The following is a 230,686-nucleotide window of genomic DNA, read 5'->3' as shown; positions in this document are numbered from 1 at the left end:
AACGCGCCTACGAGGTTAGCTGACGGATTCGGACTGAGAGCACCCTACCGCGGGGCCCTTCGATCCTAGGCGCAGCGGATTCACCCCATTCACCAATCGAAGACTGGTGACTTTGGTTCCCCCGTCTCCCGGTCTGTCGGGAGCTCGGCGTATCACGTGTTTCGGATAGATGGATGAATCATACGCCGGAGGAAACGAAAAGTAAATGACCGTATGGGACGAATAGATTCCGAAATGTGATGAAAACGGTAAAAGAAAACGCGTACAATCGGCCGTGTCATCTATTATCGTGGCAAAATCTCGGTATCTCGTTGGATTGCGATAAATAAGAGAAAACAAGAGAAATACATAGTATAGAGCAGTATTCGGAAGATAAAGACGAAATACTGCTTGGTTCCTGTTCGACATAACGCTAGATGTGTTTTTGCTCACATTTACATCCTGCAGGGCCGGACGTATGATACGAACTATGAATTGACGGTCATCAACGACCAAGGCATACGGGCAGCCGTTTCATGAAGGTCTAAAGGCAGTGTGAGAGTTGCCCCTAAGCCTTTATGGATCGATGGCGAAGGCACCATGGGCCTTGCTGAGATTTGAAGGTAGAGGCGACTCTCACCGCGTGGACCTCCTGTTGCTGTGCTGTTATGCCCAGTCTGGATGACAAGTCAATGGCTAATAGAATAACATGCTACTCGTTTTTAATTTTCGCTGAGTCCTTGAATGGAAAAGGAACGGGGGAACCAGTCGGGAGATGAACCTGATCTCTCTGGGGTGAATCCTGTAGACAAGATAACGGTCTATGGGTAGGGCGACTCTCACGCCCGAATCCGTCAGCTAACCTCGTAAGCGTATCGAGAGAGGCAACGATTGTCGTGGACTTGGGCCACGGTGTATTTCACCGTGTCCTGTAAGAAGCCTGCGGGAAGAGTTCTTCTCTTTCCGCAGGCTTCTTTGTTGTTGCCTTCTCTTTCTGACCTTAGGAGGAGAAACGAAGATGGAGAAACCACAGGAATTCATCCTGGTATCCGCGCCGAACAAGGCAGGGGAGGAATTCGTCCGCCAGCTGATTCACAAACGTGTTCCGTTTGCGGCCATAGCCAACAACCGGGCTGAGCAGCAGAGGCTGCGAGAACTGGGCTGCAAACCCATCATTTTGATTGATACAAGAGACGAGCAGACCTGGATCATTCCCGAGTTTCCCGTCAGCAAGGTGTTTCTGTTCGAAAGCAGCTTGAATCTGTGCTGCCGCTACTTGCGGATCTGCCGGACATGGACCTCGGAGTCGATTTACGTGATCACCCATTCCGGCAATCCGCGCTTGATATACAAAGGGCTGGGTGCCGATGTGGTGCTTCATACGAATCATCATCAGGTGTCCTTTCTGATGGCATCCGTTATGAGCTAAGCGTTTGGACTGACGCCACAAGAGTTAGGGGAGGTTACATTCATGCAGGATTTAGTTATGGTGCTCATTTTGGGAGGAACCTACGGACTGCTCATGCTGTTTATGTCCTGGTGCGGGCGCGTGGTTTCGGAACCGGAGGCTGATCAGCCGTGATGATCATGTTGATATTCACGATTTTTATTTTTCTCTATTTGATTTATGCGCTGATTCACCCTGAAAAATTCTAGGGAAACGGCTGAAGGAGGAAGGCATCGTCATGGGCATTTTACAAATTGCCATCGTTATACTCGTTCTAGTGCTGCTGGTCAAGCCGCTGGGAACTTATCTATATCAGGTGTTTCGTTATGAAAGCAATGGAACGGACAGATGGTTCTCCTGGGCGGAGAAACCGATCTTTGCTCTGATCGGCTTGAAAGAACGCAAGGGGATGACATGGAAAGGATATGCCGTCAGCTTTGTGTTAACGAATATCGTGCTGGTTGCGGCGGGCTACTTGATTCTGCGGCTGCAGAAGGTGCTGCCGCTGAACCCGAACGGCATCGGCCATATGGAACCGACCTTGTCGTTCAATACGATGATCAGCTTCATGACCAATACGAATCTTCAGCATTACAGCGGGGAGTCGGGATTGTCTTATCTGGCCCAGATGGCCGTCATTACGATGATGATGTTTACGTCCGCGGCGACCGGGCTGTGCGTGGCGATTGCTTTTATCCGGGCGGTGACCAGCAAGGGCACGACCGTCGGCAACTTTTTTGAGGACTTCGTTAAGGCGCATACCCGGGTATTCATTCCGGCTGCTTTCATCATTGCGATGGTGCTGGTGGCGCTGCAGGTGCCGCAGACCCTGAAGCCTACGCTCAGCGTCACGACGCTGGAAGGAAGCGAGCAGCAAATAGCGGTGGGTCCGGTGGCTGCGCTCGAATCGATCAAGCATCTGGGCACCAATGGGGGCGGTTTTATGGGGGCCAACTCGGCGCATCCGTTCGAGAACCCGTCCCCGCTGACCAATGTGATCGAGATTCTGTCCATGTGGAGTCTCGGGGCGGCGCTTCCTTACACATTTGGTTTGTTCGCGAAGAGCCGTAAGCAGGGCTGGATCATATTCTCGGTAATGATGACCTTGTTTATCGGCTTCCTGTCCTTGAACTATGCCGCGGAAACCAACGGCAACCCGGCATTAAACCAGCTGGGCATCGACGCCTCGCAAGGCAGCATGGAGGGCAAGGAGGTCCGGTTCGGGATCGCCCAATCCTCCCTGTTTACGACGGTGACAACCGCGGCCACGACCGGGTCGGTCAACAACATGCATGATACGCTCACGCCGCTCGGCGGGATTTCGCCGTTGTCCCTGATGATGCTGAATTCCGTTTTTGGCGGAAAAGGCGTCGGGCTGATGAACATGCTCATGTACGCGATCCTGGCGGTGTTCCTGGCCGGTCTTATGGTTGGCCGTACCCCCGAATTTCTCGGCAGAAAAATCGAGGCCCGGGAGATGAAGCTGATCGCGATTGTCATTCTGGTACACCCATTGATCATCCTTGCTCCGACGGCGCTCGCGCTCATGACGGATGCGGGACAGGCGGGCATTGCCCATTCGGGCTTTCACGGCATCTCGCAGGTGCTTTACGAATACACGTCATCCGCTGCCAATAACGGCTCCGGGTTTGAGGGCCTTGCGGATAACACGCCGTTCTGGAACATCAGCACCGGACTGGTCATGCTGATCGGGCGCTATATTTCGATGATTGCCCTGCTGGCGGTGGGCGGCTCTCTGATGCGGAAGCAGTGGGTTCCCGAGACGCTCGGAACGTTCCGGACAGATAATAAGCTTTTTGCCGGCATTCTCATCGCGGTGGTCCTGATCATCGGTGCCTTGACCTTCCTGCCTGTGCTGGTGCTGGGACCGATTGCCGAGCATCTGACGATTCGTTAAATAGAAAAGGTGGCCTATTACCATGAATAATACGAGAAAAAAAGCGATGTCCCAAGAGATGGTCCGTCAGGCGCTGAAGGACAGCTTCACGAAGCTGAATCCCGTCCTGATGATGAGAAATCCGGTCATGTTTGTCGTGGAGGCCGGGACTCTGGTTGTGCTGCTTATGACGATATTTCCGTCCTATTTCGGTACCGAGGGCAGTATCGGATTTAACCTGACCGTGTTCGTCATCCTGCTGTTCACGCTGCTGTTCGCAAACTTCGCAGAGGCGCTTGCCGAAGGGCGCGGCAAGGCGCAGGCCGATTCCCTTAAGCAGTCGAAGCAGGAAATGACGGCTCGCAAAGTGATGGAGAACGGCGGGGTACAATCCGTGTCGTCCACGGCTCTGCGCAAAGGAGATATCGTGATGGTCGCGCAGGGCGAGATGATTCCCGGGGACGGGGAAGTGATTGCGGGCCTTGCATCCGTTGACGAATCGGCGATTACCGGGGAATCCGCCCCCGTCATTAAAGAAGCCGGCGGCGATTTCAGCTCGGTCACGGGGGGGACCCGGGTTGTCAGCGATACGATCCGCATCCGGATTACAAGCGATCCGGGGGAATCGTTTATCGACCGGATGATCTCGCTGGTCGAAGGGGCCTCCCGGCAGAAGACGCCAAACGAAATTGCGCTGAATACGCTGTTGATCGTCTTAACGCTGATCTTCCTGATCGTGGTTGTGACGCTGGCACCGATCGCGAAGTATCTTGGCATCGAGTTGACCGTTCCGGTGCAGATCTCGCTGCTGGTATGTCTGATCCCGACCACGATCGGGGGGTTGCTGTCAGCGATCGGGATTGCCGGCATGGACCGGGTAACGCAGTTCAACGTGCTGGCGATGTCCGGCAAAGCGGTTGAGGCCGCCGGTGACATCAACACGATGATTCTGGATAAGACGGGTACCATTACGTTTGGTAACCGGATGGCCAGCCGGTTGATTCCCGTCGGCGGCGAGTCGCTGGCATCGGTGTCCCAGTGGGCCGCGGTGAGCTCGCTGCAGGATGAGACGCCGGAAGGACGGTCGGTGTTGGAGCTGCTGAGGAAGGAAGGTTTCGCAGTGGATGAGGGCATGGCGGATGGGGCGGAATTCATCGGATTTAAGGCGGAGACCCGGATGAGCGGCATGAACCTGAGGGATGGCCGGAAAGTCCGGAAGGGCGCTGTGGATGCCGTCAAGGCGTGGGTGCAGTCGCAAGGAGGCGCCATCCCTTCGGATTTGTCGCCAAATAGCGACGCCATCGCCACAGAGGGGGGAACCCCGCTTGCGGTCGCCGTGGATAACCGCATCTTTGGTTTGATCTACCTAAAGGATACCGTGAAGCCGGGCATGAAGGAACGGTTTGACCAGCTGCGCCGGATGGGCATCAAGACGATTATGTGCACGGGCGACAACCCGCTTACCGCGGCGACGATTGCCCGTGAAGCGGGCGTCGATGATTTCATCGCGGAGAGCAAGCCCGAGGATAAGATTGCCGTCATCCGCCGAGAACAAGCCGAAGGCAAGCTGGTGGCGATGACCGGGGACGGGACGAACGATGCCCCGGCGCTGGCCCAGGCCGATGTCGGGCTGGCGATGAACAGCGGTACCACCGCAGCCAAGGAAGCGGCCAATATGGTGGATCTGGATTCGGATCCGTCGAAGATTATCGAGGTGGTTGCCATCGGCAAGCAGCTGCTGATGACGCGCGGCGCGCTGACCACCTTCAGCGTCGCGAACGACGTCGCCAAATATTTTGCCATCATTCCGGCGATGTTCGCAGCTGCTATTCCTAGCATGAACGTTCTGAACGTCATGGGACTGGGTTCTCCCATGTCGGCGATTCTGTCGGCGCTGATCTTTAATGCCATTATCATTCCGCTGCTGATTCCGCTTGCGATGAAGGGTGTGGCCTATAAGCCGATGAGCTCGTCGAAGCTGCTGCAGCGCAATGTGCTGGTCTACGGATTAGGCGGCGTGATCGTGCCGTTCATCGGGATTAAGCTGATCGATATGATCGTGCATCTCTGGATTTAGGCCGGAAACAGCAGCCGTCCTATCGAGATATCCCGGAGGCTGCTATTTGAGGAAAATATGAAAGAAGGGATCGAGGAACCATGAATAAGCCATTGCAGAAATCATCGCCGGCCCCTCTCGCTGGGGTGGGCGCGGCCCGTGTCTCGCTGGGCATGGCCCTGAGAACAAGTCTTGTATTTATCGTGTTATGCGGAATTCTTTATCCGCTGGTCACGACGGGAGCGGCGCACCTGCTCATGCCGAAGCAAGCCGGCGGCAGTTTGGTCACGGATCGGGGCGGAAAGGTGGTCGGATCGGAATTGATCGGCCAGGACTTTACGGAGCCGCAATATTTTCACGGCAGGGTGTCCAGCATTGAATACAACGGGGCCGGCTCAGGCAGCAATAACTATGCCCCTTCCAACCCGGATTTGATTGAACGAACGAAGGCATCAATTGAAGCGTGGACGGAGAACAACCCGGACGTTCCGGTGAGCGAGGTGCCGATCGATCTGGTAACGAATTCCGGCTCCGGGTTGGATCCTCACCTATCGCCGCAGGCCGCGTATATTCAGATTCCGCGGATCAGCAAGCAAACCGGAATTGCGGAAGCAGAGCTTGATCAGCTGGTAAAGGAGCATACGGAGGGACGGGATTTGGGCGTATTCGGTGAACCGCGCGTGAATGTGTTGAAGCTGAATCTGGGGCTCCAAAAGCTTCTTAACCTTGACTGATCATGGATCCCTTTCGGAGAAAATCGCCGGAGGAGCTCTTAAGGTCGATTTCCAAGCTCCATCAGGGACGGCTCAAGGTATATATCGGGGCTGTGAGCGGATCGGGAAAAACCTATCATATGCTTCGAGAAGGGCAGACCTTGAGGCTACAAGGCATCGATGTCGTCATATGCGCGGTATCCACGATGCAGCGGCCGGAAACGGTGGAGCAGGTCCGTGATCTGGAACGGGTGCCCAGCATTCATTGGATGGAGGACGGCGTAGAGAAGAAGGATCTTGATCTTGATCTGCTGGTGCAGCGCAACCCTGAGGTAGTGCTTGTCGATGGGCTTGCCCATCGCAACCGGAAGGGAGCGCGGCATGCTGCGCGGCTGGATGATATCCGATTCCTGTTAAGCCGCGGAATCAGCGTCATCACAACGGTCAACGTGTATGAGCTTGAGGATGTGCAGGACATTGCCTCCAAGCTGACGGGCATTAAAGCCAGCCATACGGTACCGGCCGATACGCTGGAGAGCGCCGACGAAGTGGTGCTTATTGACGTAACGCCCGAAACGATGCTGGAACGGGCACAAGGCGGCCTGCTTGGAGACGGCAGCCTATGGAAGCAGGGCAATCTGGCGGTGCTCCGGGAGTTGACGCTCCGCCTCGTTGCCGAAGGCGTGAGCCATTCCCTGGAGCGGTACCGCAAAGAACAGGGACTCGTCGGCCCATCGGGAGCCGATGAGCGAATACTGGTGTCCACCCAATACCATTGGAACGGTTCCATCTATATGCGGCGCGGGCAGCAGATCGCGAAGCGTTTAAACGGCGAACTGTTGGCTGTTACGTTTGTGAAGCCGGAAGTAGAGCTTACGAAAGAACAGGCCGCCTTTAAGCGCTCCATGGCGAAGCTCGCGGTGCGGATCGGCGCCAAGCTGGAGGAGCTGCCCCTCCGTTCCCGGAGGGAGCTCGCTGACATGCTGGTTCAGTATGCGCTGGAGCACCACGTTACACGCATTGTGCTTGGCCATTCGAAGCAGACGCGCATGCAAGAGCTTTGGCAGGGTTCGATTATTCAGGATCTGCTCAAGAAAACGCGCGGGATTGATATTTTTATGGTGGCGGATCGGGCGGAACATGACGGGGAGCGGATCATTCCGGCCCGGCTTCATCCGCTGCGGCTTCCTTCCGAATCGTTTCACCGCTTGAACGAACAGGAGCTGGATCAGAAGATTGAGCAGGTCAAGCGGGGACGGTTCAAGGTATATATCGGCGCCGCCCCGGGCGTAGGGAAGACCTATGCGATGCTGCGGGAAGGCAACGATCTGCTGAAGAAGGGATTGACGGTTCTCGTCGGTCTGCTGGAGACGCACGGCCGGAAGGATACGCTGTCCCAGGTGGACAATCTGGAGGCCCTTCCGCGAAAAAGGGTGGACTACAGGGGATCGCGCCTTGAGGAGATGGATACCGATGAGATCCTTCGCCGGAGGCCGGACGTGGTCCTCGTGGATGAGCTGGCGCATACGAATGTGCCCGGAAGCAAGCGCAAGAAACGGTATGAAGATGTGCAGGATATTCTGTCGGCCGGCATCTCCGTCATTACGACCGTAAACGTACAGCATCTGGAGAGCTTGAATGATGCCGTCGAGCAGATTACAGGCGTCCGTGTCCGCGAGACGATACCGGATCATATTCTGCAATCGGCCGATGAGGTTCAACTGGTCGACGTGACGCCGGAGTCGCTGCGGCAGCGGATGAAGGATGGGAACATCTATGCGAAGGAGAAAATTCATCAGGCGCTCAGCCATTTTTTCAAGACGGGAAACCTGATCGCCCTAAGAGAGCTTGCCTTAAGGGAGATTGCGGATGATGTGGACGAAAGGCTGGAGTCATGGCAGCGCAGCGGCTCGCTTCGGGGGCCGTGGCGGCGCGAGGAAATTATCTATGTCGTGGTCGGCAGGGAGCCGCAAGCGGAGCGGCTCATTCGCCGCGGCTTCCGGATCGCCCATCGGCTGAAGGCAGCCTGGTATGTGGCATTCCCTCTGGAGCGTCATGACAGCCTGTCTCATGACGACGAGCAGCGCTTGACGGCGCTTCAGACGTTAACGGAGCGTCTTGGGGGCACCTTCACGATGCTGCCGCTGCCGGTAAAAAGGGGACCGGCGTGCGCCTGTTCTGGCCGATTGGTCGCCGCAGCAGACGAGGTCAAGGCGACCCAATTCATTATCGGCCAGCCGCAGATGGCCGGATGGAAGCTGTTCGCTCGGCGAAAATGGATCAGGAGGCTGCTGCGATCCTCAAGGCATATGGACGTGCTCGTGGTTGCTGATTACGATCCGCGCGTATGACGGCTGAAGCGCCGGGAACTGAATGTTTTGAGGGGACCGGTGACGCAGGAGACTTGGGAATGCTGAAAGTGCAGGAAAAGCAGTAAACGCAGGAATCGCAGAAAACGCGGATAACGCAACATTCCGGAGAACAAAAACACCGGACGTACATTCCGGAGAAAAAGAACGCAAAGACCGCAGAACGCTCGGAAACGGAAGAATGCAAGCCATACGCGCAGGCTGGCTTACTAGCGCGTAAGCGAACGGACAACGTCAAGAAGCCCGCTGACCTGTCATTACAGATCCGCGGGCTCTTTTTCATGCTGCCAACATGCCTAAAGGCTGACGTACAAGCTTGTCTTATGATTCGCCCGACAGCGTGCGGTCGCCGGTCAGATATTTCTCGGTCAAGACGGAGAGCAGGCGAATGCCGACTTCATTCTCTCCGCCTTCGGGAATGATCAGGTCGGCGTATTTCTTGGAGGGTTCGATGAACGCCTCATGCATCGGCTTGACGGTTGTCAGGTATTGATTATGGATCGACTGGATGGTTCGGCCGCGGTCCTCAATATCGCGTACGACCCGGCGAAGCAGGCGCACATCGGGATCGGTATCCACAAACACCTTAATGTGAAGCAGCTTGCGCAGATTCTCATCGGACAGCACATGCAGGCCTTCGATGATGACGATGTTGTTCGGCTTCAGCTCGATGGTCTGATCCGTGAAGCGGGCATGGGCGGTAAAATCATATACCGGCGCGAAAGCGGGTTGTCCGCTTTTTAAAATGCCGAGATGCTCGACGAGCAGCTCGTTGTCAAAAGCGAACGGATGATCATAGTTAATCGCTTCGCGTTCCTCGAAGCTGAGCTCTTTATGATCCTTGTAATAGTTATCCTGCGAAATAAACGTGACTTTATCTGAACCAAGACGGTCAATGACAGAGCGGGCAACCGTTGTTTTGCCCGATCCGGTGCCGCCGGCGATACCAATTATGAGCATGGCGAATCCATAACCCTCCCTAGAGTTTGCAATTTTATTATTGTAGCACAGCATGCGCTTCTTTTCACTATGGGAGCATAGAACAAAAGATGGGATTTCCGTATGTTCTTTATTCTTACCACGGAATAGCGAACCGAATCTGTATGACTTATCATAGAGGATATTATGACTACAATTGAAAATGTTTCGGAGGGATGATCATGCGTTATACCGCTATTTACCCATGCAAGCCCGCCATATACCTTCAACAGGGAGAGAATCGGGGAAGCGTCGATTGGAGCCGCTATGAAGCTGTGGCCCTGAGCGACACCGTGACCGGGCTTGCCGCGAAGGAAGCGACGGAGGTGCGCGCCTGCTGGAGCGCCGAATGCTTCTACGTGCAGTTTGTTTGCCAGGATTCACATATCGTCTCGGAGTATCGGCATCGGGATGACCCGCTGTATGAGCAGGATGTCGTGGAGCTGTTTATGGATGAAGCAGGGGAAGGTTTGGAATATATCGAGCTTGAGGTGAGCCCGAACAATGTTGTATTTGATGCGCGGATCCGTAACGATGGGCAAAAGTCGATCACGGACAGCGATGTCGAGTGGGACCTTACCGGCCTTCTGACCACGGTAGAAGACGACGGTAAGGGAAATTTGGTTTACGAGATTCGCATTCCGGCACAGAACTTTCAGAATCCGCCGGAAGCGGGACGATGCTGGAACGTGAATTTTTACCGCATTGACGAGGACGACCAAGGAAACCGGGAATACCAGGCATGGAGCCCCACCGGAGAGGTCAATTACCATATCCCCTCGCGTTTCGGAAGGCTGGAGTTTGTGGATGCCACATAGCCTGCACGCCCGGAATCGATTGAACGATGCCGGGCGTGCAGCATTGAAAATAGCTTTTTTGGTTTGGTGATGCCTTACGGGTCCCGTTTAAGCTTACTTAAACCGGTAAGCACGCGGTTCATTGAACCAGAAGCTGCCGTCCTGGGAGAAGTCCCGGTATGGGCTTGGGGACACCTCGTCCACCAGCTTCAAATCTTCTTCGGTCAGCTGCACGTTCAGTGCATTCAGATTGTCCGCAAGCTGCTGCTCGCTGCGGATGCCGACGACGGGAATGATGCTGCGCTGCAGCAGCCATGCCAGCGCGAACTGCCCCAGTGTGATCCCTTTGTCCTCTGCACGCCGGGCGAGCCATTCAACCTTGTCCAGTTTGGCACGGTTGCCGGGAGCATCCAAATCCATGCGCTCGCCCCGCGAATTGACCGGCAGCGGCTGCCCGGCACGGTATTTGCCGGACAGCCAGCCGCCGTCCAGCGGGGAGTAGGCCAGCGTAGCCAGGCCGTGGCGCTGTGAAGCCGGCAGGATTTCCTGCTCGATATATCGGTTGAAGATGCTGTATGAAGGCTGATTGGTAACGAAGCGCTCGAGGTTCATTTTCTCGCTGGTCCACAGGGATTCGACGATACGCCAAGCCTCGAAGTTCGAGCAGCCGATATATCTCACCTTTCCTTGGGCAACCAGATCATCGAGCGCGCGCAGCGTCTCGTCCAGCGGGGTATGAGGATCCGGTCTATGCACTTGGTAGAGGTCGATGTAATCCGTATTCAACCGTTTCAGGCTGGCCTCGACCTGTCTCATGATGCGGTAACGGCTGGCGCCTTCTCCGTTCGGTCCTTCGGCGGTCCGTACCTTGAATTTGGTCGCGACGATCACCCGGTCTCTTCGTCCTTGAAGGGCTTTGCCTATAATTTCTTCGCTCGTACCCTTGCCATAGGTATCTGCCGTATCGATAAAATTAATCCCCGAATCCAGCACCTTGTCGATAATGCCGAGCGAGGTCTTCTCGTCCAAATCCCAATCTCCGTAAGTCATGGTTCCCAGACAGAAGCGGGATACTTCAAGTCCGGTTCTTCCCAAGTAGACGTATTCCATCGTTTAGCCTCCCCATCTCCAAGTTATCTTCGTGATCGAAATCTGCTTCCATTATCGGCCTTTTATGTATGGATGACAAGCGCAGCAGCCGGAAGCGAAAATACCCGGGGTTTTTTCATAAAAGAACAAAAACGGACATCTCAACAGGGATTTTGTCCCTTTTTTTGCATGCCGCTGGACATGTTGTTTTCATTGGGGCGGGTTCTATATACTTTTTAGTAAAGGGAAAGCCTGCCGCTTGGAATGAGCGGACATGCTCTAAAACGGAGGGGATGTTTATATGAATGCTGTCATCGATGGTCTGATGACCGAGCTGGAGCAGCTGCTGGAGGAGAAGGTGGCCGAAGATCTTCGGGATCTGCTGGGCGAGTATAAACAATTGGAGGGAGCGGCCTCGGATCGATTGAAGCAATTTGAAGAGGAGTTCGGGATCGCTTTGCCGGAGGATTTCCGTTCGTTCTACAGCAAGAAGGACGGCAGCGGGTACGCATTTCACGTGCTCTATCCCGGTAACGAGGGAGATGGCGAATACACCCCGTTCTATCTGATGAGCCTGGATGAGATGAGGGAAATCAAATCATATTTCTGCGAGCGGGACGAACGGCTCGATGCGTACTACGGTCCAGAGGAGGTACAGCGGCTGGATCCGGAAATTAAACCGTACCTGTTCCACAAGGCATGGTATCCGTTTGCCACGATGGCGGGCGGCTCATTGTATCTGATGCTGGATTTCGATCCGGCTGAGCCGGGAACGTCCGGGCAGATCATCATGTACGTGCATGATCCTGATTTTGTTTACTATATCGCGCCTTCCTTCACGGAGCTGCTTCAGGCGTCCAACCGCAATCTGCGCACCGACATTGAAGAAGTGGACTACTAATTGAAGCAGAAGACATAGAACCACTCCTAATGCCCATAACTTTGCCTAAAGGCGGTGTGTTAGGAGTCGGATGAAGAACCAGCGAGGGGAGGTGACAGCATGAACAACAGACGGGTCCTCTGGGGAGTCATCCTGTTGGTGGCGGCCGTGTTGTTGACACCCGGCTATTTTATTGCGCGCACGTATGGGCTTTTTCAGCATGAGGTCGTCTTGACCAAATACCAGCTCGCCGTTGATGTGGATGGTGAACAAGTGGATGCTTGGCCGCTGCTGGCTGGCTTCGCCGCAACCGATAAGAAGGGGGAGCTGCGCCCGCTCTATTACAGACTGGAAGGGTCGGACCTCAACATGCTGTATCAATTGGCATATGGGCAGTTCGAGGTGGAGGCTTCGGAGGACAATCCGTTCTTGGCGGGGAGGGTCCAGTATGACCATCTTGAGAAGGACTATATCGAGACCCGGAAAGAGTATGTGAACGCAAAGGAATATCGGCAGGACATCATCTTTTATAATGACCGTAAAGAGCCCATATTTACATACGACCCGGCAGCCAAAGCGGACGGGGATATGGTGAAGGAGATTATCACCGCAGGCATGGCGCGCTCCAACGGCCAAGGAGGGTCGGGCGTGGTGGAGGATAAGTATCTGAATGTTACCCGATTGTTCGAGGAGAAGCTGGGCGTCAGCATGCGGGTTCGGGTGGATAAAGAGCGCAGGCTGGCCACGATCCATATGGAGCAGCTTAAATAGAATTTTTTCAAAACGAGGTGCCGTACAATGCAGCATACAAAATTGACCCAAGAGGTGGATCTCACCATCTCGCACCATCAGATTCAAATCCGCTCGCGGGATTTTGACGAGGAGCTTTGCCAGTGGGGAGAAATCAATATCAAGCAGGGCGCGGTCATTCATCCCGGTTATCTGACCTTTGATCCGATTCCTGACGATGCTTTCGGCGCTTGGGTGAAGCTGGCCCTGACAGAGGCGTTCACGGAAGACCCGAACGCGCAGCGCCGAATGGTCGTGCCGTTTGACGTTTTGGATCCTGGCAAGCTGGAGCTGCTATCCGTCATGTCGGACGCCGTCATCGAGCTTCCGCTGCAAGAAGGGCGGTATGCCTTGTATTTTGAGATTTGCGAGGATGAAGAGGTGTATTACCGTCTGACTTTCGTGCGTGAAGGAGAGTATGTCCAAGCCCGATTTTTGATGGACGATGAATGGGGCGGCAGGGCTGGAGAAGCCTTGGCGGAGGGGTATTGTTGACCAATTCATTGCAGAAAACGGGGTACTGAAAGCCGCGTCAGGCAATTCTCCCTATTATTGATATAAGAAGAGGCCTTCTCCGTGTAGGAGAGGCCTCTTTTGTTGCCGCCATGCTGCTGTGCCGTTGTCCCGACTTTGCCAGCTCTTTATGGAAAGCAGAAACGATCTGACTGCGTGGAAAATAGCTATTGTGCTGCCGTCACCGTAATGTCGCCATATTGGCTTTGGTCTGCCTGCAGCTGCAGAATGTCCGTGAGGAAAGCGAGCGGAACATAGACGTGGCCGTCTTTCATTGCAGGAGACGCGCCTAGTGAGCGCGGAGCCATTTTACCCAAAGCGTACGCATCCTTGTTCAGCGTCACCGCGCTCCAGACGGCGCCTTTGGAGATTTCCGCGGTTTTGCTCTTGCCGTTCCACTTGACGTCGAATTGGAGCTGACGCAGCACGCGGGCCGCGGGAACCATCATCTTGCCGTTGTTATCCTTGTAGTAAGCGCCTGGCTTCAAGACGGCGGAAACGGGCTTTTCTTCGGGTGCTGTACCCGGCAGCTTCACGGCAAACTCCGGCGTTCCCGTGGATCCTGGGGCGATGCTGTATTTTTGGAATACGATGTAGGCTGTTCCGTCCGCGACATAGAAGGATTGCTCCGCGTCTATGCCTTGAAATCCGTCTTCGTTCGCGAAGTAATGGTCCTGATCCGCGGCAATCGCGGTTTTGACCGCCGTATCCACGATCGATTTGTAATTCTTCCCGAACAGGTCCTCCAGCGTCACGCGCTGGGCTTCGGCTTCGTTCGTGAAGTTATACGTATCCACGCGGGGATCGCCATTGTTCATTCCCATGCCTTCCGTGATGACCTTAAGGGATATCAGGTTGTCGTCCGTGCCATCCGATGTAAGCTCATAGGTGATCGTCAGCTGATAAGGGTGCATGGTATAGCCGTTCAGTTCCGCATTTGCCGCAGCCTCGGAGGCCTCCTTTTCCCATTTGGCGATATCCTTGGAAGCATGGGATTCGATGATGTCATTTAGCTGATCTTGGTACTTGGTATCAGCCAGACCCTGGAATACAGGAATCTTGATATCCGTTTCGAGCCATTTTTCCTTGGAGTGCAATGTTTTGAACGTTATCCGTTGCGGGGCAGCAGTCGAAGCCTTCACCTGATCGGTGCTCGCTGCAGTTTTGGTTTCGGCATGGACATGAGCGGATGGCAGACCCGAAGCGGAAATCATCAGGACGCCCGCTAATCCGGCAGCCGCGAGTGTTTTGGCCAGTGGGCTTGTATGCTTCATTGTTTTCATCGTGATTACCTCCAGGTTTAGGTTTGATATCTTTAAAGTGAGAAGACAGAAGCGTTTTGGAGAAGCGAAGCGGTCTCCTTGTCCTCCGGATTCCCACGGACTCCTAAAATTTCAACAGAAAATTCGGGGGCAACGGGGATCGGAAGAACGATCTGCACTCGTAGGTTGGTGATGAATGGCGGATCTATCGAATGTATTCGTTGCTGACGAGCTGATCCGCGATGGCCTCCGTAGGGATCGTAAATTCCACGACGCCCATATAGCCGGGAGCCACATCGTATTCGTTGAAGCTGATGACCAGTTTGCCATTCTTATCAATATAGAAATTGTGATCCTTGGCGATCGATTGGAATAGATCCTCCGGTATATCGGATTCGACGCCAGGCTGCTCTACCCAGTAGGTGATTTCGGGATTATCCTGCATCTGCCGGCGCATTTGCTCCTTGATATTGTCGCTGATGACTTGGATGTAGGAATCATCCTTGAACAGGCTTGGCAGCGTGATCACCAAATGGTTGATCTTGTCGATCGTATCGTATTGTCTGGACTCGGCGGAGCCACCGGCGGATTCTACGACGTAGCGGGAAAGCGTCAGCAGCTGTTCATTGTCGGTGATCACTTCATAACCGCTATCGAGGCTGAGATGCCCGCCGCCTTCATGATTTAGCTGGGCGACTTCGTCTTTGAAGTCCTCATACAGCTTCTTGTTCTCTTCCAGGTATTTGTTATTCAGCGTTTGCTCAAGCTCCGGATTGCCCAGGTTGGCAATGCCGGGCGTTTCGATATGCACTTCCGTGCTGCCGTCCTGCTCGGCATATTCGCGGATGGTCATCACCTTGACGATCTCGCCCAGAACGGGCACATCGGACATGGCCTTGGCGAATGCGGGACTTGCGTTCACGCCGGCAAACAGCAGTGCGCATGCAGCGGCCACGCCGGCGAGCCAGGGCAGGGCTCTATTTTTTGTTCGTCTGGCTGCAATGGCTTTGTTGACCACCGAGCTTAGTTCGTCGGGAATAGGAGTGCTCTCGTACTGCTCTTTCATCCTATTCAGCTTGTCATGCATTATCGTTGTGCCTCCTCTTGGTCTTCCTCGCTTAGGTTCACCCGCAGTCTCTGCAGTCCTTGGTATAGCCTCGTTTTCACCGTGCTGACATTCTCATGGAGCACCTCGGCAATTTCGTCAATCTTCATGTCTTCGAAAAACCGGAGAATAATGACGACCCGATACTTGTCAGGCAGATCCTCCAAGGACTGGGCCAGATCCAGATTCGGATAATGGTCATGACTGCCGGGTAAGATGAACTCCAGGTTCTCGTCGTCCATGACGCGGACTTTTTTCTGTTTTCGAATGAGATCCAGGGAGGTTGTGACAATAATTCGGAAAAACCAGCTTTTTAGTGAACCCGTCTGCTTCAGCTTTTCCATGGATAAAAATGCTTTGTGGATCGCGTCCTGAACGATATCGAGGGCATCCTCTTTATTTCTGACGTAGCTGTATGCCAGCCGGTAGGCGCTGTCCTGATTTTCGGTTATGCATTGGATAAGAAGCTTCTCAAGCTTCCGGCCGCCTCTCATGTAAATATGACACTCCTTTGGGCCCGCGCGGGTAACCATCAATTGCAATTGACTTACGGAAGCAAGACGTGCGAGTCTTTCAAAAAGTTTGATTCTGCGAAAAAAAATTTCTAAAGGCGTTTCTGTCTTCATATTCAACTTATCCTTCAACAATCGCAACAAGAAAAAGCCCCCAGTTTTCACTGGGGGCTTTTAGTCTCATCGTTATTCGCTCTCATATCTCTTGAGGATAATCGCCGAGTTATGTCCGCCGAAGCCGAAGGAATTGGACATGCCAATGCGAAGCTTGACGTTTCTGGCCTCGCTGGGCACATAGTCCAAATCGCAGGCTGGATCGGCATGTTCGAGATTGATCGTCGGCGGTATAACGCCTTCTTGCAGAGACTTCACAAGGGCAATGGCCTCTGCGCCGCCAGATGCGCCCAGCATATGCCCGGTCATCGATTTGTTGGCTGTTACCGGGATACGGTATGCCTCCTCGCCAAATACCTGCTTGATGGCCGCCGTCTCCGAACGGTCGCCGATGACCGTGCTGGTGGCATGGGCGCTGATGACATCCACGTCGGCCGGGGAGAGGTTCGCTTCGGACAGCGCCAGCTTCATCGCTCTTGCCGCGCCGCTGCCGTCTTCCGGCGTAGCGACCATATGATAGGCATCCGAGCTGGCACCGTAACCGATAACCTCGCCCAGTATGACGGCGCCTCTGCGCAAGGCATGGGAAAGCGACTCCAGGATGAGGATGCCGGCTCCTTCCGCCATGACGAATCCATCGCGGTCCGCATCGAACGGCCGGCTGGCACGGCCCGGTTCCTCGTTGCGGGAGGACAGGGCAGTGGCATTCGCGAAGCTGGCCAGCGAGATGTCGGTCAATGCGGCTTCGGATCCTCCCGCGATAATGACGTCGGACCGGCCGGCTTGGATGTTAAAGAAAGCCTCGCCGATCGCCGTATTGCCGATCGAACATGCCGTAACCGGTGCCAGCGTGGAGCCCAGCGCCTTGTATTTAATGCTGATGAGCGCGGCCGCCATATTGGGAATCATCATGGGTACCAGGGTAGGACTGACCCGCTCGGGACCCCGCGACGACAGCGTGCCGCTCTGATTCATCAGGGTTTGGATGCCGCCGATGCCGGAGCCTACGTAGACTCCCATGCGCTCATGATCGATCTGATCAAGATCAAGGCCCGACTGGCTGATCGCTTGATCCGCCGCAGCCAGCGCAAACTGGCAGAAGCGGTCCAACCGCCGGGCTTCCTTCGCACCGAACAGCGCGTTTGCGTCAAACCCCTTCACGGCTCCTGCTATTTGTACCTTTTGTCTTGATGTGTCCAAATTTTCTATATGTGCAATACCGGACTCTCCTCGTACAAGCCGGGACCAGAACGTATCAACATCATGGCCGAGCGGCGATATGACGCCCATACCGGTGATAACGACTCTTTCCATGGATGAACAGCCTCCTTAGGACTTTATAACTTGTCAATCTTAAGGTTATAATGTCACGTGTAGTATCCTATTACAAGATACCGTTTATCCTAGTATAAAAACTGCTATCCTTGTTGAAGGAAGGAGGATGATAGATGAATTCCCAGGTTAGGCTGCAAGCGTTGTCCGCTTTTTTGAAAGGGCAGCGTGCCAAAATCTCTCCCGAGTCCGTCGGGCTGCCGCCCGGTACCCGGAGGAGAACACCGGGCTTGCGCAGGGAGGAGGTCGCCCAGTTGGCCGGCGTCAGTACCACTTGGTACACCTGGCTCGAGCAGGGGCGCGACATCCAGGTGTCGTCATCCGTGCTGGACTGCGTCGCAAGTGCGCTGCAGTTGAACGCGGACGAGCGCAGATATCTGTACTCCCTGGCTCTGGAGAGCGGGGCGGAGCCGTATACGGTCAAACACGAAGCGGTGCAGATCAGCCCGTCCCTGCAAAAAATCATCACCGAGCTAAAATATTGTCCCGTCATGATATCCGATCGGAAGTGCAATATCGTGGGGTGGAACCGCGCGGCCGCGTACGTGTTCCTTGATTTTGACCGGATCCCGCCCGAGGAGCGGAACATGATCCGGCTGCTCTTTACCCGCAGGGAATTCCAGCGGCTGGCGGTGAACTGGGAGCAGTTTGCCAGCGGCTTCCTGTCGATGTTCCGAAGCTATTACGGTCAATATGTCGAGGATGAATGGTATGATCATTTTTTGGAGGAAATGAAGAACGGGCATCCGGATTTCAACCGCATGTGGGAGCAGAGCCAGGTCAGCTACGCCCCGGAGGTGCATCTGGAATTCCGGCATGCCAAGGCCGGGAAAATGGTATATGAGCTCACGTCGCTCAAAGTGTACGGAAATGATGACCTGCGGTGCAGCATCTATACGCCGGCTCCCGACACGACCACGGAAGCGAAGCTGCGGCAGCTGATGGAGGAGAAGTGAAGGGAGCGAGTGCACTCGCTGCGCCAGAGGTAACGGATGCTGGATACACTTGTTGCGCCGAAGTAATAGGGCTCCATGCCGTTTGCGCTTGGTGCTTGATGTGACGGATTGCGATACTGATGGTACTTGTTATGCCAGAAAGAATGGATTCCGTGCATTTTGCGCTTGCTGCACCAGTAATTCCTGACTCCGCGCCGGCACTTACTGTTCTTGAAGTAGCCAAACTACTTGTTGTTCCCGACTAATCGGACTCCAGTTCCGTTATTTGACGAGATTACGCCCTAATTACAACTTTATCGGACACAAGATCCTTTATTGGGCTCATCACCGGCATATTCATCGTATTTTGGAGCAAATAACGGACTCACAGTCCGGTTCGTGTTCCAGTATCATGGGTTTTGGCTTAATAGCGTATTCTGTGTCCGTTAATAGAAAACATCGCCCTGTCATAGAAGCTTCAAACGCGTAACAATGTAAATCTTCTCGTAGCTCGTCAACCCCGCATATAACAAAAGCCCCGTGTCTGCACACGGGGCTTTTTGCTACGCGCAATGATGTTGTTATAGAGCAACAACTGGAAGCCGTCTAGGCGTTCCACAGGCATTCCGCACTGTGCTCCAAGGGGGCGACTGTCCACAATCGCCTAACAGCTCGCTCCTTGACGCAGCGATTACGCCCAATCGCGCCGCAGCGTGAACAAATCCTTCAGCTCATCGGTAGACAGCTCGGTAATCCAGCCCTCGCTGCTTGCAATAACCTGATCGCTTAGCTGCTGCTTGCTCTCCAGCATCTCATCGATCCGCTCTTCGAGCGTTCCCATGGAGATGAATTTGTACACTTGGACGTCCTTGGTCTGTCCCATCCGATAGGCCCGGTCGGTTGCCTGATTCTCTACGGCAGGGTTCCACCAGCGGTCAAAGTGGAACACGTGATTCGCCGCGGTCAGATTCAGGCCGACGCCGCCGGCCTTGATCGAGAGAATCATGACATTCGGCTGCTCTTCGGGCGGCAGGGTCTGGGACTGGAACTGCTCGATCATGCGATCGCGCGTCCGCTTCGGCGTGCTGCCGTTCAAGTACAGCACCGGCTCACCCAGCTCCTGATGCAGCACCTGCCGCATCATCTCGCCCATGCCGATATACTGGGTGAAGATGAGGCAGCGTTCGCCCTCGTCCCGCAGTTCCTTCACCATGGACAGCAGCCGCTCCAGCTTGGCCGAACGGTTGACCACGGCCTCGGTGTCAAGCAAGCCGCCTCCCCCCGGCAGTTCCGGGAGCGGCTCCTTCGTCAGCAAAGCCGGATGGTCGCAGAGCTGCTTGAACTGCGTCAGAGCTGCCAGAATGGCGCCTTTGCGCTCGATGCCCTCGAGCTTTTGCATGCGTTCCAGGAGGCTGTTCACGGTCTGATCGTAAAGCGCGCCTTGCTCGGCCGTGAGATGGATATAGGTTTTCATCTCGTTCTTGTCCGGCAGGTCGAGCTGAATCGCCGGATCTTTTTTCTTGCGGCGGAGCATGAAGGGCTTGATCAGCTTCTGAAGATCGGCCGTGCGCTGCTCGTTCTTGTCTTTTTCGATGGCCTGTATAAAACGGAGATTGAATGCCCGCAGGCTGCCGAGATATCCAGGGTTGATGAAGTCATAGATGGACCACAGCTCGGACAGCCGGTTCTCAATCGGTGTGCCGGTCAGCGCAACGCGGTGCCTTGCCGGGAAGCTTCGCACGGCGGCGGATTGCTTGGTGTCGGCATTCTTGATGTTCTGGGCCTCGTCGATGCCGATCGTTTCCCATTTCATGTCTCTTAACATCTCTTGATCGAGCGTTGCCGTCGCATAGGAAGTAAGAATAATGTCCGCTTGGTAAGCTTCATGATAGAAATCCTCGCTGCTGCTGCGCTTCCCGCCGTAATGCAGCATGACCCGGAGCGATGGAGCGAACCGTTCAAGCTCCTTCTGCCAATTGCCAAGCACCGAGGTCGGACAGATCAGCAGGGAAGGGAGGCGTCTCTCTTCCCGCGCCATCGTCGTCTCCTTCACGTGCAGCAGGTAAGCGATAAATTGCACGGTTTTGCCAAGGCCCATGTCATCGGCAAGGCATGCACCGAGCCCGTATCGCCGCAAAAAGGCAAGCCAGGCAAAGCCGTCATGCTGGTACGACCGGAGCTCGGCTTTCAGACCGGCGGGGACAGGGAGGCTCGGCCATTCGCTTTGCCGGCCGAGTTGGCCGATGAGCTTCACGAGATGCTCGTTCAGCTCCACTTCCAGTTTGATCCGTTCCGGATCCCGCGTTTCTTCCGCATCCTGATGAACCTGCTCCGTCTCATCGCTGTTCCCGAGCAGATGCAAGTGCAGAATATCCTGAAACGACAGGCCTTCCTCACGGTCTACGCCCGCCATCATCTGGCGGATTTGGGCGACCAGAGCGGGATCCAGCGGAATCCACTGGCCCCGGAACCGAACCAGTCGTTCGTTCCGGGCAACAAGCTCGGCGAATTCCGCTTCGGAAAGGGTAGCTTCGCCGATGGCGATGCGCCAATCGAAATTGACCAGCGCATCCAAGCCGAACAGGGACCCGCCGCTGCTTCGTTCCGCGCTCTCGCCTTCGCCGGAGCGGACTTTCGCCCGCAGCTTGGGCTTCTTCCTGCTGGCGGCTTCCCACCAAGCCGGAAGCAGCACCAGCCAGCCGGACTGGAGCAGCCGCTGGCTGTCGACGGTCAGGAACTGCCACGCGGCCTCGTCGGACAGCGGGGCGCCTAGCATGTCTTCAGCCGGAGCGTGAAGCACCCGGGCCGGCAGGGCTGCCCGCAAACCTTGGAGCCAGCCGGAGGCCCGCTCCTTGATATGGGCGGTCCATGCCTCCGGCCACGATCCGTATGCCTGCCCGTCTTCGGCCAGACGAACGGCTGCAAGCGCCGCTGCGTCCAGCTTGTCCTGCAATACGAGCCGAAGACGCCACTCGGCTTCTTCTTCGTCCGGCTCCAGCAATTGCAGCAGGGGCCGGAACGGAGCGGTATCCGGCCGCCATCCGATGGCGATCAGCCAGGACTTGTCATCCATCCCTTCGGCAGCGGTACGACTCGGCGAGAACAGCAGGGGATACTCCCTGCGCAGGTCAGCCGCGGCTTCTTCGCTGCCGTACCACTGTTCTTGAACGGCGGCGGAGAACGCGGCGCGCAAGCCTTCATTCCATATCTCGTCTTCATTCAAGACGGAGAGGCGGGCCTGCTCTTCGGCTGAGAAAGCCTCCGCATCCCAGATCCATTGCAGCTTGCCCGACTTGAAGGCGCGCAAGCTGGGTGCGTATTGCTTATCCTGAATGCAGGCTGCCAGCGAAGGCGCAAGTTCAATGAAGGGAAGGCAATCCTCGTCCCAAACCCATTCGATATGTTCGAGCAGCCGGCCGTCCGCAAAGAACGGTATGACTTGCTCGGAAGGCAAGATGATGACTTCCATATCCTGAACGGATTGGACGATAAGCTCCGTTCCGTAGAAGGAGGCTTCATGCCAAGCGAATAAACGGTGCTTCAGGTATTGTCCGGATACGTAACCCCGCATGACGGTAGAGCCGTAGATCACGGCATCTCCGTATTCGCTTAATGCCATATGGACCGTGATGGTTTCCGTGTATCTGCTCATGATATCAGCTTTCCTCTCCGAAGCTCTTCCTGGAATGCGCGAAGCCGGCTGTTGCGTACGGACAAGGAAATAATGAACAGATCCCAGCGCCCCTGCTGTTTGAGCTTTTTATATAACTTAGCCAGCCGTTTGAGCAGCTTGACGGCTGCTTTATAGCCGGCCCGGTTCTTATGAAGGATGTATCGCTCGACGGCCTGATGATAAAAAGGCAGCAGCAGCTCGGGCGCGTTCTTCTCAATCGGCGCGAGCTCGCTGACTCGGAGCTCCAGCGGCTCCCGGCCTGTGCTTAATTGATAGTCGATCCATTCCCGCCATCTGCCGTGCGTGATCAAGGCATTCTGATAGATGTCCTTCGAATAAGGGAGCATGTCGGCAAGACTGCTCCACATCCGTTCCGCTTCCCCGGGCAGGTGCTCTATGACGGCATCCCAGTAGAATTGATAGCTGCTGAGGTGCTCGTTGCGGTGACTGCCAAGCAGCGGGCCGATCTCCGGGAGCCAGCGCGCCAAGCGGTCCCAGTCTTGTCCCGAATGCAGCATGTCGAAGAAGCCCAGGACGGAAGCCGGGGGCAGGCTGCTGACCTTGTCCGCTGCCCTGATCAGGTCCCAGGACGATTCGTCTTCTCCGAGATAGAAGGACATGAAGCTCTGCGCCATATACCATGAGGCGCGCGAAAGGCTGCTGCCGAGTTCCGATTCGGCTGCCTGCAGCTGCTCCAATTCCTCCTTGATCAAGCCGTCGTTTTTTTTCGCCAACGGATGAATCCAGTACCTCCAGAGCTGCATATAGACCTGGGCGTAAAATTTACGGTTCCGCGGTTCGCTTAGCATGCTCCGCCGGACAAACGAAATCGTCTCGGTCAGCCGCTGTCCGAATGCCTCTTCGGGCTCGTTGCCCTCCAGCCCTTCATGAAGGATTCGCTCGATTCTGGCCAGGATATGATCCGCCGCCACCTGCGTATGATAGCCGATGTAAGAGCCTGAGGCATTCCAAGCGCTGGCTGGCTGCTTGACCAGCTTCTCGAGAATGAAGAGATGGGCATGGAGCTCGTATAACGGATCCATATCCGGCGGCAGCGGCGGTTTAATGTGATGGAGGGAAGCCAGCGCGTTTTTGGCGTAAAACGAATTCTGCGTATTAGCTCCCAGCGAAGCCGTGCAAACCTCGAACAGCTCATGCCATGCGGAGATCGGTAGCTCGGGCAAATGGTCGGCCTTGACTCTCCATTTCGAAACTCCGGCAGGCGGCCGTTCATGGCCTTGGCTCAAGCCGGAATCGCTTCGGTCATACGAGGAAGATGCGGCATACGTAGTCGAATGCGCATTAACCAAAGCATGGATGGATCGGCCCTGAAGCTGGGCATAGTCAAGCAGAACGGCCACCATATGCTTGCAGCCCTCGTTAACGGGACAGCTGCATTCGCTGTCGCTCAGGGAATGCAGCTGAAGCCTGATGCGGTAGGTTTCCGTTCCATCCACGGAAGCCTCGATCACACCGGACGGATCCGCCTTTTCGCTTGCGTGGACACGGCCCTGCTTATAATATTGAAATCCCCGTTTAATGGTCAAATCGCTGAAATAACCGGCAGTTTGCTGAATGAGCGTTTGCCACTGCAGATCATCTAAAGTTAGGTTTGGGTTCATCATCGTACAGTCTCCTAAGAGAAATAATTCTAAGTATCCATTTAATCTATCATATTCCCCTAGATGAAGAAACCAGCCGGAGCAGCTTCGCGCTGGAAAAGCCCGGCAGCAGGCTGCACGGACTTTTCGGCGTAGAGCGTTCGATCAGGACTCCTCATATTGAACGATGAAACGGCCGATCTGATCGCATTCCTCGGCGAACCATACCTCGCCGCCGGAATCCACGGTAATGCCGTGAGGCTCGGCTGAGGGGGTGGGGATCGGGTACTCGGTAATGTCCCCGGTACATGTCATTCGTCCGATCCGGTTGGCTCCCCACTCCGTAAACCATAAATCTTCGCGAGCTCCCGCCGCGATGGCATGGGGTCTGGCATTCCCGGACGGGAGCTTGAATTCCGTAATCTCCCCGGCCGTCGTGATCCGTCCGATTTGATTGCCGTTGATTTGAACGAACCACAGGGCGCCATCGGCACCTGCCGTGATGCCGACAGGCCCTGATTGCTCGGTTGGAATCCGGTACTCGGCGATCTCCCCGTCTACCGTAATCCGGCCGATGCAGTTGTTTTGGTTTTCCGTAAACCACAGCGCGCCGTCCGGACCGGCCGTGATATAGGAAGGGTACGAGCCTGCGCGCGGCAAGTCGTATTCCGTGATTGTCCCTTCTATTGTCATCCGTCCGATTTTATTCGCTTTGTACTCCGTGAACCAGAGGTCCCCGTTAGGGGCAGAGAGGATGGACATGACCCCCGCATCCGGTGTCGGGACATCGAAAGTACGCATATCCCCTCCCTTGGTGATTCGTCCGATCCGGTTTCCTTTTTGCTCCGTGAACCAGATGGCCCCGTCTCGTCCTGCCGCAATGCCATAAGGTCCCGACTCCCGGTTCGCTATCTTGTACTCCTGTATCGTGATCTGCATGCGAACATGCCTCCTTGTAGAAGTTGTTAGGATGCTTAAAGCGGATTCTTCATTTGATTGAGCGTGTTCAAATCTCGCGTTCGGCTTTCCCGGAATGGAGAAGGCTCCCCCTTGGATGCTTAGATGAGTTCCTGTCATCGATAATCTCTAGCCTCTCAATTGGTGTTGATAAAATAGAAAAACCCCCCACTCCGAGATTTCGGAATAGGAGGCGAATACGAACAAAGAAGATGCGGACTCTACATGGAGAAGTCTCAAACATCCACCCGTCACATATAAAAAAAGCCGCACGAATCCTATCCCGAAAACCTCGTATCGTGAAATCGAAGTGTTTTCCAAATGCTTGGGACAGGATTAGTAGATCATTGGCTTTGGGTTCACCCTTTCATTTCTGGTTGCCTAGACTTTACCATAGGATATTCCGTGGTTTCAACCTCGGTTTATCCGAAGTTTGCCTTTACAACCGTCGGTTGCGCTTCTCGTCGATGTAGAGTTCAAGCGCGGTTATGGCCCGGATCATCAATTTGATGAGGAGATACAAAGCATATAAACCGAGAAGTGCGAATAGCCCGTATACGATAATGCTGAGCATGGAAAACATGCCGAAAAAGGATATCCCCTGGTTCAAGGAGCTCACCTCCCTTCAAGGTACTGTTTTACGAATCATATCGAAGATTCCAGCTGTCGTATCCTTAAGACCAGGCGATGGCTTAACTCCCCGCTTATGCTCGGAGCTCGGATACAGGTGAGTTCGTGCCCGATCCATGACATACTGATCGTTGGTATCCCGAATGAATGCCATTAACCTTGAATTAAATATGTTCCATAATATAACAATCATTTCTGATTCTAACATATCATCTGGAATGTGGTCATGAATTTAAGTTTAAAAGCGGCAATTTTTACTGATGATGATCGAAAAAAATCGAAATCGAAATAGAGACGTTTTTCGTCATTTTTCATGGATATGCACGAACCAATTGCGTTCACCTTGCGTCTTAGTTATAGATGCATTGCTGAATATTACAAGCCAAGGAGATTAGCGAACATGATAACCCGGAAATGGACAAAAATGGCTGCAAGCGGCGCTATAGCGGCCGCAATGCTGTTAAGTACGGCGGTACAGGCCCAGGCCGCGCACAAGAAGGACTTGGAATTTTTAAACGTCAATCATTATGTAATGACGCCGGATGTCAAACCCGTCATCGTGAACGGCACAGTGCTGGTCCCCCTGAACACGGTCAAGGAATACTTGAAGCCTATGGGGCTCCGCTGGGATAACAAGAATAAGACGCTAACCGTCAACACGGGCACCGATCAAGTCACCCTGAAAATGGGAAGCGACGTTGCCGAGGGAAAAGAGAAGACCTACGCCCTGTCCGTTCCCGCGCAGCTTATGGATGGTCGCGTCATGGCTCCCGCCCGATTCATGACGGAGCTGTACGATGCTGAAGTCCGCTTGGATACGAAGGATGGCATGGTTTACATTTATACGCCGGAGGTTGACCTGTTGACGGCGGAGGAGAACAGCAATGTGAAGCTGTATCCGGTCAGCGCATCGAAATATGGCAGATATGAAGGCATGGTGGTCGAGGTAGAAGGCAGGAAGCGGGTCTTTAAGGACTGGCATGGAGGAGAGGCTACGCGTAAACCGGTCATTCATTACCAGGATGTCACAGGCGATGGAAAGCCGGACGTTGTTGTGTTCTACGTGGACGGGACGGGCACCGGTCTGTACGCGGGGGAGATGCATGTAGTGGATGCCGGTTCTCTGGAGGAAATCCCGATCGAATCGCTGGAGCAGGCCGTATCGAGCCATGTGAAATCCAGCATCGAGAAGGAAGCGGATCACTTTACGGTTAAGGTTACGGTTGACGGAAAGGAAAGCGTCCAGAAGTTCAAGGACGATTCCAAAGATAAAAGCTATCTATTTGATAAGCTTGGCTTCGGAGCCGTTGTCAGACATCGTTTGGCGGAAGGACGGCTTCTTACGGAAGCGGCAGGAAGCATGAGCCCGGCCGGTTTTGCCGGGGATCTCCGAATAACATACCGATTTAATGAAGAGCTGAACCGGTTTGAGGTGGATGACATGGAATATCGTCGCTTGGAAGAGCGAGGGCAATAACGGTTTTTCATTATAAAGCTTTAGGACTACACATAAACGCATGTTGGCGGGATGTGATCAACATGGGTTAGAAGCGGAAGGTTTCGGTCGAATGATGTGAATTCCGAATGTGAGGGCGCTGCGGCGCCCTTTTTGTGCTGTGCTTTTATAGATTTCAACGCCGTTTTCATCTCCGTAGCCGATCGCCGAAATGGGGCGTATACCATATGCTTCAAGAAGATTTCATCCCTCCTCATAGGACTTTATTACCATTTACTTGAGTCTTAAGATTCCTCTAAGATAGTTAATAAACCTGACACATTTTAGCGAAGAATGGAGATTGATTTTGAAGTAAACGCATTCAATGTTAAGTAATATAACAAGCCCATACCATGGGGACTTTGAACGGGGTGTATGTATGCAGCAATGGCTTGGGAAATCGCTAAAGCATAAATTGTCGTTGCTTATCATTATCGCTACGCTGGTGCCGCTGCTGTTTCTGGGTATTTTCTCTTTTAACATAGCCAAAAGCCTGACCGAAGAGAAGGCCAAAATTACGGGGATGAATACGCTCCGCCAACTGGAAGCTTACCTGGATACGATGGTCAAGGACGTGGAGAATATCTCGCTGTTTCTCATCGGGCATACCGGTGTTCAGGCCTATCTGAAGACCGAGCAGAGCAACTACGTTCAGCAGACGACGGTTATTAATTTTTTGACGAACCTGGCCTTTTCCAAAGATTATATCGCCAACATCATCGTTGAACCGCTCGGCAGCAAAGATGCGATTTCGCATAAATCTTTGGTACGCTCCGAGTTCCGGAATATTACCGAAACGGTTCCCGATTATTACGAACACCATCCCAAATGGTGGTCATTCGTTCACCGGCAGTGGACCTTTGAAGGCGTCAGGAAGGTCATCACGCTGGCCAGGCCGATTCGGAGCACGGATAAATACAAGCCGATCGGGAACCTGCAGATCAATCTGGATCAGGGCGTCATTGCCAATCAGTTCCGGCAAGCCGTCCTGGAGAAGACCGGATTCGTCCTTCTTCTTGACGAGAATAACCGGATTATCGCCGGTCCGCCGGATATGGAGACCAATTTGACGCTGGCGGATTATTATCCTGCGATTGGAGAGTTCGAGGGGCTTAGCGGCAATATTGACTATGGCGAGGGAAGCAGCAAGAAGACCATTCTCTATAAGAAAATGTCCAGCGTGAACTGGAAGCTCGTCGGCATCATTCCCTCGCAGGAATACCGTTCCCAGAACCAGTATTTCATCAAATTGACGGCGGTTGCGGTCACGGTGGCTATCCTGCTCGCCATTGTGCTGGTTCTTTTCCTGATCCAGAAGATTACGAATCCTCTGTCCGTCTTGACGAAATTCCTCAAGAACTCAAGCCCGGAAGAGCCGCTGCCGGCGCTGCCGGTCAAGACGGTCGACGAGGTCGGGCAGCTGATTATCAGTTATAACCGGCTCAGCTCCCGGATCGTGAAGCTTACCGATGAAGTGAAGCTGAACGAGTCGCTGAAGAAGGAGGCGGATATGCATGCGCTGCAGGTGCAGATCAATCCGCATTTCCTCTACAATACGCTGTCATCGATCCATTGGCTGGCGCTGATGAACCAGGATGTGAAGATTGCCGAGATGGTGGGGTCGCTCAGCGATTTTCTGAGGTTCAGCCTCAACAACGGGCAGGAATACTGCACGATACAGCAGGAGATCATGCATGTCCGCCATTACGTGAATATCCAAACCATCCGTTATCCGGAAAAATTCGAGTTTAAGGATCATGTGGAAGAGGATCTGTATCAGCACACCATGCTGAAGCTGCTGCTGCAGCCGTTGGTGGAGAATTCCATGCTGCATGGCATCCTGAGCCGTGACGGGATAGGGACGATTACGATTCGCGGACACCGCGAACCCGAAGGGATCCGCTTCGTGGTGGAGGATGACGGCATCGGGATGACGGCGGAGCGCCTGAAATGGCTCCAGGAGCAGCTGGTCGAAAATCCGCTGCAGTACGAGAAGGGACAAACCCCGCGCGGCAGCTACGGGCTGCGGAACGTCCATAAGCGGCTGCTCCTTCATTACGGGAAGGATGCGGGGCTGCGTGTGGAGAGCACCGAGGGTGCTGGGACGCGGGTGATGTTTACGATACCTGATTTACCTGAAATTCAACAATCGGAAATATCCGGCAAAGGGGATGGCGACATTGAAGGTCATGATCGTTGATGATGAAGTGATCATTCGAAATGGTTTGAGTACCGTGATCAATTGGGCGGATAACGGCTTTACGGTGCTGACGCCCGCGGCTTCGGCGGAGGAAGCCCTTCAGCGTATTCCCGTTGAAATGCCCGAAATCATATTTACGGACATACGCATGACAGGCCTGAGCGGATTGGACATGGCGCATCAAGTCAAGCAGCAGCATCCCGAGATCGAGATCATCGTCATCTCGGGATACGATGAATTCGCGTATGCGCAGCAGGCGATGCGGGAAGGCGTGAGCGATTACCTGCTGAAGACGAGCAGGCCCGGGGAAATTATCGAGGCTGCTGTCCAAGCCAGGGAACGGCTGCTGCAGCGCAGGCTTACACAAGCGAAGGGGAAGGCCCAGGAAATGGTGGTCAACCGGGGTTTTCTGCGAAGGCTGCTTGCTTCCGGCACTCCGCTGGATGAGTATGCCGAGGCCGAATTGTGTGAGCGATACCCGGAGCTGTGTTTGGAATCGAACGGTTCGGTGCTGCAGATCTGGATGCTGTCGGTATATCCGCTGCATCCAGAAGAGGCGGAGCAATCGAACGTTAGCGAGCTGCATCGATTAATCGGCACGGAGCTGGCCGAAGTGCTGCAATGCGCGTGGCTGGAATGGAACGGCTCCCTGCTTCTGTTGGTGCGGGCAGAGCCGAATCATGGCTGGGGGCGGGTAGATTCCGCTCTGCATAAGATGGAATCCACGCATGCCTGCCGCATCACGGCTGCCAGCGGCCGCCGGGTCGCAAGCGCCAGGGAGCTGCACATTGCGCTGGCTACCGCGGTAGAGGCCAGCTCCTACGAGTGGCTGCTGCAATCGGAACGGCATATCCGTTATGAAGATATCGAAGGACGTACAGGCATCCGCACGGTATGTTCGATGGAAGAAGAGACCAAGCTGTCATCCCTGCTGCGTTCGGGGGAATCCGCCGACTTGCAGGCATGGGTGGCGGATCTGCTGCGGCGTATCCAAAGCCAGGGCCAGGCAACGCCCGGCTCGGTTCAGGCTTACCTGCATTCCCTGATCGTTTCGGCACAGCGCTGGCTCATACGGGCTGCGACGTCTATCGGCTATACCAGTCCGGTGAAAGTGGAAGAGACGTACGATATCCGCGAGTTGACCAAGAATCCGGAGAAGGTGCTGGTCGATTCGCTCGGTCTCATCATGAAGGAGTACCGTGATATGGTGTCGACGACAAGTCCCGTCCAGCGAGCGATCTCCTTCATTCATGAGCACCTGGGACAGAGCTTGTCTCTCCAACAAGTAGCCAAGCATGTTCATATGAACCCCAACTATTTCAGCGAAATGTTCAAGAAGGAGACCGGACAGAATTACATCGAATTCGTAACCCAGGCGAAGCTTCGGAAAGCGATGCACCTGCTGCGGGAAACGCCGGCCAAAATCAGTGAAATCGCGAATGAAATCGGCTACGAGGATATCAAATATTTTAACCGCCTGTTCAAAAAGTGGACCGGACTGACCCCTTCGGAGTATCGGACAAATCCCGAATCCTGAATTTTGTCCCTCTATGGACTGAATTATATCCCCTATGTAAGCGTTACATCCTCTTTTATACTTGGGCTAATCATCTTGAAGCTTCATCATTTTCGTATATTAAAAGGGGGATTGACCATGAGACCAAAACGTAAAATAGGTCTTGTACTGCTGATGATGACACTGGTTCTTGCAGCTTGCGGAGGCGGGCAAAGCAAAGAGCAGGCCGGAGGGAACGAAGGCGATCAAGAAAAGGTCAAGCTGACCATCTGGCATAACTTTGCCGGTGACGACCTGCGCGCGAAATCAGTCCGAAGTTTTATCGATCAATTTGCTCAGGACCATCCTGAAGTTACGCTCGACGCGCAAGCGATTCCGCCGGACGGTTACCGTCAGCGTCTGAGCACCGTTGCGGCTGCGAATGAAATGCCGGACGTGTTCTTCGTTTATGCGGGAAGTCAGTCGGCCGAGCTTCATCAAGCGAAGCTGCTTCAACCGATCACGGAAGTGTTGGACGCCCATTCCGATTGGAAGGACAAATTCCTGCCGGGCGCATTTGATCCATACGAGTTCGAGGACGGCCAGATTTACTCCGCTCCACTGGGCATGTCCGCAACATCGATTCTCTACTACAACAAAGCGTTGTTTGACAAACATAACGTAAAAGTTCCGACGACTTGGGAAGAAATGATGGCGGCGGTTAAAACGTTCAACGATAACGGCATTACGCCGATCGCCCTCGGAAACAAAGCGCCGTGGGTTGCGCAATCCACCATTATCGGATCGATTGCCGACCGCGTGACCGGCACCGAATGGTTCAAAAAAGCGGCAGCACAGGATGGCGCGAAATTCACCGATCCTGAGTTTATCGAAGCACTTGGCTATTTCAAAGAGCTCGTCGACAACAAAGCATTCCAAGAAGGTGCCAACAGCATCGACAACACGCAAGCCGAGCAGTATTTCATCCAAGGCAATGCAGCGATGATGATCAGCGGCGCGTGGACGCTCACCAACTTGGCGGCTTCTTCCTCCGAAGAGCAGATGAAGGATATTGAAGTGACGACTCTGCCTGCGATCCCTGGAGGCAAAGGCGAAGCTAACACCATCTCCGGCGGAGCTGGCGGCGGTCTGGCCCTTAGCAGCAGAACGGAAGGGAAAGCGAAAGAATTGGCGCTCGAACTGATTTATGCCGTGAGTGGACCGGAAGCGCAAAAAGCGATTGCCGAGAGCAATTCCATGGTCATGTACGATACCGAAATCGATGAGTCGAAAGTTACTTCCTTGTACTACAAAGCCTTTAACCTGGTGAAATCCACAGGCATTACGCCGGTATACGATGCTTATCTGTCTGCAGAAGCGGCTGAAGTCATCAACAACGGCCTGCAGGAAATCATGATGGGCGGTGCCGTCGAAGGCGTGGCCCAGAAGCTGCAGGATGCGCAAGCCCGATCCGCTACTCCATAAGAATAGATTACCCGCTGCATAAGGATTAGGAGGGAGGAGGCTACCATGCCTACAGCGATGAGAAGCAAAGGATTTATAGCCATAGCTCTTCTTCCTGCGCTTCTGTTGTTTCTGATATTTGTCATCATTCCGGTTTTTTGGTCAGCTTACTACGGATTTTTCAGTTGGAAAGGGTTCGGAGACGCCACGTTCATCGGCCTTGACAATTATAGAGAGATGTTCAAGGATCCGATCTTCTGGCGGGCGCTTCGAAACAACCTGATTCTGGTCGTATCGTCCATTATCGGCCAGGTTCCGATCGCGTTGATTCTGGCTATCGTATTGTTCAAGAATTCGTTCTTCTCCAGGTTCATCCGGTCAGCCGTCTTCATGCCGATGGTTCTCTCCACGGTGGTTGTCGGTCTCATCTGGGGTTACATTTACCACCCGCAGTTCGGGATTGCCAACTATGTGCTGGAGATGCTCGGCCTGGAGTCATGGACCCGTGCGTGGCTGTCCGATCCGAAGGTCAACATGCTGGCGATATCGATCCCGATTAACTGGGCGAACATCGGCCCTTATCTGGTCATCTTTATCGCAGCGCTGCAAAATATTTCGCCAGAGATCCACGATGCGGCCAAAATCGATGGCTCCACCGGCTGGAACAAGCTGATGCAAATCACGCTGCCGATGGTCTGGAGCACGGTGGTCGTAACCATTGTGCTCTGTATCTCGGGAAGCCTGAAAGCTTTTGACCATGTCATCGTGATGACAGGCGGCGGACCGGCGCAGTCGACCGAGCTTCTTGCTACCTATATGTACAACAGCACGTTCAGCGTATACCGTTACGGTTACGGCTCCGCCGTTTCCACGATGATCATGATCGTCAGCGCCATTCTTATCGCGCTTAACTATTTCGCAACGCGCAGAAAGTCAAGTTAACATGAAGGAGGGAGCGATGTGAATTTACAGACGACCGGGACCGGAAGTACCTCAGGGAAACGCGTCATCACGAAGGGGTTAACCGGATTCGTAAAATTGCTGCTGATTGTGTATGCGATTCTTACGCTCTATCCCTTGTACTGGCTTTTTACGAGCGCGTTTAAATCGAACCAGGATTTCTTCAACAACCCTTACGGCTTGCCGAAGGAGTGGATGACCGAGAATTTATTCCGGGCATGGGAGCTCGGAAATATGGGCCGAGCGATGATCAATTCGACGGTTGTAACGATTACGGCCGTCGTGCTGACCATCCTGCTCAGCGTGCTGGCGGCGTATGTGCTGTCCAGATTCCAGTTTCGGTTTAAAAAGCTGGTGGTCGTATTGTTTACGACGGGGCTGCTGATTCCGATCCATAGTACGCTGGTGCCCCTGTTCATTATGATGAAAAATATCGGCCTGCTCGACACGTACGGCGCACTCATCCTGCCATATACGGCGTTTGAGCTGCCGATCGCGATCTTCCTGGCGATGGCGTACATGTCATCCATTCCAAGAGAGATTGAAGAAGCGGCCATGATCGACGGCAGCGGCTGGTGGGGAATCTTCGGCCGAATGATTCTGCCGCTCTGTACGCCGATTGTGGCAACGATATCGATTCTGGCATTCCTCCGATTCTGGAATGATTTCTCCTTCGCCCTCGTATTCATCAATACGCAGGCATTGAAGACGCTCCCGCTCAGCTTGTCCCTGTTCTCGGACGGCTTCGGCACGGATTACAGCCTGACGATGGGAGCGATGGCGATCGCGGTCATTCCGACGATCGTGGCCTACCTGATCCTGCAGGAGCAGATCATGAAGGGCATGGTGGCAGGATCCATTAAAGGTTAAACTTCAAGCGAAATTCATATTCTTGAAAGAAAAAAGCCTCTTCCGGTCAACGGAAGGGGCTTTTCGTATGATTGGTCAAACAGAGCCATCGGGGTTCATGCATTTTTTCCTCTCGAAAATATTCGTGCACGTTTTTCGGCCACGTCATGCCGGCAAAAGAAATATAATAGAAACACGAGAACAAGAGAGCATGATGATTAAGGACAACAAGCGTATGGCCCCTTAGAAAGTACATCAGAGCGGGGAGGAACCCAAGTGATATCGGCTGCCAATCAGCAGGAGTATTACCAGGCGCTGCTGGAAAAGAAATCGGAGTACGAGGGCGTGTTTTATGTAGGCGTGAAGACTACAGGAGTGTTCTGCCGCCCGACATGCCCGGCCCGGAAACCGAAGATGGAAAACTGCGAATTTTACGAGACGGCTCAAGAAGCGCTGCTTGCATCCTTCAGGCCTTGCAAACGCTGCCGTCCGCTATCGCACCCCAATCAGGTATCGGACCTGGTCCGGCTGCTCGTAGAAGCCGTTGAGGAGAATCCGGAGAAAAGGTGGACCAACCAGGACTTTCAGAAGCTGTCCGTGGATGCTTCGACGGCAAGGCGCCAATTCAAGAAGCGGTTCGGGATGACCTTCGTCGAATACGCACGGGCACGGCGAATGGGACTTGCCCTGAAGCAAATCCGAGAGGGGCATGCCGTCATCGATGCGCAGCTGTCGACCGGCTACGAGTCGAGCAGCGGTTTTAGGGATGCGTTTTCCCGCATCATGGGCGCGGCGCCTAGCCGATCGGGGCACCATAACATCTTAAAGGCTTCATGGATCGACACGCGTCTCGGACCAATGATGGCTATTGCCGATGAAGAGGCGTTGTATCTGCTCGAATTCGTGGACCGCCGGGGCCTGGAGCGTGAGGTTGAACGTCTCCGGCAGAGAACCAAGTCGGCGATCATTCCGGGCCATACGGCTCCGATCCGTTCGATCGAGCTGGAGCTCGCAGCGTATTTTGACGGGAAGTTAACGGAATTCAAGACGCCCTTGTTCTTGCTGGGCTCGCCGTTTCAACAAGAAGTGTGGGACCGATTGCTGCGGATTCCCCCCGGCCAAACGTCTTCGTATGGCGAAATCGCAGCGGCGATGGGAAGACCGACCGCGTATCGCGCCGTTGCCCAAGCGAATGGCGCCAATCAGCTTGCGATTGTCATTCCATGCCACCGCGTGATCAATACGAGCGGTGAGCTCGGCGGATATGGCGGCGGTCTGTCGCGAAAGCAGTGGTTGCTGCATCATGAGCAGTCAATCAGTGCTGGAACTAAGAATCCCCTTCCTTAACAAAGGAAGGGGATTCTTATGTTCGGCGATTAGCTAGAACGCAAATCCCGTGGAAGCACCCGCTATGCTATAATTTGGAATGTCTCCTTATGTTTTCATACAGCATTTGATTATCAATTGAACCGTTCGTCATATCGGATTGCGTCCCAACCGGAATCATGTGGAGCACGAGCCCTATTATTTTATGCTAAGACCGCATGGTTCAGCAGGTACGAAAGTGAGTGGAAGTAAACATGATGATTCCGATTCTAGCTTTGGCGGCAGCCGTTTCGGGGGGCGTTGTCGCTTCAGGAGCAGGTGTGGCCATTTTGGTCGGGTTTGTATTCTTTTTGATCGGCTTTTCCGGAAAGAAGGGGAGACGGCCGAATTTCCTGACTTCGGACGGGCTCAAGGCCATCGGCACGATTTTGGTTGTGGCCGTGTTCATGGTGTTGGCTTATTCCGGTACCTTGACCAGCGGCTCCCTGATCCGTTTTAACGGGATGGACCCTGTCTTCCAATACGAGCAAGGAAAGAAACTGCTGTTTATCGGATTGGCCTCCGCTGCATGGTTTGTCGCCAGCTTCCTGTGGCTGCTCCCGTACATTATCGAGATCAAGCCGCGGGAGTGGAATCGCAATCATCTGATAGGGGTCGGCGTTTATTTCGCGCTGGTCTTTGCCGCCGCTGGGGCTGCGATGCTATGAATGAATATATGAGGGTTCGGATATAGGAATAGCTGGCTCCGGGAAACCGGGGCTATTTTAATTTGGTTCAAATTACCTATATATGTTGTCGAAACATGTTATAATATTCCGGATTCATCTTGGAGGAAAGATTATACATATACTGGAGGATTATTCTGTGAGAAAGATGTTGTTTTTTCTGGTTTTCTTGATTGCCCTGTGCAGTTTGCCGGGGGTTGGCACCGCAGCAAGCTCGGGGAACATCACAGCTTCAAAGCTAAAAGAAGAGGGCGTGATTCTCAAGAATAACACGATGGTTCCGGCGGCCGCTGTAACCAAGGCATTGGATATCAATTTTGAAATGAATAACAAAACCGGGCAAGTTTCCATCTGGAAGGGTACGATGAAGGTGGTCGCAAAAAAGAATTCAAAATACGTGAAAATCAACGGCGTTGCCACGTCTTATACTGCGCCTGTCCAGTTGGTCGAGGGCAAACTCATGATTCCGGTCCAGCTGCTGAAAGATGCCTTCAAAATCAAAGTTTCGGCAGATTATGATTTGCTGCATGACTACTTGAAGAACGTGACGCTCCAAAGCGAAACACATAAAGTCACAGTGCCGGTAAACGATCTTTACGAATCGCATCATAAATATATTGGAAAGACAGCGTGGATTTTTAAGCACAACATGCTAATCAATAATGCCCAGGGAAGCATAGCAAACGGCGTCGGCAATCTGGCCCAGGTGAAAATAACCAAGATCAAACGCGACGGCGTTCTTGGCGATTGGTTGAACGTTTATTTTACACATAACGGCAGGACCTATTATGCCGAACTGGATGCCTACGATTTTGAATCCGGCTTCATGACAACTAGTCCGTATAAGCAATTTAATTTTCCGGAGAAATATTGGAAAAAAATCAGGGAATCCGTAATCAGCACAGGAATGACGACCGAGATGGTTTATCTGTCATGGGGATTATATGATCGTCACTATGAAGATATCTATTCATGGGGAACGACCGACATGTGGGTCTATGAATCCTCGTATGGCTCAGACCACTATCTCTACTTCTATAATGGCATTTTGGAGAATATTTCGAGTTACTAAAGTACAAAGCAGCCTAGCCCCTGCCTTTGAGGAGGAGCATGGCTGCTTCTTTATATTATAGTAGAAAAAAATTAGCGGGGGCTTTTCTCCTGCCCCGGCCTTGCCGGCACCGTTGCCGTTTCCCGGAATTTCACCGGGGACACGCCATAGTTGGCCCGGAATACCCGGTGAAAATAAGAGTAGCTTGCGAAGCCGCAGGTTTCCGCGATTTCCTCCAGCGTCATCGTGCTGTATTTGATGCGCTCTACGGCTGCGTTCAGCCTGATCTCGAGGGCGTACTGGATCATGGTTTTTCCGTAATACTCCTTGAACAGTTTAACCGCCCGGGATAAGCTAAGCCCGACATGGGAAGCAGCCTCCTCCAGCTTGAAGGTTAGGGTGGCGTGCTCCTCCACGAATCGCTTCAGCCGCAGGGCGGTGAAGGCAAGGCGATCGGTCGGCTTGATCTCGGTGATGGCGCGGTCCAGGCAGAGGCAGAGACTGCGCAGCAGGTAGTCGGTCAGTTCCCCGATTTCCCCTTCAAGGCCGCGCCGCTTCTCCAGCAGCATCTGTCTCCACAGACCGAGCAAATAATCGTCGAGCCCGACGTGACTGACGACAGGGCGGGGGATGCGGTTCCACCAATCATCAATCCAGGAGCCGTCGCAGAATATAAAATAATCCCCGCTGGACACGCGGCCATCCTCGCCGTCTTCCTTCACCCGCAGCTCGTATTCATCGCCGGGCTTCAGCAGCAGCAGGTCGCCTGCCTGCACATGGTGCTCGATGCCGTTGCAGTAGATCTCGCAGGAGCCCTCGGTTTGGAGTCGGAACAGATAGGTCGTCAAGCCGCCCCGATGGCTGTTGCTGAATTGCTGAAAGTGATAGGAATAGTCGCAGATGAGCAGCCTAGCTTCCATAATGGTAACAACCCCCAGTAAAAATATAAGCAGATAGTTCATGTTGCAGCAATATTGTTTATGTTCATTTTAGCCTATTTGCATGTATGATAGTAGCAGATAGAGCAGTAACTCATTTTTGGAATCGAGGTGCGCTATAATGAGAAGAATGAACATTGGTTTGCAAATGTATACGCTGCGCGATGAAACGGCACAGGATTTCCGCGGTACGCTACGCAAAGTTGCTGAATTGGGTTATGAAGGCGTGGAGTTCGCAGGTTATGGAGACATTCCGGCCGAGGAAATGAAAACGCTTCTTCAAGAGCTTGGCCTGAAAGCGATCGGCAGTCACGTGGGCCTGCATCTGCTTCGAGCAGACCTGCAGAAGGAAATTGATTACCTGAAAACCATTGGCGCTAAATATATGATGTGTCCATACGTGGCCGAAGAAGATCGTAAAGATGCCGAGGATTGGAAGAACCTCTTCTCCTTCCTGGAGGAAGTAGGGGCCGAAGCCCGCAAGCAGGGACTGATCTTTGGATACCATAACCATGCATTCGAATTCGAAGCCGAGGTTGATGGCCAGTTCGTTTTTGATGCGATGTATTCCGCAACGACGCCGGAAGCCGTGCAAGTGGAGATGGACGTATGCTGGGTACAATTCGCCGGACAAGATCCGCTCACTTACATTCCGAAATACGCCGGACGTCTTCCGCTGCTTCACCTGAAAGACTTCAGCAAGGATGCGGAAGGCAATATGAAGACGCTGGAGCTGAGCCAAGGCTCGGTTAATCTGCCGGGCGTCATTCAGGCTGCATCCGATGCAGGCACGGAATGGCTGATCGTGGAGCAGGACGTATGTCAGAATCCGCCGCTGCAAAGCGTGGAGAACAGCATGAACTGGCTGAAGCAGAACTACCTGAACCAATTTTAATCTATAAGCAAAAAAGGAGACTTTCAATGAGCAAAATTAAAGTGGCAGTGTTTGGCTGCGGCGCGATCGCCCAGCGCAGACATATTCCTGAATACGCGAACAATGCAAACGTGGAGCTGGTTGCTTTTGCCGATCCGGTGAAGGAACGCGCCGAAGAGATGGCAGCCCAGTATGGCGGTAAAGCCTACGCAGACTACCAAGAACTGTTGAAAAACGAGAAGCTGGACGCCGTTAGCGTATGTACGCCGAACTATCTGCATGCTCCGATGAGCATCGCGGCTGCGAATGCCGGCCTTCATGTGCTGGTGGAGAAGCCGATGGCTACGACGGCTGAAGAAGGAGAGCAAATGATCGAGGCCGCCCGCAAGAACGGGGTGTACCTGATGGTAGGCCACAATCAACGCCTCATGCCACCGCACGTAAAAGCGAAGGAGATTCTGGATTCCGGCAAGCTCGGCAAAGTGCTTACCTTCCGTACTTCCTTCGGCCACGGCGGTCCGGAGAGCTGGAGCCTGGATGGACGCGACAGCTGGTTCTTCCGCAAGGAAGAAGCGATTATGGGCGCCATGGGCGATCTCGGCGTGCACAAATCCGACTTTATCCGTTACCTGCTGAACGATGAGATTGTGGAAGTGGCAGGTTTTATCGGAACGGTCCATAAAGAAGGAACCGATGTAGACGACAACGCGACGTGCATCGTTCGCATGAAGAGCGGGGCCGTGGGCACGCTGATGGCAAGCTGGACGCATTACAGATCCGGCGATAACGGAACGGTATTGTGGTGCGAGAAAGGTGCCATGAAGATCGGTACCGTTAACGGCGACGAGGTGGTTGTAGAGCTGACAGACGGTACGGTGGAGACTTACAAGGTAGGCGCCATGGCAACCAATGAGAAGCAGGTTCCGAGCGGCGTCATCGACGCGTTCGTCGAATCCATTCTCACGAACACGCCGCCTAGCATTTCCGGTGAGGAAGGACTTCGTTCCTTGAACGTGATCCTGGGTGCATTCGAATCCCAAGAGACCGGTAAAATCGTGAAGCTGTAATAAATGAGAGTAGAGGGAGGCCGTATGCGTACGGCTTCCTTTTGTTTGTACTGCACATCAAAGCAAAGCATAGCTTAGGAATGCAAAAAAACTATTAAAAAGGCCGCTCTGCCATCTTCATGGAGAGCGGCCTTTTTAATATGGATTTTACTTGGGCATACGCGTTGTCCGATACATCCCATCCACCTTGATGCTATCACCGTCCTCCGCGACGGGAATGAAGGTCGGCCGTTCATCCGGCGTGCGGTTCGGGGTATGCACGGTCAGCATCAGCTGGCCGTTCCAGGTACGGAACACCATGCCGTGCCCGCCGTCGCTGGAATATAAGGGTTCGGGCTCTTGAAGCCAGGGACCCGTCAGCTTGCCGGTTGGCGACTTGGCAACGCCGAGCGCGTATCGGCCATCCACAAAGCTGGCCCATAATAGGAGCAGACTCCCCGATGTTGTCCGAAACAGAAACGGGCCGTCCGTCACATAATTGCCCGATCCGGGAAAGCGGGGCGAGTGGAACGGCGTGGCCCAAGCGGCTTCAGAGGCTCGGAACAGGGTCACGGGCTCCGAGGCGGCCTCCGTGAGATCGGGACTCAGGCGCATGGCGCAAATCTCGCCGTCGCCGACCTGCTGCCACTCGTGGCAGAACACCATCCACGGCCGATCCGTTTCGTCGATATGCAGCGTACCATCCAGGGAACTCCAGTCGACAGGGGTCACGGGCCCATCGCTATAGAGGGAGAAGGGCCCTGTCGGCTGCTCAGCCGACAGCACCGCAGTGCCCAGCAGATCGTTATCTTTTCGGCGGAAGGTGGCAAACATGATGTAACGCCCGTGGTAATAGTAGACTTCGGGTGCCCAGAAGTTCACGTCCGCGAAGAAACCGTCCGGTTTGCGAAAGACCGGATAAGGGCCTTCCCAATCGATTAGATCCCGACTGATATAGACATCGAAGCCGTTTCCTTCCTTCCATATATTTTTGTCGGTGCTGCCGTACATGTAGTATATTCGCTGTGTCGGGTCAGGCAGTACGTAGGGGTCCCGAAGCTGAATGTCTGCAGTTTTCACGCTTAAGCGTTCACCTCCTTCAATTAACGATAGCTAGGATAGATGATGCCGATATCCCTCTCCGTCTTCAAATCTCCGTCTGAATACTGCTGCATTTCATTGCCTTTGATCCGGATCGGAATGGATGTGCCTTGATAGCGGAGCTCGCCTTCAATGGTTCGCGCGCTCATGCCGATCACGCCCTCCAATTGTCCGCTGCGGTCCGTGACCAGCCGAATCCCGGCGGGCCCTTGAATATGAACGCGGCCTTCCCGGTATACGGTGACGTTGTCCGGGGTATTCACCAGTTCGTAGTGCAGCCCGTTCACGGTTCGGCTATAGGCCGTGTTGCCGGCGACTTCTTCCCCATGGTCCATATCGACCGGAAGCAATCCCGTAAACCACAGGCGATCCGATCCGATCGGCATGATGCCGCAGAGCCGTTCCACGTAATCCAGCAGGCACAGAATGGAGGGGGAATACGCCTCGGTAAAGCCCTCTGCACCTGTCCAAGGGCTCAAGGTTTGCGGGAAGCGCTTCGCCTTGGACAAGGCGGACAGAATCGGCTGCAGCACCCAGGTCAGCTCGACATAGCGGTGGTGATGTTCAAAGGCATGCGGCGCCCGGATCAAGCTCAGGAAATTGGACGGCCCGCCCCAGCTGTTGTAAGCGGAGGACGGATCGAACCGCGGATCGTCCATCGCCATGGACGTAAACGGATATTTGGCGAAGAATTTGCCGGTATTCAGCAAATACCGCCGCAGCATGTTGCCAAACAGCTCGTCGTCGCCCACCTCGCAGGCCATCACGCGCAGCAGCACGTCGGATTGGACCCAGACCAGCTCGTCGTTCCGATCCCGGTCATAGAAGAATTGATCGTCTTCGTCATAACAGTAACGGAAGAGGCTGTCCAGGCTGGCTTCGGCTTTGGCCCTCCAATCGGCTCCGGATTCGCCGAGTTCTTCGGCCATGCGGGCCAAATACATGCGCTGACAGTAGATGTTGGCCGTCAAATCCGGTGCCAGGAAGGGCAGAACCGGGGAGTTCGGGTGGAAGGCTGCGGCATCGTTCCGATAGGGCGTGTCCGGAACATGCCAGAACCTGGGCGACAGATCATGCCCGGTATCAAAGGTACTGAAAGCCTCCACGCAGCCGGTCCCCCGGGTGTTGCGGTAACGCGCGATCCAATCGTCGTAACGCGACATGGCTTGGTACATGGTCTTCAGGAAGGAGAGGTCCCTTCCATGAAGCTCATAGTGGTTCCAGACGCAGCGCGCCAGGGGCGTGACGAGCTGGATCTGGCGGAACGAAGGGCCGTTCTCCGTCAGTTTATAAGGGAGCAGCCCATCCTCTCTTTGCTGATCGGCAAAGGCGAGGTAGGTTGTTTCAGAGACCGAGGGAATCAGTCGCGATAGCAGCTCCGCATTGATGGTGCCGGTGCTCTCCAGCCAGCAGCCGAGATAGATACCGCCCTCCTGCAGAATCGGATCGGTGCCGTTCATCGGCACGATGCAGGCCAGCAGCTTCTCCAGCGCAGTATAATAAGCCGTTTCCAGCCGTCCGCCCGATGCCGCGAATCGGACGCCTGTCGCCTGCCACTCCTGCAGCAGCTTCCGGTCTTCCGGTTTGCCCGGCTGCGCCCGATCCGGTATCGAAATCCGGCGCAGCCGGTCCAGCATAGCTTCTGTCATGTCCGCCTCCTTGAAAGCTTGTTATTGATTCGATTCAAATATGCGCACGGTGCCGTTGTAGAAGTCCGCAACGGCCTGCTCGACGTTTTTCCGGCCGAAACCGATCTCCTGGGTCGTCGTCTGGGCCAGCTTGGAGAACTCGGCGAATCCCGGCGGATTATAACTCACGTCAAAAGGCTCGGTCTTCGTGGCTTCCGATACGAGGCTCGTATAATTGTACACAATCTCTTCCACAGGACCCGCTTCCTCCTGGAGAAGGTTGCGGTTGGCTTCCGTCACCGGCACGCCGCGGTCGTTGCCGAGGATTTTGGCCGCTTCGGGATCGTTGATCCAGAAGTCCATGAGCGTGGCGACTTCCTTCGGATGCTTGGTGTTGGCATATCCGGATAGTCCTTGGCTGGACTCGAATACCACGCCCGTACCCTTCGGACCTCTAGGTACCGGATGTAGGATGAGCGGATCTTCCGTCAGGCTCTGGAATGCGGCCAGCTGATTGGAAGGGAGGAGGCTCATGGCGGCTTTACCCGTAATCAACAAGGATTTGCTGGTATCATCGTGCGGATTGGACACCTGAAGTTCAGGCGTAACGACACCGCCGGCCTTCGAAGCCTGTTCCCAATACTCGAACCATTCCTGAATGTCTTCCTTCGCGAAGCCGAGCTTTCCGTTCTCCATATCATACAGCTGTTTTCCGCGCTGCTTCAGAAAGATATCCATTCCGTCGACGGTGAAATTATAGGTACCGTATACGCCGTCGCCAAGCTTATCGGACAATTCTTTGCTGACGGCGGCAAAGTCCTCCCAATCCCAATCCTGCTCCGGCAGAGGAATGCCTGCCTTTTCGAACAGTGCCTTGTTGATGACGATTCCCCGGGCGTTTGCGCCGGCCGAAATATGCTGCAGCTTTCCATCCAGGCGGCCGTATTCCACCATGGTGGCATCCATGCCGTCCAGCTTCAGTTCGCTGCCGACATACGGATCCAGGTTCAGCAGCACATCTTTTTTGGCATAGTCCACGACGTTTCCGCCCAGGAAGAAGATATCCGGCGCGGTGCCGGAAGCGAGCTGGGTGTTCAGCTTATCGAAATATCCGGAGGAAGGCGAGAATTCGCCGACGATTTTGATGTTCGGATGTTTGTTCTGGAACACCTTCAGGGCTTCGTTCGTAATATCGGCCCGTTTCTGGTCGCCCCACCACATCATGCGCAGCTCGACTTGGCCGCTCGGCTCGGCCCCTGCGTCCGCATTCCCGCCTTCTCCCGTGTGATCCGTTCCGGAACAGGCGGTGACGAATAATAGGAGCGAAGCCAACATGCCAACGAAACATTTCTTCAACATGGATAATCCCCCAGTCTAATCATAATTGGTTCATTTGCAGCACGCCCTCGCACGTCGGCAGGCAGCTTCTGAGGCTACTTCAGGCCGGTCGTGGCAATGCCTTCGAGAAAATACCGTTGAAACACCAGAAAAATGATCGTCACAGGCAGCAGCGATAGCGTGGACATGGCGAGCAGCGCCCCCCAATCCGATTGCCCCGAGGGATCGAACAGGGATCGGATCCCAAGCTGTACAGTGAACAAATCAATCTTGCTTAAATAAATCATCTGGCTGAAGAAGTCGTCCCAGCTCCAGATGAAGGTGAAGATGGCCGTCGTAATCAGCGCAGGGACGAGAAGCGGCACCACGATGCGGAAGAAGATCTGCGATTGTCCGCAGCCGTCGATGGTCGCGCTCTCGTCCAGCTCCCGCGGAATGCCGCGGATGAACTGAACCATCAGCAGAATGAAGAAAGAGTCATGCGCCAGCCATTTGGGCAGGATGAGCGGGAAATACGTATTGATCCAATGAAGCTCGTTATACAGAATGTATTGAGGCACGAGCGTTACGTGGTAAGGCAGCATAATCGTCACCAGCATGATGCTGAACCACAGGCCTTTGAATTTGAACTTCAATCGGGAGAAGGCGTAGGCTGCCAGGGAACAGGAGACGATGTTCCCGATGACGCTCATGACCGAGATCAGCACGGAGTTGCCGAAGAATCGGCCGAAGGAAATGCCCTGGAGCCCGCTCCAGCCGTTCACGTAATGATCCAGCGTGAAGGCAGTCGGAATGAGGCTGCTGTTGGTGAAGATAAGATGATTCGGTTTAAACGAGCTGAAGACGAGCCACAGCACCGGATACAGCATGAGCAGGCCGAGGAGGATAATGGCGGCATGCCTCCCGGCTTGAACCAGTTGTCGCTTAAGCGGCATATCCATTACCTCCCTTCCTGGTTATCCCCGTAGAAGACCCAGAATTTTGATGTAAGAAAAACGATTCCGGTGAACACCCCGATGATGACCAGCATGATCCATGCCAGTGCCGAGGCATAACCCATATCGAAGAACGAGAAGCCTTTCAGATACAGGTACAAGGTGTAGAACATCGTTGCGTCGAGCGGTCCTCCCCGCCCGTCCCCGATGACGTAGGCCGGCGTGAAGGCTTGGAACGAATTGATCATGCTCATGATCAGATTGAAAAAGATAACGGGTGACAGCATCGGCAGCGTGATGCCGAAGAATTGACGGATCTTTCCGGCACCGTCTACGCCTGATGCTTCATATAAATCAGTCGGAATCTGTTTCAGACCGGCAAGGAAGATGACCATGGCCGATCCGAACTGCCAGACGGACAGCGTGATAATCGTATACACCACATAGTCGGGGTGGGCGATCCACGAGGGGCCCGTGATGCCGAACCAGCCGAGGAACTGATTGACCAGCCCGCTGCCGTCAAAGATTTGGCGCCAGACGATGGCAATGGCAACGCTGCCTCCCAATAGAGAGGGGATGTAATAAACGGTCCGGTAAATGCCGAGTCCGCGGATGCCCTTGTTCAAGGCCATGGCGATCAGCAGCGCGAACGCAAGTCTCAGCGGCACGGACAAGAACACATAGTAGAACGTTAGCCACAAGGATCGTTGAAACGTATCGTCTTCGGTAAAAATCTGGACATAGTTGCTGAGTCCCGTCCAAGTCGGCGATGACAGCAGGTTGAATTTGGTCATGGACAAGTACAGCGATGCGATCATCGGCCCCAGCGTCAGACAGAAGAAGCCGATGAGCCAAGGCAGAAGAAACAAGTAGGCTGTCTTATTCTGCTGGCCGTATAAGGGCTTGGACAGCTTTCTCATAATGTGCCTCCCTTCAGGATGAATGAGCAGGGGCGGTTACCTGACGGCCTGAAGCGCTTACAATCGGTATGTCGGTGCGCCCGGTAAACACATCATACCGGGGGAGGAGAGAGGGCGGAATCTCATTTCTTCGGATCATCGTGTTCGATTTTTTCGGATTGCGACAGTCGGAACTCGGAAGGGCTTTGATTGAACATTTTTTTGAATTTGGAGCTGAAATAGCCGGGTGAAGAGAAACCCGTCAGCTCGGCTATGTCCCATACCGTCAATCGGGTCTCCTGCAGCAGGCGTACGGCGTGTTTCATCCGAACCTCCGTAACGTACTGGATGAACGAGACCCCAGCCCCTTCCTTGAACATTTCCGAGAAGTAGGTAGGGTGGTAGTTATACTGCTCGGCCAGCGAGGTCAGCGATAATTCCTGCATATAATTTTCCTCGATATACCGCTTGGCGGATTCAATCAGGGTAGCGTCTCCGTCTCCGGATTCTGGGAGGTTGTCAACAAAATCCTGTGCCCACTGCATCAGCAGGCGTTCCGCCTGCTCCGGAGTCTCCAGCCATAAAACCCATTCGGGTGAAATCCATAAAGGCCCCGCTCCCCGTGAATGCCGTATGTTGTCGAAAGCGGCGGATTCCATAATCAGCGTGATTTGAAAAAGGCTCCGTACCAAGCGGGCAGGCGATAGCCGGAATGACTCGCCCAGCTCCCTCCGGATGATGCTGCGGAAGGATTCCAATTCGCCCCGGATCAGGCAGCGATGAAGCGCGCGGCTTGTTTCGTCCGGCAGCAACGGACTTTGGTCGGTTACGGGTGCCTGATCCGGTCCGTGCTGGCGTCCTGCCAGATTCCAGGCCAGGAGGGAGTGGATATAACCCTCTTTCCAGCGCTCAAGTCCCGACACGGGCAGCCCTAATCCTACCTGCACCTCCACGGTTAAATACGAGGATGCCTGCGCGGCGAGTTTATCCGCGAATGCATGCTGAATGCCGTCAAGCGCAATGAAATGCATGATACCGGGATGAGCTGCATCATGAAACACTTGAACGCCGCCCGGATAAGACTCGGCGATTTCATGGCAGACCATTTGAAACGGAAGGCGGAGCTGCTCCGGCGCTCGGCCTGCGGGTGCTTTCTGCATGCCGGATTCCCTCATGCCCGCGGTGATGAAGCACACGCAGCCATCCTGCCAATCCTCCAGGTGAAACAGTCGAATCCGTTCCGGCATGGAGGCGGGGGGCAGGCGGTTGCCGCGCACGAGATCCAGCAGGAAGCGTTCCTTCATTTCTTTGTAATACTGGGATAACCGCCACTGCAGCATTTCCGAGTCGTTCCGTACCTTGCGGTTCTTATCCAATTCGTGTTTGATTTTGCTTAAGGCGGATTTCAGGTCGTCCCGGGCAACGGGCTTCAACAAGTAGTCCATGGCCTGGCTGCGGACGCCCGCTCTGGCGTATTGAAAATCCTCGTATCCTGTAATGATGATGATCTGGATGGTCGGATTGTGGCTCCGGCAAACGTCCAGCAGCTGGACGCCGTCCATGACAGGCATGTTCATGTCGGTAATGAGCAGGTCATACGAATGGGATTTCAAGAGCTCTTCAGCTTCCAAGCCGTTCCCGGCCTCCCCCGAAATGGCAAAGCCCATGCTTTCCCAGTCGACTTTCAGCTTCAGCCCTTCGCGAACCTCGATCTCGTCATCTGCGATCAATACGTTGTACATGATATTCCTCCTGTACCGGTAGAATCAGTTCGATGCATGTGCCGGCTTCGCTCCCGTTCCGAATATGAACGGCAAATAAGTCGCCGTAATGCAAGCGGCAGCGAGCAATTACGTTGCCGAGTCCAATGTGCCAGCTCTCGCTTCGGAGGATCGGCTCCAATTGGGAGGCCGCCGCGGGATCCTGGAGCTTGCGGATGATCTCGGAGGGCATGCCGGGACCGTTATCCGCGACGCGGAGAAACAGGCGGTTGTCCTGCCTGCTGATTTGGATGTCCACCTGTGCCGTGGTTTGATGCTGAAAGCTGTATTTGACCGCATTCTCGATCAGCGGCTGCAGAATGAACTTGATCATCACCAGCGAATCCAGCCGGCCTTCCTCGTGGATGGAGATGTGGAGTTTATGCCCGAAGCGGGTTTGCAGAATGGAGATATAGTGGCGGACATAGGCCAGTTCTTCGGTTAGGGGGACCCGGTCGTCGCTGGTATTCATGGAGAAGCGCATCATTTTGCCCAGATCCTCGATCACCTGCACGGTATCGTCCGTCCGGCGCTGCATGGCAAGACTGCTCACCAGCTCCAGGGTGTTAAACATGAAGTGGGGATTGATCTGCATGAGCAGCGCTTTATATTCCGCCTGCTGGCGGAGCAGCTTCAGCTCGAATTCGTTCTGGATATGCTGCCGGAGACGGCTGATCATATAGCGGAAGGTGGAGATGACGTAACTGACCTCGCTCTTAACGTTTTTGTCAGGAGGCAGAACGGACTCGGCCTGGTCGAAGGCTCCGCGCTGCACCTGCCTCATCGCCAGCACCAGACGCGTTAAAGGCTTGGTGACGCCATAGGAGAGCCATGCGGCGGCAAACAGGGAGACCACGATCAGAACGACCGTGACCACCAGAATCGTGCTCTGAAGCTTGTGAAGAGAGGAGTACAGCTCCTTCTCCGGCGCCAGGCCGGCCAGCATCCAGCCGGTGCGCCCCAGTTTCTTGTAAACCAGAATGTCCCGCTGCCCCTCATCGTTGGTCAGATAGACGACGCCCGATTTCAGCGGGCCGTTTCGAATGCGATCGATCTCCGATAGGGCTCCGGCGCCGAGTTCATGCGCCTGCTGGGATAGAATCGGGCTTCCCTGCTCGTTCAACAGAAAAATCGTGCTGTTCTTGGCCAAATGGATCCGGGTGAGCGGCTCCAGAAAATAAGACTCGCTGACGTTAACCTTCATCACGTTTTGCGCCGTGGCATGATGGAAGGTCCCGATGGGCATCAGCAGGCTGACGACGGGATTGCCGTGATCCCGGACGCGTTCATGCTGGTCCGTATGCGCTGGCAGCCAGCGGTCTCCGGACGCGAAGAAGTTCGTGTACCACGATTCCCGCAAAAAGGCAGGGTCGGTTTCGACTTGGTTCTCGCCGCCGACCCGAAGCCCGCTGCGCCGGTAGATGGATACGTCGGAGATACTGGTGTAGCTGTTGGTCGCTTGGGTCAGAAATCGGCTCATCGCAAGATTGGCCAGCATTTTCTCCCCTTCGGGCAGCAGCGGATCGCCGATGGCGTTATCCCAGTTCTTGGCCGTGTCACTGTTAAAGACCAGGGAAGCGACGTCATAAATCTGCATCTGGACCATATCCACGTAGGAACCGTATTCCTCCATCTTTTCAAGGGCCGAGGATTCGATGTAGGAGCGGATCACGGTGCGCGATTCCGTAAACAGCAGGAGGGAGAGCGTGCCGAAAGAGAGGACGAAGAGTGCGACGATAAAGGCGATCAAACGGCTTTTTAATGAGAAGAACATCCATTTCCTCCTTTTCGAAAAGCGGATTTCTAGGCGGTCTGCGACATGTGAAAAAAGGCTGCGCAAAATACGCAGCCTTTGAAGGAAAAATGCTTGGAGCAGCCGTGTACGGCTTAGAAACGAACCAAATTACCGATTCGTACAGGCATGCCGGTGGCGATGGCGCGGTTGGCTGCAATTCCTGTCAGTATGGATCTCGCCCCATCGATATGGTTGGCCGCGCGGGCATAAGGATCTTCCACCGGTTCCCCGAACAGATCATTCAGCAGCACCGGGTCGCCCCCGCCATGTCCGCCCTGCTGCTCCTCGACGTGAACCTCGTACGGGGCATCGAACATCGGAAGCACCCGCAGCGTTTTCCCGATTAACGCGCCTTCCAGGCTCTTGTCGCCCAGTGAATTGACGTAGGATTGTTCGACGATGTTCATCTCGATCCGGCCTTTGGTGCCGTTGATGGCGATGCGATAGCCTTCCCACGGCTGATAGGCGACCAGCGAATACGTTAAAATGGCCTTGTTCTGATATCGCACGAGGACGCCCATCGTATCTTCAATGTTGATGCCGTCCCCGAATACGCTTTGGTCCCGCTGGTAGCCGTCCTCCGGCTCGGCATCCAGGTACATGGCTTTGAGATGCGCATCGGAATCCAGATGGAGCGCAAAAGGGTCCTCTTTCGCAACCTTGTTGCCGGTCGCGCGATTATAGAATTGCGTAACGCCCCGCGCTTCGGCATTCTCTCTACCATAATACATGAGATCGCCAAATGCGAAAACGGTTTCAGGATGGGACCCGATCCAGAAGTTGACCAGGTCGAAGTGATGGGTGGATTTATGGACGAGCAATCCGCCGCTGTTCCGCTTGTCCCGGTGCCAGCGCCGGAAGTAGTCCGCGCCGTGGCGGGTATTCAGCAGCCATTCGAAATGAACCGAGGTCACCTGGCCGATGGTATCGTTCATGATCAATTCCCGTACCTTGGTATGGTGGGGGGCGTAACGGTAGTTGAAGGTGACCCTGATGTTCTGTCCGGTCCGCTTGGCTGCATCCAGGATGGCCTGGCATTTTTCCTCGTCGATCGTCATCGGCTTCTCGGTCACGACATCGCATCCAAGCTCCATCGCGCGGATAATATACTTGTGATGGGTCCGGTCGATGCTGGTCACGATGACGAAGTCGGGCTTCTCGTTCTCGATCATCCGGTCGAATTGGTCCGCGGGGTAGGTAGGCACCTCGGCGTATTTATATTTTTCCCGCAGCAGCTGATTCGCGTAATTCATGCGGGTTTGATTGATATCGCAAAAGGCAGCAAGCTCGGATTTGTCGCGGAAGTTTTGGGCCAGGGCGCCATAAAAAAATTCGGCGCGGCCGCCGGTACCGACCAATACATAGCGTTTCTTGTCACTCATCTCTATCGCCTCCTTGAATATAACTCTAGCCTATAACAAGGGAGCACTGCTTTCGCCGCATTTTATGCGTAATCGCTTTCAAATGCCGCATATTTTGCTATAATCCAAGAAAAGGGGGCAGCGACATGACGAAGCCGTTTCGAGCGGATTACCATGATCCCACCGGATATTTGGACATTGAATATGACCGCCGTATTGGATATTTCTCGATGACGGTTGACCATCTTCACGATCATTACGAGCTGTATTACCTGTTATCGGGCGAGCGGATCTACTTCATCAAGGACCGTTCTTACCGGGTTCGAGCCGGCGATCTTGTCTTCGTGGACCGAAATGCCGTTCATAAGACGCTGGACAGCGGGCGGCCCGACCATGATCGCCTTGTCCTCTACTTAAGCCCGGAATTGTTCGCGGATTTGACCGTACCGCCTGAACTGGCCGAGGGGCTGAAGGAGCCGTTCGGTTGGGATGTTCCGATTCTAAGACTTCCTTCGCCAGCGAGTGAAGCGGTGGAGCGAATGGTCGGCGACATGGTGAATGAGATGATCCATCCTCAAGCCGGAAGCAGCTGGCTGCTTCGGCACCGAACGGTCGAATTGCTGCTCTTTGCCTACCGCAGCCGGCATCTGGGCACGGTCCGTTCGGCCGATACGGAGCCGGTCCTTCATCCGAAGACCCAGGCGGTCGTACGGTATCTTAACGACAACTACCGGCAGGCCTTAACGCTGCCCGAGGTAGCGGAGGCGTTCCGGATCAGCCCCCACTATCTCAGCCGGCTGTTCAAGCAGACGACGGGATTTACCTTCAGCGATTATCTCAACCTGCTTCGGGTCAAGGAAGCGCAGCGTCTCCTGCGGGAGAGCGATGATTCCATCACGGATATCGCCTGGCGATCGGGCTTCAGCAACTTCTCCCATTTTGGGAAGATGTTCAAGCGGACGGTTCAGCTGTCGCCGAGAGCCTACCGGCAGCAGTATCGAATGCGAAGTTAGAGGGATTATGGCTATGTCTTTTTTCTTTCAGGTTTACTAGAAAAAGCTGTATTGAAATGATAGGCACCACGTTCAGCGAGTTGAATCAGCCCGTGAATGTGGTGCTTTTTGGTGTGTTTATGGTATCTTGGAAGTGACGAAAACGCCATGTTTAATAGATTCGTTGAGAGGATCGACAGTCAAAATGAAAACAAAAATACAAGAGCTGCCGCTGTCGCCGGGCGTATATCTCATGAGAGATTCGCGGGGAACGGTCATTTACGTTGGCAAATCCAAAAGTCTCAAGAAGAGAGTACAATCGTATTTTTACAACAATAAATCGCACTCCCCAAAAGTGAAGAGGCTGGTTCAGCATGTCAAAGACCTGGAGCATATCGTCACCGACACGGAGTTTGAGGCGTTCATGCTGGAATGCAGGCTCATTCAGGACATAAAGCCGATGTATAACCGCAAGATGAAAAATCCGCTAGGTTATAGTTATATCGTAGTGCGGCAAAAACGAGATTGGCGATGGCTGGAATTTACGGATACACTGGATGAAGGCAGTCACGAACCGTCTCGTTGTTTCGGCCCCTATACAGCCAGCAGACATAGTCTTGAACATGCAGTGCAGAAGGTTAAGGAATGCTGTAAAATCGCCTGCAATCATGCACCTGCCGCTTCTTCGGCAAATACTCCCTGCTTGAATTATTCGATTGGCCTCTGTCTTGGCAAGTGTCTTGGCGGCGAAACCGCGCGGCAATTTGATGAAATCATGGATCGATTCATTGCTCTGCTTCAAGGGGACGACCGACGTTTATATGATGAAATGGAGCGAACCATGCTGGGCGCCGCAGAGCGTTTCGATTTTGAGCAGGCTGCAAAATACAGGGACGGCATGGAGGCGGTGAACTTGCTCTTAAGTAAACGGCAAGTGATCGAGTTCGCCGAAGAGAAACACAGCATCGTTGTCTACGAGTATTTAAACGAAGATACGATCAAGTTATTCCTGATAAAGGGGAACGTTGTGCTGCACAGCGAGCGATGCTCTGTGGCTACCACGGCGGACATTGAAACGTTGAGGCTGAGGGTCAAAGCCTTGATCCTCAGCTATTTCACGAGTGATTTGGAATGCGAATCTACTGAGGTTACCCGGCAAGATATCGATGCTGCACAAATCATCTACAGCTATTTGCAGAGCAGCGCCTGCCGCTATCTTGTTCTTCAGGATTCATGGCTCGAAGACGGTGGGGAGCCTGATATGGAGGCTGCACTGCGGGATTTTATGAATCATTATGTTGTGTCATCTTAATTGGATCATGAACCGGGCTGCTGCAGCCCGGTTTTTTATCGCCTATATTATTTTTGAGAAGACGTTATCCCGTTGGTCGGAGATTGTATCGTAGGTAAGCTATACTATCAGCAACACATCTTTGATGATTAAGGTTTGTTAAAAAATCGCCCCATCGGCATCTCTCTCGTAAAAGTGATCCATCCATACTTATATTTCACTTCAATCTGCGTGATGGGCTGATTGTTATAAAGACGGATGCCGTAATTAAGCGGAATCCGCGAACCTTGATCGAGGGCGGCTCTCTTCTCGTCCGGCATGAGCTCGGGCTTTAACGGCACCTCCCGAATATCGACGAATTCGATATCGGGATCTTCATCAAGGCCCTCGCCGCCGACCAGATGAAGGGAATAACTGACGCCCAGCTCGGCCTTGGCGGGCTTCATGCCATTATTCACCCGCACGTCCAGCAGCTTCACATCGGCGAATCCCTTATTCATCACTTCGAAGATCATGGTATTTTCATCCGCAGAGGACGTAAATCCACCCACCTTGATGGGCGTGGGGCGAAGGAACAGCAGGCATAGAAGGATGGACGAGAGGAGCAGCCCCAGGCCCCAATACCCGAGCCGGCGGAGATGTTTGGATTTAGGTTTCATGGCAGAGCAATCTTCCTTCTCTTATTAAATAGACAGCTTTACAACGGATTTGCCTGCCTCAATATCCGCTTTCATCGCTAACAGATATTTCCGGGTGCGTTCATCCATCTCATTCCAATTTACGAATTTGGCGAAGTAGACATAGGAGTAGATATTACGAAAGTCGATGAACAACGGGATCCGCTGGATCCATTCCTCGCTCAGCGTATTCTCTTGAAGATAGCCGGATAAGAACGAGTCGAAGAATCGGGCCACAAACTCGGCTTTCCGGTTTTCCGAAACCGTCTGAACCGCATGATAGATGGCGATGGCGATATCGTAGGCGAACCAATGGTACGAGACATCTCCGAAATCGAAAAAGATGATCTCCCCGTTATGTACGTGAAAGTTGTGATGGTGGAGGTCATTGTGGACGATGCCGTAGCCTTCCTCATCCTGCGGGAGGGACTCCAATTCCTTAAGATACTGCGTCCACTGCCTATGGACTCTTTCACCTGCAGCCTCCGGGAACGCATCGGTAAAAATCACATGATCATTCCACTGGGGAAACGCCATTCGATGCACGAGTGAGGAAGCGGTGGCGTCCTTTTTGCCGAGCTTATGCATACGGCCCATCCCGCGTCCCCACTGCTTGATTATCGCAAAATCCGATGTTACATCCGTTAACGGGCTGCCGGGAGCCTTCGTAAAGGCAATGACATGGTATCGCTTGGATTTATGGGTTACCTCTTCAATAAGAAGATCCTGAGCAGATCGAATGGACACCGCCATGTTCAGACCCTGCTCGGCGAGATAGGCCATCCACGTCAGCTCGCGAATGATCGAGGCTTTGCGGTATTTGGACGCGTCCAGGAATTTCATAATGAAGCGTCGTCCGTCTTCACCGTTGTATTCAAATACATTCTGATCGAATCCCCCAAGTAACTTCAGCGAATAAGAACCTCGGCCGAATCGTTCGGCCCCTTGATCCAAGACAGCCTGTTCCATGGAAAGTCCCCTTTATCGTATTCTCGATATGATGCTCATGCTTACATACCGGAAGGTTACTGTACTCACTACCAACTACAGTCTAACGAAGATGGCGGGTGGTTGCAAAAAATGGGAGGGCATACGAAAAAGGGTGCTCCCTTAGGAGCACCCTTACATTTCTTTATCAACCTTCGAATTTCTGCGCCAGCTCACGGAAATTCAGCTCCTTCGTGCTGGACAGCACGATATCCGCATGCGGGAAATGCGCGGCGTTGCCGATCGCGACGGCGAACATGCCGGCGCCCTTGATGGCGTCAACGCCGGAGGCGGCATCTTCCACGCCGATGCAGTCGGCAGGCTCTACGCCAAGCTCTGCGGCAGCGGTGAGGAATATTTCCGGGTCCGGTTTATTGTTCTTCAGCTTGGTTACGTCGACGATCACGTCGAACTGGTCCATGACCCCAAGCCGTGTAAGCACGGCGATGGCGTTTTTGCTGGCGGACGCGATGCCGGTCTTCAGGCCGGCCGACCGGATGTCTGAGACAAACTTCGTTATCCCTGGCAGCAGGTCGGCTGGCGTGATCGTTTCGATCAGCTCGACGTACCGCTTATTTTTGCGGTCAGCCAGCTGTACCAGCTCTTCATCGGAATAGTTTACAGGCGTCTCCGCCTGGCTTAACAGGAGCTTCAGGGAATCCATGCGGGATACCCCTTTGAGATTCTCGTTGAATTCTCTCGTGAAGGGAATGCCCAGCTCGGTTGCCGTAGCTTTCCATGCCTGATAATGATACTCCGCGGTATCGGTAATGACGCCGTCCAAGTCAAAGATGGCAGCCTTCAGCTTGCGTGTTTCATTCATATCTTATAGCTCCTTTTTGAGATATCAGAAAGTATAAGCCCGAAACGGGGACTTCCGGATATCGCAAGAAAAATGACGGTTTATCGCGGTCTGTTTTCATAGAAAACTATGTCGAAAAATTTGACGATCGATCGTTTTCCTCGCAAACCGGGAGTGATGCCCTGCGCTTAGGGAAGGTAAGCATTTAATGCCTAAACATCGTTATTTGCTCTGCAGCGCATGTTTCACAGGTTTCCCGGCTTCAAGCGTTACGGCCTCGTCGTACAGCTTGATCTCGATGGATTCGCCTTCGACGATCTCCAAGGTCACGCCGTCCTTCTCGATGTTTACGCCGATGAGACGGCCGCGGAAGTTCAAGCGGAACGCATACTTCTCCCAGTCCTTCGGAATGGCCGGGGAGAGGGAAAGTCCGCTTTCCTTCAGACGCATGCCGGCAAAGCCGTAGACGATCGACATCCAGGTGCCGCCCATGTTGGCCATGTGCAGGCCGTCCTTCGTGTTGCCGTGCGTATTGTCCAGGTCGAGGCGTGCCGTCTCGATGAAGTACTCATACGCTTTGTCCATATTGCCGATCTTTGAGGCCATGATGCTGAAGATGCAGGAAGACAGCGACGAATCATGCGTCGTGATGCCTTCATAGTAATCATACGAACGCTGGATCGTTTCCCAGCTTTGCTCGTCTTCCAGCAGGAAGTGGGCGAGCACCGTATCCGCTTGTTTGCACACCTGATAACGGTAAATGGTGAGCGGGTGATAGTTCAGCAGCAGCGGATATTTGTCCTCCGGCGTGTTCTCGAAATCCCATACCGCTTTGCGAAGGAACGTATCGTCCTGCGGGTTAATGCCGAGTGCTTCATCATACGGGAGCAGCATGGCGTCCGCCGCTTTCGCCCAAGCGGAGATTTCATCCGCGGTTACGCCAAGCCGGCCGCACAGGGATTTGAAGCCTTGTGCATCGTAGGACTCCAGAATGGCGCAGCTTTTGGCGGCCCATTTCAGGTTATGCTTTGCCATAACGTTTGTGTAATAATTGTTGTTCACGCAGCAGGTATACTCATCCGGCCCCGTCACCTCATCGATATGGAAAGCGCCGTTATAATAATGGCCGATGTCGGCCCACAGGCGGGCGGTTTCGATCAACACCTCGGCCCCGTAGGACAAGAGGAAATCCCGGTCCTGCTCGGCGAGATAATTCTGAATATAGCTGTAGGCGATATCTGCGCTGATATGGTATTGCGCCGTTCCCGAAGGGAAGAAGGAGGAGCATTCCGTTCCGGAGATCGTGCGCCACGGGAACAGCGCCCCTTGCCGGTGTCCCATTTCCCGCGCTCTGTCTCTCGCCTGCTCCAGCGTGGAATAACGATACAGCAGCAGCTGGCGCGCAATGTCCGGCTGCGTCATCAGAAATACCGGGAACATGTAAATCTCCGTGTCCCAGAAATAATGGCCTTCATAACCTTCGCCGCTCAGTCCTTTGGCGGAAATGTTGCTGTGTTTGTCCCGTCCGGCGGATTGCAGCAGCTGGAATAGATTGAAGCGGATGCCTTCCTGGAGCTGGTCATCGTTCTGAATCACGACGTCAGCCGACTTCCAGTAGTCGTTCAGATACTCGCCCTGCTCGGCAAGCAAGTCCTCGAACGAAGTATCCTTCAACTCCTCCTGCAGCTGAATGCCGCGCTCGATCATCTCTTGCCCGTGACGAAGACTGTCGGTATACAGATTGTATTTCGTAAAGTGGATCGGTCCGGTCAATGGAAGGACAGCCGTGAAGGTAACCTCTCCAGTTCCGGCTTCGAGCTGAATGTCCGCATCGGCATTCAAGCGATGACGGGTCACGCAAGCGGCACGCAGCTTGGACGCCATCGTCTCGTCTACGACATAGGCATCACTGCCCTTGACGCCGGCATCGATGACGGTCATCCGTTCCGCATGCCCTGCGCCTACCCGGGGATCGTTGGCATTGGTGTAGTTCTTCACGTTGCCGTTCACGGTGGAAACGATGCGAACCTGGCCGTTGAAATTGACCGGCTCCATCCGAACGTCGATGGCGAACAGCTCGCGGTGCGCAAAGGACACCAGACGGCGGAAGGTCAGCTTGAGCTCTTTGCCCTCGGGCGATTTCCACTGCACGATTCGTTCGGAATACCCCTTGTCCATATGCAGGCGGCGTTCATGGGCAGTGATCGTTCCGTGATCCAGGCGGAAAGGTTCTTCCTCGTCGCCTAAATAGATCAGGACCGTTTGGGCATCAATATTGTTAACGAGCTTTTGCTGTGTATCGGGAAAGGCGAAGAGCTTCTCGCCGTAAGGGATTTCAATCACGTCGTGGAAAGCGTTCAGGTAGGTGCCGCGAATGGTGGACAGGCGCTCGCCGTAGCCTTCTTCGAAGTTGCCGCGCACACCCAGGTAACCGTTGCCGAGTGCAAAAATACTTTCCATATTCAGCAGGGCTTGCTGCGACAAATCAGGATTTGATATATTCCAGGTCATGGTCTACACTTCCTTCCTAGCATGGTTATGCTTGAATTTTAGAGCCAATCGGAGTTATGTTATACTAAAATATCAAGGTTTTTATCAATATTTTTAGGTGGTGGGGAAATAATGAAAGAGCCTTCACGTTCTGGAAACCAACCCTTTTACCTCTCTTCCCGCATGCATTATTTGCGCGAGAATTTTATCCATCCCCCGTTCGACTATGAGCACGAGCTGCTGGAAGCGATCCGCTTCGGCGATGAGAATAGAGCCATGGACATGCTGCGCAAAATTAACGAGCTGGAAGCGGCCGTGCTGGCGACGTATCCGCTTCGGTCGAAGAAGAATGCCTTGATTGCCTCCTGCACCTTATTTACCCGGGCCATCATCAAAGGCGGCGTGGATCCCGAGATCGCCTTTCATTTAAGCGACACGCTGATCCTGGAGATCGAGCGAATGAGCGATGTGGAGCGGCTGGTTCATTTTGAATATGAGATGCTGGTGCAGTTTGTGTCGATGATCCGCTCCGAGAAGGAAGACGTGTCGTTCTCTCACATTGTGAACCTGGCGATCTATTACATCCGGGAGCATATTTTCGAGGAGCTGACCCTGCAGAGGGTCGCGGAATATTTGAAGGTCCACCCGAGCTACCTGTCCGATCGTTTCAAGCGGGAGACGGGCGAAGCCATAACCACCTTTATTAATCGGCGGAAGATTGAGGAATCCAAGCATTTGCTGGCCAATACGAACCAGTCGATATCCGAAATCGCGTTTACGTTCAAGTTCTGCAGCCAGAGTTATTATACGCAATTGTTCAAGAATTTTACGGGAATGACGCCGAGAAAATTCCGGATAAGCGGCACGGCACGTTAAAGGACGATCCTATCGAACAACGAGAAAAGAGAGACGCTGCCCATGAAGAAACTAAAGCAGAAAATGCTTCACTTAAGTCTGGAGAAGAAACTGATTGCGGCGTTCTCCGCCTTCATCATCGTTCCCCTCCTTCTGATCGGCGGTATCGTATCCTGGGTCTACGTGGAGAATAATCGAAGCACGATGATTGATGCCGCCGTGGAAAACAACAAACAAATTATGAAAAATATCGATACCTCCCTGCAGCCGCTGCTCCGGCTGTCCATGTTCCCGATCCAGGACTCCACGGTGTATCCCATTATGCGGAAGGATTATGGCAAGGTGGCGTATCCATTGCTGGAGCGGGGGCAGGATTTCGATAAAGTGAACGGCTTGATCCAGAGCGGGATCATGCTGTATTCGGACTTGATTGACTCCGTGGTTATCTACCACGAGAACAGCCGGTCCATCATTGGCCGAAGCAACCGGGAATATATGAACTTCGCTTATTTCAAGGAGCAGTTTACCCGCGAGCCTTTTGTCCGGAAGATCAGGGAAGCGTATGGCGGCTTTGTCCCGATAGGGATTCATCAGGAGCGGCTGCTGTCAACGAAGGGAATTCCGGTCGTGTCAGTGGGCAGGGCCATCTTGGATCCGTACACGAAGGAGGATCTCGGGTTTATCCTTTTTAATATTTCGGTGGATAAACTCAAGACGCTGTGGAGCGAGTCGGCATTTTCCGAGAATACGAATTTTTACTTGGTCGACGAAACCGATCATATCGTGCACAGTGTTCACCCCGAGGAAATCGGACTGGCGGCGTCCGAGGTATTGGGAAGCGACTTTCAATATAACGCGGACGGCCAGGTCAACACGCAGATCAGCCGGGATACCTACATGATTTCTTCTTCCTCTTCCATGGCGAATTGGAAGGCGGTCACGGTTATCCCGAAGAAGGATCTGTTCTCGATCGTGTACCTGATGGTGGCTATTCTGATCGGTGCGTTGATCCTGCTGCTCGTGCTGTCCATCCTGATCTCGGCCCGGATTGCCACCACGATCATGAAGCCGCTGGCGGTGCTGAACAGCAAAATGAAGCTTGTCTCCCAAGGTCAGCTTGACGTAAGCTTTGATACGAAGCAGCACGGCGAAATCGGCGTGATTAGTCATACCGTGGACCAGATGCTGCACGAAATTCGCGATTTAATCGAGCGGATTTACGTGGAGGAAGAGGAGAAGCGGAACCTGGAGATGAATGCGCTGCAATCGCAGATTCGTCCGCATTTTATCTACAACACGCTGAACGTGATCAAGTGGATGGCCAAGATTCAGGGGGCAACGGGCATTGAAGAAGCGCTGCAGGCTTTCTCTTCGGTTATCAAGTTTACGGTGAAGAAGGAAGGCGACTACGTGACCATTGCCGAGGAAGTCGAATTCATGGAGAACTATACGAAAATTCTCGATTTCCGCTATTTTAATAAATTTGATGTCACGTACGAGGTGGATCCGGCCGTAATGAATCATAGGACCTTGAAGTTTCTGCTTCAGCCCCTTGTGGAGAACGCGGTTTTCCATGGCTTTGAAGGCATCGATTACAAGGGCAGCCTTGTCATATCGATTTATGAGGAATCGGATGCGCTGATCATGAAGGTATGCGATAACGGGCGCGGTTTTCCGGAGGGCGGACAGGCGAAGGTGGAGCAGGACGGTCCGCAGGATACCTTCAACTCGATCGGACTGAACAATATACGGAACCGGATATCCCTTCATTTCGGGCCCGAGTACGGCCTGTGGATCCAAAGGGGAGAACAGGGCGGAACGGTCGCATGGCTTCGGGTTCCGATCATCACAGAAGAAGCAGGGTGATAGCAAGTGCGAATACTTATAGTAGATGACGAGCCGCTCGTTCGGATCGGGATCAAATCGGCGATTGACTGGGAAGCTCAGGGCGTGGACATTGTCGGTGAAGCGGGGGACGGCGAAGAAGCGCTGCGTCTGATAATGGAAACTGTGCCGGACGTAGTGCTGCTGGATATCAAAATGCCGAAGATGGACGGGCTCGAGGTGCTCCGGACGATCAAGGACCGGCAGATCCCGGTTCAAACGGTCGTGTTGAGCAGCTTCGATGATATTGCCTACGTGAAGGAAGCGTTGAAGCTGGGGGCTTTTGATTATTTCCACAAACCCGACATGAATGAACGCGAGCTGACTGCGATGCTGAAGAGCGTCCGGGAGCAGTTTGGGAGCCGGGGGATTCCGGCCCAAGTCGGGCCGGGTACGGCGGGCAACCGGAAGGAGCAGATATTATATGACGCTCTCCGTGGCCATGTTCATGATCTGCATGAAACGGAGCTCAAAGAGGGCAATATGTACGTCGTTCTTTTCAGAATCAAAGATTATCACACGGTTATCAAAAGGTACGCCAAGGAAACCGAGTCGATCCTGCCGAATACGGTGCAGAACGTCGTCAGCGAGATTCTGTCCACAGAGAAGGAAGTCGAATATCTTCAGCTGGATGAACAGTGCAGTGCCGTATTCATCAGCAACAGCGAGCTGAAAAGCCTGCTGGCTTCGTTGACGCGCGTCAATAAAATGGTGCAAATGATCAGTTCGGCGCTTAAGCGGTTTGTCAATATCGACATCGTGCTGGGCATCAGCGACTGGTTTGCCGATTTCGACGGCATTCGGACGGGCTACGAGCAGGCGGGCAAAGCGCTGTCCCATCAATTTTACCACCCGGATACGTCGATCTTTTATTATCAGCATCTGAAACAGAAGGGTGAGCACGTCTATAGACAGGCCGATGCCTATGTAAGCCAGATGAAGTCTGCCCTCAGGGAGGAGGCGAACGAGCGCTTCCTGGAGCTGCTGTCCCAGTGGGAGAAGTTTCTGGCGCAAGAAGAATGCATGGAAGAGAAGGATGTCCGCAAGGTATACGAAGGTCTGCTGTTTATGATCGGAGAGGGCACAGCCGTACCGGGCGGGGGAGACGTTCAAGAAGAAACATCGGCCTTTGAAGAGATCCATGAGTTCGGGCAGCTGTCGGCCTCATACCGTGCCTTGTTCGAGGAGCGGCTCAAGCATCGCAGCCATCTGGAGCTGAGAGGTTACAGCCAGCTCACGCGCAATATTATGGAATATACGGAGGAGCACTACCCGGAGAGCCTTTCCTTGAAATTGTTTGGGGATTTGTTCCACGTCAGTCCGAATTATGTCAGCCGATTGTTTAAGCAAGAGGTCGGTCAGGGCCTGTTCGATTATATTAACGAGCTTCGGATCGAGAAGGCGAAGGTGCTCCTCAAGGACTATCGCTACAAAATTTATGACGTTGCCGAGATGGTGGGATTCAATAATCAGGCCCATTTTGCCATTGTATTCCAGAAATACACAGGCTTTTCTCCTAAACAATATAGGAAAGATGAAGTGTGATATTAGAGAAGAAAGTGTGATTTTTCATAAAAACGCTCGTGAAGTGCAATCTATTTATAAAAAAAATAGTCAATTTTAAAAAATTAATCATCATTTGATTAATTTTTTTTGTTGTCCCGGCTCTTTATCATGAAGATGTAAGGTAAAACGAAAAGAAACGTGGGGGGTAGCATCATGGGTAAATGGAACAAGAAGTTTTCGGCCATGCTGGTTTTGTGCCTGGCTCTTGTTGTGGGTTTAACCGCTTGCGGCGGCAGTAAAAGCGCTGACAATACAGATAATGGAGCCGGAGACGCTGCTGAAAAAGTAACGGTGAATTTCGGATTCTGGGGTACGGCGCAGGATTTGGAGATTTATCAGAAAGCGGCTGACACCATCTCCGAGCAGTATCCGGAGATCGAACTGAAAATCAAGCAATATCCGAGCAGCGAGCAGTTCTGGAACACGCTTCCGGGTGAAATTGCTGCGGGCGTAGCGCCTGACTTCATTAAGATGTCCAATGAAGGTGCTTACGAGTACATCAATAAAGGGCTGTTCTCGCCAATCGATGACCTGGTTCAAGCGACGGGCGTGGACATGAACCGTTTCCCGGATACATCGAAGAAGATTTGGAACGTGGACGGCAAGCAGTACGGCGTGCCGAACAGCGATATGCCGGCGATGTTCTTCATCAATGAGCAAATGTGGAAGGATGCCGGCCTTGGCGAGTACCCAACCACATGGGATGAAGTCATCGAAGCGGCCAAAGTGCTGAACAAAGGCGATGTGAAGGGCATTATCGTGAACCTGGATGCCTTCCATATCACGAACTACGTGAAGAGCTTCGGCGGCGGCTGGGGTAATGGTGAGACCATCAACTCCCCAGAGAACGTCAAAGCGCTGGAAATGATCATCGATATGTACGACCAAGGACTGGCGGTTACGCCGAAATCGCTCGGCTTCGGCTGGGACGGCGAAGTATTCAGCAATGAGCAGGGCGCTATGAGTACAGGCGGTTACTGGTACAAAGGGTACCTGAAGGATGCGAATCCGGACCTGAAAATGGTTGCCATTCCGGTTCCGAAAGGAACGACGAACGGAAGCACCATGAGCTCTGACGCTTACATGGTATTGAAAGACGCGAAGAACAAAGAAGCTGCGCTGAAGGCTGCTTACTACATGACCAACGACGATACGCAAACCGCATTCATGGAGCTTGGCTTCAATCCGGCCGTATCCTCGCTGTCCGAGCAGTATTTCGAGAAGAACCCTGAATTCAAGGCGCTGCAGCCTGCGCTGGAGTACAGCACGGACTATGGGTATCCAACGGATACCAAGCGCTTTACGGATGAGCTCGTGAAAGAATTGGAAGGCCTGATTCTGGGCGGCTCCGGTAAAACGGCTCAGCAAATTCTCGACGACATTCAAAGCCAGTTCAAATAAGAAAGAGGCAACACCCGCTCCCGCTCCTTGTTATCAGGGGAGCGGGAGCCTTTGTTCACACCACTTTGTGGGGGTTTTCCATGAACCAACCAATTTAAGTTTGGAAGCGGGGGATAACTTATGTCCGATTACAGCAGCAAGCACGCTGATATGAAGGGGAACAAGATCAGGCAATCCTGGTTCCGTTCGTTGGCAGACTCCGATAAGACGCTGGGCTGGTTGTTTACGCTGCCCTTTTTGATTTTGTGGGCATGGTGGTTTCTGTATCCATTCATCCAGTCTTTCGTAAGAAGTTTTCAGGATGCGAACTTCGCTGCCCTGGATCAGGCCAAATTCATCGGCCTCGAAAACTATGTCACCATTCTGCAAGATAAAGAATTCTTCCGGGCGCTGCTTCACTCCCTGGAAATCGTCGTCATCTCGATTCCGATACAGACCCTGCTCGGTCTGCTCTTGGCGATCCTGGTGAACCAGAAGCTGAAGGGCAAGGGGATATTCCGGACCGTGTTCTTCATTCCGTATATCACCTCGCAGATCGCGATCACGACCGTGTTCATGATGCTCTTCAAGCAGGGCACCTTCCTGACGAAATTTTTCGGAGCTTTAGGCTTCGGGAACGTGACTTGGTTTGCGGATACCAGCTATGCGCTCTTATTCGTATGTATTCTGTTTATCTTCCAGCAAGCCGGCTTCACCATGATTGTGTACTTGTCGGGCCTGCAGGAAATTCCGAAAGACTTGTATGAAGCGGGCGAGATCGACGGGGCGTCCAAGTGGAACAAATTCCGCTACATTACGGTGCCGTTCCTGAAGCCGATCACGTTCTTCATCGTGTCGGTGTCGACGATCGCCGGCTTCCAGATCTACGACCAAATTGCCGCGATTTCCCGTTATGGCGCGCTCGGCTCGCCGGCCGGCGCTACCAGCACGGTGGTGACGTATTTCTACCAGCACGGGATCCGTTACATGAACATTGGATATGGAAGCGCGGCGGTGGTGCTGTTCTTCATGATCATCATGCTGATTACGTACCTGCAAAAAAAATTCCTGGATGAGAAGGAGTGAGAGTAATGTTGACCCGTAAGAATAACGGTCGGCCGTTTCTGTACATCGGCACGATTATCCTGGGGCTCTTATTCGCCCTTCCTTTTCTCTATACCATCTATACGTCCGTCATCCCGATGCGCCATGTCAATACCCTGACGTCGCCGGCCAACTGGACGTTCGAGAACTTCAAAATCTTCTTCACGAACGATGCGTACAACGTGCCGAGATGGTTCATGAACACCGTGATCATGACCGGCGTCGTTGTCATCGGGAACCTCATCATTAACCCGATGGCCGGCTTTGCGCTGGCCAAGCTGAATTTCAAGGGAAAAGGACTGATTTACTGGATTGTAGTAGCCACCATGATGGTGCCGTACCATATGATCCTGATCCCGGTTTACGTGAACGTGGCGCAGCTCGGATGGCTGAACACGTTCTGGGGATTGACGGTGCCCTTCCTCTATCAAGGCTTGTATATCTTCATGCTCCGCCAGTTCTTCATCTCGGTTCCAAACGAGTTCCTGGAGGCTGCGCGGATGGATGGCTTGACGAAGATGGGCGCTTTCTGGCGGATCGTGTATCCCCTGGCCCGCTCATCGCTGATTACGATGTCGATTCTTGCATTTGCCGGAACCTGGAACAGTTACCTCGTTCCGAGCACGCTGGCGAATACGCCGGAAATGTATGTGCTGGTGGTCGGCCTGAACAGCGTGAAGGATATGTTCTTCGAGAATACGCCGATGATCATGGCAGGAGTCGTGCTGTCCACGCTGCCGATCATCCTGTTCTTCTTCCTGTTCCAGCGCCAATATATCGAGGGGATTTCGAACGCAGGCGTCAAAGGCTGATATAGAAGCATCGGGAGGGATTAGACATGGATAACGTGGAACAGCGTGCAAAGGACCTTCTCGCGCAGATGACCTTGGCCGAGAAGATCGGACAAACGGTGCAGTACGGCCGGTGCGAGGAGCGGGAGCTGAAGCTGGTTGCCGAAGGCAAGATCGGGTCGCTGCTGAATGTGCATGGTCCGAAAAAAATCAACGAGCTCCAGCGGCTGGCCGTGGAGGAAACGCGGCTGGGGATTCCCCTTCTCATCGGGGATGACGTCATTCACGGTTCTCGCACCATCTTTCCGATTCCGCTCGGCGAAGCCGCCAGCTGGGATCTCGAAGGGATGGAGAAGAACGCCCGCATTGCGGCAGAAGAGGCGGCAGCGGAAGGCATCCGCTGGACTTTTGCCCCGATGGTGGACGTGACGCGCGACCCCCGGTGGGGGCGCATTGCGGAGAGTACGGGGGAGGATGCCTATCTGTCCTCCCTGGCCGCTGCCGCGAAGGTAAGAGGATTTCAAAGTCCGAACGGGGACGGCAACCCGACCGTAGCGGCATGCGTGAAGCATTTTGCCGGTTATGGCTGGATTGAAGGCGGCCGGGACTATGATACAACGGACATGTCGGAGCGGACGCTGCGGGAAACCGTGCTGCCGCCGTTCGAGCACGGGATTCGGGCAGGCGCTCTGTCGGTGATGAGTGCTTTCAGCGAACTCAATGGGGTTCCCGCTTCCGGAAGCCGCTATCTGCTGCGGGATATATTGAAGCGGGAGTGGGGCTTTGACGGCATGGTGGTCAGCGACTGGGAGTCGATCGAAGAGCTGATCTACCATGGCTATGCGGAGGACCGGAAGGATTCTGCGCGGAAGGGGCTGAACGCCGGCGTCGACATGGACATGCATTCCGGCGTCTATCTCGATCATCTGGAGGCGCTGGTCCAGGATAACCCCGAGCTGCTTCAGCTGTTGGATGATGCGGTGCTTCGCATTTTGAGGGTGAAATTCCGCCTCGGATTGTTCGAGAACCCGTATGTAAGCGAAGAAGGCGAAGAAGCCGGAGAGCTGCTGAAAGGGCGAGCCATTCCAGCAGCGCATCTGGCCCAGGCCAGGGACAGCGCCCGGAAATCGATCGTGCTCCTGCAGAATCGCAGCGGGATTTTGCCGCTGGATACCGGCAAGCACAAGAAGCTGGCCTTGATCGGGCCGCTGGCCGATGATCGCCATAATTCAATGGGCTGCTGGGCTTGGAAAGGCCGGGATGAGGACGTTGTCACGGTGCGGGATGCTTTTCAATCGGAAATCGCGCCGAAGGCCGAGGTGTTCTACGAGCAGGGCAGCGGCATACTGGAGGAGCTGGACGGTGGAGTCGATCGTGCCGTTCAGCTCGCCAGACAGTGCGATGTCGCCGTGGTCGTTGTGGGCGAATCCGAAGCGATGACCGGCGAGCATTACAATGTGACCTCCATTACGCTTCCGCCCTGCCAGGAGCGTCTGATTCAGGAGTTGAAGAGGCAGACCGGCACGCCGATCATTGCCGTGCTGATGAACGGCCGTCCGCTTGCGACTCCATGGCTGCATGAGCACGCCGATGCCGTGGTGGAAGCTTGGCATTTGGGAACCGCCACAGGCATTGCGCTTGTGGACGTGCTGACGGGCGCGTACAATCCGAGCGGACGCCTGCCGGTTACCGTTCCGCGCGCGACGGGCCAAATTCCGATGTATTACAACCGGAAGAATACCGGGCGGCCCCACCTATACGAAGATTATATCGATTGTGATGATTCTCCGCTGTATCCGTTCGGGTACGGCCTCAGTTATACAACGTTCGAATATACGGATCTGCAGCTGGATCGGCATCAGATCGGCCGGGACGAATCCGTGCGTGTATCCGTGAGCATCACGAATACGGGATCCAGAGCCGGCGAGGAAACCGCGCAGCTCTACATCCGCGACTTGGTGGCAAGCTCGACCCGGCCGGTCAAAGAGCTAAAGGGGTTTTCCAAGGTGCGGCTGCAGCCTGGTGAAAGCCGTGAGGTGCATTTTACGCTGGGACGTGAAGAATTGGGACTGCTGGATGAAAGGCTTGAATTTACGGTAGAGCCCGGAAAGTTCCATGTCTGGGTCGGACCGCATTCGGAGGAAGGACTGCAGGCTGAGCTTGAGGTTGTTGAATAAAGGGGGATTTATGCATGGACTACCGCGTAATTAAAGAAGGAGACGTGTTTTTTCTGACCGGGCTTAACGGAGATATCGTCCAGGGGGACGATCAGGGCCATGGTTTGTATACGAAGGATACGCGTTTTCTGAGCCGCATGGAGCTGTTCATCGATGGCGAGAAGCCTTCGCTTCTGTCCTCCACGGGGGATAAAAGCTATGTGGCCTCCTTCCGCCTGATGAAGGATGCCAAGGATGAAGGGGCGATCGAAGTGCTTCGGGAACGCTTCATCTATGATGGCGTCTTGTATGAGCGCTGTACGTTGACCAATTACTTTGTGACCGATTCGAATATCGAGTTCGGGGTTTCCTTCGATGCGGATTTTCAGGATATGTTCCTGGTCCGTAAATACCGTACGGGCGAAGTCGGCAAAATGGAAGGGATTCGGACAGGCGATCAAGAGTTGACGCTGGCCTACGTCGGCGCCGACAAGCTGAGAAGGCAGACGCGCATTGCCTGGGATGCGGACGGCGGCAATGCGGATGATACCGGCACGGTTTCGTTCTCCTTGTCCCTGAAAGCCAAAGAGCAGAAGGTGATTACGTTCTTTGTCACGCCGATGACGGAGCGGCAACCCGCAGCAGAGACGCTGACTTATGAAGAGGGGCTGAAGAAACTCGAAGCCTCGTACGAAGCTTGGTACGGAAACAGCTCGCAGCTCCAGTCGGATTCCGCGCTGTTCAGCGGCTTGTACCAGAGAGGATTGCAGGATCTGCGCATGCTGACGACGGATGTAGGCTTCGGCGATACAACGGTAGCCGGATTGCCATGGTTCGCGGTTCCGTTCGGCAGAGACAGCTTGATCACGGCGCTGTTCATGCTTCCGGCGAACCCGCAGCTTGCCAAAGGAACCTTGAGAACGCTGGCGGCTTATCAAGGCGAGAAGACGGACCCTTGGCGGGATGAGCAGCCGGGCAAAATCATGCATGAGATCCGCTATGGAGAACTGGTCACGACGAACCAGTCCCCGTTCTCGCCGTACTACGGCACCATCGATTCCACGCCGCTGTTCCTGGCGCTGATCGGCGAGTATTACCGCTGGACGGGCGATCTCTCCTTAGCGGAGGAGCTCAAGCCGAACGTGCTGCGGGCACTGGATTATATCGATGCCGCGCTCGAAGCGGGCTCCGGCTTCATGGCCTACAAGCAGGAAGCCGAGAAAGGCTTCCCGAACCAGGGCTGGAAGGATTCCGCCAACTCGATCATCCATGAGAACGGCGAGTATGCGGAATCGCCGATCGCGCTGTCGGAGGTTCAGGGTTACGTGTATCAAGCGAAGCAATCGCTGGTACCCGTCTTCGCGGAGCTGGGCGAGCCGGAACTGGCCCGCAAGCTGGAAACGGAAGCCGAGGAGCTTCGCGTCCGTTTTGAAGCGGCCTTCTGGATGGAGGATGAGCAGTGTTACGCCATTGCGCTGGATAAGGATCAACGCCAGGTACGCAGCGTAACCTCGAATCCCGGGCATCTGCTCATGAGCGGATTGCCGGAAGAGAGCCGCTCGAAGGCGCAAGCCGAGCGGATGCTTAGAAGCGACATGTTCAATGGATACGGCATCCGCACGATGAGTACTGGCTCCACCGGCTACTATCCGGTGAGCTATCACAATGGGAGTGTATGGCCGCATGACAATGCCATGATCCTGCTGGGTCTCGGCAAGCAAGGATTCAAAGCTGAGGCAGGCAAGGTGATTTCCGGTCTGCTCCAGGCATCCGTGCATTTTGAATACCAGCGTTTGCCTGAGCTGTTCTGCGGTCATGATGCGAAGCTGGGCCATCCCGTTCCTTACCCGACAACCTGTTCGCCGCAGGCTTGGGCGGCGGGAACCTCGATCGTCTTCCTGCAGGCGATGCTCGGATTGTATCCGAACGCGGCGAAGAAGGAAATCGCGTTGTCCCCGTTCCTTCCGGAAGGGATGAACGAACTGAAGGCCGAACGGATTGCGATCGGAAGCGGGCACCTGTCGGTAAGCGTTGTGCGTAAGGCTGACAGCAGCGCGTTTCATGTGGAAGTGCTTGAGAATACAACCGGATTTGACCTGGTTAGCTGATCTTATACAAGATTTGCTTTTGAACAACCTGTCTCTTAGTGCTTAAGGGTCAGGTTGTTTTTTGTTGAAATATTAGGAACGTATGTTCTATAATAATGAGGTGATATTGAACAGATTACTGTATACATACCGGATTGGAGAGAACCTATGAATTCCTATTGTACATATGCCCTGCATCAGATCGAGGTGGCTGTCGTCTCGGTTGTCGCGATTATCGATAAGCTGGATGAACGGGATTTGCTCGTCAAGCCGACGGAAGGCAAACATTCGGTCGGAGAGCTGCTCAAGCATATCGCCGTCATCTGCCGGGCCGATTTTCATATATCCGGAGGAGCCACCCAAGAGGAGATGAGCGCCTATTACGCAGGCGTGTCGTTAAATAACCTGAAGGACATACAGGCGGAGTTATTGAGCAACTATTCATATCTGGAGCAGGCGTTCCGAGAAATGACGGAAGAGGAGCTTCATCAGGAGATGACCTCTTATTGGGGCGTCACCTATTCGAGGTACGAATGGCTGCTCGAAATCGTGGCGCACCTGTATCACCACAGGGGGCAGCTGCACGCGATGCTGGTTCACTGTAACGGGAAGGACCCGAAGATTCCTTTGTTCGAATAGCTCGTGCGCGCAGGATGATCAAGGGGGCCGGCCAAGAAGTTTTCTTGGCCGGCTTATTGATTAAGCTCGTGCGCCCGCTGAGACAATGAGTACGGATTACCCCTGCATACAAGCCGCCGCACAGCCCGCTGTCCTGAAACTGCCTTCATGGGTCTTTGAATCGCTGTACGATCATAAAAACGAGCTTCCTGCCATGATATTTATTACATTGAGCTGATATTCTTTTAAATTCGACAAAATAAAACAAATTTCGCTATAGACTCAAGCTAAATAATTCCTCTATGATAGAAACTAAATAGCTCGACAAGTTATTATGAAAGCGCTATCCAAGACTTCGCAGGACGGCATGATCCTGAATCTAGGAGGGAATCCACCAAACCAGGGATATAGCAGAATCTGTTGTTAACCGAATAGAAAGCGTATTCATGATATGCAGGTGTCTAGAAGCGGGCCGTTAACACAGATTTTACATATCGTTAATACTCGCATGATCTTATAACTCTATCATAAGAGGTGTTCATAATAAGGAGGACACGCACTTATGACAGATCAAGGGAGTCGCCGTCTTCCCGTTATTGCTTCGATTACCAAGCTGGAACAGATCGATGCGGCTGTGAACAGCGCGGTGGAACGGGTGAACCTGATGACAGGCGACATCATGAAACTAAGGGATATCGTAAACCGACTGCACTCCTCAGGCAAAAAAGTGTTTGTCCATCTGGAAATGGTAAGCGGCATCGGCCGGGATAATTCGGCAGTGCAGTATTTGGCGGATTCGTACAAGATCGACGGGATCATTACGACGAAGACGAATACGGTATTGGCTTCGCGCCAAGCAGGCATCAGCTCGATACAGCGCGTGTTCGCGATCGATACGACAGCTTTGGGAACCGCAGTGAAGATGATCGGACAAGCACGTCCGAATGAAGTGGAATTGATGCCGGGACTTATGCCTCGCGTCATCCGCGATCTGAAGAAGGAGATTCACTGTCCGCTCATAGTGGGAGGTTTTTTACGAAGCGAAGAAGAAATCGACGAGGCGCTGGCGAACGGCGCAGACCTCGTATCTACGGGAGACACGCGTTTTTGGACGTAACGGTCTCCGTAGGAATGACGGATTAACCACAATTACATATTTGCTAGGGGTGGAGACGATGAGATAACCCGAGTAGCAGCTACTTTAGCTTTTATAGGAGGTGGTGGCTCTTAGGTTGCGCTCTTTTGACGTCTCTATTTTTGTGCGCTTTTTAAGGGATAGGCGGGCTGTTTGGATGGGGATTCTCCCGTTCCTATGGGATCCGCGTGCCGTTCCAACCGGCATTCGATGAAGTGGATCGACGGTAATTTTGGATGATGAATGATGAATAGATTCGAAAGGGGACAACAGATCATCTATGAAAAAGAAATCATGGTTGTTAATGTTATTGACCATATTTATGGTGATTACCACGGCTTGCGGAGGCGGCGGTGGAAGTGAAAGCGCCGGAGGAGAGGTTTCGCTGGATGACGTGGAAGCCGCTTCGATGGATATGAAGAACGACACGACACCCGTTAAAATCCAATACTGGCATGCCCACGCGGATGCCCAGCTTGAAGGCTTGAACTACATGATTGCCGAATTCCAGAAGAAATACCCTCATATCACGGTTGAGCCGGTGTTCCAAGGCGGTTATCCTGATCTTCACAAAAAATTATCGGCTGCAGTGGCTGCGAATGACGTGCCGGCTGTTACGAATGTCGAGGTTGCGTCCTTGCCAAACTTTGCGGACAGCGGAGTGTTCTCTGATTTGGGCCCATGGATTAAGCGCGATGAAGTGAAGATGGACGATTTCGCCAAAGGGATGCTGAATGCATATGCATTCAATGGCAAGCAATATGGATTCCCTCTGATCGTCAGTACCAGCGTGTTTGTATACAACAAAACGATGCTGGACGAGCTGGGCGTAGAGCCGCCGCAGAAGTGGGATGAGATCGATGACTTTAATGCGAAGGTAACGAAAAAAGAAGGCGACAAAACGACCCGTTATGCCTTCTCCGTTCCAGGCTGGGATACGTGGTACTACGATCCGTGGAACATTAACGGCGGCGGACAAATCCTGACGGAGGACCTGAGTGCTTCCGCTGTCGAGACCGAGGATTCTCTCCGGTACCTCCAGAATTTCTACAAATGGCAAAATGAAGGCAGCATGCATATGGGCTTCGGTAAAGGAGCTTCCGACAATATGCGCCAGATGTTCCTGAACGGCGAAATCGCCATGGTTCAGCATTCATCGGCTTTGCTCAAGATGTACCGCGAGAATGCGGACTTTGAGGTTGGCGTATCCTTTATCCCTGGAGATAAAGTGCGGACCTCCAATATTGGCGGCGCGGGGATCGTCATGATGGACGGCGCCGAGGATCTGGAGAAAGAAGCGGCTTGGAAATTCATCGAGTTCATGACTTCGGCGGAGCATAACATTAAGTGGGCTGAATCCGTAGGATACCTGCCGACAAGAAAATCCGCAATCGAGTCTGAAGAAGGCGATCAATATTTCGAAAGATGGCCGCAGTATAGAGCGGTATACGAGCACTTCGACGAAGTAACGCCGCGTCTGCAGCATCCGGCTTATCCTGAATTCAGCGAAGTCTACAAAGAAGTCATCGGGGAAATGGTATTGAACAAAAAAGATCCTATACCACTTATGCAGGATGCAGCCAAGAAGATCAACGATATTCTGGCTGACTATGAGTGATGCCTATGGAGACCAATAAAGCAATGACCAAGGCGGCGTCCGATCGGGCGACCGCTTCGGTCTCTAAACGGATGTCTCATACGTTGATCGAGAAGTGGAAGGACTTCTCGTTCGCAGTTCCGGCCTTGCTGTTTATGGGCGTGTTCCTGTATTATCCGCTGGGTTATTCCATCTACATCAGCTTCACGAATTGGAACATGACCCGTCCCGTGAAGAAATTCGTGGGCGTCGATAACTATACGCGCTTGCTGTCGAACTCGGATTTCTATCACTCCTTGAAGGTCACGTTCTTGTATACCGTCATGGACGTTGTATTCACGCTGGTCATCGGGCTGCTGCTGGCCTTGCTGCTCAACGTGTCATCGTCAAGGTTGTTCGGTTTCTTGCGCGGCGTCGTTTTTATGCCCTATTACATCTCGATGGTAGTCGCGGCCATGGTATTTACATGGATTTACAATGGACAATACGGGTTACTGAATTCCATTGTTTCCTGGTTTGGCATGGAGCCGGTCGAATGGCTGACCAACCCTTCGACGGCATTGCCGGCGCTGGTTGCCGTTTCGGTCTGGAAGGGCGTCGGGTTTGCGATGATCCTCTTTATTGCAGGCATGCGCGGAATTCCGGCCGAGTATTACGAGGCGGCCTCCATTGATGGAGCCAGCAAGTTCCGGCAGTTCCGCAACATTACGCTGCCGCTCTTGTCGCCGATGACCCTGTTTCTGGTCATCACCAGCTTTATCTCCTCCATGCAGGTGTTCCAGTCGATCGACGTCATGACGGGCGGCGGTCCGCTCAAGGCAACGAATGCGATCGTGTACTGGATCTATACGATGGCCTTTGATGAATTCAAAACGGGAAGAGCCTCGGCGCTTGTCATGATTCTGTTCGTCATCATATTGCTGTTAACATTGGTACAATGGGTGGTCAGCAGGAAGAAGGTGCACTATGAAGGATAATTATATGGCTGGATCCGCCAAGAACCGAAAGACCATAATGGCGCTCCGCGTGATCGGGGCCGTGATCGTGACCCTCGTCATGTTCTTTCCGGTGTACTGGCTGCTGATCAGCGCGCTCAAGACGCAGTCTGAGATGCGGATGGCCGTTCCTACATTCTGGCCGGAAACCTTTGCCTGGCAAAACTTTGCCGAAGCCTTCCGTGTGATCCCTTACGCGCGGTTCTTCGGCAATACCTTGCTCATGGCGGTCGGAACCATTATTCTGCAGTTGAACGTGGCGCTCATGGCCGCTTATGCCTTCGCGAAGGGGAAGTTCTGGGGACGGGACGCGCTGTTCCTGTTGGTGCTTGCCGCGTTGATCGTGCCGGAACAGGTAATTTTCGTTCCCGTGTACGTCATGATGTCCAAGCTCGATTGGCTGAATACCTTCTGGGCGCTCATCGTGCCTCACGGGGCGTCCGCCTATGCGATATTCCTGCTCCGGCAGGCGTTCAAATCGATTAACAACGACGTGCTGGAAGCGGCGCGCGTGGATGGAGCCGGCCGATTCTCCATTCTGTACAAGCTATTGTTCCCGATGGCGATGCCGACGATCGTCACCATGGGCGTGTTGATCTTCATCTCGTCCTGGAACTCGTATTTCTGGCCGCTGATCATGACCAACAACAACGACATGCGCGTGCTTACGGTCGGTATTGCGATGCTGCGGGATTCCATCGCCGGGAATGAAGCGATGTTCTTCAACGTCATTATGGCGTCCAGCGTCATGGCGATCATCCCGATCGTGCTGGTCTTTACGGTGATGCAGAAGCATATCGTGGCCGCGATGGCGAACTCGACGTTTAAATAACCGCATACACCATATGATGCGGAATTCAGGACGGTGTGGAGACGGTGGGCAAGGATACACCGCCATACCGTCTCTTTGTTCGAGCGAAGGACATCAAGCTAATTCCTGCTGTGCGCAGCAGGGATCGGGAAGCCCGCGGCGAACAAACCTATAGAGCTGCAAACGGCATTTCGATTGCGTTAGTCCGTCCTCTTGCGGTGGCAGTGTGATCGAGGCCGTCAATCGACTTATATATGGAGGGAATGGCACATGGAAGTACGTGGATTGGCCCATCGAGGGTATCCGCTCAAATATCCGGAGAACACGATGCTGGGCTTTCGGAAAGCGCTGGAGCTTGGCTTCTCGCACCTGGAGCTGGATGTCCAGCTGACGAAGGACGGCGTGCCTGTCGTGATACATGATCCCACGGTTAACCGGACGACCGACGGAACCGGAGCGATCAATGCCTTCACGCTGGAGGAAATACGCAAGCTGGATGCAGGCCGGGGGGAAGTCATCCCCACGCTGGAGGAAGCGCTGCTTTTTGCCAAGGATCGGATGATCGTTGACATCGAGCTGAAGCAGATGGGGGACACTTACCCCGGTTTGGAACAGAAGGTTATTGACGTGATCAAGGATACGGGCATGGAGAAGCAGGTATTCCTGACCTCCTTCGATCATTATTCGATTGAACGGGCCCGTTCCCTTGATCCTGACATCGAGCTGGGGCTTGTGATTTACGGGGCGACGCCATCGGTCTTTCCTTATCTGGAACAGATCGGCGCTCGCTATGTGTCCGTCAAATATGTATACGTGACCCCTTCGTTTATGGAGGAAGCGCGCAAGCGGGGGATTCAGCTCATCGTCTGGACGCCGGATGACGAGGCGGTATTGGCATCCCTTGCCCAGTATCCTGAACTCTTGATCGTAACGAACAACTTGGAAGGCTGGGCCAAAGTGTACAAAGAAGAGATTGCACTGAATGCTTAGCGTTTTCAGGGACTGACTTGCGCGCAGCGGAGTGACCTATTAGGACACTTGCATTTAGGAAATGCCAAGGGTCTTTCGGGGCAAGGCGAACCTAAAGTCGAAATGTGCATAGAAAAGGATCTGCCCTAGTCTCGATTGGGGCGGATCCTTTTATTATGAACGGCCGAATCCTGCTTGCTTCAGCTGCTTATGGCAGCGGAAAACGCCGCGGGCTTCATCTGGGCGGATGAATTTGAAAATTTAATGAAAATTTTCAGTTGACCTGCGGACAATTGTCCGTTAGAATAAAAAACGCGTTACCGGACAATTGTCCGTATAGACAAAAGACAGGGAGGATAAGGTCTTGGATATGGGAGTGGGGCCAAGTTCGGCCAAGATTGATTTAAGTAAAATAAAAAGAGGGCCGATCGTTGCCGCACTGATTATCGGAGCGTTCGTGTCCATCTTGAATGAGACATTGCTGAACATCGCTTTCCCAAGCTTGATGGAGCAGTTTGGCATTGGGGAGTCGACGGTGCAGTGGCTTTCCACATCTTACATGCTGGTTGTCGGTATTCTGGTGCCGGTCACGGCGCTGCTGCAGCTTTGGTTCACGACAAGACAGATGTTTATTGGCGCTATGTCGCTATTCCTGATAGGTACGATTATATGCGGCTTCTCGCCGGTATTCGGGGTGCTGCTGGTAGGTCGTATTCTGCAAGCCGTCGGAACGGGGCTTATGCTGCCGGTTCTGATGAACACCATACTTAGCATTTATCCGCCTCAGAATCGCGGAGCCGCAATGGGAATGATCGGTCTGGTCATCATGACGGCACCGGCGATCGGGCCGACGCTTTCCGGTTTGATCGTGGATGCGCTGAACTGGCGCTGGTTGTTCTACCTGGTCATTCCGCTTGCTGCGTTCTCCATCGTGTTTGCCGCGGTGTTCCTGAAGAACGTATCGGAACTGACCAAGCCGAAAGTCGATTACATTTCGATTATTCTGTCTACCATCGGTTTCGGGGGAATCGTATATGGATTCAGCAGTGCCGGCGAAGGTACCTGGTCTGATCCGAAGGTCATATGGTGCATTACGGCCGGGGCTATCAGCTTGCTGCTCTTCGTATGGCGCCAGCTGAAGATGGAGGAACCGATGCTGGATCTGCGTACCTTCAAATTTCCGATGTTCTCCCTCGTGACCGTGCTGATGCTGGTACTTATGATGAGCATGTTCTCCACCATGATCATGCTGCCGCTGTTTCTGCAGAACGCTCTGGGCTTGACTGCGCTATCGGCGGGTCTGGTCATGATGCCGGGCGGGATCATCAACGGATTGATGGCGCCGATTACAGGGAAACTGTTCGATAAATTCGGACCGCGCGTTCTGATTATTCCCGGCTTGGCGCTGCTGAGCATCGCCATCTTCCTGTTTTCGCGCATCGACGCTGCATGGACGGGTGGTTATGTCATCTTCCTTCATGTTATGATGATGATAGGGATTTCAATGGTTATGATGCCGGCCCAAACCACGGCTTTGAACCAGCTGCCGCGCTTGTTGTATCCGCACGGAACGGCGATCATGAATACGCTGCAGCAGGTGGCGGGAGCTGTCGGTATGGCGCTCTTTATCAGCATCATGACTGCAGGTGCTAAAAATTACGTTGAAACAACCGGGGATCTCAATCCGGTGCAAAGCATGGTTGCCGGTCTTCATAATGCTTTCGTAATCGGACTTGTTCTTGCAATCATCGCTTTCGTGCTGGGCTTATTTGTTAAACGTACGTCTTCACCCGTTGAAGAAAAACAGTCTGCCGCATAAGGTTCCCGTTTGTTTAATTAGAAAGGGATGCGTGCATTGCCGAAAGAGAATGACGAGTTGGGTCAAAAGATTTTGGATACGGCTCAGGCCTTATTTAACAAATACGGAGTCGAAGATGTCTCCATGCATCAAGTGGCCAAAACGGCGGGGATCGGTCAAGGCACCCTATACCGCCGGTATCCCAGCAAGAGCAAGATTTGCTTCACGCTGATGGAAGCCAAGATCGACCGGTTTATGGAAGGGCTGGACGTTTATCTTCGCAATAGCGAAGGCGAAACGGTAGCACACCAGCTTCGGACGGTAATGACGAAGGTGATTCTGCATTTCAACGAGGATCTGGAGTGGCTCAGGGTGATGCTGACCTCTGACCGTCTGGAGGAATCCAAGAACATTATGTGCGAGAACCCGCCCTTCACGTATTTGCGCTCACAGATCAAGCGTCTGCTGGAGCTTGCGGCGGAGCGGGGAGAACTGATGCCCCTGGATCCTCTGTTCACCTCCGTGATGCTTGCATCCCTGCCGCGGGCCGATATTATTCTGTACATGCGCGATATGGGATACAGCGCGGAACAGATTGCGGAGGAGTATTGCCGAAGCTTTGTGGACCCGCTATTTATACAACGCTAAATGATATATTCATGCACAGTGCAAAAGCCGTTTCGGGAGCTTGGAAAAGCCGCCCGGAACGGCTTTTTGGTTTATGTTCGGCCCTTGGACTTTGGATTTCAATGCAACATTTGGCAGATACGCCCGTCAGTATAGTTGTACATGATAATCTAAGGCACCTAGAAAGGATGATGAACATGAACAAACAATGGAAGAAGCAAGCAGCCATGCTGATGGTTGCCGCCATGGCGGTTTCCGGTGGCGCAGCGGCTTATGCGGCACCCCAAACCGGAGACATTCAGGAACAGAAGCCGGTGGTGATCTCGGCGGTCATTGATTATGGTGTGCTGGTCAACGGCAAGGAAGTGGCTGGAGCCGGATTCATGAATGCCGGCGCGAAGCAGGTCATGATCCCGCTGCGCAGCGTATCCGAGGCGCTCGGATTCGAACTGGAGTGGAATCAACAGGACCGCTCTGCGGAGCTAACCCAACCGGGATCGCCGATCTGGACCCTCGTGCAAACGGGCAAAGACCAGTATGCGGTTAACAAAATGTATAAGTCCCTCGGCGCTGCTCCGGTGAATGTAAAGGGCACGCTGTATGTTCCTGCGAGCTTCTTCAGCGAAGTGCTCCAGGTTAACGTCGCGGTTGATGGAACGAAGGTAAACATCACGTCCGAGGAAGAGGTTAAGAAGGAAACCGTGGTTGGAACCATCACGGAAGTTATCCATAACGAAGAACGCAAAGCCGTTCATATTAACGGTACGGGCACCGAAGGAATCGTGCTGAACGTGGATGAGAACACGGTCATCCGCGATGCGGAAGGCAAGAAGATCGAGCTTAAGGATCTTGCAAAAGGCATGAAGATCGAAGCGGTGCACAGCCTGGCGATGACGATGAGCCTGCCTCCTCAAACGTATGCTTACGAAATCAGCGTGAAGTCCGACAAGGAAGAAACGGAGCAGCTGGCTACGGCCGGCGACATCACCGACATCAATGCGGATGGCGGCAACCTGCGCGTAACGATCAAGGGCAAAGGGTTGACGGAACAATCCCCCAATGAGGTCGTCCTAAATCTGACGCCCGAGACGGTTGTCGTGAATAAAGACGGCAAAGCCTTGAAAACGAGCGACTTGACTGACGATGCGGAAATTATCGGCTACTACGGCCCGGTATTGACCAAGAGTCTGCCGCCAATCGGCAATGCCATCAAAATCGTTCTTCAATAAGTCATGAACGGGAAGAAGCCTGGCGGCAGCGCCAGGCTTCTTTCGGGATCCTTAATGATACAAGGGAGGGAGCGGAATTTCCTTATCGTAAATGGTGATATTTAAACGCTTCTGTTCATCGAGTGAAGCGAAGAATACTTGATCAAGGGGGATTCCCCGCTCACCCAGCTGAGTCTCCAGCCATTCTCCGGAAAGGTTTAACTTTCGGAGGGTAATCGTTTGAATGCGTCCTTCTTTGACGACGGCGTAGGACAGGCCGACATTCTGCCGCTTTAACTTCAGGTCCTCCAGCGTGACGGCGGTCTTCTCCATCTTTTTCAGGATGGATAAGGCACCGCTCGGCTCAAGCACCGCCATATCGACTTCCGCCATATCGAAGATCTGTTCCTTGCGCAGCATTTGCAAAATGTTATCGATCGAGTAACGTGCTTTTTTCATATTCGGATAAATGAACTGCCCGTCTTTAACGACAATCAGCGGTTCGAATGTAATCCACTTGCCGATGCGCCGGCTCTTCACAAGCAGGATCGAGGCAAGCTTCTGCAACAAGCCGATGGCAATGATCGCAAAGGCGGTATGGATATGTTCGATTTTGGGATCCGCGATGTCTGCTCCGACCACGGAGCCTAGGGACAGGATAATGATGTAGTCGAAAACGGGAAGCTCGGCGATGGAACGGCGGCCCATGAATAGGGTAACGCCCAAGAGCAGCGGGTAAATGGTATAAATTCTCCCAAGCACTAGCAGAAGATCCTTAAGGAGATCCATGGCACAGACCCTTTCCGAAGATTTTGTGGTCCTTAACTAGAAGGGTGGGCAGTTGTTATGAAAAATATGTATATACGTCCATTTCCAAGTCTGGATCATGGCTTTTTCTCCAATCTATAGACGAGATTACCTAAGCCTTCGTTTGCGCAGGTATATTCCCTTCGCATGCCGAATACTGTACAACAAAATCGTCCATGACGGATGGAGGGAAACGGATGAAGCGCAGTTGGGTGAATTCGCCGTATTCATTTTCGCTGGGCATGTTTGCCATGATGGTTCCGAGTCAGGCGTTCAGCTCCTTTTACATCTTTTTCTACGTCGATACCTTGGGTCTTGGCATAGGGCTGGCATCTCTGGCACGAACCGTATTTCTGATCTGGGATGCGGTAAACAATCCGCTCATGGGGTATTGGTCCGATCGCACCAGAACCAGGCTGGGACGGCGCAGGCCGTGGGTATTCGGGGCGATTCCGCTCTTCATGCTGACCTTCGTGCTCGTGTTCTCGCCGCCGGAAGGATTGTCTGAGAACGGACTGTTTATGTGGTTTTTGGTTGCCCTTATCCTGTATGAAGCCGTGGCAACCGTATTATGGGTCAATTATGGGGCGCTGTTCCCCGAACTGTTCCGCGGAGACCGCATCCGGGCGAAGGCCTCGGCCATCCAGCAGGGCTATCAAGTGGTGGCATTGTTGATCGGTACTGCGCTGACTCCGATCATCTATGACGCCATGGGATTTTCGAACATGGCGATTCTGTACGCGCTGCTGTTCGGCGTGTTCATGTTCCTGTGCATGATGAGCGTCCGCGAGGAAGAGGCGTACAGCGCAAGCGAGCCGCTCAAGCTTGTCCACGCGTTTCGTGAAACGCTGCGAAACAAGAAGTTCTGGGTGTTCAACATCTCCAATTCCTTTGCCCAGACGGTGAATGGACTGATAAGCTCCACGATCCCTTTTTACGCAAAATACGTGCTCCGCATCCCGGACAATCAAGTGTCGATTCTGCTGGCGGCCGTGTTTGTATCCGTCATCCCCTTGGTGTTCGTGTGGTACTGGATGATCCGCCGGATGGACGGCGTGAAGGCATGGCGTTTGTCGCTGGGGATATATGCGTTATCCGTCATCCCTCTGTGGTTTGGCTATGATCTGATGAGCGGCATTCTGGCGGGGATCGGGGTAGGGTTCGGACTGGCGGGATTTCTGGTTACGCCGGCCATGGTTAGCGGAAACATCATCGATGAGGATGCGGAGCGGACAGGGCTTCGCAGAGAAGGGATTTATACGGCGGTCAGCGGGTTTATTACCCGTTCCAGCGGATTGATCTCCGCCCTGGCGTTTTTTGTCGTAGGCATGATATTCGGATATGAGAGCGGTGACAACCCGGGAAGCGATCCGGAATCGACCTTTCGGTACTTAATCAGTGTCGTTCCCTTATGCCTGTTGGCCATTTCCTTCGTGCTGTCGTATGCAACCAAAATCGAATTCTCAAAATCCATAGGAGGCGGGCATGACCATGGAGCGAAGACTGATCATCAACTGTGACGATTTCGGACAGAGCAAGGCCATGAATGAGGCGATCCGGCATCTGCTGGAGGAGAATAAAGTTTCATCGGCGACCATCATGACCGTGGCCCCCGGCTTTGAGGAGGCAGCCTCCTGGGCCGCACGCCGTCGCCAACCCAATGTGGGGCTGCATCTCACCTTGACGAGCGAATTCGAAGCTTTGCGGTGGAAGAGCTTGACCGGTCATTCTTCGTTGCATGACGCTAGCGGTCATCAATACCGGACGGTTCAGGAGTTTGAACGGGGGGCGGAGACGGGCGCCGTGCTAAAAGAGCTGGAGGCGCAATACCGGCTGGCGAAGAAGGCCGGCATCCGCATCAGCCATGCGGATAACCACATGGGCAGCCTTTACGGGATGGAAACGGGGCGGAGCCTTATCCCGCAGATGCTGTGGAAGACTTCCCGCTGGCGCCTCCCCGCGCGCTTGTTTCGCTATATTCATCCGGAGGATCCGCTGCTCAGCACGCTGCCGAATATCGAGCGGCCGGTGGCGCTTGCCTCCAGCCTGGCCGATACGTTCGGCGTGCCGATCCCGGATTATCTGCTCTCGCATCCGTTTCCCGTCGTCGAGGGAGAGACCTACGAGAGCTTCAAACAGTCGCTGATCGATAAGCTGTACAGACTCCCCGAAGGGGTCAGCGAAACGTACGTTCACCCGGGGGCGGAGGATGAATGGATGCTGGCGAATATTCCGAATTGGGAGAAGCGGGTATGGGAGTACCGCCTGCTGTTTGATGATGATTTTGCTTACGGTTTGCGGGATGCCAAGGTGATCCTGACGGATTACCGCTACGTGGAGGAGCATTTGAAGCGTCCCCGCGTGCGCTCGGCGGTGAAGCTGATGAAGGCAATGGCCAAAAAAACGTAAGCCTATGCTAAAAACAAGCCCTGCCGCGGCACCGGCAGGGCTTGTTTTCGGTTAAGTACGCTGGGCTCGCACTGTCATGTACGGTCTCGTATCGACGTTACTTCGCTTCAGCTTCCAGCTTGGCAATCTGTGCCTTGTATTGGTCCAGCAGTTTCGCCAGCGCTTTTTTAATGGCGTCGGCGTCCTTGGAATCCATCGCTTTGAAGAGGTCGATTCTGGCATGGATAAACGCCAGATCCTCATCGTCGATCTTCACTTCCAAACTTTCTGCATCGCTGAGCTTCACTGCCTTCACGCTGGCTGTCTCGAAACGGATCACGTCGTGTTTCCCGTTGCCGGCATCAGTTTTCACGGCTTCCGCTGCTTTGATGGCGGTACTTTCGAGAGGGGCAAGCTCCTTAATCTTGGTAATCTGTATATCCTTGATATCGCCACTGTCCACGAATCCCTTGACAGCTTCAGCCGGAACAGCCTTCACGGCAATGGATATTCCGAATTCGCCTTCTGCCGCGACCGGCTTTACCTTGCCGTTATCTGCAGTGACAGCCGCGGCCTCCGAGAAAAAGAAGGTTCCCTCGGTTCCGGCAAGCTTCCCGTATTTCGCCAGCGTATCCTTCCAGTCCTGAACCGTTTCCGGCGCGTATTTTTCAGCCAATTCCAACGGATTCGGCATAACGGAAATGGTTGCCGTGGTGGCAACGGGCGCGCTTTTACCTGTTTGGTTCGGTGCATCGGCTGGGGTTTCGGCACCCGAGGCATGGACGGGAAGAGCTGCTGTTCCAAGAAGGGCAGCGGATAGGGCGAGCTTGCCAAATAGTTTGTGTTTCATCGTATTAACACTCCTTATCGGGGTTGGTTTGTCTTACAGTACCCAGTGTACGAATCAGCATTGGCAGAACATTGGTGTATTTGTGGAAAAACAATGGCATTCCCCATTCGCTTTGTGCCGATTGGTATACTAAAGAGGAGATGAAGCTCGGAGGTAATGATATGAACCAAACCTATCTCATCGCCGTTGTGGATGACGATTTGCATATACGAAATTTGGTGGAGGCTTATTTGCGCAAGGAGGGTTACCGGACGGTGGGCCTTGGCACGGCGGAGGAAGGCTGGGACATGTGGAGAACGAATCCGCCGGATATGTGGGTGCTCGATATTATGCTGCCCGGCATGGACGGTTTCGAATTGTGTCGGCGGATCCGCGCGGAAGCCGAGGTCCCGATCATCATGATCTCGGCCAAGGACAGCGAGGTGGATAAAATATTGGGGCTTGAGCTGGGAAGCGACGACTATATGGTCAAGCCGTTCAGCCCTCGCGAGCTGGTCGCCCGAATCAAACGGCAGCTGAGCCGTTGGTACAAATTCAACCGAGCGGAGAATGTCCCGCGGCTTGCGGCCGCTTCCCCGGAGCTTAGCAATGGGCGGCTTCAGTTACTGCTGGAGGAGAGGCGCGTGTTCTGGAACGGGGAAGAAGTGGATATGACCAACAAAGAATTCGAGATGCTGAGAGTGTTTGCCGAGCATCCGAACCGTGCGTTTACCAGGGACGAACTGCTGACCTCCGTATGGGGGGACGATTATTTCGGGAGCGACCGGGCGGTTGACCATCTCATTAAACGGCTGCGCAAGAAAGTGGAGCAGCTGCCGATCGAGGCCATATGGGGACATGGATACCGAATGAGAACGGATGGGGAGGAATCATCGATATGAAGCTGGTCCATCAGATCAATCTTGCGTTCGCTTTGTCGCTTATACTCGTGCTGTCCGTGACGGCCGTCGTCATTCATTATGTGCTGCTGGACCACTTTATCGGCACGCAAAGAAAGGACATGCAGTCCATTGGGGCGGCGCTAACGGCAAAGCTGGAAACAGCGGCTGCACAGAGCATCCCTATCGAGAGCGAGCCTTTGACCGTTAGCGGGTTTGCCTCTGCGCAGGTTGCCGAGGTAGGCGTTATTATTCAGGACAGCCAAGGGAATATAGTCCGCTCGACTCCTGTAACCCCTACCGCCCAGTACATGGGCATAGCAGCAGCCAGACCCGATAGCATAGCTTCGTTTAAATCCTCATCGGTGGACGGGCAATTCCTAACCGAGGTTACGGCGGTTCCCCAAGGGACGATGACGCTGATTACGCCAGTGAGCAAAATCAAGGCGATTGAGCAAGCGCTGCTGGGGCGCTTGATGCTCGTATTCGGCGCAGGGGCCGTGGTCATGGTGATCTTAAGCCTATTCATCACCAAGCGGCTGATTAAGCCGCTGATGCATCTGCGGGAAGAATTGAAGAAGGTGAAGGAGCGCCAATTCTCCGAAGTCCGGCGCGTGTCGGCAAGCGGGGAGCTCGGCGCCGTGGCAGAGTCCGTCTACGAAATGGCCGGTGAGCTGGAGCGGTACAATCATGTGCAGAAACAATTTTTCCAGAATGCTTCGCACGAGCTGAAGTCGCCGCTCATGTCCATATCCGGATATGCGGAGGGAATCCGGGACGGCATATTCGAAGGGGAGGATATTCGCAAAGGGCTCGATATCATTATGAGCGAGAGCGGCCGGATGAGAAATATCGTGACCGAGATGACGCTGCTGGCCAAGCTGGACAGCGAAGATGATATTTTCAAGGCCGCAGAAGTCAATATGAAAGAGCTTGTAGAGGAAACGATCGAGAGGATCAATCCGGTTCTGGTGAAAAAAGGGCTGTTCGTGCATCTTTCGTACGGGGATAACGAATCGTTAACGGTGTATGCCGACCGGGATAAGCTGCTGCAGGCGCTGCTGAACATCGTTTCGAACGGGGCGAGGCATGCAAGCAAGCATATTTACATTCAAGCCGGTCTCCAAAAAGGTCGGGTGGTGCTCACCGTATCCGATGACGGCGAAGGGATCTCCGAGGAGCTGCTGCCTTATCTGTTCCATCGGTTTGTGAAGGGCAAGAACGGGGAGACGGGACTCGGTTTGGCGATTGCCCGGGCCATCGTGGAGCGCTGCGGAGGCCTGATCACGGCGGGGAATCGCCAAGAGGGAGGCGCCGTGATTTCGTTAGGCTTCCCGGTGCATAGGAAGACCTCCATGGCTTAGAGTTTGTAACCATCCATCGTGACGGACGTCAATGGAAATCAAGCCGTTTGGGGTAAGAGGGGCTTTTTCTGGGTAATTATACTTAGAGAAAGCCTCATTTTTTGCGCAATCACACATATTATTCAATATTCCCTAACAAAACGCGTAAGCTATAGAGGATTTCAAGTTGAAAGGCAGAATTCTGTATATATCCGGGCAAGCTGGATGATAACAGGTGACAAGCAAGATACAAAATAATCAAAAGGCGATGGTGATGTTGTCCATGGATATGCAGTATCGAGTGGAGAAAGATTTTCTGGGGGAAAAACAGCTTCCTATAGATGCCTATTACGGCATCAATACGGTCCGGGCGGTAGAGAATTTTCCGATCAGCGGGGTGCCCATTCATGCCGAGCTCATTTCTGCTCTCGGAGAAGTAAAGAAAGCGGCCGCGCTGGCTAATATGGAACTTGGCCTGCTGCCGAAAAAGATAGGCAGCGCCATTATAGAGGCGGCAGACGAGATCATCGCAGGCAATCTCCGTTCCGAATTCATTGTCGATTCCATTCAGGGCGGGGCGGGCACTTCGATCAATATGAACATGAATGAGGTACTGGCGAACCGGGCGCTGGAGATTTTGGGAAAACAGAAGGCCGAATATTTCTACTGCAATCCTAATAATCATGTCAATATGTCGCAATCCACGAATGATGCCATTCCGACGGCGATCCGCATTGCGTCGTACCGTCTGACCCAGGATCTCCTTGGCGTGTTCCGGACCTTGGTCGCCGGCATTCAGGACAAGGCCAAGGAATTCGACGATGTCATCAAGATGGGACGCACGCATCTGCAGGATGCGGTACCGATCCGGCTTGGACAAGAGTTCGGGGCTTATGCCAACGTGCTGACAAGGGACATCCACCGCATCGAGCGGGCAGCGCAAGGATTATTGGTTGTGAATATGGGCGCGACGGCCGTAGGCACCGGGTTAAATGCAACGCCGGACTATATGCAGAGCGTCGTCCAGCATTTGATTGAGCAGACAGGTTTCTCCCTGAAGCAAGCCGAGGATTTGGTGGATGCCACCCAGAACACGGATGCTTACATGGAATTGTCGGCTGCGCTCAAAGTGTGTGCGGTGAACTTCTCGAAAATGTGCAACGACATCCGCCTGATGGCTTCCGGACCGAGAGCCGGCTTGAACGAGCTGAACGTGCCTCCGAGACAGCCGGGCTCGTCGATCATGCCGGGCAAGGTCAATCCCGTGATGGCGGAGGTCATGAACCAGGTGTCGTTCCAGGTCATCGGCAATGACCATACGATCAGTTTGGCTTGCGAAGCCGGGCAATTCGAGCTTAACGTCATGGTTCCGGTGGCCGCCAACAATCTGATGCACTCCCTGAAAATCCTGAAGAACGGCATGGATGTGTTCTACAAGAATCTGATGGTTGATCTTACAGCCAATAAGGAACGCTGCAAATACTTCGTGGATAACAGCTATGGCATCATTACGGCATTGAACCCGCATTTGGGCTATGACGTAGCCTCCAGGCTGGTAAAGGAAGCGCAGAAGACAGGCCAAAGCATCAAGGAGATCATCCTGGAACAGGGGCTTTTGACAGAGGAGCAGATTCTGGTCATTCTGGATCCTTATCACATGACCTCGCCGGGCATTGCAGGAGAAGAGTTCCTGTTGAATCAATAAGGATGTCTTTAACGATAACGAGTGATAGAGCTGACCCCGATTCCATTCGGGGTCAGCTCTATTTTTTGCATTTATGGATTGTCGAGTGCCGCTATGAGGGAGGCGATGACGTCCTTCTCGGCATCATGTAGCACCTTGTTCGTTTGCCATTGATGGATTTCTTGTTTCACTTGGGCAACATCCTGGTAACCGAGATGGTACGCTATGCTTGAGATGACGCTTTGCTTACTTGCTTCGTCACCCAAATCAGCAAGTGCCTGCACCACGCCCTCCCTGTCTTTCGTAAACAATTCACCGACGATGGCGGCATATTGCTCGGCAGAGGCACCGTCGAGATTCGTTGTTGCGAGGAACAGGCTCGTATAATGCTCGGTTTGGATGAGGGAGCGGTGGGTATACAGCAGCTCCAGCGTTTCCAGCGTTTTGCCGCTGCTCAGGCGGTTATATTCCGTCCAGTCCATGCCCTCCAAGTGAGCCAGCATGTTCGTGGCTTTATCCTCGGCACTCATGTCCTCTCCTTCGAACAATGATAATACGCGCTCCGCCGGACTTTCATGGTCCGTCACTGCACTCTTCGCAGCTTCGGAGGGCGACGAAGCCGGCGCTTTGGATGGGGTGCTCGAGCAGGCTGTTACAAGAATCAGAAGAGCAAGAGCGAAGCCGTAATAAGCAGCATGACGTTTGAACATGGATTCTCATCTCCTTTATAGTCTAAACGGATATTTCCTGTAAATAGTTACATAAAAAGGAGGGAGATATAGAGCTCTTTCCCATGATAAGATGAAGGCTGCATATTCGCATGCTCATTAAGTTTACGGTTGGGCTCCATTTGCCGATAAAAGTGTTAGAATAAACATATGTGACATGAAAGTGGCAGTATGATAAAAAGGGGTATGTGATTTTGAACAATCGATTTGGTGTGATAACCGATCAGGAGATCATTCAACAAGCAAAGCAGCAGTGTATAGACAAGGGGATGAACCCGGAGCTTCTTCCAACACATACTTATCGATTGAATGCTGAAGCACTGGCTGCAAGGCGTGCCAAATATAACGAATATATCGAAGTGATCCAAGTCTTCGTGAATAAATTCCTTTCCTCCGGATCCGGGAACCCTGTCGTGATTACGATGACGGATAACGAGGGCTTCATTCTTGATATGGAGGGGGACCCGACCATCATAGAAACGGCCCGTTATTTGGGCATCATGGAGGGCAGCGGGTATTCCCAAGAAGACGGCCCCAGCTCGATAGATCTGTGCCTTCGGTACAAACGGCCGTTTACGTTGATAGGAGAAGATCATTTTCATCACATTCTTCACCGCATGGCCTGTTATTCGGCTCCCTTTCACGGCGAAGACGGGAAGGCGATCATAGGGACGATCTCCCTAATGACGAACAAGGAGTTTGTTCACCCGCATTTATATGCCTTGCTCTGCACGATGGCCGATTCCCTGGAACGGGAGATGGTGACCCGCAAACAGAACACGCAGCTGCAAACCTTGAACCAGGTGCTGCTGGGAACGAAGCATTACGGCGTGATCATCACCGATGCGGAGGGCCAGATCCTGCAGATGAACGAAACCAGCGTAAGCCTGCTGTCCCCGGATGCCGGTGACCGTGACCGGACGAAATACGTGGGCCGCCCGGTGTTCGGCATCAAGCCGATTGGCGAGTATTATGAGCGGGTGATACACGGACAGGAGATTTGCATCGGAGAAGAGCTGTCCCTTGAGTTATTCGGAAGCATGCACCACTATATCCTGGATGTTCAGCCGGTGTATGACCGGGAAGGGCAGCTTATGCGGGTCGTGGGCTCCCTGCGCGACATTACGGAGATGAAGCGTACGGAGGAAGTGCTGCGGAATACGGAGAAGCTGGTGTTTGCCGGCCAGGTTGCCGTCAGCATCGCCCATGAAGTCCGCAATCCCCTCACGACGGTAAAAGGAATGCTTCAGCTGGCCAATAAGGATGCCGCTCTCCGGCACTATGACCTGATCATGTCCGAGCTGGAGCGGGCCAATCTGATGGTAGGGGAATTCATGATCCTGGGCAAGCCCCAGGCGGCTGTGTTTAAGCTTGAGAATTGCGGCGAGATTCTGGAGGAAGTGCTTCATTTGTTTGCCATTCAGGCAAGCCTTGGCGGCATAAAGATGACTCAATGTTTCGGCCGGAATGCAACGATTCTATGCGACCGGAACCAGATCAAGCAAGTTTTTCTCAATATCTTGAAAAATGCGATGGAGGCCCTTCCGTATGGCGGAAACATTCACATTCAGATGGATGTGGAGGATGAATATCAGCGCGTGACCTTTACGGATAACGGCTCCGGCATGACGGAGGACGTGCTTCGGCGGATTGGGGAACCCTTCCATACCACCAAGCCGGACGGCAATGGGCTGGGCATCATGATCGTTCACCGCATCATGGAGAGCCACAATGGCCGGATCGTCATCCGGAGCGAGGAAGAGCGGGGAACATCGGTTGAGATCCGTCTGCCGGTCTCGGGTCAGAGCCTTTCTAATTAATCTGATTAACCATTAAGGTTATGCAGCATGATGCGGATCAACAGAAACAGCGCTGGCTTAGGCCGGTCCCTGAACCTCAAAGGACAGGCGGCAGCGCTGTTTTTTGGTAATTATGAAGAATCTTAATCATTATTCCCAGTAACGGGACATGATGTCCGTAGCCCATTGGGGCTGCTTGGTCTTTGTCTTCGGCAAAAATTCTTTCATGACAGGCTTGATATCAACGACGGGAGTCCCGTCTACGGCATCCAGCCCTTTAACGAAAACGGACCTGCCCTCTCTGCTTACCAGCTCCACTATGGTGGCTCCTAGCTTGTTGGGACGGTTCTTGCCGCGCTGGGCGAAGATACCGACCTTGGGAAAGCTCGGATTATTTCGCGGATGTCTCGCCGTGTATTGGATGCTGTCATCCTGGACGAGATGGAAGACATAAATGATTTCAAGGTGGCTGAACGTCTCAATCCCATCCAGGGAGCTTTCATTCCATTCTTCGCCCAGCTTGATCTTCGAGATGACATCCCCCCAGTAATCATCCTGAATCGCCTTTCTTTCGTTATGGATCGTTCCGATCGCCTGTATCGTAAACATGCTGTTACCTCCCTTAGATTTATCGTTTCTTCATATAAACTTCCGGCGTCTTACCAATCACCGCTTTGAAATCCCGTATAAAATGCGATTGGTCATAATATCCCATGTCCATGGCTAATTTCAGCATATCCTGATGATCGGGGCCTTCGAGCATCTCGGCGGCATTCTGCAGCCGGTACAGGCGGATGACCCATTTGGGGCTCACCCCGACGTATGACTTGAATAGACGCTGAAGCGATCTCGGGCTCATCCGGAACCCATCGCTAAGCTGTTCCACCCGGAGGATGTCGCGGTTTCGATGAATCTCATCCACGATCGCGTTGATTCGTTCAATCGATTCATCTTTGTCGGGCAGTATGCGGCGAAAGAGCTCCTCCATGCGGTGGACCTTGTGATCCGGCTGCTCTGCAGTCAATAGCTGGTCTTCCAGCACTTGAGGCTCAACCTGAAGAATCTCCATGGTGCCTATGGAGGAATCCGTTAGACGGTCCATGGCCATGTTCGCGAACGGATGGAATCCGCCGGGCCTGAATTTGACGCCGAATACTTGCCCCCTGCCCTCCAGATGGTGGGAATGTCTCGTGCTCGATACGCCGTAAAAAGCGGTCCGACGGGATTGAACGACCAGATTGGCACAAGGGTTGGGAACGACATCCTGCTGATGGGGCTCCTGGCCGGTTAAATCCCAATGAATGATCCAGTAATGCCTGATGAAATGGGAAAGGTCCTCCGACGGAGGGACGCGCAAGAGCTGGAATTTCTCTCCGGCTTTTTTCATGTTCAAGATGCCGAGGCTGGGCTGATGAGAACGCCGTATCATGACATAACCACCTCCGATAATTCCGCAGCAGGCTTGATTTGGCACGGCACGGTCCTCGTACGGGACTTGATTGCACGCCATGTTCACTGGAAGCAACCCGTCGCATTTTTACAATACTTGGATGCGGCTGCTTGATAACATCATCATATCACAGGAGGACAAGCCGGTCTTCCTGCGCATTATATAGAGGGTAGGAGGAAACTGCATGGAGCCGCTGCAATATGAGTTTTATATCGGAGCCTCGCCGGAGAAGGTATGGGAAGTCTTGATTTCGCCGGAGGGGACTCGAGCTACCTTTTTCGGGAGCGAGCTGAGGTCTTCCTTCCGAGTTGGAGAGCCTTTCGCTTATGTAGGCCCGGGGAATGACGGGGAGGAGACGGTTCATGTTTACGGGAATGTTCTGGCTTATGAGCCGCAAAAGGTGCTGAGCCTGTCCGAGCATCCCGGTCCGTCGTATTATGCGAACCATGAGGAGCTGGAGTCCCGCATCACGTTCACCCTCGAGCCGGTAGGGAACTGTACCAAGCTGACGCTCGTCAATGATCAGTACACGCCCGATCATCCGTCTCGCGCCAAGGCGGCGGACAGCTGGTGGATGGTCATGAGCATTTTGAAGACCTATGCGGAGACGGGAAAAACCCTGGATCTGGGCTGGTAGTCTCAAGGACAACAGCTTCGCCCTGCCGTATAAATGGTGCGAAGCAATCCTGAAAAGAGCCGTTACGGCTCTTTTTTGCTGTGAAATGGCAGGGGCCTGTTTAGGGGGAGTCCAGCTTCCGCTTGCCAAATTTTCGATAGCGGGTATGATTTAGGTATCCGTACCGGCCTGCTCATGCACGGCTTCTCGGAAATGGGAAAGATGGGAGTGAAGGCATCATGACGGAGCGGACCCGCCCCCCTGTCCAGCAAATCCGCATCGGTATTATCGGAACCCGGACGATCGTTGACAAGATCATGAAGGTCATAGAAACCTTTCCTTCCTTTGACCCTGCGCCGCTGGTTTTCCAGGATGAAGACGAAGCGCCTGCACTGGCGGAGCGGATCGGGAGCGAAGTCGAAGTGTTGTTCCTCTCGGATCCGTTGTCCCAGCGCAAGGTGAAGGAGCTCGGTCAGGTCAAGATCCCTGTACATTACGTTCCCGTCACGGACGCGGGTTTATATAAAGCGCTGTTCCATGCCGGACAGCAGGAACGACTGGATGGAGGCATATCGGTGGACACCCTAACCGAGACGATGGTGGTTCGGACCATGAAGGATCTGGGCATCCCTGCTGTACAGGCTGTCGTCTACGACGGGCCGGCTTACGCCCCGAAGAGCAGCCTGATCGCGTTTCATCGCCATCAATACGAATCCGGCAGTTGCTCTGTTGCATTCACGGGCGTGGAATCCGTGGCCCAAGAACTGACGCGGCTCGGAATACCCAATGAATGGCTGCTTCCTTCCGATCAGGATATCGTGGTATCGCTAGAGCGAGCCCTGCTGTCCACGGCATCCCGCCGCAGCTGGGAAGGCCAGATTGTGGTCGGGATGATAAATATAGACGATTTCGGCACGCAGGCGCTGAGACGGAACAATGAGCATGAGGTGCAGAAGCTGAAGCTCGATATTCACCGGATGGTGCTCGATTATGTGGAATCCCTGGATGGTTATCTGACCCATCTGGGCGGGGACGAGTATCTGTTTTTCACGACGCGCGGCATCTTCGAACGGGAAACCGGAGGTTACAAAACGATCCCCTTGGCCAAAGACGTGAACAAAACCTACGGCATTTCGCTCAGCATCGGCATGGGATTCGGCAGGTCGGCCAGTATGGCCGGAACCCATGCGCGCATCGCGATGCGGAAGTCCAAGGAGGTTGGCGGCAACGCCTGTTTTATCGTGCGTGAGGATGGTACGCTGATAGGGCCGCTGGAGATGGCCGATCCCGTGCTGGAGGTGCTGTCTTTTACGGATGCAGGGCTGATCAAGCGGGCAGAGGATGCGGGCATGACGAGCGCCTATTTGAGCAAGCTGCTGAACCAGCGCGCCCGTTCGGGTAAATACGAATACAAGGTACATGAGCTCGCCCACCTGCTGGACATTACCGTCCGCAGCGCGCATCGGCTGCTTCAGCTTTGGACCGACAACGGGTTGGTGGAGATTTCGGGGATCGAGAAGGTGCCGAGAGGAAGGCCGAGGCAAATCTTCCGATTCACCTTTTTGGAATAAGATATCAGGCGTTTCCTATAATGGAAGATGAGGTGATGGACTTGAAGCGAACGAGAGCCCCGTTTTCCCGCTTAGAGAAAATCTTCATTTTTACGCTGCTCGGACTGGCTTCCCTTTTTATCGCTGCCTTCTTCGTGCTTCGATATATCGTGCTGAACGTTTCGTTTGCTCCCTGACATCAGGGGGCTTTTTTTGTGTGCCGTTTATTTAAAGACGATTTAAAGATTTGTCTTTATATCAAACGGGGCCGTATGATGAAGAAGAATCATCAATCGGAGGAGGAGATTGTTCATGTTAACCGTTGCAGCATTAGAAGCGAAGCTGGCGGAGCCTTCAGCACAGCTTGTTGCCGATTTGGCGTCTTTGGAAGGGGATATCCTGGTGCTTGGCGTCGGCGGAAAAATGGGGCCCAGCCTTGCAAGGCTGGCCGCCAACGCCGTGCGCGAAGGCGGTGGCGGCAAACGGATCATCGGCGTATCCCGGTTCTCGAACCAGGAGGCCAGGCGCGAGCTGGAGGAGGCGGGCGTACAGACGATTTCGTGTGACCTGCTGAACGACAGGGAGCTGCAGCAGCTGCCCGAGGCTCCAAACGTGATCTATATGGCCGGCAACAAATTCGGCACGACCGGCCGCGAATATTTTACTTGGGCGATGAACTCGTATTTGCCGGGCAGGGTGGCCGAGAAATTCAAGCAATCCCGCATGGTGGTGTTCTCATCGGGGAATGTGTATCCGTTCTCGCCGGTGGGCAGCGGCGGAGTCAACGAATCCGTTGCGCCGGAGCCGGTCGGGGAATATGCGCAATCCTGTCTCGGCAGAGAGCGCGTCTTTGAATATTTCTCCCACCAGAATGGTACGCCGATGGCAATCTACCGTCTGAATTACGCCATCGATATGCGGTACGGCGTTCTGCATGAGCTTGCCAGATCGATCCATGAGGACCGGCCGATTCACCTGGCGATGGGGCATGCGAATATCATATGGCAAGGGGATGCCAACGAGATGGCGCTCCGTTCGCTCCTACATTGCAGCGCGCCTCCCGAAATCATCAACATTACCGGACCGGAGACGATGTCGATCCGCTGGGCGGCACAGGAATTGGCGGCACGGATGGGCAAGGAAGTGACCTTTACAGGTACGGAATCCGAGACCGCACTCCTGAACAACGCCTCGAAATCCCACCAGCTCTTCGGTTATCCGAAGGTGTCTCTGCTGCAGATGCTAGATTGGACGGCAGCATGGGTGCAATCCGGCGGCGAGAGCTGGAACAAGCCGACGCACTTCCAAGAGAGAAAGGGGAAATTCTAATGAGCGGACAGATTCCTGCAATGCAGAGGTTGGCCCCCGAGAAGCTGAAAGCTCTTCACGAAGGGCTCGTCATACCGGCGCATCCGCTGGCTTTGGACGAGAACCGGAAGCTGGACGAACGCCGCCAGCGGGCGTTGACCCGTTATTACGCCGCATCCGGTGCGGGCGGTGTGGCGGTCGGCGTTCACTCTACCCAATTCGAGATCCGCGATAAAGGCATCGACTTGTATGAACCGGTGCTGCGGTTGGCGGCGGAAGAGGTCCGCAGGGCGGAGCTTGACCGCCCCTTCTTGATGGTGGCCGGCGTGTGCGGCCCCACGGAGCAAGCCGTGGAGGAAACGGAGATCGCCCGCAGGCTCGGCTATGATGCCGTCCTGCTCAGCATGGGCGGGTTAAGCGGCTGGAGCGAAGAGGATATTCTGAAGCGCACGGAAGAGATCGCGCAGAGAATGCCGGTGATCGGGTTCTATCTTCAGCCATCGGTTGGCGGCAACATCTTCTCCTTCGAATTCTGGCGTGCCTTCGCAGAAATTCCGAATATCGTAGCGATCAAGATGGCCCCCTTCAACCGCTATCAGACGATTGACGTCGTTCGTGCCGTCTGTTATTCGAGCCGCAGAGACGATATTGCGCTCTATACGGGGAATGACGATAACATCGTCAACGATTTGCTGACGACCTATCGATTCCAGGTGGACGGAACGCCGGTCGCCAAGCCTATCGTCGGCGGTCTGCTCGGTCACTGGGCGGTCTGGACCAGGAAAGCTGTGGAGCTGCTGGAGGAAATCAAAGAGGCGCGCAAGCAGGAGCAGTTCGCAAAGGAATGGCTGACGCGCAACGTCGAGATTACCGACTCCAATGCGGCCTTCTTCGATCCCGCGCATCAGTTTGCGGGCTGCATCCCGGGCATTCATGAGGTGCTCCGCAGACAGGGACTGCTGCAAGGCACATGGTGCCTGAATCCGCATGAAACGCTGTCTCCCGGACAATCGGAAGAGATTGATCGGGTCTACCGGGACTATCCCCATTTAAACGATGACGATTTTATTCGGGAGCACTTGGAAAGTTGGCTGGCAGACTGATACAATGAGGGCAGAATAGTCGAAAGTGGGGAATCGCGCATGCGGTTTAAAGATGTGTTTTCTATTATTGGGCCCAGCATGGTGGGGCCTTCCAGCTCCCATACCGCTGGGGCCGTGCGGATCGGAAGAGCCGCGCGGCGCATATTTGGAGCATTCCCCGATCAGGCGGAAATTGTGTTCTATGGATCTTTTGCCGAAACCTACCGCGGCCACGGCACCGATCTGGCTGTCGTCGGCGGGCTGCTTGATTTTGCCACGGACGATATGCGCATCCGGAATTCGATCGAGCTTGCCGAAGCGGCAGGCATTGAACTTACCTTCAAGACGGCACAGAATGTGGCCTTTCACCCGAATACCGTGGAGCTGAGGCTGACCGACGGCGATCATACCGATGTCATTGCGGGCGCTTCCATTGGCGGAGGCAGCGTGGAAATGCTGCGCGTGAACGGTTTCGACGTCAAGTTTACGATGAATTATCCGGTGCTGCTGGTCTTTCATGACGATACGCCGGGCATGGTCGCGCATATCACCCGGCTCCTGGAGGCCGGCGGCGTCAACATTGCCTATATGGACGTGGACCGCAAGGGAAGGGGCGGCGATGCCATGACGGTGGTGGAGTCGGACGAAGCGGTTCCGGCCGAATTGATGAAGCATATCGAAGGACTGCCGAGCGTGCATCGGGTCGTCATCGCGGATTTGACAGTAGAGGAGGCGCAGTCATGAAGTTTTCTACGCTGGAGCAGATCATTGCATGCTGCCGGGAGGATCAGGTGACGATCGGCCAGCTGATGCTAAATGAACAGATCAAGGAAACGGGGAAAAGCCGGGACGAGACGTTCAAGCAAATGGCCGATTACTACGGCATCATGAAGGAAGCGGTGCACCGGGGAATCCATGAACCCGTCCCTTCCAAAAGCGGCCTGACCGGCGGCGATGCCGTGCGCGTTCATCAATATATGAGCAGCGGGGTACCCGCGCTTGGTACCGACGCTTGCACGGCGCTGGCCTACGCCCTGTCCGTGTCCGAGGTGAATGCCTCCATGGGGCGCATCGTGGCGACGCCGACGGCGGGCTCATGCGGCATTATTCCCGGGGTGTTCGTCAGCACGCAGGAACGCTTCGGCTGGGAAGACGAGCATTTGGTGATGGGGCTGTTCAGCGCTGGCGCAATCGGCTACGTCATTGCCAATAACTCGTTTATTTCCGGTGCGGAGGGCGGCTGCCAAGCTGAAGTCGGCTCAGCTATCGGTATGGCGGCAGGCGCTTTGACGGAGCTGCGGGGAGGGACGCCGGAGCAGGCTGTTCACGCCGTCGGGCTTGCGCTAAAGAATTCCTTGGGACTTATCTGCGACCCGGTGGGCGGGCTTGTCGAGATTCCTTGCATCGTGCGCAACGGCTTCGGCGCCGTGACGGCGCTGGCGGCATCGGATATGGCGCTTGCCGGCGTGCGCAGCGTCATTCCATCCGACGAAGTGATCGACGTGATGCTGGAGGTTGGCACGGCCATGCCGTCCAAGCACAGGGAAACGGCGAAGGGCGGACTTGCGCAGACGCCGACCGGCAAGAAAATCCTGAAGGATCTATACGGCAAGGAAGGCAAAAAATTGCGGGAGCAGGGTGCCAAAGCGAAAAAAGAAGAAACGAGTGATTGAATTCACACCCGTTTTGATGGACGCCGATGATGTTCTGCTTCATGAATATACGATGGGGAAGAGAAGAAATTTAACATCTTCCGTGAGGGATTTCGTGATGAAATCCCTCTATTTTTTTATCTATTTCTACCGCTTTAGCATTTTCCACATGCTCAAAAAGCCTGATGTTATGCGGGTTTTCGGCATTTCGCCCGCTTGAAGAAGAAAAAACGCCATCTCGCAGAAATACGCTTCTTTACGAATCATGGAAGCGTTTTTATGATGTGGATGGGTAGAAAATTCCGTGCCGGACCCTCGGCAGCGGATGCCCGATCATTTTAGAATATTCCTGCGACAGGCCGGGATCTTCGTCAACAAGGAGGCATGATAGGAAGCATCTTGATTTACAAACGTAGACCGGATGAGTAAGCAGACACACAGATGAGAAGAAATGACGGGGGTAGAGTAGCGATCGCACAGATTCAGTCAGCCGCATTCAAATGATGGATTTAGAGGAGGAACGCAAATGACAAAAAAATGGTTTCGCATGGCACTCGTGTTCACATTAATCATTTCAATCTTGGCCGCATGCAGCGGAGGAAATAAAGAGGCAGCTCCCGGAACGGACGGAGAAACAGCACCTCCAACGGCACCGGCAGATCCGGATCAATATGGGGATACTGGCGGTCTCGCGCTTCCGCTGGTCGATAAACCGACAACGATCAATTGGATGGTCGTCAGCGAGAAGACCAACCTGAACGATTCCTTGCTTGCCAAGGAGATCGAGAAGCGTACCGGCATCAAAGTGAATTTCCAACCCTATTCTTCGGCTACGTTTCAAGACAAGCTGAAAGTAACCGTTGCATCCGGCAAGCTCCCGGACATCATCCACGGATTGACGCCTCCGGAGCTGAAGAAGATCGGCAAGCAGAAAGCGGTCGTTGCCATTAACGAATATGTCGACATGCTGCCGAACTTCAAAAGAATGTATGTGGACGAGAATCCTTGGGTCATTCCGTCCTACGGAGACGAATCCGGCAACATCTATACCTGGCCGGTTGCAAACATCAACCGTGACGTGAACCACGGCTTCCTGTACCGCAAAGACATCTTCGATGAGCTGGGCATCAAGGAATGGACGAATACCGACGAATTCTATCAGGCCCTCAAAAAGTTGAAGGAAGCCTATCCGGATTCCTATCCTTACGCCTCGAAAACGAAAGAGAACATTTTCCGCGATTGGGCCTTCGGCTGGGGAATCGGCGGAGCCAACTATCCGACGTATTACGACGAGACGGCCAAGGTATGGAAGTACGCTACCATACAGCCTGAGCACAAAGAAATGCTCGATTTCATGAAGAAGCTGTACAACGAGGGACTCCTCGATCCGGAATTCATGACGGACACCGACGATTCCTGGACGGCGAAAATGACGTCAGGCAATAAATCCTTTGTCACCTATGACTGGATCGGACGTTTGGACCTGTTCTACAACCAGGTCAAGGACCAAAATCCGAACTATGACCTGCGATACGGCAATCCGGTCGGACCGACCGGCAACGGCAAGACGATCGAGAGCATCACGAACGGCTTCAGCATCGCGGTAGCCAACAACGACAACAAGGAAGCTTCCCTGAAGCTGCTCGATTACCTGACGAGCCCGTCCGGCGCCACGCTGGTGACGATGGGCGTGGAAGGCGAGACGTTCAAGATGGAAGGCGATAAAGCCGTCTATCCGGAGCTGACCGACGTGCCGCTGGTGGATATCAGCGTGCTGGAGGACCGCTATGGCCTGTGGCTGCAAGGATTGTATGTCAATTCCGACAAGCGCAGCGTGTACTTCAACTATACGGAGAAGGAGCAGGAGGCTCAGGATAAGCTCCTGAACGGCAATAAATTCGAGCCGCTGGATCCGGTCGTGAACTTTACGGATGACGAAACCGCAAAGATTGCGGAAATCCAAACCTCCCTGAAGAAATTGGCGGATGAATTTAACGCGAAATACATTCTCAACAAAAACTACGGCGATGCGCAGTGGCAGCAATGGCAGGCGCAGGCTGAGAAGCAGGGAGCCAAGCAGATCGTCGATATTTTCAACGCAGCCCAGAAGAGATTGGATGAAGCCACGAAATAATTCGCAGAAGAAATAAGAGTGATGGCGGCATCCGGGTACGACGCTCGGGTGCTGCTCATCATCTTAAGGAGGGAACACCATGTCAAGTGCAGGGACAGAGACAAATCTCGCCAAACCCCGCGGCGGGTTTGGGAGAAGAATGGTTTCGGCCTTTCAGCATATGAAGCGGGACAGACAGCTGTTGATTCTGTTTATCCCGTGCCTGTTGTTTTACGTTATTTTCCGATACGGGCCCCTGTACGGCTTGATCATTGCCTTCAAGGACTACAGCGTATTTACCGGCATCATGGAGAGCGAATGGGTAGGGCTCAAGCATTTCGAGAAATTTTTCGGCAGTCCGGATTTCTGGCTGCTGTTCAAGAATACGCTCCTTCTTGGCGTATACAATCTGATTTTCGGCTTTCCTTTTCCCATCATTCTGGCGATTCTCCTTAACGAGGTCAGAGTGAAATGGTTCAAAAAGTCGGTTCAAACGCTCAGCTATCTGCCTTCGTTCCTGTCCGTGGTCATTATAAGCAGCATGATTATCGACTTCCTGTCGCCCAATCAGGGGATCATTAACCAGCTGATCGCGGCGTTAGGTTTCGAGAAGACGTATTTTCTCATTGAGCCGAGCTGGTTTAGAACCATCTATGTTTCATCGGATATCTGGGCAACCGTCGGTTATGAAGCCATCATCTATATGGCTGCGATTGCAGGGATCAGCCCGTCGCTTTACGAAGCAGCTAAGGTGGACGGTGCCAAAAGGCGCCACATGATTTTTAAAATCACGATTCCCGCCATTCTTCCAACGATTATTATCATGTTTGTCTTGAAGACCGGATCGATGCTTCGGATCGGATACGAAAAGGTATTGCTGCTTTACAATCCGATGACTTACGAGGTGGCGGACGTATTCTCGACTTATGTCTACCGGAAAGGCCTTCTGGAGAGCAATTATAGCTATGGCGCGGCCGTAGGCTTGTTCGAAGCCGTTGTCGCCATGATATTGCTGTTGTCCTCCAACTACTTCAGCAAGCGACTGGGAGGTAGCGGACTATGGTAAACAACAAACGATTCAGCCTTCGAAACATCTCGTTATTCGGCATTATCAACACGCTGATTCTGACATGCCTTGCCATTATTACCGTGTACCCCGTCGTCTATATCACCGCCGTTTCCCTCAGCGCGACTTCCGAAGTGGTGCAAGGGAATATCACCTTGTTTCCCAAGGGTTTTAATCTCGACGCTTATGCCCAGGTGCTGAACGACGACCGGGTGCCGCGCGCCTATCTGAACACGATTTTTTATACAGCGCTCGGTACGGCCATTAACCTGCTGCTTACGGCGGTAGCGGCTTATCCGCTCGCTCGCAAAAATTTCTTCGGACGCAAGTTTTTCCTGTTGGCAATCATCATGACCATGTTCCTGAACCCGGGGATCATTCCGAACTACCTGATCGTATCCGAGCTTGGCCTGCTGGACAGCGTATGGGCACTCGTGCTTCCGAATGCGATCTGGACCTTTGAGCTGTTGATCCTCAAAAGCTTCTACGAGAACATGTCGGAATCCCTGCGCGAGGCAGCCGTCGTCGACGGCGCTTCCGAGTACCGCATCCTGTTCCAGATTGTGCTTCCGCTGTCCAAACCGGCACTGGCCTCGATCGGATTGTTTTATTTCATGGGCCATTGGAACAGCTTCTTTATCCCGCTGATTTACCTGAACGACGCGAATATGTACCCGCTTCAGGTCGTGCTTCGGGATATGCTGATTTTCAGCGAGAACGGAAGCAATCCGAGCCTGGTGGATGCGTCGGCGCTTGCTCCGCAGGCCATGAAGAACGCAACGATCGTGTTGTCGATGATTCCGGTGCTGCTGATCTATCCGTTTGCCCAGAAGTATTTTGCCAAAGGGGTCATGCTCGGTTCCGAAAAGGGGTGATGGGAAGGTGCCGGGGGCTATCATGTTGAATATGAAGGGATGACATCCAAGAGAGGTGAATCCGTATGAATCGATTGATCGCCAACAGAGGCTTGCTCCAGATTTTCTTCGCTCTGCAACTGGTCATCGGCATCATGTTCATATTCAATTACATCGTGTACAAGAATTCCATTACCGGAATTTACGACAAGGTGAGCGAGAACAACCGGATGGTGATCAGAAACATTATTCAGTCGTTTGATACCAGTTTCTCCTCCATTAACAATTTGATTTTTAACATTCATGCGCTTCCTTCGGACCGGATGCAGCTGGATAACGGCAAACTTGACATGGAGAAAGTCATCTCTCTGCAGGACAGCGTCACCAGCATCGTATCCAACGTGGATATCGTGGAAGATGTGGTCATTTCGTTCGACAATCACGATTTGGCCATTACGACACGCGGAACCAGCAATCTGGACGCATTGTTTGACAGGCGGTATAAATCCCAGAAGTTCAACTCGATGTTCTGGAAGACGTTTACCCGATCGGAGCACGAGCTTACGGTTTTTCCAGCGGAGGTTTATGCGGATCAGAGCAGCGGGTACGGCCGGAACCTGATGATTGCCGTAGACGGCAACAAGGTCAGAATGTCGAACAAAAACCTGATGATCCTGATTAACGTAAACCGGCTGCTTAAGGGGGTCGATTTGAATTCCATGATTCCCGGGGCCTCGCTTATCGTGCTGGATGCGAACCGGAACGTCATCTTGAGCACCGAGAAGGATCTGGATTTGGTGGGCATTCTGAACGACGTGTACTTTAACCCGTCGCAGGAAGCCTCCCTCACGCACGACGATTTTGAGTACAATTTCTACAAATCGGACTATAACGGTTTTATATATATCAATAAAATGCCGTACAAGTTTCAAAATATCGATTCCGTCACCGATGCCAATACGTGGATTATGTACGGCGCGATTGCGTTAAACGTCATGCTGTCGGTGCTGCTCAGCATTTATCTGTACCGGCCGGTGAAGAACATCGTGCAGCTGCTCGGGGGCAGTTCTCTTCGAGGGAATGATTTCGTGAAAATCCAGAGCGGCATCGTCAAGGTGCAGCGGGAGAACGAATCCCTCAAGAAGCAGATGGATCTGGTGGATGAGGATATCCGCCGAAGCGTGTTCCTGCAAACGCTGGACGGCCATCACCATTCGCGCGAGCAGGAAATGCAGATGCAGAAGCACTACACGCATTTCTTCCAGTGCCGGCATTTCATGATGGCGGCCGTGTATTTGCAGCCTGCCGGCAAGGGGGCGGCCAAGTCGGATTTTGTCCTGGAAGAGCTGACGTCTCAGATCCGGGGCGGCCTGGAGGAGCGCTATGGACATGTGGTGGTTTATCATGTCGAAGAACTGAAATTCCTAGCGTTAATCGGTCTGGATCAGCCGTCCGAGCGCAAGCAGCTGGTCAGGAAATTCGAGGAGTATGTTAGGCGGTGCAACGAGGATTATCATGATACGTTCACGGTGTGGGGCTGCGTCAGCCGAACGTACGAATCCAAAATCAGCAATTGCTCCGAAGCATACCGGAATATTAATGATGGGCGGTTGTACCGAAATGTGAATGCGGACACGGACTTGGTCGATGCGGAGCAGATTCGGTACGTCCCGGATATTTATTATCCGCTTCAGAAGATCGAGAAGCTGAGCAACTGCATGCTAAGCGGCAAGGTGGATGAGGGACTGCAGATCGTAAGCGATATTTTCCAGCAGAATGCGGATCTTCGCATCCATCACCATCAGATGGTGCATATTGCGAAGAGCATGTTCTTCCTCGTCATGAAGCAGGCGGATTCGCCGTCCGTTGACCGCAACGAGCTGTTCCGGCTGGAGAGTGATTTCATCCGCAAGGTCGATCAAGCCTTCACCTATGAAGAGATTCAGAAGGCGCTGATGGAAGTGATGCGCGTGGTGGCCAATACGCGGAACCACGATCCGCGAAGCAAGCTGAATCCCGCATTCATCTCCCAATACATCGAACTGCATTACATGGAGAACCTCTATTTGGATCATATGGCCGAAGTGCTGGATACCAGCTCGAAATACTTCTCCAATTATTTCAAGAAAACATTCGGCGTGAACTACGTGGAGTACTTGAACAAAGTCCGATTATCGCATGCGCGTGAATATCTGCGGAACACGGACCTCAGCATTGCGGAAATCGGAGAGAAAACAGGGTATTCGAACTCTTCCACATTTACGACGACCTTTAAGAAATACAGCGGCGTCTCGCCGAGCGAATATCGGAAAGCATCAGGAAAATAAGGTGGAGCAGGAGGGTCCAAATGAAGGCTGTTGCCACGATTCATGGAAACGTGATCGTTGATCATATCGAGAGGCCGGCGGAATTGCCGGCGGGTCATGTGCGGATTCGCACCGAATACTCGGCGGTCAGTCCGGGTACGGAAATGATCTTTATACGAAAGGCTTCGGATCAAAAAGTCATTATGGGTTACAGCGCGGTGGGTATCGTCGAAGACTTGGGTGAAGGCGTGAAGGGGCTTGCCGTGGGTCAACGGGTGGCCTGCTATGGAGCACCTTACGTGCGCCATGCCCAGTGGCTTACCGTGCCTTCGAACCTGACGGCCATCGTCCCGGACGGGGTGGATCCGCAGGAAGCCGCTTTTGCGGGGCTGGGAGCGATTGCGATCCATGCCCTGCGGGTTGCGGATCTGCGCTTCGGCGAATCGGCCGTGGTGGTCGGGCTGGGCATCCTGGGGCAGATCATTGCCCAGATCGCGCATGCGGCGGCTTGCCCCGTTGCGGGATTTGACCTGAACCCGGAGCGGGTGCAGGGGATGAGGCAGCATATTGCCTATGCTTATGATAACAAGGAGCAGCTTGAGGAGCAGGTTGGGCGGATGACGGGCGGACATGGAGCCGACAGCGTCATCCTGTGCGCAAGCGGTCCCGGTGAAGAGCTTATCAACGCGTCAATGGGATGGATTCGGGATAAGGGGAAAATCGTCATCGTCGGCGATTTGTCTACAACCTACTCCAGAGGGCTGATGTTTGGCAAGGAAGCGCAGGTGCTCATATCGCGGGCCGGCGGTCCGGGCCGGTACGACGCAAGCTATGAACTCAACAATACGGATTATCCGATCGGCTTTGTGCGCTGGACGGAAGGCCGCAACATTGCGGAATATATTCGTTTGCTGGCCGAAGGGAGAATCTCGATCAAACCGCTGATCTCCCATGTGGTTCCCGTAGATGAGGCGGGCAAGGCTTATGAGCGGTACGGCCCCGGGTCAACGACGCTCGGAACGATATTTAAATACGATCATGAGACGGTTGGTGCCAAGGCCGACTAGAATACAGCGATATCGAGGTGCGGTGCATATGCAGAATCATATAGAGGCGGATATCATCATTCTGGGCGGAGGACTCGGCGGCTGCGCCGCTGCGCTTGCGGCGGCGAAGGCGGGAAAACGCGTGATTATGACCGAAGAGAGCGATTGGCTCGGCGGCCAGATTACAAGTCAGGGCGTACCGCCCGACGAGCATCCCTGGATCGAGCAGTTTGGCTGCACGGCCAGCTACCGTGAATTCCGGAATCGGATCCGCGATTATTATAAGGAGTTATTTCCGCTCCGGGCCGAATCGCGGCAAGAGCGTTATCTGAATCCAGGCAGCGCACTGGTCAGCGGCATTGCCCATGAGCCGAGAGCGGCGCTGGCCGTGCTGCAGGGGATGCTGGCACCTTACGTGCACAGCGGAAGGTTAACGATCCTTACGGAGCATGCGCTGGTGGAAGCGGAGTCCGGCGGGGATCAGGTAACATCCGTCCGGCTGCGGGACAGCAGATCCGGCGACATCGTCAAGCTGACCGGCGCATTTTTCCTCGATGCTACCGAGGAAGGGGATTTGCTTCCGCTGGCCGGCATCGAATACGTGACGGGTTCCGAGTCGGCGGAAGAGACCGGTGAACCGCATGCATTATCCGGTCCGGCGGACCGGGCGGACATGCAGGCTTTCACTTGGTGCTTCGCGATGGATTACCGGGAGGGCGAGGATCATACCATCCCGAAGCCGATTCGGTACGATTTCTGGAAGAGCTACCGGGCGGATTTCTGGCCCGATGCCATGCTGAGCTGGACGGGGCTAGTACCGCATACGCTGGAGCCGGTCACCTACAGCTTATTTCCGGACGGCCGATCGTTTTCCCTGTGGAAATACCGGCAGATCCTGAATCCGGAGCATTTCGAAGGCGGGTTGTTTGACAGCAGCGTCACGGTCGTGAACTGGCCGCAGAACGATTATTGGCTCGGCTCCATTATCGATGTCGTCCCGGAAGAGCGGGAACGGCATCTGGAGGAATCCAGGCAGCTGAGTTTGTCCCTGCTCTATTGGATGCAGACGGAAGCCCCGCGGCCCGATGGAGGAAAGGGGTATCCCGGACTCCGGCTTCGGCCGGACGTGATGGGAACGAAAGATGGCTTGGCAAAAGCCCCTTATATCCGTGAATCCCGCCGGATCCGCGCCGAATTTACCGTGAAGGAGCAGCATATTGCCGCCGAATGCCGTCCGGACGGGCGGGCGGAGACGTTCCGCGATTCCGTTGGCATCGGCTGCTACCGGATCGATCTGCATCCAAGCACGGGATTGCGGACGTATATCGATATTTCGAGCCTGCCCTTCCAAATTCCGATGGGGAGCCTGATTCCGGTACGGGTAGCCAATGTGCTGGCAGCCTGCAAGAATATCGGCACGACGCATATCACGAATGGGTGTTATCGTCTGCATCCTGTGGAATGGAACATCGGCGAGGCAGCCGGTTTTTTAGCCGCTTACTGCATAGAGCATGGACTGAAGCCGCGGGAAGTACGGAATACCCCGGACCACTTGGAAGCTTTTCAGCGGCGACTGACGGAACAGGGGATCGAACGGTCATGGCCGTCCGTTCATGCCGTTTGACGTCTTGTCGGAAATAAGGGGAATGCCTACCGAAATAACGATAGCCGTCTTTCCGGGCAGTGGGATGCTGCTTGCGGAAAGACGGCTATTCATGCTGGTAGACGAATCATGACCGGTAAACTACTAATTTACAATAATATACAATTCTATTATACTTGTATGTAGATATGGATCCTACCTCTTTGTATATGGAGGCAGTTGCATATCGGACATCAGCTAACTTCGTGGTACTTTACATACGGGCAGTCTCCTCGTTTCCATCGATCATGGGAAGGGTGGTGGTTTATACCGAAACCGGTTTACCAGGCTGTAGCGGTCATGGCTTTCCAATTCGAAAACCAAAGGAGCGAAACGTTGATGAAAGTATTCCGAAATTCGATTATCCGTAAGTCGGCGGCGCTTTTCTGCGCTGTTCTGCTGATCTTGCCGGCCGGGTTGTCCCTGGCGGCCAACAAGCCCTTTCCCCAGCATACGTCCTATACGAGCGGTTCGATTAAGCCGAACAACGTAACGCAGACCGCGATGGACAATGCGGTCAAGAGCAAATGGAACAGCTGGAAAGGGTCTTTTCTGAAGCCGGCTGCAACCGGGCAATATTACGTCAAATACAATTCCGCGGGCGAGACGGTATCCGAGGCTCACGGTTACGGAATGATTTTCACCGTTCTGATGGCGGGATACGACAGTAATGCGCAGTCGTATTTCGATGGGTTATATCGCTATTACAAGGCGCATCCGAGTGATAACAATCCGTATCTGATGGCGTGGAAACAGAACAGCAGCTTCCAGAATATAGAGGGGGCCAACTCGGCAACGGACGGCGATATGGATATTGCATACGCACTCCTGCTTGCGGACAAGCAGTGGGGAAGCAGCGGATCGATCAATTACCTGCAGGCCGCGAAGGATATCATCAATGCCATCATGAGCAATGACGTCAATCAGTCGCAATGGACGCTGCGTTTGGGCGATTGGGCTACCAGCGGCAACTACAATACCGCCACGCGGCCATCGGATTTCATGCTGAACCATATGAAGGCGTTCCGTGCGGCTACCGGCGATGCCCGTTGGGATAACGTCATTAACAAAACCTATACGATCATCAACTCCATCTATAACGGTTACAGCTCCAATACCGGTTTGCTTCCGGATTTCGTCGTCATGTCGGGCGGCAATTATCAGCCAGCGGCAGCGGGATTCCTGGAGGGGGCGAACGACGGGAAATATTACTACAACTCGGCCCGGACTCCATGGCGGATTACGACCGACTATCTGATGACCGGCGATACGCGCGCGCTGAATCAATTGAATAAAATGAACACGTTCATTAAGTCGGCTGCAAACAGCAATCCTGCCAATATCAAGGCAGGGTATAATCTGAACGGGACCGCGCTGGTGACTTATAACAGCGGAGCGTTCTATGCACCGTTCGGCGTAAGCGCGATGACTTCGTCCAGTCACCAGAGCTGGCTGAATTCGGTATGGAATTATACGGCGAACGCATCTGCAGAGGGATATTATGAGGAGAGCATCAAGCTGTTCTCGATGATGGTCATGTCGGGAAATTGGTGGACATATTAACGCATAACGCCCTTTAGTTTTATATAAATATAAAACAAAAACCTGATCCGTGTTGGATCAGGTTTTTTTGGGTCTTTCCTACCATTAATTAATTTATGGAGAAAAACATGAAGAATTAGCATTGATATTTCATAAGGCTCAGTGTTAATATCTTATCGAATATAAAATGTTTTATATTATTCTAAATTAAACAGCCAGAGGTATCGCCATAATGGACATCTTGTTTTTTTATTTATGAAAGGGTTTACAAAAAATCGAGGCGAGGGAGAATCGTATGAACAAGAACATGCTGCGTAAGACGGCTGCCGCAGGAATTGCCGCAATGTTAATGGCAGGAGGCTTAAGTACGGCAGGCCAAGGACCTGCGGCCGGCGTTCCTGACGTGTACGCGGAAGCGGCTCCGCTGAAGAAGGGGGAGAAGGCACCGATCTTCCGGGAGGCTTCCGTGCACGATCCGTCCGTGATCAAAACAGGGGATACCTACTATGTGTTCGGTTCCCATCTGGCCGCGGCCAAATCGAAGGACTTGATGAGCTGGGACATGGTCGCGTCCGGGGTCGCGACCGGCAATCCGCTGATTCCGAACGTAACGGAGGAATTGAGAGAAACGCTGGAATGGGCGCAAAGCGACACATTGTGGGCGGCCGACGTGATTCAGCTGGCAGACGGCAAATTCTATATGTACTATAACGCCTGCAAAGGGGATTCCCCGCGATCCGCCATGGGGATCGCCGTTGCCGATCGGATCGAAGGCCCGTATAAGGACACCGGCATCATTCTGAAATCCGGCATGTGGGACGAGATCAGTGAGGATGGAACCATCTATGATGCAACAAAGCACCCGAATGTCGTCGATCCGGATGTGTTCTTCGATAAGAACGGCAAGCTGTGGATGGTATACGGCTCCTATTCCGGCGGCATTTTCATTATGGAGATGGATCCCAAGACCGGAAAACCGCTGCCTGGGCAAGGATACGGGAAGAAGCTGCTGGGAGGCAATCACAGCCGGATCGAAGGGCCTTACATGGTTTATCACCCGGCCACGGACTATTACTACCTGTACCTGTCGTACGGGGGGTTGGATGCGGTTGGCGGCTACAATATGCGGGTGGTCCGATCCAAAAATCCGGATGGTCCTTTCTACGATGCGGAGGGCAATGACATGAGAGAAGTGAAGGCTGATCCTTCCCTTCCGCTTTTTGACGATCGTTCGATTGAGCCGTATGGCGTGAAGCTGATGGGGAACTACTTGTTCAAGCGCCTGGTCGGTGATCCGGGGGCGGGGATCGGCACCGGGGCCGTGTCGCCTGGCCATAACTCCGTCTATTACGATGAGCGGAGCAAACGAACATTCCTTATTTTTCACAGCCGCTTCCCGCAGCGCGGGGAAGAGCATGAGATTCGGGTGCATGAGTTGTATATGAATCAGGACAGCTGGCCGGTATCGGCTCCATACCGTTATGCGGGCGAGGAGGCCACGGAGGCTAAGAAAGTCACGCCGAAAGATGCGGCCGGAGACTATAAGCTGATTCAACACGGGAAAGATATTTCGTCCGTCGTCAAAGAATCGGTGCCGATCGAGCTTCATAAGAACGGCAAAGTAACAGGTGCAGCCGAGGGGGCTTGGAAGATCAGCGGAAAGCGGGATGTGACGCTTACGCTGGATGGAAAGCGTTATAAAGGCGTAATGACTCCGCAATGGGACCCCGAAGTGAAGCGGCAGACGATGACCTTCACGGCCCTTTCGGCGGACGGTACCGCGATGTGGGGCGTACGTCAGCTTGATCGCAGCGACAGGGAACTCGTGGATGCCGTGAAGAGGGACCTTTCCCTCGGGGATGTGAGCGAAGTTTTCTACGATCTGGCTTTGCCGTCCGAGGCTTCCGGAGGTGCCGTCATTCGCTGGACCTCCTCTCATCCCGAAGTCATATCGGCGGAGGGAAAGCTGAATCGTCCTGCTGCCGGGGCGGGGGACGCGAGGGTTACGCTGACCGCTCAGATTACGAGCGGTAAAGCAAAGGCTGCCAAAGCGTTTGACGTAACCGTGCTGCAGCAGTCGGCAGGGCCGCTGCTGCTGAGCTATCCGTTCAGCGAGAATAAAGAAGGCGCGGCGTTCGACGTCTCGGAAAACGGATTTCATGGAAAGGTCCTTGGCGGAGTCCGGTGGAATGAGAAGAGCCGGCATGGAGGCGGCATGGACTTTAACGGCTCGGACGGCTATATTGAACTGCCGAATCGGGTCACCGATACAGAGGACTTCACCTTTGCGGCCTGGGTTTATTGGAAGGGAGGAGCACCGTGGCAGCGGGTGCTGGATGCCGGCAGCGGGCTTGCCAGGCATATGTTCCTGACGCCATCCCAACACGCCGGCGTCCTTCAGTTTACGATTCACGGCAGCGGCGGAGACCAGAGCCTCCTTGGCAGCGCGCCGCTTCCGGTGAATGCGTGGACGCATGTAGCCGTGACCCTTCAGGGGGATACGGGCAAGTTATACGTGAACGGACAGATGGTTGCCTCGGGCGATCACATGAAGCTGAATCCAAGCGGGCTGCTGACAACGGAAGCTTATTTAGGGAAAAGCCGGTTCGCGGCCGATCCTTACTTTAACGGAAGCTTGGATGAGGTGCGGATGTACAGCAAGGCGCTGACCGACAGTGAAATCAAGAAGCTGGCCGAGTAATCGGCCGTCGTCATGAGGCTCCATCGCGGCAGCCGCTCATATATTCAGGGGATCCGCCACTTGGCGGGTCTTTTTTTTGAGCTGTATTTAAAAATAACGGTTGACAGGAGAGCCTGCATCATATATCTTAATATTAAGTTAAGTGACTATATAAAAGTTAGTCGATTGAAAGGAGTAAGTATAAAGTGCATAAACGTTAGCGAAGTAAACCAGGTTAATCATTCTACACCTATATATCTTTATATTAAGATATCGATGGATCGTGTCGATGAATTTCTATAAATAATGAAACTGAATATGGAGGCGTATAAAATGGCTATAGATATTGGATTGTTGATACTTCGTTTGGTGGTTGGGTTATCGTTCACGGCGCGCAGAAGCTGTTTGGGTGGTTTGGCGGTTACGGGCCGAAAGGGACCGGCGGCTGGATGGAATCGGTGGGCATTAAGCCCGGCGTCGCGATCGCGGTGTTGTCAGGTCTGATGGAGCTGGTTGGCGGGCTGCTGCTGGCAGCCGGATTTCTCACGGTGCTCGGCGCAGCGCTGATCACGCTGACGATGCTGGGCGCAATCGTGAAGGTGCATGGCCGGAACGGGTATTGGTCCACAGCGAATGGATACGAGTATAATTTGCTGTTGATCGCAGTGGCCGTTGCATTGGCACTCACGGGTGCAGGCGCATATTCGCTCGATGCGGTAATCTTTAACTAATCATGATGGGGGCGTGCAGATATGAGTGATCTTACTACATTAATTAAGAGCCGGAGGTCGGCTAATCTGTTTATGGAAGGGATTGAAATCCCGGATCAGGATTTGAACGATATCTTTAATGAGGTTAAATATGCTCCTTCGGCTTTTAATTTACAGCATACGCACTATGTGGTGGTTAAGGATCCCGATATCAAGCACACAGTTTACGAAGCCGCCAACAAGCAGCATAAGATACTCACCGCGTCGGCCGTCATCGTGGTGCTGGGGAATAAGCAGGCCTACGAGGATATCGGAAGAATGAACGAGGGCTTTCTGAATTTGGGCGTGATCGACAAGCTTGAATATGACATGACGGTTGAATCGGTCACGAGCTTTTATGAAGCGGGCGGAGAAACCTTTATGAGGGATGAAGCCATTCGGAATGCCAGCCTATCCGCGATGTTATTGATGATGGTGGCCAAGGACAAGGGATGGGATACCTGCCCGATGATCGGATTTGATCCCGATGCCCTGCAGAAGGAACTGAACATTCCGGACGCTTATGTGCCCGCCATGCTGATCGCGATCGGCAAGGAGGATGCGCGCAAACCGCGTCCCCGCGGCTACCGCAAGCCGGTATTGGAATTTGTGAGCTATAACCGATTTTAAGGGATGCAAGATAGGAACAGAAGCTCTCGAACAGGTTTTTAAACCTGGCGGGAGCTTTTTTTATGTCCATGATAAACATTCCACTCCATAATGACGATGATGAATATAAAGAGGTCGGTGTCGGTGTTATGCCGGTTTTTCGTTATATAACGGGGGTGAACGAAATGAAAAGGGGGAAGCGGCCATATCGGCGGAATGGACAGCTCATGGTTCTGGCCGTCATCATGATGATGCTGACAGCTTGCGCGAAGGAGGCGCCGATAGCCGTTCAGACAACGCCGTCGACTGTCGCCGCACCGGGAGGAGGGGAAGCCGCGAAACCAGCGGAAATGCCGTCGGCGGCTAAGGAGAGTTTGCGTACGGCATTCCCGCAGGAAGATCCGGACCATCGCCAGGTCAAGCAAGAGGCTGAGCAGCCGAAGGGAGAGTCTGATCGCGATCCCGTCGAAGCGGTTCTCGACATGTACGAATCGCTTCAGGCTAACGATTCCGCTTCGTATTTCCGTCATGCAGACATTCCGAGCGTCCGAATGTCCCCCGCCATGCTGAAGGTGCTGTTCGAAGAGGCGGGCAAACGTGAAGTGAGAGCGGAACGCTTCAAGGTGTTTGATAAAGAAGGGCTGGATGAGGTAAGCAGCCGGTTATTATCCCTTACGTACGGGAGCCAGGCCGAAATCGTACTGGAGGAGCTCAGCCAGGGCGATCAGAATCTGTGGTTTGTGACGGCGTTCGCGGATGGGCTTAAAGTGGTGGAGCAATCCACGGTTTATCCGGGGGCTTACGAGCTTGGAAGGGAAGCGACGATGGAAGAGCTTATCGCGGTAGAAATCCAGCATACCGCTGAAGACAGGGCATTCTTTGCCGCGAAAGCGAAGCAGCCCGTATGGAACCCGGTGCAGACCGTTTCCTTGCTGTATCAGGCAGCGCAGGCGGAGGATGCAGAAACCTTTCACGCGATGTCGGGCGGGGGCGAGGGATATTTCTCAGGTCAGTATGACCGGGACATGGTGGAATTTACGGAATGGATGAAATCTTTTGAAAGCGTTCAGCATATGTCCATCGAATCGGTTTCGCGCGAGAATATCGCAGACGGTTACAGCCAAGAATACGATGAACGCTTCGGCGACGGTTGGCAGTTCATTGTGGCCTGGGACCCTCGGGATGAAGCAGGCTACCAAGGGACATCCTGGATTATGGCCCCAAGCGAAGACGGGACGCGTTATGTCGTAAAGCAGACGCTTACCGCCAATCTGGAATCCTTTTTTGAGTGAGGAACGAAACACATACATAACGAAGCAAGCATAGCAGCCCTGCTCCTGAAGAGCAGGGCTGCTATGCTGTCGGCAAGGGATTGCATGATTATGGCTGGAGATTTTGGAGCATATCCATCGTTTCGTTAATTTTATTGACGGTTTGAACGATGTTGGAATTCTGGAAGTCGGTCACTCCGTTCTGGATTCGATCCATATAACCGTTGATGTCGGTCAGCAGCGTGTCGTTTAATCCGACCAGCTGTTCATGGATCGTCTGCGCAAAGGCAGGGGCTTCGATGCCGTTAAACTCCGAGATCCGGGTTTTCATCGCTTCGAGTTGCTGGGTCAGCGTTTCCTTGGCATCCGTATTGGTGGCTGCCTGCTGGGCGAGCTCCGGGATGGACTCGGCAAATTGGGAAGCTTCATTGATAAAGGTCGTAGCTTCCTTCGTATAATCCAAGGAATTGTTCACGCTGTCCACCAAGGAACATCCGGAGAGAACTCCCAGTACAAGTGAAATCAGCAATAATCGTTTGATCATTTCTCCTCCTCCTGTCGTGTAAAACGCAGTTCTTTTACGTTGTATACGGATGACATGGAGAATGGTTGTGTTTTTTTCGCGTGAGCGGGCAGGTGCTTTCAGGCAGCCTTAAGCAGAACGCCGGTTGCCGGCAGGATTAATATTTGCCCTGCAGGAAACGAATGAGTTCAATCAAACCTGCCAGGAAGCCGCCCGGCCTTGGGCTTTCGGCCGATGGAGCGGGCTTCTCGGGCTGGATGCCTTCTCCCAGCGAAGTTACGTCAACGGATGAGGAAGGACCCGTATTCCCGCATAGATGGGGTTTGAGCTTTTGCCCGCTTTTGTCGGCGAACACGATATATTCCTTGCCTGTTTCAAAGGATTCCCAGCCATTGGAATATAGGGTAACGGCAGGGGCATCCGATTCTCCCTTCCACCACTCGGAAACCTGGAATACATATTTGCTTTTGGATATATCGGCTTTAGGGTGGGATGAGGCCAACGTGCCCCTGAATACCGCATCCGAGGTTTTTAACTCCTCGGTAACCTTGCGAGGCTCCGCGCATGACAAGGCGGATGCCGTGGAGTGATCTGTGCCAAGCCATAGTCCAATCGTAAGGGAAAGAGCCATCATGGCGAGAAAGCCTTTTTTCATATCGGCGTCTCCTTTCGGGATGATTATGTATTTAGACGAGGAGAGTATCGCCATTGTTGCAGGCGCTTGCCCAAGAATGGATGGGAGGGGGAGAGCCTGGTTTAGAATGCGCAGGGGGCTGGATGCTGCAGAAACGGCAAATACCCCGCAAGCCATAATTGGCTGCGGAGCAGATTGGACGTACACGCGTATGGAAGGCAGGCGCCCTTTTTGTAACATGATGGTGGCAGTCCATGCAGAGAGTTGCCAAACGCTTAGCAGGGGCTATATCTGCCTTGCTTCCAGCCGCTTGGCGATGATGGACAGCAGATAATTCAGCGTAAAGTACAGCAAGGATGCAAAGACAAGGGCCGGGATGACATAGGAATAGCTGGAACCGCTTAGGATTTGCACGTTGCGCATCAGCTCAGGCAGCGAAATGATCACGGCGAGCGACGTGTCTTTAATGAGCGAGATGAACTGGCTCACCATGGGCGGGGACATCCGGCGCAGCGCCAGCGGAAGAATGACGTGCCGCAGTGTCTGCATATAAGAGAGGCCCGAGGCCCGGGCCGCTTCGATTTGGCCTTTATCCACCGATACGAGGCCGCTGCGGACGATCTCGGCGATCATGGCCCCTTCAAAAATGCTCAGTCCGACAACAGCCGCCCAGAAGGTCGGGATTCGAATCCCGGTTTGGGGCAGCACCATGCCGATGAAGAATATGATCAGCAGCAGCGGCAGATTGCGGATAATATCCACCAAAAAAGCCGTGGTCCTCGACAGGAAGGGGGTCTTCGTATACCTCACGGTCCCGAGCACGGTTCCGATGATGAAGCTGAATATAATGGATAAGCCGGCAACCTGCACCGTGATCCAAAAGCCTTGAAGGAGATATCGCAGGTTTGGCCAGGAGTATGCACCGATAAAATCCATCTCATGCCACCTCCTGTATATTAGGCAAACTTCGAACGTAACATCAATTGCTTCTCGCGAATCGGCGCTCCATATAGTGGACCGCGAGACTGAGCGGAACGGTCAGGAGCAGGTAGAACAGGGCCACAAACGTATAGACGGGTATGCCTTTGAAGGTGCTCAGGTTTATGAGATCGGCATAATACATCAGGTCGAGTCCGGCGATAACGCCCAGGACCGAGGAGTTTTTGACCAGGTTGATCAATTGGTTGCCGATGGCCGGCAGTACGATTTTGACCGCCTGCGGAAGAATGATGTAGCGCATATTCTGGATATAACTCAGCCCGGAGGAGCGAGCCGCTTCCGACTGCCCTGACGGTACCGCCTGAATGCCTGCCCGAATGGCTTCGGCAATGAAGGCAGCCGTATACACCATCAGCCCGAGCGTGCCCGAGGTGAACGGGTCGACCGGTATGCCGAGGGCGGGCAGGCCCAGGAAAAAGAAAAAGACAACCACGAGGAGCGGGATATTACGGATAAACTCGACATAAATGGTGCCGATCGCCTTCAAGACGCGGAATGGAGCAATCCGCATAATGGCGATGAAGGTGCCCAGCACCAAGCTGCCGATCAGTCCCAGCAGGCTGGCGAGAATGGTCTGGCCCAGGCCGGCCATGAATTGATCCCAATGCTCGACCAGAATGTTGAAATCCCACAAGGTCACAAGGCTTCACCTCCAATGGGGATGATGATCGTTCGGCCGGTCGAATGAAGGCCGGGCCATTCTGGGAGGAAACCGTGATGGCTCCCGGTTAGGGGCAAGCCTCCTTCGGCCCGGCCAGGCCAAGTCTTGCGGCGGTTATTCCGGCTTTACGCCCATCCATTGCTCATACAGTTTGTCGTATTCGCCGCTGTCCTTCAGCTCCTTCAACAGCTCGTTGACGGTCTTCACGAATTCCGGGTTTCCTTTCTTGATCGCCATGCCGTACGGCTCATCGGTAAAGTTGCCGCCGACCAGCTCGAAGCTCGGGTCCTGCTGCTGCATGCCGAGCAGGATGGAATTGTCGGTGGTCAGGGCATCCCCCTGTCCGGCTTTGAGCGCGGTGAAGGCATCCTGATAATTCTCGAATTCGAGAATAACCGCGTCGGGCGCTTTCTCGCGGATATTTTGCGCGGACGTGGAGCCTTTTACCGTGAGCACCTTCGTATCCTTGTTCAGGCTTTCCAGACCCGTGATCGGGCTGCCCTTCTTCACCAGCAGGGATTGGCCTGCCTCAAAATAGACATCGCTGAAATCCACCTGTTCCTTGCGTTCTTCCGTAATGGTCATCGTGGCAATAATGATGTCGATATCCCCGTTCTTCAGCATGTCGATCCGGGTCTTGGAGGTGACCTCCTTCAGCTCGACCTTGGTCTCGTCGCCGAGAATTTTTTTGGCGAGCGCTTTGGCGATGTCGATATCGAAGCCCTCTACATTGCCAGTGGCCGGGTCCTGCAGTCCGAACAGCTTCGTATCATATTTCACGCCGGCCACCAGCTTGCCCCGTTTTTTGATCGCCTCCAGGGTGTCCGTGCTGCCGGCCCCCCCGCATCCGGATGCGATCAGCATGATGACGAGCGCCAGCAGGGCCGCGCTCCACCTGAAGGTCCTCGTAAATCTTCTCTTCATATCTTTCGCTTCCCCCTTAAAAAAGTTATTTTCTCTTCATGCGTTAGGCCCCGAAGGTGCAGCATTGGCGAAGTTCCATCTTCGTCCGCACATGCCATATCCCAAGGGTCACCGGCTAGTGATGCAGCAGGCGGCTCAGAAACGCCCGCGCTCTTTCTTCCTTCGGCTGATTGAAGAACTCGGCAGCCGGGGCGTCCTCGATGATCCGGCCTTCGTCCATAAAGACGATCCGGTCCGCGGCTTCGCGCGCGAAGCCCATCTCATGCGTAACGACGGCCATGGTCATGCCTTGGTGGGCGAGCGAGCGCATAACATCGAGCACCTCGCCGATCATCTCCGGGTCAAGCGCGGACGTCGGTTCGTCAAACAGCATGATCTTCGGATTCATCGTCAATCCGCGGGCAATCGCGACCCGCTGCTGCTGCCCGCCCGAGAGCTGGGAAGGGTAACTGTTCGCTTTGTCGGCGATCCCGACCCGCTGCAGGTACGTCATCGCTTTTTCCGTCGCCTCCGCTTTCGACATTCCCAGCACCTTCATGGGCGCGAGAATGATGTTGTCGATCACCTTTTTGTGCGGATACAGGTTAAAGTGCTGGAAGACCATCCCGATATCCCGCCTGAATGTATTGATGTCGATCTTTCTGTCATGCAGCTTGACGCCATTCACGACGAGCTCGCCATCCGTAATGCTTTCAAGCCGATTGATGCAGCGCAGGAGCGTGCTCTTGCCGGAGCCGGAAGGTCCAACGATGACAACGACTTCCCCCTGGGAAATGGTCAGGTCGATTTCTTTCAGAACATGGAAGGTTCCGAAAAATTTGTTGACGCGGCTAAATTCAATCAGTAGAAATCCCCTCCTATTCACTTCGAATTGGACGCCTGCATGCATGTAAGCTATTGTCCTGTTTGGGTGCCAGGCCCTTTTTACACTGGTATGGCAAAGGGAGCTTGTTCCATGCCACTTTTAGGAAAATTTAGTATCCAAGCGGTGGGGAGTGAGATATAATAGGGGGCGTAATCTTATGAAGGAGGCAACATGGAGAAACGTGCAAAATTAACCGAAATCGACCTGGTTCGGGGCTTTGCGATGATGGGCGTGCTGATGGTGCATGCGACGTCGTTCGCCACAGTTCAGATGCGCGGGGACGATTTTTTTGGCTTGTATAACTTCCTGAACATATTTTCGAAGGTTGGAACGACGACCTTCATATTTCTGAGCAGCTTCGTGCTGTTCTATAACTATTATCACCGCCCGTTCAAGGGCCGTGACCTTGGGCGCTTCTTCAAAAACCGGCTGATGTATATCCTGGTGCCGTATGTGCTGTTCTCGGTTTTGTTCTTTACGGTGGCCTGGTATCATCGCGGGGGCGAGTCCGATCTGGCGGCGATGCTGGAGAGCTTCTGGCCCAAGCTGGCGACGGGAAAATCCTACACGCACTTGTATTTCATTTTCATTAACATTCAGTTCTACGTGCTGTTCCCGCTCGTATTGATGCTGCTCAAGCGATTCCGCGGCTTCGCGGCGGTCTGCGTGCTGGTCGGCATTGTACTGCAGTGGTTGTTCTACATCGGCAATGATGCCTGGTGGGACGTAACGAACCGGAACAGCTGGTCGCCGTCGTTTCTGTCGTATTATTTTCTCGGGGCATGGATAGGTATCTACTATGACCGGGTTAAGAACTGGCTGACTTCAGCGCAGCAGGCTGCAAGACCGGCGCTGCGAAAGCTGGGCTGGATCTTGCTCTGGGCGGTATGGCTGGGCGCCGCGCTGGCGCATATCGGCCTTCGATACAATCAGCGGCTGCTGGGGACGGAATATCACCCGCTGCTTTACGATGCCTTTTGGAATGTGCATACGTTAACCACCGCCCTGGTTATGCTCCAGGTCGCGCTGCTGTTCGGGAATAAGAGCGCTTGGTGGTTGAACGGGTTCAGACGGCTCGGGGTGTATTCCTTCGGTGTTTATCTGGTGCATCCGCTGGTGCTGCTCTTTTACCGGGACTTTCCTCCGCGGACGGAGAACTCCTGGCTGCTGCTCGCGTGGTATGCCGGCGGGCTTGTCAGCGCGGTCGCGGTTTCGTATATAGCGGTCTACGGCATTAGCCGCCTTGGAGGCTGGACCTGGATCTTCTTCGGTAAACTGCCGGGCAGCTTGCGGAAGGGAAAAGCATCCATTCCTTCGGTTCCGGTCAAGCCAGTGACGGAGGTGTCATCTTAATTTTGGATTATTGGAAAGGCGTTATCTTCGATAGGAGGAGAGCGCCTTTTTCTATTGGCCGGCGGCCGATATTTCAGGATGATTCCCTGATTTTCGGAATGAGGCTTATTGTCCTGCATGACATGTTATATTTTGTTTGATGTTTGGCCTATGGGTGGAATGTCGTCGTTGAGATGGTACAGGTCAATTACATTCGTTACAGACATGGAAGCGAGGGGATGCCAATATGAATGATAGCAGAAATCCTTTGGTAAGCGGTTTCGTTAAGGCGGACGGCAAACGCGTGGTGAATGGGGACGGGCAGGAAATTCTGCTGCAGGGGGTCGGGCTTGGCAGCTGGCTGCTGCCGGAAGGCTACATGTGGAAGATGCCGGAGCAGGGAGACCGCCCGCGGCGCATCGAAGGCATGATCAGGGAGCTGATCGGCGAGGAGAAGGCGGCCGCATTCTGGGAGACCTATTATGATCGGTATATCTCGGAAGCCGATATCCGGCAGATCGCAGCGGAAGGCTTCAATTCCATCCGGGTGCCGATCAATGCCAGGTTTATCATGGAGGAAGGGCAGCATCCGCCGTTTGCCTATCATGAAGGCCATCTGAGGCTCATCGATCGGGTGATCGATTGGTGCAGGACGTATTCGCTGTATGTTATTCTGGATTTGCATGGCGCGCCCGGCGGGCAGACCGGCGCCAATATCGACGATTCCGAGCGGGATTTGCCGGAGCTGTTCACGGATCGGCTGAACGCGGAGCGGACCGTGGCGCTGTGGCGTATGCTGGCGGAACGATATAAAGACGAGTGGATCGTTGCCGGTTACGACCTGCTTAACGAACCGCTGCCCGACTGGTTCAGCGAGTACAATGACCGGGTGATGCCGCTGTATAAGGAAATCACCGCGGCCATACGCGAAGTGGACAAGCGTCATATGATCATTCTGGAAGGTGTGCACTGGTCTACGGACTGGAGTATTTTTGACGATAAATTCGATGATAACCTGATGCTGCAGTTCCATAAATATTGGAACAATCCCGACACGGAGAGCATTCAGAAGTATATCGATCTGCGCGAGGAATGGAATGTGCCGATCTTCATGGGAGAAGGCGGGGAGAACAACCCGCAGTGGTATACGGGGGCCTTCCGGATGTTCGAGGACCATAACATATCCTGGAACTTCTGGACCTGGAAGAAGATGAACACCCGGAATTCGCCGTTCTCGATTCGCATGCCGGAAGGGTGGGATAAGCTGACGGGTTACCTGGAAGGCGGTGCGAAGCCGTCTCCAGCCGAAGCGGAAGCGATTCTTGGCGAATACCTGGACCGTCTTCCGCTGGAAGCCTGCGATGCCTACCCGAACGTAGCCCGGTCGCTGCTGCGTCGGCTGCCCATTCAGATTCCGGCGGAGTTTTACGGGTATCGGGGCGAGGGCGTTTCGTATCATGTCGAGACGAAGGCCAGCCAGGATATCGGCTTCCGCATTTCTGACGGCGTTCCGATGCGGATGATGACGGGCAAGGCGGAGAAGCCGAGCTACGCTTCGGAAGGCGGCAAACCGTGGGCAGAGGATAACCTGGTATGCGTGCAGCTCCGGGAGGGCGATTGGCTTGCTTATGATGCGCTTTGCGCTGGCGCAGGCATCTTTCATCTGGATGTTCGGGCCCTGATTCCGGAAGGTACGGTGGATATCATGCTGCAGATCGGGGATCGGGAGCCTGAAGCCATCTCCTTGTCGGGCCCGGGCGAAGGACAGTGGCACGTTCATAGGCTGGCCGGGGGGATGCCGATTGAGGAAGGCCCCGTGGATCTGGTCTTCATGGTGAATAAGGGCCGCATCGAGCTGGATTGGCTGGAATTTACCGAAGCGCGTTAAATGGATAAGGTGAGGAGAGATGGTGCTGTGAAGGAACAGGCGGCAATATCAGAAGGATTGTGCCAATGGCTGGACGGCTCCGATCTGGAGTCGAAGCAGTACGAAGCGATGCTGCTATTGAGCGTAACGGAAGATGGATGGCCGAATACGGCCATGCTCAGCGTGGGGGAGGTTCTGGCCTTGGACCGGAACCGGATTCGGATTGCATTATGGCAGGGAACGGTTACGACAGGCAATCTCCTTCGGTCCGGACAGGCAACCTTGGTAGCCATTCATGATGGTGCGGCTCATTATGTTCGGCTGCGCCTCCAGGCGCTTCCTGATCTGCCCGATGCCCGGCATCCGCGGCAGCGTTTCGATGCCGAGGTAGTCGCCGTTCGCGAGGATATCGCGAAGTATGCGGATATTACGTCGGCTATCAGGTTTCAGCTGCACGAGCCGGATCAAGCATTGGAACGGTGGAAGGAAACGCTTGAGGAATTGCGGAAGTAGCGGTGTTACTGGCATAATTCCTACTCCATATATAACTCCCGGTATATGCCGGGAGTTATATATGCCTGCTTGTGCTTAATCGGAATGATGCCGAAGAAGACAACTTTAATTTTTCCGCAGAATCTTTTGCTTAGGTATTTGCTATCGTCATTCAAATGTGTTAAGATATGAATATCGAAATCGACCTGAATTCACATATTGTAGAGGGTTGTCATTTCTGGTAACCTTGTGCAATATGTGAATTTTTTTATTCCGTCTGCGAAGAAAAAAGGTCATGTAAATATATATCAAGGAGGATTCCCCCATGCAAACAGGAACTGTTAAATGGTTTAATGCTGAAAAGGGCTTTGGTTTCATCGAAGTTGAAGGCGGAAACGATGTATTCGTTCACTTCAGCGCGATCCAAGGCGACGGCTTCAAAACGCTTGACGAAGGCCAACGCGTTGAATTCAACATCGTTGAAGGAAACCGTGGACCACAAGCTGAGAACGTTGTTAAATTGTAATTACAATTGAAGACTGCCCTTAATGTGCGACATTAAGGGCAGTTTTCTTTTATACGGCGTTTCTATTTTCTAAGACGAGAATAAGGAGGAGCGTTCATGTATTCGCGTAAAAACTCGATGGAGAGTATTCCTGAGGAAATAACGGAAGTGTGGGCATGCACGAAGGAAGACTGCAAAGGGTGGATGCGGGACGATTTTGCGTTCGACACGGAACCGGTATGCCATTTGTGTCATTCCCCTATGGTCAAGGAAACGAGAAGCCTGCCGCAGCTAGTTAATACCAATAAACAACAGAAATCTCTTGCTAAGGGGATTCAGATCGAGCGCAAATAGCAGCTAATACCTAGAGAAAGCGCTGGGCAAACACTAATTCTTCTTGAAGCTACCTTCGGATTTTATGGTAAATCCGTCTATTTCTGTTTCATTGGAAGGAGAATGGTTAGTAATACGTGTACCCTTACATTCTGGGTCAGAATGATTTCGCAGCATAAGGGACGCAAAATTCAAAGGAGTGAAATGTATTGAACACGCAAACCGAGGTACTGAAGCGAAACATTGACAACATGATCATTCAGGAGAACCAAGGCGGCTTGAACGATCAGGAAAAATTCATCATGCAGAAGCTAATGCGTGAGAAATACCAGCAGGAACACGAAAGCAAACAGGAACAGCGCGAGGAAGACAAACAGGAATAACGGGGAAACCGTTTGATATACGTTAGTAACAAGGATGATGAAAGCCGCGGCGATCAGAGAATCGGCTTGGGGCAGAACATCATCGGCAAGAAGGAAGGCATGAATGGCAGCTACTGAGGCTGCTGTTCATTGCCTTTTTTTTGTGTCCCGGTCAGGAAGGGGAACGATATTTCGTTCAGGGGGCGCAATTTTCGTTCTTGCCGTTGTTTACCCGAAAAATGAGCACCTGGATACGAAATCTGAAACCTTACATGCAGACCATGTACGATTTACAATAGAAATATAGAGAATGTAAGGGTTTACAAAATGAAAGGATCAACTTGGAGGTCATAACCATGCAAAATCAACTTCATGCCGACGCATCCGAAACCGGTGTCGGTCCCTCGATGGAGCCTTCTGTGCAGGATAAGAGGAAGCTCGACAGAAAAAGGTGGCTCAGAAAGCTCTACGGCCAACGACATCTTCAAATTATGGCGCTGCTCGGCGTTGTGTGGATGATCATCTTCAACTACATTCCCATGTACGGTGTCATCATTGCATTCAAAGAATTCAACATTGTCAAATCCATCGGCGAAGCTCCATGGGTAGGGCTTGCGCACTTTAAGGAATTTTTCTCGGACGAGGACTTCACCAACGTTATGCGAAACACGCTCGGGATCAGCTTGCTGAAGCTGTTTATCGGTTTTCCGCTGCCGATCATTTTTGCGCTCTTTCTGAACGAGATCCGGTCAGTTCGCTACAAGCGAACGATCCAGACGATCTCCTATCTGCCTCACTTCTTGTCATGGGTCATCCTGGGAGGCATTCTGATGACCTGGCTAGCGGATATCGGGATCATCAACAATATCCTGCTGGCCCTGCATATTATCGACGAGCCGATCACGTATCTGGCCGAACCGAAATATTTCTGGGGAATCATTATCACTTCGGATATCTGGAAGGAGCTCGGTTGGTCAGCGATTATCTATCTGGCGGCCATTGCCAGTATTTCGCCGGAAATGTACGAGGCCTCCACGATTGACGGCGCCGGCCGGTTTCAAAAAATGTGGTATATCACGCTGCCCAGCATCAAGTCGACCATATCCATCCTCTTCATTCTTGCGGTCGGTGGTGTGCTGAACTCCAACTTCGATCAGATTTTGGTGCTGCGGAACTCGCTGAACGAAAGCGCGAGCAACGTCATCGATATTTTCGTATACCACACCGGGATGCAGAACGGACGTTATTCCTACGCGCAAGCCGTTGCATTGTTCAAGTCCGTCATTGCGATCATCCTGCTGTTGATTGCGAACAGGGTGACCAAAAAACTGAACGACACCTCGCTGTTCTAACGAGAAGGGAGAATGATATTCCATGCTTAAACGCAGAACCAAAGGCGAAGCCTTCTTTGATATATTTAATAACTTCGGCATGCTGATCGTATGCTTCCTGACGATCTACCCGATCTGGTATGTCCTGGTAAATGCCTTCAACGACGGGCAGGACGCCATGCGCGGAGGGATCTACTGGTGGCCGAGGATGTTCAGTTTCGAGAATTTCAGCGCGGTGTTTCAGAGCTCCGGCATCATGACGGCGATGGGCATCACCGTAGCCAAAACCGTGATCGGCGTGTTCATCCACGTCCTCTTCACCGCGATGGTCGCTTATGCATTTTCGCGGAAAGGTCTGATCGGCGGCAAATTCTATATTCTGCTCGGAACGGTAACGATGTTTTTCGGCGGCGGACTGATTCCAACCTATCTGTTGATCAAGGATCTGAATATGCTCGACAGCTTCCTTGTGTACATCATACCGGCCATGTTCAGTTTCTTTGACCTCATCATCTTCATGACCTTCTTCCGGGAAATTCCGGACGGTCTGGAGGAGGCGGCGAAGATTGACGGGGCCAACGACTGGTCGATCTTCCTCCGGGTCGTGCTGCCGGTATCCATGCCGGTTATCGCAACGATCGCCTTATTTCACGGAGTTTATCAGTGGAACGACTATTTCACCGGCGTCATCTATATCAACAATACCGACCTGCAGCCGATACAGACATACCTGTATAAGGTCGTCGCTCAATCGAGCTCCAATCAGATGATGGCCCAGGTGCCGGGCGGCGTAGCCAAGACGGTCACTTCCCAATCGATCAAAATGGCGACCATGGTCGTAACGACGGCGCCGATCGTATTCGTTTATCCGTTCCTGCAGCGATACTTCGTCAAAGGGATGATGATCGGCTCCATTAAAGGTTGATTGACAGGATTCGTTGTTAGCCTTCCTTTCCATCTCCCGGGGAGACCCGGGGGAGGGGAAATCTTACAGGTAGCTTCTCTTGCCGAATGTGGCGGGAGTTCTATATAATCATATTTTTAAATAAGAAAAGGGGTAAACACATGAGCAAGATGCTTAAGCCAAAGAGCCTTCTGTTGTTGATGTTCGCACTGGTCATGGCCTTTACAACAGCATGCTCGTCCGGCGGTGACAATAACGCGTCGGAAAAAGAAAAAGGGGAAGAAAAGCCGGCAGAAGAAGTGAAATTGACTCAGGATCAGCCGGGATGGGAAGTCGATACCTCCCCGATTACGTTTGATTGGTACATCAACTTCGCCTGGTTCCCGAACAAATGGGGCGAGGACATTACGTCGCAATACGTAACGAAGAAGACGGGGGTTAACGTCAACTTCATCGTACCGGCCGGTAACGAAGCCGAGAAGATGAATACGATGATCGCTTCCGGCACACTGCCTGATTTTATTACGCTGGGATGGTATGAAGACGCTGTCAAAAAAATGATCGAAGGCGACCTCGTTCTGCCGCTGAACGAACTGGCCGACCAATACGATCCGTATTTCTATAAAGTAACCGACCCTGCGAAGGTGTCGTGGTACACCAAGGATGACGGCAATATTTACGGTTATCCGAATGCCTCCTCTTCACCGAAGGACTATGAGAAGTTTGGCGATAACATTACCTCCAACCAAACGTTCCTGGTCCGCAAAGACATGTATGAGGCGCTCGGAAGCCCGGATATGCGCACGCCGGAAGGTTTCCTGAAAGCGCTTGAGGACGCCAAGAAAATGTTCCCGGACGTGAACGGACAGCCGCTCATTCCGTTTGGATTGCATGATTTCCATGAAAAAGGCAACAGCTCCCTTGAGGGCTACCTGCAGAATTTCCTCGCCATTCCGCAGGATAAAGACGGAAAGCTGTATGACCGCAGCACCGATCCGGAATATGTAAGATGGTTGAAGACGTTACGTACAGCGAATGAAAAAGGTCTGATGTCCAAGGATATTTTCGTGGATAAACGTCCGCAGATGGAAGAAAAAATCGCACAAGGCCGCTATTTCGCGATGCTGTACCAACGCAGCGATATGGCGAACCAGCAGAACGCGCTGTATGCAAACGATCCGAACTCCGTGTACATCGCGGTGGACGGACCGGCTAACTCCAATCTGGATCAGCCGACCTTGTCGGGTCCTTCGATCTCCGGCTGGACGGTAACCTTGATCTCCAAGAACGTAAAAGACAAAGCACGTGCCATTCGCTTCCTGGATTACCTGATCTCCGAAGAAGGCCAGCGTGATACCTACTTGGGCGAAAAAGGCGTGACATGGGATACGATTGACGGCAAAGACCAATTCCTGCCTGAGGTTGCAGAGCTGCTGAACAGCGACCGCGGCGCATTCGACAAGAAGTACGGAGCATCCCACACCTTCTGGATGATGATGGATAATAACGTTACGCAGCCTTGGATGCCTGCTGCAGTCGAGCCGTTTAAGCAAATGGAAGACTGGACCCGCGGCAAGACCCAGAGCTTCTCGCAATTCGATCAGCTGGATCCGGATGCCGGCTCCGAGGAAGGCATCATTAACGACAAGGTCATGAGCGAGTGGGGCAAAATCCTGCCGAAGCTGATCTTTGCCAAAACGGATGCCGAATTCGATCAAATCTGGAACGATTACCAAGCGAAACGCGAATCGCTCGGATTCGCGAAGGTTCAGGAATACAGACAGAAAGAATATGAAGAGAACGTCAAGAAGCTTGAGGAATTCTTGAAGTAAGGATTTTCTCTAGAGCGCGAAAAAAACAGAATGCAGGCGCAAGGTACCCTATGATCGATTTTGTCGAAATAGGGTGCCTTTTGTCGCATCACGAGCTAATATAGGATGGTATCCGATCGGCTGTTGCTGCCTTTCCATCCAGGACTCGGTTACGGTTATTTCATGAAACGGGATGTGACAGTCATGATGAAACGAATGGCATCGCTTATACAATCGTTTACCTATTGGATTGGCCGCAGGTCGATGCAGAGCCGTTTGGTTGCTGCCTATATTTTGATTTTGCTGATTCCGAGCATGATCGTGTCGAATTATTTTTTCAAGCAGATTCGGGATACCTATATCAGCGATGCGCTTAACCAGAACTCGTTCCTGCTGGAGATCGAGAAGATGAACATGCTGAACCAGATCGAGGCGATCGAAATGGCCGCACAGCTGGCGATTTCGGATGACGGGATCAAGGATTATCTTCGGATCAATGAAGAGCCCGAGCCGGCATGGCTGATCGATTTGGCATGGGGGCCTTTCAAGGATATACAACGGATCCAAACGAACAATCCGAATATTACGCATCTTCGGTTATACACCAACAACTCGAACGTGACGGAGATGTGGCCGATCATTTTCCATGAGAAACGGATCGCAAGCGAGCCGTGGTTCCCCAAGGTCAAGGAGTTGGACGGCGGGGAGATGTGGGTATTCAACCACCGCGATCCCGATATTCTGCAGCGCTACGCCGCCGACGTGTCCGAGGAGCAGCCGAAGGTGTCCTTGATCCGCCAAGTCCATAACGGGAATTACAGCGGCGTGATTCAGGTGGATATGCTGCTCAAGTATTTTGCCCCGAAGACCTTTGCCGGTATCGTGGATGACAGCTCGCAGATGGTCATCGTGGATCAGGAAGGGAAGCTGTTCATGGATCGAAGCCAATCGTTCATGACCAGTCACGAGGGACTCCGGGACGAGGTGGAGCTTCAATTCGCTAAGCTGAAGCTGCAGACGGGCGACTCCGAGGAGACCATGCATGCCAGGTTCAGCCTGGACGGTTCCTCGTTCCTGCTGATTGCGACGCCGATGGAGCGGCTTCATGCCCACGTGCTGAATATCGTTTCCCTGGAAGGGGCGCTGAATAACGTATCCAAGGCCCAGGGACAGATTATAGCCGCGAACGTCGTGCTGATCATTCTGCTGTCGATTATTACGTATTACTTGAATTCCATTATCCTGAAGAGCCTGCGTCGTTTAACGGAGACGATGAAGAGAGTCCGCAAGGGAGAGGTTACCGCGGCCATTGCGATCCGAGGCGGCGGCGAGGTGGGCGAACTGGCGCATCATTTTAACAAATTGATCCGCACCATCAATGAACTGATTGCCCAAGGGGTTCGCAAGCAGGCGGTGACCAAGGAGGCGGAGCTGCGTACGCTGCACAGCCAGATCGATTCCCATTTCCTGTACAACACGCTGGAAAATATTAAAATGCTGGCCGAAATCGAGGGACAGCGGACGATTTCGGACGCGCTGACCTCCCTGGGCGGAATGATGCGTTATAACTTCAAATGGTCGGGAGAGTACGTTAAGCTGAGGGATGAGATTCGCCATATCCGCAACTATATCGATGTGATGAATATCCGGTTCGACGAGCCGATCCGGCTTGAACTCAACATTCCGTCCGAATTCATGGAGCTCGAGGTATTGAAAATGTCGCTGCAGCCCATCGTGGAAAATGCCGTCAAGCATGCCTGGCCGGAGTTTCCGGATCAGGAGAAGCAGATCAAGATCGATGTCATCGCATGGGAAGAGGACCAGATTACGATTAACGTCACGGACAACGGAATCGGGATCGAGCCTTATCGGCTGGGCAGGCTGGGCGAGATTCTGCGAACGGCGGACGACGAGGAGCTCCCTTCGGGAGATTATGGGCGCGGCGGCGTGCAGGCCGGTGGAATCGGGCTTCGAAACGTGCACCAGCGAATCCGGTTGTTCTATGGGAATGAATATGGAATCGAAGTGAAGAGCGAAGAGGGGAAGTTTACGCAGGTGACCATGACATTCCCTAAAGTGCTGTTAACAGGAGGAGGCAGTGGACATGAGAAGTCTGATGATCGTGGATGATGAAAAGAATATCCGGTATGGCCTGAAAACGATGATTGAACGGGAGTTCCCGGATCAATACGAGATCCGTTTGGCTGCCCAAGGGCAGGAAGCACTGGATGCCTACAACGAACAACCGTCCGATATCGTCATTACGGACATCCGAATGCCGGTCATGGACGGAATACGCCTGATCGAGGCGTTGGCTGAACGGGAGGGTCCGCTGGGAGTTAAACCCGTCTTTCTGATTCTTAGCGGGTATGACGATTTTGAATATGCGAAGGCGGCGATCCGGTACCAGGTGAAAGAGTACCTTCTTAAGCCGATTCGACGGGATGAACTGTTCGCTGCCCTCCGAAAGACAGAAGAAGTTTTGATCCGGCAAGCGGACGTGCGTGACCGCATGGCGGCCAGTGACGCATATCTTCAACAGCTGCAGACCCATCGGCTGAAGGAGCTCCTGGAGCGGCCCCAAAGTGTGGATGGGGAGCCGGAGGCTGCCGCGGCTGAAATCGGATTTGATTCCTTCGTAAAGCCATTCCGGGTAGCGGTGATGAAATACAAATACGAAGACGGCAACTCCATGAACAAGGACGAGCTGAAGCAGCTGATTGATAACATGACGGCTTCGGTGGAAGGGCGGATCAATGCGTGTTTCCTGGACGGAAAGGGGAGGGTCGTGCTCATCGGCAGTCCGGACGGACAATTCGAGAAGCTGGCACGGCAGTTTACCGAGCGGGAGATGGACGGGCTCTTCGTCGGAATTAGCCGGAAAGGCTTCCGGTTCGAGGATATTCGGAGTTGTTACAACCAGGCGCTGACCGCTTTGAGTTATACGTTCATTCACCCCAACGTCAAACTGATGAGCCATGACGACATTCAAGGGGAGCTGAACACGTACCCGGTGCCGGAAGAGAATATCCGCAAGCTCGGCAACATGCTCGGCACGGAACGGGAACGGGAGATCAAGGCGCTGCTGCTGGACATTTTCCATATCGATGACATGCCCCATGTGGCCATCGATTATTTGGAGTTTGTCAGCAAACGGATTAATGAACGGGTGCTGGACGAAGTGTTCCGCGTGTACGGAGACTCCATGGTGGAAGTGTTGAAGCTGTACCGCAAGGTTGGGACGATGGACAATTACCGTCATTTCCATACGTATTTCAGGAATCTGGAGCATCTGCTGCTGCACGTGAACGAATATGTGAAAGGGATCCGTTCCGCCCACAGCGAGCATTCCGAGATCAAGGCAGCGGTCAGCTACATGGAGGAGAATTATCACAGGCCGCTGAACATGGCAATGGTCAGCAATTATGTATCATTGAATTATTCGTATTTTAGCGAAGCGTTCAAGGCCCATACGGGCGAAAATTTCGTGGTTTATCTCAAAAAGCTGCGAATAACGAAAGCCAAGGACCTGCTTCAGGACGGTGACATGAAGCTTGCCGACATCGGCAAAGCGGTCGGGTTTGAGAACACCAAGCAATTCTCGCGCGTCTTCAAAGAGCTGGAAGGCATCTCGCCGCATGAATACCGGATCAAGGTGCAGACGGATGCAGGCTTGCAGCAGGAATGATTTCAAAAAAACGCTGGGAGGACCAGACGCCAAAATGATATTGTCTATGAAGGGAGAACCTTGTCCGTCAAGCGGCAGGGTTCTCCCTCTTATATGAACCGGGGACTGTTATTTTACATCCGATCCCTTTTTCACGGTTGACGCCACTATTGACTAGTGAGCGTTGAGCCCGTTTCAAGTAAGGTCTTCAATCCCGACAGTACGATCGGCAAGCCTAACTTCAGCGTGTTAGCCGTATGCAGCGCCTGATCAAACTCATCATGGATAACCGTTACCAGGGTTACGCCGTTAAGCTCGGCATGGGGATCGATTTCCCACGTAATGCGCGAGGGCTTTTCGCCGGCAGTATCATCGGTTATTAACATCCTCCAACTCAGAACCAGCTTATGCGGCGGATCTATACTTATTATGGTCCCCTCTGCTTGAACCTTGCCCTCGGGGTTCTTTAGGTTGAATGGCGAACCGATTTCCCAGTTGGATTGGATCGAGCAGTTGTACCAGAACTTTGATGTCTTGGCTGGATCGGTTATGGCGCGCCATACTTGCTCGGGTGCTGCTTTAATAGCAATCTGGTTTACATGACGGGGTTTCTGTTCCATATCCGGTTCACGCTCCAATTCATTTTTAAGGGATGTTAATTCCAGCGCCCAGGGCTCAGCGTACTTGCTGACCCACCGGTCGTATATTTGACGGATCGGCACGGAATTCAGATAATGCAGCTTCTCCCGGCCTACCTTTCTCGTTGTGACAAGGCCGGCTTCCTCCAGTATATGAAGATGCTTCATGACGCCGAATCGGGTCATCGCAAGGGGAACGCACAGCTCGCTTAAGCTCTGCCCATCTGATTTATACAGCAGATCCAAGAGAGTTCGCCGGCTGGGATCCGCCAGTGCTTTAAATACTTCATTTTCCAATCGTGACATCTCCTTCTTAACAGCATGCTAAGAAAATTCAAATGGCTATTGACACGTGACCTAATGGTAACGTATTATAAACGTGACAGTATAGTCACATATTATCATACAACGAATCGTTTGTCAGCTTACGGCATTTTGAATGGACGAATGGGGAGGTATGAAAGTGACGAAGCAGCATAGTAAACAGCATAGGTCTGGATGATTAAGAATCCATAGTGGTTAAAAAGTACAGGGAGGATGAGGAAACATATGAAAATTGTTATGATCGCGGGCAGTAATCGTCAAGGAGCTACAAGTACGTTATTGCTTCGCTATATCGGGAGGCTGCTGCAAGGTCATCAAATTTCAGCCGCATGTATCGAATTGAATGAATTGGAATTACCGCTTTATTCGCCTGACAACGTGGAACTGAGCCCGAATGTCCAGTATGTATTGGATATAGTCAAAGGTGCGGACGGATTGATCTTCGCGACACCGGAATATCATGGTTCGATTTCAGGGGTGCTCAAAAATGCCCTGGATTACATGAATGTAAGTCATATATCGGGGAAACCGGTGCTTTCCGTGAGCTCTGCAGGCGGACCGGTCGGGGTGAGTTCGCTGACCCATCTTCAGAGTATTATGCGCAACTTGCATGGGGTTAACAGCCCGGAGTGGATTTCTATCGGAGTGGGATCGCAAGGCTTTGATGCGGAGGGTGTTCCATTAGATGCTGGGCTGAGGGAGAGGGTTGATGCTGCTGTAGAGAAGTTTCTCGTTCTGACCCGGTCGCTTTCTGTTGGTGTCATGTCACTACGGTAACAGGACTTTACGGATTTCTAAACTGCGATCCATCCTATGGGTAACTGTGCATTTTACGGATGACTGTATAACGATGCGCCTAATACGTGACCATTTAGTTACGTATTAGGTGGAAAGGAGAATACATGTGAAAGCAATTCAGCCAGGTATAAAGAAGACGGCAGGAACAACTGTAGAGGCAGGCGAACGTTGGTTGGGTTCCTGGTTTGCAAGCCAGACTTACTACGATGCAAGATTCACCGCCATCGATACATTGGATAACCAGACGATTCGCATGATCGTACACCCCCATACCGCCGGCTCTACCATACGATTGAAGTTATCCAATCTGTATGGTTCCGAACAGGTAGTATTCGGCAGCGTAAACTTAGCGCTTTCCAATAAAGATGGTTATACGATTCCAGGTAGCGATAGACATGTCACATTCGAACGGAAATCAATCATCATCATTCCTGCCGGACGAGAAATCTATACTGATCCCGTGGATCTTAACGTGAGTGGAGCTGTGGATGTAGCCATAAGCATATATGTTCCTCAATCAACTAAAACATCTACTTGGCATTTTTCCCCACCCCAAATCAGCTATATCGCCGATGGGGATCACGCTTCGGATAACAGTACAGAATTCTTCAAGCAAAAGACCCACTCCTGCTATTGGGTATCCGGTATGGAGGTATTATCCCAGGGAAGGAATTCACGAGTGATTGTTGCACTAGGCGACTCGATTACAGAGGGGAGTACGTCTACCGCAGGATCTAACCACCGGTGGCCAGATTTATTTTACGATCGTCTTGTTCGGGAAAAGACTGACCAGGAAATTGCGGTCCTTAATTCCGGCATCGTCGGGAATCAGATTCTAAAGAGCGGTCCAGACGTTGGTCTGCCCGTAGCCGGAGAAAATGTGCTTTCGCGTTTAGTTCACGACGTTTTCTCTCATCCTGGAATTACAGACGTGATTTTTTTTGAAGGCATCAACGATATCGGCCTTGGGAATGCGACCGCAGATCAAATTATCGCGGGCATGAAGAAGGTGGCTGTCGAAGCGCATGCGAAAGGAGTACGCATATATATAGGCACCCTCACCCCGTTCGGCAATGCAAATTATTACTCGGAGGAAAAGGAACGAGTTCGCCAAGAAGTCAACCAGTGGATTCGTACTCAACATGTATTCGATGGAATGTTTGACTTTGACAAGGCCTTAGCTAATCCCGAAGCTCCAAACGAACTGCTTCCCGCCTATGATTATGGCGATCATCTGCATCTTAGCGATGCAGGATATAAAGCATTAGCTGATAGTATCCCATTGTCTCTATTTGAGGGATAAAGAGCAGCCTGCTTTCATAATGCAAATAACCAACAAAGGAGATGTTTTTCATGAAGACCATAGAGCAGAACAATATCGAAATGGTGACCGCAAAGATCGAGGAGATATGGAATGAAGGGGATATTTATCAGACGGATCAGTTTTTTGCCGAACAGATCGCAGAAGCCTTCGAGGATCAACACTATATGCTAGCCGATACCTTAGCCCAAGGGGAGAAGGTCATAGCAAGAATTGTTATTACAGGAACGCATAATGCCAGCTTTGCAGGAAATCCGCCGACGGGCAAATCCGTTCAGATTACCCAGTTCCGGGAATTTCATATCGTAGATGGCGAAATTACGAATCACAGTGGTTGGTTCGATACAGGGACGCTGCTGCCCCAAATCCAGGCAAAGTAGCTGCGGATGTTCACGGTAAAGCAATCGGAAAACCCAACGAACAAAGGAGATGTTATATGATGAAAACAATAGAACAGAACAATATGGAAACGGTATCCGCATTTATCGAGAGTTTCTGGAATCAGAGTGATATGGACAGCACGGATCAATTTTTATCGGCCGGTTATCAAGAGCATTCTTATCAATCGAAAGAAGGCTTGAAACAATTTGCCTTAACCATACTGGGGGCATTTCCGGATAAACACTATACCGTGGAACAGATGATCGCCCAAGGGGATAAGGTATTAGTAAGAATGGCGGTAAAAGGCACGCATACCGGCATGTTTTTTGGCAACTCTCCAACAGGCAATACCATTGATGTGACACTGTACCGTCAATATCGGGTAGCCGATGGTAAAATAACCGAACATCGCGGTTGGATCGACATGGTGACGATGTGGCGCCAAATTCGAGGCAGCTAAAGATTCGGCACGATCCAGTCTTATGGACTGGGTCGTTTATTCTGCTCTCTGACCATGATATATTCCATCTCGTTTTATCCTTAATATGGTAAAATAGAGGAGTCGGAGGTGCGTTATGACGAATTCAGCAAAATGGATCTGGGTATGGATGGTAGCATTGGTGCTGGCCTGCACCGTGTTTCTGATTGAACATCAGAAGAAGATCGAACAGGGAACGAAAATGACCTTGCAAAGCATATTGGGCACATCTCTATTTCAAATATGGAGCCATTACACCGACATTTTGGAGCTGAAGTCCATGCCCCTTCATGAAGCGCGCCTTGCGGAAGTGCGGCTGAAGCTGGCGGCCATCGAAGCGTATTCCAAGACAGCGGATGAAGCCGTCCGTTCGCAGCTGCTTAACCCCATCGCAGGAAAGTTCCTGGCTCTGTCCGACAGCATACGGGAAAGCTATGCGGAGAACGGGGAGTTCTCGGAGGAAGACATCGAGAAGTACGCGATCATCATGAAGGATTCGGAAGCATTGATTTCCCTGATGTACAAGGTGTATTACGTTACGGATTCGGTTGAGGGGGGAGAAGTCAATCTGGACATTTCCGATTACGACGAATTGGTAGCGCTTAACAACAGGTTGAAGCATGATTTGGATGGTTTTGCGAAGAAGTAGTTTAGAGTGCCGGAACCCGGAGAAGAAACGACAGTAGACGGAAAAAAGACACCTGATCTGCTTTTCAAGGACATGCCTGGAATAGTGATCGGGTGTCTTTCCTATATGCAGGATTATGTAATCCCTGTGTTATTTATTGAGCTGCAGTCTCTAATGTGGACAGCGTCATTTCCATTTTGCGGGTGATTTCTTTCTGCCACTTCACGTCTCCAAGCTGGATCGCGAGGTTCAGCAGGTCCAAATAATCATCCATTTGCAGAGAACAGCGGCGGGAAGTCGTTTTCATAAGTCAATCGGCTCTCCTTTGTATATAAACTCTTCAAGCGAAAAGCGTGTAAACCTGAGTATAAATACATTCTCAACACATTCTCACTTGTCCGGTAATGATAATCATTATCATGTGGTTAATTCTCATTATAAAGGCTTCCCGCCCAGGTTGCAAGCCACTTTCTTGGATTTTGCGTAAAAATGAATTAATTCATGAAGAACCGCTGCCTGTATTTGCGCGGCGAGATCCCTTCCTGCTTCGTGAAACAGGAGGTGAAGTAGGCCGCATGATTGAAACCGACCTCCTCCGCGATCCGGCTGATGCTGAAGTCCGTCTGCATCAGCAGCATCTTGGCCTGCTCGATTCGATAGCGCTGCAAATATTCAACCGGCGAGCAGCCGAATTCCTTCTGCATGCAGCGTGCGATATAGACAGGGTGGAAGTTGATGCGGTCGCCGAGCTCCTGTACCTTGAACTCCTCGCGATAATGCTTCCGCAGATAAGCTGCGGCCCGTTCGGCACAAGCGGAGGAGGGCGAGGAGAGGGGCGTATCCAATGCGGCGGCCAGCTGCTCGATGAGCTCTTGGAACACCACCTGCTGCCGCCACAGGATTTTGGCCTGGTGACCGTACTGAACCAGCGAAGACAGGGTAGCCAGGAGCTCCATGGCCTTTTCCGGCTGAGGCAGGGTGCCGAACTGGGGAATGTTGACGGAAAAATAGTTCGGCGTCATCGCCTTCAGCTCCGGAACTTCCTCTCTTCTAGGCGCTTGGCAGGCCTCGTCCGGGTGCCAATCCCCGGAAGTCTGGAAATGGAGCCAGTAATAATCGGTCTCCTCGGTACATCCTTTCGTACCGAAATGATGGGTATCGGGACGCAGGATCAGGAACATGCCGGGTTTGATCTCATAAGGATTTCCGTTCTCGGTGACATGCAGCTCTCCCTTCCTAACGACGAGCAAATCAAAGATACCGATGTTTTTGCGGTTGGGATGTCCACTGTGAATCGGAGCCCGGGTAAGCCCGCTATTGATGTATTCCGGCAGCGGCGGAACGGTAAAATTCAGGATCGTCATAAGAAAGCCCTTTCGTGGTTCGCGAGGTTTGAATTTTGAAAGTTTTCGTTCGGAAAATGATATTATAACTCCAGTATACCATCTATAATTTGAAAAGGTTAAAGACCGTTTCATCATGAATTGTGTTTAACCCTTACATCATGGGTGGAGGTTGGAATGTTGGATAAAAACACAAACAAATTTACATTATGGGTTCTCGCATGGCCCATATTTATCGAGCTGTTCCTGCAGTTTCTGCTGGGAGCGGTGGATACATTGATGGTCAGCCGGATTTCCGACGATGCGGTGGCCGTGGTCGGCTTCTCCAATCAGCTGTTTCAGGCGATGACGACGCTGTTCATGACGGTCGCCAGCGGTGCCGGCATTCTCATTGCCCAAAAGATCGGCTCGCATCGGACGGGGGATGCCCGAACGATCGGCATCATGGCGGTAAGCGCCACCACCATCATCGGCTTGGCGTGCAGCGTGATATTGTTTGCAATGCCGGAGGCTATCGCCTCGGTGCTGCAGCTGCCGGAGCATCTGCTTCCGCTTGCGGGAACGTATATCTCCATTGTCGGCGGCGGAATGATATTGATTGCCATGATGGCTACGATGAGCACGGTCATCCGCAATACCGGCAACACGCGCGGGCCGATGTACGTGGCTATCGGGATGAATATCATCCACGTCATTATGAACTATGGGTTTATATTCGGAGCTTTAGGCTTCCCGCAGTGGGGGCTTACCGGCGTTGCGATTTCGACGGTGGTCAGCCGGTTGCTTGCCGTTCTCTTGCTGGTGTACATGTTTCTGCGCTCCTTTGAATACCGAATCAAATGGAAGGAATTCCGGGTGTTCGACCGCCCGCTGTTCGGCGAAATCCTGAAGATTGGTTGGCCGCTCGGCATCAATATGTCCTGCTGGGTTTTTACGCAGCTGATCATTTACTCATTCATTGCAACACTGGGTGCCGCCGAGCTGGCAGCCCGTACGTACATGAATACGCTGGAATCCTTCTGCTTCCTGCTTGGCTCGTCGATCGCGATGGCGGCCCAGATCCAGATCGCGCATCTGTTCGGCGCAGGCCGGATCCGGGAGGCATACCGAAGCGCGTACCGCGCACTGGGTATCGGGGCAATTTACGTGGTCGTCAATGCGTTCATCCTGTATGTTTTCGGAAAACAGCTGCTGGGGCTGTTTACGGACGATAAGACGATCGTTGCGATCGGGGCATCGCTTCTTGGGATGAACCTGATTCTCCAGCCCGGCAAAATGCTCAACATGGCGCTCGGCAACTCGCTTAATGCCGTCGGAGATACCAGGTTCACCATGTACATTTCCCTTGGCTCGATGTGGCTTGTCGCCACCGGGCTGTCCTATGTGCTTGGCATACACATGGGATGGGGTCTTATCGGCATCTACTCCTGCATGATTGCCGACGAGTATTTGCGCGGCGTGTTGTCTTTCTTCCGCTGGCGGGGGCAGAAGCACCTCCGCAAGGCAGAGCAAGTCGAGCCGGTGAGCCATCAGGCACACTCAATGGAACCGATCCCGGCGCAAGCTTAATGATTGGTTATAATATAGAAAAAGGATACTTCGGCCGTGCGGCATCGGGGTATCCTTTTTTTACATACTAAAAAAATAACGTACTCGAAAACTTTTTGCCTGCATGCCGGGGTATTGTAAGTGATTGGCCAAGTGAAAGGAGGCAAGCACGGTTTGGTACACGACCTTATACAACGATTAAAGACGGAGTACAGCGATGAACTGTTCGAACAATTGTATCGTTTATATGCGGATCGGGCGATTCGAACGGCAGCCGCAGTCACCGGAAGTTCGGCAAGCGCCGCCGACGTGGTCCAGGAAACGTTTATCCGGGTTTACCGCAATCTGGGGTCCTATGATTTGAGCAGACCCTTTGAGCCGTGGTTCAACCGGATTCTCTATAACGAGTGCAACCGGTATTTGAAGAAACATGCGAAGATGGTGCCTTCGGAAATTTCCGAGGAGAGGGATCTTCCCTCCGAGAGCGACACCTATGAATTTGACCGGCACGGCGAGGTATATGAGCTGGTGCAGCGGCTGGATGATCCGCACAGGATTCCCGTTATTTTGAAATATTTGAATGATGTAGCCGAGAAGGATATCGCGGACATGATGGAGCTGAACGTCAACACGGTGAAGTCCAGGCTGTTCAAAGCGAGAAAGAAATTAAAGGAATGGATGCTGCAGAATAGGGGAGGGAATCAGCATGGGACGTGATCCATGGGATCAAGAGATTGCAGACGGCCTGAAAAAGGGGACGGATGACGCGATGCGACATAAAGACGAGATTTGGATGGCGATCAAGGAGCGGATTCATAACGAGCAAGCCCAGCAGCCGGCGGAGCCGGAGACCCGCTTCGCGCCAAGGGAATCGAAAGGGCGCCGCCGTTCGGGACGAAGAGCGGCCGGATGGATTGCGGGAACCGCCGCTGCGGCAGCCATCGTGCTGACCGTCAGCTTTCAGACGGCACCTGTCCAAGCGTTCATTGATCAGGTGAAGGAATGGTTCGCTCCTCAGAAGACGGTTGAACAGGAGCTGGAAGGCATGCCGGAAACAAGCGTGGATCAGCTGCATGAGGGAGCGGATTACGTGATTTATATGGATGAGAGCCGGTTTAAGATGGTTCATCAATCGGGCGTGGACCGCATTGAATTGAAGGAGAAGCCGACGGATGACCGCTATCCGGAGGTGTTCATGGAAATTTCGCAGGAGGGCATTGATCCGAAGAGCGCAGCGGAGCAGCTTCAGAAGGAGCTGCAAACGTATCCGAAGGTCGAGGCGAATCTCGTGGATGAACCGATTCAAGGCTGGGAGGTGCGTGCGGTAGGCGGCACCGGCGGCAAAGAGTGGGATGATCCGGTCATACGGTATTACGTGTTCGATAACGGGCAAGGCGGCAGCTTTGTCGTGAAGCAGCAGTACTTCCTGGAGGCCTCCGAAGGCTTCGGTGCACGCTTCCATAACATGATGAAGGAATTCCATATTACCTCCAATCATAATGGAGAGACAACGAAGGAGTAGTGAGCAATGAACAAGATTAGCGTGATATGGATTGCTGTCGTGGCCGTGCTGGTGATCGGAGGCTGCAGCAACGAAACTCCCCTGGTGGAGAGCGAGCCGGTGAACACATCCGTGCAAGGGCTTGAATTATCCAAGCAGCCGCAGCCGGAGGAGAAGAAAGAGGCAACTCCTGCCGGAGAGAGTGACGAGGCTTCAGAAGATCAATCGGTAGCGAAGGCAGCCGATCCGTCGCCGTCTGTTCCGGCCCCTTCCGCGGAAAATGCAACCCCTCAAGCAGACGCTTCAACCTCGAAAGAGCAGGGAGAAGATGTTGTTTCTTCCCTGAAAGAGCTGTCGCTGATAAACAAGACGATGGAAGAAGTCCGGCAACAGCTTGGGGAGGCGAAGACGACGGCTAAAGGCGGGGGATTCACTTCGTGGCAGTATGATCATCCAGGCAAGGCAGGCTACCATTATCCCGAAACCGCCGTTTCGGTAGATGTTCAGGGCCTCGATAGCGGAAGCATGAAGGCGCAGCTCATGATTAGCTTTAACGAGAACAATTTGGTGGACTCTTATTCCATCTATCACGTGGTCGATGGTGAAATTATGGCGTACCGCGTCACCGAAGCAGGGGCTGTGGAGGAACCGGGACAGGCGGATTAAGCAGGAGGCGTTTCTACAAGATAATCGCAGCAAGCGCAATGAATGATAACAAGTGCAAGGGATAGTCCGACCGGAAGGTGATGGACTATCCCTTGTTGTTGTTTATAGCTCGGATAGAATCGTTTGCAGACGGCTTTTTGTGTTAATTTATATAACATTAAATAATCTGAATGTCTGATGATGGGCTCCATATATTTCTGGATTTTATTAAATTTAAATCTATCAAAAAAGGCAAATTAATAGGGATTATCATCTATAAACTATCATTGTAAACGCTTTTTCTACTGCATGTAATATTTGTTATATTAAATAACATTAAATAGAATGATTCTAACGAATACATAGGTTTATGTTAGATAATATCACATTAACATCAGAGGAGAGTGCCATGATGAAACCAAAGTCGAAACGCCCGTTAGCAGTATGGAGTACCGCTGCATTTACCGCTTTTGTGATTTCTTTATCGCCTGTTGGGACGTATGCGGCCCATGCTGCGACGGTAACGGAAGTGAAAGGGACGGTTAGTGCGATTTCACCCGTGCAAACTCCTGCGGCGCCAGGCCGGAATACGACGGTTCCTCCCCTGTCGGAGGCCTCTAAACAATCGGCGAAGCCGAACGTGCTGGTGGTTGCGACTGGCGGCACTTTGGCGGGCCAATCGACGGATGCTACCAGCTTTCAATCCTATCGGGCAGGTACGCTGAAGATTGAAAACATGGTGGGCGAGCTTCCGAATACGGACAAGATTGCGGATATCAGTACGCTCCAGTTCGGCAACTCCGGGTCGAGCGCCTATACCATGGCCGATTTATACGATCTTTCCCGGACCGTCGACAAGGCGCTGGAGGTGTACGATAGCGTCGTCGTGACAACGGGGACGGATACGATGGAAGAGATTGCGTACTTCCTCGATCTGACGGTGCAAAGCGATAAACCCGTCGTTATCACCGGTTCCATGAGACCTTGGACGGTGATCGGTTCCGATGCCCAAGCGAACCTGTACAACGCCATCAAGCTTGCCGGAAGCGGCCGTACGGAATCCTTCGGCACGGTGCTGATGCTGAATGACACGATTCATCTGGCGCGCGGCGTAACCAAGACCAATGACTACCGTACCGACACGTTCGAAACGCCTATGCTGGGCGCGGTCGGATATATCGATGACGAGAATATCCGTATCTACCGGGCTCCCCTCCGTGCAATGAAAGAGGAAGGTCAGGGCAAACCGGTGTTTGATCTGAGCAAAATCTCGAAAGGGGATCTGGCGAAGGTCGAAATTGCGGTTTCTTATCAGGAGGCCGGCGGCGGCGCGATCAAAGGCTTTGTGGCAGATGGAGCTAAAGGCATCGTCACCTCCGGTACCGGCGCAGGCGGCATCTCGAGAGAGATGAGCGCCGCCCGCAAAGAAGCCATCGAAAAGGGGGTGGTCTTCGTAACTACGACCCGTACAGGCTCTGGCAGCGTATACGGCGGCGGAGAGGGCATCATTTCAGGCGACAACCTGAGTCCTCAACAAGCCCGCGTTCTGCTGCTGCTCTCCCTGTCCTTTACGGATGATTTCGATACGATCAAGGGTTGGTTCGCAACCTACGGAACGCCTGAAGTGTAATCTCAGTCCCAGTCATTTTTTAGCTGCTCCTTATTCCTACTGAACGATGAAATTCCTTCCACCAATATATTTGCCGCCGGGGATGACCCGGCGGTCTTTTTTTGTTCGCAAGCACGGAGGACAAATCGATATTGGCGTTCGTCGCATCCAGCGACTGAATAGCGTTCCGGGCATTGGGGCTAGCGCCGAGAAATTGGGATCTGCAGATGTAACGGGGCGTGAGCTTGACGGATATTTTCATCGGTTTATTGCTTTCTATGTCAGCTATTTGTATACTTTACAATAGTAAACGATTACTATAAGTGAGGGATCCTATGAAGAAGCCGACCACGATACATGATATAGCGAAGATGGCAAACGTTTCTTCGGCAACGGTTTCGCGCGTGTTAAGCAACAGCAGTTATCCTGTCAGCAAGGAGCTTAAAGAGCGCATCCAGCAAATCGCGAAGGAGTCCAATTATATTCCGAATATGCTCGGCAAACAGCTGAAGAAGAATAGCAGCAATACGATCGGAGTCATCATTCCTTCTATTGTGAACCCATTTTATTCTTCCGTCATTTTCGGAATCGAAGAGGTGGCCCGGCAGAATAATTTTACGGTTATCGTATGCAATTCCCTGCAAGATCCGGCGTTGGAGGATGAATATTTAAGGACGATCATGGAGAAGCAGGTCAAAGGCCTGATCATCTCCTCGATCTCCAAGGATAAGAGCCAGTTGACCCAGCTGATGAAGCTTGGCCTGAACGTCATCGCCATCGATCAGAAGATCGATGAGGATAACATTAACCAGATCGAGTTCGACTACCACAAGGCCGGTTACATCGCAACCAAGCATCTGCAGGAGAAGGGGCATACGCGCATCGGTTATGTCACTTCCAAGCTGGATCGTCCAAGCCGCCGAAGCATTCATCAGGGCTATATGTCGGCGATGAAGGATGCAGGTCTCAAACCGCTGGTGGTCGAGTCCCCGACCGAGGAAGTGTATAACGCGATCACCGAATTCGATACGGGCAAGCAGCTCACGCAGAGACTGCTGGAACATTCGCCGCAGCCGACGGCGATATTTGCGTGCAATGACATGATGGCCTTTGGGGTGATCAACGAATTGTCGCAGCGCGACATTCAGGTGCCGGAGCAGATTTCGGTAATGGGCTTTGACGGCATTGACGTGGGGCAGATGATTCATCCGCCGCTCACAACGATAAAGCAGCCCGATTACGAGATGGGGAAGATGGCCTGCAAAATGCTGCTGGATATGATGCAGGGCGACGATAGCCCGATGTTTGATGTTATGCTGCAGCCTAAATTGCTGGAGCGAAAATCGGTCCGGGATATCCGGGAGAACAAGTGAATACAAGGATGGGATAAAGCCCGGGCATTTCAAAAACGCTCGGGCTTTATTTGTTGTTAATAAAGATATCGATTACTAACTTTTTTCCTATCCGTTTCTTGATTCAGCATGTGGAAAACAATCCCTGTTAAACCTCGGAATACCTTATATAACGCTCGAAGTCAGACTTATATTATAAAAATAATCGATGGGAGCATAGAAAACTCTATTCAAGAAAGGGCTTCCATGCTATACTCGTTACAGAAATCGATTACTATAAAATGAATACCATTGGAATGAGTTGGAGCAGAAAACACGCAATCTCTATTTGTAATTCAAAAAGGAGGGTTTTCAATGTCTAAAAAGGTAAAGGTAATCTCTTTGATGCTGGCGTTTATGATGATGTTCACCGCATGCTCCTCATCCGGCGGGTCAACCGATGAGGAGGTCTCGCCGGGGGAAGCGGAAGGCAGCAAAGAGAAGGTGACGCTCAAGATTGGGCTCCCTGGCAGCTATGAGGTGACGAGCAAAGAAATTATCGACGGTTTTATTGCGTCCCACCCCCACATCAACGTTGAAATCCAAGAAGCGCCGTGGGGGGACTTTACGTCCAAGATCGCCACGCAGATTGCAGGCAACACGATGCCGGATGTCTGGTTCCAAGAGAACGCCACCATACTTAGCTACGGGGAACGCGGTGTGGCAGAGGACTTGTCCTCCTACATTGAATCCGACCTGAAAGCGGACGAATACATCGACGGCCTGTTCTCCGCCAAAACGCCGGAAGGGAAGATCTGGGGCGTCCCCCACGGTATTAACCCGATTGCGCTAGCGTACAACCAGGATGTCTTCGAGAAGGCCGGCGTGCCGGTACCGACCGACGACTGGACCTTTGACGACCTCATTGAAGCCTCCAAGCAGCTGACGATCAAGGAAGGAGACCAAACCAGCCAATTCGGATTCATCGGTTCCTTTTCCATAACCAACGGCTGGTTTCCTTGGATCAAGCAGGCAGGCGGCTCGGCCTTGGACGACACCCTGACGAAATCGCGGTTTGACGATCCCAAAACCGCGGCCGGATTACAGCAGCTGTATGACGGTTTGGATCAAGGCTATTTTGCCGATATCGATTACCTGAAAGCGAACGGCGGCGAGCTCGAAGTATTCGCGAGCGGCAAGGCCGCGATGTATTTCCTTCAATACAGCCTGCAGGTGAATATGAACGAGAGCTTTGCCGATACGAACTGGGATGTCGTCAAAATTCCGAAAGGGGTTGACGGCAAGCGCTATGTTCCGATGGTAGCCAACACGTGGCTGGTCTCCTCCAGAGCGAAGCAGGAATCGAAGGATGCCGCCTGGGAGTTCCTGAAATATTACCTCGGCGATGAAGTGCAGGATATCATCGTCAAGACGGGATCCACGCTGCCCGTGAAGAAGTCGGCGCTGGATCAATTGAAGGACAGCACAACCAAACCGCTGAACAAAGCGGCTTTCACGGACGGCATTAACGAAGGCGGCGTTACCCTGGACGAGAATGCTACATGGAGCGAATGGCGCATTCTGGTGCAGCAGGTGGTCAATGAAATCATGGTGGGCAACGTTTCGGTGGAAGACGGCGTGAAGGATATTCATGCCAAGGTTCAGGATGTGCTGGACTCCGGTAAATAACTTTCATGGGATCAGGGCGGATGCAGTCTTGGCGACGTGTCGGATTGCATCCCTGCTCCGTTAACGAAAGGCAGGTGTGTCATGCAGAAACAAGGATACTGGGGTTATATCTTCACATTGCCGTTTGTCATCAATGTCGTGGTTTTTCTCTTATTTCCGATCCTCTTCTCCACGTATATTTCCTTCACGGAGTGGGATTTGTTTAACCCGCCGAGGTGGATCGGACTGGACAACTGGGTGCGCGTCCTGAACAAGCACGAGTTCTGGGTGTCCATCCGGAACGTGTTTGTGTTTGCGCTCATCTTCGTGCCGATTCAGACGTTAATGGCATTCGTGATCGCATTCATGCTGAATCAGGCCATCCGGGCCAAGGGCTTGTTCCGGCTGTTCTATTTCCTCCCCGTCGTGACACCGTGGATCGCCGGCGGCGTGGTCTGGGTGTGGATGTTCAACTATCAATACGGCGTGATTAACTGGGTGCTGGAGTCTGTCGGCCTTGCCCCCGTCAAATGGATTGACAGCAGCCATTGGCTGATGGTCATATCCAGCATCGCGATCGTTCAGGTATGGAAGGGCGTGGGCCAATCCATGATCATGATTCTGGCCGGCATGCAGAACGTTCCGAAAGAGGTGCTGGAAGCCTCGCAGATCGATGGCGCCAATGGCTGGAAGCAGCTGACGAAGGTGGTATTCCCGATGGTGACGCCGATGGTGTATCTCGTCATGATTTTGTCTACCATCTCGGCATTCCAGGCATTCGACGTGTTCCTCGGTCTGTTCGGCTCCATCACCACGGGCATACCGGAGAGAAATATGGTGCCGAATCTGCTGGTGTACCGGGACGCGTTCCTGCTCTTCAAGATGGGACCGGCATCGGCAACGGCCTGGCTGCTGTTTGTCATCATCCTGAGCTTCACGTTGTTCCAGAAGTATTTCGAGAAAAAGTGGGTGCACTATGACTAAGACGACTCACCCCTTGCTTAAGGTGCTGATGTACCTGCTGCTGATTGCCGGTGCGGTTTTCATGGTGTTCCCTTTCATATGGATGCTGTCCACGTCGCTGAAGACGGTTGGCGCCATCTCGCAGATGCCGCCGCAGCTCATCCCGAATCCGCTGAATTGGGATAACTATGTGACGATATGGAATAAAGTCGACTTCGGCCGATATACCTTGAACAGCTTTTTCATCGTTTCGATCGAGATGGTGGGATCCTTGGTCTCCAGCGCTTTCGTGGCCTTCGGGCTGGCGATGTTTACCTTTCGGCTGCGGGGGCTGATCTATATGATCATGCTGGCTACCCTAATGATTCCGTCGCAAGTGACCATGATCCCGACCTATTTCATCTGGAAGGAATTCGGGGCGTTGAATTCGTATTACCCTTTGATCGTGCCCAGCTTTCTGGGCGGGGCGTTCGGTATTTTCCTGATGCATCAGTTCATTAAATCCTTGCCCAAAGAGCTGTATGAATCGGCTACGATCGACGGCTGCAGCCCGCCGGGCATATTCTTCAAAATTTATTTGCCGCTGTGCAAGCCGGCGCTGGCCGCGCTGGGCGTATTCACCTTCATGGGCGCGTGGAACAACACGCTGGGCCCGCTGATTTACCTGCAAGACAAGGAATTGTACACATTGCCGCTCGGCTTGCTCTACCTGAAATCGGAGAACGTCAATCAAGCGCTGCTGATGGCGGGGGCCGTTATTACGACGCTGCCGGTCGTCATCGTCTATCTGTTCGCGCAGAAGCAATTTGTTCAAGGCATCGCTTCGACAGGGATGAAAGGCTGAAGGAGGAACTTACGACATGAAGAAGTACGTGCTGGTCGGCGCTGGATCGAGAGCGCTGTATATGTTTGCTAAGCCGATGGTTACCGACTGGAGAGGTGCCCTTGCCTTTGAAGGCGTGTATGATGCCAATCCGGTGCGGGCGCGCTTTCTGAGCGAGGAGTGCGGGGGGATCCCCGTCTACGATGATTTTGACGGAATGATCGCCGCCGCGAAGCCGGATGTCGTGATCGTGGCGAGTACGGATTACACGCATCATACCTATATCGTGCAAGCCTTGAGGGCAGGCTGCGACGTCATTAGCGAGAAGCCGATGACGATTGACGAAGACAAGTGCCGGGAGATACTGCAGGCGGAGTCGGAGAGCGGCAAGAAGGTGACGGTCACGTTCAACCTTCGGTTTGCGCCTTATTTTGCGACCGTGAAGGAACTGCTGCTGCAAGGAGTCATCGGAGATGTTTACCATATTGATCTGGAGTGGTTTTTGGACCGCCGGCATGGCGCGGACTATTTCCGCAGATGGCACGCCGAGATGAAGAACAGCGGCGGGCTGCTGGTTCACAAGTCCACGCATCACTTCGACATCGTGAACTGGTGGATGAACAGCCGTCCCGCGGAAGTTCATGCGTTTGGGACGAGACGGGTGTACGGGGACGACCGGCAGGACCATGGAGCACGATGCCTGACTTGCCACCGGAAAGACGAGTGTGAGTTCTATATGGATATCGAAAAGGATCCGTTTCTTGAAAAATACTATCGCCAGGCGGAAGAAGCTGACGGCTATTTGCGGGACCGCTGCCTGTTTGACGGCCGGATCGACATTTATGACACGATGTCGGTCAATGTCCGGTACGACAATGATGCGATGCTGACCTATTCCCTCGTCGCCTATAGCCCGTATGAAGGCTGGCGCGCCGCGATCAACGGCAGCAAAGGCCGGATTGAGGTCTCGAATGTATACAGCAACGCGGATATGAAGCAAGGGGAAGCGAGCCGGATTCATATTTTCAGAGCCGATGGCACGGAAGAGCTGGTCGAGGTCAATACATCGGCCGCCGGTCACGGCGGCGGGGATGCGAAGCTGCGCAAGGCGCTGTTCGAAGGCGGGATCGAAGATCCGCTAGATCAACAAGCCGACAGCTCGGTAGGCGCCGAATCCCTTCTGATCGGCGCCACGGCCAATCGCTCCATTGCCGAAGGCCGGGCGATGAAGCTGCCGGACGTTTCGCCGACGCTCGTCAACAGGAGTTCATCGAGATGAACAGCGTTCAGGAACTGGAGCAGTATGTCTGCACGCTATACGACACGCGGGATCAGTTGAAAGCGCATGTGTTCGAGCGTTCCGATGCCGCATTTGCCGCCGGGGATGCTATTCGCGATTCCATCGTCACGGCCGAGGCGGCAAGAGAGCGGCAGGAGGCCATAAGGGCAGCCTTCCTGAAGTCCATCGGCGGTCTTCCCGATGCATTCGCGAACCTGGAAAGGGAGGAAACGGCGGCCTTCGGGGAGGAAACATCGCCTGACAGCTCTCCGCTTAAGGAACGTTCGCGCTGGTCCGCGGGGGACGCCGGCAACATGTCAGGTGGCAGAACCGATACCCTTCTTAACGGACGCACAACGGGATGTATTCGCGGAACCGGCTTTCAAGTAGAGAAGGTGATGTTCGAGTCCCTTCCGGGGTATGCCGTCACGTCGAATCTGTATCTGCCCGATCACCGGGAAGAACGCTCCGCGGCCGTCCTGTTTCTGAGTGGGCACGAGCTGGGGGCGAAGCATGATGCCTATTATCAGCGCGTCATCCAGCACTTCGTCCGGGCGGGCATCATCGTGCTGGCCATGGATCCGATCGGGCAGGGCGAGCGCCTTAGCCTTCATGATTTCGAGGATCGGGAAGGGAGCGTCCTATGGGGAACGAAGGAGCATCAGCAGTATGGCGTTCAGTGCCATATGCTCGGCGACAGCGTAGCCCGATATTTCGTTCACGATGCCATGCGTGCCATCGACTACTTGTGCGAACGGCCCGAGGTCGATCCTTCGCGGATCGGCGTAACGGGAAATTCCGGCGGCGGAACGCAGACGGCCATGATGATGGTCTGCGATGAACGCATTGCGGCGGCGGCTCCCGCCACCTTCATCATGAACCGGCAGCTGTACATGCATGCCGGCGGCGTGCAGGATGCCGAGCAGGTATGGCCGGGCCTGTCCGGGCTGGGTTACGACCATGAGGATCTGCTTATCGCTTTTGCGCCGAAGCCGCTGATCGTGTTGGCGGCAGAATACGATTTCTTCCCGATTGAAGGCACGCGGCGCACCGTTGATCGCTGCAGGCGCTTCTGGGAGCTGCTCGGTCACCCGGGCGACCTGCAGCTTGTGACCGACGCCTCGACGCACCGCTATACGGATCGGCTGGCCGCGGCGGCCGCGGCATTTTTCGTCCGGCATCTCGAGGTGAAGGTTGTTCCCAACGATGCCATGAAGATCGAGGCGCTGCCTCCGGAACAACTGTGGTGCAGTCCCGGCGGTCAGGTGTACCGGGATAAGGCGGACGGAAGGACGATCCGGGACTTCAATGCCGATCGCTGCGACCAGCTGGCAGCAGCCCGTTCGCTGCTGCCGACGCAGCAAAGACAGGATCAAGCAAGGCAGTGGCTGCAGGAGAAGATTTACGCCTCCCGGAAGCCTTGCGAATTGAACCCGCGCATCATTGGGCTGGGCGCAGTGGAGGGCCTTGAGGCCGATTATCGCTTGTGGTGGTCGCAGGAGGGCATCATGAACAGCGGTTATGTATTCCGACTGGCCGAGGATACAGCCGAACGAAGGCGGCCGCTGACCGTTGCCGTTTGGCGGGGAGGGACCCGTCAGCTGAAAGCGCATTGGGCCTGGATTCAGGAAACCTGCCGATCCGGCCGCGCCGTGCTGGTGCTGAACACGTCCGGGGTCGGTCCTCATGAGCCCTATCCGATCTATGGTAAGCCCGCGCGTTCTTATTTTGGGGTGCTGCATAAGCTTGCCGATGATTTGATCTGGCTCGGGGACAGTTTGGCTGCGCTGCGCACGTACGATGTCATCCGGTGCATGGAGGTTATCTCCCACTTTGATGAGTGGCAGGCGGGAGCGGCCCCGTTCTATACGGTAGGTCGGGAAGGGTTGTATGTGCAGCTTGCCGCGGAGGTTGACCATAGAATCGGCGCGATTACGGCCATTCATCCTGTGAGCAGCGCAGCCGATCTGGTCAGGGCTCGGCAGCTTGAGGAGGAGGAAGCGATGAGCGTCGTGTTTCCCGGCATTTTCAAGATGCTTGATCCCTCCGAGCTGAACGAACCGCGGGTAGAATATCGTTGGCAACTAGAGGGAAAGGATGTGGAAGGACATGAGTAAACCAAAACCACTAACGGTCACGCTGGTCGGAGCCGGCCTTCGCGGCATGATTTACAGCGGATATGCGCTCCAGCGACCGGAGGAGATGCAGATTGTTGCCGTTGCCGATCCGGATGAGGTGCGGCGCAGCCGCTGCCAAGCGAAGTTCGGGATAGCGGATGAGCAATGCTTTGCAAGCTGGGATGAGCTGTTTGCCGGCCCCCGTCAATCGGATGCGGTCTTCATCTGCACGAGGGACCGGGACCACTATGAGCCGACCATGAAGGCGTTGGCAGCCGGGTATCATGTGCTGCTGGAAAAGCCGATGTCCCCGGAGTGGCAGGAATGCATCGATATGGGCCGGCAGGCGGAAGCCTTCGACCGTACGTTAACGATTTGCCATGTTCTCCGGTATGCGCCTTTTTTCCAAGAGCTTAAACGGCTGCTCGATGAAGGACGAATCGGCCGCCTGATGTCGATCCAGCACAACGAGAACGTCGGCTATTGGCACCAGGCCCACTCGTATGTGCGGGGATATTTCAATAACAGCGAGTCATCCAGTCCGATGATTTTGGCCAAATCCTGCCATGACTTGGACATCATGCAATGGCTGGCGGGAGGCCGATGCCTAAGCGTGGCCTCCTATGGCCACCTGTCGCATTTCCGTCCGGAGTCGGCTCCGCCCGGCGCGCCGAAGCGATGCCTGGATGGATGCCCGGTATCGCACGAATGCCAGTACTATGCGCCGAATACGTATTTGATCGAGAATGCGGGCTGGAAAGGCGAGGCTGCGAGCAACGACCCGAGTTACGAAGCGCGTTACCAAGCGATGCTGGAGGGTCCTTTTGGCCGGTGTGTGTACCACTGCGATAACGACGTCGTGGATCATCAGGTCGTCAGCATGGAGTTCGAGCATGACATTACGGCGGTGTTCACGATGAGCGCGTTCACGGAGAAATGCAACCGTACCATCAAGCTAATGGGCACCGAAGGCGAAATACGGGCCACGATGGAGACTAATGAGATCGAGATCCGCCGTTTCGGCAGCGGCAAGCAGGAAGTGATCCAGCTCGTCGATCCGGAAGGCCATGTAGGCCATGGCGGCGGGGATATGCGTTTGATCGCCGATTTTGTGAAGTCGGTTCAATCCAAGGGACAGCATAACAGTACAACCTCTGCCCAAGCATCGATCCAGAGTCATCTGATGGCGTTTGCCGCCGAGCGTTCCCGCGTAGAAAAACGCATGGTGAGGCTGGAGGAATTTATGAATAGCGGCGTTCTGGCCTAATGGCTTACATTTCTACAATGTTGTACAACAAGGAGGAATTATCATTATGCAGTTGAACATCTTGGAACATGCGGATCAGGCAGGCTTGGAGGCGGCCCGCGCTTGCGAGGCGATTCTCCGCGATACAATCGCGGAGAAAGGAAAAGCGCGAATCGTCCTGTCGACGGGCGCGTCTCAGTTTGAGTTTTTGTCGCACTTCGTGAAGCTGAATCTGGAATGGGAACGAATCGAAATGTTCCATTTGGACGAATACATCGCGCTGCCGGAATCCCATCCGGCGAGCTTTCGCAAGTACTTGAAGGAGCGCTTCCTGAAATATGCGAGCGTCGGCCAAGCTTGGCTCATCAACGGGGAGGGCGATCCCGAGGAAACGGTGAAGCGGCTGAACGAGGAAATCGTCAAAGCGCCCGTGGATTTGGCCCTGATCGGGATCGGGGAGAATGCGCATATTGCCTTTAATGATCCGCCGGCCGATTTTGATAACGATTCGCCTTATACGATCGTGAATCTCAGCGATACCTGCAAGAGCCAGCAGGTAAGGGAAGGCTGGTTTGCATCGAATGAGGAAGTGCCCAAACAGGCGATTACGATGACGGTCAAGCAGATTTTGAAGAGCCGCCATATCGTATCGGTCGTGCCTCATCAGGCGAAAGCGGCAGCCATTCAAAATACGATTCAAGGCGGGGTCGATAACCGGGTGCCGGCTACCATCCTGAAGAGGCATTCCAGCTGGATGCTGTATCTGGATAAAGCATCGGCAGCGCCGATATATCAATGGGCTTAGGCAGGGGGCACCTATGATGTGGCGTGGAAAGCTCCCGCACACCGGCGAGCCGGTTGAGGTAGAGTCGTCAGACGGACGGATCGCGGCCATACGACGGTTAGGTCAGGGGGATAAGACGGCGTTGCTGCCCTGGATCAGCAGCGGCTGGATCGATGTGCAGGTCAACGGCTTCGGCGGATACGATTTGAATGGAACCGTGACGTCGCAAAGCGACATTGAAGGCGTGACGCGGGCGCTGCATCGGTGCGGGGTCGCCGCCTACTTGCCGACGGTCATCACGGGCAGCTACGACCGGATGCGTCAAGCATTTCAGGCATTGTCCAAGTATGCCGGGTCCAAGCAGTTCGGGAGCGCCTCGATAGTCGGCATTCATATGGAAGGCCCCTATCTTTCCGATGAAGACGGCAGTCGCGGGGCGCATCCGAGGGAGTATATCCGGAATCCGGATTGGGATGAGTTTCAACGGCTTCAGGATGCGGCTGACGGGCTTATCCGGATGGTGACACTCGCGCCAGAGCGCGAAGGCTCGGTTCCATTTATAGAGAAGGTAGTCAAGGCAGGTGTTATCGTCGCGATCGGGCATACGATGGCAACCGGCGAGCAGATCGATCGGGCGGTGCAGGCAGGGGCAACGGTTTCGACGCATCTGGGGAACGGCTCGCAGCCCGTTTTGCCGCGCCACCCCAACTATATCTGGCACCAACTGGCGGACGACCGGTTATGGGCCACCTTTATACCGGACGGCCACCATCTGGCGCCCCCTGTGCTGAAAACGATGCTGCGGGCAAAACGGAACAAAGCGGTGCTTGTCAGCGATGCCGTCATGTTCGGCGGCATGGCTCCCGGAAGGTACAGCAGCCTCATCGGAGGCGAAGTCGAGCTGACAGCGGACGGGCGCCTGCATACGGTAGCGAATCCGGCGATACTGGCCGGATCCGCTTCTTCGCTGGAGGTTGGCATTGCGAATGCGATTCGCTATACGGATATGACGCTGGCGGAAGCAGTAAGCGCGGTCACGGTCCGCCCGGCTATGGTGCTGGATATGCCGCAGTTGGGCGAGCTTGCGCTCGGGAGCCCGGCGAACCTGACGCTGTTCGACTGCGATACGGACGGATCGGGCATGGTGGTCCGGGAGACCGTTGTAGCGGGCGAGAGGGTGTACGGTCCTGTTTGATGAACCAACACAAAAAAACCATCCTGATGCGAGCGTTCATTGCGCCAGCTCGCACGGGGATGGTTTTTCTTTTGATGTTATTTTTCGATATGCTCCACGAACCAGCGGACGATGTGGCTGAGGCGCCGGACCCGCAGGTGCGGATTGCCGCTGCGGGACAGGTTATGGTCCGCGCCGGGGAAGCGAATCAGCTGGGTTTCACGGCCCAGTCGCTTCAAGGCGATAAACAGCTGTTCTCCCTGCTCGATCGGGCAGCGGAGGTCCTGTTCGCCGTGAAGGATAAGCAGCGGCGTGCTGACATTCTTCACGTAAGCGAGCGGGGAGTGCTTCCACAGCTTGTCGAGATCGTCCCAAGGATTGCCCCAGATTTGATCCTGGGTAAAGGTATAGCCGATATCGCTGACGCCGTAGAAGGAAATCCAGTTCGATATCGAGCGCTGGGTTACCGCAGCTTGGAACCGGTCGGTATGACCGACGATCCAGTTGGTCATGAAGCCGCCGTAACTGCCGCCGGTCACGCCGAGACGGGAAGCGTCGATATAAGTGTAGGTATTCACAACATAATCCACGGCTTCCATCAGATCCTGGTAATCCCGCCCGCCGTAATCGCCTCTGACGGTATTGACGTGGACTTGACCGTATCCATGGCCGCCCCGCGGGTTGGTATAGAAAACGGCATAGCCGGCTGCTGCCAGCAGCTGGAACTCATGCATAAACGTGTGTCCGTACATGGCTTGCGGACCGCCATGAATCTCCAGCACGGCCGGGACCTTGGAGCCTTCCGCGAAGCCGGCAGGCTTCATGATCCAGCCTTGGATCGGCCAGCCGTCCGACGTACGGAACGTAAAGGACTCCGGCGTGCTTAACGTAAGCTCGTTCCACAGCTCCTCATTGCAGTTCGTCAGACGGCGTTCCTCGTTGCTGCCTGTAGTGAGGCTGAACAGATCGCCCGGCTGCAGCGGGTCGGCAGCGGCAAATACCACGTTTTCTTCCGGTGTCAGTGCGAATTGGTACACCTCGCGTTCACCTGCCACCACCAGCTCGAAGGAGGAGCCGTCCAAGGCAAAACGTCCAATATGGACGCCCCCATCCTGGCTGAGCTGAACGTAAACCGATCGGCCGTCCTTGCTGAACAGGGGAGGCGTTCCCGCCCCAGCTCTCATGTCGCTGACAGCGGCGTGCCCGAGCTGAACGTCCATGTCCGTGAAGAGGACGCGGGCTTCTCCGCCCGAGAGCGGAACCAGGTGGATTTTGGTCAGCGTGGCAAACCCGCAGCTGAGATCGCTGGCAAGCATGAGTACATGCTGCCCGTCCGGGGTGAACGCAATGGAACCGATCGAGAGGGTTCCGTCCGTGATTTCGGTTACCGATCCGCTGGACAGGTCCATGACAAACACATCGTTCGTCAAGCGAAGATCCGGGTCCGGGAAATGCTCCGTGGCGAGGGTGCTGCTGTATGCGATGCTGCCGCCGTCGGGTGACCAGGCAAAGGCATATACGTCAAAATCGCCTTCGGTGATTGGTTTGCATTCTTCCGTAGCCGGATTCACGATAAATAGATGATGTCGGCGGTCATTCCATAATCCGGGGCCATCGGCTTTATATTTAATGCGGTTAATGATTTTTTCTTCCGGCAGCTTGTGCTTGTCGTCTTTGTCTTTCTCTTCGCTTTCGGTAGATTCAGCCGCTTCGGCTTCGCTCCGAACCAGCAGGCGCGAGCTGTCCGGCGACCATTTAAATGCGCTGACGCCGTGCTTCAGGTCGGTAGCGGGGCGGGCTTCCCCACCGTTGGCAGGCATGATCCATACCTGTGGCTTATCGCCCTTTTTGCGCAAGAAGGCAAGCTCAGACCCGTCGGGGGACCAAGCGGGTGCTGCATCGGCTTCGCCGGAAGTGAAGGGAATATCCTGAGCGCCCCCTGCGGGAAGCAGGCGGATATGGGAACGGTAACCGTCGTGCTTTTCGCTCACGGACTTATGTACATAGGCTATGGCCCCGCTTGCGGGGGATACGACAGGGTCATTCACCCAGTGCATCCGGTACAAATCCTCGGGCGTTATAAGTCGCTTATCAGTCATGAATCATCCTCCTAATCTTCTTGTGTGAGTTAAACCTCATTATCCCAGATAATGGCATGGAAATCTAGATGAAATAGAGGGTAAGGATGTGAACGTTTCGATCCAAATGCTAGTAAAACAGAGGAGGATTTACAATAATTCTAGGCTGTAATCGAGGATTTGGAGACAGAGAAGAGCTTGTTATTCTTCAACTGGTCAATTTATGACATGAACCGTATCCGAGAATCTCGATAGGTGTCCCCTTCTCTTTTTGTTATAATTGAGATAGACTCTCAATTAGGAGTATGCAAATAAGACCAACTATATAGAGCTCGGGAGGAAATCAAATATGAACGTAAGTGAAGCTATCCGCACGCGCCGCAGCCTTGGCAAGGTCAAGCCTGACGCCGTACCGCAGGAGTTGATCGAACAGATCGTCGAAGCAGGAACTTGGGCGCCGAACCACAAGCTGACGGAGCCGTGGAAATTCTTTGTCATGCAAGGGGAAGGCCGCGACGTGCTCGGCAATGCCCTGGGGGATATTCAGGTGGCCGGCGGCGACGATACGAGCGAAGAGGCCGTGAACGCAGCGCGCGAATCGGGACGTACGAAGGCGTACCGCGCTCCGGTCGTCATCGGTGTGGCGGTTGAGCCGTCGACGGATCCGAAGGTGATTGAGCTGGAAGAGTACGGAGCGGTATTCGCCGGCATCCAGAACATGCTGCTGCAAATTCATGAGCTGGGTCTTGGCGCCGTGTGGAGAACCGGCGAGCCGTGTTTCCACGCGTTGATGAACCAAGCGTTCGGATTGAAGCCTGACGATAAAATGCTGGGTTTCCTGTACATCGGATATCCGGACATGGAGCCGAAGCAGGGGAAACGTCAACCGGCCGCGAACAAGACGGTATGGCTGAATAGTGCTGCAGACCTGTAGTTGATCTATCCCCGGCCGCAAAAATCCGGTATAATGACCCTAAGTTTATCGAAGGGTGCTGGGCATCCGGGGATTGACACTAGGGGAGTGTACATGGATGAAATTTCGGTTTAAACAGTGGGATCTGGGGAGCAAATTTATTTTTATCGCAACCTGTTTGGCGATAGCCTCTTTCTTTTTTAAATGGCTGGATATCGGCGTGGCTGCGGAGAACGGCTTTATGCAGGGCGGCGTGTTGTTCATCGTATGTTTCATCTATCCGTTTTTGAAAGTGGTTCGCGAGAAGAAGATGAACAAGCTGATTGCCTACGCTTTTGCGCTGGTCGCTATTTTCCTGACCATGATGTACGTGTCGTCCAAGACCATTGATTTTTTTGGAGAGACGATCAGAGGAGCGGCCGCTGGGCCGTATCTGTTTCTGGCGGCATGCGGGCTGCTGACCTTCGGTATTTTTAGACGCAAGGTTTAAACCGATAGGTTACATGCAAATGCCGTAACGATTAATAAAGGGCCGAGCCTATAGCAGCATGCTGCTCATAGGACGGCCTTTTTTGGCGATGAATGATGGGATTAGTTAAAAAATGTCCGCAGCCCTTGCAAGGGCTGTAACGTTGAGCGGGATACTGGGATTTTGATATACTGGAGAAAGCGGCCAAATATCCGCTGCATTACATAAACAGGAGGGATTTCAGAATGGCCAATCAAACTTTTACCGATGGACCTACTTTGAATGACGGCGTAAAAATGCCGTGGCTGGGCCTTGGCGTATGGAAGACCAAAGAAGGCGAAGAGGTTATTCAGTCCGTAAAATCAGCAATCGCTGCAGGGTACCGCAGCATCGATACCGCTGCCATCTACGGCAATGAAGAGGGCGTAGGGCAAGCCATTCGCGAATCCGGAGTTTCGCGGGACGAGCTGTTCATCACCACCAAGGTATGGAACGATGACCAGGGTTATGAGAAGACGCTGCAAGCTTTTGAGACGAGCCGCAAGAAGCTGGGGCTGGATATCGTTGATTTATATCTCGTGCACTGGCCGGGTAAAGATAAATACCTCGAGACGTGGAAGGCATTGATTCATCTGCAAAAAGAAGGCCTCGTTCGTTCCATTGGCGTCAGCAATTTCCAAATCCGCCACCTGCAGCATATCATTGAGGATACCGGCGTGGTACCTGTCGTCAACCAAGTGGAATTGCATCCGCTGCTTTCCCAGAAGGAGCTGCTGGGCTATGCACGCGAGAATCATATCGTTCTGGAAGCTTGGAGTCCGTTGATGCAGGGCAACCTCGATCAACCGGCACTCGCGCAGATCGCGGAGAAATACGGAAAAACCACGGCGCAAGTCATTCTGCGCTGGGACATTCAGAACGGCGTCATCGTCATTCCGAAATCGATTAAAGATCATCGGATCCGTGAAAACGCCGGCATCTTCGATTTCGAGCTTTCCGCAGAAGATATGGCGGCCATTGACGGCTTGAACCAAAACAAACGTTTTGGCTCCAACCCGGATGAGTTCCTGTTCTAAATTTCGTTTTCATATAAAAAAGCGAGCACCAACCCTGAGTGAGGGAAGTGCTCGCTTTTTTTGCGTATTCAATAGCAGGTGGAAAGCCCCCTTGGCATTATCGTCCTTCCTGGTCGTCCTCGGGAAACAACGGCTCGCCGATCGTGCCGAGCTTCCCATGCACCAGGTCCTCATGCAGCCGTCTTAACCAGTTCAGGTCGGTCTTGGCGTGCTCATACATCCCGATCATCAGGTGCTGCGTGCTGCGGGGGACGATATGCTGATGCTCCACGTATAGTTGGTACGCCTGGTTCACCCGGTGTTCGGCTTCCCGGATCCGGGTCTGCAGGATCGGGGCCAGAACGGCGGGGTCTGCGTGGCGCGAGAAGGGCAGCGCCATATACAGCGGGTGGTGCACGGGCTCGATGTCCCTGAACTTTTTGAGCAGCAGCTGTTCAAAAAGCTTGCGTCCGGATTCCGTGATCCGGTAGATGGTTTTGTCCGGACGGCTGTCGCTTTGGATGGTTTCCACGGCCTCGATGTATCCTTCCTTGGCGAGCCGGTCCACCGCGTAATAAAGGGAACCCATCTGGAGCTTGGTATATTGATCCATGCCCCGGTCCTTCATCTTGATCCGGATCTCGTACGGATGATGGTCTCCTTCCAGCAGCAAGCCCAGGATGGCCAGCTTCATGGACATGCCATCAGGCTCCCTTGGCTTTGGCGGGGGCTTTGGCGGGAACGGTCACCCGTTCGTTGCCCATCATAAGGACGAACACAAGCGCCAGCACCGCCGGCACAAGCGCCCACATGAACGTGTTCGCGATGGAATCGGCCAATGAAGCCGTGATCTGTTCGCGCACGTTCGGTGGGAGCTGCCCCATCACTTCAGGCGAAAGGACGGCATCCGCGTTTAACTCGGCACCGGCCGGCGCGTTTCCTCCGGCTTCCGCGAGCCGGTTGTTCAGGCCGTTGCGCTGGATGATCCCGAAGATTGTAATCCCCACCGTCATGCCGAAGGAACGAAGGAAGGAGTTCGTCGATGTTGCCGCGCCCCGCTGTCTGGCATCAAAGTTATGGATGGAGGCCATGCTGAGCGTGGAGAACGAGAACCCGACGCCAAAGCCGGTCAGGACCATGAAGAGCGTTAACAGGTAGCGCGGCGTATCCGGGCTGATCGTGCTCAGGCAGAAAATGCCTGTGATAAAGCACAAGACGGACAGGATCATGATGTTTCTAAACGAAGTCCGGGTCGTCAGCATACCGCCGCCTTGGCTCCCGAATACGCTGCCCAGCATCATCGGCATCAGAATGAGGCCCGAATTGGTTGCGGATCCACCGTACACTCCGCTGACGAAGATCGGGATGTAGATGGTTGCCACGATAAACGTTGCTCCATAGAACAAGGCAACGATATTGCTTGAAGCAAACAGGCGTTTACGGAACATTTGGAATGAAATAATGGGTTCGGCTGCTCGGGTCTCTGCGAACAGAAACACGATAAACAAAGCAATGAATCCCCCGAACAAGCCCAGAATTTGCGGGGAATCCCATGCATAGGTTTGCCCGCCCAGCTCCAGACCGAACATCAAGCAGATGATCGCGCCAACAAGCGTCGCTGCCCCGGTCCAATCGATCTTCTGTTTGGCATGGGAACGCGATTCCTTGTAAGACGTCATAATGAAAATGAAGGATACGATCCCGATCGGAACGTTGACATAGAATATCCATTCCCAGCCGATGCTGTCGGTAATAAATGCACCCAGCAGCGGTCCCATAATGCTGGAGGTGCCGAATACGGCGCCGAGCAGACCTGTCATCTTGCCGCGCTTCTCCGGCGGGAACAGGTCAAACACGATGGTAAAGGCAATCGGCATAAGAGCACCGCCGCCGATTCCTTGAATCGCCCGGTAAATAATAAGCTCTGTCATATTGTTTGCCATCCCGCAGAGGGCAGAACCAATCAGGAAGACAACCAATCCGAAGATAAAGAACCGCTTCCGTCCGTACATATCGGACAACTTGCCGAATATCGGCGTGCCGGCCATAACGGCAACCATGTAGATCGAGGTTACCCAGACGACTTGGTCGAAGCCCTGAAGATCGCGAATAATCGTCGATAACGCGGTCGCTACAATCGTGTTATCGATGGCGGCCATGAAGATGCCGAGCAGCAGACCAGCCACGACCAATTTGATGTTGCTTTGTTGTGCATTCATGTTAAGGATACTCCTTTTCCTTATTCAACTATGTACATATTATTCAAATTTGAATAATTCGGTGGTTATATTGTAGCCGGATTAACAGAAGTTGGCAAGATGTTGAATGCAAGGCCTGTCTCTACATTTTGTACAAGAAAAAACAAGGTCAACCCTGTATACGGGATGACCTTGAGATTATCGGGCGACAGCCGCCGGAATGCTGTTGCAGTCAAGACCCTTGTCGGCAGATTCGTTTCGGAAAGCGGCCGCATGGTTCGGATAATTTTTCAGCTCTGCATGTTTCGTGTGGTAACTTGCACGGGATAATGAAACGGAGATCAAGCGGATACTTATTTCCACAGGGGCCTCGGGTAAGGTATGACAGAGATTCGGCTGGCGATGGTAGCGTCTAACAGTTCATCTGCGGCGATTTTGGATCCAGCTGCATGAATTCGATCCGGTTGCCGTCCGGGTCCCTGGCCCAGCACTGCCAGTTGAAGTCTTTTCCTTGAACCGGCTCAACGTCCAGCTTCACGCCCTGCTTGCGAAGATGCTCCGCGATGCGCTCGATGTCTTCCACCTCAAGGCAGAGATGGGAGAATCCGACGGGCCGCTCTACACGGGCCGGTTTATTTTGTCCGCCGTAAAACAGCTCGATAAACTGTCCATCACGCACCTTAATGTACTCGATCCACGGTTCGCCCTGATCATTGGGAATATCAAAAGCACGGGTAAAACCAAGCACATCACAGTAAAAATGCAGGGATTTCTCCATATCGGCAACATCGAACGCCAGATGGGCAATTCCTTTAATCATGACGGCATTCCTCCTCGGTATGTATCAAAACATGAAATAAGATGATCTCTTATGTCCATTGTAACGCATTCTGTATACGCTTCCATATTTATTTGCGGCATCGGAAAAATAAAACCGGAATCCTGACTGAGCCGATCCGTTATGCAATGGAAAGCCTACTATCGTTATGCCGTCTTGGAATGTCAAAAACCCGAGGCCTGCGATAACAGGCTTCGGGTTTGGGGACATCGACGTGCGCTTGCGGCACGACAATTCATTCAGGCGGGTATCATGCTGCGTAGGAATGGCAAAAGCTGCGATAATCGTTGTATTCATGATTCCAGAAACCGCTATGTTTCACCTAACCGCTTTGTAAATCGAGCTATTTAGTAGAACGAATTGCCCCTAGCGCCTGTGATGCACCGGGACTTCTTTGCGACCCTGTTTCATGGGTGCCTGGCATAATGGACAGGACTTGCTCTCCCGATCCCTTGTGTTAACAGGGATACGTGCGTTGACTCGCTGCCAGCCCTTGCAATTAGGGCTGGTGCACAGCCATACGTCGACGATTTCCGTCGCTGCGGGAGCAGCCGGAGACTGCGGCTCGGGAGCAGAGCTCGACCCTGACCGTGAACCTGAACCGAAACGTTGGCTCGTCTGGTTAACGGCGCTCCCGGTCCTTCGTCCGGCAGAAGCGGAAGGCGATGAAGGCTTGGCCGAGGTTTCTATGCGGATCGTACGTTGCGCCGTAAAGGCTGTGCGGGCCGCTGACCCTGCGCCCTTGTTCGGTATGCTGTTGCCCTGTTTGCTCTGTTCATCCGTGAGGAACACGTCCCGGAAGAAGCGGGAAACCTCCGCTTTCCGTCCGCGATAAAAGCCCGGGGAGCTGATCACCAGTTCATCCCGTGCTCTGGTGATGGCAACATAAGCCAATCTGCGTTCCTCTTCCAGCGCATCCAAGGCTTTATCCTCTTTGTCCGACAGCGGGCGCTGATCGTCCCTGCGCTCGGCGTCCAAAGCGGACGTATGCGGCAGAATGCCTTCGCTAGCTCCAATCAGGCACACGGAGGGAAATTCCAGCCCCTTGGATTTATGGATGGTCATTAAGCGGACGGCATCGGCATGCTCATCCCGTTTCATGGCCGCCATTTCCTTATGGATGATGATCAGCCGGTCGACAAATCCGACGAATTCAGCGATATCGCCAAAGCGCTTCGCGGAAGCCTCCAGTTCATCCAGCCCTTCTTGAATGAATTCCTTATGGAGGGTAATCTCCTGCCGCTCGTCGGCCTCCAGGAATTTGTCGTAGAATTGGCGTCTCATTTCCTGCACGGCTTGAAGGGGCTCCATCGCCTTCAGGCTCTTGATGAGCTTGGAGCGTTCCCTTATATTCTCGATCTGGAAATCCTTCAGCCCGGGGAAGGAAAGAAGGTGCGACAGAGGCCCTTTCTTGGGCCGCGGAGCATCCTGCTGCCGGATGAAAGCCATGCCCTTGTCGCGGTTGATGTACAGCGTATGAAGCATGCCCTCCATCGCCGTGAAATTGCGCCGGTCCAGCGACAGCCGCAGATGATCCATGAGCGGCTTGACGATCCACTGCTCGTAGAACAGATCCCCATTCTCATAATGTATGAACGGAATTTCCCGCATCACGAGCTGCTCGAAGATCGCCCGGCTGTTGTTTGCGGTGCGATAGAGAATGGCATGGTCGCGGTACTGCTTCCCGTGCTCCCGGACCTGCTCGGTGATATGGGTCAGCAGCAGCTCCGCTTCTTGATCGGGATCGCCGGGTCGAAGGTAGAGCGGCACGCAGCTGCTCTTGCGGGTCGACCGCAGCTGCTTGGGGCGCCGCCGTTCATTGACGCGGATAATTTCGTTCCCCAGTCCGACGATCGAGGAGAGGGAGCGGTAATTGATATCGAGCGTCACGACCTTGGCCCCGGGAAACGTCTGGTCGAATTCCAGAATGAATTCGTTGCGCGCCCCGTTGAAGCCGTATATGGTCTGGTCATCGTCACCCACAACCATTAAATTGCGGTGCGGGGCGACGATTTTTTTGAGCAGCTCATAAGGCAGCAGTCCCGTATCCTGAAACTCGTCCACCATGACATAACGGTACCGCCTCTGAAGGGAGGCGAGCAGTCCGGAATCATGGGACAGCAGACGATAGGACAAGACCAGAATGTCGTCGAAATCCATCTGGCCATGCTCTTCCTTCCATGCTTCATACCGGGCAAAAATCTGCCGCTGTTCAACCTCGGCAGGCGTTTTGACAGGCAGCTCGTCAAGTCCGGTCATACTCATCCGATGGGCGGACCACAGCGATAGCAGCGTCTCGGCTTCGTAGCTATCCTGCAAGCCCATTTCCCGCAGAATGCGCTTCATGATAAATTGCTGATGCCTGGCGTTGCTCAGGATTTCCTGCTTGTAGCCGCGGGTTCGCAGCAAGTACAGGAAGAAGGAATGGAAGGTTCTGGCCGTTACCTTGGCTGTTTCGCTGGACCTCAAGCCGGGAAGCGCCATGATGCGTTCCTTCATCTCGGCCGCCGCCTTGGAGGAGAAGGTGACAAGCAGGATGGAAGAAGGGTCGACGCTCTTGGCGGCAATAAGGTAGCCTGTCCGGCTGACCAGCACGGAGGTTTTGCCGGAGCCTGCGCCAGCAAGCGTAAGCAGCGGTCCTTGCGTATGTCGTACGGCTTGGATCTGGGCGCGGTTCAGCAGCAGTCCCTGGGATTCCAAGCCGCGAAAAAAAGCCGCATCCGGCGCGTCATCGCGGATCAGGTCCCGGCTGTTCTCGAAGGAAGCCAGCTTCGCAAACGGAATATCCTGACGCTCACCGCCGTACGGGCGTTTATAAAAGGGTATGGATGTCATGAAATTCACCAATCATTTCGTTTATCGTTTATCGTCTTACCAGTTTAACGGATTCTCGGAAGTCTGGCAAAGTGCAGGATATGGGTAAGCGCATGGGCGAAGCTCTTATGATTCATGGCATGAATCACCGTTCATGAGGGCTATGAGCATAAGCTTCACTCCCAACTTGATAGAGGGAGAAGGTGTTATATTAAGTAGGAATGTTCAAGAGTATCCATAATCCATGTAGGAGGAGGGATGTCATGCTGGTTGTTATTACTTTGCTGCAGCTCATCATGATCGGCATTTTGCTGAACATCAACAGCAAGCTGAAACCGCGCGATTATATTGCTGACGCGATGGAGAGGGACCGCCGAATCCGGGAGGAGCGGGAGAAGAAGCAGCAAATGGAGCAATGGTCCCACGAGTCAAGCGCAGGCAGCAGGGATCATTCATGACCTGAATCTTTTATATGACTAACGAAAAATCCCGGACTTGCCATAAAGGAAGAAGTCCGGGATATCTGCGCCCTAATAGTCATCTTGTATAACGTGCGCATTGATCCCTGTACGCACGGAGCGTGGCCGGGGCATGCTTGGAGGGCTGACGGCCCTCACTTCATGTTGCAAGCCAATTACAGTATACGGCACTCGCCATCGACCATCACTCGATCCAATTCCACAGCCGCACTTCCCCGACCCGCAGATCGTGGACCCAGGATACCTCGCGCAAGGTCAGCAGCTCTTTAACAGGGCCGGTAATGACGGCACCATAGAGGCGAACGCCGTTCTGTTCCACGTAAGCTACGGAAGCGTCCACGTCAATGAAGGGAGCCACCCGTTCGGCAATCAGGTCATACTCCTGCAGAAGCCGCAGCGATTTGAGGAAGTGCTCATTCCGCAGCTCCCCGTCCCCGTAGGTGTCTACAGAAGGGTACTGTCCGCCGCTGAGGGTGGTCTTGCTAAACCATCCGGTTTTTTGCTCCTGATAAGAGGTCACTGTCAAATCGTCATGATGCCAGACGGGATAAGAAGGAAAGCCGACAGGATGAGAGATTACGCCGTCTCCGTCGCCGAATCGATCATCCGGCCCGGTATCGACGGCAAACCAGACGGCCTCCATATTCCGGTTCTCGAACTGCTTCAGCAGTTCGTCGGTCGTGAAGAAACGGTTAAACGATACATAAGCCTCGGCCACGGTGCCTTCGGGAAGCTTTTCAAGCCTGGACCAATCACCGCTCTTTGCAGAGGAGGTGCTAGCGTTCTGCTCATTTGACTGTTCGTTGGGTTCTTCTTGATTCGCGGAAGAAGTCTCCGCAGAGCTATCCGGCCGGTAGAAAATCTGGGATGAACCCGAGCTGCCATTCTTCCAATCCGTATCGACGGAGGGCAGTCCGAACAGGAAGTTGACGGTGTATTCGCCGACGGTCACGCGTTCACTCCCGACTTGCTTGACCATATCCCCGTACATTTCCTGCATGAAGAAGGCTTTACCCTGACTGCTTAGCGGGACATCGATATTAGGTTTCGAGATCGAGATGGCGGAAGCGATGGCATCCCGATATTTATCGTTACGGCTGGGATCGCCGACCCCGTAAAACAGCGCCGTAATGATCGAGCTGATGACGAATATCGCCAGAAACGCCGATATCACCGTCAACGTATTGGAGATTCGGGCCCGCCATTTGCCCCGGCGAATGATTCGCTTTTCTTTCTTGGGCGAGAGGCCGGTCTGACCGTCAGCGGCATGCGGGGGTCCGGCATCGCTCGAACGCTCGTTATCCATCATCTCGTTCACGTAAGCCTGGTATTCCTCCAGCTTCTCCATTTCCCGTTCGACTTCGTTTTTTTCCTCGTCATTCAGCTTGCCATCCGCATAGTCCTTCAGCCGCTGCTTGAATTCTTCGCTCATAAATTCCCGTCCTTTCGTTTCATGTCCCGCAGCCGCTGCCTGGCCCGAAATAACGTGATCTTGATATGGGATAAGGTGATGCCCATAATATCCGCCGCCTCCTGGTAGGTGAATTGATGAAAATCGACCAGGAGTACCGCTTGCCGCTGCTTCTCCGGAATATCGGCCAGCATCCGTCCGATTTCTCTGTGGACTTCTTGCTGGAGCAGGATGTTCTCGGGCGTATTCCGGTCTATCATCTGATCGAAAAATTCTGCGTCCCGGACGATGCTGCGGCTCGCCTTGCGCTGATAGTCCACGTAAGCGTTATGGGCAACCCGAAACAGCCATGGCTTGATTCGTTCTTCCTTCCAATCCTCGAGATACAAATAAGCCCGGTAAAAGGTTTCCTGCACCAGGTCCTCGGCCGTATGGTGATCGTAAGAGAGGGAGTACAAGTAACGATACACGTCTTTCACGTAATATTGATAAATCGATTCCAGACTGTTCAGTTTCATGTCCTCCCCTCTATGTAACACACGTATAACCAGGGCATAAAGTTACAGTTAGGCTGTGAAAAAATGACACGGGGCTTTTACCCGTAAATCGCTAAAGCAAAGGCAAAAGCCCGCCAAATGAGCGGGCTTCCGATAGCATATGAAGGGCTGCATAGAGAAGGAGGCTGCCGTAAACGGTGGGGCTCACGACGCCTCTGCAGATTCGGACATCACTGGCTGTTCTTGTTGATGTAGGCCGTAAGCAATTTGTACTGCTTGCTGTCTTTTTCGGCATAGTCCAGCGCCGTCTTTCCGGAAGCGTCTTGAAGGGAGGCATCTGCCTTGTGCTGGTTCAGCAGCTTGTCGATGTAGAAGTCATTCTTGTGGATGACCGCCAGATGAAGCGGGGTCTGACCTTCGAAATTCGGCAGGTTGTAATCAAGCTCGCCGGCTTGGCCGTCCATCTGTACAAACGGGGCGTAAAGGGAAGAATCGCCGTCTAGAATCAAATAATGCAGCAGCCCGTTGCCGGTGGCTTCATCTTGCGAATACAGCCTCGCTTCACCTGCAGCGATAACGATATAAATCTTTTGCATATTCAATTCGCCGTTGACTTCGATCAGCTTGCCGAGGTTTTTCACCAAATGACGCTCGTGAGCAGGCGCTCCTTCGGACTCGGAAGGCGCAGTCGGGCCGACCGGGATCGCCTCTCCATTCGAGGATTGGGGAAAAATTCCGATTCCCTCGGGACCGACGGAGCCGACTCGGTACCCAAGCGCTTCCGAGAAGTCCCGCACGGGGACATACAGCTTGTTCTGTATGACTACCGGAGAATCCGACAGCCGGGCTTCCGATCCGTTGACCACAATTTTGGATTGGGATGGAAATGCCTTCAGATAAACGGCGGCACCAACGGCCGTACCGGCTGTCAGCGCCACGCCGACGATCGCGCCGAGTGCAAAAGCAGGAACAGAAGAGAAACGTTTTTTCATAATATCCTCCCATGATCGCATATGGACTTTTACTCCATTATATACCAATGCGGCGTTATCTCCATTGAATATCCGGATCCAATAGGACGATTCTCTGCTCATCGACAGCCTTTTTCAGCAGATCTTCCTTCAGCTGCTTCGTACTGGTTATGACGTCAGGCTGGTTTGTCTTCATTTCCGTCGTCCGTTTATTCATGAAACGTTCGATCGATAGCATGTCCCGATATTCCGGCGGGGAGTAATCTTCCCAGTACTGATCTTCGCTGATGCCCATCGCATCCAGCATGCGCAAGTGCTGCTCTTGCACTTGTCGCGGCTGGCGCTCGAGCGTTTCCCGAAGCTGCCTTGCCCTCTGAGCCCCATCCTCCAGGCTTGCCGCAACGCCCTCTTCGTCAGCCAGCTGAAGCATCAATTCCTTTGCTGCCATTTCTCTAAGGAGCGCGGAGTCATCAGGTAGGGGGGTGTCACTCTTAGTGAGGTTATCCTTGTAGGCGGTTAAATGTGTATGCGTGATGTAGGTGGCGCCGACTTGAATCAGCGCCTGACCGTTCATGCTGTCGTTCATGTTGTCGTTCATGCGGTGCTTCCCGCCTGAGCGATGGGAAGCATCGGTAAAGTACAGGATGGTGCTTATCGTCAGGACGCTTGCTATGGCGATGCTAAGGATGGCGATGAATTTACGGTTTAATTTCATGCAGTCATTCCTCCTGGCATGAAGGTATGGAAGCTTCGATACTAATATAGACGTTTTATCAATCTGAAAGGTTCAACAAAAATATGAAAAAAACGCCTGAAAGCACAACATCAAAGTGCTTTCAGGCGCAGGCGGCCACCGTGATCGGACCGGCTTCGGGAGCGATGCTTATTTGCGAAGCAGGCGAGTCTTATGCGCGTAAATGATCGCTTTGTCCGCGAGAAATGCCGCGTAGAGCAGCAGGAAGACCGCATAGGGAAATCCGGTGCCGTCCAGGCTCGGCACGAGCCATTCGGCGGCAATAAAATACAGCAGCGTCAGCAGCACCGGTAGCTGCCGCTTCAGACGGTATTTCCAGACGGACCAGATGATGCCGGCGACCCCGGCAAACAGCATGACCAGACGGACTGCATCCAACGCGGATTGCACGATTTTTCTTGCTTCCTCGTTTCCGATGGCAGCCGCATATTTGGAGGTGCGGCCCGCAAATATGCTTCGGAACAGATGAACCAACGGATTGCCCTCGATGTATCTGGATTCCAGCCACAGCGCGGCGAGATTCCACGGACCGGACATATACCTCAATTTATTGAACAGCGGGATGTTCAGCCACCATGGAGACAAGATGAGCAGGTATCCCGCGCTAATGAGAAGGATCCCCCCGGTTACGATCTTGACCGGACTGCGGTATTTGATCCAGAAGGCAATGAACAATACAGGATACAGCAGCGCCTGGAGATTGTAGCAGGCCATAAGCGCCGTAAGCGCGCCGGCAGCCGCGTACCATCCCGCCTGCTTCAATTCAAGCGCTCCGATGATGGCGCAGACAAGAAGAAGCATCAAAGTCTGCATGGTCGTATCCGGCAGGATCAGGCGAACGGCGCCATAAGCCGGCCAGAATAGCGCATAAATCATGCAAGAGAGAAAAGCGATCCGCGTATTGAACATGTAGCGGGACAGCACAAACACCAAGTAGACGGAAAATGCATGAAAGAAGCATTGGAGCAGCTGATAGCCGATCAGGGCAGCTTCCATGCTTCCGAATATGGCGGTAAGTCCGGCAATCATAAGCGGCACACCGGGCATGACGCTGGTGGCATGCTCTTCCAGGTCTCTACCGGGGTGGCTGATCATGGCCGCACTTTGGATATACCGTTCTTCGATCACGCTGCTGATGCTGGGGGAACGTTCATGAAGACCGGTCAGCACCAGCAAACATGACATCACCAGAACCGCTGCTATCAGTACCAACAGCATCCTTCGCTGCACACGGTTTAAAGTCCATATGGAAAACAAAGGGTCCACTCCACTCTTTATATAATCTCTAGGGTTTAGTTCAGAATACATACCCTTCTATATTAAAGAAAAAACGGGGAAATAAAAAGGCTCCGCCAAAACGGAGCCCATAAGTTCAAGTTACGCTGCAGTGATAAGGCCAGTCCCATTTTTAAAAGCCGCTGTGATACTTATCGTCGCTGGATGAACGCTTCTTCGACGTGCCATCCCGCTGCTTTTCTTCCTGGCGCTCCAGCCTGGCGTCTTCCATCGGAATCGGGTCCACATGCTGCTCGCTCTCGAATTTGTCGAACAGGCTTTCTTGTTCCGTCGGATATTGTTCAGGGTGATCCATGTTGCCGGGACCATTGTGAAGCGGAAGATCCTTTTTCTTGTCAGCCACCGATCTCACCTCATTTAACGTTGTGATACTACCTTTATACCTTATTTGAGGAAGTATCAAACATCCCAAGAGATGAGAAAGGCAGAGGGGAGGTGGTCTTTAAGAGGTCTCCAGGCCGGCTGCAGGCTGCTGCTGCGCTTCGGCTTTGAGCCTTAAATAACGAATAAACAGCTCGACGAGCTCCGGATCGAACTGCGTGCCCGAGCAACGGAGCAGCTCTTCAATCCCTTCCTCGAAGGTTTTCGTTTTCTGGTAAGGCCGTTCGGTCGTCATCGCGTCGAAGGAATCGATAATGGTCAGCATCCGGCACAGCTTGGGGATTTGGCTGCCCTTGAAGCCGTGAGGATAGCCGCCGCCGTCATACCGTTCATGATGCAGTTCGATGTAAGGAACCAGTTCCTTGAACTTCTCGTTCGTTTCCGCGATGCGCTTGCCCCAGCTGACATGCCGTTTGACGGTTTCCCATTCGCCGGCTGTCAGCTTGTCCCGTTTATTCAAGATTCCCCAAGGAATCTCCAGCTTGCCGATATCGTGAATGAGTGCCCCGAGCACAAAATTGCGGCGCTCCACGCTGTCAAGTCCAAGCACTTCGCTGATGTCCATGGCGTAGCGGAAGACCCGTTTGGAGTGCTTGAACGTATCCACGTCTTTATACAGGAACAGCTTCAGCTGCTGCTCGATGTCGCGGACGTCCTCCGCAAAGTCGATCTCGGATTCCTTTTCGGCGCCGCTTCCATATACATGCACGTTGTTTTTGCCCTGCTTCTTGGCATAATACAGCGCTTGGTCGGCAAGCTCGACAAGCTGCGACTTGTCATGAATATCAATCCGGTACGAGGCAACGCCGGCAGAGAAGGAGAGACAGCCGGACGGAAAAATCTCGACGCCGTCGAAATAGGTATCGTTCAGCTTTTTGCGGAGCCTGTTAATGAAGGAACGTGCCCTATGGTCATCATAACCCGGCATCAGGATCGTGAATTCCTCGCCGCCGAAGCGGGAGGCCACCACCTCGGCCGTTTCGGATTCCACCTTGAGGTAATTGCCGAGAAATCCGAGCAGCATGTCGCCTTTCAGGTGTCCGAATTGATCATTGTATTTTTTGAAATCATCGATATCGATCATGGCCAGCGACAACGGCGTTTCATTGGTTTTGGCCTTCTTGATTTCGTCTTCCAGCAAATTTTCGAAATAGCTGTGGTTGTATAATCCGGTTCGTTGATCCTTGATGGCTTTCTCTTGTACCTGTTTATACATCGTGAAGAGCTGCTTGAAGGAATAGGACAGCATCACGCTGAGACCTATAAACAGGGTCAGCCCGAAAACGCCGTTATGTACGATGAGTATGGAGAGAACCAGCGAAAGAATGAGCGTGCTGAGGTAAACAAGCAGTGTATCTTTCATGAAGGTTTTCAAAATATCATATAACGATCCCTTGTATAACAGGTAATAGTAGAAGCCGACAAGGAATACGTTGATAACAAAATAAACAACCAACGCTGCAACATACGCACCAAATTGATCATTGTGAATAGGGCCTGCTTGTCCGCCCGCCATTTTGAAAATGAAGGAGGACCCGACAATCATCACGGTATACACGGAGAAATTAACAAAATGCTTCCAGAAGGGGATTTTTCTGTCGTAAAGCGCCATGGCAAGGGAGACGAACAGGATGACGGACAGCGCAAACGGTGCTCCATAGATAAAGATGCATGCCAGGTAAACAGAGGAATCCATGGACTGTAAATTACCCTCTGGCGGCAGCTGGAAGGTGAAGTAGTTTAAGATGAGGGCGGCGCCTAACATCGCATAGACCCATACCCACTGGGAAGGAGTATATTGGAAGATTTCCCCTTGATGCACCAGCAGGAAGGTGGAACAGCCCAGAAGAGAAAGAAAAACAAAATACAGCTGTCCCGCAAAGCCTTGAGAGAACCTAGGACGCTTAAATATGGACATAAATGATTTCTCCTCAATAAAATCAATGGTGTATTCTCCACATTTTAAGGTATATTGCGATGCAAAACAACGAAAAAGATGTAAAAAAACAGGCTGAATTTTCCAGCCTGTTTCTTATGGAAGTCGATTATCCGAATCTGTAACCGGAAGTCAGAGCGACAACAACAGAAGCAACGATGATGGCATTCAATACGATGCGGGAATACTTGATTTTATCAGTTTTCTTCACAGTTCTCCCTCCTTTCCAGGTGGTATGATGTATGATCAATTTTGTGGTTCAACACGTTCATTGGTATCGGATTTCGGTCCTAATGCTTGCACGTTGGCGGTATTCTTCCCCACGGTCATCAGGTTGAAAATGTAGAGAAAGATGCCGACGTTCATGATGATATCTCCGATACTGATCACCTGTGTTCTTGGATACGGCGGGGATAACGGTATAATGTCACCCAGGAACGGAAGGCGGGTAGAAGCGTCCATCAGATAATGCTTGGTGATAACGGTGCTGTTGCTCAGCATGTCCACGTAATAAGGATCCAGAACGGAAGCGGCGCTCATCGATACGGGCATTCTGCCGCCGTTAACCGCCATGACGAGGAAATTGAGAAAGACGCCGGCCAAGATGCTGCCAAAGCCCTTCTGGTCCCGGTTCATCCAAAGGAAGATCATGCCGGCGACGTAGATGAACATAAACACGTAGCTGCTTGCGGATGCCAGCCAGTCGGAATTCGCTTGAAAACGGAATATGAGCAGCTGTACGATCAGGAGAATTGGGAAGATGAGGCCGCCCTTCAGGCGGATCTTGCTGAATTGCTGCAGTCCGTGACGGAAACCGCCGCGTATCAGTCCGACAATTAACCCTAGTATAATGCCGTCAAATACCATGATAGAGTTCCTACTTTCATAGTTCGTTATCTCTGTAATAAGATAGTTCGACAGCGAATTGGTAATTCCTGCAACAATAATCAAAATTTATGGAAAAATTTCGGAGGGGAGTAAAAAGCTTGTCCCATCCTGTATAAATCTTATGATTCATGTACATTATAACAGATCAAAAGGATAAATCTTCCTACTTTTTTCGTGTTTCTGTTGCAGAAAGGAGCAAATTCGCCAACTTTACATACCTACGGGGGGTATAGTAAAGTGATAATGTACGACATTTTACGATAGGAGGGCGACAGCATGAAACAAGTGACATTGACGGTGGAAGGCATGTCCTGCAATCATTGCGTAAACTCGGTGGAAGGCGCGCTGAAAAGTGCGGGAGCTTCTGGCAAAGTCGATCTTGCATCCAACACGGTAGCCGTCGAATACGACGAAACCAAAGTCAGCCTTGACGCATTGAAGGAAGCGATTGAAGAGCAGGGCTACGATATCGTGTCTTAACGACAGACTTCCTGCCATATTCCCTAGCCGCGAACTTTGGCTGAAATAAGAGCCGGCTGCTGAAGGCGATCGACAGCATGCCGGCTTTTTTGCGCTGCGGTTGCAGGCAATCAAGCTTGCACTGCCCAAGCCGAAGTTTCATAATAAATGGAGCGATTCTTAAGAGCCTAAGGAGTGGATACCCGATGAATGACACGATTTCACTGCTGATGAACCATCGATCGATTCGTAAATATTCGGATCGGCCCGTGTCCGAGGAACAGCTGAGGGCTGTCGTGGCAGCAGGCCAGATGGCATCTACCTCAAGCAACGTCCAGGCATACAGCGTGATTGCCGTGACCTCACCAGAGAAAAAGCAGCGGTTGGCCGCTTTGGCGGGCAATCAGGCGTATATCGTGGAATGCCCGGTATTTCTGGTATGGTGCGCGGACCTGTATCGTTTGAAAAAAAGCGCAGAGGCGCATGTGGCGGATCAAGAGACGTACGAAGATTCGACCGAGAATTTCATCGTGGCCACGGTGGATGCCGCTTTGGCTGCGCAGAATGCCGCGATCGCGGCGGAATCGCTCGGTCTTGGCATTGTGTATATCGGCGGAGTCCGCAACTCCATTGCGGAGTTCTCCGAGGCATTGGAGCTCCCGGATTTGGTTTATCCGGTATTCGGCATGTGCCTCGGGTACCCGGATCAGGAGCCGGGGCTGCGTCCCCGGCTTCCGGTGGAGGCTGTCCTGCACCGTGACAGCTATGATCCGGCGGCCCTGGAAGAAGTGAAGAGCTACGACCGAATCTCTTCCGATTATTTGTCCAAACGCACCCATGGCAAGAACAGCGCTCCTTGGTCGGAGCTTATGGCCAAACGACTGGCGGAGCCGGTCAGGCTGCACATGAAGGACTTCCTAAAGGGGAAGGGGTTTATGGGGTGTTAGACATGAGTAGAGAGAGGAGCGGGTACGTCGCTCTCATAAAGCAATAGAGAGGGCTGGTACCGCTGCTCTCTTGGGAATACTCCAAAGGCTCGCTGTACATCGCGCGGACTGCTCCCTGTGCGCACGGTGCGTGGCCCGGGGCATGCTTGTACAGCTCCGGCTCTAGGAACCACGCTTGGCCGCGAAAGCGAGGCCCGACTGGCTTCGGATCGGTGGCGTTGGCGACGAAGTGCTCTCTGTGCACATGGTGCGTGGTCGGGGGCGTGCTTGTACGGTCCAGCTCTAGGAACTACGCTTGGCCGCGAAAGCGAGGCCCGACTGGCTTCGGATCGGTGGCGTGGGCGACGCAGTGCTCCGAAAAGTTTGCCGTAGCTTCAGAAGCTGCAAGCCGGAACGAGTTACGGACGGCAGCAGCAGTATCTAGTGGAACTCAGATCCGGATAGCAGTATCGGACCTCAGATCCGTTATTTTCATTATGGGCTCGTGTTTGCCGGATCTATCGGACACATGATCCGTTAAGCAGCGAATAATCCGAAAAATGAGAGCCTAATTCGGTGAATAGCGGACCTCATGTCCGCCAATATTCGAAAAATGGCGCTTTTGATCAAAATAAGGTCCGCTGAGTCCGCTAATGTGCAGCTATTTTGTACATCGTGCTCCGTGCTCCCTGTGAACACGATGCGTGGTTCGGGGCATGCTTGGATGGCTGGTCGGCGCTAAGCCTGAACGTAAGTCACGACACAGGAAGTGTGCAGCAATAGGGCGACGCTTGAGCGCAAGTACAACACAGAAGGCGTAACGCAATAAGGCGACGGTTGAACGTAAGTCACAACACGCTAAGCGTGGCCGCAATGTACGACTCCTGAACGTAAGCACAACACAGGAAGCGTGCCACAATGTACAACGCCTGAACGTAAGTCGCAACACAGGAAACGTGGCGCAATGTACGACGCCTGAACGTAAGTCGCAACACGGGAAGCGTGGCGCAACGTACAACGCTTGAGAGTAAGTCACAACACAGGAAGCGTGGCGCAACGTACGACGCCTGAACGTAAGTCGCAACACAGGAAACGTGGCGCAATGTACGACGCTTGAACGTAAGTCGCAACACGGGAAGCGTGGCGTAATGTACAACGCCTGAACGTAAGTCACAACACGGGAAACGTGGCGCAATGTACGACGCTTGAACCTAAGTCATAACACATATTAGGGGCTGTCCCACAAGGTCATGAAGTACGGACCAAGGGACAGCCCCTTTTTCAGAGGGCTCTTTTTATACGAGATTAATTGATCAGGATGACATGCCGATTCATTTGCCGATTCCCTGCTGGCGGTATTGACCCGGGGTGATCCCTTCCAGCTTCTTGAACATGCGATTGAAGTAGGGAGGCTGATATCCTGCGGCCTCCGCGATTTCATGAATGCGAAGATCCGTGGTCAGCAGCAATTCTTTGCAGCGGTTCATGCGCACGGTCGTCAGATAGTCCATATAATTCGTGCCCGTCATCTGTTTAAACGCTTTGCTCAATTGGGATACGCTGACGCCGGCCTCCATGGCCATGGCATCCAGGGACAAGTCCTGCATCCCGTTCTGCTCGATTTGCTCCAGCACGTTTTCGACCAGCGATTTCATGGAGCTGTTGAAGTTCTTCGTCAGCTGATCGAGATAGGGCTCGATGATTTCTTTCTGGAACCAGTCCACGCAGGCCTTCGGGTCGCGAAGCAGGGACAGCTGCTCCTGCAGGTTGGAGAAATCGTACACCTGATACGGATTTAAGCCGGCCTGCAGCATGGAGCGGTGAACGCTCGTGATTAAACGCATGAGTCCATGGTGGACATGCCACTCCGAGCCGCCCCCGGCTTGAAGCGCCGTGACGAAGCGGCTTAGGGATCGCAGCGCGTCCCCTTGCAGCCCGAGGTTCAGGGTGTGTATGAAATCCTGCTCCAATTCCAGCGGAAAGTCGATCCAGTCGTTTTTTTGGGACAGCACCGTGTCCGCTTCCAGCAGCTGGCTGCCGGCATCGAAGGATCGGTAATGCAGCGCCCGCTTGGCCTGTTCCAGAATATGGGGAACATCGGTCCAGGTCGAGCTTGGCCCGCCCAGCACGATGGTTGCCGACACCCGCAGCGTATCGCGCAGGGCCCGCAGGATCTGGTCGCACAGCAGCCTCATCATACGTGTCTGTTCGTCTGCTTTAGGAGAGGCCGGAACGATCAGGATGACGCCAAAGGAGCCGTCGAAGAAATTGATGGGATGCATATAGGCGCTAACGTCCTCTGCCAGCTCTTGAATCACGTTCAAAGCGGCATAGGTGAGAAGATGCTGATCGTTCTCAGTAAGCGGCGTCCGATCCTCCCCGTGGGTATGCTGCTGGAGAACGATCGCCGAGAACTGTTTATTGGTTATGTCTAGCTCCATCTCTTGCAGCTTGAGCACATACTCGGACTCCGTCAGGTGGGCGGCTTGCCCGCTCAAGAATTGATTGATGTAAGCCTCCCTGATCGCGGGCAAGGATCGCTTCCATTGATTTTGAAGCGTGTCATGCGAGAACCGGTACTGCTTCCACTCGTGTTCAATATAATCGAGCTCGTTGTACCGCGATGTCTGTTTGGCCTGATCGCCTCCAATCATATGCAGCATTTTGCGAATAGGGCGATACATCCTCTTGGAGGCAAACCAGCTTGCGCCCAGGGATGCCGCGAGCGCAAAAGCAAAGCAGATCAGGATGATATGGGTATACGGCTTCGTCGGAGCGATGATCGTGGACTGCGGCGTGCCGGATACATAGGTCCAATTCCGCTGCATTTTTTCAAATTGGACGGTATTCACCAGCCACACATCCTGATCGACCGGAACCTTCATCCGCAGACGATTCGTACGCTTGGCATTCTCCGGAAGCTTCAGCTGTTCCTGGATCGCGCTCATCGCTTTCGGCATGCTGCGGCTCATGCCCGATTCCCCGATGATATGGCCTTGATCGTCGAGCAGGAACGATAGATTCTCGCTGTTGCGAATCACGTGCAGCTTCGACGGATCGATGTAGATGACGATCGCCCCGTAGGGCGTATGACCGTTGAAGGGGAGCCGCATGACGAGCGCGTGGGAAGATCTCCCCTTATTGAAAGGCCGCTCCAGGTCATGTACCCAGAACATGTCCGAATCTCCCTCCATGAGCCGGCCGAAGCCTAACGCATCCTGTTCCTGATCCAATGTCCGCAGCCCGAGATCGGGCTCCATGATTTTATTTTGCTTTTTGATGTAGAGATAGACCTGATCCACAAGGGGATCGGCATTTTCCACCAGGTTGAGCGTATTAAACAGCTCGTTCGTCTCCTCGATATTCGACACAAAGTCCATATCGGACAAGGAAGGCTTGAAATGGGGCTTCACCACCATATTGAGCGCGTAGTGGACCAGCTGGGTGAACTGCTCGTCCACTTGCCTCGCCGCGTCCACCAGGGCTTCCTCGTTCCGCTGCTGATATTGGTTGATCATATGCTGGTTCCCCACGTATAGGTAAACGGCCGTAATGGCCGAGATGGGGAGGCATGTCATCAACACGGCGAGCGCGATGCTTCTCCAATACATAACACCTTTGAAACCGGATTCAGGATTCTGTTGCCTCATAACACTAACCCCCTGTTGGCATAGACAAATCCAAGGCCTGATCGAAGAAAGCCGGGAAAATCATTAAATACTATCATAGCGAAAGAGGGGATTAGTTGAAAAGATCACATTTTCCTATTGATGCCGATGAACACGGCATTCCGGCACCAAGGAAAAAAAGTGCAATTCGAGGAAATGGATGATGCGAAACGCTTGGAAGGCAGGCATTTTTCCGTATTGTGCATCGAAGGGAGAGGGGAAGGGGCCACGACGGAAAAAAAGTGGAATTGCAGGCAATTCTGCAACCGTTTACATTAGGGATACGTTCCGCGAACGGTAGGTTTGAACGAGACGACAAGGCTGAAAGTGAGGGAGTATCGATGAAAGCACAAGAAACCGTTCAGTCGGCAAAAGGAAGCGGGAGCGCCCCTATTCCCGCGAAATCCAAAACGAAGTGGGGGCGGATCCGGTCGGATGTAGCTCGCGACAAGTATTTATACATGCTGGCGTTGCCGGGTCTTATCTTTTTTATCATTTTCAAATATATTCCGATTACGAATCTCGTCATTGCTTTCCAGGAGTACTCGCCGTACTTCGGAGTGTTCGGAAGCCCTTGGGTAGGCTTCGAGCATTTCGCCCGGTTTTTCTCCAACGACGACTTCTGGATGCTGCTGCGCAATACGCTGGCGATTAGCTTCCTGAGCTTGATTTTCTTTTTCCCGGCGCCGATTATTTTAGCCTTGATGCTGAATGAAGTACGAAGCTCCTTCTATAAACGGACCATTCAATCGCTGGTGTATATCCCCCATTTTTTATCCTGGGTATTGATCTATGGGCTGACCTACCTCATGTTCTCGCAATCGGAGGGCTTGTTCAATAAGTGGCTCGTTACCATGGATTGGGGAACGGTCGATATTCTCTCCAATCCGAACTATTTCTGGGGCATGCTGACGGCACAATCCATCTGGAAGGAGGTCGGATGGGGGACCATCATCTTCCTCGCGGCCATCGCCGGAGTGGATCCGCAATTATACGAGGCAGCCGTCATGGATGGCGCAGGCCGTATGAGACGGATATGGCATATTACCCTGCCCGCGATGCGCAACGTGATCCTGATTCTGTTGATCCTCCGCCTGGGAACGATCATGGATACCGGATTCGAACAGATCTATCTGATGATGAATGCGCCCGTCACCAATGTAGCCGAAGTGTTCGATACCTATGTATACCGGGTGGGGATAAGGCAGGGAGAATTCAGCTACAGTACGGCCATCGGGTTGTTCAAATCGATCGTCGGCGTCATCCTGGTGGTCTCGGCCAACCGATTGGCGAGGCGATACGGTCAAGAAAGCCTGTACTAGAGGACGGGCGAAGACAAGGAGGAGTAAAGCATGCATGAGAAAGGATGGAAAACCGGGCTCTTCGGCTTCGTAAACAACGGCCTGCTGCTGATCATCGGTTTGGCAACGATATTTCCGATTTACTATACCGTTATTCTGTCATTTACCGATCCGGTGGAGTATTATCAACGAAGCTTGATATTATGGCCGCGGGATTGGACGCTGGATGCTTACAAGCATTTACTGTCCAACGGGTTGTTTGTCACCTCGATCTCCATAAGCGTGTTCCTGGCCACGGTCGGCACGATGCTCAGTCTGCTCGTTACCGGGGGGATGGCTTACGCGGTGTCCCGAAAACGGCTTCGGTTTCGCAAGGCGATCATGATTATGGTGTTAATCACCTTTCTCTTCACGCCGGGACTGGTTCCGCTGTATCTGGTCGTCCGAAATGTGGGACTCATCGACAGCGTCTGGTCGCTGATCCTGCCGAGCTTGACGAGCGCGTGGTATGTGCTGCTCATGAAGGGATTCTTCGACAGCATTCCGGACAGTCTGGAGGAAGCCGCGATGATCGACGGCTCCAATGATATCGGCGTGTTCTGGCGAATCATTCTGCCGTTGTCGCTGCCGGCGCTGGTGGCTTTCGGATTGTTCTTCGCGGTCGGCTATTGGAATACTTACTTCAACGCGCTGATGTTTATTAATGACCAGAAGATGTGGCCGCTGCAAGTGCTGCTCCAAAATATGCTGGTGGATCCCACGACAATGGGATCGGGAAGCGGCGGGGGATTTGCCTTCCAGGTGAACCGTCCGGTTCCGACGGAAACGTTGAAAATGGCAGCGGTCGTCATTGCTACCGTTCCAATCATGTTAGTGTATCCATTCCTGCAGAAGCACTTCGCCAAAGGGGCGATGGTGGGTTCCGTCAAGGAATGATCCGATATACGGTTTTCTTTTTCCAACATGGTCAGTCAGGAAAGAGGTATCATAAACAGGGAGGTCTAATGATGAAAAAAATGGATGCAAAGCCGAGCAAGTCGTTTTTAAAAATGTCGGGGGTGCTGCTCTTAGCAAGTTCGCTCTTGCTTAGCGCATGCGGCAGCCGCGGCGGGAGTCCCTCGAGCGGCAGCGAGGGCGGGACAGACAGCAGTGAACCTACAAGCATCACGATACAGACCTTGAATTATGCCACCGAATTCATAGACAACACCAATCCGCTTTGGAAAGAGCTGGAGAAACGCACCAATACCAAGTTGAATATTACGTGGTTGTCCCCATCCACGGCCGAAGAGAAAATCAATGTCATGCTTGCGTCCGGCGACCTTCCGGAGGTTACTTTCGTGGAAACGATGCAGAACCCGCAGCTGCAGAAGATGCTGAAGCAGGGAGTCTTCTGGGATCTGACCCCTTTTCTCAAAGACTACCCCAATTTAAATCGCGAAGAGCTGAAGGAAATGTGGGAAATCACCAAGGTGGACGGCAAGAACATCGTGATTCCGCGTTACTACCCAAGCTATGGGGGCGGGGTGTTCCCGATGATCCGCAAGGATTGGCTGGATGCCCTTCAGCTGGAAACGCCAAAAACGCTGGATGAGTTCCATAACGTGTTAAAGGCTTTCAAGGAACAGGATCCGAATGGTAACGGACAGGCGGATGAGATTCCGTATGCCGCTAATCCGAGCGCGCTCGCGTATATTTATAATATCTTTAATGAAACGCAAGGGGGCTGGAAGCTCCAGCCGGATAACACCCTGTCTCCGATTATTACGTCGGACGCGTCAAGGGAGGCCATGCTGTGGATCAAGCAGGCTTATGACGAGGGCCTGTTCCCCAAAGATTTTGCGATCATGAAGTTCTCCCAGGTGATGGATACGATGCGAAGCGCCAAGGCAGGGGTTGGCGGCATGTCCATGAACCATGCCTGGGTAACCGGCAAAGCCGTGAAGGATGTTGATCCCAAGGCGGATTTGATGCCGCTTGCTTACTTGGAGAATGCCAACGGGGTAAAGTATACGCCTTCAGGCTCCCCGTACTATGGCGTGTACCTCATTCCGAAGAAAGTGCCTGAGGCCAAGGTCAAGAAGATCCTCGAGTTCTTCGACTATGGCTACAGCCAAGAAGGAAACGAGATGCTGACCTACGGAATCGAAGGCGTCCATTACAATCTGGAGAACGGGAAGAAGGTCGCAACGCCGCAAGCCGTCACCGATAAGACGGGAGATGGAAACCTGAACAATATGATTCACCTCGTCAGCGACGATATGGCCATCAATGCGGTAGGGATGCCGGACGAGGTGTATGAACGAAACGTAGAGATCGTTACGGAGCGCAAGACGGTTAAGGTGCCGAATCCTTCAGGCGAGCTCTACTCCGAAGCCTATAACAAATACTATCCCGAGATTTCCAAGAAAGTAGAGGATATGCGGGTCATGGTCATTACCGGCAAGGAACCGGTTGAATCGTACGATAAATTGATCGAAACGATTAAAAGCGATCCGAAGATGAAGGAGATTACAGAGGAGATCTCGAAGGCGTATCAGGAGAAATTTGTGAAATAACCGAAATCCAAACCATAATGCGAGTGAGCTCGCATTGTGGTTTTTTTTGTTTCTTGGGACCTGTCCCTTTCAATTTTAGGCCCCTGATGTCTAACATCAAACATCCTATAATTTTACATTAAAGCATAAAATATTACATGAGGGGAGGACATAAAGTCATGAAAACGAAGGAAGGCATTAGGTTTGATATCGAGCAGGAAAGAAACAAGCTTCATAAAATGAAGCAGCGGTATCGTGATTTTAACCATCCTAAAGTCCTCAGGCAATCGATCGTGCTCGATGAACTGATTAACCAATATAACCGGTTCCTTAAAGAAAACAAACCGATTGCGTAAACAACCGGCTTGAATGGAACGGGAATTCTTTTTTTTATAGATCGTAAAGTCTAACCGCATTCTCGTAAAAAATCCTGCGAGCCTCGGAAACGGCCAGCCCGCGAAGCTCGGCCCATGCCGCCGCTGCGGAAGCCGTCATCTTAGGATGGGTCATCTGTCCGGTGAACGGGCCATCGAACGGCCAAGGGCCGTCGGTTTCGGTCATGACAAGATGCTCGGGATACATACGGGCAATATCGCGAATTTCATCCTCATAAAGAATGTCGGGCGTGAAGGAGATATAGCAGCCTTTATCCGCCATCCGCTGCAAGGTGTCACGGGAGCCTTTGAACCAATGGAAATGGGCGCGGGTGACGCCATATTTGTCGAGCAAATCACATGCGGTATCCGCATCTTCATATACAGCGTGCAGTATAACCGGTTTATGATGCCGCTTCGCAAATGCTATAAATTGCTCAAGCAGGCATTCGTAAGGGCGGTTATCCCACGGCCGACCCTCCGTTTCGGCTTCCAGCCTGGCATAATAGGGCAGGCCGACCTCTCCGACGGCAATCATGTCGTCGACATGATTAGCCATCCAATCCAGCAGCTCTTTGGTTTCTTCAGGGGAAGGGACGGGCTGTTCCGGATGATAACCGAATGCCGGCCGCACCAACGGTCCGTACTCCCTGGCCAGCTCCAGGTTTCGCTTGCTGGAAGCCAGGTTCATGGAAACGGAGATGATGGACTGAACTTCGCTTTTGCGGATATCCGCAAGAATCGTTTGCTGATCGGAGAAGGCATAAGAATCCAGATGAATATGGGCGTCCAGCAGAGGGAGATTCGTTTCCGTCTGCGTGAATGATTTCATCGTTACATCACCTCGCTTGTACGCCTCCGAGAAGCGCTCTTGAATAATGGATACAGGAGCTTAGGCATTTGTATCCTGCCTATGCGGCTCAACGCTTGTGCTGTTCTTCGCGCATGATGGCGGAGATTTCGGTTTTTAGCGCGATAAAGGACGGGGCGTTCAGGATGTCTTCCCTGCGCGGACGGGGAAAAGGGACCTCTACCCGTTTCAGGATCGTCCCGGGCCGCGCCGACAGGATATAGATGCTGTCCGAGAGCAGCAGCGCTTCCTCGATATGATGGGTAATCATCAGCACCGAACGGCGCGTATCCTCCCAGATATCGAGCAGCCAGCGCTGCATATCGCCGCGTGTCAGCGCGTCGAGCGCGCTGAACGGTTCGTCCAGGCACATAACCTCCTGCGGACTCATCAGCGCGCGCAGAAAGGCGGCCCGCTGCTGCATCCCCCCTGAAAGGGTATGCGGATACGCCTTCTCGAAGCCGGCAAGCCCGGCCCGTTCCATCCAGCTGCGGGCATTTTCCCTGGCGGCGGTTTTCGAGGTGCCTCTCAGCTCCTCGGGAAGGAGCACGTTGTCCTCCACCGTACGCCAAGGGAAGAGGGCCGGCTGTTGAGGCATATAGGCGATGCGGCCTTTCTCTCCGGTCACGTCCTGACCGTCCATGAGTACGGAGCCCGCATCCGGAGCCGTTAACCCCCCGATGATATGGAAGAGCGTGCTCTTTCCGCTGCCTGAAGGACCGATCAAGGAGACGAATTCCCCGGGCTGCACCTGAAGCGAAAGGCCATCCAGCACGTGCACTTCGCTGCGCCGTTCGCGGAAGGTGATATGAAGGCTGCGAACCTCAAGGGCAGGCGCTGGCGGGACCGCGGTAGATGACCGGCGCTGCCCGTCATGATCCGGCAGGGATACTTGATATGTCATGTCGCTAAACAGCCTCCTTTTATATAGGTTGGAAAATGTCCGTTCACCGTGGTTCTAGCCTTTTCGATTCCAGCGGATCAGGCGCTTCTCCAGCAGGGTGATCAACAGCACCATCAGCAGGCTGAGCAGGACGATGATCAGAATGGCAACAAACACCCGGTCCGTGCGGTAGCCGGATTTTTGCAGCATCATATAGTAGCCGATGCCCCGGTCCGAGCCGATCCATTCCCCGATCACCGCACCCATGACCGAATAGGTGGCCGCGATGCGGATCCCGGAGAAGATGGAGGGGAGCGCATGCGGCAGCTCCAGCTTGGTGAAGATCTGCCATGAAGTGGCTCCCGCCATCTGCATGTAATTCATCATGGTTCGGTCGGTACGCGCCAGTCCGTCCAGGGCGGCAACGGCTACGGGGAAGAAGCAGACCAGGGTAATCACGATAACCTTGGGCAGCATGCCGAAGCCGAACCAAATCATGAGGAGCGGGGCGAGAGCGATCGTCGGCACGTTCTGGCTAAGAATAAGAAGCGGATAGAGGGCTGTTTTGAGAAAAGGCACCAGATGCAGGGCCAACGAGATGACAAGGCCGATCGCCGTACCGATCATAAATCCGACCAGGGTTAATTGCAGCGTGGCCAGCGTATGCTGAAAAAGGCCGGAGGCGCCGGTGGCGGCTTCATGCCCGATGGCCGTCGGCGCCGGCAAAATATACGGCTCTATATCGAATACCGATACCGCGGCCTGCCATACCGTCAAAAAGAAAAGGACCGCCGCAGCGGGCGGCCAAACGGAGCTCCACCAGCCTTTTCTCATGGACGGTATTTCTCAGTCAGCTTATCCATGCTGATGCCGCCCGGATGGTGCGCGATTTTGACCTGGGATATGACGCTGGGACTTCCCGCTTTCACCAGCGCCTCATGCATGCGCTCAACGATTTTCAGCAGCTCGGAAAGCTCTCCTTCCAAGGTGGTTTCGAGCGCATGGACCTCGTATTTCACGCCCGACTCCTGAATGACCCGAATCGCTTCATCCACATAAGGAATGCTGTCGCCTCCATCCGGCGTTCTGGGTATCACTTGTATGCTCAAGAGGGTGTTTGCCATCTAAACTCATCCTTTCATGCAAGCTATATTGTAATGGAAGAGAGGCAGCCTGCCGGACAGGCCGTCTCTCTTCCAAATTAAATGCATCCTATGGTTTCTCCGGTAAAAATTCATTGGTGAAGGCGCTGTCCGCATCAAGCTCCTTCTCGAGCAGCTTGCGTTCAAACATCCAGTCTGCATACCCCGACCATACTTCGGCTTTCTGCTCGCCCCAGCGGGCAGCATCATCCTGATAGCGGGGACTCAGCCATTTCTGGCTGGCATGAACCAGCTCGGCATCCAGTTCGGGAACGGCCTTCGTCAGCAGGGCAGCCGCATCCTCAGGATGTTGAATCGCATAGTCGTATCCTTTTGAGGTCGCCCGCATGAATGCTTTGACAAGCTCCGGGTCCTCCTGGATCAGCTTCTCGTTCGTTACGATCACCGGCGTGTAATAGTCAAGCTGCTCGGAGTAGTCCTTCACATAGATCATGTCGAGCGGCTCGTTCCGGAGCTCGGCTTCGATACCGGTCCAGGCATAGAAGATCCAGGCAAAATCAATATCGCGTTTGACGGCCGTAAAATAATCGGCATCGCCCATGTTAACCATATTTACTTTGCTGACATCGGCACCGTCGATCTCCATGATGGATTTCATGACGGCTTCCTCAACAGGCGAGCCCCAGCCGCCGTAGGATTTCCCTTCAAAATCGCCAGCCTTGACGATCCCCTTGTCCTTGGGGGCGGCAAAGCCGGATGTATTATGCTGAATAATCGCCGCAATGGAGACAAGCGGCAGGCCTTGGGTTCTGGCAAGCGTGACGCCTTCCTGGTAGCTGATGCCAAACGGCACCTTGCCGGATGCGACCAGCGTATCCGTTCCGCCGGCCCCCGGCTGGACGATCTGGACGTTAAGCCCTTCTTCCTCATAATACCCGAGCTCCTTGGCTGCATACAGTCCGGTGTGGTTCGTGTTGGCCGACCAATCGAGCATCAGCTGTACGTCGCGGAGCTTTTCGGCCGCCTGGCCGTCTGCGCCTTCGGTACCTGTATTTTCGTTCTGTCCGCCTGTACCGCATCCCGCCGCAACCATCAGCAGGGCGCAAGCGAGAAGCAGCGCCATCCATTTTCCCTTCTTCATCTTGTCTTCTCTCCTTTGAATTCTCTTTCTCTTTCTATGACCTCGTTAACTCCACAAAAAAAGCGCCCTGAATGATATCAGGACGCATGACGGCGTAAGTGTATACCACGGCAAATCATAGCTGCCGCAAACATGGACTTCCTACGCTGGCATTACCCAGATCAGGTGTAAGGGTCAGTATCATCGGATACACTCTCAGCCGGCCAAATTCCAGCTCCCCCGGGATTTATGAAGTTTCGGACGTTACATCCGTTATTATAGTCCTAACGCAAAGACCTGTCTAGTTCGGAAGGGGATGCGAACGAGGCAGGTCTTCGTATTGGACATGGCTTGTGCGGTTGGAAGAATGAACCCCGTTAACCATTCACGGGATGAAGCATTTTGATAGGATCCTGTTCGCCAGCGGTTAGCGCTGGAAGAACTCAATCCATTCTCCTTCGGGACCGTGGACGAAGAAATAGCGGTACCCGTTCGGAAGCGTTACGATTTCCTCGTCAAGATGAGGTACGGCCAGTCCCTGTACGCGCACATATTCCGCTTCGATGTTATCGGTGCTGACGGCGAAATGATGGACGGTGCCTTCTGCGGGAAGCGTGTCGCTGTAACCCTGGATAAGCTCGATTTCCGTTTCGTCGCTGCCGTTAAATCCGAGGAATGCCAGCTGGATGACGCCATTGGTATGGGTAAGGCGATCCTTCAGTTCAAGTCCGACGACGGTTGTGTAAAAAGCAATCGTGGCTTCAAGGTCCCGGACGACAATGCCGACATGATCCAATCGTTTCTGTGACAAGGCTAAACACCCTTTCCGATTCATATGAGATATGACTGAAATATTATCATATAATTCCTATACGTCAAGTGGGTCTTGAGGACGGAAAGCTTTTGGAGCGCGATGGTTTAATAGAGTAGAATCGATGGTCTTTCTTTCACTTCCTCATCTTTACTTTTAGGTGGGTAAAAAGTATCATGAGAACTATAACTATTAATTCAAAAGACCTAACAAACAAGCATTGAAGAAAGCTTGCCTTTTGGCCGAGGAGGAATGCTTATGAGTCCAACTCCAGCAGATCATCTGTGGATTCGACTCGCCATCATATATGCATTCATTCAGATAATGACCGTTCTGTGGATGCCTGATGCTTTATTGCTTCAGCGTGTTCTAGTCATTATGGCTTCCGCTGCCGCTTCCGTCTATTTACTACGGATCAGTCGGCATTACGAGCCGCATCTTCGAAGGTTTTGGCTTATCGCAAGTGCCGGGCTGATGGCGGATGCCTCGGCTCGAATCATCGATGCTTGTTATTTTTGGCTGGGGAAAGAGAGCGCTTCCCGGACAATTTTGACTCAATTATTCTGGGGATTCGAAATCATCCTGTTTGCAGGTGCCCTCATTTATTTGTTCCGGCACGTACAAGGTTCGTTTCGGGGAGTGCGGTTTATGCTGGATATCGTGATCGTTGGCATAACGGTCATGACGGTAGGCTGGGAATATTTCATCAAGCCCGAGCTTACCGGTTTGGCGAATGAAGCCATATGGGGAAAGCTGTGGGTGGACATGCTGTACCCGCTGTGCGCAACGGTGCTTATTTTCTTCACCTTGGTGTTGTATTTTAACACAGGACAGTTAAGGAAACGGGCAGTCTTCCTGATGTGCCTCGGCGGGAGCATGTACATTGCCGCCGATGTTCTGCATATGTATCTCGTCGATTATAAGGGTGTTGAAGTTCGTTCATACCTGTACCCACTGTATACGTTATCGGTATTCATCATTGGTTTGGCAGGAGGGCGGTCAGCTCCCGATGCCCGAAATCAATCGTTGGATGAGAGGGAGCCCCGTTCGTTCGGAAATCTGATCGTAAGATATCTGCTTCCCTACAGCGTGCTTGGCGGGATGTTTGCCCTTATGGTGCAGCGGTTCGGAGGGTGGAACGGGCTTTTTACCGGCTTATCCCTCTGCGTCATCCTGATTCTGATCAGGCAGATCCTGATCCAGTTCGAAAATGACCGCTTGTTTGACCGGCTGCATCAAAGCCTGATGCAGAGCGAGACCTTGGCGCATCGCGACGATCTTACGGGACTCTATAACCGCCGCTACTTTAACGCGAGGCTGTCGAGCTCGCTGCAGGAGGCGGACCGTGCGGGTTCCCGCGTAGGGCTTCTATATATGGATATGAACCGTTTTAAACGAGTGAATGACCGCTACGGCCATCGTGCCGGCGATTTGCTGATTCGCAAGGTCGCGACCCGTCTTCAAACCCTTGAATCCAAAGGCGTTCTGGTTTCCCGTTTAGGAGGGGACGAATTTACGGTAGTGATTCATCCGGCCGGCGAGGATCAGGAACTGATCTGGATGGCGGAAGAGATCTGGACGATGCTGAGCGAGCCGTATGAGCTGGAAGGGCATGAGGTCCGAACCACGCCGAGCATCGGCATCGCGGTCTATCCGGATCATGCCAGGAACGACCAAGAGCTGATTGGTCGCGCGGATGCAGCGATGTATGCGGCCAAAGAGCGAAACGCCCGCTGGCATTTCGATGTGGAACGAACGATGCTGCTGCAGCTGTTGGATCAAAAAGTCGAATAGACAAAAGATTCGGATGTCGACAATGTGTTGTTAAGAGCAATATAAGTCGATTATTGTAGAATTTAGCGCAATCATTGCACGAATCTTGCGCATTTCTCGCAAAATAGGTCATAACTTCGATATAAAATCCATAAAATGCAAAGAAATCATATTCAAAATGCCGATAAGAAGCATAGTGAGAGCTAGCTTGCCAAGGAGGACGAACATGATTTGCGACAATTGCAGCACCTTTGAACCGATTGAGGACCAGGGGACCATTCATATGAAGCCTGCAAGTGGTGAGCTTATTCAATTGCTGGCAGTGAACGGCTACGCGGTACAAGAGAACAATGAGGGTTGTGCTGTGAACTACAAGGTACGAGCGGACCTGATCTCCATCATCGAGTGTCTGCAACCCCTTCCGCTGAAGATTCGTCAAGAGCTGTCCTTCTGTGTTACCCGTGGAGGAGCTCCGCAAATCCGGCATTCGTGGATCCCTATGCAGAAGTTCGAACTGCAGATGGAGCATTATGATATGGTGAATGTCATTTTACATAAGCAGTTTACGAGCTACATGCAGCCCATCGTGGATCCAAACGAGCAGATCGTGGCCTATGAATTTCTCCTTCGACCGGTAGAGTGGGGACTCCGGTTCCAGCCGTACGAGCTGTTTGAGACAGCCCGAAAAACCGGACTGCATTCATTCCTGGACCAGGCGGCACGCACCAGTGCGATTGAGACCAGTGCCGAGTGGCTTCCGATCGGCGTGAAGCGGTTCGTGAATTTCCTGCCGTCCTCGATATACGATGCGCAGATGTGTCTGAGCCACACCTTCAATACGATCGACAGGCTCCATCTGGATCCGAGGGATTTCGTATTCGAGGTGGTGGAAACCGAGAAGATCGACGATGTGAAGCATTTGCAGTCGATATTCGAGGTATATCGAAGCCACGGCATCTCGGTAGCCATGGATGACGTCGGCGCAGGTTATTCCACATTGGAGCAGATGATTAAGCTTAAGCCGGATTATGTGAAGATCGACCGGAGTCTTATCGACCATTGCGATCGAAATCCCGCCCAGCAGAAGCAGCTCGAAATGATCACGAACATGGCTCATGATTTCGGTGCCATGGTGCTTGCAGAAGGCATCGAGAGACGGGAGGAGTTTCATTTTTGCCGAGATATCGGGATCGAGCTTTCGCAGGGGTATTTGTTTGGGAAGCCAGCCGAGCGCCCTCCGCGTGATCCTCATACTCAACTGATCTATTCATAACATACATAATCGGCATTTCCCCCGCACGGAGGCGCAAAGCGATGGCATTTATCTGATCCCGGCTTATGGCTGAAGCCGAACCTGCAGATGATGCCAGACATGGACGAAGACGGGTTCTTCAAGAATGAGCCATGATGTAGAGGAGCCCGTTTTCTGTAAAAACAAGAGCCCTGGAAGATTTTCCAGGGCTCTTGTTTTGTATGGGCCGGCGCATTGAAGCACCGGTGCCTTTTATCTTGCAGCCGTTACCTCTCCAAATCCGCTGATGGCGTATTCCTTGCCGTTCACGTTCAGGACGGCGGGCGTATCCGTTTCGTTCACGATGAGGGTTTCATGGCCTTTGACGTTAACCTTCAGGCGGGAGCCGCGGAACATCACCTTGAAGGAGAAGGAGGACCAATGCCCCGGAATGAACGGGTTCAGATGCAATACGCCGTCCTTCACGCGCAGGCCGCCGAAGCCATGCACAACCGACATCCAGGTTCCCGCCATGCTGGTCGTATGACAGCCGTCCTCGGTATCGTTGTTGTAGTTGTCCAGATCCAGGCGGGCTGTACGAAGGTACATCTCGTACGCCTTTTCCTGGTACCCGAGCTCGCACGCGAGAATGGAGTGTACGCATGGCGAGAGGGAGGACTCGTGTACCGTGAACGGTTCATAGAAGTCGAAGTTGCGTTTTTTCGTAGCCAGGTCGTACCGGTCGCCAAGGAAGAACAATCCTTGCAGCACGTCGGCCTGCTTGATGTACACCGAACGCAGAATGCGGTCCCAGGACCAGTTCTGGTTCAGCGGCAGGTGGGCAGGGTCCAATTCCTTCACCGGAACCAGCTCCTTGTTAAGGAAACCGTCCTGCTGCAGGAAGACGCCGAGTTCCTCGTCTACCGGGTAGTACATTTTGCTGATGATATCCTGCCATTTGGCCGTTTCGGCATCCTGCAGGGCAAGCTTCGCCGTAAGCTCGGCATAGCGGGAATTCTCATTCTCTTTCAAATACTCCAGCACGTCGAGCGTGTATTCCATCGTCCAGCTGGCAATGCGGTTGGTATACCAGTTGTTGTTGACGTTGTTCTCGTACTCGTTCGGGCCGGTAACGCCCAGCATCATATACTGGTCCTTCGCCGGCACGTAATTCACGCGCTCCTCCCAGAAACGGGAGATTTCCACGAGCACTTCCAGACCGTATTGGCCGAGGTAAGAGAAGTCGCCGGTATAATTGACATAGTTATAGATGGCATAGGCAATCGCGCCGTTACGGTGGATTTCTTCAAACGTAATCTCCCACTCGTTATGGCATTCCTCGCCGTTCATCGTCACCATAGGATAGAGCGCCCCTTTGGTGAAGCCGAGCTTTCTGGCATTTTCCTTCGCCTTTTCCAGGTGCTTATAACGATAGATCAGCAGGTTGCGCGAGATGCTGGCATCGGCGGTGCTCAGATAGAACGGCAGGCAATAAGCCTCGGTATCCCAGTAGGTGCTGCCGCCGTATTTTTCCCCGGTAAAGCCCTTAGGCCCGATGTTCAGGCGGTCGTCTTCGCCGCTGTAGGTTTGGTTCAGCTGAAAAATGTTAAAGCGGATCGCTTGCTGGGCCGCCACATCGCCTTCGATGACGATATCGCTTTCCTTCCATTTGTCGCCCCAGGCATCTGCCTGCTCCTTCAGCAGCTGTTCAAATCCGGTCTCCACCGCCGGTTCCAGCACGGCACGCGCAGCATCCACCAACTCGCCGAATCCATGATTGCGGGAAGTGACGTTGGCCACGTATTTATAGATGGTGACGGCCTCGCCTTCGGATACGGGGATGCTTACGCGGTTCGCGGCATATTTCTCTTTCTCGATCAGCTCGGCTTGAAGATCCAGCTTCGCCCCGTTCTTAACAAGGTAATAAGACATAACGGAGGTAACATGGAAATCGAGCTTTTTGGTTTTTACGGTCAATGCGGCCGAGCCTTGCGCGGCTTCCTTGAATACCTCGAGCCAGAACTTCTCGTCATAGTTGGAGTCTTTGTTCTTCACATCGCCATCGAGATAAGGCGTAACCGTAAGCTCTCCAGCGAAATTAAGCGGCGTTACGGCATACCGGATGGCACCGATCTCGTGGCGTACAATGCTGACAAAGCGAACCGCCTCGATCTGGAGCTCCTTGCCGTCTTCCATGACAGCGGTGAAGCGGCGGGAGAGGAAGCCTTCCTTCATATTCAGCTCGCGCACAAAATCCTTCACCGTGCATTTGGCCAAATCCAGCGGCGTGCCGTCGATTTCAATGCCGATGCCGATCCAGTTGGTGCTGTTCAGCACTTTGGCGAAGTATTCAGGATAACCGTTCTTCCACCAGCCTACGCGGGTTTTATCCGGATAATACACCCCGGCCATGTAACTGCCCTGTAGGGAGGAACCGCTATAGGACTCCTCAAAGTTGGCGCGTTGGCCCATGAATCCGTTACCGATACTGAAGATACTCTCTGAAATTTCATGCGTATGAGGATCAAAGCCCTCTTCAATAATTGACCATTCATCAAGCTTTAAATATTGTTTCACAATCATCGGCTCCTTTAGGTTTAGGAAAAATGGTTGCATATCTATATGGGATGATGCTGCTGAATGCTGTAAACGCATGTGCTCACACGTTTATAACTCCAGCAGTCGGTCCACCGTTAACTCTTCCAGGGAAGGAAGGACGAGGTTGGCGCGCCCCAAGGTTTCGGGCGAACCGATGCCGACGCTGCGCATTCCCGCCCGGATGGCGGCTTCGATTCCGGCCTCGGCATCCTCGAATACGACACAGGCGTCAGGGTCGGCGCCAAGCTCGCGAGCTCCCAGCGTAAATACCTCGGGATCCGGCTTTGCTTGGCTGGTCTTCGTTCCATCGATGATGGCGTCGAAGTAAGGCGTCAGGCCGGTATTGTTCAGGATCAGCATCGCGTTCTTGCTGGCGGAGCCCAGCGCAACCTTGATGCCGCGGTCTTTCAAGGCTTGGATAAATTCGAGGGCTCCAGGCAAAATCTCGGATTCGTCCATATTGGAAATATACTCGACGTACCAAGCATTCTTCTTCTCGGCCAGCGCCAGCTTTGCGTCTTCATCCAGCGATACTCCGCCAACCTCAAGCAGAATATCGAGGGAAGCCATGCGGCTTACTCCCTTCAGGCGTTCGTTGTCCTGCTCCGTGAATTCAAAGCCAAGCTCTCCGGCAAGACGCTTCCAGGCAATGTAGTGATACTTGGCGGTATCCACGAGCACACCGTCCAGATCGAATAAACAAGCGGATAGGGTTGACATGATCATCCTCCTTAAGGAATTAGTGCAAACGTTTGAACCAAGCTGCAAAAATAAAGGAAGCACCAGGATGCTTCTTTATTTTGAAGTACTTCTTGCTATGCTCCGCAAATTCGTCGACACTCAAGATTTCGGCGGCGAAAACATCGAGGATTCGCGGATCATCAATCGATGCGGAATAATATAGCGGTGCGGCAGGATCGTGTTGTCATCGTTGCGAATCGTCTGGATCAACGCCTGCGAGGCGGTATAACCCAGGTTATAGATGCCGATGTCAACGCTGCTCAGCGGCGGGGTCGATAGTTCGGTCAATGAGATGTTGTTGAAACTGATAATCGATACGTCCTGGGGAACTTTATACCCCAGCTCGTGCAGTCCGCGAACCACGCCGAAAGAGACAATGTCGTCGACAATGACAAGCGCCGTCGGCCGCTCGGGCAGGTTCATGAAAAAGGACATGGCGCGATAGCCGCTCTCCTGCAGGAACTCGCCTTCGACAATCCATTCTTTTCTCATTTCAAGACCTGCATCGGCGAGTGCCTTTCCGTAGCCCTTCATCCGGTCCTGGGATACGATCAGGTTTGGCGGCCCGCTGACAAAACCGATCCGCTGATGCCCAAGCGAGATCAAATGCTTGGTTGCATCATAGGCTGCCTGCACATTATCGGTATCGACCGATAACAGGTCAGGATATTTCTCGCTCCGGCCGACAAGCACGAACGGGTAGTTGTTCGATTTCAGAAAATCAACGACCTGGTCGTCCTGCCTGGAGTAAAGCAAGATGGCGCCGTCGACGCGGCGGCCGTTAAGAAGGCGGGATACGGCTTCGACTTCCTCTTTCTCGTTGCCGCCCGAACTGAGAACGACATCGTATCCGGAACGGTTCGCTTGGGTGACGATACCGCGGATCAGCTCCATGAAGAATAAGTTGAGGAACAATTCCTCCGCGGGTTTCGGCAGAATGACGCATATGCTTTCTGTCGTTTTGGAAACAAGGCTCTTGGCCATAATATTGGGATGGTAGCCCATTTCCTCCATGATCTCTTTCACCTTGCGCGAGGTTTCGCGGCTGATTCTTGGATGGTTGGAAAGCACCCGAGAGACGGTGGAGGGGGATACGCCCGCTCGTTTTGCGACATCTTTTATCGTTACTGACATAATAGGACCTCCAGTGGAACCGTTTGCGTTTTTTTGAAAATAAGAAAGCGACTACTGGAGTCTCCCTTATTTCACAAGAGTAACTTTCCGCTGTTCGCCGACCGTTCCTCTTTATTAAATTGTGGGTCTGTCAGGCCCTGTGTATACGTGGATACCTATTGATCTAAAGGCATATTGATCCGGTATGTTAAACGGTTTCACACTGCTATATTAACGTTAATCGATAGGCTTGTAAATACGTATCCAAGTCAGTCCAACGCAATTATTTCACAAATGCATCAAAAAAGAAGCAAGGATTAGAAAACGGAAGGAAGGCCGGTATTATGGCCAGAAAAAACCGGAAAACAACTTAAAATGGCATTGTGCAAACGATTTAACAAAACGAAAGTGTGGGTTATGATAGAGTGAGATCAAAAACAGGCCGTTATCTACCGACGAAGATGGAATTAAAGCCAGACCCTATTATGTAACCGTTTTACTGGAAATATCTAGTGCTTTTTAATTCAAACGTTTGCGCTTTCTGATTATACATGAAAATACTGTACATTACATAAGCGGAATGACTCGATGAATATCAGCTTCGTGAGCGAACAGGGGGAAACAGCGTGATACGAAATACATGGGGAAGACGCAGGGCTCTGCCGATATGGCTTACGGCTTTTGCGCTTACGGGAAGCCTGCTTGCAGGCTGCAGCGGCACCGCGGTTGCGCCACAAGAGGAAGCGAAGCCGCCGGCGGCTTCGGAATTGAAACAGCCGGATACGAAAGCGCCTGCGCCAGAAGGGAAAACGGAGGTGGATGAGCAGCCTTCCGACGTCTATTACGAAATTTTCGTGCGTTCATTCTATGATTCCGATGGGGATGGGATCGGTGACTTGCAAGGGATCACTGAGAAGCTGGATTATTTGAATGACGGAAATCCGGAAACCTCGGAGGATCTTGGCGTGACGGGGATTTGGCTGATGCCGATCCATCCTTCGCCGAGCTATCACGGCTATGATGTGACCGACTACCGTTCCATTCACCCGGATTACGGGACGCTGGATGACTTTAAGGCGCTGCTTGCCGAAGCGGATAAGCGCGGGATCAAGATCATTATGGATCTGGTGGTCAACCACACGAGCACGGAGCATGCTTGGTTTCAGCAGGCTGCGAAAGACAAGGCCTCGGGCACCCGCGATTGGTACATCTGGGCCGAGGATCAAGGGAAAACGCCTTCCGGATCCAGCGCGGCGGGAAGCGGCTCCCCTTGGCATGAGATGAACGGGGCGCATTACATGGGCACGTTCTGGGGCGGGATGCCGGATCTGAACTTCGATAATCCGAAGGTCCGCGAGGAGATGAAGGATATCGGGAAGTTCTGGCTGGAGCTGGGCGTCGACGGCTTCCGGATCGATGCAGCCAAGCATATTTACGAGGATCTGATGTCCGATAAGGGCGAGGCGACCACGGCCAAGAATACGGCTTGGTGGCAGGAATTCCGAGCCAGCATGAATGAAGTGAACCCGGAGGCTTATATCGTCGGGGAGATTTGGGATAATTCCGCTGCGGTCATCGCGCCGTATTTGGAGAATGCATTTGATTCCGGATTCAACTTCGGCTTGGGCGAGAGCATCGTCGGTGCCGCCATGAACGAGAAGGATAACAACCTGGCCTTCACCCTGGAGCGGACATATGGCTTGTTCAGTCAGGTATCGGACGGCAAGTTTACGGATGCTGCCTTCCTGACGAATCATGACATGAACCGTGTCATGTCCCAGCTGAAGGATGACGTGAACCACGCCAAGATGGCTGCCGGCATCCTGCTGACGATGCCGGGAAATCCGTTTATCTATTACGGCGAAGAGATCGGGATGAAGGGAGCGAAGCCGGACGAGCAGATCCGGGAGCCGATGATCTGGTCCAATACGGGCAGCGATAAGGGACAGACGACCTGGGAGCCGCTTACGCATAACCGCGGCGATCAGGTCCAAGGCGTAGAGCAGCAGACCGGAGACGAGGATTCCCTGCTGTTCCGCTATCGCACGCTGATCCGGTGGCGGAATGAGATGCCTGCCCTGAACAGCGGCACGATTGAATCTTATGCGTCAGGGAACCAGCAAGTGATGGCCTATATCCGCCGGACAAACGAGAGCGGGGCCTTAGTGGTTCATAACCTTTCAGGCACGGAGCAGACCGTGGACCTGGCATCAAAGAACGGATCTGCGGATTTCCGGTCATTGGCGAGAACCACCGACGACAGCGCGGCATGGGACGGCAGCAGTTTAACACTGCCGCCTTATACGACCGTTATTTTGGAATAGGCTGCGATCCTGCCTTATCCAGCAAAACACAACAAGACCCCGAGCCCCTTGAAGGAGGCGTGCTCGGGGTCTTGTTTGACATCCAAGCCCTTAGGCTACTCTGAGGACTAAGCCCGAAACTGCCGCAAATAATTGGTCGTCACGGAATGCGGGCTCTCCAGAAGCTCCGCCGGTTTGCCGGAGAACAGGATATTCCCGAGGGAGCACGGCAGGTTAGCAAATCGGATGCATGAACATCGGGGATCCCATGTTACAATGACAAAAGATGAATTTACGGCATACATAAAAAAAAGCTTGCAAGGGCCTTTTTTTGACTTAAAGGCTATAGAATAACCCCTCATGGGGAGATACGAATGTTCGTACGGAAAGGAAGATTTACCATGAGCGCATGCATTCTATATATTGAGGATGACCGGGAGATCGGCGGATGGGTCAGCGAATTTCTCAGGGACAAGGGATACGAGGTGCGGTGGCTGCTGAGCGGAGAACAGGCCGTACAGGAAGCGGCTCCGTGCGCGGTCGTTGTTCTGGACGTCATGCTTCCGGGGCTGGACGGCTTTACGGTCGGGCAGCGTCTCAAAAAGGCCTATCCCGGACTGCCCATGCTGATGCTGTCGGCGCGAACCTCCATTGACGATAAGCTGCAGGGGCTTGAGTTCGCCGACGATTACCTGACAAAGCCTTTTCACCCGGACGAGCTGGCTGCCCGTCTCGAGGTGCTTCTGCGACGGTCTGTCGTGAAATCCGCGGAGCCCATCCGAGTGAAGCACTTATCGGTATATGAAGACGAGAATCGGATCGTGAACGAGGATACCGGCGAGGAGACGCTGCTGACCGGCAAACAGCATCAAATCTTTATGTATCTGCTCCAGCACCAGGGGCGTGTCATGACCAAGGAGCAAATATACGAGTCGGTCTGGGGAGAATCATATATCGAAGGGGACAAGACGCTGATGGTCCACATCCGGTATCTCCGGGAGAAGCTCGAGCGGGACCCCGCCAACCCGGAGATTATTGAGACCGTTCGCGGGCTTGGCTACCGGGTGAGAGCATGAGATGGAAAAGGAAGAAGGGAAGGTTCCGCAATTCGCTGACCAACCGGTATTTGCTGCTGATTTTGATGGCCATGATTTTCATGCCGATCATGTTTCCGTTAGCGTCGATTTTTTACTGGTTCGTGAACGATACCTTCTCGGATCGGCCGCCGGCCCCGGCCGGGAAATATACCAGCGGTGCCGCGTTAGAGAGAATGTGGCACGAGGAAGCAGCCGGATTAAGCGGAGCTTCGCCGGAGGCCATTGAGCAGAAGCTGAATTCGATACGGCAGGAGTATCCGGAGATCTCCATGTTCTGGGTGGATGGCGGCAATAAGACCAGGCTGCAGCTGCCGGTGCAGCCTAACCTGCCCGAGGTATGGAGCGCGCCCTATACCGTGCAATTTATGAAAAACTCCCTGGATAGCGACCCGTTCACCTCCGTGGCTTTTATCGGGGGAGAGGGATCGGGAGAAGGCTTCATGGTCATGCAGCTGCCGAGAAAATACCTTAATGTCCAGCAGCCCATTGCGAGTGAGACGGCGCTGTACGGGCTGTTCACGGCGTCGATGTCCGGCCTGTTCATTCTGGTCTCCTGGCTGTTCTTCGTGCGTATACGCAAGCGGCTGCTGCGGCTTCGTTCGGCCATGACGTCGTCCCATGCGACGACGGGCATACCGCAGCCGGTTACGTTAACCAAGTATGACGAGATTGGACAGCTGGAAGAGGGCTATAACGATATGGTCATCCAGTTGGAAGAGGGGCAGCGCCGCCAGCGCGAGGAAGAAGAGCTGCGCAAATCCCTGATCGCCAATCTGTCCCATGATCTCAGAACCCCGCTGACGGTGATTCGAAGCCATATTTTCTCCATGGAAAGGGAGCCGCTGAGCCCGAAGGGGAAAGAATCGCTGTCACTCATTGAATCGAAAATCGCCGATTTGGGCGGACTGATCGACAATCTGCTGTCCTACAACTTGCTGACCAGCGGCAGAGTGCAGCTGAACATGGAATCTGCAGACGTGCTGCGAATCGTCAAGGAAAGCGCCGCAGCCTGGTATCCGGTATGGGAGAAGGCGGGAATCGAGCCTGACATCCAGGTGCGAGACGAGCCGCTCCACTGGAACGTAGACGTGCTGTGGTTCCGGAGGCTCCTCGATAATCTGTTCCAAAATGTCGCTCGCCACGCCCGATCCGGGCAGTACATCGGCATTCATACCGAGGAGAGGGAAGGATTTGAGGGCGTCCTCGTCATTTCGGACCATGGACCGGGGATCGAAAGCGATTCCGGCAACAAAGGCACGGGCATCGGCCTGGCCATCGTGGACCACCTGACCAGGGAGATGGGGCTGGAAAGCCATGTGGAAAGCTCGGAGGAGGGAACGAGGATCCGCATCTGGAAGCGTTGAGCAATCAAGCGCTGGGCTATCAAGCATTCCATCAGGGGTGCTGAGGCCTGGGTTGAATAGATAAAAAGAGGAGCCGGCACGATTATCGGTTCCTCTTTTTTTTGCTGCCAATAACAGAAAAAGACGCCCTATAAGGCGTCTTCGTACCATTGCTTTTCGCTCGAGTTTCACGAGCTCGTCAGTGAACTGGGTTCATAAGCAAGGCAGGCTACAGCTGCTAGACTCAAAGAGAGATCCATTCTGAAATCAAGGCGAACGAAAACATGCATATTCATGGTTAACCACGCTCCAATCGTAACGGTGAATCGATCGATGAGAGAGAAAAGTGATCGGCATGCCATCATCAGCGTCAGGTAGCCCCCCTGTACGGACGCCATAAGCGTTTCGGCAAATTAATTATATCATATACGGACACTTGTTAAAACGTTGGATAGGCTGCCCGCTTTTTTAAAGAAAATTTAAACTTGGGGCCGACCGGCATTTAACCTTGGACATGTAGGATGTATACCTGAGGTGATGAACGTGACGGAACTCGTCATTCAAACAAAAGGCTTATATAAAATATACAAAAAGCGCGCAGCGGTCGTGGATTTGAACCTGGAGATCGCCCGCGGCGACATTTACGGCTTCCTCGGCCCGAACGGCGCCGGGAAAACAACGACCATCCGCATGCTGCTGGGACTCATTCAACCGACGCGTGGCGCGATTCATTTATTCGGCAAGGATTTAAAGAGCGAAAAAATGGACATTTTGCGCCGGACCGGATCGCTCGTGGAGTACCCATCGTATTACGGCCACTTGACGGCCGTAGAGAATTTGGAAGCGATCCGCCGGATTACCGGCGGCCCGAAATCCCGCATCGCGGAAGTGCTGGAGATCGTCTCCTTGACGAAGGAGGCCAAGCGCCCGGTTAAGGGATACTCGCTTGGGATGAAGCAGCGTCTTGGCATCGCGGCCGCCCTGCTGAACAATCCGGAGCTGCTCATTCTGGACGAGCCGACCAACGGCCTGGATCCGTCCGGCATCCATGAAATCCGGGAGCTGATCAAGAATATGCCGCGCCAATACGGCATTACCGTGCTGGTATCCAGTCACCTGCTGGGCGAGGTCGAGCAGATGGCGGACAAAGTCGGCATTATCCGCGAAGGAAGGATGGTGTTCCAGGATACGATCGACAATCTGGTATCCACGGCGTCCAGCGGTTTCCGCTTATCGGTATCCGAGCCAGAGGCAGCGCTTGGACTAGCCCTAGACTTAGGCTGCGAAGGCGTCCTGCGGAACCAGATGCTGGAGCTGGAGAGCATGCAGGATGCCAAAATCGCGCTGCTCGTGAAGCGCCTGGTGGAGAACCAGCATGCGGTATACCGGGTGGAAGAGCAGCGGAGGTCGCTGGAGGATATCTTCATGCAGATCGTAGGGGAGGGAAGCCGGGTATGATGTTCCGTGCGCTTTCCGCCGATTGGCTGAAGATCCGGGGCAAAGGCATCTGGTTTCTCGCTGCGCTCGGTCCCGTCGGGCTGGCAGCGATGCAAGGGCTGAACTTCGGACTTCGATACGATTACCTGATGAAATCCTACGCGGCGGATCCTTGGGGCGGGCTGCTGGAGAACGTGCTCTTCTTTGTGCCGATTGCCCTGTTCCTCGGGATCACGCTGGTCTGCTCGCTGATGGCCAACGTGGAGCATCAGCTGAGCTCGTGGAAGCAGCTACTGGCACTGCCTATATCCAGAACGGCGGTATTCAGTGCCAAGTTCGTGCAGGCCTTCCTGATTCTCTGCGTATCCTGTTTTCTTCTGTCGATCAGCACCGCCGTACTCGGCATCATACTGGGGATGGGGGCAGATCAAATGCCGTATGTCGATCTGCTGCGCATTGGCTTTGTGCAGTTATTCGCGGCGCTTCCCATGCTGGCCTTTCAGCTGTGGACGTCTTTGACGCTTAAGAACCAGGGGATCGCGGTCGGAATCGGGATTACCGCCTCGGTCGTGTCGATGTTCGCCCTGCAGTTTCCTGATTGGATGCCGCTAAAATGGCCGCTGCTGGCTTACATGGGGCCGGGAGAAGCCCGCGTCATCGGAGCGGGTTTGCTGCTGGGCGCGGTGATCGCATGCGCTGGCCTGATTCATTTTAACCGAAAGGATGTGGACTAAGATGGCATCCTATCTAAGAGCGGTATCCGCAGAGTGGCTTAAGCTGTCGAAATCGAAGCTGTGGCCGCAAATCTTCCTGTGCGCGGTCCTGGTCATGCTGCTAGGCATATTAAACGGAAAGCCTGAGGAGCTGGCGCCTTGGGAATATCTGATCAGCATTATGATCATTCTGCATGCCATGCTGCTGCTCCCGATTCTGACGGGGATATTCAGTGCCATGGTATGCCGGTATGAGCATTCGGGCGGGGGATGGAAACAGCTGCTCGTCCTGCCGGTTTCACGCGGCGCCGTCTATTTTGCGAAATTCTCGGTGGTAGCCATGCTGCTGGCCGTCGTCCAGTTACTGTTCATGGGCGCCGTGCTGGGAGCCGGTTTGATCCACAAGGTGGATGCTCCGATTCCGTGGGAAATGCTGCTGCGCTGCCTGCTTGGCGGTTGGGTCGCCTGCTTGCCGCTTGCCGCGCTGCAGCTTGGAGTCTCAACGGCCTGGAGCAGCTTTGCCGCTCCGCTGGCATTGAACGTCGTTTTCACCATACCGAACATGCTGGTAGCCAACTCGCAGACGTATGCCCCTTACTATCCGTGGACGCAGCCGTTTCTGGCGATGATGCCCGCGGGTCAAGCCGATTTCGGTGCATTCAACCTGCCGTTCGAAAGCCTCATGACCGTCGTGGTGGGAGGGTTTCTACTGTTCTTTCTCGCGGGCTTCGTCTATTTTCAGCGGAAAGAAGTGTAACTCTTCAGAATTGGATTTCAAAGCTGGCTTGGTTTTATGAAAAAGAGCTGCCCTCAGGCCCTTACGGCCAGTTGGAGCAGCTCTTTTTATATATTTCTATGTGTAACGAACCCTTGGTTTTGCTATTGAGGCAAATCCACCCACACATAAGGGGTGTCGGCCGCCTTCAATCCATACTCGATAATCGTGATGACGGCGACCGTTTCTGCCGGGTTGACGGCAGGCTCGCCCGTTTCGAAGAAATTCACCAGATTCTCGATGAACAAGGCGAAGAAATTCGAATTCGCGGTGACCTGCTTGAAGCCCCCGTCGCCATTTTTTATCCCCAAGGTAAACGGACAATTATCCCCGAGATGATTCACGGTGGCTTGCTGTCCGTTCCCGAAATCGATCAGCAGGGCAGGGGAGTCAGGCGTTCCGATGTACATCACCCGCTTCGGGCTGGTCCCCATCAGGCTGACGATCGGCTCGATTTGATGAATCGAATAATTGGCGAAGGCGCCCGGTCCCCAGCTGCTGATCGTTTGAATATCGCTTCGGTCCAGCTCACGGTATTCGCTGGCAAAACGGAGGGCGGACGTCGAATACATCGGCGTTCCGTGCTTTGCCGCCAGGTCGAACAGGCGGATGGCCGTTTCGCGGTCAGGCGCGAACGTTTTATCGATATAGGTCGGCTTGCCGGATTGCAGCGGCAGCTGGGACAGCTCCTCATGGAATTCCGGATTGTCCGGGGACAGCACGATCAGGTAATCGCTGCGCTCCACCACCTCTTCGATCGTGGGCAGCAGCTCAATTCCAAACTCCTTGCTCCAGGCGGCGTTCGTGAGCCCGTTCTCTTTGTCTCTCTTGCCGTAGGCGTACATGACCTTCATGGCATGTTCCGATGCCTGCTCAATCCACCCGGGATATTTGTTCGCGTGGAACTGGTCCAAATGCAGGTCGATGAATCCGATTTTTTTCATGATAAAGGGCCTCCCTGGCGTTCGAACTATAGGTTATAGGCTGTTCTGGGCAACGGGCTGAAGCGAAACCTCCGCGCCTTGGTCGGACGAGTCGTAAATCGCCTGGATGATCTGGGAGGAGAGGATGACCGTATCGATATGCGAAGGCTGTTTCTCCCCGGTTTGAATGCAGCGGATGAATCCGTCGATCTCATTCTGGAACATGCTGCCGAGATTGAATTTCGGCGTGGTTTCGATCAATGCGCCGTCCTCCGTGGTGTAGAAGGTGAAGTCCGCGCCGTATTTCAGCCGGATGCCGCCTTTGTCGCCGAGGAAGTCGATGAACATTTCTTCGGCGCCGATATTTTGCGCCCATGCGCCGTTCAGGGAAATGGTCGGGCCTTCCGTGCGGACGAGGGCCGTGACAAAATCGTCGACGTCATACGTGCCGTCATATTTCGGCGGACCTGCCCACATTTTGAGGAAGGTGTAATTCTCCATGTCTTTGCCCAGCTTGCAATAAGCCTGACCGGAGACGGTCTTCGGCTTCGGATCGCCCGTACAGTACATCACGACATCGAGGAAGTGAACGCCCCAATCGATCAGCGCGCCGCCGCCGGCAATGGCTTTGGTCGTGAAGGCGCCGCCGAGACCCGGGATCGAGCGATGGGAACGGAAGCTGGCATAAACGTGATACAGCTCGCCAAGATCGCCGTTTTGGATCATTTTTCTGATTCTGTTTACGCTTTCATTGTAACGGTTGACCACCCCGATATTGAGCGTTTTGCCCGTTTCGTGCTGAACCTTCTGCATCTCCAGCGCTTCCGCGTAGGTGCGGGCTGCCGGTTTTTCGCATAATACATGCTTTCCTGCCCGCAAGCAATCGATGGCGATGGAAGCATGGACGTCATTCGGCGTACAGATCGATACCGCGTCGACCTCAGGGTCGTTCAGGATCTGGTTGTAATCTTCGATGGCTTGGCCGCATTCGTATTTGGCGACGGCGGCATCGGCCCGGTCCTTCAAGATATCGCAGAAATATTTGATCTCGGCATCTTCGTTGGCCATGTAGGCGGGGATATGGGCACTGTTCGCAATCGTGCCGCAGCCAATCACGGCAATTGTAATTTTGTTCATCGGTTCTCCTCCAAAATCGTGGATTGATGATGCAGTGATGACATGAGCCTGTCGCTTGATTCTTCGTTATTGCTTGCCCCGAGTATAGCATGTGCGCGATCGCTTCGATTTCACTATCGTGTTTATTTATTGGATTATCGTACCGAGGCGCTAGTCCACGGTTTTAAAAGCGTTCTTTTTATAATAAGCGGGGGTCGTTCCCGTGTATTTTTTGAAAATGCGGCAGAAGTAGGGAAGCTCGTTAAACCCGACCTTGAAGCACACGTCGGTTACCGTCAGCTCGGGCTCCGTCAGCAGCCGCATTGCCATTCGTATCCGATAATTGGCCAAGTACTGGCTGAAGGTCCAGCCTGTCACTTCCTTGAAACGTCGGCAAAAGCTCGTCCGGGACATCATCGTCCGCGCGCAGAGATCCTCCAGCCACAGGGGCTGATCGAAGTGGTCGTGGATATATTGAACGGATTCCAATATGGGCTCCCGATACGGGGCGCTGCCCGCGGTTACCGATATATGCTTGCTTTGCTCGGCATGCTCGCGGTTCACGATCGCCAGCAGCTTCAGCAGATTGGCCTTCAGCAGAATATCGAAGAAGGGGCCCCGGCCTCCGAACTCGTTCAGCATTTCGGTCAGGAGTTCCTTAACGACTAGGTCACTGCCGCCGGTCAAGGTGATTTTGAGCGGGACGCGGTCTTCGGTCGTGACAAAAGGCTTGATGAAGGAAAGGTCGAACAGCTGCGGCTCGTCCGGCATTCCCTCCAATCGTTCGTTAATGAAGGCCGGCATGAATTCGCACCCGAGCACCTCCAGTTCTTTCCCGGGGACCATCTCCACGCGATGGACGCTGTAAGGAGGGAGCACGAATATATTGCCCTGGACCATCCGGTATTTTTGGCCATAGAGCGTATGGATGAATTCGCCTTTGCTGACATACCAGATTTGAAGATAGTCATGCATATGATCGGATAAACTCCCGAACTTCTCGGTAATGCGGTACATTTTGCAGGGCAGGCCATTCGCCATCTCCAGCTCCGACGTAAAGTAGGCGATTCCTCTTCGGGTGCATTCGGCGATATCCGGTTCCAGCCAGTGAATAGCCATCGTTTCTTTCCTCCTCGTACGTTTCGATCCTGTTATTCATAGCATAACTGATTAAGGACATGAAGGAAGAGAAAAATCGAAAAAGTTACTGTAATTCATGGGGGCGGGGACGTGATCGATGTCATGAGGAAGTCCAATCATGATCAGGGTCCGCAGGATTCGCTCCGCATGATTTACCGATGATCAAGCAGCCGCGTTTAATGCCATGAGATACAAGATGAAGAAAAGGTGACCATCTTCTGGTAACAAATGGGCATTGTCATACGTCTGAATGGTAGAGGTGATGTTGCGATGGGGATCATGAGGGAATATAAGCTGGCGAATAGGGGAACGGTCTTGCTATGGGTGATGGTTTTGACGATGCTGCTGACAGGCTGCGGTCTCGGTAAGGATGGGGATGTGAAGAGGTCTTCCGAAACAGGGGAACGAGCCATAACTTCAGGAATGGAGGAGGATAGCCAACTCCAAGATTATGTAACGATCCACCGCGGTCAGGGGTTCGGTAAAGTCAGTTCGGGTATTTTCGGAACGCTGGATAGCGTGAAGGACGTTGAGGTGTTCGATGAAGCCATCCGGACAGCGGTGAGGATGCAGGGAATCATGGATGTAAGAGAACCGGATTATGATGCGGTGATTCACCTTGACGGGGAGAGCACATCCATTCATCTATGGCTAGAACCCGACAGTAAACGTGGAATGTTTACCTATATAACGGATACCGGCACAGGATATACGTTGACCGAGCAGTTGACAGCCCAGCTCACGGAATTGATCGATCAATTGCGATATACGCCTGAGCAGGCCAAGAAGAATGGGGATGTTGTATTTAGTTTAGATGGGTTGATTGCCAACCGGGAGGCATGGGATCAATTCGTGAAGCAAGTGGAGGAGAAGCAGCCAGCTTCTGTACAGCTGACGCTGTATACAATAGAGGGCAGCCCCATTTTTCATGATTTGGAGCATGGTTACCAAGGCGAGTTCATCCGGCATCGGCTCGATACTACGCATGACCCGCTGGGGAAGCCGGTAAAATCCGTCGAATTCTGCAAGGAGCTGGTAGCGGAGCAGACGGAACAGGGAATCGAATACCGACTGAACGGGTGCGGTGAGGGGCGTGACCAAGAGAGCGATATTTTCCACATGCTGTTTCCTGTAGAAGAGGCAATTCATAATAGATAAAGATCAGCATCCCTTTCGTGTGCCATAATAATCGTTTCGTGCAGCAAAGAGCCGAGGTATCCTAAAGATACAGGAAACCTCGGCTCTTTTGGCGTTACGGGCAAAACTCCTTCAGCATCTGCTCCTTCACTTCTTCAATGGGGAAGTGCAGGGGATAGGTGGATATCATCAGCATGATGCCCTGAAGGGTAGAAGAAAAGTACAAGGAGCGCTTGCGCGGCTCGGGTACTCCGAGACTTTCGAATATGCGGCATTGAATCTCAAATTGCCGTGCAGCCTCTTCCACAAGACGCTTGCTGTAGGGAAACAGCTCTTGATCCGCTTCGGGCTGTGTTTGAAGATGCAAGTAAAAACGGAATACCTCCGGCTGCTGATAGACGTTGTCGATGGCTTGCTCCAAAATATATTTCAGCTGATCCGCTGGTGCTTGGAGTGAAGCGGAATTCTCCATAACTTCGGCAACGCTTGCGATTCGCTCCTCGACCATAGCGGCAAGAAGTCCTTCCTTGCCTGAAAAATAATTATAGAGCAGCCCTTTGGATGTACCGGCTTTCTTGGCTACATCGCTAATGGAAGTGGCATGGTACCCCTGATGGATAAACAAATCCATGGCAGTTTCCAAAATCTTCTCTTTTGCCATCTGGCGTATGCGTTCGTTCTCGATGGGTGAGCGTGGCATAAATCTTCATTCCTTTACGAATGGGGTGATATGAAGGGATAACTCCTCCGGATGCGTTAGCGTGACCATGTGATCCGCTCCCGCGATGGTGGCAAATCGAATGCCTGGAACCCTTCGAAATTGTTCTCCTACCTGCTGGTTATCGGTCAGTTCATGATCTCCTATGATGAACAGCGTTCTGGCCGAGATATCCTGTAATCGATCCATCGCCGGCGGCTCTGGCCAAACCGAGTCAAAGGTGGACCAGGTAAACGTCCGCTCGAAATGGTGGCGAAGCATTTGGACCATCAGCTCCCGCTCGGCGCGGTTCCTTGTAATTTCATAAGAAGGCGGCTCAATGCACAACTCGATCATTTTCTCGATATCAGGGGCAGCGGCGCTTACCCCGAGCATGTAGGTTTGCATTTCCTCAGAATAAGGGAAGCCGGACAGGGCGGGCGCTATGACAATCAGTTCCGATACCCTTTCAGGATAATGGATCGCGAACTCCGTGGCAATCCGGCCGCCCATAGAATGACCGACAATCGCAGCTTGCGGAATATCCAGATGATCAAGAAGAGATAACAAGTCTTCAACAAAATTCGGCGGCTGAGCGGGAGAGGGAGAGCGTCCGGCTCCGCGACCGTCAAAGGCAATGACGCAAAAATGCTCCGCTAAAAGAGGGACAAGATAACTCCAGTCCCGCAGATCGGCTCCACCGCTGTGAACAAGGACGATAGGCTTACCGTTTCCATGAACTTCATAGTGCAGATCCAATAGAATACCTCCATTCGATTTTCAATAATGTGAAGCGCTTGATGAACATTATTTTATTATTGAATGAACATTCGGTCAATATAAAATTGATTCGTATCTTGATTTGCTTTTCAAAGCTGGGATCCTACTGTGAATATCGCTGTGAATTAATTCACTAATCATATTTGTGAATTATGTTACAATTGAAAAAAATATATTTTTCGGAGTAGGGGGAACGGACTGTGGCTCGTTATTTTAATGGTAAAGAAGTGGAACTGTTGGCTCCAGCCGGAACATTCGAGATATTCAAGACCGTCATTGACGCAAACTGCGATGCCGTATATTTCGGGGGGCCATCGCTGAACATGCGTATGATGCGCAAGGGATACAACTTAAGTTATGAGGAGGTCGGCGAGGCCGTCCAATTGGCGCATGACCGCGGGAAACGTGCCTACATTACAGTGAACAACCTGATGAATGAAGAGGACTTGGAGGAAGCGAAGCGCTACTTCGCCTTTCTGAACGAGATCGGCCCGGATGCCATTATCGCGCAGGACCTGGCCGTGTTTCCCTTGATCCAAGAGATGAATTACACGAATATTCCGGTTCACTCCTCGGTCATGATGAACGTGCACAACCTGGAAATGATCGAAGCTCTCAAAGCATTGGGCGTTTCCCGCATCGTGGCTTCCCGCGAAATGGACCTGAAAACGGCAGAGGTGCTGCAGGCCAGGAGCGGGATGGAGTTCGAGTATTTTGTGCACGGCGACATGTGCACGGTTCACGGGGCCAACTGCCTGTACAGCTCGATGCTGTTCGGCAACAGCTCTAACCGCGGGCGCTGCATGAAGCCTTGCCGCTGGGATTACCGGGTGAAGAAGGACGGCTATCTCTATCCGACCGAGTATCCGCTCGCGGCCAAGGATATGTACATGTACGAGAGCATTCCTGAGCTGATCAAGTCCGGCATCACCAGCTTCAAGATTGAAGGACGCATGAGGGACACCGAGTTTTTGCTGATGGTCGTGAATTCGTACGGAGATGCCATCGATCGTTATATTGCGGATCCGCTGGGCTACAATCGCGAGGCGGGGGCGGACACGCTGCATAAACATCGCAAGCGCGATTTCACGACGGCTTATGCCTTCGGCAAGCCGGGACTGGGCTTCATTAATCGCCGCTATGAGGGAACGGGCAAGTTTTACAGTACGGGGAAGGTGTTCAGTACGCCTACCGCCGAACGCGAGACGAAGGAGGAACGGGTGCTCCAGGTGAAGGAATCGCTTCGCCATGCGAAGCGGGAACGGCAGGGCACGTCGATTCCGCAAATTACGGTGCATGTCAACACGGTAGAGCAGGCCCGTGCGGCATTAGAAGAAGGAGCGGGCGTCATTTACCTGACGGGGGACGTATTCCAGCCGGATCGTCCGTTTGGCCGCAAAGACATCGAAGCCTTGACGGCGGATAAAGGGGACGCGGAGATTGTCCTTGGCATGCCCCGCATGATGAATGAGCTTCAGATGGAGCAGTACCATCAGTTTCTCAGCGCAGGCAAGGAGTTTAACCATTATGGTCTGGACGGCCTGCTTGCGACCAACATCGGTGCCATGCACAGGTTTCAAACCATCGGGCTGCCGCTGATCGCCGATTTCAGCCTGAACATCTACAACCATATGGCGGCTTCGTTTTATCAGGACCATTTTGGCATATCCCGAATCAATCCGTCCCTAGAGCTTCAGCTCCATGATTTGACAAAATTGCTGCGTCATCCGGAAATTCCCCTTGAGATCATCGTTCACGGCTCGCCAATCGTCATGTATCTGGAGCATGATTTATACGCCAATGCCGCAGAGTTCGAGCCCATAGCGGAAGAGGACAACCGTTTCGTGGATAACCGTCATCTCGTGCTGCTTACGGATAAAGGGGAGAATCCCGTATACCGGGACGCCGCAGGGCGCAACCACTTGGCGCTGGCGAAGGAGCTGTGCTACATGCCGATCCTGAAGGAGCTGTATGAAGCCGGCGTCCATCATTTCCGCATCGAAGGAAAAACGTATACGACCGAGCAGCTTCGCAGCCTGGTGCGGTTATATCGTCAAGCTTCGCTGAACCTGGATGCATGCGGCAGGCTGTATCAAAGCATGGCACCGGTATACGCCGGGTTCACGCTCGGTTCGCTCCAATTCGGCCATTCCCTGGAACTGGAGCTGACGGAAGCATGATATCCGCATAGAGACGGGGCAGGAAGATGATCCGATGCGAGGCGCCGTTGTCCTCAGTCTCTTTTCACCGAACATGGAAAAACGGAAATAATCGAAAGAGGAGGAGCATCCATGAAACATGAAGGCCATACGCATACCGGTCCGGAAGCCGTCGCTGCCAAGCGCCTGCGGTACGGCTATCCTTGCACGGCGCATTTCTATAGCGAACCGCCCCAGATTGTCAGCGGCAAGATGCATAAACTTTACGGCCATGATGGCAAAGCGTATATCGACTTCTTCACGGGGGTGTCGGTTGTCGCCTGCGGCCACTGCAATGAAGCTATTACCGCAAGAACGATTGAACAGCTGCAGACGCTGCAGCATACGTCAACCATTTACCTCACCCAGCCGATGGTGGACCTGGCGGAGAGGTTGGCAAACGGCGTTTTGCCCGGCAACCTAAAGCGAACGTTCTTTGTGAACAGCGGCTCCGAGGCGAATGAAGGCGCACTGCTTGTTGCGCGTCTGCATACGAAACGCCGCAATTTTCTTGCGCTGGAATACGGCCTTCATGGCCGCACCTTCCTGACCATGAACGTGACCGGCATTCCGATGTGGCGTGCCGACGATTTCCTGGATGAGGACGTGGCTGCGTTTATTCCGCGACCTTATGATCCCGGCATGGACCAGGATGCCGCTGCCCGCCGCTCCCTGGATGCCTTGGCGAGCGTGCTCGCTGCGAAGGGAGACAGCTTTGCTGCCATGATCGTAGAGCCGATCCAAGGCAACGGGGGAATGATCGCGCCGCCGGATTGGTATTTCCGCGAGCTGAAGGCGATGCTGGAGGAGCACGGCATTCTCCTGATTGCCGACGAAATCCAGACAGGCTGCGGCCGCACCGGACGCATGTTCGCGATCGAGCATTACGGCATCGTGCCCGATATTCTCACCATGGCGAAGGCCTTGGGCAATGGCGTGCCGATCGGCGCGTTCTGCACGACGGATGAGATCGCCGCCAGTCTGAATCGGCCCTCCGCCTCGACCTTTGGCGGCAATCCGGTATCATCCGCCACGGCGCTTGCCGTATTGGATTACATCGAGCAGGAAGGCTTGGTCGAACGTTCTCTGCGCGTTGGCGGGCGGCTCATCGAGGGCTTGAGGGAGCTGCAGGGCCGATACGAGCTTATCGCCGATGTCCGAGGCAAAGGGTTTATGGCCGGAGCCGAAATCCGGGGTGCGACCGACGAGGAGAGCGCAGCACGGACGGATATTATTCTGGAGCGCATGAAGGATGAAGGCTTTATTATCGGTAAAAATGGGGTGGGCCGAAACGTGCTGGCCTTTCAGCCCGCCATGATCATCCCGGAGGAAGGGATCGAAGCGATGCTCCGTGCCTTGGATAAGGTGCTGGCAGGGTTATCCCAAACATAAACGAATGAGGTTGGATCCGGATGCAGATGATGTATAAAGTCGTTCATAAGACCAAAATGTTCGGAGAACTGGTGATGTTCTCCCACACGCTGTTCTCGCTGCCCTTTGCGATCATATCCATGGTCTGGGCCGCCGGCGGCGTGCCGTCATGGCATGTCGTGCTGTGGTCGTTGATTGCGCTGGTGGCCGCCCGCAACGGGGCCAATGCCTTCAATCGCGTCGTCGATTTGAAGTTCGACGCGGCCAACCCGAGAACGGCGGACCGCCATATGCCAAGAAAGCTTCTGCTGCCTCGCGAGGTGTACGTATTTGTGGTCGTTAACTTTGCCGTCTTTATTCTCGCGGCCGGCATGCTGAATCCGCTCTGCTTGGTGCTATCACCGGCAGCGATTGTGCTGATCTGCACGTACTCGTACACCAAGCGCTTCACCTGGCTGTGCCATCTGTACCTGGGCTTTACGATCGCTTCGGCTCCGATCGGGGCATGGTTTGCCGTAACGGGGGAGTTGGCCTTCATTCCGTTTATCATCGGCACGGTCGTGATGCTGTGGATTGCGGGATTTGATATCATCTACGCCACGCAGGATATCGAATTCGATCGCAGCACCGGCTTATGGAGCATTCCCCGCGCGTTTGGATTCGAAGGCGGACTGCTCATTTCCAGAATGCTGCACGGGATTATGGTCATGCTGCTGCTTTCCCTTTACTTTATCCAAGGTTTGGGCTGGCTCTACTTGACGGGAATTGCCGTCTCGGTGCTGCTGCTGGCCGTGGAGCATCGCATGATCAAGCCTTCCAGCCGCAGGCGGATGCAGCTTGCCTCCTACAATCTGAATCAGGTGATTAGTCTGACGATTCTGCTGTTTACTTTGGCGGATCAGTTTTTGCTCGGATAAAAAAGACTCCCTTCGACTGCCGGCCCGCATACTCGGGCTCGATGGCATTCAAAGGGAGTTTCGTGTTTATTGCCCGGCTTTCAAGATCGTAAAGCCGTAAGCAGGCAGCTTCACGGTCAGCTGGCCTTGCTTCGCGCTGAGGCCTTCGCCGTTCCACAGGTTCGTCCACTGGCGGTCCAGCACAGGGAGGGTCATCGTGTTGCCCGCCTTGTCGTTGTTGACGGCAATGAGGATCGTTTCATTGTCGTCCTCGCGCAGGTAAGCGATTTTGCCCCCGTTCTTCTCGGCCTTCAAAAATTTGAAGGTTCCCGTGCGGAGAGCGGAATGCTCTTTGCGGAGCTTAATGAGCGTTTGGTAGAAATGGAAGAGGTCTTTGTCGTGTTTCGACTCGTCCCACTCCATGCATTTGCGGCAGCCCGGATCGTGCCCGCCGTCCATGCCGATTTCGTCGCCGTAATAGATGCAAGGCGTGCCGAAGTACGTGAACTGGAACATGGCGGCCAGCTTCATCAGGCGTTTGTCGCCGTTCGCCTGCGTTAACAGTCTTGCGGTGTCATGGCTGTCCAGCAGGTTGAACATCACTTCGCTGGCCTGTCTTGGATAGCCGGCAAGCTGCTTGCCGAGCATGAACGAGAACTTCTCGGCATCGGCGGTACGGTTGATGAAGAAATCCAGTACGGCATTCGTGAACGGGTAGTTCATGACGGCGTCGAACTGGTCGCCTTCCAGCCAGATGGAGGATTCATGCCACACTTCGCCAAGGATGTAAGCATCCGGGTTGGCTTTTTTTACGACTTGGCGGAATTCGCGCCAGAAGCTGTGTCCCACCTCGTTGGCTACATCCAGGCGCCAGCCGTCGATGCCCGTTTCCTTGATCCAGTACTCCGCAGCCTTGAGCAGATAAGCCCGGACTTCCGGATTCTCCGTATTCAGCTTCGGCATCAGCGGCTCGAACGCAAACGTATCGTAGGTCGGAATGCCATCCACCACTTCCAGCGGCAGGGAGCGAACGTAGAACCAATCCTTGTATTTGGAGTTCAAACCGTTCTTCTGCACGTCGACGAACGGGGCAAACGTTCTGCCGGAATGATTGAAGACCGCATCCAGCAGAACGCGGATTCCGCGCGCGTGGCACAGATCAACGAGTTTCTTCAGCGTGTCCTTGTCGCCGAACTGCGGATCGATTTCCATATAGTCTTCGGTATCGTATTTATGGTTTGTCGTTGCCGTGAACAGCGGCGTGAAATAAATCGCATTGACGCCGAGCTCGCTTAAATGGTCGAGATGGTCGATAACCCCTTGAAGGTCACCGCCGAAGAAGTTCTTCGGCGTCGGTTCGGCACTGCCCCAAGGCAAGGCGCCTTCCGGGTCATTGCTCGTGTCCCCGTTCGCGAAGCGTTCCGGGAAGATTTGATAGAAAATCGCGTCTTTGACCCATGCCGGCGGATGAAAAACGTCATCCGGATTGATGAACGGGTACTCGAACAGGCGGTCCGGATTGGCCGGCGGCTCCGTCAGGAAATCATATTCGGTCATCCAGCGCTTCTCGTCGCCCTGCTGCAGCAGGAAGCCGTATTTCAAGCGGCGGTATGGAGGAGTTGCTTCACACTCCCAATAGTCAAACATCTCATCCGAGGACAGCTTGGTCATCGGAATGTATTCCATCGTTTGATCCCACAGGTACTTGTCGCCTGCAAGGGCATACACTTCGGTAAGGTCGTCCTTTTTGGTGCGGATTCTGAGATGGATGGTCGTGCCGTTATAAGCGTAGGACCAGTTTTTGCGCGGGCGGTGATAGATGGCTTCCAGAAACATCGATAATTCCTCCTTAAATAGTAAAATAAAAAAAGGCACAGCCAGGACTATGAATAGCCGAGGTTGTACCTTTGTAAGATAACATTGCCTTTAAATTATGAGGTTTGAATCGGGTTGCTTATGAATTCATTAGCTGATTAAAAATATACCACGCGTTCTGAGCGTATTCAAGCCCTAAGTACAAGCGGCAGATCTCCGTGCTGCATCGAAGCCGGAACGACCAGGTTCTTTAGCGAGATCTTGCCGGGAGGGGCAGTCAAGAGGAAAGAGCCGGCGTTTGTTGTATAATAAAGGGATAAGGGCAAGCCTGACAAGCAGATACGCAATGAGGAGGACAACATATATGCAATACGACGATCAGATGAAAAACCGGATCAAGCGGATTGAAGGACAGCTTCGCGGCATTTTGAAGATGATGGAGGAAAACAAGGACTGCAGGGAGGTCATCACGCAATTATCCGCTTCGCGTACGGCAATCGACCGGACCATTGGCGTTGTCGTAAGCTCCAATCTGGTGGACTGCGTGCGCAAGGCCGAAGCGAACGGCGAGGATACGGAGAAGCTTGTGCAGGATGCCGTTAATTTGCTCGTAAAGAGCAGGTAGGGGATGAAGGACGGGCTTCGGCAAAGGCTAGGAAATTGGTAAACGGACAAAATGGGTAAAGATAAGATGACGGCTTTACTAAAAGGAGGGTACTCAGATGTCCGTGAATGAACGAATTTTACTAGCCAAGCGGCCGCAAGGCATGCCGGAGGAGTCGGATTTTACGTTTGAGGAGCAGCCTTTGCCCGTACCTCAAGCCGGAGAAGTCCTTGTACGGACCGTGTATTTATCGGTAGACCCGTATATGAGGGGCAGAATGAGCGATGCCAAGAGTTATGCCAAGCCATATGAGGTAGGGCAGGTTATCGCCGGAGGCGCAGTAGGGCAGGTCATGGAATCGACGGATCCGACCTATCGGGAGGGCGATTTTGTTGCAGGCACCTGGGGCTGGCAGCGCTTTGCCGCCGTACGCACCGGGACGCTGCGCAAGGTCAACCCGGATCTGGCACCCGTCTCGACCGCGCTGGGCGTGTTGGGGATGACCGGTTTGACGGCTTATTTCGGACTCCTGGATATCGGTCAGCCGAAGGAAGGGGAGACGGTGGTTGTATCGGGCGCCGCTGGCGCCGTTGGCATGATTGTCGGGCAGATTGCCAAGATCAAGGGAGCCCGGGTGGTCGGTATTGCCGGTTCTGACGAAAAGACCGGATACCTGACCGGGAAGCTCGGCTTTGACGTTGCGATCAATTACCGGACCGAAGATGTGGCTTCGGCTTTGGCGGAAGCTTGTCCGGGCGGGGTTGACGTCTATTTTGACAATGTCGGCGGCGAGGTGTCGGATGCGGTTCTGCGCCTGATCAACAAAAATGCGCGGATCCCGATTTGCGGCCAAATCGCGCTCTATAACCTGGAGAAGCCGGATACGGGCCCAAGAATCCAGAGCCTGCTGCTGACCAATACGGCTCTGATGAAGGGCTTTCTGGTCGGCGATTACGCCAGCAGGTACAATGAGGCGCTGCAGGAGCTGGCCGAATGGCTAAGGGATGGCAAGATTCAGTACACCGAGAATATCGTCGACGGCTTCGACAAGACGATTGAGGCGTTTCTGGGGCTGTTCTCCGGAGAAAATCTCGGGAAACAGCTGGTGAAGGTAAGCGAAGAACAAAGCTGATCCTTTGACATACAAAAAATAAAAGAGTGTCGATTTCACGACTTCGCAAGTCTCCTCGGAGGGAGCTTTGCGGCTGGAAGGGCAATTGCCTCCCGGATGGCGTGATTTTCGGCACTCTTCTTTTTGCGTTTAACTAAGTTTCATGACTGGTTACGATGGAACGTGACCGCTTATATCGCCGCCTCCGGCGTCATGAACTGCTGATACTGGCGGTACATCGAAATGCGCCAATGGACAATCATGCCGTAAGCCAGCATGAAGAACAGCGCCGCGGTCTGCGGGATGGAAATATGCTGTTCAATATATCCATGGAGCAGGAGCCTGACAGCCAGCAGGCCAAGCAGAATGTACACGAAGCTTTTCGATCTCTGCATGAAGATCTGGCCGTCGACCTTCTCGAATTTGGTGCTGCGGATCAGTGGGTACGAGAAGATGAACCAGCCTACCAAAAAGGCGATTCCCGCCCACCATAAAGGGATGCGTACCTGCGGCTCAACGAACATCAGGAATCCGGTGCTCATCGCTACGGGAGGGATGATAATCTTCTTGACGGTTACGGGGCGGTTGCTCGCCTTCATTCGAATGAAAATAACGGCCAGCGCCATAACCAGCATCGCGATCGTAGAGCCTATCTGAAGAATTGGGGAATCGAAATTAACCACAATTCAGACCTCTTTCCATAAATAAAATGACATCACAATGTGCTGCCTTATGATTATAGCACATTCTGATGCCAGGCAAAATCAGGCAGGCGCAGGAGGTACGGCCCTTCTAGCGCCGTCCGTCTTGAAGATGTAGCCCGGTGACGAAACTCCGGATCATGAAATCCAGGCTGTCGTCAACACTCAGATCCATGGCGAATTGGCCCGCGCGTTCCAGGGAAGAGAAACCGTGGCATAGACTGCGAAGGGTCCGTACGGCATGCAACGCTTCCGCCTCGCTGAGCTGGTAAGGGGCCAGGATTTGAAGCAGCAGCTCGACAATCTGATTCCCTACTCGCTGCGTCTCCTGTTCTTCGGGACGGACAGGCTGCAATGCGGCTTCGTACAATCCGGGGTGTGTTCGAGCAAAGTTGACATAAGTAAGGCATACAAGGCGCAGGGCATCTTCGCCCGACCGGCCGGCGACAGCCTTCAGCAGTTGGTCATGGAGCGTCTGGAGACCATGCCGCATCAGGGCTGCATGCAGACCGGAAAGCCCGTCTACGTGGTTATACAGGGAAGGGGAGCGAACGCCCAGCTTGGCTGCAAGCGCAGCCAGGGTCACCGCGTGAAGTCCCTCCCGATCCGCTAATTCGGCAGCGGTTTGAAGCAGTTGAAGCCGATCGATGCCGGGTCTTGGACTCATCGTGCATTCCTCCTGAACGATGATTCGGCTTCCGCAACGGCCTGCTGCATGGCACCCGCCGGATTTCTCAGCATCCGTCCATGGCCGACAGCCAGAACGGCGGGCTTGAGCGCGGTAAGCACTCCGGCGCTTTCCAAGGCCTGCTCCTTGCTCCAGGTGGCCATGGCAGGGAACGGAAACCATGGTTTCATGACGCCCGATACGGCCAATCCGCCACGCGTCTGCCAAGCATCGCCGGCGATCAGGATGCCGCTGCGCTCATCGAGAAACGCCATATGCCCCGGCGTGTGGCCTGGAGTCGCGATGGCTTTGAGGGAACCAATGGAGTCCCCGTCCTCCAGAAGAACGTCCGGAACGGTGCTAATGTTCTTCGGGATATCCCCGCGTATCGGCGTTTGCGGCTCTCCGGGCTGAAGCTCGGCATTTCCTTTCAACAGCAGCGCATCGCGCCGCGAGATGCAGACCGAGGCATTCGGAAGCTCCTTCTTTAATCCGTCGAGCGCACCGACATGGTCGCCGTGGGCATGGGTCAACACGATCCGTTTAATGGGTTTTCCGATATCGGCCGCAGCCTGCAGGATTCCCTTTTGGGAAAATGACATCCCCGCATCGATGAGGGTAACCCCATCGCTTTCTTCTACTAGGTAAACATTGATCGGAAAAAGGCGAGGAAGAAAAGAAATTTGAGTCACCTGTTCAATCGTCGTTTTTAACATAAAGCCGAACCCCTTTCGCTTAAAACTAATGTTATTAGTATAATAACTAATGATATTAGTTTTAGCAAGCCTGATTTTAACATTTTCATGAATAGAGCCTTTGAACCACTAAAATTTTTATATATTTACCAAATTTTGAGTGCAATTTTCGTCGGTTTGCGTTACCATAAAGATAGATATACGGAAAAAAATGTAGGTTGTTTAGATGAAGGATGAGGGGCGGACGATATGGATATGTTCAAACGCATCGTACTTCTGATGGTCATGTATGCCTTCTCCGCAGTTCTGTTATACGTAGCCAGCCAGCACACGCCATACCTGCTTCCTGTCATCTGGATCTCCGCTCTGATGCTGCTGTTATGCGGCATCGGTTATCTGGGATACCATTATTTCTTTAAAGGACGCAGAAGACGAAGTTAATTGGGACTGACATACAAGTCTGCCTTGCCCGGGCGGGCTTTTTTTGTGCATAAAAATAAAAAAACCGTTTGATTGGCTTAGCAGTCTTTATATAGAGTGAAGTAAACAGCGAGGCAGGTCGAACGAGGGGAAGGTATATCGGATGTTGGAAACTAAAGAGCTGGCGGCTGCGGCATGCAGGGGAGACGAGGAAGCGTTCTATGCACTCGTCACCGAGTATCGGAGGCGCCTATACGGAATTGCGTACAGTTATCTGCATAACGAGAGCGACGCTTTGGAGGCATTGCAGGAGACGGTATGCCGGGCGTGGATGAAATGCCGGAAGCTGAAGCATCCGGAGGCGTTCGTCCCTTGGCTCATTCGGATATTGATTAACTGCTGCGTGGATGAACAGAAACGGAAAAAGCGCATGCTTCCCGTAGAAGAAGTGCGCAGCCGGGAGACGGCTGCGGAGATGGTCAGCGACAGCAAGCTGGATCTGGAGCGCGCGCTGAGCCGCATGAAGCCCAAATATCGCCATGTGCTGATCTTGAAATATTACCAGGACATGACGATCAGCGATATCGCGCATATTCTCGATGTACCGGAGGGAACGGTCAAAACCCGGCTGCATCAAGGATTAAAGCTGCTTCGGCAAAAAATCGAGCCAGGAGGTGCCGTATTCCATGTATGAGAAGGAAGAGCGGATGCTGAACGAGATGAATAGGGATGCGGAGATCTACACGGCGGTTGTGTCCGATGAAGCATTGGAAGCGGCTGTTCGAAGCGGAATGCGGAGAGGACGGGGCATGCAGCGGAGCCGGAAGCGAATGGCTGCCTTTTCTTCCGTGATCGCCACTGTAGCTGCCGCACTGCTGTTCGTGGTATGGGGCGGAGATGGAGGCATCGTGGAGCCGAAGGAGCAAATGGCGGCGCAAGGGCCGTACCCGCCATTGACCGGGTTTGATCTCGGAGAAGATATTACGCTGAATACGGCTAACCAACACGGCATGATCCAGCCGGTGAATCAATCGGTGACCCGGGGGGATTATACGATAACGCTGAACGGGATACTTGTCGGCTCCCAGCAGATGGAGGTGTTTTATACGATCCAAAACGATGCGGAGTATCATGCGGACCTAAAGCGGGTCGAGATGAAGCGTAAGGGCTCCAGCCAGTCGCTGCCATATAGCATCGGGTCGTCGGGTGGAACCCAGATTAAGCCCGGCCAAACATTCCGTTCCCGATCGGATATTCATATGGGCGAGAACCAATTCGTGCCCGAAGAAATGACGTTATCTTTTAGCATCGCCCCTTATACAACGAATACGGTGCATCAATCCTCGGCAGAGGGCGAGCAGGTTCTCGATATCGACGTATCCGTTGATATGGAGACCGTCCAAAAGTTTACCCGCACGATTCCGCTCAACAAAATGCTGCAGATTGAGAGTCAAAGGTTCTATTTGAAGGAAGCCGTGTTATCCCCTGCCGGCATCGTCTTGAAAGCGAACATCCCTTCGACCAATACGATGAAGGTATCCGGTTTATGGGACGTGTATTTGGAAACCGCGGTGAACGGCGAGCAGATCCGATTGAACAGCGATTCCGCATTTTTGCCTGGTGCGGGAGGAGGGGACATGACATACTTCTTCGACAGCAATATATTGGAGAATCCGGAATCAATCACGCTGAAAGCGAGCGGATTCCAAGCGGTGGACCCCTCCGAGATGAAACTTGTAGTCGATACGGATAAGAAGGAGATTCTTCGTGCACCGGACGGCGATCTTCGGTTCGGAGCGTACACGGGGCATACGCTGACATTGGAATACGAGGAGCGGGCTGACCGGCATATGGGCAGCGTATCGATTGAGCCGGAGTTCGTGGACGGGGAAGGGAACAAGCATACAATTAACGAGGACGCAGGTGGACTCAGTTCCTCGTCCCGATCCTCTTCGGATACCGGGAAAAGCCTCATCACGCAGTATATCCACCTTAAACCCGGGGATTACCCGCAGCCGCTCACGTTTACGTTAAGCAGCTACCCTGGCGTTATGGAGCAGGCATTCGAGGTGCCGATTCGATGAGATTAGAGATGCTGAAAGCTCATCAGAATGACCAATGCGCCGAATGCCAAGGTTACTTTACCCATAAGTTTTAAGTACCATATTCTCAGATCGCTGGGTTCCGTGTCATCTCTCGATCTTCTGCACCACCAAGAGTACGGATTGCGGATGGCATAAATGCCGATCCCGGTGGAAAAAGGAACCGCCCCCGACCATGAAGGCCGGAGGACGGTTCCTTTTTTCTCATTTATTTAAATCCTGGATCATGGGTCGATGCCGCTATTCCCTGCGCTCGGTAGGGGAGCTTCCTGCCGGTCCTTTAGCATCCAGCAGCTCGATCAGAGCTTTGGGCACGCCGTTGAGGATCAGCCATTGGCGAAGCGTTTCGATGGCACGGATATGGCCGTTGCCTTCATCCCGCCAGGTCAGCAGCTCGACAACCTTAATGACGAGGAGCATCAGCTCCATTTTGTCATGCTCGGTTTGGTCTGCGCGGACTTTTTGGAATACGGCTTCTTTCTCCCAATCAAGCAATATCTCTTCCCCGATGGTCGGTCGCATGAGTGAATAGCTGTAATCGCACTCCGGGCAGTGAACCGTGGTGAACTGTTCGGATGTGAACGTAACCCCGATTTCCGTTTGACACTGGCGGCAGTGGAATTGGACTTGAATTGCCGTGTTCGTTTCCATGTCTATGTTGCCTCCTTCAAAGAGAAAGGTATCTACTTTTACCCAATAGTCGGTAACTGTGACCCATCTTTCCCTTAAGGAGCAGTTTGAAACATGAAAAAGAATCGCCCTCAATAGGCGATTTTTCAAGGAAAAAAGTCAGCGTTTCCTTCTACTCTGCGAGCTCTTCACATGGGTGAACACATTATAGAGGAAAGCGAGAACGCCCAGCGTTACCAGAACGCCTCCCACGGCAATGACCGGCTCTACCGATTCGATGCCGCTCATCAGCAGGGCAAGACCGATCATCATGACGGGCAGACCGATATTGTGCAGCCAGAAATGCACTTTGCCGGCAGTGGACTCCCCGGCAGCCGGGAACAGAACATAAATAACGCCTGCAAGAGCCAGGGACGCCCAGCCCAGAAGATTGACGTGTGCGTGAACCGAGGCGTAATCGTAGCTGTGGGTGATCGACATGTACATGCCGAGCAGCACCCCGAGCACGAAGTAAACAGCAGCGATTTTGATTAATTTAATCCCCATAAAACCCCTCCTTTATGGATTACTATTATGATATATGTCACCTGGGGCGAAGTAGACCTAGACGGAGGAGGATTTCATTAAAGAAGATGCAAAAAAAGAAACCGCGAATTTCCCTTGCTGGGAATTCACGGTTATTACGTAAGCTTTTCATGATATCCACAATCTATTCAAGCTCCAGCACGTCATAGATCAGCCATTTGCCTTCGGTTCTCTTGAGCCAATAGAGCGACGTCGAATAGATCGTTTCGCCGTCCGCATCATCGCTTTCTTCGGCATAAACGACGGCGTCTTCTCCTTGGAAGAAGACCGTCCGGAGCTCCTCCGATTTGAGGTTGAAATTCACCTCATCGAAGATGCCTTCCTCAATGCTGGTTTGGAACATCTCGTGGAAGACCGAGTCCGGGTGAATGACGGACATGAGCAGCGGGCCATTCTCCTCATTGAAGCCCTTGTACTGAATGTCGATAGACTCCACGATGGCTTTCTGCTCCGCTTCCGGCACTACGGGACGAGCTTCAAGCAGTTTGTCTCCGAGGAAATATTCTGTCTCGTACAGGTTCAAATCATAGATTTTCCATGCGCCCGACGCATCCTTCTTCAGGAGATTCTCGTAATGGAGCGTAACATCCCATGCAAACGGCCCGCCGATGCGGTCTAGGCTCACACTGGTGTAGGCGTGGATCGACGTTCCGGCTACCGCTACATCCCATACGTCCGCGGATACATGTTTGTCGTTCTTGAATTGATCCTGATAGTTTTGCTTAACCTCCGCAAGAACGGGAGATTCGGGATGGAATACGCTCATAACTTCGTCCAGTTTCTTGGCGCTTCCAGCCTCTTCAATGATATGGTAAAGCTTCTTCACCTCGTCTTCGGCTTTGGCGTTCGCACCCTCGCGGTCAATCTTGACGGTACGCGCCTTGGAATCCCACTTTACCGGGAGTCCGGTGGCTTCAGCCACAAAACGAAGGGGAACCAGCGTATTGCCGCCTTGAGTGAAAGGAGCGATCTGCAGCGTGGTTTTTGCGCCATTGACATAGGCGGTCTTCTGCCCGATCGTCATCTGCAGCTTCTGATCGAGATATGTACCCGTCACCTGCTTGTTCGCGCCGTTCCAATGGACCTTATAATCCAGGGCTTGGAACAAAGGGCGGAATTGAACGAAAGTGACTCCGTTCTTCATGATCGGCGCCGCCGCAAATTGAATTTCCCGGTTATCGAGATAGACCCTGATTTTCCCTTGATCCTTTGCCGGAGCGGCTTGGGCCGCGCTTGCGAACAAGAACAGGAAAGCGATAGCCAGTAGGCTGATTTTTTTCTTCAATGTGCTGTCATCTCCTTCAACGAATGATAGAATAGAGAGGTAATTGTGGTAATCGTACATGATAAAACCAATGGTAGCAATACATTTCTTTATGTGCAGTAATTGGTAGAGACAGCGCGGTGACGGCTTGCCGGAACGACTTAAAAAAAGGCGGTAGGCATGGGGCTCCGATGGGTAATACATAGTAAGAATCAGGCCGGGCCACCGGATCATTCATCAGACAAAGGAGTGGATCACATGACAGCAGGACAGGAACTGATATTTTACATAGGAACCTATGGTTCGGAAGAAGAGAATCGCATTCATTGGGGGGCGATGGATCGGGCTACCGGGGAGCTGCGCCTGTTAGGCGGTACGGCAGGCATCGAGAACCCGACCTATCTGGATTTCGATGACTCGATTTCCGTATTGTATGCAGCGAGCGAGAAGGGCGAAAGCGACGTGTCGGCTTATTCGGCCAATCTGGTCACCGGCGAATTGACGCTGCTGAATGTTCAGTCTACCTGCTCGTCCGGCGCGTGTCATGTATCCCGCACAACGGACGGGAAGCATCTGCTTACGACAGGGTACGGCGATGGACAAATTTCGGTGCTGGCATTGGAGCAGGACGGACGGGTCGGCGAGCTGGCCTCCAAGATCAAGCACAGCGGACGCGGCCTTCGCGATGACCGTCAATCTGAGGCGCATCCCCATTCGATATTCCAAGACCCGGTCAACAAGTATATCCTGGTCAGTGACCTGGGGATGGATGACGTGATTGTGTACCGGCTGGAAGACGGAAAGCTGGTGACCCACCGCGAGATCAGCCTGCCGCCAGGATCCGGCCCGAGGCATGTGGCATTTCATCCGTCTGGCAAGTGGGTATACGGCACGAACGAGCTGAACAGCACGGTAACGGCATACGCGAACGACGCAACGTTCGGGGATCTGAAAATATTGCAGCATATCTCGACCTTGCCGGAGGACGTCGTGATGGATAGCAATACATCGGCCCATCTGCTGGTATCTCCTTGCGGCCGTTACCTGTATGCCTCAAATCGGGGCCATGACAGCATCGTCCAATATGTAATCGACCAGGAAGCCGGTACGCTCCGTGCCGTCAACTGGGTGTCTTCCGGCGGCAAAACGCCGCGCCACTTCAATATACTGCCGGATGGCTTCCTGCTTACGGCGAATCAGGATAACGGATTGATCGCAAGCTTCCGGATCGACCCGGATACGGGGAATCTGGTCTCTACGGGCTATACGTTGGAAGTCACGCGCCCGGTGTGCATTTGTCCCGTGGAGAAGGCCAAAGCAAACAAACGTTAACTTATATGAAAGAAGAAGCAGCTTGAAGACCCGGGAAGGGAATCAAGCTGCTTCTTTTATGCGTCTCTCCTTGCCCGCAGCGACGGACAAGGAACAAGGCGTCGAAAATTCTGTCTTCGTGTGTTTCAGCTAATGAAAGATTAACTGAATGAATCCTTAATGAGCAAAAATATGATTGCCGATCTGCAGCACTTGCGGCCTGGACCAGATCCAGTCGCTGGTCGCGGTTTTAGGATTGAAATAATACAGGGATTCGTAAGTCGGATCCCAGCCGCGAACGGCATCCAATGCGGCAAGATAGGCGGAACGGTTCGGCGTCAGCCAGTATTGTCCGTCATCCACGGCCGTAAAAGCCCCTTTTTGAAAGACGACGCCCCGAATGTCATTCGGAAATTCGCTGGATTGAATGCGGTTCATGACAACGGCCCCGACCGCAACCTGCCCTTTGTACGGCTCACCGCGGGCTTCGCTGTAAATGACTTTGGCCATGACGTCCATTTCGGATTGATTCAACGTATATTTTTTCAGCTGTCTCCAGGTTTGCGCACCGGTAATTCCATCGGCTGGCACGCCGTATTCTTTTTGAAAACGGCTAACGGCTGCTTTCGTGTTTGCGCCATATTTGCCATCCAGCGGCTGCGTGTAGAAGTCCAGCGTTTTCAGGCGATATTGAAGGTCCCAGACATCCCCGTTTTCACTGCCGGGCTTTAACAGCGGAGCGGCCTCCGTCGTTTGGGCGAATGTCGGCAGGATCAGAAGAACACTAAGGAAAAAAGCAGATATGATTTTCCGTATTGGCTTTCTTATCGTGATCAACTCCTTTGGGGTAGAATTATAAGGTTGGAAACGGGTTCATACAACCATCAGTAAATGGAAATCCGCGCCGTGACCGCGTTTGTTGTACCAAAAATGGTTCTATGGTCCGAATGGTCCTAAACTTGAAATTTTTTGAAAAAAAGGTTTGACAGCAGAAGGGGGACTTATTACAATAGCAACATAACATACTAAACAGGTAGGAATTATAATATATTGTTCTCACCGTATCGACGGAGGAACGCTCGAAGAACAAGGGCAGGCACGGTTGCAAACCGGCTTGACTCTGTTCCGATGAGCCTTCCTCCGTCTTTTTTTGCCATGGGGCCTGTTTAGTAGAGAAGAATAGGGGGAGTGATCCATATGAAAAAGGTGTTGAAGCAAGGGGTTCTCATCGGATTAACAGTCATGCTGACGGCGGCGCTGACGGCTTGCGGCTCACAGAAAACAGAAACGGCCGCAACCGCCGGCGAAGCAACGCCTGCTTCGGGTTCAAGCAAGCCGAGCGTGGAACTGCTTAATGTTTCTTACGATCCGACCCGGGAGTTATACGATCAGTACAACAAGGCATTCGCGGCGCATTGGGAGAAGGAACAAGGCCAGAAGGTGACGTTTAAGCAATCGCACGGAGGTTCGGGCAAGCAAAGCCGTTCGGTTATCGACGGTTTGGAGGCGGATGTGGTGACACTGGCCCTCGGATACGATATCGATGCGATCCGTCAGGCCGGATTGATCAATGAAGGCTGGGAGAGCAAGTTTGAGCATAACAGCGCGCCTTACACCTCGACCATCGTTTTCCTCGTCCGCAAAGGAAACCCGAAAGGCATCCAGGATTGGCCGGATCTGATTAAGGAGGGCGTGGAGGTCATCACGCCGAACCCGCAGACCTCCGGCGGTGCACGGTGGAACTACCTGGCGGCATGGGGTTATGCACTCAAGGTTAACAACAACGACGAAGCGAAAGCACAGGAATTCGTGAAAGAGCTGTTCACCCATGTGCCGGTGCTGGACAGCGGCGCACGGGGAGCGACAACCACCTTTGTGGAACGCGGAATCGGGGACGTGCTGCTGGCTTGGGAGAATGAAGCCTATCTCTCGATTAACGAGCTGGGACCGGATAAATTCGAAATCGTGAACCCGTCCGTCAGCATTTTGGCAGAACCGCCGGTTGCCGTCGTGGATAAGAACGTTGACAAGCGCGGCACCCGGGAGGTGGCCGAAGCCTATCTGGAATACCTGTACAGCGAAGAGGGGCAGACGATTGCGGCGGAGAACTACTACCGTCCGACGCTTGCCAGCGTAGCCGACAAATACAAGGAGAAATTCCCGGCCATCGAATTGTTTACGCTCAAGGACGTGTTTGGAACATGGGAAGAGACGCAAACCAAGCATTTTAATGACGGCGGCATCTTTAATCAGATTTACGTGCCAGGCAGCTGATCGGCATAACCGCCGAAGGCAGGAAAGGATGAGTGGATATGACGGTACTCCCCGTACGGAAGCAAGGCAGAAATCATCGCAGGGTGCTCCCGGGTTTTGGAGTCGGCATGGGACTGACTGTCCTTTATATGAGTTTGGTTGTGCTCGTGCCGCTATCGGCGCTGCTTCTTAATCAAACCGGATTGACCTGGGAGAAGTTCTGGTCGGTTGCAACCGATCCGAGGGTGCTGGCATCCTACAGGGTCAGTCTGACGACGGCGGCGCTGGCCGCATTAGCGGATACGATACTGGGGCTGCTGCTGGCCTGGGTGCTGGTGCGGTATGATTTTCCGGGCAAAAAATGGTGGGATGCCCTGATCGACCTGCCCTTCGCCCTGCCAACGGCCGTGGCGGGGGTGGCATTAACCGCGATCTATTCCGCGAATGGATGGATCGGATCGCTGCTGGAGCCGCTCGGCATCAAGGCGGCGTTCTCTTCCTTGGGCATCACGCTGGCCCTGATGTTCATCGGCATACCGTTCGTCGTGCGGACGGTACAGCCTGTGCTGGAGGACGCGGAGCGGGACACGGAAGAGGCGGCAGCCACGCTAGGGGCAGGCCGGTGGCGCACGTTCCGCACCATCATTCTGCCGACTCTGATTCCGCCGCTGCTGACCGGGTTTGCGCTCGCTTTTGCCCGGGGGATCGGAGAATACGGCTCCGTCGTCTTCATATCGGGAAATATGCCGATGAAGACGGAGATTGCGCCGCTGTTGATCATGACGAAGCTGGAGCAGTTTGATTATGCCGGCGCTACGGCGGTTGCCTTGATTCTGCTGCTCATCTCTTTCGCGCTGCTGCTCGGAATCAATATTTTACAACACTGGACGCGGAAAACCGCACGCTAGGGAGGGGGAACTATATGGCTGGAACCGTACCCGCTGCCGTCCCGGCAGGGAAACGAGGCACATCGCCCTCTCCGGCTGCAGCGGAGAAAACCTGGGTGAAATGGACCTTCATTAGTTTGGCTGGCCTTGTGCTTCTGTGGCTTATTGTGCTGCCGCTCGTTACGGTGCTGTCCGAAGCGCTGAAGAAGGGATGGGAGGTTTATATCGCGGCCTTGTCCGATCCCGATGCCTTGTCCGCGCTGCGGTTGACCTTACTGGTGGCGGCGATTGCGGTACCGCTGAATTCGATATTCGGCGTCATCGCGGCTTGGACCATAACGAAGTTCCGCTTTAAAGGCAAAAATCTGCTGATTACGCTGCTGGATTTACCGTTCGCGGTATCGCCGGTTATCGGAGGCCTCGTCTTCGTGCTTATTTTCGGCCGTCAGGGTTGGTTTGGCCCTTGGCTCGAAAGCCATGATATCAAGATCATATTTGCCGTGCCCGGCATCGTTCTGGCTACGTTATTCGTTACGTTTCCTTTTGTGGCCAAGGAGTTGATCCCGCTGATGGAGGACCAAGGGACGAAGGAAGAGGAGGCGGCTGTAACGCTCGGCGCCAAGGGCTGGCAAATCTTCTGGCGGGTCACCCTGCCCAATATCAAATGGGGGCTGCTGTACGGCATCATTCTGTGCAATGCCAGGGCCATGGGCGAGTTTGGGGCCGTGTCCGTCGTATCCGGCCATATCCGCGGAGAGACCAATACGCTGCCCCTTCATGTCGAGATTTTGTACAATGAGTATCAGTTTTCGGCATCGTTCGCGGTGGCCTCCTTATTGCTGTTGTTAGCCGTGATTACGCTGCTGCTTAAAAATTGGTTTACGCGAAAAAATGCCCATTGACAGTCGTTTCCACCCCATGCTAAGGTTAATTCATACTATATTGGTTGGAAAAGAATGAATAATGATCGTTTACATTGTGAATGTGTCTTCGGCTGATGAAGATGAGTGAATAAATGAGGGCTTTGCCCGGTGAGGAGGCGTATCCATGGCTAAACCATTAAAAGTGGATGAAATGTGGCTCGAGCGCATAGCAAGCCTGCTGAACGACATGGAATTCGGTTCGCTGCAAATCGTAGTGCATGAGGGTCAAATCGTTCAGATGGAACGAACGGAGCGCAAGCGTTTCGAGAATACGGCCTCCGGAACGGTCAAGACGTCAGGATCGTCCCGGGCATCCGGCCAACAGCGAAGAACGAATACAAGATGACTAAGCAAAAGCTACCAGGTACCGTAAAAAGAACTTCCGCCAGATAACTGAAGTGCAGCCTGTCCAGTCGACATGGGTAAGACACCACGGGTGTTGACCAAGTAGACCAGGGGAACGCGCTTTGGGAATCATGCGGGAGTTCTTTTCTATTAGAGATAGAGTATATGAATAATACAAACAGCCCGGCCGTTGAATCGGTCGGGCTGTTTGTTAATCGTATTCATGTATCAGGCATCTTATCGCGACCGGAGCGGGCTGCTGCCGATCTCCGGCTCGCCTGCGCCTGTTGTTTCGCTTAGAGGATCGTGATCCCCGGCAGGATGAAGGAACTGCTCCATCAGCTCCGGATGGCCGGCATAGGGCCGCTCACGCCGCTTACGGGTGGCCGTTACCCGGAAACCCGCCAGATAGAGCAAGCATTGGGTAGCCAGAACGTAAGGCGAGGCTTCGCCGCCGATCAGATTAAATAAGGCCGAAGCCACAATCAGCAGATGCAGCACGGTATAAATCATGCCATGCGTTTTTCTTCTCGAATCCATCAATAAACGGTAGAAAGAGATCGTGGCAATGATATTGGAGAGCCATAAACACCAAACCTCGGGGCTTGCCCAGGCCGAGGTTTGCCTGAGTTCCTCCGCAAGGACCGCCGTCCATAGGAGCGCGGCACCCAGTGAAAGGGCAGGTACGGCAGGTTTTAGGAGCAGCCACAAGCCCATCCCCCAGCCGGGCTTCTCCAGCCGTCCAACCAGCTCGTCGCGCTCCTTCATGAGTCTGTTGATCTCGCGGTCCAGCAGCTTGTGAAGCGTCGTCAATCGGGATTCATCGCGATCGCTTAGAAAAATATCCATTTGTTCGTGGAGCTCACGCGTCAACAGGTCAGCGGATTTGCATTCCTGCAGAAGCCGGATCAGCAGATCCTCGGGGACGGCCGTCCGGGTCGGTCGATGGATCAGCGTGCCGAGAAGCCCTGCCAGCCTGGCGTAGACCGTCAAGGTCTGACGAATGCGAGCGAGCGAATCCTTGCGTGCACCGAGCAGCCGGGACGCACTGTATATGTACAGGCCCGCAAATACCGCAGTGGCAAGAAGCGCGGCCACGAGCCCGTCCAGCGAGCCAAAGATATCAACCATCCATTCCGTAAGGGACAAGCGGATCCCTCCTTCAATATTCTACCTTTCACTATTGCACAAGAAGGAAGGGATTTCAAGCCGATTCGGTAACAGGCAGCTATAGAGCGCATGGGGGTTGCGTATAACGTTACGTCATAGCTTATAGTCGCCTTAGGAGGGGATTGAAGTGAAACGAAGAAAAGGATGGATTATCTTGGGTAGCATTCTCATTGCGATACTAGCTATACTGACGGTAGCAGGCTTTCTATTCAGAGATGACGGGTCGTTAAGCGGTTTTGTTACAGAGGATGGGCAGAAGGAATATGCGGCGGCTTATGAGGAGGCGATGAGTCACTTGCCAGAACCGGTTGAGTCGATCAAGGTTCATACCGATTTTGGCGTGGTTCAGCTCTACAAGTTCCAGGGGAGCGATACGCCGCACAAAACGCCTTTGTTGCTGCTTCCGGGAAAGGGATCTGCTACACCCATGTGGGAGGCCAATCTTAGCGGCTTTTTAGAACACCGGCCTGTATACACCGTTGATTTGATAGGAGAACCGGGTTTAAGCACAGAAACCAGACGGATTGAAACCGCTGCGGACCAAGCAGCATGGTTAGGGCAAGTATTGGATCAGCTGCCGGAATCAGAGATCCACCTATTAGGGCTGTCGTTCGGCGGGTGGAGTGCGGCGAATCTGGCGCTCAAGCATCCGGAGAAGATTCACTCGCTCATATTGCTGGACCCCGTCTATGTGTTCGGCCCCATTCCATTGAAAATGATACTGGCCTCCATTCCGGCGACGGTGCCCATGGTGCCCAAGCCGATCCGGGAGAAAATGCTCAGCTATATATCCGGCGGGGCTGAAGTCGATGACAGCGATCCGACCGCCAAACTAATCGAAACCGGTATGCGGACATTCAAGAGCAAGCTGCCCATGCCCGAAGCCATCCAGCCGGAACAATTAGCTGAGCTGACGATACCGGTGCTCGGTATTTTAGCTGGACAATCGACGATGAACCATGCTGAAAAGTCGTATCAAACGGGGATGGATGCCTTGAAAGACCCTAATAGCGAGATGGTTTTATTTGAAGAGGCCTCGCATGCGATTAACGGGGAATACCCTGAAGAGTTACTGGAAACGATAGAAGCCTTTTTAGCGAAAATCGAGTAAGGGACAGGAAGGGATGGGTTCATGGGGAAAAAATATTCCGTAAAAGAAATCAGCCGATTGTCGGGAATAACACCGCGAACCATTCAGTACTACGATAATGAAGGGATTCTTAAAGCGGAGCGAGATGAGCTGGGGCATAGAGTATATTATGATAAACAGCTGTATGTACTTGAGCAGATTATGTTCTATA

General features: G+C 53.3%; 203 protein-coding genes, 1 pseudogene and 3 riboswitches (2 of these 207 cut by a window edge). Of the genes and pseudogenes, 130 read left to right on the top strand and 74 right to left on the bottom strand.

Annotation, left to right across the window (positions count from 1 at the left end):
• A riboswitch (cyclic di-AMP (ydaO/yuaA leader) is annotated at nt 1–160 on the bottom strand (it extends 13 nt beyond the left edge of the window).
• A gap of 539 nt (nt 161–699) precedes the next feature.
• Nucleotides 700–868: riboswitch (cyclic di-AMP (ydaO/yuaA leader) on the top strand.
• Between the two features lie 129 nt (nt 869–997).
• The 6 genes from JNUCC32_RS22975 (at nt 998) to JNUCC32_RS22950 (ending at nt 8,443) form a co-directional block, all read left to right on the top strand.
• On the top strand, nt 998–1,408 hold the full coding sequence (locus JNUCC32_RS22975; RefSeq protein WP_090910188.1) for a hypothetical protein: 411 nt from the start codon (nt 998–1,000) through the stop codon (nt 1,406–1,408).
• 152 nt (nt 1,409–1,560) lie between these two features.
• The gene (locus JNUCC32_RS31860; protein ID WP_009595876.1) at nt 1,561–1,635 is read left to right on the top strand and encodes a potassium-transporting ATPase subunit F; all 75 of its coding nucleotides are present in this window, start codon (nt 1,561–1,563) and stop codon (nt 1,633–1,635) included.
• A gap of 29 nt (nt 1,636–1,664) precedes the next feature.
• Entirely contained in the window at nt 1,665–3,344 is a 1,680-nt protein-coding gene (kdpA, locus tag JNUCC32_RS22965; protein ID WP_192569951.1) for a potassium-transporting ATPase subunit KdpA, read from the top strand.
• Nucleotides 3,345–3,366: 22 nt separating this feature from the next.
• The gene (gene kdpB, locus JNUCC32_RS22960; protein ID WP_192569950.1) at nt 3,367–5,400 is read left to right on the top strand and encodes a potassium-transporting ATPase subunit KdpB; all 2,034 of its coding nucleotides are present in this window, start codon (nt 3,367–3,369) and stop codon (nt 5,398–5,400) included.
• Between the two features lie 80 nt (nt 5,401–5,480).
• Nucleotides 5,481–6,113: a potassium-transporting ATPase subunit KdpC gene (gene kdpC, locus JNUCC32_RS22955; protein WP_192569949.1), complete on the top strand. Its 633-nt coding sequence runs from the start codon at nt 5,481–5,483 to the stop codon at nt 6,111–6,113.
• Between the two features lie 2 nt (nt 6,114–6,115).
• Nucleotides 6,116–8,443, top strand: coding sequence for a histidine kinase (locus JNUCC32_RS22950; protein WP_192569948.1), 2,328 nt, complete (start codon nt 6,116–6,118; stop codon nt 8,441–8,443).
• 339 nt (nt 8,444–8,782) lie between these two features.
• Here JNUCC32_RS22950 and udk read toward each other — a convergent pair whose 3' ends face one another.
• The gene (udk, locus tag JNUCC32_RS22945) at nt 8,783–9,421 is read right to left on the bottom strand and encodes a uridine kinase (protein WP_012818654.1); all 639 of its coding nucleotides are present in this window, start codon (nt 9,419–9,421) and stop codon (nt 8,783–8,785) included.
• Nucleotides 9,422–9,621: 200 nt separating this feature from the next.
• On the opposite strand from udk, the gene JNUCC32_RS22940 reads away from it, so the two are divergent.
• The gene (locus JNUCC32_RS22940; RefSeq protein ID WP_192569947.1) at nt 9,622–10,257 is read left to right on the top strand and encodes a carbohydrate-binding family 9-like protein; all 636 of its coding nucleotides are present in this window, start codon (nt 9,622–9,624) and stop codon (nt 10,255–10,257) included.
• 93 nt (nt 10,258–10,350) lie between these two features.
• Here the strand turns inward: JNUCC32_RS22940 and JNUCC32_RS22935 are convergent, their stop codons facing one another.
• Nucleotides 10,351–11,346 carry an aldo/keto reductase gene (locus JNUCC32_RS22935; RefSeq protein WP_096774781.1) on the bottom strand — a complete coding sequence of 332 codons (996 nt, stop codon included), beginning with the start codon at nt 11,344–11,346 and terminating at the stop codon, nt 10,351–10,353.
• 280 nt (nt 11,347–11,626) lie between these two features.
• Here JNUCC32_RS22935 and JNUCC32_RS22930 point away from each other — a divergent pair, with 280 nt between their 5' ends.
• The 3 genes from JNUCC32_RS22930 to comJ all read left to right on the top strand — a co-directional run bounded on the left by JNUCC32_RS22930 (nt 11,627) and on the right by comJ (nt 13,489).
• Entirely contained in the window at nt 11,627–12,226 is a 600-nt protein-coding gene (locus tag JNUCC32_RS22930; protein WP_192569946.1) for an SMI1/KNR4 family protein, read from the top strand.
• A gap of 99 nt (nt 12,227–12,325) precedes the next feature.
• Nucleotides 12,326–12,976, top strand: coding sequence for a hypothetical protein (locus JNUCC32_RS22925; protein WP_192569945.1), 651 nt, complete (start codon nt 12,326–12,328; stop codon nt 12,974–12,976).
• A gap of 27 nt (nt 12,977–13,003) precedes the next feature.
• Entirely contained in the window at nt 13,004–13,489 is a 486-nt protein-coding gene (gene comJ, locus JNUCC32_RS22920; protein ID WP_096774778.1) for a competence protein ComJ, read from the top strand.
• A 185-nt stretch (nt 13,490–13,674) separates the two neighbouring features.
• Here the strand turns inward: comJ and JNUCC32_RS22915 are convergent, their stop codons facing one another.
• The 4 genes from JNUCC32_RS22915 to fabF form a co-directional block, all read right to left on the bottom strand.
• Nucleotides 13,675–14,790, bottom strand: coding sequence for a stalk domain-containing protein (locus JNUCC32_RS22915; RefSeq protein WP_192569944.1), 1,116 nt, complete (start codon nt 14,788–14,790; stop codon nt 13,675–13,677).
• A 184-nt stretch (nt 14,791–14,974) separates the two neighbouring features.
• On the bottom strand, nt 14,975–15,856 hold the full coding sequence (locus JNUCC32_RS22910; RefSeq protein WP_192569943.1) for an anti-sigma-V factor RsiV: 882 nt from the start codon (nt 15,854–15,856) through the stop codon (nt 14,975–14,977).
• Nucleotides 15,856–16,368, bottom strand: coding sequence for an RNA polymerase sigma factor SigV (locus JNUCC32_RS22905; RefSeq protein ID WP_012818661.1), 513 nt, complete (start codon nt 16,366–16,368; stop codon nt 15,856–15,858). Before JNUCC32_RS22905 ends, JNUCC32_RS22910 begins: the two co-directional genes overlap by 1 nt.
• Before the next feature lie 204 nt (nt 16,369–16,572).
• Complete coding sequence (gene fabF / locus JNUCC32_RS22900; RefSeq protein WP_192569942.1) at nt 16,573–17,814, bottom strand: beta-ketoacyl-ACP synthase II; 1,242 nt, start codon at nt 17,812–17,814, stop codon at nt 16,573–16,575.
• Between the two features lie 134 nt (nt 17,815–17,948).
• Here fabF and JNUCC32_RS22895 point away from each other — a divergent pair, with 134 nt between their 5' ends.
• Nucleotides 17,949–18,788: a helix-turn-helix transcriptional regulator gene (locus JNUCC32_RS22895; protein WP_012818663.1), complete on the top strand. Its 840-nt coding sequence runs from the start codon at nt 17,949–17,951 to the stop codon at nt 18,786–18,788.
• 670 nt (nt 18,789–19,458) lie between these two features.
• Here JNUCC32_RS22895 and JNUCC32_RS22890 read toward each other — a convergent pair.
• From JNUCC32_RS22890 to JNUCC32_RS22875, 4 genes are all read right to left on the bottom strand, one after another.
• Nucleotides 19,459–22,419, bottom strand: a complete 2,961-nt coding sequence (locus tag JNUCC32_RS22890; RefSeq protein ID WP_192569941.1) for a DEAD/DEAH box helicase — start codon at nt 22,417–22,419, stop codon at nt 19,459–19,461.
• Nucleotides 22,416–24,065, bottom strand: a complete 1,650-nt coding sequence (locus JNUCC32_RS22885) for an SWIM zinc finger family protein (protein ID WP_192569940.1) — start codon at nt 24,063–24,065, stop codon at nt 22,416–22,418. The genes JNUCC32_RS22890 and JNUCC32_RS22885 overlap by 4 nt, the downstream gene beginning before the upstream one ends.
• Before the next feature lie 141 nt (nt 24,066–24,206).
• Nucleotides 24,207–24,980, bottom strand: a complete 774-nt coding sequence (locus JNUCC32_RS22880; protein WP_192569939.1) for a Vgb family protein — start codon at nt 24,978–24,980, stop codon at nt 24,207–24,209.
• Between the two features lie 457 nt (nt 24,981–25,437).
• Nucleotides 25,438–25,617, bottom strand: a complete 180-nt coding sequence (locus tag JNUCC32_RS22875) for a hypothetical protein (RefSeq protein ID WP_228468805.1) — start codon at nt 25,615–25,617, stop codon at nt 25,438–25,440.
• 411 nt (nt 25,618–26,028) lie between these two features.
• Between JNUCC32_RS22875 and JNUCC32_RS22870 the strand changes: the two genes are divergently transcribed.
• From JNUCC32_RS22870 to JNUCC32_RS22830, 9 genes are all read left to right on the top strand, one after another.
• Complete coding sequence (locus JNUCC32_RS22870; RefSeq protein ID WP_192569938.1) at nt 26,029–27,105, top strand: copper amine oxidase N-terminal domain-containing protein; 1,077 nt, start codon at nt 26,029–26,031, stop codon at nt 27,103–27,105.
• Nucleotides 27,106–27,502: 397 nt separating this feature from the next.
• Nucleotides 27,503–29,323 carry a cache domain-containing sensor histidine kinase gene (locus tag JNUCC32_RS22865; RefSeq protein ID WP_192569937.1) on the top strand — a complete coding sequence of 607 codons (1,821 nt, stop codon included), beginning with the start codon at nt 27,503–27,505 and terminating at the stop codon, nt 29,321–29,323.
• Nucleotides 29,313–30,860 carry a response regulator transcription factor gene (locus JNUCC32_RS22860; protein WP_228469017.1) on the top strand — a complete coding sequence of 516 codons (1,548 nt, stop codon included), beginning with the start codon at nt 29,313–29,315 and terminating at the stop codon, nt 30,858–30,860. Before JNUCC32_RS22865 ends, JNUCC32_RS22860 begins: the two co-directional genes overlap by 11 nt.
• 117 nt (nt 30,861–30,977) lie before the next feature.
• On the top strand, nt 30,978–32,303 hold the full coding sequence (locus JNUCC32_RS22855) for an extracellular solute-binding protein (protein ID WP_009595478.1): 1,326 nt from the start codon (nt 30,978–30,980) through the stop codon (nt 32,301–32,303).
• 45 nt (nt 32,304–32,348) lie between these two features.
• Entirely contained in the window at nt 32,349–33,224 is an 876-nt protein-coding gene (locus JNUCC32_RS22850) for a carbohydrate ABC transporter permease (RefSeq protein ID WP_009595489.1), read from the top strand.
• A gap of 18 nt (nt 33,225–33,242) precedes the next feature.
• On the top strand, nt 33,243–34,112 hold the full coding sequence (locus JNUCC32_RS22845) for a carbohydrate ABC transporter permease (RefSeq protein WP_012818671.1): 870 nt from the start codon (nt 33,243–33,245) through the stop codon (nt 34,110–34,112).
• A 255-nt stretch (nt 34,113–34,367) separates the two neighbouring features.
• Nucleotides 34,368–35,438, top strand: coding sequence for a bifunctional transcriptional activator/DNA repair enzyme AdaA (locus JNUCC32_RS22840; RefSeq protein WP_192569935.1), 1,071 nt, complete (start codon nt 34,368–34,370; stop codon nt 35,436–35,438).
• A 233-nt stretch (nt 35,439–35,671) separates the two neighbouring features.
• Nucleotides 35,672–36,124, top strand: a complete 453-nt coding sequence (locus JNUCC32_RS22835; RefSeq protein WP_192569934.1) for a hypothetical protein — start codon at nt 35,672–35,674, stop codon at nt 36,122–36,124.
• Between the two features lie 166 nt (nt 36,125–36,290).
• On the top strand, nt 36,291–37,214 hold the full coding sequence (locus JNUCC32_RS22830; RefSeq protein WP_228469016.1) for a copper amine oxidase N-terminal domain-containing protein: 924 nt from the start codon (nt 36,291–36,293) through the stop codon (nt 37,212–37,214).
• Between the two features lie 71 nt (nt 37,215–37,285).
• Here JNUCC32_RS22830 and JNUCC32_RS22825 read toward each other — a convergent pair whose 3' ends face one another.
• Entirely contained in the window at nt 37,286–38,113 is an 828-nt protein-coding gene (locus JNUCC32_RS22825; RefSeq protein ID WP_071222296.1) for a helix-turn-helix domain-containing protein, read from the bottom strand.
• A gap of 139 nt (nt 38,114–38,252) precedes the next feature.
• Here JNUCC32_RS22825 and JNUCC32_RS22820 point away from each other — a divergent pair, with 139 nt between their 5' ends.
• Nucleotides 38,253–39,026 carry a sugar phosphate isomerase/epimerase family protein gene (locus JNUCC32_RS22820; protein WP_012818676.1) on the top strand — a complete coding sequence of 258 codons (774 nt, stop codon included), beginning with the start codon at nt 38,253–38,255 and terminating at the stop codon, nt 39,024–39,026.
• Nucleotides 39,027–39,052: 26 nt separating this feature from the next.
• Nucleotides 39,053–40,072, top strand: a complete 1,020-nt coding sequence (locus JNUCC32_RS22815) for a Gfo/Idh/MocA family protein (RefSeq protein WP_012818677.1) — start codon at nt 39,053–39,055, stop codon at nt 40,070–40,072.
• Nucleotides 40,073–40,219: 147 nt separating this feature from the next.
• On the opposite strand, the gene JNUCC32_RS22810 is transcribed toward JNUCC32_RS22815, so the two are convergent.
• From JNUCC32_RS22810 to JNUCC32_RS22775, 8 genes are all read right to left on the bottom strand, one after another.
• Nucleotides 40,220–41,131, bottom strand: coding sequence for a glycoside hydrolase family 43 protein (locus JNUCC32_RS22810; RefSeq protein WP_192569932.1), 912 nt, complete (start codon nt 41,129–41,131; stop codon nt 40,220–40,222).
• A 23-nt stretch (nt 41,132–41,154) separates the two neighbouring features.
• Nucleotides 41,155–42,801 (bottom strand): MGH1-like glycoside hydrolase domain-containing protein, encoded by a 1,647-nt coding sequence (locus JNUCC32_RS22805; protein WP_192569931.1) that lies wholly within the window; start codon nt 42,799–42,801, stop codon nt 41,155–41,157.
• A gap of 21 nt (nt 42,802–42,822) precedes the next feature.
• The gene (locus JNUCC32_RS22800) at nt 42,823–44,139 is read right to left on the bottom strand and encodes an ABC transporter substrate-binding protein (protein WP_192569930.1); all 1,317 of its coding nucleotides are present in this window, start codon (nt 44,137–44,139) and stop codon (nt 42,823–42,825) included.
• A gap of 74 nt (nt 44,140–44,213) precedes the next feature.
• Nucleotides 44,214–45,053 (bottom strand): carbohydrate ABC transporter permease, encoded by an 840-nt coding sequence (locus tag JNUCC32_RS22795; RefSeq protein WP_012818681.1) that lies wholly within the window; start codon nt 45,051–45,053, stop codon nt 44,214–44,216.
• Between the two features lie 5 nt (nt 45,054–45,058).
• On the bottom strand, nt 45,059–45,973 hold the full coding sequence (locus JNUCC32_RS22790) for a carbohydrate ABC transporter permease (RefSeq protein WP_009595490.1): 915 nt from the start codon (nt 45,971–45,973) through the stop codon (nt 45,059–45,061).
• A 122-nt stretch (nt 45,974–46,095) separates the two neighbouring features.
• The gene (locus tag JNUCC32_RS22785; RefSeq protein WP_192569929.1) at nt 46,096–47,694 is read right to left on the bottom strand and encodes a response regulator; all 1,599 of its coding nucleotides are present in this window, start codon (nt 47,692–47,694) and stop codon (nt 46,096–46,098) included.
• Nucleotides 47,669–49,486 (bottom strand): cache domain-containing sensor histidine kinase, encoded by a 1,818-nt coding sequence (locus tag JNUCC32_RS22780; protein WP_192569928.1) that lies wholly within the window; start codon nt 49,484–49,486, stop codon nt 47,669–47,671. The genes JNUCC32_RS22785 and JNUCC32_RS22780 overlap by 26 nt, the downstream gene beginning before the upstream one ends.
• A 113-nt stretch (nt 49,487–49,599) precedes the next feature.
• Nucleotides 49,600–50,889 (bottom strand): Gfo/Idh/MocA family oxidoreductase, encoded by a 1,290-nt coding sequence (locus tag JNUCC32_RS22775; protein ID WP_096774755.1) that lies wholly within the window; start codon nt 50,887–50,889, stop codon nt 49,600–49,602.
• 125 nt (nt 50,890–51,014) lie between these two features.
• Here JNUCC32_RS22775 and JNUCC32_RS22770 point away from each other — a divergent pair, with 125 nt between their 5' ends.
• Together JNUCC32_RS22770 and JNUCC32_RS22765 are read left to right on the top strand one after the other, a co-directional pair.
• Nucleotides 51,015–51,881 (top strand): AraC family transcriptional regulator, encoded by an 867-nt coding sequence (locus JNUCC32_RS22770; RefSeq protein WP_192569927.1) that lies wholly within the window; start codon nt 51,015–51,017, stop codon nt 51,879–51,881.
• 184 nt (nt 51,882–52,065) lie between these two features.
• A complete protein-coding gene (locus JNUCC32_RS22765; RefSeq protein WP_192569926.1) occupies nt 52,066–53,172 on the top strand; it encodes a GIY-YIG nuclease family protein in 1,107 nt (368 codons plus the stop codon).
• 128 nt (nt 53,173–53,300) lie between these two features.
• Here JNUCC32_RS22765 and JNUCC32_RS22760 read toward each other — a convergent pair whose 3' ends face one another.
• From JNUCC32_RS22760 to JNUCC32_RS22745, 4 genes are all read right to left on the bottom strand, one after another.
• Nucleotides 53,301–53,810, bottom strand: a complete 510-nt coding sequence (locus tag JNUCC32_RS22760) for a hypothetical protein (RefSeq protein WP_192569925.1) — start codon at nt 53,808–53,810, stop codon at nt 53,301–53,303.
• 24 nt (nt 53,811–53,834) lie between these two features.
• A complete protein-coding gene (locus JNUCC32_RS22755; RefSeq protein WP_192569924.1) occupies nt 53,835–54,797 on the bottom strand; it encodes a phosphotransferase enzyme family protein in 963 nt (320 codons plus the stop codon).
• Nucleotides 54,798–54,963: 166 nt separating this feature from the next.
• Nucleotides 54,964–55,638 carry a beta-phosphoglucomutase gene (gene pgmB / locus JNUCC32_RS22750; RefSeq protein ID WP_192569923.1) on the bottom strand — a complete coding sequence of 225 codons (675 nt, stop codon included), beginning with the start codon at nt 55,636–55,638 and terminating at the stop codon, nt 54,964–54,966.
• A 201-nt stretch (nt 55,639–55,839) separates the two neighbouring features.
• Entirely contained in the window at nt 55,840–58,128 is a 2,289-nt protein-coding gene (locus JNUCC32_RS22745) for a glycoside hydrolase family 65 protein (protein ID WP_192569922.1), read from the bottom strand.
• Nucleotides 58,129–58,239: 111 nt separating this feature from the next.
• On the opposite strand from JNUCC32_RS22745, the gene JNUCC32_RS22740 reads away from it, so the two are divergent.
• The 18 genes from JNUCC32_RS22740 (at nt 58,240) to JNUCC32_RS22655 (ending at nt 79,709) form a co-directional block, all read left to right on the top strand.
• Nucleotides 58,240–58,983 carry a helix-turn-helix domain-containing protein gene (locus JNUCC32_RS22740; protein WP_096774748.1) on the top strand — a complete coding sequence of 248 codons (744 nt, stop codon included), beginning with the start codon at nt 58,240–58,242 and terminating at the stop codon, nt 58,981–58,983.
• 42 nt (nt 58,984–59,025) lie between these two features.
• Nucleotides 59,026–60,828: a sensor histidine kinase gene (locus JNUCC32_RS22735; protein WP_192569921.1), complete on the top strand. Its 1,803-nt coding sequence runs from the start codon at nt 59,026–59,028 to the stop codon at nt 60,826–60,828.
• Between the two features lie 6 nt (nt 60,829–60,834).
• A complete protein-coding gene (locus tag JNUCC32_RS22730) occupies nt 60,835–62,391 on the top strand; it encodes a response regulator transcription factor (RefSeq protein WP_192569920.1) in 1,557 nt (518 codons plus the stop codon).
• Between the two features lie 174 nt (nt 62,392–62,565).
• Nucleotides 62,566–63,813 carry an ABC transporter substrate-binding protein gene (locus JNUCC32_RS22725; protein ID WP_192569919.1) on the top strand — a complete coding sequence of 416 codons (1,248 nt, stop codon included), beginning with the start codon at nt 62,566–62,568 and terminating at the stop codon, nt 63,811–63,813.
• 120 nt (nt 63,814–63,933) lie between these two features.
• A complete protein-coding gene (locus JNUCC32_RS22720) occupies nt 63,934–64,878 on the top strand; it encodes a carbohydrate ABC transporter permease (protein ID WP_036664730.1) in 945 nt (314 codons plus the stop codon).
• Nucleotides 64,879–64,883: 5 nt separating this feature from the next.
• Nucleotides 64,884–65,708 carry a carbohydrate ABC transporter permease gene (locus tag JNUCC32_RS22715; protein ID WP_192569918.1) on the top strand — a complete coding sequence of 275 codons (825 nt, stop codon included), beginning with the start codon at nt 64,884–64,886 and terminating at the stop codon, nt 65,706–65,708.
• A 26-nt stretch (nt 65,709–65,734) separates the two neighbouring features.
• Nucleotides 65,735–67,864: a glycoside hydrolase family 3 N-terminal domain-containing protein gene (locus JNUCC32_RS22710; RefSeq protein ID WP_192569917.1), complete on the top strand. Its 2,130-nt coding sequence runs from the start codon at nt 65,735–65,737 to the stop codon at nt 67,862–67,864.
• Between the two features lie 14 nt (nt 67,865–67,878).
• Nucleotides 67,879–69,951, top strand: coding sequence for an amylo-alpha-1,6-glucosidase (locus JNUCC32_RS22705; RefSeq protein ID WP_192569916.1), 2,073 nt, complete (start codon nt 67,879–67,881; stop codon nt 69,949–69,951).
• 147 nt (nt 69,952–70,098) lie between these two features.
• Nucleotides 70,099–70,569, top strand: a complete 471-nt coding sequence (locus JNUCC32_RS22700; protein WP_192569915.1) for a DinB family protein — start codon at nt 70,099–70,101, stop codon at nt 70,567–70,569.
• A gap of 541 nt (nt 70,570–71,110) precedes the next feature.
• Nucleotides 71,111–71,665 carry a glycerol-3-phosphate responsive antiterminator gene (locus tag JNUCC32_RS22695; protein WP_192569914.1) on the top strand — a complete coding sequence of 185 codons (555 nt, stop codon included), beginning with the start codon at nt 71,111–71,113 and terminating at the stop codon, nt 71,663–71,665.
• A 298-nt stretch (nt 71,666–71,963) separates the two neighbouring features.
• Nucleotides 71,964–73,301 (top strand): ABC transporter substrate-binding protein, encoded by a 1,338-nt coding sequence (locus JNUCC32_RS22690; RefSeq protein WP_096774740.1) that lies wholly within the window; start codon nt 71,964–71,966, stop codon nt 73,299–73,301.
• Nucleotides 73,301–74,257 (top strand): carbohydrate ABC transporter permease, encoded by a 957-nt coding sequence (locus JNUCC32_RS22685; RefSeq protein WP_036672924.1) that lies wholly within the window; start codon nt 73,301–73,303, stop codon nt 74,255–74,257. Before JNUCC32_RS22690 ends, JNUCC32_RS22685 begins: the two co-directional genes overlap by 1 nt.
• The gene (locus JNUCC32_RS22680) at nt 74,247–75,107 is read left to right on the top strand and encodes a carbohydrate ABC transporter permease (RefSeq protein WP_192569913.1); all 861 of its coding nucleotides are present in this window, start codon (nt 74,247–74,249) and stop codon (nt 75,105–75,107) included. Before JNUCC32_RS22685 ends, JNUCC32_RS22680 begins: the two co-directional genes overlap by 11 nt.
• A gap of 44 nt (nt 75,108–75,151) precedes the next feature.
• Nucleotides 75,152–75,316, top strand: a complete 165-nt coding sequence (locus JNUCC32_RS22675) for a hypothetical protein (protein ID WP_192569912.1) — start codon at nt 75,152–75,154, stop codon at nt 75,314–75,316.
• Between the two features lie 40 nt (nt 75,317–75,356).
• Entirely contained in the window at nt 75,357–76,076 is a 720-nt protein-coding gene (locus JNUCC32_RS22670) for a glycerophosphodiester phosphodiesterase (protein WP_192569911.1), read from the top strand.
• Nucleotides 76,077–76,425: 349 nt separating this feature from the next.
• Nucleotides 76,426–77,874 carry an MDR family MFS transporter gene (locus JNUCC32_RS22665; protein ID WP_374705892.1) on the top strand — a complete coding sequence of 483 codons (1,449 nt, stop codon included), beginning with the start codon at nt 76,426–76,428 and terminating at the stop codon, nt 77,872–77,874.
• Between the two features lie 27 nt (nt 77,875–77,901).
• Nucleotides 77,902–78,501 carry a TetR/AcrR family transcriptional regulator gene (locus JNUCC32_RS22660; RefSeq protein ID WP_249732836.1) on the top strand — a complete coding sequence of 200 codons (600 nt, stop codon included), beginning with the start codon at nt 77,902–77,904 and terminating at the stop codon, nt 78,499–78,501.
• Nucleotides 78,502–78,677: 176 nt separating this feature from the next.
• On the top strand, nt 78,678–79,709 hold the full coding sequence (locus JNUCC32_RS22655; protein WP_192569910.1) for a copper amine oxidase N-terminal domain-containing protein: 1,032 nt from the start codon (nt 78,678–78,680) through the stop codon (nt 79,707–79,709).
• Nucleotides 79,710–79,760: 51 nt separating this feature from the next.
• Here JNUCC32_RS22655 and JNUCC32_RS22650 read toward each other — a convergent pair whose 3' ends face one another.
• On the bottom strand, nt 79,761–80,477 hold the full coding sequence (locus tag JNUCC32_RS22650) for a DUF421 domain-containing protein (protein ID WP_192569909.1): 717 nt from the start codon (nt 80,475–80,477) through the stop codon (nt 79,761–79,763).
• Nucleotides 80,478–80,692: 215 nt separating this feature from the next.
• Here JNUCC32_RS22650 and JNUCC32_RS22645 point away from each other — a divergent pair, with 215 nt between their 5' ends.
• On the top strand, nt 80,693–82,015 hold the full coding sequence (locus tag JNUCC32_RS22645) for an MFS transporter (protein WP_192569908.1): 1,323 nt from the start codon (nt 80,693–80,695) through the stop codon (nt 82,013–82,015).
• Nucleotides 81,981–82,904 carry a polysaccharide deacetylase family protein gene (locus JNUCC32_RS22640; protein WP_036664719.1) on the top strand — a complete coding sequence of 308 codons (924 nt, stop codon included), beginning with the start codon at nt 81,981–81,983 and terminating at the stop codon, nt 82,902–82,904. The genes JNUCC32_RS22645 and JNUCC32_RS22640 overlap by 35 nt, the downstream gene beginning before the upstream one ends.
• 97 nt (nt 82,905–83,001) lie before the next feature.
• Here JNUCC32_RS22640 and JNUCC32_RS22635 read toward each other — a convergent pair whose 3' ends face one another.
• On the bottom strand, nt 83,002–83,733 hold the full coding sequence (locus JNUCC32_RS22635) for a hypothetical protein (protein ID WP_192569907.1): 732 nt from the start codon (nt 83,731–83,733) through the stop codon (nt 83,002–83,004).
• Nucleotides 83,734–83,894: 161 nt separating this feature from the next.
• Here JNUCC32_RS22635 and JNUCC32_RS22630 point away from each other — a divergent pair, with 161 nt between their 5' ends.
• From JNUCC32_RS22630 to JNUCC32_RS22620, 3 genes are all read left to right on the top strand, one after another.
• The gene (locus JNUCC32_RS22630) at nt 83,895–84,614 is read left to right on the top strand and encodes a response regulator transcription factor (protein WP_145040087.1); all 720 of its coding nucleotides are present in this window, start codon (nt 83,895–83,897) and stop codon (nt 84,612–84,614) included.
• Nucleotides 84,611–85,975 (top strand): sensor histidine kinase, encoded by a 1,365-nt coding sequence (locus tag JNUCC32_RS22625; RefSeq protein WP_192569906.1) that lies wholly within the window; start codon nt 84,611–84,613, stop codon nt 85,973–85,975. Before JNUCC32_RS22630 ends, JNUCC32_RS22625 begins: the two co-directional genes overlap by 4 nt.
• A 253-nt stretch (nt 85,976–86,228) precedes the next feature.
• Nucleotides 86,229–87,659, top strand: a complete 1,431-nt coding sequence (locus JNUCC32_RS22620) for an aspartate ammonia-lyase (protein ID WP_175320790.1) — start codon at nt 86,229–86,231, stop codon at nt 87,657–87,659.
• A 71-nt stretch (nt 87,660–87,730) separates the two neighbouring features.
• Here JNUCC32_RS22620 and JNUCC32_RS22615 read toward each other — a convergent pair whose 3' ends face one another.
• Complete coding sequence (locus tag JNUCC32_RS22615) at nt 87,731–88,348, bottom strand: hypothetical protein (protein ID WP_192569905.1); 618 nt, start codon at nt 88,346–88,348, stop codon at nt 87,731–87,733.
• Nucleotides 88,349–88,554: 206 nt separating this feature from the next.
• Here JNUCC32_RS22615 and JNUCC32_RS22610 point away from each other — a divergent pair, with 206 nt between their 5' ends.
• Nucleotides 88,555–90,186 (top strand): ATP-binding protein, encoded by a 1,632-nt coding sequence (locus tag JNUCC32_RS22610; RefSeq protein WP_192569904.1) that lies wholly within the window; start codon nt 88,555–88,557, stop codon nt 90,184–90,186.
• 129 nt (nt 90,187–90,315) lie between these two features.
• Here the strand turns inward: JNUCC32_RS22610 and JNUCC32_RS22605 are convergent, their stop codons facing one another.
• Nucleotides 90,316–90,774: an SAM-dependent methyltransferase gene (locus JNUCC32_RS22605; protein ID WP_096774728.1), complete on the bottom strand. Its 459-nt coding sequence runs from the start codon at nt 90,772–90,774 to the stop codon at nt 90,316–90,318.
• Nucleotides 90,775–90,793: 19 nt separating this feature from the next.
• Nucleotides 90,794–91,594 (bottom strand): helix-turn-helix domain-containing protein, encoded by an 801-nt coding sequence (locus JNUCC32_RS22600; RefSeq protein WP_192569903.1) that lies wholly within the window; start codon nt 91,592–91,594, stop codon nt 90,794–90,796.
• Between the two features lie 205 nt (nt 91,595–91,799).
• On the opposite strand from JNUCC32_RS22600, the gene JNUCC32_RS22595 reads away from it, so the two are divergent.
• From JNUCC32_RS22595 to JNUCC32_RS22515, 18 genes and pseudogenes are all read left to right on the top strand, one after another.
• Entirely contained in the window at nt 91,800–92,252 is a 453-nt protein-coding gene (locus tag JNUCC32_RS22595; protein ID WP_096774726.1) for an SRPBCC family protein, read from the top strand.
• Between the two features lie 218 nt (nt 92,253–92,470).
• Nucleotides 92,471–93,802, top strand: a complete 1,332-nt coding sequence (locus JNUCC32_RS22590) for a hypothetical protein (RefSeq protein WP_192569902.1) — start codon at nt 92,471–92,473, stop codon at nt 93,800–93,802.
• 41 nt (nt 93,803–93,843) lie between these two features.
• Nucleotides 93,844–93,978, top strand: coding sequence for a hypothetical protein (locus JNUCC32_RS31730; RefSeq protein WP_255250561.1), 135 nt, complete (start codon nt 93,844–93,846; stop codon nt 93,976–93,978).
• Nucleotides 93,979–94,093: 115 nt separating this feature from the next.
• Complete coding sequence (locus tag JNUCC32_RS22585) at nt 94,094–95,110, top strand: NAD-dependent epimerase/dehydratase family protein (RefSeq protein ID WP_192569901.1); 1,017 nt, start codon at nt 94,094–94,096, stop codon at nt 95,108–95,110.
• Complete coding sequence (locus tag JNUCC32_RS22580; protein ID WP_012818719.1) at nt 95,110–96,192, top strand: dihydrodipicolinate synthase family protein; 1,083 nt, start codon at nt 95,110–95,112, stop codon at nt 96,190–96,192. Before JNUCC32_RS22585 ends, JNUCC32_RS22580 begins: the two co-directional genes overlap by 1 nt.
• 39 nt (nt 96,193–96,231) lie before the next feature.
• Nucleotides 96,232–96,915, top strand: a complete 684-nt coding sequence (sdaAB, locus tag JNUCC32_RS22575) for an L-serine ammonia-lyase, iron-sulfur-dependent subunit beta (protein ID WP_096774722.1) — start codon at nt 96,232–96,234, stop codon at nt 96,913–96,915.
• Entirely contained in the window at nt 96,912–97,844 is a 933-nt protein-coding gene (sdaAA, locus tag JNUCC32_RS22570) for an L-serine ammonia-lyase, iron-sulfur-dependent, subunit alpha (RefSeq protein WP_192569900.1), read from the top strand. The genes sdaAB and sdaAA overlap by 4 nt, the downstream gene beginning before the upstream one ends.
• Before the next feature lie 505 nt (nt 97,845–98,349).
• On the top strand, nt 98,350–99,957 hold the full coding sequence (locus tag JNUCC32_RS22565; protein WP_192569899.1) for an ABC transporter substrate-binding protein: 1,608 nt from the start codon (nt 98,350–98,352) through the stop codon (nt 99,955–99,957).
• A gap of 79 nt (nt 99,958–100,036) precedes the next feature.
• Nucleotides 100,037–101,002, top strand: a complete 966-nt coding sequence (locus JNUCC32_RS22560) for an ABC transporter permease (RefSeq protein WP_009595687.1) — start codon at nt 100,037–100,039, stop codon at nt 101,000–101,002.
• On the top strand, nt 100,996–101,877 hold the full coding sequence (locus JNUCC32_RS22555; RefSeq protein ID WP_009595681.1) for a carbohydrate ABC transporter permease: 882 nt from the start codon (nt 100,996–100,998) through the stop codon (nt 101,875–101,877). The genes JNUCC32_RS22560 and JNUCC32_RS22555 overlap by 7 nt, the downstream gene beginning before the upstream one ends.
• 65 nt (nt 101,878–101,942) lie before the next feature.
• The gene (locus JNUCC32_RS22550; protein ID WP_192569898.1) at nt 101,943–104,183 is read left to right on the top strand and encodes a helix-turn-helix domain-containing protein; all 2,241 of its coding nucleotides are present in this window, start codon (nt 101,943–101,945) and stop codon (nt 104,181–104,183) included.
• Nucleotides 104,184–104,203: 20 nt separating this feature from the next.
• Nucleotides 104,204–105,229 (top strand): zinc-dependent alcohol dehydrogenase, encoded by a 1,026-nt coding sequence (locus JNUCC32_RS22545; protein WP_096774719.1) that lies wholly within the window; start codon nt 104,204–104,206, stop codon nt 105,227–105,229.
• A gap of 28 nt (nt 105,230–105,257) precedes the next feature.
• On the top strand, nt 105,258–106,832 hold the full coding sequence (locus tag JNUCC32_RS22540; protein WP_192569897.1) for an FAD-dependent oxidoreductase: 1,575 nt from the start codon (nt 105,258–105,260) through the stop codon (nt 106,830–106,832).
• 357 nt (nt 106,833–107,189) lie between these two features.
• Nucleotides 107,190–108,413: a family 8 glycosyl hydrolase gene (locus JNUCC32_RS22535; protein WP_096774717.1), complete on the top strand. Its 1,224-nt coding sequence runs from the start codon at nt 107,190–107,192 to the stop codon at nt 108,411–108,413.
• A gap of 274 nt (nt 108,414–108,687) precedes the next feature.
• Complete coding sequence (locus JNUCC32_RS22530) at nt 108,688–111,093, top strand: arabinan endo-1,5-alpha-L-arabinosidase AbnB (protein ID WP_192569896.1); 2,406 nt, start codon at nt 108,688–108,690, stop codon at nt 111,091–111,093.
• Between the two features lie 312 nt (nt 111,094–111,405).
• Nucleotides 111,406–111,803, top strand: a pseudogene (locus JNUCC32_RS22525) (DoxX family protein).
• A 21-nt stretch (nt 111,804–111,824) separates the two neighbouring features.
• The gene (locus tag JNUCC32_RS22520) at nt 111,825–112,451 is read left to right on the top strand and encodes a nitroreductase family protein (RefSeq protein ID WP_096774715.1); all 627 of its coding nucleotides are present in this window, start codon (nt 111,825–111,827) and stop codon (nt 112,449–112,451) included.
• 62 nt (nt 112,452–112,513) lie between these two features.
• Entirely contained in the window at nt 112,514–113,722 is a 1,209-nt protein-coding gene (locus JNUCC32_RS22515) for a hypothetical protein (RefSeq protein WP_192569895.1), read from the top strand.
• 88 nt (nt 113,723–113,810) lie between these two features.
• On the opposite strand, the gene JNUCC32_RS22510 is transcribed toward JNUCC32_RS22515, so the two are convergent.
• The 6 genes from JNUCC32_RS22510 to JNUCC32_RS22485 all read right to left on the bottom strand — a co-directional run bounded on the left by JNUCC32_RS22510 (nt 113,811) and on the right by JNUCC32_RS22485 (nt 118,331).
• The gene (locus JNUCC32_RS22510; protein ID WP_192569894.1) at nt 113,811–114,245 is read right to left on the bottom strand and encodes a DUF6376 family protein; all 435 of its coding nucleotides are present in this window, start codon (nt 114,243–114,245) and stop codon (nt 113,811–113,813) included.
• A 136-nt stretch (nt 114,246–114,381) separates the two neighbouring features.
• Nucleotides 114,382–114,879, bottom strand: a complete 498-nt coding sequence (locus tag JNUCC32_RS22505; RefSeq protein WP_192569893.1) for a hypothetical protein — start codon at nt 114,877–114,879, stop codon at nt 114,382–114,384.
• A gap of 264 nt (nt 114,880–115,143) precedes the next feature.
• Complete coding sequence (locus tag JNUCC32_RS22500; protein WP_009595092.1) at nt 115,144–115,794, bottom strand: amino acid ABC transporter permease; 651 nt, start codon at nt 115,792–115,794, stop codon at nt 115,144–115,146.
• Nucleotides 115,795–115,837: 43 nt separating this feature from the next.
• Nucleotides 115,838–116,491, bottom strand: a complete 654-nt coding sequence (locus JNUCC32_RS22495) for an amino acid ABC transporter permease (protein ID WP_036664979.1) — start codon at nt 116,489–116,491, stop codon at nt 115,838–115,840.
• A gap of 141 nt (nt 116,492–116,632) precedes the next feature.
• The gene (locus tag JNUCC32_RS22490; RefSeq protein WP_192569892.1) at nt 116,633–117,442 is read right to left on the bottom strand and encodes an ABC transporter substrate-binding protein; all 810 of its coding nucleotides are present in this window, start codon (nt 117,440–117,442) and stop codon (nt 116,633–116,635) included.
• 115 nt (nt 117,443–117,557) lie between these two features.
• A complete protein-coding gene (locus JNUCC32_RS22485) occupies nt 117,558–118,331 on the bottom strand; it encodes an amino acid ABC transporter ATP-binding protein (protein WP_096774710.1) in 774 nt (257 codons plus the stop codon).
• A gap of 147 nt (nt 118,332–118,478) precedes the next feature.
• On the opposite strand from JNUCC32_RS22485, the gene JNUCC32_RS22480 reads away from it, so the two are divergent.
• From JNUCC32_RS22480 to JNUCC32_RS22430, 11 genes are all read left to right on the top strand, one after another.
• Nucleotides 118,479–119,660: an acyltransferase gene (locus JNUCC32_RS22480; RefSeq protein WP_096774709.1), complete on the top strand. Its 1,182-nt coding sequence runs from the start codon at nt 118,479–118,481 to the stop codon at nt 119,658–119,660.
• A gap of 226 nt (nt 119,661–119,886) precedes the next feature.
• Nucleotides 119,887–121,527 (top strand): glycoside hydrolase family 5 protein, encoded by a 1,641-nt coding sequence (locus JNUCC32_RS22475; RefSeq protein ID WP_192569891.1) that lies wholly within the window; start codon nt 119,887–119,889, stop codon nt 121,525–121,527.
• Between the two features lie 27 nt (nt 121,528–121,554).
• Nucleotides 121,555–122,019: a pyridoxamine 5'-phosphate oxidase family protein gene (locus JNUCC32_RS22470; protein ID WP_096774707.1), complete on the top strand. Its 465-nt coding sequence runs from the start codon at nt 121,555–121,557 to the stop codon at nt 122,017–122,019.
• A gap of 304 nt (nt 122,020–122,323) precedes the next feature.
• On the top strand, nt 122,324–122,524 hold the full coding sequence (gene cspD, locus JNUCC32_RS22465; RefSeq protein WP_006207896.1) for a cold-shock protein CspD: 201 nt from the start codon (nt 122,324–122,326) through the stop codon (nt 122,522–122,524).
• Nucleotides 122,525–122,620: 96 nt separating this feature from the next.
• Complete coding sequence (locus JNUCC32_RS22460; protein WP_012818739.1) at nt 122,621–122,857, top strand: cold-shock protein; 237 nt, start codon at nt 122,621–122,623, stop codon at nt 122,855–122,857.
• A gap of 188 nt (nt 122,858–123,045) precedes the next feature.
• A complete protein-coding gene (locus tag JNUCC32_RS22455; protein ID WP_176502456.1) occupies nt 123,046–123,219 on the top strand; it encodes a hypothetical protein in 174 nt (57 codons plus the stop codon).
• Between the two features lie 335 nt (nt 123,220–123,554).
• Nucleotides 123,555–124,550, top strand: a complete 996-nt coding sequence (locus JNUCC32_RS22450; protein WP_192569890.1) for an ABC transporter permease — start codon at nt 123,555–123,557, stop codon at nt 124,548–124,550.
• Nucleotides 124,551–124,572: 22 nt separating this feature from the next.
• Nucleotides 124,573–125,454 (top strand): carbohydrate ABC transporter permease, encoded by an 882-nt coding sequence (locus tag JNUCC32_RS22445; RefSeq protein WP_096774705.1) that lies wholly within the window; start codon nt 124,573–124,575, stop codon nt 125,452–125,454.
• 140 nt (nt 125,455–125,594) lie between these two features.
• On the top strand, nt 125,595–127,265 hold the full coding sequence (locus tag JNUCC32_RS22440; RefSeq protein WP_192569889.1) for an extracellular solute-binding protein: 1,671 nt from the start codon (nt 125,595–125,597) through the stop codon (nt 127,263–127,265).
• Nucleotides 127,266–127,370: 105 nt separating this feature from the next.
• Nucleotides 127,371–129,374: a cache domain-containing sensor histidine kinase gene (locus tag JNUCC32_RS22435; protein ID WP_192569888.1), complete on the top strand. Its 2,004-nt coding sequence runs from the start codon at nt 127,371–127,373 to the stop codon at nt 129,372–129,374.
• A complete protein-coding gene (locus tag JNUCC32_RS22430) occupies nt 129,349–130,932 on the top strand; it encodes a response regulator (RefSeq protein ID WP_096774703.1) in 1,584 nt (527 codons plus the stop codon). Before JNUCC32_RS22435 ends, JNUCC32_RS22430 begins: the two co-directional genes overlap by 26 nt.
• Nucleotides 130,933–131,078: 146 nt before the next feature.
• Here the strand turns inward: JNUCC32_RS22430 and JNUCC32_RS22425 are convergent, their stop codons facing one another.
• Nucleotides 131,079–131,846 carry an ArsR/SmtB family transcription factor gene (locus JNUCC32_RS22425; protein ID WP_192569887.1) on the bottom strand — a complete coding sequence of 256 codons (768 nt, stop codon included), beginning with the start codon at nt 131,844–131,846 and terminating at the stop codon, nt 131,079–131,081.
• Nucleotides 131,847–132,098: 252 nt separating this feature from the next.
• Between JNUCC32_RS22425 and JNUCC32_RS22420 the strand changes: the two genes are divergently transcribed.
• From JNUCC32_RS22420 to JNUCC32_RS22400, 5 genes are all read left to right on the top strand, one after another.
• The gene (locus JNUCC32_RS22420; protein WP_192569886.1) at nt 132,099–132,650 is read left to right on the top strand and encodes an NADPH-dependent FMN reductase; all 552 of its coding nucleotides are present in this window, start codon (nt 132,099–132,101) and stop codon (nt 132,648–132,650) included.
• Between the two features lie 127 nt (nt 132,651–132,777).
• On the top strand, nt 132,778–133,974 hold the full coding sequence (locus JNUCC32_RS22415; protein WP_192569885.1) for an SGNH/GDSL hydrolase family protein: 1,197 nt from the start codon (nt 132,778–132,780) through the stop codon (nt 133,972–133,974).
• A 50-nt stretch (nt 133,975–134,024) separates the two neighbouring features.
• Entirely contained in the window at nt 134,025–134,372 is a 348-nt protein-coding gene (locus tag JNUCC32_RS22410; protein ID WP_096774699.1) for an ester cyclase, read from the top strand.
• A 56-nt stretch (nt 134,373–134,428) separates the two neighbouring features.
• On the top strand, nt 134,429–134,833 hold the full coding sequence (locus JNUCC32_RS22405; protein ID WP_228468804.1) for an ester cyclase: 405 nt from the start codon (nt 134,429–134,431) through the stop codon (nt 134,831–134,833).
• Between the two features lie 115 nt (nt 134,834–134,948).
• Nucleotides 134,949–135,500 (top strand): hypothetical protein, encoded by a 552-nt coding sequence (locus tag JNUCC32_RS22400; RefSeq protein WP_192569884.1) that lies wholly within the window; start codon nt 134,949–134,951, stop codon nt 135,498–135,500.
• 133 nt (nt 135,501–135,633) lie between these two features.
• On the opposite strand, the gene JNUCC32_RS22395 is transcribed toward JNUCC32_RS22400, so the two are convergent.
• Together JNUCC32_RS22395 and JNUCC32_RS22390 are read right to left on the bottom strand one after the other, a co-directional pair.
• On the bottom strand, nt 135,634–135,786 hold the full coding sequence (locus JNUCC32_RS22395; RefSeq protein WP_009591875.1) for a hypothetical protein: 153 nt from the start codon (nt 135,784–135,786) through the stop codon (nt 135,634–135,636).
• Between the two features lie 187 nt (nt 135,787–135,973).
• Nucleotides 135,974–136,843 carry an AraC family transcriptional regulator gene (locus tag JNUCC32_RS22390; protein WP_192569883.1) on the bottom strand — a complete coding sequence of 290 codons (870 nt, stop codon included), beginning with the start codon at nt 136,841–136,843 and terminating at the stop codon, nt 135,974–135,976.
• A 156-nt stretch (nt 136,844–136,999) separates the two neighbouring features.
• Here JNUCC32_RS22390 and JNUCC32_RS22385 point away from each other — a divergent pair, with 156 nt between their 5' ends.
• From JNUCC32_RS22385 to JNUCC32_RS22320, 14 genes are all read left to right on the top strand, one after another.
• Complete coding sequence (locus JNUCC32_RS22385) at nt 137,000–138,391, top strand: MATE family efflux transporter (RefSeq protein ID WP_192569882.1); 1,392 nt, start codon at nt 137,000–137,002, stop codon at nt 138,389–138,391.
• A gap of 153 nt (nt 138,392–138,544) precedes the next feature.
• Nucleotides 138,545–139,087 (top strand): RNA polymerase sigma factor, encoded by a 543-nt coding sequence (locus JNUCC32_RS22380; RefSeq protein WP_096774695.1) that lies wholly within the window; start codon nt 138,545–138,547, stop codon nt 139,085–139,087.
• On the top strand, nt 139,077–139,892 hold the full coding sequence (locus tag JNUCC32_RS22375) for a hypothetical protein (RefSeq protein WP_096774694.1): 816 nt from the start codon (nt 139,077–139,079) through the stop codon (nt 139,890–139,892). Before JNUCC32_RS22380 ends, JNUCC32_RS22375 begins: the two co-directional genes overlap by 11 nt.
• A 6-nt stretch (nt 139,893–139,898) precedes the next feature.
• Nucleotides 139,899–140,537: a hypothetical protein gene (locus JNUCC32_RS22370; RefSeq protein WP_192569881.1), complete on the top strand. Its 639-nt coding sequence runs from the start codon at nt 139,899–139,901 to the stop codon at nt 140,535–140,537.
• A 388-nt stretch (nt 140,538–140,925) separates the two neighbouring features.
• Nucleotides 140,926–142,146 carry an asparaginase gene (locus JNUCC32_RS22365; protein WP_192569880.1) on the top strand — a complete coding sequence of 407 codons (1,221 nt, stop codon included), beginning with the start codon at nt 140,926–140,928 and terminating at the stop codon, nt 142,144–142,146.
• Between the two features lie 314 nt (nt 142,147–142,460).
• Entirely contained in the window at nt 142,461–143,498 is a 1,038-nt protein-coding gene (locus JNUCC32_RS22360) for a LacI family DNA-binding transcriptional regulator (protein WP_192569879.1), read from the top strand.
• A gap of 333 nt (nt 143,499–143,831) precedes the next feature.
• Nucleotides 143,832–145,145 (top strand): ABC transporter substrate-binding protein, encoded by a 1,314-nt coding sequence (locus tag JNUCC32_RS22355; protein WP_192569878.1) that lies wholly within the window; start codon nt 143,832–143,834, stop codon nt 145,143–145,145.
• An 81-nt stretch (nt 145,146–145,226) separates the two neighbouring features.
• Complete coding sequence (locus tag JNUCC32_RS22350; RefSeq protein ID WP_090910407.1) at nt 145,227–146,108, top strand: carbohydrate ABC transporter permease; 882 nt, start codon at nt 145,227–145,229, stop codon at nt 146,106–146,108.
• Nucleotides 146,101–146,931, top strand: coding sequence for a carbohydrate ABC transporter permease (locus tag JNUCC32_RS22345; protein WP_009591862.1), 831 nt, complete (start codon nt 146,101–146,103; stop codon nt 146,929–146,931). Before JNUCC32_RS22350 ends, JNUCC32_RS22345 begins: the two co-directional genes overlap by 8 nt.
• Nucleotides 146,932–146,947: 16 nt before the next feature.
• On the top strand, nt 146,948–148,189 hold the full coding sequence (locus JNUCC32_RS22340; protein ID WP_192569877.1) for a Gfo/Idh/MocA family protein: 1,242 nt from the start codon (nt 146,948–146,950) through the stop codon (nt 148,187–148,189).
• Nucleotides 148,186–150,306 carry an alpha/beta hydrolase family protein gene (locus JNUCC32_RS22335; protein ID WP_192569876.1) on the top strand — a complete coding sequence of 707 codons (2,121 nt, stop codon included), beginning with the start codon at nt 148,186–148,188 and terminating at the stop codon, nt 150,304–150,306. Before JNUCC32_RS22340 ends, JNUCC32_RS22335 begins: the two co-directional genes overlap by 4 nt.
• Nucleotides 150,299–151,573, top strand: coding sequence for a Gfo/Idh/MocA family protein (locus tag JNUCC32_RS22330; RefSeq protein WP_041621918.1), 1,275 nt, complete (start codon nt 150,299–150,301; stop codon nt 151,571–151,573). The genes JNUCC32_RS22335 and JNUCC32_RS22330 overlap by 8 nt, the downstream gene beginning before the upstream one ends.
• 46 nt (nt 151,574–151,619) lie before the next feature.
• Entirely contained in the window at nt 151,620–152,357 is a 738-nt protein-coding gene (locus JNUCC32_RS22325) for a glucosamine-6-phosphate deaminase (RefSeq protein ID WP_192569875.1), read from the top strand.
• 13 nt (nt 152,358–152,370) lie between these two features.
• Complete coding sequence (locus JNUCC32_RS22320; protein WP_192569874.1) at nt 152,371–153,531, top strand: N-acetylglucosamine-6-phosphate deacetylase; 1,161 nt, start codon at nt 152,371–152,373, stop codon at nt 153,529–153,531.
• 77 nt (nt 153,532–153,608) lie between these two features.
• On the opposite strand, the gene JNUCC32_RS22315 is transcribed toward JNUCC32_RS22320, so the two are convergent.
• Nucleotides 153,609–155,609 (bottom strand): S9 family peptidase, encoded by a 2,001-nt coding sequence (locus tag JNUCC32_RS22315; protein ID WP_192569873.1) that lies wholly within the window; start codon nt 155,607–155,609, stop codon nt 153,609–153,611.
• 328 nt (nt 155,610–155,937) lie between these two features.
• On the opposite strand from JNUCC32_RS22315, the gene JNUCC32_RS22310 reads away from it, so the two are divergent.
• The 3 genes from JNUCC32_RS22310 to JNUCC32_RS22300 all read left to right on the top strand — a co-directional run bounded on the left by JNUCC32_RS22310 (nt 155,938) and on the right by JNUCC32_RS22300 (nt 158,046).
• The gene (locus JNUCC32_RS22310; RefSeq protein WP_012818767.1) at nt 155,938–156,522 is read left to right on the top strand and encodes a nitroreductase family protein; all 585 of its coding nucleotides are present in this window, start codon (nt 155,938–155,940) and stop codon (nt 156,520–156,522) included.
• Between the two features lie 97 nt (nt 156,523–156,619).
• Complete coding sequence (locus JNUCC32_RS22305; RefSeq protein ID WP_012818768.1) at nt 156,620–156,991, top strand: hypothetical protein; 372 nt, start codon at nt 156,620–156,622, stop codon at nt 156,989–156,991.
• A gap of 224 nt (nt 156,992–157,215) precedes the next feature.
• On the top strand, nt 157,216–158,046 hold the full coding sequence (locus JNUCC32_RS22300; RefSeq protein WP_009594154.1) for an aldo/keto reductase: 831 nt from the start codon (nt 157,216–157,218) through the stop codon (nt 158,044–158,046).
• Nucleotides 158,047–158,143: 97 nt separating this feature from the next.
• Here the strand turns inward: JNUCC32_RS22300 and JNUCC32_RS22295 are convergent, their stop codons facing one another.
• The 4 genes from JNUCC32_RS22295 to JNUCC32_RS22280 form a co-directional block, all read right to left on the bottom strand.
• Nucleotides 158,144–158,725: a PadR family transcriptional regulator gene (locus JNUCC32_RS22295; RefSeq protein ID WP_096774683.1), complete on the bottom strand. Its 582-nt coding sequence runs from the start codon at nt 158,723–158,725 to the stop codon at nt 158,144–158,146.
• A gap of 4 nt (nt 158,726–158,729) precedes the next feature.
• Complete coding sequence (locus tag JNUCC32_RS22290; RefSeq protein ID WP_096774682.1) at nt 158,730–160,244, bottom strand: MDR family MFS transporter; 1,515 nt, start codon at nt 160,242–160,244, stop codon at nt 158,730–158,732.
• Between the two features lie 391 nt (nt 160,245–160,635).
• Nucleotides 160,636–161,043, bottom strand: coding sequence for a VOC family protein (locus tag JNUCC32_RS22285; RefSeq protein ID WP_192569872.1), 408 nt, complete (start codon nt 161,041–161,043; stop codon nt 160,636–160,638).
• A 384-nt stretch (nt 161,044–161,427) separates the two neighbouring features.
• Nucleotides 161,428–163,896, bottom strand: a complete 2,469-nt coding sequence (locus tag JNUCC32_RS22280) for a UvrD-helicase domain-containing protein (protein WP_192569871.1) — start codon at nt 163,894–163,896, stop codon at nt 161,428–161,430.
• A gap of 242 nt (nt 163,897–164,138) precedes the next feature.
• Between JNUCC32_RS22280 and JNUCC32_RS22275 the strand changes: the two genes are divergently transcribed.
• Nucleotides 164,139–164,333, top strand: coding sequence for a hypothetical protein (locus tag JNUCC32_RS22275; protein WP_192569870.1), 195 nt, complete (start codon nt 164,139–164,141; stop codon nt 164,331–164,333).
• A 205-nt stretch (nt 164,334–164,538) separates the two neighbouring features.
• Here the strand turns inward: JNUCC32_RS22275 and JNUCC32_RS22270 are convergent, their stop codons facing one another.
• The 8 genes from JNUCC32_RS22270 to JNUCC32_RS22235 form a co-directional block, all read right to left on the bottom strand.
• A complete protein-coding gene (locus JNUCC32_RS22270) occupies nt 164,539–165,786 on the bottom strand; it encodes an anti-sigma factor (RefSeq protein WP_192569869.1) in 1,248 nt (415 codons plus the stop codon).
• Nucleotides 165,783–166,283 carry a sigma-70 family RNA polymerase sigma factor gene (locus tag JNUCC32_RS22265; protein WP_192569868.1) on the bottom strand — a complete coding sequence of 167 codons (501 nt, stop codon included), beginning with the start codon at nt 166,281–166,283 and terminating at the stop codon, nt 165,783–165,785. The genes JNUCC32_RS22270 and JNUCC32_RS22265 overlap by 4 nt, the downstream gene beginning before the upstream one ends.
• 209 nt (nt 166,284–166,492) lie before the next feature.
• A complete protein-coding gene (locus tag JNUCC32_RS22260) occupies nt 166,493–167,254 on the bottom strand; it encodes a stalk domain-containing protein (RefSeq protein ID WP_192569867.1) in 762 nt (253 codons plus the stop codon).
• Nucleotides 167,255–167,309: 55 nt separating this feature from the next.
• Nucleotides 167,310–167,948 (bottom strand): phage tail tape measure protein, encoded by a 639-nt coding sequence (locus JNUCC32_RS22255; RefSeq protein WP_192569866.1) that lies wholly within the window; start codon nt 167,946–167,948, stop codon nt 167,310–167,312.
• Between the two features lie 168 nt (nt 167,949–168,116).
• Nucleotides 168,117–169,205 carry an ArnT family glycosyltransferase gene (locus JNUCC32_RS22250; protein ID WP_228469014.1) on the bottom strand — a complete coding sequence of 363 codons (1,089 nt, stop codon included), beginning with the start codon at nt 169,203–169,205 and terminating at the stop codon, nt 168,117–168,119.
• Nucleotides 169,206–169,395: 190 nt separating this feature from the next.
• Complete coding sequence (locus JNUCC32_RS22245) at nt 169,396–169,626, bottom strand: hypothetical protein (protein WP_009594140.1); 231 nt, start codon at nt 169,624–169,626, stop codon at nt 169,396–169,398.
• A gap of 99 nt (nt 169,627–169,725) precedes the next feature.
• Nucleotides 169,726–171,582, bottom strand: coding sequence for a bifunctional diguanylate cyclase/phosphohydrolase (locus JNUCC32_RS22240; RefSeq protein WP_096774673.1), 1,857 nt, complete (start codon nt 171,580–171,582; stop codon nt 169,726–169,728).
• Between the two features lie 264 nt (nt 171,583–171,846).
• Entirely contained in the window at nt 171,847–172,467 is a 621-nt protein-coding gene (locus tag JNUCC32_RS22235) for a DUF5317 domain-containing protein (RefSeq protein ID WP_009594161.1), read from the bottom strand.
• A gap of 297 nt (nt 172,468–172,764) precedes the next feature.
• Here JNUCC32_RS22235 and JNUCC32_RS22230 point away from each other — a divergent pair, with 297 nt between their 5' ends.
• Together JNUCC32_RS22230 and nfsA are read left to right on the top strand one after the other, a co-directional pair.
• A complete protein-coding gene (locus JNUCC32_RS22230; protein ID WP_009594149.1) occupies nt 172,765–172,968 on the top strand; it encodes a cation transporter in 204 nt (67 codons plus the stop codon).
• A gap of 185 nt (nt 172,969–173,153) precedes the next feature.
• A complete protein-coding gene (gene nfsA, locus JNUCC32_RS22225) occupies nt 173,154–173,894 on the top strand; it encodes an oxygen-insensitive NADPH nitroreductase (RefSeq protein WP_192569864.1) in 741 nt (246 codons plus the stop codon).
• Nucleotides 173,895–175,204: 1,310 nt separating this feature from the next.
• Here nfsA and JNUCC32_RS22220 read toward each other — a convergent pair.
• A complete protein-coding gene (locus tag JNUCC32_RS22220) occupies nt 175,205–177,523 on the bottom strand; it encodes a helix-turn-helix domain-containing protein (RefSeq protein ID WP_192569863.1) in 2,319 nt (772 codons plus the stop codon).
• A 359-nt stretch (nt 177,524–177,882) separates the two neighbouring features.
• On the opposite strand from JNUCC32_RS22220, the gene JNUCC32_RS22215 reads away from it, so the two are divergent.
• From JNUCC32_RS22215 to JNUCC32_RS22200, 4 genes are all read left to right on the top strand, one after another.
• The gene (locus JNUCC32_RS22215) at nt 177,883–178,863 is read left to right on the top strand and encodes an ABC transporter permease (protein ID WP_036664971.1); all 981 of its coding nucleotides are present in this window, start codon (nt 177,883–177,885) and stop codon (nt 178,861–178,863) included.
• A 30-nt stretch (nt 178,864–178,893) separates the two neighbouring features.
• Entirely contained in the window at nt 178,894–179,778 is an 885-nt protein-coding gene (locus JNUCC32_RS22210; RefSeq protein WP_009594160.1) for a carbohydrate ABC transporter permease, read from the top strand.
• 71 nt (nt 179,779–179,849) lie between these two features.
• Nucleotides 179,850–181,400, top strand: coding sequence for an extracellular solute-binding protein (locus tag JNUCC32_RS22205; RefSeq protein WP_374705893.1), 1,551 nt, complete (start codon nt 179,850–179,852; stop codon nt 181,398–181,400).
• A gap of 158 nt (nt 181,401–181,558) precedes the next feature.
• Complete coding sequence (locus tag JNUCC32_RS22200) at nt 181,559–181,735, top strand: aspartyl-phosphate phosphatase Spo0E family protein (RefSeq protein ID WP_009594144.1); 177 nt, start codon at nt 181,559–181,561, stop codon at nt 181,733–181,735.
• Nucleotides 181,736–181,769: 34 nt separating this feature from the next.
• Here the strand turns inward: JNUCC32_RS22200 and JNUCC32_RS22195 are convergent, their stop codons facing one another.
• The 6 genes from JNUCC32_RS22195 to JNUCC32_RS22170 form a co-directional block, all read right to left on the bottom strand.
• Nucleotides 181,770–182,585, bottom strand: a complete 816-nt coding sequence (locus JNUCC32_RS22195; RefSeq protein ID WP_192569862.1) for a TatD family hydrolase — start codon at nt 182,583–182,585, stop codon at nt 181,770–181,772.
• Between the two features lie 88 nt (nt 182,586–182,673).
• Nucleotides 182,674–183,507, bottom strand: a complete 834-nt coding sequence (locus JNUCC32_RS22190) for an ABC transporter ATP-binding protein (protein ID WP_192569861.1) — start codon at nt 183,505–183,507, stop codon at nt 182,674–182,676.
• Between the two features lie 54 nt (nt 183,508–183,561).
• Nucleotides 183,562–184,320, bottom strand: coding sequence for an ABC transporter permease (locus JNUCC32_RS22185; RefSeq protein WP_192569860.1), 759 nt, complete (start codon nt 184,318–184,320; stop codon nt 183,562–183,564).
• Nucleotides 184,317–184,610 carry an MTH1187 family thiamine-binding protein gene (locus JNUCC32_RS22180; RefSeq protein WP_009594139.1) on the bottom strand — a complete coding sequence of 98 codons (294 nt, stop codon included), beginning with the start codon at nt 184,608–184,610 and terminating at the stop codon, nt 184,317–184,319. The genes JNUCC32_RS22185 and JNUCC32_RS22180 overlap by 4 nt, the downstream gene beginning before the upstream one ends.
• An 88-nt stretch (nt 184,611–184,698) precedes the next feature.
• Entirely contained in the window at nt 184,699–185,730 is a 1,032-nt protein-coding gene (locus JNUCC32_RS22175) for an ABC transporter substrate-binding protein (protein ID WP_096774665.1), read from the bottom strand.
• 121 nt (nt 185,731–185,851) lie between these two features.
• Nucleotides 185,852–185,961, bottom strand: a riboswitch (TPP riboswitch).
• A gap of 175 nt (nt 185,962–186,136) precedes the next feature.
• The gene (locus JNUCC32_RS22170; protein WP_323373371.1) at nt 186,137–186,520 is read right to left on the bottom strand and encodes a VOC family protein; all 384 of its coding nucleotides are present in this window, start codon (nt 186,518–186,520) and stop codon (nt 186,137–186,139) included.
• A 258-nt stretch (nt 186,521–186,778) separates the two neighbouring features.
• Here JNUCC32_RS22170 and JNUCC32_RS22165 point away from each other — a divergent pair, with 258 nt between their 5' ends.
• On the top strand, nt 186,779–188,314 hold the full coding sequence (locus tag JNUCC32_RS22165; protein ID WP_192569858.1) for a GGDEF domain-containing protein: 1,536 nt from the start codon (nt 186,779–186,781) through the stop codon (nt 188,312–188,314).
• Nucleotides 188,315–188,519: 205 nt separating this feature from the next.
• Entirely contained in the window at nt 188,520–189,566 is a 1,047-nt protein-coding gene (locus JNUCC32_RS22160; RefSeq protein ID WP_096774662.1) for an EAL domain-containing protein, read from the top strand.
• Between the two features lie 231 nt (nt 189,567–189,797).
• Here JNUCC32_RS22160 and JNUCC32_RS22155 read toward each other — a convergent pair whose 3' ends face one another.
• From JNUCC32_RS22155 to JNUCC32_RS22145, 3 genes are all read right to left on the bottom strand, one after another.
• Nucleotides 189,798–192,101, bottom strand: a complete 2,304-nt coding sequence (locus JNUCC32_RS22155) for a glycoside hydrolase family 65 protein (RefSeq protein WP_192569857.1) — start codon at nt 192,099–192,101, stop codon at nt 189,798–189,800.
• Between the two features lie 90 nt (nt 192,102–192,191).
• On the bottom strand, nt 192,192–192,842 hold the full coding sequence (gene pgmB / locus JNUCC32_RS22150; RefSeq protein ID WP_012818805.1) for a beta-phosphoglucomutase: 651 nt from the start codon (nt 192,840–192,842) through the stop codon (nt 192,192–192,194).
• Nucleotides 192,843–192,962: 120 nt separating this feature from the next.
• Nucleotides 192,963–193,997: a LacI family DNA-binding transcriptional regulator gene (locus JNUCC32_RS22145; protein WP_009593335.1), complete on the bottom strand. Its 1,035-nt coding sequence runs from the start codon at nt 193,995–193,997 to the stop codon at nt 192,963–192,965.
• Nucleotides 193,998–194,602: 605 nt separating this feature from the next.
• On the opposite strand from JNUCC32_RS22145, the gene JNUCC32_RS22140 reads away from it, so the two are divergent.
• The 6 genes from JNUCC32_RS22140 to JNUCC32_RS22115 all read left to right on the top strand — a co-directional run bounded on the left by JNUCC32_RS22140 (nt 194,603) and on the right by JNUCC32_RS22115 (nt 201,626).
• On the top strand, nt 194,603–196,300 hold the full coding sequence (locus tag JNUCC32_RS22140; protein WP_192569856.1) for an alpha-amylase family glycosyl hydrolase: 1,698 nt from the start codon (nt 194,603–194,605) through the stop codon (nt 196,298–196,300).
• Nucleotides 196,301–196,680: 380 nt separating this feature from the next.
• Nucleotides 196,681–197,355 (top strand): response regulator transcription factor, encoded by a 675-nt coding sequence (locus tag JNUCC32_RS22135; protein ID WP_192569855.1) that lies wholly within the window; start codon nt 196,681–196,683, stop codon nt 197,353–197,355.
• The gene (locus tag JNUCC32_RS22130; protein WP_192569854.1) at nt 197,352–198,740 is read left to right on the top strand and encodes a sensor histidine kinase; all 1,389 of its coding nucleotides are present in this window, start codon (nt 197,352–197,354) and stop codon (nt 198,738–198,740) included. Before JNUCC32_RS22135 ends, JNUCC32_RS22130 begins: the two co-directional genes overlap by 4 nt.
• A gap of 516 nt (nt 198,741–199,256) precedes the next feature.
• The gene (locus JNUCC32_RS22125; protein WP_371860443.1) at nt 199,257–200,177 is read left to right on the top strand and encodes an ABC transporter ATP-binding protein; all 921 of its coding nucleotides are present in this window, start codon (nt 199,257–199,259) and stop codon (nt 200,175–200,177) included.
• Nucleotides 200,174–200,890: an ABC transporter permease gene (locus JNUCC32_RS22120; RefSeq protein WP_192569853.1), complete on the top strand. Its 717-nt coding sequence runs from the start codon at nt 200,174–200,176 to the stop codon at nt 200,888–200,890. Before JNUCC32_RS22125 ends, JNUCC32_RS22120 begins: the two co-directional genes overlap by 4 nt.
• A gap of 1 nt (nt 200,891) precedes the next feature.
• Nucleotides 200,892–201,626: an ABC transporter permease gene (locus JNUCC32_RS22115; protein WP_009591339.1), complete on the top strand. Its 735-nt coding sequence runs from the start codon at nt 200,892–200,894 to the stop codon at nt 201,624–201,626.
• A gap of 122 nt (nt 201,627–201,748) precedes the next feature.
• Here the strand turns inward: JNUCC32_RS22115 and JNUCC32_RS22110 are convergent, their stop codons facing one another.
• The 3 genes from JNUCC32_RS22110 to JNUCC32_RS22100 form a co-directional block, all read right to left on the bottom strand.
• Nucleotides 201,749–202,588 (bottom strand): Gfo/Idh/MocA family protein, encoded by an 840-nt coding sequence (locus JNUCC32_RS22110; protein WP_012818812.1) that lies wholly within the window; start codon nt 202,586–202,588, stop codon nt 201,749–201,751.
• 33 nt (nt 202,589–202,621) lie between these two features.
• Nucleotides 202,622–203,704, bottom strand: a complete 1,083-nt coding sequence (locus JNUCC32_RS22105) for a Gfo/Idh/MocA family protein (RefSeq protein ID WP_009591335.1) — start codon at nt 203,702–203,704, stop codon at nt 202,622–202,624.
• 150 nt (nt 203,705–203,854) lie between these two features.
• Nucleotides 203,855–204,802: an AraC family transcriptional regulator gene (locus JNUCC32_RS22100; protein ID WP_012818813.1), complete on the bottom strand. Its 948-nt coding sequence runs from the start codon at nt 204,800–204,802 to the stop codon at nt 203,855–203,857.
• A gap of 291 nt (nt 204,803–205,093) precedes the next feature.
• Between JNUCC32_RS22100 and JNUCC32_RS22095 the strand changes: the two genes are divergently transcribed.
• Nucleotides 205,094–205,981, top strand: coding sequence for a YhfM domain-containing protein (locus JNUCC32_RS22095; protein WP_192569852.1), 888 nt, complete (start codon nt 205,094–205,096; stop codon nt 205,979–205,981).
• 94 nt (nt 205,982–206,075) lie between these two features.
• Here the strand turns inward: JNUCC32_RS22095 and JNUCC32_RS22090 are convergent, their stop codons facing one another.
• On the bottom strand, nt 206,076–206,660 hold the full coding sequence (locus JNUCC32_RS22090) for a TetR/AcrR family transcriptional regulator (protein WP_192569851.1): 585 nt from the start codon (nt 206,658–206,660) through the stop codon (nt 206,076–206,078).
• 6 nt (nt 206,661–206,666) lie between these two features.
• Nucleotides 206,667–207,416: an alpha/beta fold hydrolase gene (locus JNUCC32_RS22085; RefSeq protein ID WP_192569850.1), complete on the bottom strand. Its 750-nt coding sequence runs from the start codon at nt 207,414–207,416 to the stop codon at nt 206,667–206,669.
• A gap of 221 nt (nt 207,417–207,637) precedes the next feature.
• Here JNUCC32_RS22085 and JNUCC32_RS22080 point away from each other — a divergent pair, with 221 nt between their 5' ends.
• From JNUCC32_RS22080 to JNUCC32_RS22070, 3 genes are all read left to right on the top strand, one after another.
• Nucleotides 207,638–209,617, top strand: a complete 1,980-nt coding sequence (locus JNUCC32_RS22080) for a peptidase U32 family protein (protein WP_192569849.1) — start codon at nt 207,638–207,640, stop codon at nt 209,615–209,617.
• A 111-nt stretch (nt 209,618–209,728) separates the two neighbouring features.
• A complete protein-coding gene (locus JNUCC32_RS22075; RefSeq protein WP_192569848.1) occupies nt 209,729–211,027 on the top strand; it encodes an aspartate aminotransferase family protein in 1,299 nt (432 codons plus the stop codon).
• A 20-nt stretch (nt 211,028–211,047) separates the two neighbouring features.
• Entirely contained in the window at nt 211,048–211,923 is an 876-nt protein-coding gene (locus JNUCC32_RS22070; protein ID WP_192569847.1) for a UbiA-like polyprenyltransferase, read from the top strand.
• Nucleotides 211,924–211,989: 66 nt separating this feature from the next.
• Here the strand turns inward: JNUCC32_RS22070 and JNUCC32_RS22065 are convergent, their stop codons facing one another.
• Nucleotides 211,990–213,738, bottom strand: a complete 1,749-nt coding sequence (locus JNUCC32_RS22065) for an alpha-glycosidase (protein ID WP_192569846.1) — start codon at nt 213,736–213,738, stop codon at nt 211,990–211,992.
• Nucleotides 213,739–214,081: 343 nt separating this feature from the next.
• On the opposite strand from JNUCC32_RS22065, the gene JNUCC32_RS22060 reads away from it, so the two are divergent.
• A complete protein-coding gene (locus JNUCC32_RS22060; protein ID WP_012818820.1) occupies nt 214,082–214,342 on the top strand; it encodes a metal-sensitive transcriptional regulator in 261 nt (86 codons plus the stop codon).
• A 97-nt stretch (nt 214,343–214,439) separates the two neighbouring features.
• The gene (locus JNUCC32_RS22055; RefSeq protein ID WP_096774647.1) at nt 214,440–215,453 is read left to right on the top strand and encodes an NADP-dependent oxidoreductase; all 1,014 of its coding nucleotides are present in this window, start codon (nt 214,440–214,442) and stop codon (nt 215,451–215,453) included.
• A 170-nt stretch (nt 215,454–215,623) separates the two neighbouring features.
• On the opposite strand, the gene JNUCC32_RS22050 is transcribed toward JNUCC32_RS22055, so the two are convergent.
• The 3 genes from JNUCC32_RS22050 to JNUCC32_RS22040 all read right to left on the bottom strand — a co-directional run bounded on the left by JNUCC32_RS22050 (nt 215,624) and on the right by JNUCC32_RS22040 (nt 217,516).
• The gene (locus JNUCC32_RS22050; RefSeq protein WP_009595968.1) at nt 215,624–216,115 is read right to left on the bottom strand and encodes a cytochrome c biogenesis protein CcdC; all 492 of its coding nucleotides are present in this window, start codon (nt 216,113–216,115) and stop codon (nt 215,624–215,626) included.
• A 109-nt stretch (nt 216,116–216,224) separates the two neighbouring features.
• Nucleotides 216,225–216,800: a TetR/AcrR family transcriptional regulator gene (locus JNUCC32_RS22045; protein ID WP_192569845.1), complete on the bottom strand. Its 576-nt coding sequence runs from the start codon at nt 216,798–216,800 to the stop codon at nt 216,225–216,227.
• Nucleotides 216,797–217,516, bottom strand: coding sequence for an MBL fold metallo-hydrolase (locus tag JNUCC32_RS22040; protein ID WP_192569844.1), 720 nt, complete (start codon nt 217,514–217,516; stop codon nt 216,797–216,799). Before JNUCC32_RS22040 ends, JNUCC32_RS22045 begins: the two co-directional genes overlap by 4 nt.
• 228 nt (nt 217,517–217,744) lie before the next feature.
• Between JNUCC32_RS22040 and JNUCC32_RS22035 the strand changes: the two genes are divergently transcribed.
• From JNUCC32_RS22035 to JNUCC32_RS22025, 3 genes are all read left to right on the top strand, one after another.
• Nucleotides 217,745–217,936, top strand: coding sequence for a hypothetical protein (locus JNUCC32_RS22035; protein WP_009595964.1), 192 nt, complete (start codon nt 217,745–217,747; stop codon nt 217,934–217,936).
• Nucleotides 217,937–218,078: 142 nt separating this feature from the next.
• Complete coding sequence (locus JNUCC32_RS22030) at nt 218,079–218,609, top strand: sigma-70 family RNA polymerase sigma factor (RefSeq protein WP_192569843.1); 531 nt, start codon at nt 218,079–218,081, stop codon at nt 218,607–218,609.
• Nucleotides 218,602–219,999, top strand: a complete 1,398-nt coding sequence (locus JNUCC32_RS22025) for a DUF4179 domain-containing protein (RefSeq protein WP_192569842.1) — start codon at nt 218,602–218,604, stop codon at nt 219,997–219,999. Before JNUCC32_RS22030 ends, JNUCC32_RS22025 begins: the two co-directional genes overlap by 8 nt.
• A gap of 258 nt (nt 220,000–220,257) precedes the next feature.
• Here JNUCC32_RS22025 and JNUCC32_RS22020 read toward each other — a convergent pair whose 3' ends face one another.
• From JNUCC32_RS22020 to JNUCC32_RS22010, 3 genes are all read right to left on the bottom strand, one after another.
• On the bottom strand, nt 220,258–220,668 hold the full coding sequence (locus JNUCC32_RS22020; protein WP_192569841.1) for a hypothetical protein: 411 nt from the start codon (nt 220,666–220,668) through the stop codon (nt 220,258–220,260).
• A gap of 138 nt (nt 220,669–220,806) precedes the next feature.
• On the bottom strand, nt 220,807–221,193 hold the full coding sequence (locus JNUCC32_RS22015) for a hypothetical protein (RefSeq protein WP_012818828.1): 387 nt from the start codon (nt 221,191–221,193) through the stop codon (nt 220,807–220,809).
• A 163-nt stretch (nt 221,194–221,356) separates the two neighbouring features.
• Complete coding sequence (locus JNUCC32_RS22010) at nt 221,357–222,517, bottom strand: copper amine oxidase N-terminal domain-containing protein (protein ID WP_192569840.1); 1,161 nt, start codon at nt 222,515–222,517, stop codon at nt 221,357–221,359.
• Nucleotides 222,518–222,754: 237 nt separating this feature from the next.
• Between JNUCC32_RS22010 and JNUCC32_RS22005 the strand changes: the two genes are divergently transcribed.
• Nucleotides 222,755–223,828, top strand: a complete 1,074-nt coding sequence (locus JNUCC32_RS22005; protein ID WP_192569839.1) for a lactonase family protein — start codon at nt 222,755–222,757, stop codon at nt 223,826–223,828.
• Between the two features lie 156 nt (nt 223,829–223,984).
• Here JNUCC32_RS22005 and sleB read toward each other — a convergent pair whose 3' ends face one another.
• Nucleotides 223,985–224,644: a spore cortex-lytic enzyme gene (sleB, locus tag JNUCC32_RS22000; RefSeq protein WP_009595961.1), complete on the bottom strand. Its 660-nt coding sequence runs from the start codon at nt 224,642–224,644 to the stop codon at nt 223,985–223,987.
• Between the two features lie 360 nt (nt 224,645–225,004).
• Between sleB and JNUCC32_RS21995 the strand changes: the two genes are divergently transcribed.
• The 4 genes from JNUCC32_RS21995 (at nt 225,005) to JNUCC32_RS21980 (ending at nt 228,216) form a co-directional block, all read left to right on the top strand.
• A complete protein-coding gene (locus tag JNUCC32_RS21995) occupies nt 225,005–226,081 on the top strand; it encodes a sulfate ABC transporter substrate-binding protein (RefSeq protein WP_036664629.1) in 1,077 nt (358 codons plus the stop codon).
• 38 nt (nt 226,082–226,119) lie between these two features.
• Nucleotides 226,120–226,968, top strand: a complete 849-nt coding sequence (gene cysT / locus JNUCC32_RS21990; RefSeq protein ID WP_192569838.1) for a sulfate ABC transporter permease subunit CysT — start codon at nt 226,120–226,122, stop codon at nt 226,966–226,968.
• 14 nt (nt 226,969–226,982) lie between these two features.
• On the top strand, nt 226,983–227,849 hold the full coding sequence (gene cysW / locus JNUCC32_RS21985; protein WP_192569837.1) for a sulfate ABC transporter permease subunit CysW: 867 nt from the start codon (nt 226,983–226,985) through the stop codon (nt 227,847–227,849).
• A gap of 145 nt (nt 227,850–227,994) precedes the next feature.
• Nucleotides 227,995–228,216 (top strand): YezD family protein, encoded by a 222-nt coding sequence (locus JNUCC32_RS21980; RefSeq protein WP_192569836.1) that lies wholly within the window; start codon nt 227,995–227,997, stop codon nt 228,214–228,216.
• Nucleotides 228,217–228,452: 236 nt separating this feature from the next.
• Here JNUCC32_RS21980 and JNUCC32_RS21975 read toward each other — a convergent pair whose 3' ends face one another.
• Nucleotides 228,453–229,364, bottom strand: coding sequence for a hypothetical protein (locus JNUCC32_RS21975; protein WP_096774638.1), 912 nt, complete (start codon nt 229,362–229,364; stop codon nt 228,453–228,455).
• A gap of 148 nt (nt 229,365–229,512) precedes the next feature.
• Here JNUCC32_RS21975 and JNUCC32_RS21970 point away from each other — a divergent pair, with 148 nt between their 5' ends.
• The gene (locus JNUCC32_RS21970; RefSeq protein WP_192569835.1) at nt 229,513–230,496 is read left to right on the top strand and encodes an alpha/beta fold hydrolase; all 984 of its coding nucleotides are present in this window, start codon (nt 229,513–229,515) and stop codon (nt 230,494–230,496) included.
• 21 nt (nt 230,497–230,517) lie between these two features.
• Nucleotides 230,518–230,686: the beginning of a MerR family transcriptional regulator gene (locus JNUCC32_RS21965; protein WP_192569834.1), read on the top strand. 584 nt of this gene lie beyond the right edge of the window; 169 of the gene's 753 nt are visible here — the first part of the coding sequence; it begins with the start codon at nt 230,518–230,520; its stop codon lies off the right edge, out of view.

Source organism: Paenibacillus sp. JNUCC32, from assembly GCF_014863545.1.
Taxonomy (GTDB): domain Bacteria; phylum Bacillota; class Bacilli; order Paenibacillales; family Paenibacillaceae; genus Paenibacillus_AQ; species Paenibacillus_AQ lautus_A.
The sequence above is the reverse complement of the archived record's forward strand: the minus strand, read 5'-3'. Positions and strand labels throughout refer to the sequence as shown.

What these genes read in the sequence shown, in the direction of transcription:
- JNUCC32_RS22520 (WP_096774715.1), top strand. Translation starts at nt 111,825, where the DNA reads ATGAGTGATCTTACTACATTAATTAAGAGCCGGAGGTCGGCTAATCTG.
- JNUCC32_RS22360 (WP_192569879.1), top strand. Translation starts at nt 142,461, where the DNA reads ATGAAGAAGCCGACCACGATACATGATATAGCGAAGATGGCAAACGTT.
- JNUCC32_RS22460 (WP_012818739.1), top strand. Translation starts at nt 122,621, where the DNA reads ATGTATTCGCGTAAAAACTCGATGGAGAGTATTCCTGAGGAAATAACG.
- JNUCC32_RS22505 (WP_192569893.1), bottom strand. Translation starts at nt 114,879, where the DNA reads ATGAAAAAAGGCTTTCTCGCCATGATGGCTCTTTCCCTTACGATTGGA.
- JNUCC32_RS22135 (WP_192569855.1), top strand. Translation starts at nt 196,681, where the DNA reads ATGAGCGCATGCATTCTATATATTGAGGATGACCGGGAGATCGGCGGA.
- JNUCC32_RS22605 (WP_096774728.1), bottom strand. Translation starts at nt 90,774, where the DNA reads ATGTTTACGATACAGGCGATCGGAACGATCCATAACGAAAGAAAGGCG.
- JNUCC32_RS22160 (WP_096774662.1), top strand. Translation starts at nt 188,520, where the DNA reads ATGATTTGCGACAATTGCAGCACCTTTGAACCGATTGAGGACCAGGGG.
- JNUCC32_RS22690 (WP_096774740.1), top strand. Translation starts at nt 71,964, where the DNA reads ATGAAAAAGAAATCATGGTTGTTAATGTTATTGACCATATTTATGGTG.
- JNUCC32_RS22585 (WP_192569901.1), top strand. Translation starts at nt 94,094, where the DNA reads ATGTTAACCGTTGCAGCATTAGAAGCGAAGCTGGCGGAGCCTTCAGCA.
- JNUCC32_RS22400 (WP_192569884.1), top strand. Translation starts at nt 134,949, where the DNA reads ATGACGAATTCAGCAAAATGGATCTGGGTATGGATGGTAGCATTGGTG.
- JNUCC32_RS22925 (WP_192569945.1), top strand. Translation starts at nt 12,326, where the DNA reads ATGAACAACAGACGGGTCCTCTGGGGAGTCATCCTGTTGGTGGCGGCC.
- JNUCC32_RS22885 (WP_192569940.1), bottom strand. Translation starts at nt 24,065, where the DNA reads ATGATGAACCCAAACCTAACTTTAGATGATCTGCAGTGGCAAACGCTC.
- JNUCC32_RS22550 (WP_192569898.1), top strand. Translation starts at nt 101,943, where the DNA reads ATGAATCGATTGATCGCCAACAGAGGCTTGCTCCAGATTTTCTTCGCT.
- JNUCC32_RS22865 (WP_192569937.1), top strand. Translation starts at nt 27,503, where the DNA reads ATGCAGCAATGGCTTGGGAAATCGCTAAAGCATAAATTGTCGTTGCTT.
- kdpB (WP_192569950.1), top strand. Translation starts at nt 3,367, where the DNA reads ATGAATAATACGAGAAAAAAAGCGATGTCCCAAGAGATGGTCCGTCAG.
- JNUCC32_RS22440 (WP_192569889.1), top strand. Translation starts at nt 125,595, where the DNA reads ATGAGCAAGATGCTTAAGCCAAAGAGCCTTCTGTTGTTGATGTTCGCA.
- JNUCC32_RS22310 (WP_012818767.1), top strand. Translation starts at nt 155,938, where the DNA reads ATGAACGTAAGTGAAGCTATCCGCACGCGCCGCAGCCTTGGCAAGGTC.
- JNUCC32_RS22745 (WP_192569922.1), bottom strand. Translation starts at nt 58,128, where the DNA reads ATGACCTGGAATATATCAAATCCTGATTTGTCGCAGCAAGCCCTGCTG.
- JNUCC32_RS22640 (WP_036664719.1), top strand. Translation starts at nt 81,981, where the DNA reads ATGACCATGGAGCGAAGACTGATCATCAACTGTGACGATTTCGGACAG.
- JNUCC32_RS22915 (WP_192569944.1), bottom strand. Translation starts at nt 14,790, where the DNA reads ATGAAAACAATGAAGCATACAAGCCCACTGGCCAAAACACTCGCGGCT.
- JNUCC32_RS22240 (WP_096774673.1), bottom strand. Translation starts at nt 171,582, where the DNA reads ATGTCCATATTTAAGCGTCCTAGGTTCTCTCAAGGCTTTGCGGGACAG.
- JNUCC32_RS22290 (WP_096774682.1), bottom strand. Translation starts at nt 160,244, where the DNA reads ATGAATGCACAACAAAGCAACATCAAATTGGTCGTGGCTGGTCTGCTG.
- JNUCC32_RS22935 (WP_096774781.1), bottom strand. Translation starts at nt 11,346, where the DNA reads ATGGAATACGTCTACTTGGGAAGAACCGGACTTGAAGTATCCCGCTTC.
- JNUCC32_RS22905 (WP_012818661.1), bottom strand. Translation starts at nt 16,368, where the DNA reads ATGAGAGGCGGCCGGAAGCTTGAGAAGCTTCTTATCCAATGCATAACC.
- JNUCC32_RS22590 (WP_192569902.1), top strand. Translation starts at nt 92,471, where the DNA reads ATGACGGAGCGGACCCGCCCCCCTGTCCAGCAAATCCGCATCGGTATT.
- JNUCC32_RS22110 (WP_012818812.1), bottom strand. Translation starts at nt 202,588, where the DNA reads ATGAAAAAAATCGGATTCATCGACCTGCATTTGGACCAGTTCCACGCG.
- JNUCC32_RS22475 (WP_192569891.1), top strand. Translation starts at nt 119,887, where the DNA reads ATGAATGATAGCAGAAATCCTTTGGTAAGCGGTTTCGTTAAGGCGGAC.
- JNUCC32_RS22630 (WP_145040087.1), top strand. Translation starts at nt 83,895, where the DNA reads ATGAACCAAACCTATCTCATCGCCGTTGTGGATGACGATTTGCATATA.
- JNUCC32_RS22265 (WP_192569868.1), bottom strand. Translation starts at nt 166,283, where the DNA reads ATGAAACTGAACAGTCTGGAATCGATTTATCAATATTACGTGAAAGAC.
- JNUCC32_RS22775 (WP_096774755.1), bottom strand. Translation starts at nt 50,889, where the DNA reads ATGAGTGACAAGAAACGCTATGTATTGGTCGGTACCGGCGGCCGCGCC.
- JNUCC32_RS22660 (WP_249732836.1), top strand. Translation starts at nt 77,902, where the DNA reads ATGCGTGCATTGCCGAAAGAGAATGACGAGTTGGGTCAAAAGATTTTG.
- JNUCC32_RS22005 (WP_192569839.1), top strand. Translation starts at nt 222,755, where the DNA reads ATGACAGCAGGACAGGAACTGATATTTTACATAGGAACCTATGGTTCG.
- kdpC (WP_192569949.1), top strand. Translation starts at nt 5,481, where the DNA reads ATGAATAAGCCATTGCAGAAATCATCGCCGGCCCCTCTCGCTGGGGTG.
- JNUCC32_RS22860 (WP_228469017.1), top strand. Translation starts at nt 29,313, where the DNA reads ATGATCGTTGATGATGAAGTGATCATTCGAAATGGTTTGAGTACCGTG.
- JNUCC32_RS22555 (WP_009595681.1), top strand. Translation starts at nt 100,996, where the DNA reads ATGGTAAACAACAAACGATTCAGCCTTCGAAACATCTCGTTATTCGGC.
- JNUCC32_RS22615 (WP_192569905.1), bottom strand. Translation starts at nt 88,348, where the DNA reads ATGTTCAAACGTCATGCTGCTTATTACGGCTTCGCTCTTGCTCTTCTG.
- JNUCC32_RS22210 (WP_009594160.1), top strand. Translation starts at nt 178,894, where the DNA reads ATGCATGAGAAAGGATGGAAAACCGGGCTCTTCGGCTTCGTAAACAAC.
- JNUCC32_RS22535 (WP_096774717.1), top strand. Translation starts at nt 107,190, where the DNA reads ATGAAAGTATTCCGAAATTCGATTATCCGTAAGTCGGCGGCGCTTTTC.
- JNUCC32_RS22035 (WP_009595964.1), top strand. Translation starts at nt 217,745, where the DNA reads ATGGATATGTTCAAACGCATCGTACTTCTGATGGTCATGTATGCCTTC.
- JNUCC32_RS22620 (WP_175320790.1), top strand. Translation starts at nt 86,229, where the DNA reads ATGTTGTCCATGGATATGCAGTATCGAGTGGAGAAAGATTTTCTGGGG.
- JNUCC32_RS21995 (WP_036664629.1), top strand. Translation starts at nt 225,005, where the DNA reads ATGAAAAAGGTGTTGAAGCAAGGGGTTCTCATCGGATTAACAGTCATG.
- JNUCC32_RS22365 (WP_192569880.1), top strand. Translation starts at nt 140,926, where the DNA reads ATGATGAAACCAAAGTCGAAACGCCCGTTAGCAGTATGGAGTACCGCT.
- pgmB (WP_012818805.1), bottom strand. Translation starts at nt 192,842, where the DNA reads ATGTCAACCCTATCCGCTTGTTTATTCGATCTGGACGGTGTGCTCGTG.
- JNUCC32_RS22395 (WP_009591875.1), bottom strand. Translation starts at nt 135,786, where the DNA reads ATGAAAACGACTTCCCGCCGCTGTTCTCTGCAAATGGATGATTATTTG.
- JNUCC32_RS22725 (WP_192569919.1), top strand. Translation starts at nt 62,566, where the DNA reads ATGGGTAAATGGAACAAGAAGTTTTCGGCCATGCTGGTTTTGTGCCTG.
- JNUCC32_RS22735 (WP_192569921.1), top strand. Translation starts at nt 59,026, where the DNA reads ATGAAGAAACTAAAGCAGAAAATGCTTCACTTAAGTCTGGAGAAGAAA.
- cysW (WP_192569837.1), top strand. Translation starts at nt 226,983, where the DNA reads ATGGCTGGAACCGTACCCGCTGCCGTCCCGGCAGGGAAACGAGGCACA.
- JNUCC32_RS22655 (WP_192569910.1), top strand. Translation starts at nt 78,678, where the DNA reads ATGAACAAACAATGGAAGAAGCAAGCAGCCATGCTGATGGTTGCCGCC.
- JNUCC32_RS22305 (WP_012818768.1), top strand. Translation starts at nt 156,620, where the DNA reads ATGAAATTTCGGTTTAAACAGTGGGATCTGGGGAGCAAATTTATTTTT.
- JNUCC32_RS22795 (WP_012818681.1), bottom strand. Translation starts at nt 45,053, where the DNA reads ATGCCGCTTAAGCGACAACTGGTTCAAGCCGGGAGGCATGCCGCCATT.
- comJ (WP_096774778.1), top strand. Translation starts at nt 13,004, where the DNA reads ATGCAGCATACAAAATTGACCCAAGAGGTGGATCTCACCATCTCGCAC.
- JNUCC32_RS22340 (WP_192569877.1), top strand. Translation starts at nt 146,948, where the DNA reads ATGAAGAAGTACGTGCTGGTCGGCGCTGGATCGAGAGCGCTGTATATG.
- JNUCC32_RS22650 (WP_192569909.1), bottom strand. Translation starts at nt 80,477, where the DNA reads ATGGATCTCCTTAAGGATCTTCTGCTAGTGCTTGGGAGAATTTATACC.
- JNUCC32_RS22255 (WP_192569866.1), bottom strand. Translation starts at nt 167,948, where the DNA reads ATGAAATTAAACCGTAAATTCATCGCCATCCTTAGCATCGCCATAGCA.
- JNUCC32_RS22025 (WP_192569842.1), top strand. Translation starts at nt 218,602, where the DNA reads ATGTATGAGAAGGAAGAGCGGATGCTGAACGAGATGAATAGGGATGCG.
- JNUCC32_RS22295 (WP_096774683.1), bottom strand. Translation starts at nt 158,725, where the DNA reads ATGTCCATGAAGCTGGCCATCCTGGGCTTGCTGCTGGAAGGAGACCAT.
- JNUCC32_RS22200 (WP_009594144.1), top strand. Translation starts at nt 181,559, where the DNA reads ATGAAAACGAAGGAAGGCATTAGGTTTGATATCGAGCAGGAAAGAAAC.
- JNUCC32_RS22930 (WP_192569946.1), top strand. Translation starts at nt 11,627, where the DNA reads ATGAATGCTGTCATCGATGGTCTGATGACCGAGCTGGAGCAGCTGCTG.
- JNUCC32_RS22635 (WP_192569907.1), bottom strand. Translation starts at nt 83,733, where the DNA reads ATGAAACACAAACTATTTGGCAAGCTCGCCCTATCCGCTGCCCTTCTT.
- JNUCC32_RS22445 (WP_096774705.1), top strand. Translation starts at nt 124,573, where the DNA reads ATGCTTAAACGCAGAACCAAAGGCGAAGCCTTCTTTGATATATTTAAT.
- JNUCC32_RS22625 (WP_192569906.1), top strand. Translation starts at nt 84,611, where the DNA reads ATGAAGCTGGTCCATCAGATCAATCTTGCGTTCGCTTTGTCGCTTATA.
- JNUCC32_RS22580 (WP_012818719.1), top strand. Translation starts at nt 95,110, where the DNA reads ATGAGCGGACAGATTCCTGCAATGCAGAGGTTGGCCCCCGAGAAGCTG.
- JNUCC32_RS22175 (WP_096774665.1), bottom strand. Translation starts at nt 185,730, where the DNA reads ATGAAGAAGGGAAAATGGATGGCGCTGCTTCTCGCTTGCGCCCTGCTG.
- JNUCC32_RS22325 (WP_192569875.1), top strand. Translation starts at nt 151,620, where the DNA reads ATGCAGTTGAACATCTTGGAACATGCGGATCAGGCAGGCTTGGAGGCG.
- JNUCC32_RS22510 (WP_192569894.1), bottom strand. Translation starts at nt 114,245, where the DNA reads ATGATCAAACGATTATTGCTGATTTCACTTGTACTGGGAGTTCTCTCC.
- JNUCC32_RS22275 (WP_192569870.1), top strand. Translation starts at nt 164,139, where the DNA reads ATGCTGGTTGTTATTACTTTGCTGCAGCTCATCATGATCGGCATTTTG.
- sdaAB (WP_096774722.1), top strand. Translation starts at nt 96,232, where the DNA reads ATGCGGTTTAAAGATGTGTTTTCTATTATTGGGCCCAGCATGGTGGGG.
- JNUCC32_RS22260 (WP_192569867.1), bottom strand. Translation starts at nt 167,254, where the DNA reads ATGAAAAAACGTTTCTCTTCTGTTCCTGCTTTTGCACTCGGCGCGATC.
- JNUCC32_RS22075 (WP_192569848.1), top strand. Translation starts at nt 209,729, where the DNA reads ATGAAACATGAAGGCCATACGCATACCGGTCCGGAAGCCGTCGCTGCC.
- JNUCC32_RS22910 (WP_192569943.1), bottom strand. Translation starts at nt 15,856, where the DNA reads ATGCATGACAAGCTGAATAGGATGAAAGAGCAGTACGAGAGCACTCCT.
- JNUCC32_RS22120 (WP_192569853.1), top strand. Translation starts at nt 200,174, where the DNA reads ATGATGTTCCGTGCGCTTTCCGCCGATTGGCTGAAGATCCGGGGCAAA.
- JNUCC32_RS22270 (WP_192569869.1), bottom strand. Translation starts at nt 165,786, where the DNA reads ATGAGCGAAGAATTCAAGCAGCGGCTGAAGGACTATGCGGATGGCAAG.
- JNUCC32_RS22600 (WP_192569903.1), bottom strand. Translation starts at nt 91,594, where the DNA reads ATGATACGGCGTTCTCATCAGCCCAGCCTCGGCATCTTGAACATGAAA.
- JNUCC32_RS22695 (WP_192569914.1), top strand. Translation starts at nt 71,111, where the DNA reads ATGACAGATCAAGGGAGTCGCCGTCTTCCCGTTATTGCTTCGATTACC.
- JNUCC32_RS22760 (WP_192569925.1), bottom strand. Translation starts at nt 53,810, where the DNA reads ATGAAACCTAAATCCAAACATCTCCGCCGGCTCGGGTATTGGGGCCTG.
- JNUCC32_RS22420 (WP_192569886.1), top strand. Translation starts at nt 132,099, where the DNA reads ATGAAAATTGTTATGATCGCGGGCAGTAATCGTCAAGGAGCTACAAGT.
- JNUCC32_RS22830 (WP_228469016.1), top strand. Translation starts at nt 36,291, where the DNA reads ATGTTGTTTTTTCTGGTTTTCTTGATTGCCCTGTGCAGTTTGCCGGGG.
- JNUCC32_RS22715 (WP_192569918.1), top strand. Translation starts at nt 64,884, where the DNA reads ATGTTGACCCGTAAGAATAACGGTCGGCCGTTTCTGTACATCGGCACG.
- JNUCC32_RS22315 (WP_192569873.1), bottom strand. Translation starts at nt 155,609, where the DNA reads ATGACTGATAAGCGACTTATAACGCCCGAGGATTTGTACCGGATGCAC.
- JNUCC32_RS22500 (WP_009595092.1), bottom strand. Translation starts at nt 115,794, where the DNA reads ATGGATTTTATCGGTGCATACTCCTGGCCAAACCTGCGATATCTCCTT.
- JNUCC32_RS22710 (WP_192569917.1), top strand. Translation starts at nt 65,735, where the DNA reads ATGGATAACGTGGAACAGCGTGCAAAGGACCTTCTCGCGCAGATGACC.
- JNUCC32_RS22065 (WP_192569846.1), bottom strand. Translation starts at nt 213,738, where the DNA reads ATGTTTCTGGAAGCCATCTATCACCGCCCGCGCAAAAACTGGTCCTAC.
- JNUCC32_RS22020 (WP_192569841.1), bottom strand. Translation starts at nt 220,668, where the DNA reads ATGGAAACGAACACGGCAATTCAAGTCCAATTCCACTGCCGCCAGTGT.
- JNUCC32_RS22755 (WP_192569924.1), bottom strand. Translation starts at nt 54,797, where the DNA reads ATGGAACAGGCTGTCTTGGATCAAGGGGCCGAACGATTCGGCCGAGGT.
- JNUCC32_RS22300 (WP_009594154.1), top strand. Translation starts at nt 157,216, where the DNA reads ATGGCCAATCAAACTTTTACCGATGGACCTACTTTGAATGACGGCGTA.
- JNUCC32_RS22790 (WP_009595490.1), bottom strand. Translation starts at nt 45,973, where the DNA reads ATGAGAAAGCTGTCCAAGCCCTTATACGGCCAGCAGAATAAGACAGCC.
- JNUCC32_RS22480 (WP_096774709.1), top strand. Translation starts at nt 118,479, where the DNA reads ATGGAGAAACGTGCAAAATTAACCGAAATCGACCTGGTTCGGGGCTTT.
- JNUCC32_RS22335 (WP_192569876.1), top strand. Translation starts at nt 148,186, where the DNA reads ATGAACAGCGTTCAGGAACTGGAGCAGTATGTCTGCACGCTATACGAC.
- JNUCC32_RS22390 (WP_192569883.1), bottom strand. Translation starts at nt 136,843, where the DNA reads ATGACGATCCTGAATTTTACCGTTCCGCCGCTGCCGGAATACATCAAT.
- JNUCC32_RS22280 (WP_192569871.1), bottom strand. Translation starts at nt 163,896, where the DNA reads ATGACATCCATACCCTTTTATAAACGCCCGTACGGCGGTGAGCGTCAG.
- JNUCC32_RS22700 (WP_192569915.1), top strand. Translation starts at nt 70,099, where the DNA reads ATGAATTCCTATTGTACATATGCCCTGCATCAGATCGAGGTGGCTGTC.
- JNUCC32_RS22285 (WP_192569872.1), bottom strand. Translation starts at nt 161,043, where the DNA reads ATGATTAAAGGAATTGCCCATCTGGCGTTCGATGTTGCCGATATGGAG.
- JNUCC32_RS22530 (WP_192569896.1), top strand. Translation starts at nt 108,688, where the DNA reads ATGAACAAGAACATGCTGCGTAAGACGGCTGCCGCAGGAATTGCCGCA.
- JNUCC32_RS22205 (WP_374705893.1), top strand. Translation starts at nt 179,850, where the DNA reads ATGAAAAAAATGGATGCAAAGCCGAGCAAGTCGTTTTTAAAAATGTCG.
- JNUCC32_RS22800 (WP_192569930.1), bottom strand. Translation starts at nt 44,139, where the DNA reads ATGTTGAAGAAATGTTTCGTTGGCATGTTGGCTTCGCTCCTATTATTC.
- JNUCC32_RS22100 (WP_012818813.1), bottom strand. Translation starts at nt 204,802, where the DNA reads ATGGCTATTCACTGGCTGGAACCGGATATCGCCGAATGCACCCGAAGA.
- JNUCC32_RS22350 (WP_090910407.1), top strand. Translation starts at nt 145,227, where the DNA reads ATGCAGAAACAAGGATACTGGGGTTATATCTTCACATTGCCGTTTGTC.
- JNUCC32_RS22820 (WP_012818676.1), top strand. Translation starts at nt 38,253, where the DNA reads ATGAGAAGAATGAACATTGGTTTGCAAATGTATACGCTGCGCGATGAA.
- JNUCC32_RS22030 (WP_192569843.1), top strand. Translation starts at nt 218,079, where the DNA reads ATGTTGGAAACTAAAGAGCTGGCGGCTGCGGCATGCAGGGGAGACGAG.
- udk (WP_012818654.1), bottom strand. Translation starts at nt 9,421, where the DNA reads ATGCTCATAATTGGTATCGCCGGCGGCACCGGATCGGGCAAAACAACG.
- kdpA (WP_192569951.1), top strand. Translation starts at nt 1,665, where the DNA reads ATGGGCATTTTACAAATTGCCATCGTTATACTCGTTCTAGTGCTGCTG.
- JNUCC32_RS22880 (WP_192569939.1), bottom strand. Translation starts at nt 24,980, where the DNA reads ATGCAGATCACGATACAGGAGTACAAGATAGCGAACCGGGAGTCGGGA.
- JNUCC32_RS22130 (WP_192569854.1), top strand. Translation starts at nt 197,352, where the DNA reads ATGAGATGGAAAAGGAAGAAGGGAAGGTTCCGCAATTCGCTGACCAAC.
- JNUCC32_RS22805 (WP_192569931.1), bottom strand. Translation starts at nt 42,801, where the DNA reads ATGACAGAAGCTATGCTGGACCGGCTGCGCCGGATTTCGATACCGGAT.
- JNUCC32_RS21980 (WP_192569836.1), top strand. Translation starts at nt 227,995, where the DNA reads ATGGCTAAACCATTAAAAGTGGATGAAATGTGGCTCGAGCGCATAGCA.
- JNUCC32_RS22545 (WP_096774719.1), top strand. Translation starts at nt 104,204, where the DNA reads ATGAAGGCTGTTGCCACGATTCATGGAAACGTGATCGTTGATCATATC.
- JNUCC32_RS22680 (WP_192569913.1), top strand. Translation starts at nt 74,247, where the DNA reads ATGAAGGATAATTATATGGCTGGATCCGCCAAGAACCGAAAGACCATA.
- JNUCC32_RS22125 (WP_371860443.1), top strand. Translation starts at nt 199,257, where the DNA reads ATGAACGTGACGGAACTCGTCATTCAAACAAAAGGCTTATATAAAATA.
- JNUCC32_RS22180 (WP_009594139.1), bottom strand. Translation starts at nt 184,610, where the DNA reads ATGGCAAACACCCTCTTGAGCATACAAGTGATACCCAGAACGCCGGAT.
- JNUCC32_RS22040 (WP_192569844.1), bottom strand. Translation starts at nt 217,516, where the DNA reads ATGTTAAAAACGACGATTGAACAGGTGACTCAAATTTCTTTTCTTCCT.
- JNUCC32_RS22540 (WP_192569897.1), top strand. Translation starts at nt 105,258, where the DNA reads ATGCAGAATCATATAGAGGCGGATATCATCATTCTGGGCGGAGGACTC.
- JNUCC32_RS22345 (WP_009591862.1), top strand. Translation starts at nt 146,101, where the DNA reads ATGACTAAGACGACTCACCCCTTGCTTAAGGTGCTGATGTACCTGCTG.
- JNUCC32_RS22940 (WP_192569947.1), top strand. Translation starts at nt 9,622, where the DNA reads ATGCGTTATACCGCTATTTACCCATGCAAGCCCGCCATATACCTTCAA.
- JNUCC32_RS22230 (WP_009594149.1), top strand. Translation starts at nt 172,765, where the DNA reads ATGAAACAAGTGACATTGACGGTGGAAGGCATGTCCTGCAATCATTGC.
- JNUCC32_RS22560 (WP_009595687.1), top strand. Translation starts at nt 100,037, where the DNA reads ATGTCAAGTGCAGGGACAGAGACAAATCTCGCCAAACCCCGCGGCGGG.
- JNUCC32_RS22220 (WP_192569863.1), bottom strand. Translation starts at nt 177,523, where the DNA reads ATGAGGCAACAGAATCCTGAATCCGGTTTCAAAGGTGTTATGTATTGG.
- JNUCC32_RS22435 (WP_192569888.1), top strand. Translation starts at nt 127,371, where the DNA reads ATGGTATCCGATCGGCTGTTGCTGCCTTTCCATCCAGGACTCGGTTAC.
- JNUCC32_RS22115 (WP_009591339.1), top strand. Translation starts at nt 200,892, where the DNA reads ATGGCATCCTATCTAAGAGCGGTATCCGCAGAGTGGCTTAAGCTGTCG.
- JNUCC32_RS22870 (WP_192569938.1), top strand. Translation starts at nt 26,029, where the DNA reads ATGATAACCCGGAAATGGACAAAAATGGCTGCAAGCGGCGCTATAGCG.
- JNUCC32_RS22685 (WP_036672924.1), top strand. Translation starts at nt 73,301, where the DNA reads ATGCCTATGGAGACCAATAAAGCAATGACCAAGGCGGCGTCCGATCGG.
- JNUCC32_RS22375 (WP_096774694.1), top strand. Translation starts at nt 139,077, where the DNA reads ATGGGACGTGATCCATGGGATCAAGAGATTGCAGACGGCCTGAAAAAG.
- JNUCC32_RS22215 (WP_036664971.1), top strand. Translation starts at nt 177,883, where the DNA reads ATGAAAGCACAAGAAACCGTTCAGTCGGCAAAAGGAAGCGGGAGCGCC.
- JNUCC32_RS22250 (WP_228469014.1), bottom strand. Translation starts at nt 169,205, where the DNA reads ATGCTGTTGGTACTGATAGCAGCGGTTCTGGTGATGTCATGTTTGCTG.
- JNUCC32_RS22895 (WP_012818663.1), top strand. Translation starts at nt 17,949, where the DNA reads ATGAATTCCCAGGTTAGGCTGCAAGCGTTGTCCGCTTTTTTGAAAGGG.
- JNUCC32_RS22385 (WP_192569882.1), top strand. Translation starts at nt 137,000, where the DNA reads ATGTTGGATAAAAACACAAACAAATTTACATTATGGGTTCTCGCATGG.
- JNUCC32_RS22405 (WP_228468804.1), top strand. Translation starts at nt 134,429, where the DNA reads ATGATGAAAACAATAGAACAGAACAATATGGAAACGGTATCCGCATTT.
- JNUCC32_RS22490 (WP_192569892.1), bottom strand. Translation starts at nt 117,442, where the DNA reads ATGAAGAGAAGATTTACGAGGACCTTCAGGTGGAGCGCGGCCCTGCTG.
- JNUCC32_RS22825 (WP_071222296.1), bottom strand. Translation starts at nt 38,113, where the DNA reads ATGGAAGCTAGGCTGCTCATCTGCGACTATTCCTATCACTTTCAGCAA.
- JNUCC32_RS22765 (WP_192569926.1), top strand. Translation starts at nt 52,066, where the DNA reads ATGAAAACAAAAATACAAGAGCTGCCGCTGTCGCCGGGCGTATATCTC.
- JNUCC32_RS22670 (WP_192569911.1), top strand. Translation starts at nt 75,357, where the DNA reads ATGGAAGTACGTGGATTGGCCCATCGAGGGTATCCGCTCAAATATCCG.
- JNUCC32_RS22095 (WP_192569852.1), top strand. Translation starts at nt 205,094, where the DNA reads ATGGGGATCATGAGGGAATATAAGCTGGCGAATAGGGGAACGGTCTTG.
- JNUCC32_RS22145 (WP_009593335.1), bottom strand. Translation starts at nt 193,997, where the DNA reads ATGTCAGTAACGATAAAAGATGTCGCAAAACGAGCGGGCGTATCCCCC.
- JNUCC32_RS22105 (WP_009591335.1), bottom strand. Translation starts at nt 203,704, where the DNA reads ATGAACAAAATTACAATTGCCGTGATTGGCTGCGGCACGATTGCGAAC.
- pgmB (WP_192569923.1), bottom strand. Translation starts at nt 55,638, where the DNA reads ATGAATGAAACACGCAAGCTGAAGGCTGCCATCTTTGACTTGGACGGC.
- JNUCC32_RS22070 (WP_192569847.1), top strand. Translation starts at nt 211,048, where the DNA reads ATGCAGATGATGTATAAAGTCGTTCATAAGACCAAAATGTTCGGAGAA.
- JNUCC32_RS22785 (WP_192569929.1), bottom strand. Translation starts at nt 47,694, where the DNA reads ATGTACAACGTATTGATCGCAGATGACGAGATCGAGGTTCGCGAAGGG.
- JNUCC32_RS22665 (WP_374705892.1), top strand. Translation starts at nt 76,426, where the DNA reads ATGGGAGTGGGGCCAAGTTCGGCCAAGATTGATTTAAGTAAAATAAAA.
- JNUCC32_RS22195 (WP_192569862.1), bottom strand. Translation starts at nt 182,585, where the DNA reads ATGAAATCATTCACGCAGACGGAAACGAATCTCCCTCTGCTGGACGCC.
- JNUCC32_RS22370 (WP_192569881.1), top strand. Translation starts at nt 139,899, where the DNA reads ATGAACAAGATTAGCGTGATATGGATTGCTGTCGTGGCCGTGCTGGTG.
- cysT (WP_192569838.1), top strand. Translation starts at nt 226,120, where the DNA reads ATGACGGTACTCCCCGTACGGAAGCAAGGCAGAAATCATCGCAGGGTG.
- JNUCC32_RS22320 (WP_192569874.1), top strand. Translation starts at nt 152,371, where the DNA reads ATGATGTGGCGTGGAAAGCTCCCGCACACCGGCGAGCCGGTTGAGGTA.
- JNUCC32_RS22015 (WP_012818828.1), bottom strand. Translation starts at nt 221,193, where the DNA reads ATGGGGATTAAATTAATCAAAATCGCTGCTGTTTACTTCGTGCTCGGG.
- JNUCC32_RS22780 (WP_192569928.1), bottom strand. Translation starts at nt 49,486, where the DNA reads ATGTTCTTCTCATTAAAAAGCCGTTTGATCGCCTTTATCGTCGCACTC.
- JNUCC32_RS22485 (WP_096774710.1), bottom strand. Translation starts at nt 118,331, where the DNA reads ATGCATGCAGGCGTCCAATTCGAAGTGAATAGGAGGGGATTTCTACTG.
- JNUCC32_RS22740 (WP_096774748.1), top strand. Translation starts at nt 58,240, where the DNA reads ATGAAAGAGCCTTCACGTTCTGGAAACCAACCCTTTTACCTCTCTTCC.
- JNUCC32_RS22850 (WP_009595489.1), top strand. Translation starts at nt 32,349, where the DNA reads ATGCCTACAGCGATGAGAAGCAAAGGATTTATAGCCATAGCTCTTCTT.
- JNUCC32_RS22045 (WP_192569845.1), bottom strand. Translation starts at nt 216,800, where the DNA reads ATGAGTCCAAGACCCGGCATCGATCGGCTTCAACTGCTTCAAACCGCT.
- JNUCC32_RS22705 (WP_192569916.1), top strand. Translation starts at nt 67,879, where the DNA reads ATGGACTACCGCGTAATTAAAGAAGGAGACGTGTTTTTTCTGACCGGG.
- JNUCC32_RS22185 (WP_192569860.1), bottom strand. Translation starts at nt 184,320, where the DNA reads ATGAGAAAAGGCTGGTGGAGCTCCGTTTGGCCGCCCGCTGCGGCGGTC.
- JNUCC32_RS22890 (WP_192569941.1), bottom strand. Translation starts at nt 22,419, where the DNA reads ATGAGCAGATACACGGAAACCATCACGGTCCATATGGCATTAAGCGAA.
- JNUCC32_RS22720 (WP_036664730.1), top strand. Translation starts at nt 63,934, where the DNA reads ATGTCCGATTACAGCAGCAAGCACGCTGATATGAAGGGGAACAAGATC.
- JNUCC32_RS22950 (WP_192569948.1), top strand. Translation starts at nt 6,116, where the DNA reads ATGGATCCCTTTCGGAGAAAATCGCCGGAGGAGCTCTTAAGGTCGATT.
- JNUCC32_RS22090 (WP_192569851.1), bottom strand. Translation starts at nt 206,660, where the DNA reads ATGCCACGCTCACCCATCGAGAACGAACGCATACGCCAGATGGCAAAA.
- JNUCC32_RS22835 (WP_192569934.1), top strand. Translation starts at nt 35,672, where the DNA reads ATGATGATTCCGATTCTAGCTTTGGCGGCAGCCGTTTCGGGGGGCGTT.
- JNUCC32_RS22815 (WP_012818677.1), top strand. Translation starts at nt 39,053, where the DNA reads ATGAGCAAAATTAAAGTGGCAGTGTTTGGCTGCGGCGCGATCGCCCAG.
- JNUCC32_RS22060 (WP_012818820.1), top strand. Translation starts at nt 214,082, where the DNA reads ATGCAATACGACGATCAGATGAAAAACCGGATCAAGCGGATTGAAGGA.
- JNUCC32_RS22595 (WP_096774726.1), top strand. Translation starts at nt 91,800, where the DNA reads ATGGAGCCGCTGCAATATGAGTTTTATATCGGAGCCTCGCCGGAGAAG.
- JNUCC32_RS22410 (WP_096774699.1), top strand. Translation starts at nt 134,025, where the DNA reads ATGAAGACCATAGAGCAGAACAATATCGAAATGGTGACCGCAAAGATC.
- nfsA (WP_192569864.1), top strand. Translation starts at nt 173,154, where the DNA reads ATGAATGACACGATTTCACTGCTGATGAACCATCGATCGATTCGTAAA.
- JNUCC32_RS22330 (WP_041621918.1), top strand. Translation starts at nt 150,299, where the DNA reads ATGAGTAAACCAAAACCACTAACGGTCACGCTGGTCGGAGCCGGCCTT.
- JNUCC32_RS22450 (WP_192569890.1), top strand. Translation starts at nt 123,555, where the DNA reads ATGCAAAATCAACTTCATGCCGACGCATCCGAAACCGGTGTCGGTCCC.
- JNUCC32_RS22645 (WP_192569908.1), top strand. Translation starts at nt 80,693, where the DNA reads ATGAAGCGCAGTTGGGTGAATTCGCCGTATTCATTTTCGCTGGGCATG.
- JNUCC32_RS22190 (WP_192569861.1), bottom strand. Translation starts at nt 183,507, where the DNA reads ATGACATATCAAGTATCCCTGCCGGATCATGACGGGCAGCGCCGGTCA.
- JNUCC32_RS22355 (WP_192569878.1), top strand. Translation starts at nt 143,832, where the DNA reads ATGTCTAAAAAGGTAAAGGTAATCTCTTTGATGCTGGCGTTTATGATG.
- JNUCC32_RS22235 (WP_009594161.1), bottom strand. Translation starts at nt 172,467, where the DNA reads ATGGTATTTGACGGCATTATACTAGGGTTAATTGTCGGACTGATACGC.
- JNUCC32_RS22055 (WP_096774647.1), top strand. Translation starts at nt 214,440, where the DNA reads ATGTCCGTGAATGAACGAATTTTACTAGCCAAGCGGCCGCAAGGCATG.
- cspD (WP_006207896.1), top strand. Translation starts at nt 122,324, where the DNA reads ATGCAAACAGGAACTGTTAAATGGTTTAATGCTGAAAAGGGCTTTGGT.
- fabF (WP_192569942.1), bottom strand. Translation starts at nt 17,814, where the DNA reads ATGGAAAGAGTCGTTATCACCGGTATGGGCGTCATATCGCCGCTCGGC.
- JNUCC32_RS22975 (WP_090910188.1), top strand. Translation starts at nt 998, where the DNA reads ATGGAGAAACCACAGGAATTCATCCTGGTATCCGCGCCGAACAAGGCA.
- JNUCC32_RS22515 (WP_192569895.1), top strand. Translation starts at nt 112,514, where the DNA reads ATGTCCATGATAAACATTCCACTCCATAATGACGATGATGAATATAAA.
- JNUCC32_RS22430 (WP_096774703.1), top strand. Translation starts at nt 129,349, where the DNA reads ATGAGAAGTCTGATGATCGTGGATGATGAAAAGAATATCCGGTATGGC.
- sdaAA (WP_192569900.1), top strand. Translation starts at nt 96,912, where the DNA reads ATGAAGTTTTCTACGCTGGAGCAGATCATTGCATGCTGCCGGGAGGAT.
- JNUCC32_RS22165 (WP_192569858.1), top strand. Translation starts at nt 186,779, where the DNA reads ATGAGTCCAACTCCAGCAGATCATCTGTGGATTCGACTCGCCATCATA.
- JNUCC32_RS22565 (WP_192569899.1), top strand. Translation starts at nt 98,350, where the DNA reads ATGACAAAAAAATGGTTTCGCATGGCACTCGTGTTCACATTAATCATT.
- JNUCC32_RS22855 (WP_009595478.1), top strand. Translation starts at nt 30,978, where the DNA reads ATGAGACCAAAACGTAAAATAGGTCTTGTACTGCTGATGATGACACTG.
- JNUCC32_RS22770 (WP_192569927.1), top strand. Translation starts at nt 51,015, where the DNA reads ATGACGAAGCCGTTTCGAGCGGATTACCATGATCCCACCGGATATTTG.